Origin of the sequence: Heyndrickxia shackletonii, assembly GCF_001420715.1 — a bacterium.
Taxonomy (GTDB): Bacteria; Bacillota; Bacilli; order Bacillales; family Bacillaceae_C; genus Margalitia; species Margalitia shackletonii.
This window is the reverse complement of the sequence record NZ_LJJC01000004.1, coordinates 2,981,715-3,212,400: the sequence shown is the minus strand read 5'-3', so window position 1 is coordinate 3,212,400 and position 230,686 is coordinate 2,981,715. Positions and strand designations below refer to the sequence as shown.

The 230,686-nt window shown below is 36.4% G+C and carries 225 protein-coding genes and 1 other annotated feature (1 of these 226 running past the window's edge); of the genes, 212 read left to right on the top strand and 13 right to left on the bottom strand.

Features of this window, described 5'->3' with window-relative positions; all coding sequences use genetic code 11:
• From AN964_RS15415 to AN964_RS15400, 4 genes are all read left to right on the top strand, one after another.
• Window positions 1–430 carry the 3' portion of a cytochrome (ubi)quinol oxidase subunit III gene (locus AN964_RS15415; RefSeq protein WP_055740538.1) on the top strand. The gene continues 200 nt to the left of window position 1, outside the view, so 430 of the gene's 630 nt are visible here — the last part of the coding sequence; the start codon falls outside the window, past its left edge; its stop codon occupies window positions 428–430.
• A 4-nt stretch (window positions 431–434) separates the two neighbouring features.
• Complete coding sequence (gene ctaF / locus AN964_RS15410) at window positions 435–767, top strand: cytochrome c oxidase subunit IVB (protein ID WP_055740537.1); 333 nt, start codon at window positions 435–437, stop codon at window positions 765–767.
• Window positions 768–912: 145 nt separating this feature from the next.
• Window positions 913–1,824, top strand: coding sequence for a cytochrome c oxidase assembly factor CtaG (ctaG, locus tag AN964_RS15405; protein WP_055740536.1), 912 nt, complete (start codon window positions 913–915; stop codon window positions 1,822–1,824).
• A gap of 69 nt (window positions 1,825–1,893) precedes the next feature.
• A complete protein-coding gene (locus AN964_RS15400; protein WP_055740535.1) occupies window positions 1,894–2,355 on the top strand; it encodes a DUF420 domain-containing protein in 462 nt (153 codons plus the stop codon).
• A 32-nt stretch (window positions 2,356–2,387) separates the two neighbouring features.
• Here the strand turns inward: AN964_RS15400 and AN964_RS15395 are convergent, their stop codons facing one another.
• Window positions 2,388–2,747, bottom strand: coding sequence for a YugN family protein (locus AN964_RS15395; protein ID WP_055740534.1), 360 nt, complete (start codon window positions 2,745–2,747; stop codon window positions 2,388–2,390).
• Window positions 2,748–2,959: 212 nt separating this feature from the next.
• Here AN964_RS15395 and AN964_RS15390 point away from each other — a divergent pair, with 212 nt between their 5' ends.
• Together AN964_RS15390 and AN964_RS15385 are read left to right on the top strand one after the other, a co-directional pair.
• Window positions 2,960–3,394 carry a CBS domain-containing protein gene (locus AN964_RS15390; protein WP_055740533.1) on the top strand — a complete coding sequence of 145 codons (435 nt, stop codon included), beginning with the start codon at window positions 2,960–2,962 and terminating at the stop codon, window positions 3,392–3,394.
• A gap of 166 nt (window positions 3,395–3,560) precedes the next feature.
• Window positions 3,561–4,631 (top strand): CAP domain-containing protein, encoded by a 1,071-nt coding sequence (locus AN964_RS15385; RefSeq protein ID WP_437177118.1) that lies wholly within the window; start codon window positions 3,561–3,563, stop codon window positions 4,629–4,631.
• A 176-nt stretch (window positions 4,632–4,807) separates the two neighbouring features.
• Here AN964_RS15385 and AN964_RS15380 read toward each other — a convergent pair whose 3' ends face one another.
• Window positions 4,808–5,293, bottom strand: a complete 486-nt coding sequence (locus tag AN964_RS15380; protein ID WP_055740532.1) for a PaaI family thioesterase — start codon at window positions 5,291–5,293, stop codon at window positions 4,808–4,810.
• A gap of 140 nt (window positions 5,294–5,433) precedes the next feature.
• On the opposite strand from AN964_RS15380, the gene AN964_RS15375 reads away from it, so the two are divergent.
• From AN964_RS15375 to AN964_RS15355, 5 genes are all read left to right on the top strand, one after another.
• Window positions 5,434–5,865 carry a YlbD family protein gene (locus tag AN964_RS15375; protein ID WP_055740531.1) on the top strand — a complete coding sequence of 144 codons (432 nt, stop codon included), beginning with the start codon at window positions 5,434–5,436 and terminating at the stop codon, window positions 5,863–5,865.
• A 15-nt stretch (window positions 5,866–5,880) separates the two neighbouring features.
• Complete coding sequence (locus AN964_RS15370) at window positions 5,881–6,120, top strand: YlbE-like family protein (protein WP_055740530.1); 240 nt, start codon at window positions 5,881–5,883, stop codon at window positions 6,118–6,120.
• Window positions 6,121–6,345: 225 nt separating this feature from the next.
• A complete protein-coding gene (locus tag AN964_RS15365; protein WP_055740529.1) occupies window positions 6,346–6,732 on the top strand; it encodes a hypothetical protein in 387 nt (128 codons plus the stop codon).
• A 153-nt stretch (window positions 6,733–6,885) separates the two neighbouring features.
• Window positions 6,886–7,332, top strand: a complete 447-nt coding sequence (locus AN964_RS15360) for a YlbF/YmcA family competence regulator (protein ID WP_055740528.1) — start codon at window positions 6,886–6,888, stop codon at window positions 7,330–7,332.
• Between the two features lie 261 nt (window positions 7,333–7,593).
• On the top strand, window positions 7,594–7,869 hold the full coding sequence (locus AN964_RS15355; protein WP_055740527.1) for a YlbG family protein: 276 nt from the start codon (window positions 7,594–7,596) through the stop codon (window positions 7,867–7,869).
• A gap of 31 nt (window positions 7,870–7,900) precedes the next feature.
• Here AN964_RS15355 and AN964_RS15350 read toward each other — a convergent pair whose 3' ends face one another.
• Window positions 7,901–8,290, bottom strand: coding sequence for a DUF7147 family protein (locus tag AN964_RS15350; RefSeq protein WP_055740526.1), 390 nt, complete (start codon window positions 8,288–8,290; stop codon window positions 7,901–7,903).
• 122 nt (window positions 8,291–8,412) lie between these two features.
• Here AN964_RS15350 and AN964_RS15345 point away from each other — a divergent pair, with 122 nt between their 5' ends.
• The 3 genes from AN964_RS15345 (at window position 8,413) to coaD (ending at window position 11,236) form a co-directional block, all read left to right on the top strand.
• Complete coding sequence (locus AN964_RS15345; RefSeq protein ID WP_055740525.1) at window positions 8,413–9,831, top strand: hypothetical protein; 1,419 nt, start codon at window positions 8,413–8,415, stop codon at window positions 9,829–9,831.
• A gap of 344 nt (window positions 9,832–10,175) precedes the next feature.
• Window positions 10,176–10,751 carry a 16S rRNA (guanine(966)-N(2))-methyltransferase RsmD gene (rsmD, locus tag AN964_RS15340; RefSeq protein WP_055740524.1) on the top strand — a complete coding sequence of 192 codons (576 nt, stop codon included), beginning with the start codon at window positions 10,176–10,178 and terminating at the stop codon, window positions 10,749–10,751.
• Window positions 10,748–11,236 (top strand): pantetheine-phosphate adenylyltransferase, encoded by a 489-nt coding sequence (gene coaD, locus AN964_RS15335; RefSeq protein ID WP_055740523.1) that lies wholly within the window; start codon window positions 10,748–10,750, stop codon window positions 11,234–11,236. The genes rsmD and coaD overlap by 4 nt, the downstream gene beginning before the upstream one ends.
• Before the next feature lie 26 nt (window positions 11,237–11,262).
• On the opposite strand, the gene ylbJ is transcribed toward coaD, so the two are convergent.
• A complete protein-coding gene (gene ylbJ, locus AN964_RS15330; RefSeq protein ID WP_055740522.1) occupies window positions 11,263–12,477 on the bottom strand; it encodes a sporulation integral membrane protein YlbJ in 1,215 nt (404 codons plus the stop codon).
• A 345-nt stretch (window positions 12,478–12,822) separates the two neighbouring features.
• Between ylbJ and AN964_RS15325 the strand changes: the two genes are divergently transcribed.
• Window positions 12,823–13,608 (top strand): patatin-like phospholipase family protein, encoded by a 786-nt coding sequence (locus tag AN964_RS15325; protein WP_055740521.1) that lies wholly within the window; start codon window positions 12,823–12,825, stop codon window positions 13,606–13,608.
• A 1-nt stretch (window position 13,609) separates the two neighbouring features.
• Window positions 13,610–14,662, top strand: a complete 1,053-nt coding sequence (locus AN964_RS15320) for a SepM family pheromone-processing serine protease (RefSeq protein ID WP_280513064.1) — start codon at window positions 13,610–13,612, stop codon at window positions 14,660–14,662.
• Window positions 14,663–14,682: 20 nt separating this feature from the next.
• On the opposite strand, the gene AN964_RS15315 is transcribed toward AN964_RS15320, so the two are convergent.
• Complete coding sequence (locus AN964_RS15315; protein WP_055740520.1) at window positions 14,683–15,891, bottom strand: nucleotidyltransferase; 1,209 nt, start codon at window positions 15,889–15,891, stop codon at window positions 14,683–14,685.
• 484 nt (window positions 15,892–16,375) lie between these two features.
• Here AN964_RS15315 and AN964_RS15310 point away from each other — a divergent pair, with 484 nt between their 5' ends.
• From AN964_RS15310 to AN964_RS15300, 3 genes are all read left to right on the top strand, one after another.
• Window positions 16,376–16,918, top strand: a complete 543-nt coding sequence (locus AN964_RS15310) for a YceD family protein (protein WP_055740519.1) — start codon at window positions 16,376–16,378, stop codon at window positions 16,916–16,918.
• A 65-nt stretch (window positions 16,919–16,983) separates the two neighbouring features.
• Entirely contained in the window at window positions 16,984–17,157 is a 174-nt protein-coding gene (gene rpmF / locus AN964_RS15305; RefSeq protein ID WP_055740518.1) for a 50S ribosomal protein L32, read from the top strand.
• Between the two features lie 581 nt (window positions 17,158–17,738).
• Entirely contained in the window at window positions 17,739–18,278 is a 540-nt protein-coding gene (locus tag AN964_RS15300; protein ID WP_055740517.1) for an RsfA family transcriptional regulator, read from the top strand.
• A 41-nt stretch (window positions 18,279–18,319) separates the two neighbouring features.
• On the opposite strand, the gene AN964_RS15295 is transcribed toward AN964_RS15300, so the two are convergent.
• A complete protein-coding gene (locus tag AN964_RS15295) occupies window positions 18,320–18,814 on the bottom strand; it encodes an N-acetyltransferase (protein ID WP_055740516.1) in 495 nt (164 codons plus the stop codon).
• 262 nt (window positions 18,815–19,076) lie between these two features.
• Between AN964_RS15295 and AN964_RS15290 the strand changes: the two genes are divergently transcribed.
• The 47 genes from AN964_RS15290 (at window position 19,077) to pyrE (ending at window position 69,706) form a co-directional block, all read left to right on the top strand.
• Window positions 19,077–20,420, top strand: a complete 1,344-nt coding sequence (locus tag AN964_RS15290; protein ID WP_055740515.1) for an acetyl-CoA carboxylase biotin carboxylase subunit — start codon at window positions 19,077–19,079, stop codon at window positions 20,418–20,420.
• Window positions 20,421–20,438: 18 nt separating this feature from the next.
• Window positions 20,439–20,651 carry an acetyl-CoA carboxylase biotin carboxyl carrier protein subunit gene (locus tag AN964_RS15285; protein WP_055740514.1) on the top strand — a complete coding sequence of 71 codons (213 nt, stop codon included), beginning with the start codon at window positions 20,439–20,441 and terminating at the stop codon, window positions 20,649–20,651.
• Between the two features lie 28 nt (window positions 20,652–20,679).
• The gene (locus AN964_RS15280; protein ID WP_152982391.1) at window positions 20,680–22,215 is read left to right on the top strand and encodes an acyl-CoA carboxylase subunit beta; all 1,536 of its coding nucleotides are present in this window, start codon (window positions 20,680–20,682) and stop codon (window positions 22,213–22,215) included.
• 324 nt (window positions 22,216–22,539) lie between these two features.
• Complete coding sequence (locus AN964_RS15275) at window positions 22,540–23,433, top strand: 2-dehydropantoate 2-reductase (RefSeq protein ID WP_055740512.1); 894 nt, start codon at window positions 22,540–22,542, stop codon at window positions 23,431–23,433.
• Between the two features lies 1 nt (window position 23,434).
• Window positions 23,435–23,830, top strand: coding sequence for a DUF3397 domain-containing protein (locus AN964_RS15270; protein WP_055740511.1), 396 nt, complete (start codon window positions 23,435–23,437; stop codon window positions 23,828–23,830).
• 121 nt (window positions 23,831–23,951) lie between these two features.
• Complete coding sequence (gene bshC / locus AN964_RS15265; protein WP_055740510.1) at window positions 23,952–25,571, top strand: bacillithiol biosynthesis cysteine-adding enzyme BshC; 1,620 nt, start codon at window positions 23,952–23,954, stop codon at window positions 25,569–25,571.
• 147 nt (window positions 25,572–25,718) lie between these two features.
• Window positions 25,719–26,150, top strand: a complete 432-nt coding sequence (gene mraZ / locus AN964_RS15260; protein ID WP_055740509.1) for a division/cell wall cluster transcriptional repressor MraZ — start codon at window positions 25,719–25,721, stop codon at window positions 26,148–26,150.
• Window positions 26,151–26,214: 64 nt separating this feature from the next.
• Window positions 26,215–27,147 (top strand): 16S rRNA (cytosine(1402)-N(4))-methyltransferase RsmH, encoded by a 933-nt coding sequence (gene rsmH / locus AN964_RS15255; protein ID WP_055740508.1) that lies wholly within the window; start codon window positions 26,215–26,217, stop codon window positions 27,145–27,147.
• 61 nt (window positions 27,148–27,208) lie between these two features.
• Window positions 27,209–27,577 (top strand): cell division protein FtsL, encoded by a 369-nt coding sequence (gene ftsL / locus AN964_RS15250; RefSeq protein WP_055740507.1) that lies wholly within the window; start codon window positions 27,209–27,211, stop codon window positions 27,575–27,577.
• Window positions 27,574–29,832 carry a penicillin-binding protein gene (locus AN964_RS15245; RefSeq protein WP_055740506.1) on the top strand — a complete coding sequence of 753 codons (2,259 nt, stop codon included), beginning with the start codon at window positions 27,574–27,576 and terminating at the stop codon, window positions 29,830–29,832. Before ftsL ends, AN964_RS15245 begins: the two co-directional genes overlap by 4 nt.
• Before the next feature lie 114 nt (window positions 29,833–29,946).
• Window positions 29,947–31,860 (top strand): stage V sporulation protein D, encoded by a 1,914-nt coding sequence (locus AN964_RS15240; RefSeq protein WP_055740505.1) that lies wholly within the window; start codon window positions 29,947–29,949, stop codon window positions 31,858–31,860.
• A 415-nt stretch (window positions 31,861–32,275) separates the two neighbouring features.
• Entirely contained in the window at window positions 32,276–33,742 is a 1,467-nt protein-coding gene (locus AN964_RS15235) for a UDP-N-acetylmuramoyl-L-alanyl-D-glutamate--2,6-diaminopimelate ligase (protein WP_055740504.1), read from the top strand.
• On the top strand, window positions 33,739–34,185 hold the full coding sequence (locus AN964_RS15230; protein ID WP_055740503.1) for a hypothetical protein: 447 nt from the start codon (window positions 33,739–33,741) through the stop codon (window positions 34,183–34,185). The genes AN964_RS15235 and AN964_RS15230 overlap by 4 nt, the downstream gene beginning before the upstream one ends.
• A gap of 2 nt (window positions 34,186–34,187) precedes the next feature.
• On the top strand, window positions 34,188–35,162 hold the full coding sequence (gene mraY / locus AN964_RS15225) for a phospho-N-acetylmuramoyl-pentapeptide-transferase (protein ID WP_055740502.1): 975 nt from the start codon (window positions 34,188–34,190) through the stop codon (window positions 35,160–35,162).
• Window positions 35,163–36,518 (top strand): UDP-N-acetylmuramoyl-L-alanine--D-glutamate ligase, encoded by a 1,356-nt coding sequence (gene murD, locus AN964_RS15220; RefSeq protein ID WP_055740501.1) that lies wholly within the window; start codon window positions 35,163–35,165, stop codon window positions 36,516–36,518.
• Window positions 36,519–36,660: 142 nt separating this feature from the next.
• Window positions 36,661–37,761, top strand: coding sequence for a stage V sporulation protein E (gene spoVE, locus AN964_RS15215; RefSeq protein ID WP_055741257.1), 1,101 nt, complete (start codon window positions 36,661–36,663; stop codon window positions 37,759–37,761).
• 340 nt (window positions 37,762–38,101) lie between these two features.
• Entirely contained in the window at window positions 38,102–39,199 is a 1,098-nt protein-coding gene (gene murG, locus AN964_RS15210; protein WP_055740500.1) for an undecaprenyldiphospho-muramoylpentapeptide beta-N-acetylglucosaminyltransferase, read from the top strand.
• Between the two features lie 255 nt (window positions 39,200–39,454).
• The gene (locus AN964_RS15205; RefSeq protein ID WP_055740499.1) at window positions 39,455–40,237 is read left to right on the top strand and encodes a cell division protein FtsQ/DivIB; all 783 of its coding nucleotides are present in this window, start codon (window positions 39,455–39,457) and stop codon (window positions 40,235–40,237) included.
• Window positions 40,209–40,922, top strand: a complete 714-nt coding sequence (locus tag AN964_RS15200) for a DUF881 domain-containing protein (RefSeq protein ID WP_055740498.1) — start codon at window positions 40,209–40,211, stop codon at window positions 40,920–40,922. Before AN964_RS15205 ends, AN964_RS15200 begins: the two co-directional genes overlap by 29 nt.
• Window positions 40,923–40,943: 21 nt before the next feature.
• The gene (locus AN964_RS15195) at window positions 40,944–41,654 is read left to right on the top strand and encodes a DUF881 domain-containing protein (protein WP_055740497.1); all 711 of its coding nucleotides are present in this window, start codon (window positions 40,944–40,946) and stop codon (window positions 41,652–41,654) included.
• Between the two features lie 75 nt (window positions 41,655–41,729).
• A complete protein-coding gene (locus AN964_RS15190; protein WP_055740496.1) occupies window positions 41,730–42,092 on the top strand; it encodes a small basic family protein in 363 nt (120 codons plus the stop codon).
• 150 nt (window positions 42,093–42,242) lie between these two features.
• A complete protein-coding gene (gene ftsA / locus AN964_RS15185) occupies window positions 42,243–43,526 on the top strand; it encodes a cell division protein FtsA (protein ID WP_055740495.1) in 1,284 nt (427 codons plus the stop codon).
• Window positions 43,527–43,667: 141 nt separating this feature from the next.
• A complete protein-coding gene (ftsZ, locus tag AN964_RS15180; RefSeq protein ID WP_055740494.1) occupies window positions 43,668–44,801 on the top strand; it encodes a cell division protein FtsZ in 1,134 nt (377 codons plus the stop codon).
• A gap of 410 nt (window positions 44,802–45,211) precedes the next feature.
• A complete protein-coding gene (spoIIGA, locus tag AN964_RS15175; protein ID WP_321198412.1) occupies window positions 45,212–46,144 on the top strand; it encodes a sigma-E processing peptidase SpoIIGA in 933 nt (310 codons plus the stop codon).
• A 68-nt stretch (window positions 46,145–46,212) separates the two neighbouring features.
• Window positions 46,213–46,932 (top strand): RNA polymerase sporulation sigma factor SigE, encoded by a 720-nt coding sequence (gene sigE, locus AN964_RS15170; protein WP_055740492.1) that lies wholly within the window; start codon window positions 46,213–46,215, stop codon window positions 46,930–46,932.
• A gap of 220 nt (window positions 46,933–47,152) precedes the next feature.
• Complete coding sequence (sigG, locus tag AN964_RS15165) at window positions 47,153–47,929, top strand: RNA polymerase sporulation sigma factor SigG (RefSeq protein ID WP_055740491.1); 777 nt, start codon at window positions 47,153–47,155, stop codon at window positions 47,927–47,929.
• A 299-nt stretch (window positions 47,930–48,228) separates the two neighbouring features.
• A complete protein-coding gene (locus AN964_RS15160; RefSeq protein ID WP_055740490.1) occupies window positions 48,229–48,507 on the top strand; it encodes a YlmC/YmxH family sporulation protein in 279 nt (92 codons plus the stop codon).
• 269 nt (window positions 48,508–48,776) lie between these two features.
• Window positions 48,777–49,610, top strand: a complete 834-nt coding sequence (gene pgeF / locus AN964_RS15155; protein ID WP_055740489.1) for a peptidoglycan editing factor PgeF — start codon at window positions 48,777–48,779, stop codon at window positions 49,608–49,610.
• Window positions 49,600–50,277, top strand: a complete 678-nt coding sequence (locus AN964_RS15150) for a YggS family pyridoxal phosphate-dependent enzyme (protein WP_083489455.1) — start codon at window positions 49,600–49,602, stop codon at window positions 50,275–50,277. Before pgeF ends, AN964_RS15150 begins: the two co-directional genes overlap by 11 nt.
• A gap of 13 nt (window positions 50,278–50,290) precedes the next feature.
• On the top strand, window positions 50,291–50,740 hold the full coding sequence (locus AN964_RS15145; RefSeq protein ID WP_055740488.1) for a cell division protein SepF: 450 nt from the start codon (window positions 50,291–50,293) through the stop codon (window positions 50,738–50,740).
• 5 nt (window positions 50,741–50,745) lie between these two features.
• Window positions 50,746–51,006 carry a YggT family protein gene (locus AN964_RS15140; protein ID WP_055740487.1) on the top strand — a complete coding sequence of 87 codons (261 nt, stop codon included), beginning with the start codon at window positions 50,746–50,748 and terminating at the stop codon, window positions 51,004–51,006.
• Window positions 51,007–51,060: 54 nt separating this feature from the next.
• Window positions 51,061–51,837, top strand: a complete 777-nt coding sequence (locus tag AN964_RS15135) for a YlmH family RNA-binding protein (protein WP_055740486.1) — start codon at window positions 51,061–51,063, stop codon at window positions 51,835–51,837.
• A gap of 231 nt (window positions 51,838–52,068) precedes the next feature.
• Window positions 52,069–52,575 carry a DivIVA domain-containing protein gene (locus AN964_RS15130; RefSeq protein ID WP_055740485.1) on the top strand — a complete coding sequence of 169 codons (507 nt, stop codon included), beginning with the start codon at window positions 52,069–52,071 and terminating at the stop codon, window positions 52,573–52,575.
• Between the two features lie 213 nt (window positions 52,576–52,788).
• Window positions 52,789–53,021 (top strand) — a binding site (T-box leader).
• Window positions 53,022–53,110: 89 nt separating this feature from the next.
• Window positions 53,111–55,873, top strand: a complete 2,763-nt coding sequence (gene ileS / locus AN964_RS15125; RefSeq protein ID WP_055740484.1) for an isoleucine--tRNA ligase — start codon at window positions 53,111–53,113, stop codon at window positions 55,871–55,873.
• Between the two features lie 132 nt (window positions 55,874–56,005).
• Entirely contained in the window at window positions 56,006–56,287 is a 282-nt protein-coding gene (locus AN964_RS15120; RefSeq protein WP_055740483.1) for a hypothetical protein, read from the top strand.
• 202 nt (window positions 56,288–56,489) lie between these two features.
• The gene (gene lspA, locus AN964_RS15115) at window positions 56,490–56,987 is read left to right on the top strand and encodes a signal peptidase II (RefSeq protein ID WP_055740482.1); all 498 of its coding nucleotides are present in this window, start codon (window positions 56,490–56,492) and stop codon (window positions 56,985–56,987) included.
• On the top strand, window positions 56,953–57,858 hold the full coding sequence (locus AN964_RS15110; RefSeq protein WP_055740481.1) for an RluA family pseudouridine synthase: 906 nt from the start codon (window positions 56,953–56,955) through the stop codon (window positions 57,856–57,858). Before lspA ends, AN964_RS15110 begins: the two co-directional genes overlap by 35 nt.
• Before the next feature lie 185 nt (window positions 57,859–58,043).
• Window positions 58,044–58,583 carry a bifunctional pyr operon transcriptional regulator/uracil phosphoribosyltransferase PyrR gene (pyrR, locus tag AN964_RS15105; RefSeq protein WP_055741255.1) on the top strand — a complete coding sequence of 180 codons (540 nt, stop codon included), beginning with the start codon at window positions 58,044–58,046 and terminating at the stop codon, window positions 58,581–58,583.
• 166 nt (window positions 58,584–58,749) lie between these two features.
• Entirely contained in the window at window positions 58,750–60,063 is a 1,314-nt protein-coding gene (locus AN964_RS15100) for a solute carrier family 23 protein (RefSeq protein ID WP_055740480.1), read from the top strand.
• 143 nt (window positions 60,064–60,206) lie between these two features.
• Window positions 60,207–61,100 (top strand): aspartate carbamoyltransferase catalytic subunit, encoded by an 894-nt coding sequence (locus AN964_RS15095; protein WP_055740479.1) that lies wholly within the window; start codon window positions 60,207–60,209, stop codon window positions 61,098–61,100.
• Between the two features lies 1 nt (window position 61,101).
• Entirely contained in the window at window positions 61,102–62,388 is a 1,287-nt protein-coding gene (pyrC, locus tag AN964_RS15090; protein WP_055740478.1) for a dihydroorotase, read from the top strand.
• Window positions 62,385–63,476 (top strand): carbamoyl phosphate synthase small subunit, encoded by a 1,092-nt coding sequence (locus AN964_RS15085; RefSeq protein ID WP_055740477.1) that lies wholly within the window; start codon window positions 62,385–62,387, stop codon window positions 63,474–63,476. Before pyrC ends, AN964_RS15085 begins: the two co-directional genes overlap by 4 nt.
• Window positions 63,469–66,681 (top strand): carbamoyl-phosphate synthase large subunit, encoded by a 3,213-nt coding sequence (gene carB / locus AN964_RS15080; RefSeq protein ID WP_055740476.1) that lies wholly within the window; start codon window positions 63,469–63,471, stop codon window positions 66,679–66,681. The genes AN964_RS15085 and carB overlap by 8 nt, the downstream gene beginning before the upstream one ends.
• Complete coding sequence (locus AN964_RS15075; protein WP_055740475.1) at window positions 66,678–67,457, top strand: dihydroorotate dehydrogenase electron transfer subunit; 780 nt, start codon at window positions 66,678–66,680, stop codon at window positions 67,455–67,457. Before carB ends, AN964_RS15075 begins: the two co-directional genes overlap by 4 nt.
• Window positions 67,454–68,377 (top strand): dihydroorotate dehydrogenase, encoded by a 924-nt coding sequence (locus AN964_RS15070; protein ID WP_055740474.1) that lies wholly within the window; start codon window positions 67,454–67,456, stop codon window positions 68,375–68,377. Before AN964_RS15075 ends, AN964_RS15070 begins: the two co-directional genes overlap by 4 nt.
• Window positions 68,364–69,077: an orotidine-5'-phosphate decarboxylase gene (pyrF, locus tag AN964_RS15065; RefSeq protein WP_055740473.1), complete on the top strand. Its 714-nt coding sequence runs from the start codon at window positions 68,364–68,366 to the stop codon at window positions 69,075–69,077. The genes AN964_RS15070 and pyrF overlap by 14 nt, the downstream gene beginning before the upstream one ends.
• Window positions 69,078–69,079: 2 nt before the next feature.
• Window positions 69,080–69,706, top strand: a complete 627-nt coding sequence (pyrE, locus tag AN964_RS15060; protein WP_055741254.1) for an orotate phosphoribosyltransferase — start codon at window positions 69,080–69,082, stop codon at window positions 69,704–69,706.
• Between the two features lie 27 nt (window positions 69,707–69,733).
• On the opposite strand, the gene AN964_RS15055 is transcribed toward pyrE, so the two are convergent.
• Window positions 69,734–71,452, bottom strand: coding sequence for an Rqc2 family fibronectin-binding protein (locus tag AN964_RS15055; RefSeq protein WP_055740472.1), 1,719 nt, complete (start codon window positions 71,450–71,452; stop codon window positions 69,734–69,736).
• A gap of 226 nt (window positions 71,453–71,678) precedes the next feature.
• Here AN964_RS15055 and AN964_RS15050 point away from each other — a divergent pair, with 226 nt between their 5' ends.
• The 16 genes from AN964_RS15050 to spoVM all read left to right on the top strand — a co-directional run bounded on the left by AN964_RS15050 (window position 71,679) and on the right by spoVM (window position 88,689).
• Window positions 71,679–74,357: a cation-translocating P-type ATPase gene (locus AN964_RS15050; protein ID WP_055740471.1), complete on the top strand. Its 2,679-nt coding sequence runs from the start codon at window positions 71,679–71,681 to the stop codon at window positions 74,355–74,357.
• Window positions 74,358–74,459: 102 nt separating this feature from the next.
• On the top strand, window positions 74,460–75,335 hold the full coding sequence (locus AN964_RS15045; protein WP_055740470.1) for a YicC/YloC family endoribonuclease: 876 nt from the start codon (window positions 74,460–74,462) through the stop codon (window positions 75,333–75,335).
• Between the two features lie 53 nt (window positions 75,336–75,388).
• Window positions 75,389–75,652: an extracellular matrix/biofilm regulator RemA gene (remA, locus tag AN964_RS15040; RefSeq protein ID WP_055740469.1), complete on the top strand. Its 264-nt coding sequence runs from the start codon at window positions 75,389–75,391 to the stop codon at window positions 75,650–75,652.
• An 11-nt stretch (window positions 75,653–75,663) separates the two neighbouring features.
• Window positions 75,664–76,275 (top strand): guanylate kinase, encoded by a 612-nt coding sequence (gmk, locus tag AN964_RS15035; protein WP_055740468.1) that lies wholly within the window; start codon window positions 75,664–75,666, stop codon window positions 76,273–76,275.
• Window position 76,276: 1 nt separating this feature from the next.
• Complete coding sequence (gene rpoZ / locus AN964_RS15030; RefSeq protein WP_055740467.1) at window positions 76,277–76,489, top strand: DNA-directed RNA polymerase subunit omega; 213 nt, start codon at window positions 76,277–76,279, stop codon at window positions 76,487–76,489.
• 250 nt (window positions 76,490–76,739) lie between these two features.
• Window positions 76,740–77,957, top strand: a complete 1,218-nt coding sequence (gene coaBC, locus AN964_RS15025; RefSeq protein WP_055740466.1) for a bifunctional phosphopantothenoylcysteine decarboxylase/phosphopantothenate--cysteine ligase CoaBC — start codon at window positions 76,740–76,742, stop codon at window positions 77,955–77,957.
• On the top strand, window positions 77,944–80,349 hold the full coding sequence (priA, locus tag AN964_RS15020; RefSeq protein ID WP_055740465.1) for a primosomal protein N': 2,406 nt from the start codon (window positions 77,944–77,946) through the stop codon (window positions 80,347–80,349). The genes coaBC and priA overlap by 14 nt, the downstream gene beginning before the upstream one ends.
• 36 nt (window positions 80,350–80,385) lie before the next feature.
• Window positions 80,386–80,871, top strand: coding sequence for a peptide deformylase (gene def / locus AN964_RS15015; protein WP_055740464.1), 486 nt, complete (start codon window positions 80,386–80,388; stop codon window positions 80,869–80,871).
• On the top strand, window positions 80,868–81,812 hold the full coding sequence (gene fmt, locus AN964_RS15010; RefSeq protein WP_055740463.1) for a methionyl-tRNA formyltransferase: 945 nt from the start codon (window positions 80,868–80,870) through the stop codon (window positions 81,810–81,812). The genes def and fmt overlap by 4 nt, the downstream gene beginning before the upstream one ends.
• Window positions 81,808–83,139: a 16S rRNA (cytosine(967)-C(5))-methyltransferase RsmB gene (gene rsmB / locus AN964_RS15005; RefSeq protein ID WP_183101874.1), complete on the top strand. Its 1,332-nt coding sequence runs from the start codon at window positions 81,808–81,810 to the stop codon at window positions 83,137–83,139. The genes fmt and rsmB overlap by 5 nt, the downstream gene beginning before the upstream one ends.
• A gap of 152 nt (window positions 83,140–83,291) precedes the next feature.
• Complete coding sequence (locus AN964_RS15000; protein WP_055740461.1) at window positions 83,292–84,062, top strand: Stp1/IreP family PP2C-type Ser/Thr phosphatase; 771 nt, start codon at window positions 83,292–83,294, stop codon at window positions 84,060–84,062.
• On the top strand, window positions 84,056–86,053 hold the full coding sequence (gene pknB / locus AN964_RS14995; protein WP_055740460.1) for a Stk1 family PASTA domain-containing Ser/Thr kinase: 1,998 nt from the start codon (window positions 84,056–84,058) through the stop codon (window positions 86,051–86,053). The genes AN964_RS15000 and pknB overlap by 7 nt, the downstream gene beginning before the upstream one ends.
• A gap of 102 nt (window positions 86,054–86,155) precedes the next feature.
• Window positions 86,156–87,043 (top strand): ribosome small subunit-dependent GTPase A, encoded by an 888-nt coding sequence (gene rsgA, locus AN964_RS14990; RefSeq protein WP_055740459.1) that lies wholly within the window; start codon window positions 86,156–86,158, stop codon window positions 87,041–87,043.
• Window position 87,044: 1 nt separating this feature from the next.
• Window positions 87,045–87,695, top strand: a complete 651-nt coding sequence (rpe, locus tag AN964_RS14985; protein WP_055740458.1) for a ribulose-phosphate 3-epimerase — start codon at window positions 87,045–87,047, stop codon at window positions 87,693–87,695.
• 55 nt (window positions 87,696–87,750) lie between these two features.
• Window positions 87,751–88,407, top strand: a complete 657-nt coding sequence (locus AN964_RS14980) for a thiamine diphosphokinase (RefSeq protein WP_055740457.1) — start codon at window positions 87,751–87,753, stop codon at window positions 88,405–88,407.
• 201 nt (window positions 88,408–88,608) lie between these two features.
• Window positions 88,609–88,689 (top strand): stage V sporulation protein SpoVM, encoded by an 81-nt coding sequence (gene spoVM, locus AN964_RS14975; RefSeq protein WP_055740456.1) that lies wholly within the window; start codon window positions 88,609–88,611, stop codon window positions 88,687–88,689.
• Between the two features lie 124 nt (window positions 88,690–88,813).
• Here spoVM and rpmB read toward each other — a convergent pair whose 3' ends face one another.
• On the bottom strand, window positions 88,814–89,002 hold the full coding sequence (gene rpmB / locus AN964_RS14970) for a 50S ribosomal protein L28 (protein ID WP_055740455.1): 189 nt from the start codon (window positions 89,000–89,002) through the stop codon (window positions 88,814–88,816).
• A gap of 261 nt (window positions 89,003–89,263) precedes the next feature.
• Here rpmB and AN964_RS14965 point away from each other — a divergent pair, with 261 nt between their 5' ends.
• From AN964_RS14965 to rnhB, 24 genes are all read left to right on the top strand, one after another.
• Complete coding sequence (locus tag AN964_RS14965) at window positions 89,264–89,626, top strand: Asp23/Gls24 family envelope stress response protein (RefSeq protein WP_055740454.1); 363 nt, start codon at window positions 89,264–89,266, stop codon at window positions 89,624–89,626.
• Between the two features lie 18 nt (window positions 89,627–89,644).
• Window positions 89,645–91,318 (top strand): DAK2 domain-containing protein, encoded by a 1,674-nt coding sequence (locus AN964_RS14960; RefSeq protein ID WP_055740453.1) that lies wholly within the window; start codon window positions 89,645–89,647, stop codon window positions 91,316–91,318.
• 96 nt (window positions 91,319–91,414) lie between these two features.
• Complete coding sequence (gene sdaAB, locus AN964_RS14955) at window positions 91,415–92,077, top strand: L-serine ammonia-lyase, iron-sulfur-dependent subunit beta (RefSeq protein ID WP_055740452.1); 663 nt, start codon at window positions 91,415–91,417, stop codon at window positions 92,075–92,077.
• A gap of 66 nt (window positions 92,078–92,143) precedes the next feature.
• Window positions 92,144–93,031, top strand: a complete 888-nt coding sequence (gene sdaAA, locus AN964_RS14950; protein ID WP_055740451.1) for an L-serine ammonia-lyase, iron-sulfur-dependent, subunit alpha — start codon at window positions 92,144–92,146, stop codon at window positions 93,029–93,031.
• Entirely contained in the window at window positions 93,024–95,072 is a 2,049-nt protein-coding gene (recG, locus tag AN964_RS14945; protein ID WP_055740450.1) for an ATP-dependent DNA helicase RecG, read from the top strand. Before sdaAA ends, recG begins: the two co-directional genes overlap by 8 nt.
• Before the next feature lie 91 nt (window positions 95,073–95,163).
• Window positions 95,164–95,751, top strand: a complete 588-nt coding sequence (gene fapR, locus AN964_RS14940; protein WP_055740449.1) for a transcription factor FapR — start codon at window positions 95,164–95,166, stop codon at window positions 95,749–95,751.
• Between the two features lie 16 nt (window positions 95,752–95,767).
• Window positions 95,768–96,745, top strand: coding sequence for a phosphate acyltransferase PlsX (gene plsX / locus AN964_RS14935; protein WP_055740448.1), 978 nt, complete (start codon window positions 95,768–95,770; stop codon window positions 96,743–96,745).
• A 24-nt stretch (window positions 96,746–96,769) separates the two neighbouring features.
• Window positions 96,770–97,708: an ACP S-malonyltransferase gene (gene fabD, locus AN964_RS14930; protein ID WP_055740447.1), complete on the top strand. Its 939-nt coding sequence runs from the start codon at window positions 96,770–96,772 to the stop codon at window positions 97,706–97,708.
• Window positions 97,709–97,742: 34 nt separating this feature from the next.
• The gene (gene fabG / locus AN964_RS14925) at window positions 97,743–98,486 is read left to right on the top strand and encodes a 3-oxoacyl-[acyl-carrier-protein] reductase (protein ID WP_055740446.1); all 744 of its coding nucleotides are present in this window, start codon (window positions 97,743–97,745) and stop codon (window positions 98,484–98,486) included.
• A gap of 245 nt (window positions 98,487–98,731) precedes the next feature.
• On the top strand, window positions 98,732–98,965 hold the full coding sequence (locus AN964_RS14920) for an acyl carrier protein (RefSeq protein ID WP_055740445.1): 234 nt from the start codon (window positions 98,732–98,734) through the stop codon (window positions 98,963–98,965).
• A 406-nt stretch (window positions 98,966–99,371) separates the two neighbouring features.
• Window positions 99,372–100,118 (top strand): ribonuclease III, encoded by a 747-nt coding sequence (rnc, locus tag AN964_RS14915; RefSeq protein ID WP_055740444.1) that lies wholly within the window; start codon window positions 99,372–99,374, stop codon window positions 100,116–100,118.
• Window positions 100,119–100,174: 56 nt separating this feature from the next.
• Window positions 100,175–103,753, top strand: coding sequence for a chromosome segregation protein SMC (gene smc, locus AN964_RS14910; RefSeq protein ID WP_055740443.1), 3,579 nt, complete (start codon window positions 100,175–100,177; stop codon window positions 103,751–103,753).
• Window positions 103,754–104,091: 338 nt separating this feature from the next.
• Complete coding sequence (gene ftsY, locus AN964_RS14905; RefSeq protein WP_055740442.1) at window positions 104,092–105,081, top strand: signal recognition particle-docking protein FtsY; 990 nt, start codon at window positions 104,092–104,094, stop codon at window positions 105,079–105,081.
• A 97-nt stretch (window positions 105,082–105,178) separates the two neighbouring features.
• On the top strand, window positions 105,179–105,511 hold the full coding sequence (locus AN964_RS14900; RefSeq protein WP_437177117.1) for a putative DNA-binding protein: 333 nt from the start codon (window positions 105,179–105,181) through the stop codon (window positions 105,509–105,511).
• Window positions 105,512–105,523: 12 nt separating this feature from the next.
• Complete coding sequence (gene ffh, locus AN964_RS14895; RefSeq protein ID WP_055740440.1) at window positions 105,524–106,864, top strand: signal recognition particle protein; 1,341 nt, start codon at window positions 105,524–105,526, stop codon at window positions 106,862–106,864.
• Between the two features lie 174 nt (window positions 106,865–107,038).
• Window positions 107,039–107,311 (top strand): 30S ribosomal protein S16, encoded by a 273-nt coding sequence (rpsP, locus tag AN964_RS14890; RefSeq protein ID WP_055740439.1) that lies wholly within the window; start codon window positions 107,039–107,041, stop codon window positions 107,309–107,311.
• Window positions 107,312–107,325: 14 nt separating this feature from the next.
• Window positions 107,326–107,556 (top strand): KH domain-containing protein, encoded by a 231-nt coding sequence (locus tag AN964_RS14885; protein ID WP_055740438.1) that lies wholly within the window; start codon window positions 107,326–107,328, stop codon window positions 107,554–107,556.
• 246 nt (window positions 107,557–107,802) lie between these two features.
• Complete coding sequence (locus AN964_RS14880; RefSeq protein WP_055740437.1) at window positions 107,803–108,189, top strand: YlqD family protein; 387 nt, start codon at window positions 107,803–107,805, stop codon at window positions 108,187–108,189.
• An 11-nt stretch (window positions 108,190–108,200) separates the two neighbouring features.
• On the top strand, window positions 108,201–108,713 hold the full coding sequence (gene rimM, locus AN964_RS14875; RefSeq protein ID WP_055740436.1) for a ribosome maturation factor RimM: 513 nt from the start codon (window positions 108,201–108,203) through the stop codon (window positions 108,711–108,713).
• Window positions 108,710–109,441 (top strand): tRNA (guanosine(37)-N1)-methyltransferase TrmD, encoded by a 732-nt coding sequence (gene trmD / locus AN964_RS14870; protein WP_055740435.1) that lies wholly within the window; start codon window positions 108,710–108,712, stop codon window positions 109,439–109,441. The genes rimM and trmD overlap by 4 nt, the downstream gene beginning before the upstream one ends.
• Before the next feature lie 179 nt (window positions 109,442–109,620).
• Window positions 109,621–109,965 (top strand): 50S ribosomal protein L19, encoded by a 345-nt coding sequence (gene rplS, locus AN964_RS14865; protein ID WP_055740434.1) that lies wholly within the window; start codon window positions 109,621–109,623, stop codon window positions 109,963–109,965.
• 445 nt (window positions 109,966–110,410) lie between these two features.
• Window positions 110,411–110,947, top strand: coding sequence for a signal peptidase I (lepB, locus tag AN964_RS14860; protein WP_055740433.1), 537 nt, complete (start codon window positions 110,411–110,413; stop codon window positions 110,945–110,947).
• A gap of 21 nt (window positions 110,948–110,968) precedes the next feature.
• Complete coding sequence (gene ylqF / locus AN964_RS14855) at window positions 110,969–111,829, top strand: ribosome biogenesis GTPase YlqF (RefSeq protein WP_055740432.1); 861 nt, start codon at window positions 110,969–110,971, stop codon at window positions 111,827–111,829.
• A 15-nt stretch (window positions 111,830–111,844) separates the two neighbouring features.
• The gene (rnhB, locus tag AN964_RS14850) at window positions 111,845–112,612 is read left to right on the top strand and encodes a ribonuclease HII (protein WP_055740431.1); all 768 of its coding nucleotides are present in this window, start codon (window positions 111,845–111,847) and stop codon (window positions 112,610–112,612) included.
• 209 nt (window positions 112,613–112,821) lie between these two features.
• On the opposite strand, the gene AN964_RS14845 is transcribed toward rnhB, so the two are convergent.
• Window positions 112,822–113,985: an iron-containing alcohol dehydrogenase gene (locus AN964_RS14845; RefSeq protein ID WP_055740430.1), complete on the bottom strand. Its 1,164-nt coding sequence runs from the start codon at window positions 113,983–113,985 to the stop codon at window positions 112,822–112,824.
• A 260-nt stretch (window positions 113,986–114,245) separates the two neighbouring features.
• On the opposite strand from AN964_RS14845, the gene shc reads away from it, so the two are divergent.
• The 99 genes from shc (at window position 114,246) to AN964_RS14350 (ending at window position 217,230) form a co-directional block, all read left to right on the top strand.
• Window positions 114,246–116,129 carry a squalene--hopene cyclase gene (gene shc, locus AN964_RS14840; protein ID WP_055740429.1) on the top strand — a complete coding sequence of 628 codons (1,884 nt, stop codon included), beginning with the start codon at window positions 114,246–114,248 and terminating at the stop codon, window positions 116,127–116,129.
• A 20-nt stretch (window positions 116,130–116,149) separates the two neighbouring features.
• Entirely contained in the window at window positions 116,150–117,745 is a 1,596-nt protein-coding gene (locus tag AN964_RS14835) for a hypothetical protein (protein ID WP_055740428.1), read from the top strand.
• Entirely contained in the window at window positions 117,742–118,032 is a 291-nt protein-coding gene (locus AN964_RS14830; RefSeq protein WP_055740427.1) for an EscU/YscU/HrcU family type III secretion system export apparatus switch protein, read from the top strand. Before AN964_RS14835 ends, AN964_RS14830 begins: the two co-directional genes overlap by 4 nt.
• Before the next feature lie 191 nt (window positions 118,033–118,223).
• The gene (sucC, locus tag AN964_RS14825; protein ID WP_055740426.1) at window positions 118,224–119,384 is read left to right on the top strand and encodes an ADP-forming succinate--CoA ligase subunit beta; all 1,161 of its coding nucleotides are present in this window, start codon (window positions 118,224–118,226) and stop codon (window positions 119,382–119,384) included.
• 18 nt (window positions 119,385–119,402) lie between these two features.
• Window positions 119,403–120,305 (top strand): succinate--CoA ligase subunit alpha, encoded by a 903-nt coding sequence (gene sucD / locus AN964_RS14820; RefSeq protein ID WP_055740425.1) that lies wholly within the window; start codon window positions 119,403–119,405, stop codon window positions 120,303–120,305.
• Window positions 120,306–120,402: 97 nt separating this feature from the next.
• Entirely contained in the window at window positions 120,403–121,275 is an 873-nt protein-coding gene (dprA, locus tag AN964_RS14815) for a DNA-processing protein DprA (RefSeq protein ID WP_055740424.1), read from the top strand.
• Between the two features lie 240 nt (window positions 121,276–121,515).
• Complete coding sequence (gene topA / locus AN964_RS14810; protein ID WP_055740423.1) at window positions 121,516–123,591, top strand: type I DNA topoisomerase; 2,076 nt, start codon at window positions 121,516–121,518, stop codon at window positions 123,589–123,591.
• Between the two features lie 313 nt (window positions 123,592–123,904).
• Window positions 123,905–124,807 (top strand): tyrosine recombinase XerC, encoded by a 903-nt coding sequence (gene xerC / locus AN964_RS14805; RefSeq protein WP_055740422.1) that lies wholly within the window; start codon window positions 123,905–123,907, stop codon window positions 124,805–124,807.
• Window positions 124,808–124,993: 186 nt separating this feature from the next.
• Window positions 124,994–125,536, top strand: a complete 543-nt coding sequence (gene hslV / locus AN964_RS14800) for an ATP-dependent protease subunit HslV (protein ID WP_055740421.1) — start codon at window positions 124,994–124,996, stop codon at window positions 125,534–125,536.
• A gap of 115 nt (window positions 125,537–125,651) precedes the next feature.
• On the top strand, window positions 125,652–127,052 hold the full coding sequence (hslU, locus tag AN964_RS14795) for an ATP-dependent protease ATPase subunit HslU (RefSeq protein WP_161809285.1): 1,401 nt from the start codon (window positions 125,652–125,654) through the stop codon (window positions 127,050–127,052).
• 119 nt (window positions 127,053–127,171) lie between these two features.
• On the top strand, window positions 127,172–127,951 hold the full coding sequence (gene codY / locus AN964_RS14790) for a GTP-sensing pleiotropic transcriptional regulator CodY (RefSeq protein ID WP_055740420.1): 780 nt from the start codon (window positions 127,172–127,174) through the stop codon (window positions 127,949–127,951).
• Between the two features lie 372 nt (window positions 127,952–128,323).
• Window positions 128,324–128,716 (top strand): flagellar basal body rod protein FlgB, encoded by a 393-nt coding sequence (gene flgB, locus AN964_RS14785; RefSeq protein WP_055740419.1) that lies wholly within the window; start codon window positions 128,324–128,326, stop codon window positions 128,714–128,716.
• 2 nt (window positions 128,717–128,718) lie between these two features.
• Window positions 128,719–129,165: a flagellar basal body rod protein FlgC gene (gene flgC, locus AN964_RS14780; protein WP_055740418.1), complete on the top strand. Its 447-nt coding sequence runs from the start codon at window positions 128,719–128,721 to the stop codon at window positions 129,163–129,165.
• Window positions 129,166–129,245: 80 nt separating this feature from the next.
• A complete protein-coding gene (fliE, locus tag AN964_RS14775; RefSeq protein ID WP_055740417.1) occupies window positions 129,246–129,575 on the top strand; it encodes a flagellar hook-basal body complex protein FliE in 330 nt (109 codons plus the stop codon).
• Between the two features lie 78 nt (window positions 129,576–129,653).
• Window positions 129,654–131,246, top strand: a complete 1,593-nt coding sequence (gene fliF, locus AN964_RS14770; protein ID WP_055740416.1) for a flagellar basal-body MS-ring/collar protein FliF — start codon at window positions 129,654–129,656, stop codon at window positions 131,244–131,246.
• Window positions 131,247–131,257: 11 nt separating this feature from the next.
• Entirely contained in the window at window positions 131,258–132,271 is a 1,014-nt protein-coding gene (gene fliG, locus AN964_RS14765) for a flagellar motor switch protein FliG (protein WP_055740415.1), read from the top strand.
• Window positions 132,264–133,025 carry a flagellar assembly protein FliH gene (gene fliH / locus AN964_RS14760; RefSeq protein WP_055740414.1) on the top strand — a complete coding sequence of 254 codons (762 nt, stop codon included), beginning with the start codon at window positions 132,264–132,266 and terminating at the stop codon, window positions 133,023–133,025. The genes fliG and fliH overlap by 8 nt, the downstream gene beginning before the upstream one ends.
• Window positions 133,022–134,341 carry a flagellar protein export ATPase FliI gene (gene fliI / locus AN964_RS14755; RefSeq protein WP_055740413.1) on the top strand — a complete coding sequence of 440 codons (1,320 nt, stop codon included), beginning with the start codon at window positions 133,022–133,024 and terminating at the stop codon, window positions 134,339–134,341. The genes fliH and fliI overlap by 4 nt, the downstream gene beginning before the upstream one ends.
• 2 nt (window positions 134,342–134,343) lie before the next feature.
• Window positions 134,344–134,790, top strand: coding sequence for a flagellar export protein FliJ (gene fliJ / locus AN964_RS14750; protein ID WP_055740412.1), 447 nt, complete (start codon window positions 134,344–134,346; stop codon window positions 134,788–134,790).
• Between the two features lie 8 nt (window positions 134,791–134,798).
• The gene (locus tag AN964_RS14745; protein ID WP_055740411.1) at window positions 134,799–135,386 is read left to right on the top strand and encodes a MotE family protein; all 588 of its coding nucleotides are present in this window, start codon (window positions 134,799–134,801) and stop codon (window positions 135,384–135,386) included.
• 253 nt (window positions 135,387–135,639) lie between these two features.
• The gene (locus AN964_RS14740; RefSeq protein ID WP_055740410.1) at window positions 135,640–136,923 is read left to right on the top strand and encodes a flagellar hook-length control protein FliK; all 1,284 of its coding nucleotides are present in this window, start codon (window positions 135,640–135,642) and stop codon (window positions 136,921–136,923) included.
• Between the two features lie 9 nt (window positions 136,924–136,932).
• Window positions 136,933–137,571 (top strand): flagellar hook assembly protein FlgD, encoded by a 639-nt coding sequence (gene flgD, locus AN964_RS14735; RefSeq protein ID WP_055740409.1) that lies wholly within the window; start codon window positions 136,933–136,935, stop codon window positions 137,569–137,571.
• Window positions 137,572–137,585: 14 nt separating this feature from the next.
• Entirely contained in the window at window positions 137,586–137,981 is a 396-nt protein-coding gene (locus tag AN964_RS14730) for a TIGR02530 family flagellar biosynthesis protein (RefSeq protein ID WP_055740408.1), read from the top strand.
• Between the two features lie 108 nt (window positions 137,982–138,089).
• Window positions 138,090–138,884, top strand: coding sequence for a flagellar basal body rod protein FlgG (gene flgG, locus AN964_RS14725; protein WP_055740407.1), 795 nt, complete (start codon window positions 138,090–138,092; stop codon window positions 138,882–138,884).
• A 45-nt stretch (window positions 138,885–138,929) separates the two neighbouring features.
• Window positions 138,930–139,151: a flagellar FlbD family protein gene (locus AN964_RS14720; RefSeq protein ID WP_055740406.1), complete on the top strand. Its 222-nt coding sequence runs from the start codon at window positions 138,930–138,932 to the stop codon at window positions 139,149–139,151.
• Window positions 139,141–139,566, top strand: coding sequence for a flagellar basal body-associated protein FliL (gene fliL, locus AN964_RS14715; protein WP_055740405.1), 426 nt, complete (start codon window positions 139,141–139,143; stop codon window positions 139,564–139,566). Before AN964_RS14720 ends, fliL begins: the two co-directional genes overlap by 11 nt.
• A 35-nt stretch (window positions 139,567–139,601) precedes the next feature.
• On the top strand, window positions 139,602–140,600 hold the full coding sequence (gene fliM, locus AN964_RS14710; protein ID WP_055740404.1) for a flagellar motor switch protein FliM: 999 nt from the start codon (window positions 139,602–139,604) through the stop codon (window positions 140,598–140,600).
• Window positions 140,587–141,777 (top strand): flagellar motor switch phosphatase FliY, encoded by a 1,191-nt coding sequence (gene fliY, locus AN964_RS14705; RefSeq protein ID WP_055740403.1) that lies wholly within the window; start codon window positions 140,587–140,589, stop codon window positions 141,775–141,777. The genes fliM and fliY overlap by 14 nt, the downstream gene beginning before the upstream one ends.
• Window positions 141,778–141,796: 19 nt before the next feature.
• On the top strand, window positions 141,797–142,159 hold the full coding sequence (locus tag AN964_RS14700) for a response regulator (protein ID WP_055740402.1): 363 nt from the start codon (window positions 141,797–141,799) through the stop codon (window positions 142,157–142,159).
• 75 nt (window positions 142,160–142,234) lie between these two features.
• On the top strand, window positions 142,235–142,909 hold the full coding sequence (locus AN964_RS14695; protein ID WP_055740401.1) for a flagellar biosynthetic protein FliO: 675 nt from the start codon (window positions 142,235–142,237) through the stop codon (window positions 142,907–142,909).
• A complete protein-coding gene (gene fliP / locus AN964_RS14690) occupies window positions 142,902–143,567 on the top strand; it encodes a flagellar type III secretion system pore protein FliP (protein ID WP_055740400.1) in 666 nt (221 codons plus the stop codon). The genes AN964_RS14695 and fliP overlap by 8 nt, the downstream gene beginning before the upstream one ends.
• A 14-nt stretch (window positions 143,568–143,581) precedes the next feature.
• The gene (gene fliQ, locus AN964_RS14685) at window positions 143,582–143,851 is read left to right on the top strand and encodes a flagellar biosynthesis protein FliQ (protein ID WP_055740399.1); all 270 of its coding nucleotides are present in this window, start codon (window positions 143,582–143,584) and stop codon (window positions 143,849–143,851) included.
• Between the two features lie 4 nt (window positions 143,852–143,855).
• Window positions 143,856–144,629 carry a flagellar biosynthetic protein FliR gene (gene fliR, locus AN964_RS14680; protein WP_055740398.1) on the top strand — a complete coding sequence of 258 codons (774 nt, stop codon included), beginning with the start codon at window positions 143,856–143,858 and terminating at the stop codon, window positions 144,627–144,629.
• Window positions 144,629–145,711: a flagellar biosynthesis protein FlhB gene (flhB, locus tag AN964_RS14675; protein ID WP_152982390.1), complete on the top strand. Its 1,083-nt coding sequence runs from the start codon at window positions 144,629–144,631 to the stop codon at window positions 145,709–145,711. Before fliR ends, flhB begins: the two co-directional genes overlap by 1 nt.
• Window positions 145,712–145,753: 42 nt before the next feature.
• Window positions 145,754–147,790: a flagellar biosynthesis protein FlhA gene (flhA, locus tag AN964_RS14670; RefSeq protein ID WP_055740396.1), complete on the top strand. Its 2,037-nt coding sequence runs from the start codon at window positions 145,754–145,756 to the stop codon at window positions 147,788–147,790.
• Entirely contained in the window at window positions 147,787–148,920 is a 1,134-nt protein-coding gene (flhF, locus tag AN964_RS14665) for a flagellar biosynthesis GTPase FlhF (protein WP_055740395.1), read from the top strand. The genes flhA and flhF overlap by 4 nt, the downstream gene beginning before the upstream one ends.
• Window positions 148,920–149,795 carry a MinD/ParA family protein gene (locus tag AN964_RS14660; protein WP_055740394.1) on the top strand — a complete coding sequence of 292 codons (876 nt, stop codon included), beginning with the start codon at window positions 148,920–148,922 and terminating at the stop codon, window positions 149,793–149,795. The genes flhF and AN964_RS14660 overlap by 1 nt, the downstream gene beginning before the upstream one ends.
• Entirely contained in the window at window positions 149,795–150,877 is a 1,083-nt protein-coding gene (locus tag AN964_RS14655) for a protein-glutamate methylesterase/protein-glutamine glutaminase (protein WP_055740393.1), read from the top strand. The genes AN964_RS14660 and AN964_RS14655 overlap by 1 nt, the downstream gene beginning before the upstream one ends.
• A 15-nt stretch (window positions 150,878–150,892) precedes the next feature.
• On the top strand, window positions 150,893–152,923 hold the full coding sequence (locus AN964_RS14650; RefSeq protein ID WP_055740392.1) for a chemotaxis protein CheA: 2,031 nt from the start codon (window positions 150,893–150,895) through the stop codon (window positions 152,921–152,923).
• Window positions 152,924–152,991: 68 nt separating this feature from the next.
• On the top strand, window positions 152,992–153,438 hold the full coding sequence (locus tag AN964_RS14645) for a chemotaxis protein CheW (protein WP_055740391.1): 447 nt from the start codon (window positions 152,992–152,994) through the stop codon (window positions 153,436–153,438).
• 13 nt (window positions 153,439–153,451) lie between these two features.
• Window positions 153,452–154,087, top strand: coding sequence for a chemotaxis protein CheC (locus AN964_RS14640; protein ID WP_055740390.1), 636 nt, complete (start codon window positions 153,452–153,454; stop codon window positions 154,085–154,087).
• The gene (locus AN964_RS14635; protein ID WP_055740389.1) at window positions 154,084–154,575 is read left to right on the top strand and encodes a chemotaxis protein CheD; all 492 of its coding nucleotides are present in this window, start codon (window positions 154,084–154,086) and stop codon (window positions 154,573–154,575) included. The genes AN964_RS14640 and AN964_RS14635 overlap by 4 nt, the downstream gene beginning before the upstream one ends.
• 194 nt (window positions 154,576–154,769) lie before the next feature.
• Entirely contained in the window at window positions 154,770–155,534 is a 765-nt protein-coding gene (locus AN964_RS14630) for a FliA/WhiG family RNA polymerase sigma factor (RefSeq protein ID WP_055740388.1), read from the top strand.
• A 19-nt stretch (window positions 155,535–155,553) separates the two neighbouring features.
• A complete protein-coding gene (locus AN964_RS14625; RefSeq protein WP_055740387.1) occupies window positions 155,554–155,871 on the top strand; it encodes a hypothetical protein in 318 nt (105 codons plus the stop codon).
• 9 nt (window positions 155,872–155,880) lie between these two features.
• Window positions 155,881–156,414: a hypothetical protein gene (locus tag AN964_RS14620; protein ID WP_055740386.1), complete on the top strand. Its 534-nt coding sequence runs from the start codon at window positions 155,881–155,883 to the stop codon at window positions 156,412–156,414.
• Window positions 156,415–156,582: 168 nt separating this feature from the next.
• Window positions 156,583–157,302, top strand: a complete 720-nt coding sequence (gene rpsB, locus AN964_RS14615; protein WP_055740385.1) for a 30S ribosomal protein S2 — start codon at window positions 156,583–156,585, stop codon at window positions 157,300–157,302.
• 106 nt (window positions 157,303–157,408) lie between these two features.
• Window positions 157,409–158,293, top strand: a complete 885-nt coding sequence (gene tsf, locus AN964_RS14610; RefSeq protein ID WP_055740384.1) for a translation elongation factor Ts — start codon at window positions 157,409–157,411, stop codon at window positions 158,291–158,293.
• Window positions 158,294–158,510: 217 nt separating this feature from the next.
• Window positions 158,511–159,236, top strand: coding sequence for a UMP kinase (gene pyrH, locus AN964_RS14605; protein WP_055740383.1), 726 nt, complete (start codon window positions 158,511–158,513; stop codon window positions 159,234–159,236).
• Window positions 159,236–159,793 (top strand): ribosome recycling factor, encoded by a 558-nt coding sequence (frr, locus tag AN964_RS14600; RefSeq protein ID WP_055740382.1) that lies wholly within the window; start codon window positions 159,236–159,238, stop codon window positions 159,791–159,793. Before pyrH ends, frr begins: the two co-directional genes overlap by 1 nt.
• A 214-nt stretch (window positions 159,794–160,007) precedes the next feature.
• Window positions 160,008–160,805: an undecaprenyl pyrophosphate synthase gene (uppS, locus tag AN964_RS14595; RefSeq protein WP_055740381.1), complete on the top strand. Its 798-nt coding sequence runs from the start codon at window positions 160,008–160,010 to the stop codon at window positions 160,803–160,805.
• Complete coding sequence (locus AN964_RS14590; RefSeq protein ID WP_055740380.1) at window positions 160,802–161,602, top strand: phosphatidate cytidylyltransferase; 801 nt, start codon at window positions 160,802–160,804, stop codon at window positions 161,600–161,602. Before uppS ends, AN964_RS14590 begins: the two co-directional genes overlap by 4 nt.
• Before the next feature lie 60 nt (window positions 161,603–161,662).
• Window positions 161,663–162,808: a 1-deoxy-D-xylulose-5-phosphate reductoisomerase gene (locus tag AN964_RS14585; RefSeq protein WP_055740379.1), complete on the top strand. Its 1,146-nt coding sequence runs from the start codon at window positions 161,663–161,665 to the stop codon at window positions 162,806–162,808.
• Between the two features lie 16 nt (window positions 162,809–162,824).
• Entirely contained in the window at window positions 162,825–164,087 is a 1,263-nt protein-coding gene (gene rseP, locus AN964_RS14580; protein ID WP_055740378.1) for an RIP metalloprotease RseP, read from the top strand.
• A gap of 340 nt (window positions 164,088–164,427) precedes the next feature.
• On the top strand, window positions 164,428–168,747 hold the full coding sequence (locus AN964_RS14575) for a PolC-type DNA polymerase III (RefSeq protein ID WP_055740377.1): 4,320 nt from the start codon (window positions 164,428–164,430) through the stop codon (window positions 168,745–168,747).
• Window positions 168,748–169,148: 401 nt separating this feature from the next.
• Window positions 169,149–169,616: a ribosome maturation factor RimP gene (gene rimP / locus AN964_RS14570; RefSeq protein WP_055740376.1), complete on the top strand. Its 468-nt coding sequence runs from the start codon at window positions 169,149–169,151 to the stop codon at window positions 169,614–169,616.
• 229 nt (window positions 169,617–169,845) lie between these two features.
• The gene (nusA, locus tag AN964_RS14565) at window positions 169,846–170,973 is read left to right on the top strand and encodes a transcription termination factor NusA (RefSeq protein WP_055740375.1); all 1,128 of its coding nucleotides are present in this window, start codon (window positions 169,846–169,848) and stop codon (window positions 170,971–170,973) included.
• A 13-nt stretch (window positions 170,974–170,986) separates the two neighbouring features.
• Window positions 170,987–171,265, top strand: a complete 279-nt coding sequence (gene rnpM / locus AN964_RS14560; protein WP_083489365.1) for an RNase P modulator RnpM — start codon at window positions 170,987–170,989, stop codon at window positions 171,263–171,265.
• Complete coding sequence (locus AN964_RS14555) at window positions 171,266–171,574, top strand: YlxQ family RNA-binding protein (RefSeq protein WP_055740374.1); 309 nt, start codon at window positions 171,266–171,268, stop codon at window positions 171,572–171,574.
• A 13-nt stretch (window positions 171,575–171,587) separates the two neighbouring features.
• Complete coding sequence (gene infB, locus AN964_RS14550) at window positions 171,588–173,828, top strand: translation initiation factor IF-2 (protein ID WP_055740373.1); 2,241 nt, start codon at window positions 171,588–171,590, stop codon at window positions 173,826–173,828.
• A complete protein-coding gene (locus AN964_RS14545) occupies window positions 173,825–174,103 on the top strand; it encodes a DUF503 domain-containing protein (protein WP_055740372.1) in 279 nt (92 codons plus the stop codon). The genes infB and AN964_RS14545 overlap by 4 nt, the downstream gene beginning before the upstream one ends.
• Window positions 174,104–174,120: 17 nt before the next feature.
• The gene (gene rbfA, locus AN964_RS14540) at window positions 174,121–174,465 is read left to right on the top strand and encodes a 30S ribosome-binding factor RbfA (RefSeq protein WP_055740371.1); all 345 of its coding nucleotides are present in this window, start codon (window positions 174,121–174,123) and stop codon (window positions 174,463–174,465) included.
• Window positions 174,466–174,558: 93 nt separating this feature from the next.
• The gene (gene truB, locus AN964_RS14535) at window positions 174,559–175,467 is read left to right on the top strand and encodes a tRNA pseudouridine(55) synthase TruB (protein WP_055740370.1); all 909 of its coding nucleotides are present in this window, start codon (window positions 174,559–174,561) and stop codon (window positions 175,465–175,467) included.
• A gap of 32 nt (window positions 175,468–175,499) precedes the next feature.
• Entirely contained in the window at window positions 175,500–176,456 is a 957-nt protein-coding gene (ribF, locus tag AN964_RS14530) for a bifunctional riboflavin kinase/FAD synthetase (RefSeq protein ID WP_055740369.1), read from the top strand.
• Between the two features lie 153 nt (window positions 176,457–176,609).
• Window positions 176,610–176,879, top strand: coding sequence for a 30S ribosomal protein S15 (gene rpsO, locus AN964_RS14525; protein ID WP_055740368.1), 270 nt, complete (start codon window positions 176,610–176,612; stop codon window positions 176,877–176,879).
• Window positions 176,880–177,068: 189 nt separating this feature from the next.
• The gene (pnp, locus tag AN964_RS14520) at window positions 177,069–179,186 is read left to right on the top strand and encodes a polyribonucleotide nucleotidyltransferase (protein ID WP_055740367.1); all 2,118 of its coding nucleotides are present in this window, start codon (window positions 177,069–177,071) and stop codon (window positions 179,184–179,186) included.
• A gap of 240 nt (window positions 179,187–179,426) precedes the next feature.
• The gene (locus tag AN964_RS14515) at window positions 179,427–180,398 is read left to right on the top strand and encodes a polysaccharide deacetylase family protein (RefSeq protein WP_055740366.1); all 972 of its coding nucleotides are present in this window, start codon (window positions 179,427–179,429) and stop codon (window positions 180,396–180,398) included.
• A 319-nt stretch (window positions 180,399–180,717) separates the two neighbouring features.
• Window positions 180,718–181,953, top strand: coding sequence for a M16 family metallopeptidase (locus tag AN964_RS14510; RefSeq protein ID WP_055740365.1), 1,236 nt, complete (start codon window positions 180,718–180,720; stop codon window positions 181,951–181,953).
• Between the two features lie 278 nt (window positions 181,954–182,231).
• A complete protein-coding gene (locus AN964_RS14505; RefSeq protein ID WP_055740364.1) occupies window positions 182,232–182,462 on the top strand; it encodes a YlmC/YmxH family sporulation protein in 231 nt (76 codons plus the stop codon).
• A gap of 181 nt (window positions 182,463–182,643) precedes the next feature.
• Window positions 182,644–183,546 carry a dipicolinic acid synthetase subunit A gene (gene dpaA, locus AN964_RS14500; protein WP_055740363.1) on the top strand — a complete coding sequence of 301 codons (903 nt, stop codon included), beginning with the start codon at window positions 182,644–182,646 and terminating at the stop codon, window positions 183,544–183,546.
• The gene (gene dpaB / locus AN964_RS14495) at window positions 183,543–184,139 is read left to right on the top strand and encodes a dipicolinate synthase subunit B (protein WP_055740362.1); all 597 of its coding nucleotides are present in this window, start codon (window positions 183,543–183,545) and stop codon (window positions 184,137–184,139) included. The genes dpaA and dpaB overlap by 4 nt, the downstream gene beginning before the upstream one ends.
• Before the next feature lie 434 nt (window positions 184,140–184,573).
• Window positions 184,574–185,620 carry an aspartate-semialdehyde dehydrogenase gene (gene asd, locus AN964_RS14490; RefSeq protein ID WP_055740361.1) on the top strand — a complete coding sequence of 349 codons (1,047 nt, stop codon included), beginning with the start codon at window positions 184,574–184,576 and terminating at the stop codon, window positions 185,618–185,620.
• Window positions 185,621–185,704: 84 nt separating this feature from the next.
• Complete coding sequence (dapG, locus tag AN964_RS14485; RefSeq protein ID WP_055740360.1) at window positions 185,705–186,940, top strand: aspartate kinase; 1,236 nt, start codon at window positions 185,705–185,707, stop codon at window positions 186,938–186,940.
• A 65-nt stretch (window positions 186,941–187,005) separates the two neighbouring features.
• A complete protein-coding gene (dapA, locus tag AN964_RS14480) occupies window positions 187,006–187,884 on the top strand; it encodes a 4-hydroxy-tetrahydrodipicolinate synthase (RefSeq protein ID WP_055740359.1) in 879 nt (292 codons plus the stop codon).
• 157 nt (window positions 187,885–188,041) lie between these two features.
• A complete protein-coding gene (locus AN964_RS14475) occupies window positions 188,042–188,578 on the top strand; it encodes a glycerol-3-phosphate acyltransferase (RefSeq protein WP_055740358.1) in 537 nt (178 codons plus the stop codon).
• Window positions 188,579–188,602: 24 nt separating this feature from the next.
• Complete coding sequence (locus AN964_RS14470) at window positions 188,603–190,204, top strand: aminotransferase class V-fold PLP-dependent enzyme (protein WP_055740357.1); 1,602 nt, start codon at window positions 188,603–188,605, stop codon at window positions 190,202–190,204.
• Between the two features lie 93 nt (window positions 190,205–190,297).
• The gene (locus tag AN964_RS14465) at window positions 190,298–191,965 is read left to right on the top strand and encodes a ribonuclease J (RefSeq protein ID WP_055740356.1); all 1,668 of its coding nucleotides are present in this window, start codon (window positions 190,298–190,300) and stop codon (window positions 191,963–191,965) included.
• A 356-nt stretch (window positions 191,966–192,321) separates the two neighbouring features.
• A complete protein-coding gene (locus tag AN964_RS14460) occupies window positions 192,322–193,056 on the top strand; it encodes a ClpP family protease (protein ID WP_055741251.1) in 735 nt (244 codons plus the stop codon).
• Entirely contained in the window at window positions 193,053–193,253 is a 201-nt protein-coding gene (locus tag AN964_RS14455; RefSeq protein ID WP_055740355.1) for a YlzJ-like family protein, read from the top strand. Before AN964_RS14460 ends, AN964_RS14455 begins: the two co-directional genes overlap by 4 nt.
• A gap of 110 nt (window positions 193,254–193,363) precedes the next feature.
• Complete coding sequence (locus tag AN964_RS14450; protein WP_055740354.1) at window positions 193,364–195,667, top strand: FtsK/SpoIIIE family DNA translocase; 2,304 nt, start codon at window positions 193,364–193,366, stop codon at window positions 195,665–195,667.
• Between the two features lie 269 nt (window positions 195,668–195,936).
• Window positions 195,937–196,662: a GntR family transcriptional regulator gene (locus AN964_RS14445; RefSeq protein ID WP_055740353.1), complete on the top strand. Its 726-nt coding sequence runs from the start codon at window positions 195,937–195,939 to the stop codon at window positions 196,660–196,662.
• 50 nt (window positions 196,663–196,712) lie between these two features.
• Entirely contained in the window at window positions 196,713–197,783 is a 1,071-nt protein-coding gene (locus tag AN964_RS14440; protein ID WP_055740352.1) for a BMP family lipoprotein, read from the top strand.
• Window positions 197,784–197,945: 162 nt separating this feature from the next.
• Window positions 197,946–199,481, top strand: coding sequence for an ABC transporter ATP-binding protein (locus AN964_RS14435; RefSeq protein WP_055740351.1), 1,536 nt, complete (start codon window positions 197,946–197,948; stop codon window positions 199,479–199,481).
• A complete protein-coding gene (locus AN964_RS14430; protein WP_055740350.1) occupies window positions 199,474–200,517 on the top strand; it encodes an ABC transporter permease in 1,044 nt (347 codons plus the stop codon). Before AN964_RS14435 ends, AN964_RS14430 begins: the two co-directional genes overlap by 8 nt.
• Window positions 200,518–201,480, top strand: coding sequence for an ABC transporter permease (locus AN964_RS14425; protein WP_055740349.1), 963 nt, complete (start codon window positions 200,518–200,520; stop codon window positions 201,478–201,480). It abuts the gene before it with no gap.
• Window positions 201,481–201,744: 264 nt separating this feature from the next.
• Window positions 201,745–203,040 (top strand): EF-P 5-aminopentanol modification-associated protein YfmF, encoded by a 1,296-nt coding sequence (yfmF, locus tag AN964_RS14420; RefSeq protein WP_055740348.1) that lies wholly within the window; start codon window positions 201,745–201,747, stop codon window positions 203,038–203,040.
• Window positions 203,021–204,310, top strand: coding sequence for an EF-P 5-aminopentanol modification-associated protein YfmH (gene yfmH, locus AN964_RS14415; RefSeq protein ID WP_055741250.1), 1,290 nt, complete (start codon window positions 203,021–203,023; stop codon window positions 204,308–204,310). The genes yfmF and yfmH overlap by 20 nt, the downstream gene beginning before the upstream one ends.
• A gap of 57 nt (window positions 204,311–204,367) precedes the next feature.
• Window positions 204,368–205,090: an elongation factor P 5-aminopentanone reductase gene (gene ymfI, locus AN964_RS14410; protein WP_055740347.1), complete on the top strand. Its 723-nt coding sequence runs from the start codon at window positions 204,368–204,370 to the stop codon at window positions 205,088–205,090.
• An 89-nt stretch (window positions 205,091–205,179) separates the two neighbouring features.
• Entirely contained in the window at window positions 205,180–205,440 is a 261-nt protein-coding gene (locus tag AN964_RS14405) for a DUF3243 domain-containing protein (protein ID WP_055740346.1), read from the top strand.
• 151 nt (window positions 205,441–205,591) lie between these two features.
• Window positions 205,592–206,383: a DUF3388 domain-containing protein gene (locus AN964_RS14400; RefSeq protein WP_055740345.1), complete on the top strand. Its 792-nt coding sequence runs from the start codon at window positions 205,592–205,594 to the stop codon at window positions 206,381–206,383.
• A gap of 58 nt (window positions 206,384–206,441) precedes the next feature.
• Window positions 206,442–207,350, top strand: coding sequence for a helix-turn-helix domain-containing protein (locus AN964_RS14395; RefSeq protein ID WP_055740344.1), 909 nt, complete (start codon window positions 206,442–206,444; stop codon window positions 207,348–207,350).
• A gap of 103 nt (window positions 207,351–207,453) precedes the next feature.
• Window positions 207,454–208,032, top strand: coding sequence for a CDP-diacylglycerol--glycerol-3-phosphate 3-phosphatidyltransferase (gene pgsA, locus AN964_RS14390; protein WP_055740343.1), 579 nt, complete (start codon window positions 207,454–207,456; stop codon window positions 208,030–208,032).
• 16 nt (window positions 208,033–208,048) lie between these two features.
• On the top strand, window positions 208,049–209,299 hold the full coding sequence (locus tag AN964_RS14385) for a competence/damage-inducible protein A (RefSeq protein WP_055740342.1): 1,251 nt from the start codon (window positions 208,049–208,051) through the stop codon (window positions 209,297–209,299).
• Between the two features lie 222 nt (window positions 209,300–209,521).
• Window positions 209,522–210,559: a recombinase RecA gene (gene recA, locus AN964_RS14380; RefSeq protein ID WP_055740341.1), complete on the top strand. Its 1,038-nt coding sequence runs from the start codon at window positions 209,522–209,524 to the stop codon at window positions 210,557–210,559.
• Window positions 210,560–210,958: 399 nt separating this feature from the next.
• Window positions 210,959–212,518 (top strand): ribonuclease Y, encoded by a 1,560-nt coding sequence (gene rny, locus AN964_RS14375; protein ID WP_055740340.1) that lies wholly within the window; start codon window positions 210,959–210,961, stop codon window positions 212,516–212,518.
• A gap of 144 nt (window positions 212,519–212,662) precedes the next feature.
• Window positions 212,663–213,463: a 2',3'-cyclic-nucleotide 2'-phosphodiesterase gene (ymdB, locus tag AN964_RS14370; RefSeq protein ID WP_055740339.1), complete on the top strand. Its 801-nt coding sequence runs from the start codon at window positions 212,663–212,665 to the stop codon at window positions 213,461–213,463.
• Window positions 213,464–213,818: 355 nt separating this feature from the next.
• Window positions 213,819–214,079 (top strand): stage V sporulation protein SpoVS, encoded by a 261-nt coding sequence (spoVS, locus tag AN964_RS14365; RefSeq protein ID WP_055740338.1) that lies wholly within the window; start codon window positions 213,819–213,821, stop codon window positions 214,077–214,079.
• A gap of 275 nt (window positions 214,080–214,354) precedes the next feature.
• Window positions 214,355–215,899 carry a tRNA (N6-isopentenyl adenosine(37)-C2)-methylthiotransferase MiaB gene (miaB, locus tag AN964_RS14360; protein WP_055740337.1) on the top strand — a complete coding sequence of 515 codons (1,545 nt, stop codon included), beginning with the start codon at window positions 214,355–214,357 and terminating at the stop codon, window positions 215,897–215,899.
• 2 nt (window positions 215,900–215,901) lie between these two features.
• Window positions 215,902–216,333: a regulatory iron-sulfur-containing complex subunit RicA gene (gene ricA, locus AN964_RS14355; RefSeq protein WP_055740336.1), complete on the top strand. Its 432-nt coding sequence runs from the start codon at window positions 215,902–215,904 to the stop codon at window positions 216,331–216,333.
• A 357-nt stretch (window positions 216,334–216,690) separates the two neighbouring features.
• A complete protein-coding gene (locus tag AN964_RS14350; RefSeq protein ID WP_055740335.1) occupies window positions 216,691–217,230 on the top strand; it encodes an outer spore coat protein CotE in 540 nt (179 codons plus the stop codon).
• A gap of 94 nt (window positions 217,231–217,324) precedes the next feature.
• Here AN964_RS14350 and AN964_RS14345 read toward each other — a convergent pair whose 3' ends face one another.
• Window positions 217,325–218,899, bottom strand: a complete 1,575-nt coding sequence (locus AN964_RS14345) for an IS1182 family transposase (protein WP_055737850.1) — start codon at window positions 218,897–218,899, stop codon at window positions 217,325–217,327.
• Between the two features lie 414 nt (window positions 218,900–219,313).
• On the opposite strand from AN964_RS14345, the gene AN964_RS14340 reads away from it, so the two are divergent.
• From AN964_RS14340 to AN964_RS14325, 4 genes are all read left to right on the top strand, one after another.
• Window positions 219,314–219,688 (top strand): VOC family protein, encoded by a 375-nt coding sequence (locus tag AN964_RS14340; protein WP_055740334.1) that lies wholly within the window; start codon window positions 219,314–219,316, stop codon window positions 219,686–219,688.
• Between the two features lie 127 nt (window positions 219,689–219,815).
• Window positions 219,816–222,404 carry a DNA mismatch repair protein MutS gene (gene mutS / locus AN964_RS14335; protein WP_055740333.1) on the top strand — a complete coding sequence of 863 codons (2,589 nt, stop codon included), beginning with the start codon at window positions 219,816–219,818 and terminating at the stop codon, window positions 222,402–222,404.
• 12 nt (window positions 222,405–222,416) lie between these two features.
• A complete protein-coding gene (gene mutL, locus AN964_RS14330; protein ID WP_055740332.1) occupies window positions 222,417–224,327 on the top strand; it encodes a DNA mismatch repair endonuclease MutL in 1,911 nt (636 codons plus the stop codon).
• Between the two features lie 163 nt (window positions 224,328–224,490).
• Window positions 224,491–224,715, top strand: coding sequence for a hypothetical protein (locus AN964_RS14325; RefSeq protein WP_055740331.1), 225 nt, complete (start codon window positions 224,491–224,493; stop codon window positions 224,713–224,715).
• A 46-nt stretch (window positions 224,716–224,761) separates the two neighbouring features.
• On the opposite strand, the gene AN964_RS14320 is transcribed toward AN964_RS14325, so the two are convergent.
• The 3 genes from AN964_RS14320 to sda form a co-directional block, all read right to left on the bottom strand.
• Window positions 224,762–225,379 (bottom strand): hypothetical protein, encoded by a 618-nt coding sequence (locus tag AN964_RS14320; protein WP_055740330.1) that lies wholly within the window; start codon window positions 225,377–225,379, stop codon window positions 224,762–224,764.
• 150 nt (window positions 225,380–225,529) lie between these two features.
• A complete protein-coding gene (locus AN964_RS14315) occupies window positions 225,530–225,853 on the bottom strand; it encodes an SPW repeat protein (protein ID WP_055740329.1) in 324 nt (107 codons plus the stop codon).
• Window positions 225,854–226,055: 202 nt separating this feature from the next.
• Window positions 226,056–226,205 (bottom strand): sporulation histidine kinase inhibitor Sda, encoded by a 150-nt coding sequence (sda, locus tag AN964_RS25640; RefSeq protein ID WP_083489362.1) that lies wholly within the window; start codon window positions 226,203–226,205, stop codon window positions 226,056–226,058.
• 287 nt (window positions 226,206–226,492) lie between these two features.
• Here sda and AN964_RS14310 point away from each other — a divergent pair, with 287 nt between their 5' ends.
• From AN964_RS14310 to hfq, 3 genes are all read left to right on the top strand, one after another.
• Window positions 226,493–228,883 (top strand): penicillin acylase family protein, encoded by a 2,391-nt coding sequence (locus AN964_RS14310; protein ID WP_055740328.1) that lies wholly within the window; start codon window positions 226,493–226,495, stop codon window positions 228,881–228,883.
• A 225-nt stretch (window positions 228,884–229,108) separates the two neighbouring features.
• Window positions 229,109–230,059 carry a tRNA (adenosine(37)-N6)-dimethylallyltransferase MiaA gene (miaA, locus tag AN964_RS14305; protein WP_055740327.1) on the top strand — a complete coding sequence of 317 codons (951 nt, stop codon included), beginning with the start codon at window positions 229,109–229,111 and terminating at the stop codon, window positions 230,057–230,059.
• Between the two features lie 32 nt (window positions 230,060–230,091).
• Window positions 230,092–230,322 (top strand): RNA chaperone Hfq, encoded by a 231-nt coding sequence (gene hfq / locus AN964_RS14300; RefSeq protein ID WP_055740326.1) that lies wholly within the window; start codon window positions 230,092–230,094, stop codon window positions 230,320–230,322.
• Window positions 230,323–230,686 lie beyond the last annotated feature (364 nt).

The following is a 230,686-nucleotide window of genomic DNA, read 5'->3' as shown; positions in this document are numbered from 1 at the left end:
TGAATTACCATTATCATTTTTAGCAACAATGTTACTATTAGTAAGCTCTATCACAAGTGTGTACGCAATGTATCACATGAAAAACTTTGCATTTAAAAAGATGCAAGCATGGTTACTAATTACGGTTCTATTAGGTGCTGGATTTCTTGGTACCGAGGTTTATGAGTTTCATCATTATGTAACCCATTTTCATCATACTTTTACAAGCAGTGCATTTGGTTCTGCATTTTATACATTAGTAGGTTTCCATGGAGGTCACGTTGCCTTTGGTCTTCTCTGGATTCTTACACTAATGCTTCGAAATTCTGGACGTGGTTTAAACCTATATAATGCACCTAAGTTCTATGTAGCAAGTTTATACTGGCATTTCATCGACGTTGTATGGGTTTTCATTTTCACTGTCGTATACTTAATGGGAATGGTGGGATAAGAATATGACGAATGAACAAGTAAAAACTGGTAACCCTCGAGTTGATTATGACTATCGTCGAAGAAAAAGTGCGGAGGAAATGAAATATCAAGTAGTTTCCTTTGCGTTAATGATTTTCTTAACATTAATCGCATTTGGAGCAGTTTACGCTGATTTTTCAAAGTGGTTTACGATTCCAATTATCTTATTACTTGCAATTGTGCAGGTAATCTTTCAACTGTATTATTTCATGCATATGAGTCATAAAGGCCATGAAGCTCCACAATTGTTTCTATTTTCAGGAGTTTTAGTTGCCTTCCTTACCATCCTAACTTTCAGTACGATTATTTGGTGGTAAGACAGAAATCCAGACTGCGGTCTGGATTTTTTGCATTAATGGAAATGTAATCAATCTGTCAATAACTAAAGTCAACACACGTTGAAGTCTCCATCCAACAAAAGTATAATGAAAGTTGAGCATTTAACTAAGTGAGGTGAGGATAATGGGAGCAATTAGTATTTTTGGTTTTCGAGCGCTGTGGAGTCCATTCTTTTTATTAACCATATTATTTATAACCGTATTGTATTTTCTAATTACAACTGTTTGGAGAAAACATTTTAAAAATAGTGAACCATTAAAGGTTAAACAAGCTACATACTTTATATTATCAATGGTTCTGTTATATGCGGTTAAGGGATCGCCGATTGATTTAATGGGCCATATTATGTTTTCTATGCACATGATTCAAATGTCGTTTCTAGTAATGATAATTGCACCATTGTTTATATTAGGCATCCCAAATTGGCTGTGGCTTTCTATTTTAGGGCTACCTGTTGTTAAACAAATATTTCGTTTTTTTACGAAGCCGGTCATTTCCGTCATCTTATTTAATGTATTCTTTTCCTTATATCACTTGCCATTTGTGTTTGATACAATTAAGAAAAGTGAGATTGAACATGGATTATATACTTTATTCTTGTTTATTTTAGCAGTATTTTTATGGTGGCCGATGATTAATAAGGTACCAGGACAAAATCAATTATCCGGTGTAAAAAAGGTTGCATATTTAATTACCAGTGCTATTCTCTTAACACCTGCTTGCGGTATTATCATATTTGCGGGTCATCCAATTTATCAAACCTATTCTGATAGCACCAGCTGGCTACAAGCAATGTCTTTATGTGTTCCTATGGATACATTGGCTAATTTAAATTTAAGCGGTCCAGAGCTTTTTTCACCACTTCCTGTATTAGAAGATCAGCAGTTGGGCGGAGTTATTATGAAAATCGTTCAAGAAATTGCGGATATTGTTATTCTTGGAAAAATCCTGTTTGAGTGGTTTAGAAAGGATCAGGAAGAAGCAGAGAAATTTACTGAAATGATGCTAGCAAATAAACCAGAACCAGTGAAGTAATTTATAGAAGACGCATGTTTCTTCTATATACATAATTTTGCTGAAAATAATTTTTGAGAGGACGAAATAATGTCATTACCTATTTTGCCAACTATAAGCACTTCTTGTATCGTTATTAGTGCAGTTTTTGTCGCTATTGGCTGGTCATTTATTAAGAAAAGAAAAACCCAGCAGCATATTAAAATGATGATAACGGCAGCAATATTTGCTCTTGTATTCTTCATTATTTATGCAACTAGAACGATATTTATCGGAAATACTTCTTTTGGTGGACCTGAAAACATTAAGATTTATTATACCATCTTTCTCATTTTCCACATTACTTTAGCAACGGTGGGGGCAGTTTTAGGTGTCATTTCTTTATGGTCAGGTTATAAAAAGAAATATCAATTTCATCGTAAATTAGGACCTTTTACAAGTAATGTTTGGTTCTTCACTGCCATTACTGGCGTCGTAGTTTATATGCTTTTATATGTCTTTTACCACGGAGGAGAAACCACCTCTATGATTAAAGCGATACTTGGAACTTAAAAAAACAGTTCAGGAAAATCCTGAACTGTTTTTTATTCTGCAAATGCTTCCACTTCTTTTTTAATGTTTGCAAGGAGTTTCTCACATTGATTCACTAAATGTGTTGGATAGACTTCATCCTCACCATATTCTACTCCATGTGGGTAATAATATTTTCCTAAAATCGGCACCATCAATTGAATTACTGCATCAAAAGTATCGACATCTCCTTCGACAGCATAACCTTGCACTCGAAGATAATAAAGACCTTCTTTTACTTGAAATTTGCGATCATAGGAAACTCGTTCATAATCCCATTGCCCTGCACGTACCATTCCATGTCTTTCCATTACATCATCTAAGCGATTTAAGTCGATTTTAAATGTCTCAAGATTTGTATTTTCGAATCTCATTTTTTTACCTCCTAATAACAGTAAAGCATTTTCAATTATTAAAATGCGCAATTAGTCTCATGTTTAATAATAGTCCAAAATTTACTAACTTGCAATGTATACATTGTGAATTATACGACAATAGATGCGAACGAATAAACTCCAAGGGGTAGGATAAGTTATAACTGTTGGAAATCGCCAACTCTTTGATAGACAATAAGGAGGATTTTTACATGACACAGGTACGGGATATTATGACGAAAGAAGTGGAGACATGTTCACTCTTAGATACGATTCATGAGGTGGCATTAAAAATGAAAGAAGAAAATGTGGGTGCCATTCCCATTATCGATAATGAACGTCTAGTGGGCATGATTACAGATCGCGATATCGTTCTTCGCTGTGTAGCTGAAAGACAACCGTTTTCATCAAAGGTAGAAGAAGTAATGAGTACCAATTTATTTACCATTACGCCTGATACTACGACACAAGAAGCTGCGAGAATGATGGCACAGCATCAAATTCGACGACTGCCAGTGGTAGAAAAAAGTAAATTGGTTGGTATAGTTGCATTAGGCGATTTTGCTGTTCGCGATTTAACGGACCACCAAGCAGGAGAAGCACTATCTCAAATATCCGAAACCACAGAAGACCAATTAAACCATTAAATGGATGTACAAAGTGAACCTCTCATAAAATTGAGAGGTTTCTTACATTATCTTTACATAACTATTGTAATCTCCTTTTCATTAAATGCTATAATGAAGGTAAGGAATGAAATATTATAAGAATTTTTAATATAGATTAAATTCATCATGGAAGGAGGAACGAATGCTGCGTACTTTTATAAAAGTATTAATTGTTTTAGCAATTATTTTTATTATTAGTTTATATTTTCATTTACGTCCGGATAATGACAGCACAATTTTGAATGGTGATAATAGTTCACATCAACCAAAGAAGGATCCGGATAATCTGATTACAAAGCAGGAAACAGGGAAAAGCTACAAACGACCAGTAAAAGGAATTTCTACATTTATTGGTAAGAAGACAAACATCCTTATAAAAACGTATGGGAGACCTTCGAGAATAGACTCTTCGGCATATGATTACGACTGGTGGATTTATAATCATAATGACAAAAAGTATTTTCAGGCAGGGGTAGAGAACGGCAAGGTAGTTACTATTTTTGCAATTGGGAATGATTTAGGGATCCAACCATTTAGAATAGGGGAAAAGGTCGAGGACATTTATAAATCTATCTTATTAAATACTGAAATCCTTGTTAATTATAATAAAGGCTATTATCGTTTTGAATTATCCGAAGAGGATTTAAATATCCGTCCATTAATTAAATTGGGAGATATCTTTGCACAGCTTTCGTTAGATAAATTCACAGGTACATTATCAAGTATCAGGTTTATGAATAAGGAAACACTTATTAAACAAAGACCGTATGAAATGGTTTATCGGGGGGAGCTTATTAAGCCAAAAGAGCCGGATGATGCACAATGGAACGTTATTGAAAAAGGCAGTGAACAACAAATTTTTGACTTAACAAACATTATTCGTGAGAGATTTAAACTAAATAAGCTCGAATGGGACAGCAATGTAGCTCAAGTAGCATACCAACATAGTGAGGATATGTTCAAAGAACAATATTTTTCGCATGAATCCCCTAAATATGGAGATCTGGCAAAAAGATTGGAAACAGCACATGTTTTTTATCAATTAGCAGGAGAAAATATTGCAGCACAATATCTGGATGGACCGGCTGCCGTCGAAGGATGGTTAAACTCTGAAGGTCACAGGAAATCCTTACTTGAAAAAGGATTTACACATCTTGGTGTAGGGGTTTATCAGAAATACTATACTCAAAACTTCATTGAGAAAAGCTGGAAATAAATATGAATCCGAGCATTATGCTCGGATTTTCCATTTCAAAAGAAAAGAAAGTTTATTGCCATATTTATTAAACATGTTTAACCTATGTCCAGCGCATTCTTCGTCCTCGACGTGTTTCTTTCTCTCGCCTATGACTACTAATTGCGAACGCCAGAATTGCGGTCTTTTCGCATTTCTTATTTTTTAATAATAAAAAAAGTTGCAGTGCAATGGGCAATTTTTTTTCCGTTTTCACAATATGCAGAGCCTTCCATTACTAATGTTTTTGTTCCTTTATGAATAACCTTAGCAATTGTCTCCATTCTTTCTCCTTTTCCAGGTGCAATAAAGTGAATCGTTAAGTTCGATGTAACAGCCCCGTACCCATCAGGGAGTAAGGTATTAGCCAATGTCCCCATCACTGTATCCAAAACAGTTGTGGTTATACCGCCGTGGACTATACCAAGGGAATTTTCGGTCAAAGAATTGATTGGGATTGTTATTTTATATTCATTATCAGCTGGAGACTTCTCCATATTTAAGATGGCAGCAATATAGGAATCATTCCATTTTTGCTTTTTTCTTTGTACTCCTAATAAAAGCTGATGAATAACTTTTAGTTCATCTTCTGTAGCAACTTCCATACATTGATCAAATAGTTCCTGTATTTTTTGTTTTTCCATTTTGCTAATCCCTCTTGTTCATTAGTTTCAACTCTTCCAATAATAGCAAAAAAAGCCTTGTATGAAAACTTTTTCACCTTTTCTATGTGTTTATCATATTTTAGTATTATAACGTGCGTATGGTTTAGAGGTGAAAATATATGGCTTCAAAAAAACTTCACCCTTCAGTAGAAAAATTTAAGTCGTTTGTAAAAGAACATCCAGGGCTTATTAAGGAAGTTAGAAAGGGTGAACATACTTGGCAGGAATTATTTGAGGATTGGTATTTATTAGGGGAAGATGACCCTCGCTGGGAAACACACCAAAGTGAAAATTCCGAAGAATCAAATTCTAAAACAAAAACAAACAAAAAAAAGACTTCTAATACGGAAAAAGGCTGGATGAGCCAAATAGGCAATGTATTGCAAAAAATGGACCCGGATCAAATGGATCATCATATTCATAATATAAGTCAAGCCATTGCTGCTATTCAAGGGGTTTTAGCACAGTTTCAAGGTACATCTTCGGGTGGAGCACAAAATCAAAATACAACATCTGAAGTAAAAAATCCATTTTCATTCAGAAAAGATTAAAAATGGAGGGTTATTATGCGTTTAGAAATAATGGAATATATTCATTCTAATAATGAATTAAAACAATTTATTCGCGAACAGCCTATTTGGTATCGCAGACTAAGCAGACATCCAGAAGAATTGGAACGTTTTGAAATCACATCTTTGCACTATTTTAAAAGAACCATTCCTCATCGTATGGAAAAATTCACGAATGGAGTCCAAATGGCCTCTATGATGATGAACATGGTTCAAGCAATGTATACTCAAAGTTAAAAAGCACATTTTAATAAATGTGTTTTTTGTTGTAAGGAATAAACATAATTTTACCCAGGGGATAATTTAAACATCAACTCGTGAACTACCTAAGCATGGTTTCCTTTATCTCAGTCGAAAGCTCCGAAATCCGTAAACCGATTTGCAATGCGCTTTTGCATTTGTTCAAAAATATTGAGTAAAATTCCTTGATTTGATGAATGATAAAATCAAGGAGTGATGAAGATGAAAAAAATGATAGTCATCGTATTATCTTTGATTATATTAAGCGGCTGCAGACAAAACATACCGAAACCCGAGACGATAAATGTTAAAGCTTCTGAAGGAAATATAGTGAGTCAAGAGAAAAAGGAGGCTACCATACGACATTTTGTAAGGGGAAATGATTTATTTGTGGAATGCTTTGTTCCATATGTGTCATTTTCTGGATTGAAAAAAGGTCAACCTGCTAAAATCAAAGTTTATGTTGACGGTGAGTTTAAGGGGGATTATAACACCGCGGCATTTATTTTAAAGGACTTAAATAGCGGTATTCATTATGTAAGAGTAGATATAGTGAAACCAAATAATAAAAGTTTGGGGCTAAGTAAGAATTTCTATATTACTATTTAATTTGTTAGTTTTATAAGTGACTACTGTTAATTTATAGCTTATCTCCTATGTTTACACTTGTTCAGGAAGGGATGAAATGCGAGAGTCAGATATATTTAATAAAATTCGCTTGCCTGATAAAAACATGGTAAAATGATGTTGGAGGTGAGCATTTTGCTTGCAACTATCGAACGATTAGAAGTAATTTCAGAAGCGGAAAGCTTAGCAAAAATGATTTTACAATCAGAAGTCGCTTTAAAATATAGAAAATCATATTTTATGCTGAAAAACGATCCTGAGACGCAAAGAAAAATTAGTGCGTTTGTTCGAATGAAGGATTTATTTGAGGATGTACAAAGGTTTGGAAGATATCATCCGGACTATAAGAATATAAATCAAAAAACTCGTGAAGCGAAAAGGGAAATGGATTTAGATGAAAATGTGGCACGATTTCGCCAAGCGGAAAATGAGCTTCAGCAAATGTTAGATGAAATTAGTGTGATTGTTGGTAAATCCGTTTCGGAGCATATTAAAGTGCCTACCGGAAATCCATTCTTTGATTCTGGATCGGCATGCTCTGGTGGCTGTGGATCTGGTGGAAGCTGCGGGTGTTCAGCGTAGTCATGTGTCTGGAGATGGAAAAGGATTCAATTATGAAATAAATAGATTATATATAGGGATACTTAGGTATTCCTATTTTCTTTATGATAAAGGAATTTATAAGTTTTGTATCACAAAATTTATTGCAAAAATTTGGTCTTTGCCTAGCTCCAACTCCTAATGGATGAGCAAGCGCTTGAACTTTTCTTTATACTTTGAAATTTGCGCGTCTTTGAAATTTTATGGTAAACTTATGTGAATGAAAATAAGGGGATTTAAGATATGCATTCAGATAGACAAGGGTTAATTATATGGTTAAATAATTTAAAGCATGCCAAGTCACTAAGGAGATTCGGCAACATTCATTTCATTTCTAAAAAAATGAAATATGTCGTTTTATATTGCGATCGTGCTGAGATTGAAATGCTGGAGGAAAAGCTTGCTTCTTTTGGTTTTGTCCGTAAGGTGGAGCAATCGTACAAACCATTTTTAAAAACAGAATTCGAGAACTCAAAGCCGGATAAGGCAAAAGAATACGATTATAAAATCGGTATATAAACAACAGGTGAATTGCATCACCTGTTGTTTTTCATTGAAGCGGTTTAATAAAATGATTCATTCTTAGAATTCCAATTAAATACTGATAATATAATTCTTTTTCGGCGAAAAGAGTAGATGGTTTTACATCTAATTGAATGATTTTTTTATTTAATTGTTCTGCTGCCTCCTGATATAAATCATATCTCTTATTTCCCATAATGTTCGGATTTGGGATTCCTTCTCGACAAATATATAATGCTTGAAAATCCCCAGGATCAGTTGGCTGAAGAATGACCACTAATGAAGTAACTTCCTTGCCATTAATCGTCGTATTAAGCGCCAATAGATGTGCTAAACGGTGCTCATTACTCTTGGCCAATTCTATTAATTCATATATATCAGAATATCCTTCCCCAAGTTCAATAAAACGTTGTATCATGTATTTCCCACACTTTCTTATACTTTTCTTTGTAATACGTATAGCGAATAAGTTTACTATTAATGTATCATTGAAATATAAAAAAGAGAAGAAACAATTTATGAAAAAAACGAGGTAAGAAAATGCGGAAAAAAAGCAGCTGGAAATTAGCTGTTATTATCTTAACAGTCATAATAACTAGCGTAATATTTTTTCAGTGGAGAAGTTATTCATCGGGACAAAACAAAGAACAATCGAAAAAAGTAGATGCGGATTTTTCTATTAAACATCAAAATAATCAACTTACAATTCAACAAACTTTTCACCATTTAGCTCCTCAAACTTATGAGGTGGCTTTCCCAGTAAAAATAAATAATTTTAAGTGTACCACAGGTTCTGGAGAAAATTGTGAATGGGTAAATTCAAATAAATCTAAGCTGAAAATGAATAGCAATACTGTGACATTTACATATAAGCTAAATGTAGAACAAAATAGCAACTTCCTTGTGTTAAACAATTGGTTTATACATTTCAAAAAGTTAAAAATGGATAAAATTAAAATACAATTATCGGATAGCGAGTTTCAAAACGGAACCTGGATTTCGGGCGGGAAAAACATTGCATTTAAACATCTTGATTTTATTGATTATTATGTTTTTGCAGGTGCAGGAAAAGTTCCTACACTAATCTGGACGAATCACAAACTTTTAAAAATGCGAGTAAATGATTGGCTTACGGTATACCATGATAAGTCCGTTAACATTCCGGTTTTTCACTTTGACAAAATATATCGATTAAAAAACCATCAGCAAATATCAGTATATTTCACAAATGATAAACCAACTAGACAATTTGGTTCTCTTATCATGTTAAATCGTAAGGATGTTTCCAAACTAGAACCGATGATTGTACAATCGTATATAAATAATGAATTTCCAGATACTGAAAAATGGCTTAGGGATATTATTGCATCCTCGATCCTGAGAAAACCGTTGGGGAGCAAAAAAACTCAAAAAATGTATGGGGAGCTTGCACAAGCTTTAAAAGACAATGAACTTGATAAATGGATGAATGAAGTAATCAATCTTAAGAAAGAAAAAATACAGGCTAACGATTTAGATTTTCTGTTACAAAAGATAATAGGGTTGCGAACTTATTTCTTTCAGGAGAATAATCATGAAACTGATCATATCCAACCTATACAATTTCTGGACCCACATGTAGTAAAAATAGATGGACAACCTATAAAAGATCTAAAAATTATCTTTCAAAATGAAAAAAGACTATACCCTCTAGAAAAAACGATACTTGCGCTTGGGTATACTATAAATTTCTCAAAAAATGGTTCCATTATTGAAGTGGAAAAACCTAATCAGCAATTTCAATTCATTAAGAATAGTCATATATTTTATTATAATAATGAAAAATACGGTGTACTTAAGGATCCGATAATGGAGCTCCATCATCAATACTATATGGAGGAAAATTGGTTAAAACAGCTATTTAATGTATCTATAGATATCCATGATAAAGAGATTGTGTTATCTAATGTACCGAATTAAAAAACCCTGCAGGAATCCTGCAGGGTCCTTCTATATCCTATGTAAAGGACAGAAGGCAAAGGGAGAGGAGAAACCGGAGGAAGAACTTATGGGGAAACGTAAGTCTTCTCCGCGGTTGGCAACAACATCTAAAATGATGTCGCTAATAAAAGTATGACCAATGGCGGTAAATTTATACATTAACTTATCCAGTCGTGTGCAACTAAAGCTTTGGGTATGTTAATCAAGGATGACAATGCATTTTAAAGCCATAATTGCCTATCCCATTTTTTGCTTTTCCATCTATACGCATTATGGTAGGATAGTAAGGAAAAAATATTAAAAAATATATTGTGGTGAATAAAATGAGGGTTATCTCAGGAAGCTGTAAAGGGAAAAGTTTAAAATCCGTCCCTGGCAACCAGACAAGACCGACAACAGACAAAGTAAAAGAAGCAATATTTAATATGATAGGTCCTTATTTTTCTGGCGGAATTGGGTTAGATTTATTTGCGGGTAGCGGTGGATTAGGGATAGAGGCAATGAGCAGAGGGCTGGACAAGGTCATTTTTGTCGACCGTGATATACAGGCCTTTCAAACAGTAAAATCAAATATTAAACTATGCGGTTTCGAGGAGCAAAGCGAAATTTTCAGGAACGATTCTGAGCGTGCGTTAAAGGCATTGATAAAGAGGCAAATATCGTTTGATGTTATTTTCTTGGATCCCCCATATAAGAAACAAAAGCTGGTTGATTTGCTACAAATGATCAGTGATGCTAAAATGCTGAGTGAAAACGGTTCCATCGTATGTGAACATAGTTCTGATTTAGAATTGCCAAATTCCATTGGAGATTTTATTTCAGTTAAAACAGCGAAATATGGGATTATTGGACTTTCTATATTTCAATTAGATACATATAAGGGAGAGGAATTAGAATGACAAGCATTGCAGTTTGTCCAGGCAGTTTTGACCCTATCACAAATGGGCATTTAGATATCATTAAGAGAGGAGCCAGGGTTTTTGATAAAGTTTATGTAGTTATCTTAAATAATTCATCCAAAAACCCGCTTTTTTCTGTGGAAGAAAGAAAACACTTAATACAAGAAGTGACAGAAAGTATTCCAAATGTCATTGTCGATTCATTTCAAGGCTTACTTGTGGACTATGCTTCAAGTGTCAAAGCAAATGCCATAATTCGTGGCTTAAGAGCCGTATCCGATTTTGAATATGAAATGCAGATTACCTCTATGAACAGAGTACTCAATGAGAAAATTGAAACCTTTTTCATCATGACCAATAATCAGTATTCATTCCTCAGTTCCAGTATTGTTAAGGAAGCAGCAAAATATAACGGCCGTATATCGGACTTAGTTCCAAAAGCGGTGGAGGATGCTCTGCATTTGAAATATCAATATCGCAAGTAAATGCTGCACATCGTGCAGCATTTCTTCTATTTATTGAAACTCCTTTTATAATACAGAATTATATACAATAACAGAGCACCTATCGTGATAAGCGGTCCATAATGTATTCCCCAACGATATATGCCCTCTAAATGATGATGTTTTAAGACGTTTAAAAATACTGGAAGATTTGTTTGCTTTTCCGGATGAAAGAACCTTAAATAGATTGGCTTCCAAATAAAATAAGTGATGGTTGCTGCAATAAATCCATGCATGATTCTCGCAATAAAAAATGGTTTAAATCGGATGTCTGTCTGAGCAAGTATACTTGCCACTTGTGCTTGAATACTAAAGCCGCTAAATCCAAGAATAAAGCTTGTAATGACTACTTGCTGTAAAAGTGTTGAATGGACAACCTCACTTAATAATTTGCTTCCTAACGTAATTTCAAACAATCCGGCAATATATGGGATACTCAATGAAGTTGGGAAATGAATCGATAATAGTAGGTTTCCGATAATACTTGCCAAGAAAGATGTAATATGAAGATGAAATAATAGCCGATTTATTACCGAGAAAAGAATAATAAATCCGCCGATCATTAATAAAGTCTGAATAGAGGAATTAACGGCATCCCCTAACAGTTTGCCGATTGGCCGTTTATCTTCCATACGTGTTTTATGTAAGGCTCTTAAGGCATCCATTATTGGAATCTTTTTCTTTTCGTTTTTTACCTTTTCTTCACGAGAATACCCATAAAATCTCATAATTAATCCAACAATAATATTACCGGCATAATGAGCTATTGCAAAAATAATCCCTAAGTCTTTGTTGTGGAAAAAACCCACTGAAACTGCCACAAAAATAAACAATGGACTTGAATAATTTGTAAAGGAAACAAGTCTCTCTGCTTCGATCTGGGATAATTGTTTTTCCTGGCGAAGCCTTGCAGTGATTTTTGCACCTGCTGGGTTTCCCGAAGCCATTCCCATTGCAAGTGCGAATCCTCCGACTCCTGGTACCCGAAATAAAGGGCGCATTAATGGTTCAAGAATTACCCCAATAAAGTTGACTACTCCAAAGCCTATTAATAATTCGGAAATAACGAAAAAGGGAAAAAGGGAAGGAAATACAACTCCCCACCAAATATTCAATCCGTCAACCGATGCTTCAGATGTTACCTTCGGAAGAACAATCATGGATATAGCCATTAATGTTGCACTTGAAGCTAAAAAGACGGTTTTTAATCTTGACTTAAACAACCTTTGTCCCTCCCAAATAAATTTCTTATATTTCCATCTTTTATATAACACCGTTGCATTTTTAAAAGTATAAGTTTCTAGCTCAGCGCCTATCAGATAGCATATTTCACTGTCTCCTCCCTGCTAGTAGGAGCATCGACTCGTCCCTCGCCGTGTTTCCTAAATCAAATGTCGAAGACTATAAAATCCTTGCGCTTGTTGCTGAGGCGCTTCCGCTTTTCTTATTACTTGTCCCCATATAAATCAATATACTCATAGTTAAATATTTTAGACCATATTATATATTAAGTTCGAAATTCAATTTTTGAGTTTCAGCAGTTCTTCTACTTGAAAGGGGAATAAAAAATGGACAAACCGAAAATTGGTTTGGCATTAGGTTCGGGAGGAGCAAGGGGGTTTGCTCACTTAGGTGTTTTGAAAATTTTGGAGGAGAATAACATCCAGATTGATTATATAGCGGGGAGTAGTATGGGAGCACTCGTTGCCTCTTTTTATAGTATGGGGCATAATATCAATCATTTAATTAAACTTTCCCTTGCTTTTAAAAGAAAATTTTATATGGATTTTACTGTGCCAAAAATGGGCTTTATCAGTGGAAATCGGATAAAAGAATTCATCAAATTATTTACACACGGTAAAAATTTAGAGGATTTAAAGATTCCAGTAGCCGTTATTGCTACTGATCTTGTGAAAGGGGAAGAGGTAATTTTTATTAGTGGATCAATTGCAGATGCTGTCAGGGCAAGCATATCTATCCCTGGTATTTTTGTTCCTGTTAAAGAAAATGGAAAAATATTAGTAGATGGTGGAGTAATAGACCGTGTCCCTGTCTCTATTGTGAGGAAAATGGGCGCAGATATTGTTATTGGAGTTGATGTTACCTTCAGTAAAAAGGAAACGGAGATTACTAATATTTATGATGTGATAATGAAAAGTATTGATATATTACATATGGAGGCGATTAATAACAAGCAGCTGGGTTCCGACATATTAATCCAGCCGGATGTTTCCCAATATAGCTCCACAGCTTTTACAAATACAGGAGAAATTATTAAGATAGGGGAAGAGGAAACAACAAAGAAAATGCCAGAGATTATGAAAGTGTTGGAACAGTGGAAGGAGAGAAACTAAAGTGAGACGTAAGCTATGGTATCCAGTTACCTTGTTCATGGTTATCTTATTACTTGCTTTATCCTTTTTTCGGTTGCCATTTTATATCGAGAAACCAGGTATGGCACATGAACTAGACTCTATTGTACAGGTCCAGGGAGGTTATCCTGAAAAAGGAAAATTGATGTTAACCACTGTCCAATTAGGTAAAGCAAACATTTACAATTATCTTTTAGCAAAGGTAAAAAAATATGATGACATTGTTCCAGTCGATGAAGTAAAGGATCAGAATCAAACGGATGAAGAATATAATGTGTATCAACTGTATTTGATGGAAAGCTCCAAACATAATGCTATTCAAATTGCATATAAAAAGGCAAATAAACCGTATCACTTTGTATACAAGGGGGTATATGTTTTAGATGTTTACCCAAAAATGCCTGCCGCAAAAGTGTTCCAACCTGGAGATAGAATAGTTAAAGTAGACAATCATACCTTTTCATCCTCCGACCAGTTTATTCAATATATTGCAAAGAAACGCGTTGGAGATGTGGTTCAAGTTGGTTATGTTCGAAATAACGAAGAAAAAACGGGGAGAATTAGATTAGCTACCTTTAAGGCTAGTGGTGGAAAGGTAGGGATGGGCATCGGCTTAGTGGATGACAGAGAGCTAATATCAAAACCGAAAGTAACTCTCAAGACAGATAGTATTGGAGGTCCATCTGCTGGATTAATGTTTAGCTTGGAGATTTATAATCAATTAACGAAGCAGGATATTACAAGAGGATACAGCATTGCAGGTACTGGTACCATTGATCCTGACGGCAAAGTTGGGAGAATTGGCGGAATTGATAAAAAGGTAGTTGCGGCTGACAAGGAAAAAGCAGATATTTTCTTTGCTCCAGATGATGAAATAACCCCAGAAATGAAAAAAGCTATGCCAAATATAAAAACGAATTATCAAGAAGCATTACTCGCAGCTAAAGATATTGGAACAAAAATGAAAATTGTGCCGGTAAAATCTTTTGATGACGCCTTAACTTATCTGCAAAAGCTGCCGCAAAAAAACAGGTGAAAACGTGATCACCTGTTTTTTCATACCTGTATCGGTGGTTGAGAAAATTCCATTTTCAGAAGATGCTGCCTTGCAGGCTCTTTTAAGGCTAGGGCATAAACCTTGGATGCCTTGATATCTAATTGTAATGCCTCATTTTGGAAAGAAGAGAGCTTCGAAATAATAGGCAGGGATATATTTTTCTTATTTTCGTTTAAATAGATTCTTCCATTTTCGGTCATCCCAAGAAGGCGAATATATTCCGGATATTTACATTCATTTTTCATATCCGTCTTTTTGGTGTTCGTTAATATATGTACACACATCCTTTGAATTCTCGTCCATGTGTATCTTTTTGTTTTCACATTATTCATAAAATCATAGAAGCTTACTGATTTCTCGGCAGCTTTTAATAGCCGGTATTCGATCCCTTCTTCCACTTCATAAAATTCTGCAATTTCTTCATGTGTTAATGTAAGCAGCTTGAATTGTAAATATGGCCAGTACAGTTCCCATTGATGGAGGATTCCAAAAGTTTCTTGGTAATGGGAAATCTCGTTATAGGTTGCTGTAGGTATATATTGTTGAATCTTTGTTGTATCATTATCATCGAATATAGCTTTTCGAATAGCGGTAGCACTTGCAATCGTCGACGATGAAAACTCTTCATCATGGTAATTTGCGTTTTTTCTGGAAATAGTTAAGGCTTCCATCTTTGAATGTATATTGTTACGAGCTTTAACATATTGATATCCTAGTATATTGTTTGGTTTGGAAAGATCTAGATACTTCGCACCAAGTCCTAAGTCTTGGAAGCTTTTAGATAATGCAGAAGGGTAGCTATTTCCGGCTTGCATATATTTTTTTATATTGTCATTATACTGCTTTTTATTTATTTCTAAGATGTCAATAGTTCTTGAAAATGTATCAATCTCACCAGACTCACTTCCAAAACAAAAGCTTTGGCAGCCTAGGGCGTTTAAAAGATATACAGAGCCCAATGCAAAGATTTCCGCTTGTTGAACAGCAAACTTATAGGGAAGTTCAACAACCAGATCAATCCCTGATAGCAAAGCCATTTTTGTTCTTGCCCATTTGGAAACAATGGCAGGCTCTCCTCGCTGCAAAAAGTTTCCGCTCATTACCGCAATTACAATATCTGCATTTGAAGTTTCCTTCGATTGGGTAAAATGATATAAATGCCCGTTGTGAAATGGATTGTATTCAACGATAATTCCCGTGCTTTTCATAAATTCCTCCATGCTTATAGTGTAAAGATTGTTTTCTTATAGATGGTTAGTGTGAATGAAATATTGGTATATATTAAAGTTAATTTTATTTTATCATTAGTCTTGACAAAAACTTTAAATAATTTGCTTTTTATGGCATGTGTTTGCATTTTCTGCAAAACAGTATACAATACTATGGATAGATCTTACATAAAATTTCAAGTATGAACAAACGAATTATTTGAAGTTTTCCGTCTAGCTACAGCGCCTATCTGCTAGTGGATTTCTCTGTCTCTTACTTACGATAAGTCAATATCAGGTGAAAATGGTAGTTCAATTTTCAATAGCTCGTGAACTACCTCAGCACAGTTTCCTTTAGCTCGAGGTGAGTGACTAAGAAATCCATACGCCGATGGGCAAGGCGCTTTTGATTTTGTAAAGATAAAATATTGACAAAAGGTATGAGGAAAGCTATAATTACCTTTGTTGCCTTGGGGTGATTTACGTGAAATGGTCTACAATTCAGTTGCAAAAATATCGCGGCAAGAACATCGAATTAGATGAAATGATAGATGTTTCCGAGGATCTCATGAAAAGGGATCCACAGGTTCGTAACGCTTCTCCGATACATGTTACAGGTATTGCGAATGTTACATCTGAAAAAGTAACTTTTCAGCTTCATATAACGGGAACTCTGATCTTGCCTTGTTCAAGGACACTAAAAGATGTTCCATATCCAATCGATGTTGAATCTACTGAAGTTTTTTTACTGAAGCCTGAACAAACATTTGAAGATGATGAGGCTGAAGTTCACCAGCCTAGCGGTGAAATGATTGATTTGAAACCGATTATCACCGAATTACTTCTATTGGAAATTCCCATGCAAGTATTTAGTGAGGAAGCAAGTGATGATTCTAATCTTCCTTCCGGGAATGACTGGGAAGTAGTGATAGAAAACCAAGACAAACCTATTGAAGGCAAGGAACATGAGAAGATTGATCCTCGTCTTGCCGAATTAGCGAAATTCTTTGATAAAGAAGAATCTTGAAAAATGGAAGAACCAGCATTACTGGATCTTATATCAACAGTGATCTCTTTAAGGAGGTGGGAAGAATGGCTGTACCTTTTAGAAGAACATCCAAAACAGCAAAAAGAAAACGCCGTACACACTTTAAATTACAAGTACCTGGCATGGTTGAATGTCCAAGTTGTGGTGAAATGAAACTTGCTCACCGCGTATGTAAAGCGTGTGGAACATATAAAGGCAAGGATGTAGTAAACAACTAATTATTGTCATGTTTTTCGCTGAAAGTTATATCAGAATCTTTCAGTTGTAAAATATTACGAAAAAAAGGTGAAGAGACCATGGCTCTTCACCTTTTTTTTTGTTGCTTAGGAATTTATAACATTTCACATTGTGGATACCTCTTCGTTTTCTGCACCCATAGGATAAGCGGATTACTACTTCTCTTCCCTGCATCAGATGAAATTAGCACTTCAAATTTCACTCATTAGTTCGCCTTTGAGCAAGCGCCATGTACATTAGTTCATGACTAGTAAATTAGGATTGAAATGTTTGAAAATTTTATTCTTAAAATGTGAACTCAAGAATAGTCTATCTTTTCTATCAGTTGCATATTATGAATTAAGAAATCTTCCTATAGTAGTAGTATAATGCATGTCATTTTCAAGTTGCCTCTTAATGATTCAATGAATGTAGAAAATCCAAACCTACTTTGGGGAGTATATGTCATTAGCAATACTGTCTAATAAAGGAAATAGTAGGGGTTAAGTAATAGTGCCAATAAGTTGTTTTATTTCCTATTTGACAGTTAAAGCGATAATAAAAAAAGCTGGGAGGGGATTAGGTGTCTTCTACTCGACAGGATGCTTGGTCACATGATGAAGATTTATTATTAGCAGAGGTGGTCTTAAGACATATTCGTGAAGGAAGTACACAACTACAGGCGTTTGAAGAAGTTGGAAAGCAAATGAATCGCACCGCTGCGGCTTGTGGCTTTCGATGGAACTCATATGTCCGAAAACAATATAAATCCGGTATAGAATTAGCAAAGAAACAAAGAAAAGAAAGAAAGAGCAAATCAAGTGATCACCATGAAGAGCCAGCACAAATACCTCGCGTTGAAGTGGATAATACAAAATTGGATTTTGTGTCTAATTTAACGTTAAATGATGTAATTAAATATCTAGAAAATTTACAAGTATCTTATGATCAGGCTCAAAGGGATAAAGAAAGCTTAAGTAATGAGTTAAAGGAACTTCATAGTAAAATGGACCAATTGCAGCAAATGTATGAAGATCAGAAGAAAGAGTACAGTGAGTTGGAAAGGGATTACTCCTCTATGCTAGCAATTATGGAAAAGGCTAGACAGATGGCGCTCAAATAACGGTGAACAATGATGAGTCCCTACAAAAAACAAACAGCTGATTAGCTGTTTGTTTTTTGTAGGCTCACACCTTCAGGACACCATACTAAAGGATTTTGTCCTAAGTCTCTATTCATATCATAGTCTACAGTTTGGAAACCCATCTTTTCCCAAAATTCCTTTGATTTCATTCTCGAATTCGTCTTAATTGGAAGCCCGAAGCTTTTAGCAAAGTCAACAAGCGCTTTGCCAAAGCCTTTAAATTGATAGTTTGGCAATACTTCTAATTTCCATAATTCAAAATATGTTTGCTGTGGGTTAAAATAAAGATCATATTTTGCATCTTTTTGATAAAGACTCATGCGGGCAACAAGTTTGTCAGCAAAATAAATTCCATAGAATGGTGATTCCGAGTTATCTTCTATAATGTTTTCTTGGAGGTCTTCAAGCATAGATAATTCTTGGATACCATACTCTTTAAATTTTTTAAATTCTTCTAGTGTTTTATAGTTAACTTTTAATCTTTCTATTTTCACGGCTTCTTCCTCCTTTGTCATTAATGTTAAACGGCTGCAATTACAATGGTTAATCAGAAGAATAATGTAATGTTTGTATTTATGTATATTATATATTAATTATATACTAAAAGATGAAATTTTTCCGTTTTAAGTTTAGAAAGCGTTTGCAAAAAAGGAAGGAAAAAATAATTTTTTGTAGAAATTTATACATGTGATGTTATTTTGTTGGTTTTAAAACAAAATGAAAAGCACTTCATTCCGTTACAGAAGTACAATGAGATTTATTGAAAGGGGTTTTGCTATGAATAAGATTTTAATAGCAAATCGCGGAGAAATTGCATCTCGCATAATAAGAACTTGTAAGCAAATGGGGATTGAAACAGTAGCGATATATTCGGATGCGGATACTGACCTTCCATATGTGAAGGAAGCAGATAAGGCATTCTGTATTGGGGCGCCGCAGGTAAATAAATCCTACTTAAACATGGATTTAATTATCGATATCGCTTTAAAGGAAGGAGTTCAGGGAATACATCCCGGTTATGGATTACTATCCGAAAACAGTGTATTTGCACAAAAAGTAAGGGATAACGGAATAAAGTTTATTGGTCCAAACCCTAAGACAGTTGAAGAAATGGGCGATAAAATAAGTGCACGAAAAATAATGATTGCAGCGGGTGTTCCTGTTGTTCCAGGCAGTGTGAATGGATTGCAGAATATGGAGGAAGCTATAGCTTTTGCTGCTAGTATTGGTTATCCTGTTATGCTTAAAGCAAGCGGTGGTGGTGGCGGAATTGGAATGATTCGCTGTGAAAATGAGCAAGCGCTCAATCAACATTTCGAATCCACTAAAAATCGCGCAAAGGCTTACTTCGGATCAGATGGAGTATTTATCGAAAAATGCATCGACAACGCACGCCATATTGAGGTTCAAATCTTCGCGGATCAGCATGGCCAAGTAATTCACTTATTTGAACGAAACTGTTCCGTCCAGCGTAGAAATCAAAAGGTAATCGAAGAAGCAGGATCCCCTAAAGTTTCAAACGAAACAAAGGCAAAAATGTATGAAGCGGCGATAAAAGCAGCTAAGGCTGTTCATTATGAAAATGCGGGTACAGTAGAGTTTATTGTAGATGAGGAAGAAAACTTCTACTTTTTAGAAATGAATACACGCCTGCAAGTAGAGCACCCTGTAACGGAAATGGTTACAAACCTTGATTTAGTGAAGTGGCAAATTGACGTTGCACGTGGTGAAAAGCTTCCATTAACACAAAATGAAATAATGCATAACGGCCACGCAATCGAATTGAGAATTTATGCGGAAGATCCTAAAACATTTTATCCTTCACCTGGTACGATGACAACTCTTTTATGGGGAATTGAGGATGGAGTTAGAATTGACGGGGGATATGCCGAAGGATTAAAGATAACACCGTTTTATGATCCGATGATTGCTAAGTGTATTATCTATTCCGAAACAAGAGAAGATTGCATACAAAAAGCACAAAGGTTTTTACGGGAAACAAAAATTGAAGGCATTAAAACAAATATTCCTTTTATACAGGAAGTATTAAATAGTGAAGTGTTTCAAAATGGGTATTATTTTACTAACATCAGCGATAAATTAAAATCTATTAATCATTAAAAATTGGAGGAAAAAGACATGAAGGAAGTTTATGCATCAATGGCAGGTACAGTTTTAAATATATTTGTAAACAACGGTGATGATGTTACGGAAGGTCAAACAGTCATTATGCTGGAATCCATGAAAATGGAGATTCCGATGGATGCTGAAGTTGCTGGTAAAGTATCTGAGGTAAAGGTAAGCATTGGGGATTTTGTAAATGAAGGAGACGTATTACTAACATTAGAATAAGCATGATGGTTGAGGGGAGATGGAAACGATGACGAAAACTGCAGATTATTCATTGTCAGCATGGAAGGAAAAGATTAGTGCAGGCGGTCCTGAAAAATATCATGAAAAGTTAAAGAGCCAAAATAAGCTTTTTGTAAGGGATCGACTAGTAAGATTGTTTGATAATGGTGAATACGAAGAGGACGGTCTCTTTGCAAATTGCCAAGCGGAAGATTTACCAGCAGATGGGGTTGTAACAGCAATTGGGGCCATTAATGGTCAAACGGTATGTGTAATGGCAAATGATTCAACAGTAAAGGCAGGATCGTGGGGAGCCAGAACAGTTGAGAAAATCATTCGTATTCAAGAAACAGCAGAAAAGTTAAAAGTCCCGCTATTGTACTTAGTTGATTCCGCTGGTGCGCGCATTACCGATCAATTAGAAATGTTTCCGAACCGACGAGGTGCAGGGAGAATTTTTTACAATCAAGTAAAATTATCCGGAATGATACCTCAAATATGTTTATTGTTCGGACCTTCCGCCGCGGGTGGTGCCTACATTCCAGCATTTTGCGACATTGTCATTATGGTAGATAAAAATGCATCGATGTATCTAGGATCTCCGAGGATGGCGGAAAAGGTTATTGGGGAAAAGGTATCACTGGAGGAGATGGGCGGTGCGAGAATGCATTGTTCTGTCAGTGGTTGTGGAGATATGCTGGTACAATCAGAAGAGGAAGCAATTGATGCAGCACGCAAGTACTTAGGATACTTTCCTAAGAATTATACTGTGAAGCCAGGTTTGGTGGAAGCCGTCCAGCCTAAGACTGGCAGAAGTGTAGAAGAAATTATTCCGAAACACCAAAATGCTCCGTTTGATATGTATGAATGCATCGATTCACTGATTGATGAAGGTAGCTTTTTCGAAATTAAAAAGTTATTCGCACCAGAGCTAATTACAGGGTTAGCACGAATCGGTGGAAGAGCGGTAGGGATCATTGCAAATCAGCCTAAAGTGAAGGGCGGGGTTCTTTTTGTAGATTCTGCGGATAAAGCGGCTAAGTTTATCCAGCTGTGTGATGCCTTCCATATACCTCTGTTGTTTTTAGCGGATGTTCCGGGATTTATGATTGGTACAAAGGTGGAAAGAGCGGGGATTATTCGCCACGGTGCGAAATTAATTGCAGCAATGAGCTCTGCAACCGTTCCGAAAATTTCCGTTATTGTTCGGAAAGCATATGGTGCAGGACTTTACGCTATGGCTGGTCCGGCATTTGAACCAGATTGCTGTATTGCCTTGCCGACTGCACAAATAGCTGTTATGGGACCAGAGGCTGCTGTTAATGCAGTCTACTCTAATAAAATTCAGGCAATCGAAGACCCTAAAGAGAGAATAGCTTATGTTCAAGAAAAGCAGAAGGAATATCAGGAAACGATTGATATTTATAAGCTTGCCTCTGAATTGATTGTTGATGAAATTGTTGCTCCGAATGATTTGAGAAAAGTATTGATTAATCGATTCCATCTCTATGAAACAAAAGAATTAACCTTTAGTACACGTAAACACCCGGTATATCCTGTGTAATGTAAGCATGGAAATTAAAAGACCAAGTCTATGATTTGGTCTTTTGTTTGTCTTTAACGGACACTGGTTCCGCTATGTGTGACAAAATGAGTTAATTACTGAGTTTGGCGGACAGAGGGTCCCTTATTTGGTAAAAAACAGTGATTTCGTGGTGTTTTTTCCTAAATAACGGATCCTCTGTCTGGCTTACCCTTCAATGAAAGCTATTTTTTGAAAATAACGGATTCAGTGTCCGATAATTTTTTATACTTGCATTTCTTTTTTTCACACTATTATTATAATTTGTTACAATAGTATAAAAATGTAGTAAATTGAGGGATTTGAATGAAAATTGCGATTATCGGTGCGGGATCCATTGGACTTTTATTTGGCGGATATTTAGGGAAGAAAAATACGATTACGATGATGGTTAGAAATAAGGAGCAATCATATCATCTTGCAACAGAAGGAATTACTGTTGTCAAAGAAGATGTAAACTTCACAACTGCTGTAAATACACATGTACTTGGGGATACCTTAGGCGACATGGATTTAGTCATTGTAGCCGTCAAACAATATCATCTTTCCGGTATCAAACCGATTTTGAATAGCTTAAAACGCAATATTCCATTATTATTTTTGCAAAATGGAATGGGACATATTGAAATGTTGCAAGAACTGAATAGCGAAACGATATTAGTAGGATCGGTAGAGCATGGCGCTTTAAAAATAAATGAAAATACAGTTAAGCATAATGGAATTGGACAAACCAATTTTGCCTTATTTAGAGGGGAATATTCAAATGCAGAATCGCTAGTTTCTGAGGAAATACCGTCTTTTCCGTTTTCCTATCATCTTCATTGGGAGGAAGTGTTGGTTAAAAAGCTGATGATTAATGCGATTATTAATCCTTTAACAGCCGTTCTAAAAGTACAAAATGGACAGCTTATAACAAACTCCTACTTTTATACTTTATTAAAAGAATATTTCTATGAGCTACATTCCGTTTTTTCTTTTATGGACAAGCAATTAGTTTTCAATGAAATAATGAAAGTTTGCCGAAATACTAGTGAAAATAAGTCTTCCATGCTAAATGATATTCTACATAATCGACAAACCGAAATTGATGCCATTCTAGGCTATATCATAGGTAGGGCAAAATCAGAAAAAATCCAAGTGCCAATTACACGTACATTGTTTCAAATGGTGAAGGGAATGGAAGGAGGAAGCGGAGAATAGAATGGGAGTATTTCTTTCATGGGTTGCCGGAGTATTGATAATGATTCCTTTTATTGCCTATTTACTCGTTTTTTTTGTTGTAAAGCTTATAACAAATAACCATAAGAAAGCTGTTTCCTTCGCTATTGATATTACCACTTTTTTTCTTATATTATCGGTCAATGAACTTGTGCTTGTTATCTGGTCTTACTCCTTTTTGTGGGTAATCGTTCTGCTTTTGCTGCTTATAGCAATCGGCTTTGTATTTCTATATCGTTATATGCGAAATGAAATTATTTACTCGAAGGTTTTCAAAGGATTTTGGCGCTTTAATTTTCTGTTATTTTTTGCTGCTTATCTGATTCTGATGATTTATGGTTTAACACGAAGTGTGCTTGAATCAGTTGCCATGAATTAAAATGAAAATATTTTAAGCAATTTTTTTCTCTTTCCTGCATAATAATGCTATACTCTAACAAGATTAATATGGAAATTTATCATTTGTTTTATTAAGAAATTCAGAAAGGAAGAATCACCTTATGGATCTGGAAAATATCTTCATTCCAGCAACGAACCGTTTTGCTTCCCTTTACATAGAGCAACAGAAGCCTGTTAAAGACTTTTTTCATTATGACATAACAGACCAAAATGTTTTTGAGAAGCGTTATAAAGATATCCAATCACGTACATTTGAAAGAGAAAAACTTGCCGATTGCATTGAGACTTATATGAAGAATTTTTCACTTTCCAATGAAATAAAAGAGTCTCTTGACAAATTAAGACAGCCGGCATCCGTAGTAGTTATTGGAGGGCAGCAAGCCGGATTATTGACTGGACCACTCTATACCGTTCATAAACTCATTTCCATTATTCACCTTGCCAGGGAACAAGAACAAAAATTACAAGTCCCTGTAGTGCCGGTTTTCTGGATCGCGGGAGAAGATCACGATTACTTGGAAGTTAACCATGTTTTTGTGGAAAAAGACCGTTCCATTAATAAATTAAGTTATGCTGAAGGTCCGATTGATAAACGAATGGTTTCCGATGTGGAATTTGATCAAATCCATATGAAAAAATGGGTTAAGAAAGTATTCGAGCATTTCGGTGAAACAGAATATACAAACCAGCTGCTTCGAATGATGGAGAGCACTATTGATCAATCGAAAACATTTGTTGATTTTTTCTCAAACATAATCCTTAGCCTCTTTTCTAAATACGGTGTACTGCTTATTGATTCTGCAGATAAACAATTAAGAAAACTAGAGGTTCCATTTTTCAAACAGATTATTGAGCAAAGCAGTTCTATTACGGATTTAGTATTACAGCAGCAAGAATATATCCGTTCATTCGATTTTTCCAATACAATTGAGATTGGCAAGAATGCGGTTAATTTATTTTATTACGATGGGAAGGAAAGAATTTTATTAGATTACTTCCCGGAAGATGAGTGTTTTATTGGCAAAAACGAAAAAGCTAAGTTTACCAAAATGGAATTATTAACAGAGCTTGAGAATCATCCTGAACATTTTAGCAATAATGTGGTAACCAGACCGATGATGGAAGAATGGCTATTTCCAACCCTTGCTTTTATCGGGGGACCTGGAGAAATTGCGTACTGGGCAGAATTAAAGCTTGCCTTTGAGCATATGGGATTCGAAATGCCACCTGTGATTGCGAGATTAAATTTAACTATATTAGAACGCTCGATTGATGCGGATATGAAGGAATTGCAATTAGATACTGAAAAGACAGTTCGTGATGGAGTTGCGGACGAAAGAAATAAGTATTGGAATTCCGTAAAAGATGAAACATTGGACGGACTAGTACTGGAAGCAAGAGATTGGCTGGAAAATCAATATAGTCAAATTCTATCCAGAAGTGATAAAGGTATCGAACCCTTAATTGAGAAAAACTTATCTATCCATTTGCGTCAGCTTGAGTTTTTACAAAGGAAAATTAATGTAAATATTGAACAAAAGCATGACAACGTCTTAGAAGTATATGATCGCATCGAAAGAAGCTTAAAGCCAAATAACACCCCGCAGGAAAGGATTTGGAATATCTTTTACTTCATTAATAAATATGGCCAGACATTTATTGATGATCTATTATCCCTTCCGTATGAGTTTGATGGAACTCATAAATTAATACGATTGTAAACCAGTTTGAGATTTCAAACTGGTTTTTTTTATGAAAAAAACATAACAAAAAGCAGGAAATATTAAGGGTTTAGTATAATTTAAAAAATAGGTGGTGAAAAGTGGGGGAATGTGGTACATTTATTTTAGAAAGTGGGGGCTTGTTCTATGTTCATGGGGGAATACCAACACAACATTGATACAAAGGGACGAATCATTATTCCCGCCAAGTTTCGCGAGCTCTTAGGTGAGACGTTCGTTATCACTAGAGGACTTGATCGATGTTTATTTGGATACCCAATAGATGAATGGAAGCAAGTCGAAGAAAAACTAAAAGCCCTCCCACTGACGAAAAAAGATGCACGTGCTTTTACCCGTTTTTTCTTTTCTGGCGCTTCTGAGTGTGAATTGGACAAGCAAGGCAGAATCAATATCCCCACTCCGCTTGTTAGCTATGCCCAGTTAGAAAAAGAATGTGTTGTTTTAGGTGTTTCCAATCGAATTGAGATTTGGAGCAAGGAATTATGGGAAGACTATTTTGAGGAATCTGAAGAATCATTTGCAGAAATTGCTGAAAACATGATTGGGTTTGACATCTAAGACATAGAGGAGCAAATGATAATAGGGTGAATTTTCCCATGAATCGATTGGAAAGGTGAAGAAAATGTTTGAACATACAACAGTGCTATTAAAAGAAACCGTTGACGAATTAAATATTAAGCCAGATGGGATTTATGTAGACTGTACCTTAGGTGGTGCCGGCCATAGCCAATATTTGTTGTCTAAGCTTTCACCGCAAGGAAGACTAATTGCATTTGATCAAGATATTACAGCCATCAGGCATGCGAAAGAGAAATTAAAAGAATATGAAAACCAGGTAATTTTTATCAACAATAACTTTCAAAATATAAAGAGTGAACTTCAGCAAAGAGGAATCCAATCAGTTGATGGAATTTTATATGATTTGGGAGTTTCTTCTCCTCAATTGGATACCCCCGAACGAGGGTTCAGCTATCATCATGATGCACCGTTAGATATGCGAATGGACCTTAGTGGAGAAATATCAGCCTATGAGGTTGTGAACACTTGGTCATATGAAAAGTTAGTGAAAATATTTTTCAAATATGGCGAGGAAAAATTCTCGAAACAAATTGCCAGAAAAATAGAGGCTGCACGCGAGGATAAACCCATTCAAACAACAGGACAGCTTGTAGATTTAATTAAAGAAGGAATACCTGCACCTGCTAGAAGGAAGGGTGGACATCCTGCGAAAAGAGTCTTTCAGGCAATTCGAATTGCTGTAAACGATGAATTGGGTGTATTTGAAAAATCCCTGCAAGATGCAATTCAATTATTAAAACCAACTGGAAGAATTAGTGTCATTACTTTTCATTCATTAGAAGACCGCATTTGTAAAACGATTTTCAAGGAAGCGAGTCAAGGACCGCAACTGCCTCCTGGCATCCCGTTTGTACCTGATGAATACAAACCTCAATTAAAAATCATCACAAAAAAACCTATAGTGGCTAGCAGTGAGGAACTTGAACATAATAACCGATCACGATCTGCAAAGCTTCGTGTTGCTGAAAAACTTTAAAGTGAACTTCCAATTTTAAAGGGTTAGTTGAATCAATTTTAAATCGAAGGAGGAGAATAGCATGAGTAATTTAGCTAGAAAACAACCATATTTAGAACCGCAAAGACAACAAACTACCCAAACAAGACCACTGCCAAAACCGATACATACCCGTAAATCCATTACGTTAGGGGAGAAAATGCTAGGAATTTTGTTAATTGCATTTGTTGCAATTATGGCCGTTAAAATTATTTCTACTCAAGCTGCTATTTATAAGGTGAATAGAGATATTCAGGATAAACAATCCTCCATAGAGTCCCAGATAAAAGTCAATAATGATTTGCAAACGCAGGTAAGTGACTTAAGCCAATACGATCGAATTAAGAAAAAGGCGGAGAAGCTAGGTCTAAAATTAAACGAAAATAATGTCAAGGTTGTTGAAGGAAAATGAACAAAAAGAGAGTCAATATCAATAGAGGAGCAGGGGTATTATTTTTAATATTCGGTCTGCTCTTTTTTATCATTATTGTCCGATTTTTTACGATTCAAGTTTCTGGTAAAGTAGATGGGGTTGACCTTGCAGCTAAAGCAGCTAAGCAATATTTACAAATGGACAAAATTAAAGCAAATCGCGGAACCATTTATGATGATAAAGGAGAAATCATCGCGGAGGATACAGCATCCTACACACTTGGGGCTATTTTGGATAAAAAAATGACCACGGATCCTAAACATCCTCATCATGTGGTAGATCCGCAAATGACTGCCGAAAAGCTATCACAATATATTGATATGCCTGAAGAGGACATTTATAAAAGACTGACAAAAAAAGGACCATTTCAAGTTGAATTTGGCAAAGCGGGTAATGATATTTCCTTAGAAACAAAGAAAAAAATAGAGGCACTTAAATTACCCGGAATTATTTTTATCCCTGGATCTAAAAGATTTTATCCAAATGGAATATTTGCATCCCACCTAATAGGATATGTTTCTCAAAAAAATCCCGACGATCCTAATACGAAAATGGTTGGAAAAATGGGATTAGAACAAAGTTTTGATAAATATCTTCAAGGGACTGACGGAAAAGTTTCCTTTGAAGGAGATTTATGGGGTTATTTATTGCCTGGAGCCAAGAAAAAAGTACAAGCTCCAAAAAATGGCGATAATATTTATTTAACAATAGATAAAAAGATTCAAATTTTCATAGAGGATGCATTATCCAAAGTGGAGGAAAAATATAAGCCGAAAAATATGATTGCTATTGTGGCCGACCCGAAAACAGGCAAAATTTTAGGGATGGGACAAAGACCCACTTTTGATCCTATGACGAGAGATGGCATTGAAAAAGCGTGGAGCAATCAAGCTGTCGAGACATCGTATGAGCCAGGTTCTGTTATGAAAATTTTTACACTAGCCGCAGCGGTTCAGCAGGGAGTATTTAATCCCAATGCACAATATAAATCTGGTACATTTTATGTAAAAGGTGTTCCTAATCCAATCAGGGATTGGAACTACGGAGCGGGCTGGGGTACTATAACCTTTTTGCAAGGTCTTCAAAGATCATCGAATGTTGCTTTTGCTACGCTTTTAGATAAAATTGGTCAAGACACCTTCCGAACTTACTTAGATCGCTTCCATTTCGGTCAGCCAACAAATATTGGGCTCCCGAATGAAGCTTCAGGAAAAATACTTTATAATTGGCCAATTGAAAGATACACAACTACATTTGGTCAAGGGACAACTGTTACGGGAGTACAAATGATTCAAGCTGCTACGGCAATAGCGAATAATGGGAAAATGATGAAGCCTTATGTAGTGGATAAAATAGTTGATCCAAATAATGGGGAAGTCAAAAAAACGAAACCAGAGATAGTGGGGAATCCTGTAAGTGCGGCTACGGCTAAACAAGTCCGTAATTATCTTCGTACAGTGGTAACTGCGAAAGATGGAACTGGAAAATTGTATGAAATTCCTGGGTACGATGTCACTGGAAAAACAGGAACAGCCCAAATTCCCGGTCCTGATGGAAAGTATTTAAAAGGTTATGATGATTATATCTTTTCTTTTCTTGGCATGGCACCAAAGGATGATCCGAAGCTAATTGTATATGTAGCAGTCCAGCAACCACAATTAGATGAAAAAAATTATGAAAGCGGATCTGTTCCAGTGCAAATGATTTTTAACCCAGTTATGAAAAATAGTCTGCAATATTTAAATATAAAACCGGCTAAAATGACAGCAAACAAGGTAGCGAAGGTTCCTAATGTAACCAATATGAATACCAGTGATGCGCAGCAAAAACTTAAGGATACCGGATTGCAAGTTGTCGTTTTAGGAAAAGGCACGAATATAGTTGGCCAACTTCCTGCAAAAGGAACAGTCTTAATTCAGGGAGAGAAAATATTCCTTAAAACAGATAATAATCCTTCTGTCCCTAATATGACAAATTGGTCCAAACGGGATGTGATGAACGTTGCTAAAGTATTAGATTTAAAGCTTAATATGATAGGCGATGGGTATGTATGGAAACAAAATATTACGCCAAATTCGCCGATTCAAAAAGGTGATCTCCTTGTTGTAAATCTATTGCCAATGGATAAATTAATGGAGAAACAAGCCAAAAAAACGAGTCAAGAAAACAAAAATAAACAAAACCAAAATAAACAAGATTCAAGTGAAAATTCAGTATCACCACCGCTTGATTAACTTACAGCCCTTCTGATGGAAGGGCTGTTCTTTTTTTTTAGGTACAAGCATATATTTGAAGGGAAACTTGTCTTCCAGTGGGGAGGAAGAGCTGATTAGAGGAGGATAGTTTAATTGAAACGAGTATCCAATGTAACAGTTAGAAAACGATTGGTTATAACACTTCTAGTTGGTCTGTTAGTATTTGGAGTAATTGATGCGAGACTTGGATATGTGCAATTTTTTTCCGGAGATTGGCTAACTGCAAGGGCGAAAAATTTATGGAGCAGAGATATTACTTTTGAGCCGGAAAGAGGAAAAATTGTCGATCGAAATGGTGTTGCAATTGCTTCTAATCAAAGTGCACCGACAATCTATGTTATTCCTAGACAAATAGAGAATCCTGCAAATACCGCAGAAAAACTTGCAGCCGTTTTAAACGGTTCCAAGGAAAAAATTTATGAACAAATTACGAAGAAATCTAGCAAGGAAAGGCTTAAAGAAGGGAGAAAAATTTCTCCTGACTTAGCAAACAAAGTGCGGAAATTAAATTTAAAAGGCGTCTATATAGCGGAGGATTCCAAACGATACTATCCATTTGGCAGCTATTTATCACAAGTATTAGGGTTTACCGGAATTGACAATCAAGGATTAACCGGACTGGAATTGACCTATGATGATGAATTAAAAGGTAAAGTGGGGTCTGTACAATTTTATTCCGATGCAAAGGGAAAAAGAATGCCCAATATGTCTGATGATTATGTTCCTCCTGAAAACGGTTTAAATTTGAAATTAACAGTTGATACAAAAATTCAAACGATTATCGAACGTGAATTAAATAATGCAGAAAAGAAATATAATCCAGATGGCATCATAGCAATTGCGATGAATCCAAATACTGGAGAAATACTTGGTATGTCCAGTCGCCCAACATTCAATCCCGCAAAATATAAAAATGTCCCACAGGAAGTATATAATCGTAACCTGCCAATCTGGAGTACGTATGAGCCTGGTTCTACCTTCAAAATTATAACACTTGCTGCTGCTCTGCAGGAAGGAAAGGTTAATTTAGAGAAAGATACCTTCTTTGATCCTGGATATGTAAAAGTCGGCGGTGCTACTCTTCATTGTTGGAAACGTGGCGGCCACGGCAGTGAATCATTCTTAGAGGTGGTTCAAAATTCCTGTAACCCAGGATTTGTTGAGCTTGGAGAACGTTTAGGAAAAAATACTTTATTTAAATATATCCGTGAATTCGGCTTTGGACAAAAAACGGGAATTGATCTTTCGGGTGAGAGTTCAGGAATTTTATTCAACTTAAATAGAGTGGGCCCGGTTGAATTAGCGACAACTGCATTTGGACAAGGGGTCTCTGTCACGCCGATTCAGCAAGTTGCAGCAGTTTCTGCCGCGATTAACGGAGGAACGTTGTACCAGCCATATATAGCCAAGGAATTGGATGATCCTGCCACAGGTAAAGTAGTAATGAAGAAAACTCCGGTTGCAAAGCGAAAAGTAATTTCTGAAAAAACATCAAAAGAAATTCGTCATGCCTTGGAAACGGTAGTTGCACAGGGGACTGGAAAAAATGCCTATGTGGATTCTTACCGTATTGGCGGTAAAACAGGTACGGCTCAAAAGGCAAAAAACGGAAGATATTTAGAAAATAACTATGTTTTGTCTTTTGTAGGGTTCGCTCCTGCGGATGATCCGCAAATAGTAGTTTATTTTGCTATTGACAATCCGAAAAATACGTTACAATTTGGTGGTCAGACAGCAGCCCCAATAGCAGGAAACATCATTGGAGATAGCTTGCGTGCAATGGGAGTAAGCCCGCGGAAAAACCAAATTGAAAAAGAGATTAGCTATCCACAGGTGCCACTTGTTGAAGTCCCAGACTTAGTTGGCACTAGTAAAAAAGATTTTCTCGGCGTTGATGTAAATTTGAAGCTCGACATTAGTGGAAAAGGGGATACCGTTCTAAGGCAAGATCCTGAGCCCGGGAAGAAAGTGGAAATTGGCTCGACAGTCAGAGTATATATGCACTAAAAAGTAGGCGGCAAGCAATAATTGCCGCCTATTTTTAAGATAATAAATAATTTATATCATAAATAACATGAAATAATCGAAAAGCTGCATAGATTCATCATCATTTTTTTAGTAAAATAGAAACGATTGTTTATTTTAGAATCATGATCCTTAAATAAAACAATCAAATAAATAAGGCTTGCCAAGATAAGAAAGTTTGGGTTATAACTAACAGGTTAAGTTTATGTCTAGCGTAAGTAGCTATCGGCTAGCGTATTTCTATGTCTTCTCCTTACGATAAGTCAACATCGGATTCTGAAGGACCTTGACGTTTTTACTAAATCTTGCGTCGAAGACTACGAATTTGAAGCTGGCACTTCAAATTCACTCATCCGCACGCTATGGCGCTTCCGCTTTTCTAATAGGAGATGAAAAGATGAAATTACATACACTTTTAAAGGTTTTACCATTTGTAAAACTTCCAAATGATAATCCGGATATTCAGGATATCGTTCAGGATAATCGAAAGGTTACACCAGGAAGCTTATTTATTTGTATAGAAGGACTCACGGTTGATGGACACCAGTTTGCAGAAGATGCAGCGAATAAAGGTGCTGTAGCAATATTATCTGAAAAGCCATTAAACGTGAACATTCCCGTCATTTTAGTTCCTAGCACGAAGAGAGCTATGGCCATCCTAGCAGACTACTTTTACGGACAGCCAACGAAAAAAATGCGGTTAATTGGTATCACTGGCACGAATGGGAAAACAACTACAAGCCATTTAATCGAGCAAATTTTTCGTGATGCAGGTGAAAAAACCGGGCTAATCGGTACCATGTATATGAAAATTACAGATACCATATTGGATACAAAAAATACGACTCCTGACAGTCTGACTTTGCAAAACACCTTCAAACAAATGCTAGATGAAGGAGTAAGCACTGCTGTGATGGAAGTTTCTTCTCATGCATTAGATCAGGGACGAGTATTTGGTTGTGATTATGACGTTGCTGTATTTACTAATATTACCCAAGACCATTTAGATTATCATCATACAATGGAAGCCTATTTAAGAGCAAAAAGTCTATTATTTGCACAGCTTGGAAATTCATACAGCCATGAACATCCTAAATTTGCTGTTTTAAATATGGACGATTCAGGATCAAAACAGATTCAAAAAGAAACAGCTGCACATATTGTAACTTATGGTATCGATAATCAGTCAGCTCAATTTTTAGCAAAAGACATTGAAATGAATTCTAAAGGTACATCATTTACATTAGTTTCCCCTGAAGGCGAAGCGAGAGTCCATCTTCAGCTAATCGGGAAATTTAGCATCTATAATATTTTAGCGGCCATTTCTGTTGGCTATGTATTAAACATCCCGCTGGATTCGATAATTCGATCGGTAGAAAAAGTGAAAGGTGTGTCAGGCAGATTTGAATTGGTTCAAGCTGGACAGGATTTCCCAATTATCGTGGATTACGCCCATACACCAGACAGCCTGGAAAATGTATTAAAAACCGTACAGCAATTTGCCAAAAAACGAATATTCGTTGTGGTAGGATGTGGAGGAGATCGTGATAGAACGAAACGCCCAATCATGGCAAAAATTGCATGTCAGTATGCAACAGACCCAATATTTACATCAGATAATCCAAGAAGTGAGAATCCGATGGAGATTATCAAAGAGATGGAGGAAGGAGTAGAAGGTCTTTCCTATGTAAAATTTGTCGATCGGAAAGAGGCAATTCAATATGCTATTCAGCATGCTTCAGAAGGTGATGTTGTGCTAATAGCAGGAAAGGGCCATGAAACGTATCAAATTATTGGAGATAAAATAAACGATTTTGATGACCGGGTTGTTGCTAGCGAAGCAGTTCAGGAGTGTAACAAATGATAACCATTACGGATTTGTATAATCTATTTCCCAATCATCGCGGGATAAATATGGAATCTATCGAATTTGATATCGTCTCCGTTTTTGATAATGGAGATTTAAAGAAAGGGTTATTTATACCGCTGGATTCAGAGCAAAAACTGGATAAAGCAATTGAATCAGGAGCCATTGCTGCCCTTTGGCCGCATGACAGAGAAATTCCATTCTTTACTCCCAATCATTTTCCGATTTTTATTATTGAAAATCCAATATTCGCTTTAAAACAGTTATGTGAACATTATATTTATAAAATTGAACAAGAAGAGTGTGAAAAAATGACTAAATTTGTTTTATTTAGTCCTGAACTTCTTAATAATCATCCATACACATATGATTTATCTGAAAAAGGTACAGGACACAGGTTGCAAGAAACAATTATGAAATTTGAAAAGGGGAGGGGATGAAAATGTTGTCACAGGTTATTTTCTTTACAATATTAATGGGATTCCTTATTACTGCATTACTTTCCCCGATTTTTATTCCGTTTTTAAGAAGGCTGAAATTTGGGCAAAGTATTCGTGAGGAAGGACCAAAATCCCATCAAAAGAAAAAAGGTACTCCGACGATGGGAGGGATTGTTTTCCTCATTTCGATAGTGGTTACAACCTTAGTTATGACCGGGAAGTTATTGGAGCCTTCCGTGAAAACATATTTACTATTATTAGTGACAATTGGATTTGGTGTTTTAGGCTTTTTAGACGATTTCATTAAAGTAGTTTTAAAGAGAAATCTAGGATTAACTTCTAAACAGAAGCTTTTAGGTCAAATTATTATTTCTGTTATATTTTATATTATTTTACGAGGATCCCACATATCGACAGATATCTCGATTCCATTCGTACATACCTCCCTCGATTTGGGATGGTTTTATCTAATCATGATTATTTTCTGGCTGGTAGGTTTCTCCAATGCCGTTAATTTAACAGATGGATTAGATGGTTTAGTTTCCGGTACAGCCGCAATTGCATTTGGTGCTATGGCAATACTTGCTTGGCATCAATCACAATATGATGTTGCAGTATTTTCTGTTGCCGTTGCAGGGGCACTGCTTGGATTTCTTGTCTTTAATGCAAATCCTGCCAAGGTATTTATGGGGGATACAGGTTCTTTAGCATTAGGAGGAGCATTAGCAACTGTTGCTATTTTAACTAAGCTGGAATTATTGCTTATTATTATTGGGTTTGTATTTGTGATGGAAACCTTGTCAGTTATATTGCAAGTTATTTCTTTCAAAACAACAGGAAAACGTATTTTTAAAATGAGTCCGTTACACCATCATTTTGAGCTTGTCGGTTGGTCGGAATGGCGAGTTGTGGTAACTTTTTGGGCTGTAGGATTATTATGTGCCATATTAGGCATTTATATTGAGGTGTGGTTGTAATTGAAAAATATTAAAGATTATCAGCATAAAAAAATACTTGTATTAGGCTTAGCAAAAAGCGGTGTCAGTGCAGCATCATTACTACATCATTTAGGTGCTTTTGTGACCGTAAATGACAAAGAGCCGCTTGAAAAAAACCCTGATGCTCAGGGGCTGCTTCAAGATGGGATAAAGGTTATTTGCGGAAGTCACCCTATAGAGCTTTTAGACGAAGGTTTTGAATTAATTGTAAAAAACCCGGGAATTCCGTATAGCAATCCTTTAGTGTCCGGAGCGATTCAGCGTGGGATTCCGGTTATTACTGAGGTAGAATTAGCCTATAAAATTTCTGAAGCTGAAATCGTTGCAATCACAGGTACTAATGGAAAGACGACTACAACAACGTTAATTTATGAAATATTAAAAGCAGATGAAAGAAAAAATCCTCTTATTGCAGGGAATATTGGTACCGTTGCTTCAAGTGTTGCCCAAAAGGCTACGGAAATGAATCAAATGGTAATAGAGCTATCTTCTTTTCAGTTGATGGGTATTCAAGAATTTAGGCCGCATATCGCGATTATTACGAATATTTATGAAGCCCATTTGGATTATCATGGTACGAGGGAAGAGTATGCAAAAGCAAAGGCCAATATTACAAAAAATCAAACAAAAAATGATTTCTTAATAGTGAATGACGATCAAAGTGAGTTAAAGGATTTAGTATCCTTCTCGAAGGCAAAGATTATTCCGTTCTCTACAACAAGATATATAGAAAATGGATGCAGTCTATATGATGGAGAGGTAGTATTTCTTGGTGAATCCATCATTTCTACGAGCGATATTGTCCTGCCGGGTGAACATAATTTGGAAAATATTTTATCTGCAGTTGCTGCGGTTAAACTTATGGGAGTAAGTAATGAAGCTATTCGAAAAGTATTAACAACATTTAAAGGTGTTAAGCATCGTACTCAGTTTGTTATGGAGCTTGAAGGCAGAAAATTTTACAACGATTCCAAGGCAACGAATATATTAGCTGCTTCCAGTGCTTTAAAGGCTTTTCAACAGCCTATCATCCTGCTTGCTGGAGGGCTTGATCGTGGTAATGGCTTTGCTGAATTAGTCCCCTCTTTAAAAAATGTAAAAGCTCTTATTACCTTTGGACAAACTGCTGAAAAAATAGAAGAGGCGGGACGTGCAGCTGGAATAGAATCTATTAAGCGTGTCGATAATGTGGAAAAGGCGGTGCCAGTGGCATATGAATTATCCAGCCCTGGAGATGTCATATTATTATCGCCAGCTTGTGCAAGCTGGGATCAATATAAAAGTTTTGAAATTCGAGGTGATATTTTTATTGATGCCGTGCATAAGTTAGTATAAGAGCTTGTACAATCAGGGTGAGCTTTTAGGTACTTACAACATGAACAGCACCTTCAGTGTATAAAATGAAGCTCGGTTAATGGTATTTTTACCAAAACCTAATGAAAAAGGCTCTAATATTTCACTGCTCGAGGTGTTGAAGTTGCCGTTAAAAAAATCAAATCCCGATTTTATCTTAATTATTGTGACATTGTCATTGTTAGCAATCGGCTTAATTATGGTATATAGTGCAAGTGCGATTTGGGCAAATTATAAATTTGACGATTCCTTTTATTTTGCAAAAAGGCAGCTATTATTTGCCGGTGTAGGGGTTATCGGCATGCTTTTTATCATGAATGTCGATTATTGGACTTGGAGAACTTGGGCGAAGCTTCTCCTAATCATTTGCTTTGCCTTATTAGTTCTTGTGTTGATTCCTGGGGTCGGTATGGAAAGAAATGGATCTAGAAGCTGGATTGGAGTAGGGGCATTTTCTATTCAACCTTCTGAATTTATAAAACTAGCGATGATTGCCTTTTTAGCAAAATTTCTTTCGGAAAATCAAAAATATATTACAACCTTAAAAAAAGGATTAGTACCCTCACTTGCACTTGTATTCCTAGCTTTTGGAATGATTATGCTGCAGCCGGATCTTGGAACAGGCACGGTAATGTTAGGGACTTGTATCATTATGATTTTTATTTCAGGAGCAAGGATTGCTCATTTTGCAGTATTAGGCTTAATGGGAGTGGCAGGTTTCGTCGCTTTAATTTTATCGGCTCCATATCGAATGGATAGGATTACATCCTTCATGGACCCTTGGAAAGATCCTCTAGGAACCGGATTTCAAATTATTCAATCCTTGTATGCGATTGGGCCGGGAGGATTATTTGGATTAGGATTGGGACAAAGCCGCCAAAAGTTTTTTTACTTGCCTGAGCCGCAGACAGATTTTATCTTTGCGATATTAGCAGAAGAGCTTGGATTTATAGGCGGCACATTAGTTTTATTGTTATTTGCTTTACTGCTGTGGAGAGGTATTCGTATTGCGTTAGGTGCTCCAGATCTTTATGGAAGTTTCCTTGCTGTAGGAATCATTTCCATGATTGCCATTCAAGTTATGATAAATGTTGGTGTAGTAACAGGACTAATGCCTGTTACGGGGATTACTCTTCCATTTTTAAGCTATGGAGGTTCCTCCTTAACTTTAATGTTATTCGCAGTTGGTGTGTTACTAAATATAAGTAGATATTCACGAATTTAGAAACCTTATTCCACGGGTTTCTTTTTTTGTCTTGCTACTGCGCGAGCACTTTAGCAGACTTCCGGCATCGTCCCAATGATAATTCAATATCGGCTACAGAATTACTTCACTGTAATTCCAAAATCTTGCGTTATAGATATAAAGAAAGTGGGTGATAAAAAGGATCTATCTCATTTCTTTTTTTACTTTTTATACAGTTCTTTATCATTCCTGTAAATATTCTTTTACTGTTCATGTTATCTGGTTTAGAATATAGTATTATAAGCTAAGCGGTATTTTTTATACCCCTTGCTCAAAAGTCAGTCATAAAGGAAATTGTCATACAACATGAGGTGAAAAAATGAAAATCATTATTAGCGGCGGTGGAACAGGAGGTCATATATATCCTGCCTTGGCCCTGATTCGAACAATAAAAAAAGAACATCCTGACACAGAATTTTTATATATAGGAACCGAAAAAGGATTGGAATCATCGATTGTAACAAGAGAGAATATTCCATTTAAGTCTATACATATAACAGGTTTTAAACGATCATTATCACTGGAAAATTTTAAAACTATAACACGTTTTCTCAAGGGAGTCCGTGAGTGTAAAAAGATGATAAAATCTTTTAAGCCCGACGTTGTAATAGGAACCGGTGGATATGTTTGCGGTCCTGTTGTTTATGCTGCAGCAAAACAAAAGGTACCAACCATTATTCATGAACAAAACAGTGTGCCCGGCCTGACAAATAAATTTTTAAGCAGATATGTTAATAAAGTCGCTACTTGTTTTGAAGATGCTGGAGAGTTTTTTCCGAAAGAAAAGGTTGTGCTTACAGGGAATCCACGTGCTTCTGAAGTAATTGGAGAAAGTAAGCCGGACATTCTTAAAAAGTATGGGTTACAACCTAACAAATCTACTGTTTTAATATTTGGAGGAAGCAGAGGGGCAAGGCCAATAAATGAGGCAGTGATAAGAAATCTTGCACAGTTTTCACAGAAATCCTATCAAGTCTTATATGTTACCGGGGACGTCCATTTTAGTGAGGTAGAAAAGGAGGTTTCCTTAATTGGCAGATCGGACAATATATCAGTTGTTCCGTTTATCCATGATATGCCGGAAGTATTGCGAGCAGTTGATTTAGTTGTGTCAAGGGCGGGAGCAACGACATTGGCTGAGTTAACAGCACTAGGACTGCCAAGTATTTTGATTCCAAGTCCATATGTAACAAATAATCACCAAGAAAAAAATGCAAGAGCACTTACTAAAACATGCGCGGCTACACTTGTATTGGAAAATGAATTATCGGGACCCAAGCTTTTGCAAGAAATCGATGGGATTTTGCTCAATATAGATAATAGGAACAAAATGAAAGACGCTGCAAAAAAACTAGGTATCCCAGATGCGTCCAACAGATTATTTAAGGTAATGAAAGAATTGGCAAAAACACATTAAACCAATTGAAAAAAGAAAACTTGGACGAATTTCCTCTCTTTTCACGAATAATTTACTATTATAAAATAATGGTAATTACAAAAGAGAAGGCACTTGTCTATCGACGTACAGACTGAAGAAAGCAGTCCTGAAAATTAGAACGTCGATAGACATGGGCTAGTCTAAAATAAAGTACACTATTTGCACTGTTTGGTTTATATAATATAGATCATTACAATACGGATAAACTTTTTCATAGGGAGGGGTGATAATGTAATGGGAAAAGGTAATGTAGTATCTTTGGAGGACCGTATTCCCAAATTAAAGGAACAGAGAAAAAGGAAAACCAATCGCAGGCTAATTTTTCTTCTTTCTGTTTTCTTTTTACTCATCATATGTGTCATCTACTTCCAATCGCCCTTAAGCCATGTTGGAAAAATTAGTATTAAAGGTAATTTTTCTGTTAGCAAAAAGTTAATTATCGAGAAAAGTGGTCTAACGTCAAAAACAAATATTTGGAACATGAAAAATCAAGAAATTGAAAAAAAAATATTGCAATTGCCTGAAATTAAATCAGTTGGGATAAAAAAAGTATTACCCAACAAGGTAGACATTGAAATTAAGGAGCATAAGCAAATTGCTTCCTTTGCAAATGGGACAGGCTTTACACCTGTTCTAGAAAATGGTGTCATTCTAAGCAATAACAGTTTAAAAGAATTTAATGGACCAATCTTAACGAACTTCCATAAAGGAAAATATTTGAAGCTAATGGCTGAACAACTTCAGCAATTACCTGCAGAAATTACGAATTCCATTTCTGAAATTCACTACGATCCCAATAAAACGGATTCATATCATATTCTTTTATATATGAATGATGGCTATGAAGTATCCGCAACCATGAGAACACTAGCTGATAAAATGGTTCACTACCCTTCTATCATTAGTCAACTGACTCCTAATGTAAAAGGGATTATCGATCTCGAAGTAGGTTCCTATTTTACACCTTTTAAATCGAAAGGGGATCAGAATGATGAGAAACAAGGCAGTGAAGGGTAAAAATATCATCCTCACACTTGTTATGCTCGTTTTAGGATTCATGCTTGCTTTCTCTTATAATCTGGCAAATAAAAAGGAACCAATCAGTTCTAAAATATCAGATCCCCAGTTTGCTAGAGAGAATGAACTGCGTAATGAATTAATACAACAACAAAAACAAAATAGGGCATTACAAAAAGATTTATTTACAAAGCAAAATAAAGTTCGCGCAATCGAAAAAGAGTTATCGAAGGAGGAGGAATCCTTTTTTCAAATAGCCGCGGATGCTGAAAAATATAGAATGTACCTTGGAAAAGTGAAGGTAGAAGGTAAAGGGGTGATTGTAACCCTTCAAGACGGTGAATATGACCCGAATAACGGGAATGTAAATAATTATTTAGTTCATGATTATCAGGTTTTTAAAGTAATCAATGAGCTATATATTGCCGGAGCATCCGCTATTGCTATTAACGGTCAAAGAATAATGCATGATTCCTATATCATTTGCAATGGTCCAGTCATTACAGTTGATGGAATTCAATTTCCTGCTCCGTTTAAAATATCCGCAATAGGTGATCCCAATGTCTTAACATCTGCCTTAACTATTACCGGGGGGATCAGGGACCAGCTAGTAAACGATAATATTTTGTTTACATTAGAAAAAAAGGATGACATTATAATGAATCCGATTCTAAGTGAATCTTAGACAGGAATAGGTGAAAAGGCTGTGAACCAAAAGGTAAAAATGAGCTTCACAATTATTACGGTTATTATTGGTTTTATGCTGGCAACTCAATTTGAAACAGTGAAAAAACCAAAGGAACGGGATACTCGTGATATATGGGAACTAAGAGATGCATTATTGAAGGAGCAGAAACTTCACTCGACACTATTGACTGAAATAAGATCAAACGATGAGCGGCTTGAAAAATACAAAACAAAAATGAAAGACAGCAAAGAGACTGCCTTAAATGAAACTTTGCAGGAATTAAAGGAGGAAGCAGGAGAAACAAACGTGATGGGTTCAGGAGTGCAAATCACTATTGTTCCTGTTAAAGAAGCCGAATTAATGGGGGAAGAAATCGATACTGTATCACCGGATCTTCTGAAGAGACTATTAAATGAGCTTAATATGTATGGAGCAAAAAATATTTCTATCAATAATGAACGAATAATCAATACCACAGTGATACGAGATATTAATGGTACTACTAAGGTAAATGGTCATTCCTTAAACAAATTTCCTGTAACTTTAAATATCATTACCCAAGATTTTCATTCAGCTCAAAAATTATTTAATCAAATGCAGTTTTCATCTACAATTGATGAATTTTTTGTCGATAATCTTAAAGTGAGCATATCTAAGCCAAAGAAAGTGATACATGTTTCAGCCTTCGACGATCCAATTATTATACGTTATATGCAATCTGCAAAATAATAAGAAAAGCAAAAGCGCTGCTGGTCTGGCGTACGGAGCACAGGAAGATTTGAAAGAAGAAAAGGAGTTGTAATAATGTGGCTGCCCGTTCTTGGTTTAATTATAGGGATTGCCTTAGGATTATTGTCAAATATCCAAATACCAGACGAGTATGCAAACTATCTTTCTATTGCTATTTTAGCAGGACTGGATACTTTATTTGGCGGTATTAGAGCATTTTTGCAGAATACATATGATTCAAAGGTATTCGTTTCAGGTTTCTTTTTTAATATAATTTTAGCAGCAAGTTTAGCTTTTCTAGGTGTCCATCTTGGTGTAGACTTATATTTGGCGGCAGTTTTTGCATTTGGCGTCCGCCTATTTCAAAATATTGCAGTCATAAGAAGAATTATTTTAACAAAATGGTCAGCGAAAAGTGAAAAAACTAAAAAAAATTAAACAATTTAAAAGGGAAATATTCACTTACGACGAATATTTGTATAGTATATATACTAATAGATGATAAAATAGACAATATAATTAATAGTTTATTGGATATGCTAGATTTGAAAAATGAACTACTTTTTAGGCAAAGGGAGGTGCCATTGTATGAACAACAATGAAATATATGTAAGTCTTGACATCGGTACGTCCACCGTTAAAGTAATAATTGGCGAAATGGTTAATGATTCATTAAATATCATCGGTGTAGGCAATGTAAAGTCTGAAGGAATTCGTAAGGGCTCCATTGTCGATATAGATGAAACAGTTCATTCGATTAAAAAGGCAGTTGAACAAGCAGAAAGAATGATAGGAATGAATATCGACCATGTTATTGTCGGTATTGCTGCCAACCATGTAATGCTGCAGCCTAGTCATGGAGTTGTTGCCGTTGCAAGTGAAAATCGGGAAATTTCTGATGAAGATGTAGCGAGAGTAATGGATGCTGCACAAGTAATTTCTATTGCACCGGAGAGGGAAATAATCAATGTCATTCCAAAGCAATTTATCGTAGATGGTTTAGATGAAATAAATGACCCTCGTGGTATGATAGGCGTAAGGTTGGAAATGGAGGGTACGATTGTAACAGGCTCCAAAACAAGTTTACATAATACTCTTAGATGCGTGGAACGAGCAGGTTTGAATATTACTGAAATAGTTTTACAACCATTGGCAGCAGGTGCTGTTTGCTTGTCAAAGGATGAAGTAAATTTAGGAGCTATTTTGGTTGATATTGGCGGAGGTTCTACAACACTCGCAGTATTTGAAAATGGAAATATTAAGAGCACAAGTGTCATACCTATTGGCGGAGATCATATTACGAAAGATTTATCGATCGTATTAAGAACTTCAACAGAAGATGCTGAAAAAATCAAGGTAAAGCATGGACATGCTTTCCGCAGTGATGCATCAGAAGAAGAAGTATTCAGTGTTCCAATAATCGGCAGTGACCAGCATCAACAATTTAACCAATTGGAAATTTCTGATATTATCGAAGCAAGATTGGAAGAAATATTTGAGTTTGTATTACAAGAGTTAAAACGAATGAATATTTATGATCTGCCTGGCGGAATTGTACTAACCGGCGGAACATCAAATATACCAGGTGTATTAGAACTGGCACAATCAGTCTTCCAAAATCGCGTTCGCATTGCAATTCCTGATTATATTGGGGTTCGTGAACCTCAATATACTACTGCAATTGGATTAATTAAATATGCATATCGAAATGCTAGATTACAAGGTCGAAATGTTAGTGCCTCACCTGTACAAATGGAACATCACGAAAAAAGACCTGTGAAGAAAACACAGTCAAAACCAAAAATAGAAAAACAACCAGAAGAGAAAATTTCCGCAAAGATGAAGAAATTCTTTGGATACTTTTTTGAGTAATAAGTTGTTTAACGGTAATTATTTTGTAAGTAAGCCTGAGTGAAGAATTTTTTGCTTCATCTCAATTCCTTTTTCTTATTTTGGGAATCCAAAGTAGAAATTGTGTCTTGGTGGAATATCGACGAATTAGGAGGAATTGTCATGTTGGAGTTCGATACGAATTTAGACTCTTTAGCAACGATAAAAGTCATTGGCGTAGGTGGCGGTGGAAATAACGCCGTAAATCGAATGATTGAAAATGATGTACAAGGTGTAGAATTTATTGCAGTAAACACAGATGCCCAAGCATTAAATCTGTCAAAAGCAGAATTAAGAATGCAAATTGGTGCAAAGCTTACGAGAGGGTTAGGTGCTGGCGCAAATCCTGAGGTAGGCAAGAAGGCAGCAGAAGAAAGCAAGGAGCAAATTGAAGAAGCATTAAGAGGTGCAGACATGGTTTTCGTCACTGCCGGCATGGGTGGTGGTACAGGTACTGGTGCAGCACCGGTAATAGCTCAGATTGCAAAGGATCTTGGTGCATTAACAGTGGGTGTTGTTACTCGTCCATTCTCTTTTGAAGGCCGTAAACGTTCAACACAAGCTACAGGCGGTATCTCGGCAATGAAAGAAGCGGTTGATACCTTAATTGTTATCCCAAATGATCGTTTATTGGAAATTGTGGATAAAAGTACACCGATGCTTGAAGCATTCCGTGAGGCTGATAATGTATTACGTCAAGGGGTTCAAGGTATTTCAGATTTAATTGCTACCCCTGGACTTATTAACCTTGACTTTGCCGACGTAAAAACCATTATGACTAATAAAGGATCTGCATTAATGGGAATTGGTGTGGCGACTGGAGAGAATAGAGCTGCTGAAGCGGCCAAAAAGGCAATTTCATCTCCGCTTCTTGAAAAATCGATTGATGGAGCACAAGGGGTACTAATGAACATTACAGGAGGGGTTAACCTAAGTCTGTATGAAGTTCAAGAGGCAGCAGATATTGTAGCCTCAGCATCCGATCAAGAAGTGAACATGATTTTTGGTTCTGTTATCAATGAGGATTTAAAAGACGAGATTGTTGTAACGGTCATTGCCACTGGATTTAATGAGGAAGCTCCTCCAATTAAACAACAGCGTCAAGGTTTTGGCCAAGTGAAGCCGTCCAATAATCCACCTTTAAAACGTGAGCCAAAACGGGAAGAAATACAGCAAGAGCCTGTTCGCAATACTACCCAACATGTTGAAGATACTCTTGATATCCCAACATTCCTAAGAAATAGAAATCGCAGATAAATAATTCTTAGATCAACAATGAAACCGGATGAGCTATTCATCCGGTTTTTTGTTGTAATAGGCGATTTAACCTATTTTTTATATTCTTCTCCTTACTTCTCCCGCAAAATTTATCACTGACAAAATTCGAATGAAACTTCGAAAAGTTCTTCTTTTTCACTTACAAGAAATGACATACTTTTAATAGGGATGTACGATATACTGTCGGTATTATAGTTTTACATGAGGCTCTTTTCTTAAATTTTATTGCTTTTGTAAAAGAAAGCGCCATAAATTTTCTCAATCTACTAAAGAAAAGTATCCATTTTTAAGAAAAGATGCATCGACGTTAAATTAAATTTGAATTTATAACAGTTACGAAATGCAATATTTTATAGGAATACCATCTATATGAAAATTAAAGGGGGGATATGTTATTGGTCGTTTACATGGATGTAGTATGGCTACTGAATTTATTAGTAGATAGCATGCTCCTTTGGCTGACAGCCATTATTTTAAAACGTCATGTAACAATATGGAGGATATTTATTGGCGGATTGATTGGCTCCATCCTTATCATAATGAGCATTACACCATATGCTCAATTTGCAGGAAAACCTCTCGTAAAGCTTGGATTCTCTGTCATAATGGTTTATTCCGTATTTGGTTTTAAACGCTTTAAATTTTTCTTTTCCAACTTATTAACCTTTTACTTTATGACTTTTTTAACAGGCGGTATTTTGATAGGAGTTCATTACTTTTTAAATTTTGATTTGGAAATGAATAAGGCTTTTTCGCTGGCCAGTATAAGAGGATTCGGAGATCCGATAAGCTGGATGTTTGTTATTTTTGGATTGCCAATTGCCTGGTATTTTGCAAAACAACGAATTACTACCTTTGAAATGACCAAAATCCAATTTGATCAACTCGTTGAAGTGGAAATAAACATCAATGGTTTACATATTGTATTGCCTGGTCTTGTCGATAGTGGTAACCAATTGCAAGATCCGATTTCCAAAGCTCCGGTTATGATCGTTTCTACCCAAACCTTACTTGAAAAGTTGCCTAATGAGATTATTGAGTTATCCGAAAATCATGAAAAGCTAATGGATGGCTCTATTCAATTAGATTCTGAGTGGTACGATAAAATTCGACTTATCCCTGCTAAAGCCGTAGGGAAAAACCATCAATTACTTGTTGCCTATAAACCGGATTCTCTACATATTCAAAATGAGAAAGGCAGCTGGAATGTACAAAAATCACTTATTTCCTTTACAAACCAAACGTTATCTAGTGATGACATCTTCCAGTGCATTGTTCATCCTAAAATGTTAACGGGAATTCCAATTCAGCACGCTTCCTAATTTTTAAATTTCAATAATTGTAATATTACTATACTCTCGAAACATTCAATTTAGAAGGAGGACATCCAATGAAAAATCTAAAAATTAAATTGTCCTATATGTGGTATAAATTATTAATCAAACTAGGCTTAAAGGCGGACGAAATTTATTACATTGGAGGAAGTGAAGCACTCCCTCCGCCATTAACAAAGGATGAAGAAGAAATTCTTCTTAAAAAGCTTCCAAGCGGAGATAAGGCTGCGCGATCCTTATTAATTGAGCGTAATCTAAGACTAGTTGTTTATATAGCACGCAAATTTGAAAATACAGGGATAAACATTGAGGATTTAATTAGTATTGGTACAATCGGCTTAATAAAAGCAGTGAATACTTTTAATCCGGAGAAAAAAATCAAGTTAGCAACTTATGCGTCCAGATGCATTGAAAATGAAATTCTTATGTATCTTAGGAGAAATAATAAAATCAGATCCGAAGTTTCCTTTGATGAACCTTTGAACATTGACTGGGACGGCAATGAATTATTATTATCTGATGTTTTAGGAACGGAAGAAGATATCATTACAAAAGATTTGGAAGCAAATGTAGATAAGAATCTTTTATTTAATGCTCTTCATCAACTGACAGATCGTGAAAAGCAAATTATGGAACTTCGCTTCGGACTACAGGGCGGTGAAGAAAAAACGCAAAAGGATGTAGCGGATATGCTCGGTATTTCCCAATCGTATATATCCCGTCTTGAAAAAAGAATCATCAAGAGACTTCGTAAAGAATTTAATAAGATGGTTTAAATTGGAGTACATTATTTGAACAGCACTACGATGGAAAAAATGATGATCTATATTGTGCTTTAAAATAATCAAGATAAAAATTTTTTTGCTAGTAAAGACTATAAAAATCAACCACTTTAAGCAAATATATGGAAGATGTAAGGGTTCATACAGTGCATAAATTTCCCACCTAAGGAGATACTTATTTTTGAACAGCAGCTCCTGCAAGGAGGGAAATGACTTGAAGCGAAATAAAGTAGAAATATGCGGTGTTGACACATCTAAGCTTCCTGTTTTGAAGAATGAGGAAATGAGAGAATTACTTAAACAAATGCATGCCGGCGATATGTATGCTAGAGAAAAACTCGTTAATGGAAATTTACGCCTTGTCCTCAGTGTAATTCAACGTTTTAATAATCGCGGGGAATATGTGGACGACCTATTTCAGGTTGGCTGCATCGGACTAATGAAATCCATTGATAACTTTGATTTAAGTCAAAATGTTAGATTCTCTACTTATGCAGTTCCAATGATTATTGGGGAAATACGCCGGTATTTGCGGGATAATAACCCAATCCGCGTTTCGCGTTCACTCCGAGATATTGCCTATAAAGCTCTTCAGGTACGGGAGAGGCTAATCAGTGAAACATCAAAGGAACCAACTGCAGAGGAAATTGCAAAAGTGTTAGAAGTTCCTCATGAGGAAATTGTATTTGCCCTTGATGCGATTCAAGATCCAGTTTCATTATTTGAACCGATATACAATGATGGCGGGGATCCTATTTTTGTAATGGATCAATTAAGTGATGAAAGAAATCGGGACAGTAATTGGATTGAAGAAATTGCATTACAAGAAGGGATGAGAAGATTAAACGACCGTGAGAAATTAATTATCCGAAAAAGGTTTTTTCAAGGTAAAACACAAATGGAAGTGGCAGAGGAAATTGGGATATCTCAAGCACAAGTATCACGTTTAGAAAAAGCTGCAATTAAATCCATGAATAAAAATATTCAATAAGAAAAGCGGTAGCGCCGCAGCTCTAGTATACGGTTTTCGTAGTCGCAGGCGGGCGAACGGAAATCTGCTCGGTAGTTCACGAGCCAGTGTAATTAGCACATCAAATTTCACAGAAGTAAAATTTGAAATGTAATTTTATCTGATGCTCTTATCCGAAAGACGAGCCGATAAGCTTCTTGCACTAAACAATGAAAAAGTAGGGTATTCTGGTACACAGGATACCCTACTTTTATTATATTCTGTTGTCCTTGGCATATATATATATTAATTGGATAATTGCCTTTAAGGAGAGGATAACGATGGTTCGTATATCTGATTTTCAAATAAAAGATGTTGTTAGCATTTCAGACGGACGCAAATTAGGGAATATCACGGATATCGATATTAATTTAGACAATGGAAAAATTGAAAGTATTGTAGTTGGAGGGACCGGAAAATTATTAAGCTTTTTTAATAAAGAAGAAGAATTGGTCATTCCCTGGAATAACATCGTAAAAATTGGTGAGGATGTAATCCTCGTAAGATTTAAAGAGCAAAAATATATGGGGCAGCAACAACTTCAAGAGCCAAAAAGTTAAAAACACCCGAGCGCATTCAGCGTATCTATGGTACACTATTGGAAAGTGAAGGTAAAACAGTACCTTCTTTTTTTATTTAAGGATTTTTTCTTTTTGTTGCTTTTAAAATCATAAAACTATATTTTTTTAATTCAAGTATAGAAATGGTAACCTTTTAAGAAAGAATGCACAGAAGATTAAACTTATAAGGTTTTTTACAAAATACGAAATAGCAACAAACTATACAGATACAGTCAGCTTAAATATAAATGGATGGAGTGTAATGGATATTGGAACCATTTATAAAACGAGAAAAAGAATACTTTTATATAAAAAATTGGACAGAAATTTCCCCTAGTATTATCGCTGGATTTACAACAAAACTGGGGGGGTTTAGCGAAGGTTTTGATGGTACTTTAAATTGTGGATTTCATGTTGGGGACAATCAAGAAACTGTAAGAAAGAATAGACAGCATTTAGCAGCGAAACTTCATTTTCCAACCGGTAAATGGGTGGGCTGTGAACAAACACATGGAATTCGTATTGCAGAAATAAACAGCGAGCAACAGGGAAAAGGTTCATTAGACTATGAAAGCAGCATGCAAGATACAGATGGGTTATATACGAGATTACCGGATACCCTTTTAACTTTATGTTACGCAGATTGTGTTCCAATTTACTTTTTTGCTGCTAATCATGATATGATTGGTATTGCACATGCAGGATGGAAAGGTACCGTAAAGGGAATTGCCAAGGAAATGATAGCGGAGTGGAATAAAAAAGGGATTGAACCATCAGAAATTATGGTGGCAATTGGACCGTCTATTTGTGAAAAATGTTATGTTGTCGATAATCGAGTAATAAAGGAAGTTGATACATGGTTATCTTCAGGAGATAATAAACCTTATAATGAAATTTCTTCTGGACAATATCAATTAAATTTAAGAAAATTAAACCAAATGATTCTTGAAAAATCAGGCATTTCATCTGAAAATATTTATATAACAAATCTATGTACAAGTTGCGATCACATGGAATTTTATTCTCATCGGCGTGACCGCGGCAATACAGGAAGAATGTTGGGCTTCATTGGCTTGAAAGGAAATGATGGAAGTGAAGGTTAGTGAAAATCTAACAATTATTCGGCAAAATATCGAGCAGGCTTGTAAAAGGACTGGACGCAATTCCAGTGAAGTAAAGATAATCGCCGTAACAAAATATGTAACTGCTGAAAGGGCAAAAGAGGCTTTTGATGCAGGCATTATTCACCTCGGTGAAAATCGGGATGAAGGCTTAATCGAAAAATGGAATTCCTTAGGGGATAGACCAACCTGGCATTTTATTGGAACATTACAATCACGAAAAGTTAAAAATATTATCGATAAGGTGTCTTATATCCATTCACTTGATCGGATTTCTTTAGCGAGAGAAATCAATAAAAGGTCAACTGAACGTATTCCATGTTTTATCCAAGTAAATGTATCAAAAGAAGAATCCAAGCATGGAATATCTGCAGCGTCTGTATTAGACTTTATTCAAGAACTAAAATCTTTTGAACATATATATATCGTCGGTTTAATGACGATGGCACCGTTAACAGATGATGAAACTGTCATTCGAAATACTTTTCGCGGGCTAAAACAGCTCCAACAAGAAGTACAAGCATTGAACCTAGACTATGCTCCATGCCAAGAGCTTTCGATGGGTATGTCGAATGATTATGAAATAGCAGTTGAAGAAGGAGCTACCTTCATAAGAATTGGAACATCATTAGTAGGCAGAGAATTTTAGGAGGTGTATGTAAATGGGTATAAAATCAAAAATTAAAACATTTTTTTTACTGGATGATGAATATGATGATATGGAAGAAGAAAAAATGGGACATGAAGTGGAACATGAGCCTGAACCAGCTCCAAGATATAATCAGTCTTCTTCAAAGCAAAACATTGTTAGTTTGCAAAGCGTCACAAAAGGTTCTAAAGTAGTATTAATTGAACCAAGAGTATATGCGGAGGCCCAAGAAATCGCAGATCATTTAAAAAATCGCAGATCTGTGGTGGTAAACCTTCAACGTATTCAGCATGATCAGGCGAAACGGATCATTGATTTTTTGAGCGGTACTGTCTATGCTATCGGCGGAGATATACAGCGCATTGGTAGTAATATATTTTTATGTACACCTGATAATGTAGAGGTATCCGGTAATATTTCAGAGTTAATTCAAGATACTAATTTTGATTCGAGGTGGTCCTAGAATAAATGAGTTTTATATTTTGGCTATTAATTGAGCTTCTAAACATTTATTCATATGTAGTAATTATTTATATATTTATGTCATGGTTTAATGCGCAGCAAACTTCTGTAGGAAATTTATTTGCCCGTATTTGTGAACCATATTTGGAACCATTCAGACGTATTATTCCGCCATTAGGAATGATTGATATCTCACCAATCGTTGCCTTGATTGTTTTACAATTAGCTCGTGCAGGAATTGGTCAAATACATGGTTGGTTAATGTAAAAGGGCTGCTGATTTGAGGCACCCCTTTTTATTTTCGAAATTGAGAGGATTATTATGAGTAATATTTATCAACATTTTAGACCAGATGAAAAAGAATTTATCGACCAAGTTTTGAATTGGCAGCAATTTGTAGAGGATTCTTATTCATCCAAACTAAGTGACTTTTTAGATCCTAGGCAGATACATATTGTAAAAACAATCATCGGCACTCATTCGCAAGTAAAATATGGTGAATTTGGCGGATATGATGGAGCAGAAAGAAAAAGGATGTTATTATATCCTGATTATCTGATACCAGAGAACAATGATTTCCAAACATCACTATTGGAAATAGTGTATCCGAGCAAATTTGTAACACTAAGCCATAGACAAGTTTTAGGCTCTTTAATGTCAATCGGTTTAAAAAGGGAAAAATTCGGTGATATATTAGTCCAAAATAACCGAATTCAATTTATTGTCCCTTCTGAAATGATAGATTATGTTAAGATGGAATTAAAGCAAATTGGAAAAAGCAAAATCCAATTAGTAGAGTTGCCTCTTAACCAAATTATTACTTCCAGCGAAGAGTGGAAGGAGCAATCCACTACGGTAAGTGCGTTGCGACTGGATGCCATTCTTTCCTCTGTTTATCCAATTTCTAGACAAAAGGCACAAACGCTTATTCAACATGGGCTTGTGAAGGTTAACTGGAAAGAAGTGGAACAAGTTTCGTTTGTTTGTGATGAAGGAGATGTTATTTCCGCTCGTGGATATGGACGAAGTAAAATCATTACAATCGAAGGTCAAACAAAAAAGGATAAATGGCGATTGAAAGTTGGAATATTAAAATAAGAAAAGAGGAAACTCCTTATAGGCGATAAACGCTGAAGTTAGACAAAGATAACCACTTGAAATACTTATATGAAAAAATTTATACATTCTTTTCATTTAAATGAAAAATTTGCAGGAAATTCCCCTAATACTGTCGAAATTCAGTATAATAAAATAAAGTGATCGATTTCTGAAAGATTGATCGGATTATACCTACAAAAATATAGATAACATAAAGTGGAGGTGGCATATATGCCTTTAACGCCTTTGGACATACATAATAAGGAGTTTAGCAGAGGGTTTCGCGGTTATGATGAAGATGAAGTAAATGAATTCCTAGACCAAATCATTAAAGACTATGAATTGCTTATTCGCGAAAAGAAAGAATTAGATGAAAAATTATCATCATCCAATGAACGGCTTGGTCACTTTACTAATATTGAGGAAACCTTGCATAAATCTATTATCGTTGCCCAGGAAGCAGCGGAAGAAGTTAAGGGAAATGCACAGAAAGAAGCAAAATTAATTATTCGTGAAGCGGAAAAAAATGCGGATCGAATAGTGAATGAGGCACTTTCTAAAGCCCGAAAGATAGCAATGGAAATCGAGGAGCTAAAAAAACAGTCTAAAGTATTTAGAACCCGATTTAAAATGCTAATCGAGGCTCAGCTAGATTTATTAAGAAATGATGACTGGGATAAATTAATGGAATTTGAAATTGATGCGACAGAATTAAATCTTGAAGAAGAAGTTAAATGAGAATGTACTCGCAAAAGTTTGTTATTTGTAAATAAATTCCTAATCCCGTACTAGTATAGATGAGGGACATCTTTTCGTACCATTCTAATAAATTCAATTCAAGATAACTTTATTTATGTAGCAGTTATTGATAATAAAACAACAAAGTTTGCGAAAAGAACCTCAAATAATCTTGACGGAATAAAAATTTGTCACATATAATAGAAAAATAATAGTTAAACGATGACAGGGACAGTAAAGTTATTTTTATCTTATTGAAGCGAGCCAAGGATAGTGGAAGCTTGGTATAAGCAATAACTGGAAGATCACCCTCGAGTTCTTGATTTGAAAACGCGGGAGCGCGCGTAAGTAAATGATGGCGTTCATTCACGTTACGAATGCATGAGTGGACAGTGGATACATTGTCTAGCAGGGTGGTACCGCGGGAAAACCTTCTCGTCCCTATTGGGATGAGAGGGTTTTTTTGTTGTTTATTTGTTAATAACTAATAAGAATTAAAATGTCACCGTGAATCTTTTTTGTAGGAGGAAAAATTGTGGAATATAAAGATACGTTATTAATGCCAAAAACGGATTTCCCTATGAGAGGAAATTTACCTAAAAGAGAACCTGAAATTCAGGAAAAGTGGGAAAGTATGAGCATTTATCAAAAGGTCCAAGAACGTACAAAAGGAAGGCCAATGTTTGTTCTTCATGATGGACCGCCATATGCTAATGGTGATCTTCATATGGGGCACGCTTTAAATAAAACTTTAAAGGATTTCATTGTCCGTTTTAAGTCTATGACAGGCTACAACGCACCATATGTACCAGGTTGGGATACACATGGATTACCTATTGAACAAGCATTAACGAATAAAGGTGTTAAAAGAAAAGAAATGTCTGTAGCAGAATTTCGCAAATTATGTGCTGAATATGCTTATGAACAAGTTGATAATCAACGTACTGCTTTTAAGCGCCTAGGTGTCCGCGGTGATTGGGAGAATCCGTATCTCACATTAAAACCCGAATATGAAGCACAGCAAATTAAAGTATTTGGTGAAATGGCGAAAAAGGGATATATCTATAAAGGACTTAAACCGGTATATTGGTCTCCGTCCAGTGAATCTGCCCTTGCGGAAGCTGAAATTGAATATAAAGATAAGCGCTCTGCATCCATCTATGTAGCATTTGAAGTGAAGGATGGTAAAGGTGTTTTAGAAAGCGGTACGAATATTATCATTTGGACAACAACACCATGGACCATTCCAGCAAACCTTGGAATTTCTGTCCATCCTGACCTAAAATATGTTGTGGTGGAAGTAAACAATCAAAAATATGTTGTTGCTGAAGCGCTATTAGAGGAAGTTACTTCTGTATTAGAATGGGAAAATCCACAAACTGTTAAAACCGTAGCAGGTAAGGATTTAGAATATATTATTGCCAAACATCCTTTATATGACAGAGATTCACTAGTCATGTTAGGGGAACATGTTACAACTGATTCCGGTACAGGATGTGTTCATACGGCTCCTGGTCATGGAGAAGACGACTTTATTGTTGGAAAAAAATACAATTTAGATGTTCTATGTCCAGTGGATGATAAAGGATATATGACTTCTGAAGCACCGGGATTTGAAGGTTTGTTCTATGATGAAGCAAATAAACCAATTACTCAGAAGCTGGAAGAAGTAGGAGCGTTATTAAAATTAAATTTCATCACGCACTCTTATCCGCATGATTGGCGTACAAAGAAACCGGTTATTTTCCGCGCAACAGCACAATGGTTTGCATCCATTGACGCATTCCGTGAAGAACTTCTTGAAGCAGTGAAAGAAGTGAAATGGGTTCCTGCTTGGGGAGAAACAAGATTATTTAATATGATTCGCGACCGTGGAGATTGGTGTATTTCCCGTCAGCGTGCATGGGGTGTGCCAATTCCGGTATTTTATGCAGAAAATGGAGATCCAATTATTACGGATGAAACAATCGAACATATCTCTAATTTATTCCGTGAACATGGATCAAATGTGTGGTTTGAAAGAGAGACAAAGGATTTATTACCTGAAGGATTTACACATCCAAGCAGTCCAAATGGTACATTTACGAAAGAAACGGATATTATGGATGTTTGGTTTGATTCAGGATCTTCTCATCAAGCCGTTTTAGTTGAACGTGATGAATTACAACGTCCAGCTGATTTATATTTAGAAGGCTCTGACCAATATCGCGGATGGTTTAATTCTTCTTTAACAACGGCTGTTGCAGTAACTGGAAAAGCTCCGTATAAAGGAATTTTAAGCCATGGATTCACTTTAGACGGTGAAGGCAGAAAAATGAGTAAATCTTTAGGCAATGTTATTTTACCGAGCAAGGTAATTAATCAACTGGGTGCTGATATTGTTCGTCTGTGGGTAGCATCTGTAGATTATCAATCAGATGTTCGGGTTTCTGATGCTATTTTGAAACAAGTATCAGAAGTATATCGCAAAATCCGTAATACATTCCGATTCTTGCTTGGAAACTTAAATGACTTTAATCCAAGCACGGACAGTATTTCATATGAGAAATTACGAGAAGTAGATCAATTCCTGCTTGTAAAATTAAATAAATTAGTGAAACATGTTCGCGCGTCTTATGAAAATTATGAGTTTGCCAGCATCTATCATGCTGTGAATAATTTCTGTACACTCGATTTAAGTTCTTTCTACTTAGATTTTGCTAAAGATGTTTTATATATTGAGGCAAAAGATAATTATGAGCGTCGTGCGATGCAAACAGTATTGTATGAATGTTTAACATCTCTTACTAAGCTTCTGTCACCAATCTTGCCTCATACAGCTGATGAAGTTTGGTCTTTCATCCCGGGTGTTGAGGAAGATAGTGTTCAATTAACAGATATGCCGGAGCCTAAAGAACTTGAAAATGCTAAAGAACTTGAGGGAAAATGGGATAAATTCTTAAATCTTCGCGATGATGTTTTAAAAGCTCTAGAAGAAGCACGAAATGAAAAAGTAATCGGTAAATCATTGTCGGCAAAAATTTCGTTGTATGTAAATAAGGATACAAAGGAATTGCTTGACAGCATCTCTGAGAACATGAAACAATTGTTCATCGTTTCCGGTTATGAAGTTGTCGGTGCATATGAGGAAGCTCCAGAAAATGCCGTTAAGCTTGAACATGCAGCGATTGTTGTCGAAAAAGCAGATGGTGAAACTTGTGAAAGATGCTGGGTTGTTACACCTAATGTAGGTCAAGATGAAAAGCATCCAACTCTATGCTTACGTTGCGCATCTGTTGTAGAAAAAGAATATATTTAAAAATGTTGCCTGACACCATGGAGGTGTCAGGCACTTATTTTCCAATGTTTAGTACATTTTGCAACAGTTACTCCCGAAAAACTTTTTATTGGTGGGTACACTAATGGATAACAAAACATTGGAGGGATGAATGTGAGTAATCAACATGATCAATTATTCTGTTTGCTGCAATCTTTAAAGGAAGAATTAACTGCATATACAACAAATAATGAAATGATTCAAACCCTCATCAAAGAAGAATTAAGTGATATTAATGTTGCTTTGTCAAAATGGAATACAGGTCAATTCGGCACTTGTGAAGAAAGTGGTGAATCAATACCAAGTAATTGGCTAGTTACTATACCTACACTAAAAAGCTCTGACGAATGGTATGAATTAAGGAATTATGTAAAAGTATCAATCCCATTTAATTAAGTGCTTTATGCATACGTGTGAACATGCAATATATTAAAAGAATAACTTTGATGAACATGTACTCATAAAGGATTAGACATTAAGGAAAAATACTAAATCTTCCCTAGGTCCATAGAGTATGCTAAAATTCTAAAGAAACATGTGTTCATTTGAGTATGACTCGAATGAATATAATACATATGGATTCGGGGGTAGCTTTTTCGTGGTTTATTATATTATCGCACTTTTTATTATTGCATTAGATCAATTTACTAAATGGCTTGTAGTAAAAAATATGGAATTTGGTGAAAGTATCCCTATCATAAAAAATATATTTTACATTACATCACACCGTAATCAGGGTGCTGCATGGGGAATTTTACAAGGACAAATGTGGCTCTTTTATTTAATAACAGTAGTAGTTGTCGTTGGAATCGTTTATTATATGCAAAAATATACCAAAGGAAAAGTACTATTGGGTATTAGCCTTGGCTTTATGCTTGGCGGAGCAATTGGAAATTTTATCGATAGGATTTTTAGAAAACAAGTGGTTGATTTTATCCATACGTATATTTTTGGATATGATTTTCCGATATTCAATATTGCAGATTCTGCATTGACGATTGGTGTGATTCTGTTAATTATCTACATGCTAATAGAAGAGTTCGGTTCAAAGGAGAAAACATATGGAAATAATGGAACACATCATTCAGGAAAATGAAAAAAACGAGAGAATCGATAAAGTTTTATCTGGCATTAATGATGAATGGTCCAGATCACAGGTTCAGCAATGGATTAAAGAGGGAAATGTATCTGTTAACGAAAATACTGTAAAATCAAATTACAAATGCAGTATTGGAGATAAAATTCTGATTAACATTCCTGAACCGCAAAATTTGGATGTTATTCCTGAAGAAATGAATCTTGACATTTATTATGAAGACAGCGATGTATTAGTCGTTAATAAGCCAAAAGGAATGGTAGTTCATCCTGCACCAGGTCATATGTCAGGAACATTAGTAAATGGTTTAATGGCGCATTGTAAGGATTTATCCGGGATTAATGGAATATTAAGACCGGGGATTGTTCATCGAATTGATAAAGATACATCAGGACTTTTAATGGTGGCGAAAAATGATTTAGCACATGAAAAGCTTGTCAATCAATTAGTGGAAAAATCAGTGACACGAAAATACTATGCGATTGTTCATGGAGTAATACCTCATGATTATGGGACTATTGATGCGCCAATTGGAAGAGATCCTGAGGATAGGCAAAGAATGACAGTAGTGGATAATGGAAAGCATGCCGTTACCCATTTTCGTGTATTAGAGAGATTTGATCAATATTCATATATCGAATGTGAATTGGAAACAGGAAGAACCCATCAAATTCGGGTACATATGAAATATATTGGTTTTCCACTTGCAGGAGATCCTAAGTACGGCCCAAGAAAGACTTTAGATATCGATGGGCAAGCGCTGCATGCTGGAGTATTAGGATTTGTGCATCCTAGGACAGAAGAATATATGGAATTTGAAGCCCCATTGCCAGAATACTTTTCACAGCTTTTACATGTTATTCGAAAATAATGATTGACATGTTTCGATAAAAAGGATAATCTATTAATAGTTAAATAAGCCCTTTAACCCAGTCCAGAGAGGCTGAGAAGGATACGGATAGAATTTATGTAGTAGGTAACGTATGCCCTCTCAGGTTAACATGAGAGGGTTTTGTCGTATCACTAAACAATGTTTCTTACGGGGTGATAATAGTGATTCAAAAAGCAGTCGTACTCGATGAACAAGCTATCAGTCGATCATTAACAAGAACTGCACATGAAATCATCGAAAAAAACAAAGGTATTGATGATTGTGTCCTGGTTGGCATCAAAACAAGAGGCATTCATATTGCTAAAAGATTAGCTGAAAGAATTGAGAAAATTGAAGGGCGACCAATTGTTGTAGGCGATCTTGATATAACGCTATACCGAGATGATCTGACAATCAAAACAAATGATGCGGAACCGGAAGTAAAAGGGTCGAATATTCCCGTTGATATTACAAATAAAAAAGTAATTCTCGTTGATGATGTATTATACACGGGAAGAACCGTAAGAGCTGCAATGGATGCTTTAATGGATATAGGCAGGCCATCACAAATTCAGCTTGCCGTCCTTGTAGACAGAGGTCATAGGGAGCTTCCAATTCGTGCTGATTTTATCGGGAAAAATATACCGACATCAAGCTCCGAAAAAATTGTGGTAGAGTTAATGGAAGTGGATGATTTAGATAAAGTAAGTATTTATGAAAATTAAATAGACCAACCTTTTAAAGACAGTCCTGTGAGGCTGACAAAGGTGGGATTTACGGGCAAAGCATGCCTGTTTGAATAACCCTCTTTGTAGCTGCACAGCTGTAAAGAGGGTTTTTTTATCACCATGATTTTATTCAACTTAAGAAAATACTCGAGGAGGAGTAAAAATGGGGAAGAACCAAGAAACTGTACTAGATATTCACGAAAAACCGGGATTTACTAAATGGGTTAGCTTAAGTATCCAACATCTTTTTGCCATGTTTGGTTCTACCGTACTCGTACCAATGCTAGTTGGATTAAGTCCTGCTGTTGCATTAGCATCAAGTGGTCTAGGGACATTAGCATATATTTTAATAACAAGAGGTCAGGTTCCAGCGTATTTAGGCTCCAGCTTTGCATTTATCGCTCCTCTAATTACAGCAAAAGCTGCAGGAGGTCCTGGAGCCGCGATGATGGGAACATTTCTTGCAGGTATTGCGTATGGTATTGTTGCCCTTATCATAGCGAAAGCGGGATATAAGTGGTTAATGAAACTTCTACCTCCGGTGGTGGTTGGTCCTGTGATAATCGTTATTGGGCTAGGAGTTGCCGGAACAGCTTGTAGTATGGCGATGTACAAGAACTATGGGGCAGCGGCACAGGATCTAATTTATAGTCCTAAACATATTGCCATCGCACTTTGCACATTAGCTATTACAATAGTAAGCTCCGCATTTTTAAAAGGATTTTTCCGTATCATACCTGTATTAATTGGTATTGTGGGTGGATATATTATCTCAATTTTTGCTGGAATTGTAGATTTTACACCTGTTATCAGAGCTCATTGGTTCGCGTTACCGGATTTAGTATTTCCTTTCGCTTCCTATAAACCTACATTCTCTTGGAGCATCTTTTTCTTAATGGTGCCTGTAGCAATCGTAACCTTATCTGAACACATTGGTCATCAGCTAGTTTTAAGTAAGGTTGTGGGTAAAGACTTAGTCGCAAAACCTGGTTTAGGCCCATCTATTCTTGGTGACGGGGTTTCTATCGTGATCGCATCTCTGATTGGTGCTCCCCCAACGACAACGTATGGTGAAAATATTGGGGTATTAGCAATTACAAAAGCATACAGTGTTTATGTAATCGGAGGGGCGGCGGTTTTTGCAATCTGCTTTAGCTTCATCGGAAAAATAAGTGCCCTATTAAGTACGATCCCTACATGTGTTATGGGTGGGGTATCCATCCTTCTCTTTGGAATTATCGCTTCCAGCGGTTTAAGAATGCTTGTTGACAATAAGGTTGATTTTAGTTTAAATCGAAACCTAATTATATCTTCGGTTATTTTAGTAATAGGTGTTGGTGGGGCATACTTAAAGCTTACAAAAGATATTCAGCTATCTAGTATGGCATTAGCTGCAATAATAGGAGTAATTTTAAATTTAATTCTACCTGGCAGACCAAAAGAAGATATGAACATGTTTGAAGAGGAACCAGTATAAGGAACCACCTTTTAAAATAAGTCCAGAGAGGCTTAAAAGGGTGTTTTAATGTGCATATGGAACGATTTATTAAACATATTCACATTATGTATAACACCCTGCTCTTGATTGAAGCAGGGTGTTTTTTTATAGGAGGGATAACAGTGAGGAATCTACTATCTATTACAGATCTTTCGATGGAAGAAATAAAAGAATTGTTAAAGGAAGCCGAATATTTTTCAAAAGGCGGGATATGGATACCAAAACAGCAAACCTTTGCCGTCAATATGTTTTATGAACCAAGCACCAGGACCAAAAGCAGCTTTGATGTTGCGGAGAAGAAATTAGGAATAGAGGTAATTCCTTTTGATGTGAATTTCTCAAGTGTCTCAAAGGGTGAATCACTTTATGATACAGTGAAGCTTTTTGAAGTAATAGGGGCAAATATTACGGTTATAAGACATCCAAAGGACCGTTACTATGATTCACTGATTGGCAAAATCAATATTCCAATTATAAATGGCGGAGATGGCTGTGGACAGCATCCAACACAATCTCTTCTTGATTTGTTTACGATTCAGCAAGAGTTTGGTGGATTTAAAGATCTGCAAGTTGCCATCATCGGTGACATAAGTCATAGCCGTGTTGCTAGGTCTAATAAGGATGCTTTAAGTAAGCTTGGGGCAAATGTAGTATTTTCTGGACCAGAGGAATGGTTTGATGAATCCTTCTTAAATACAGGAGATTATGTGAATATTGACAGGGCTGTAGAAGAGTCTGATGTCGTAATGCTTTTAAGAATTCAAAATGAACGACATCATCATACATCCAGTATGAGTGCAGAAGAGTACCACTTAAAATATGGCTTAACACTTGAAAGAGAAAGCCGTATGAAGCGCAACAGCATTATTATGCATCCGGCACCTGTTAACCGCAATGTGGAAATAGCGGATGAATTGGTGGAAGCGAAGCGCTCAAGAATTTTCAAACAAATGGAAAATGGAGTTTTTGTAAGAATGGCTGTACTGAAACAAATACTTGAGTGTGGGGGAAATTAAGATGAATTACTTATTGAAAAATGGGATGATCTTAACAGAAAATGGTGAAATGCAAAAATCAGATATTCGTATTAAGAGCGGAAAAATATATGAAGTCGGTACTCATTTAGAGAATCATGGAGAAAAAGAGATTTCTGCAGACTCCTATTTAGTTACTCCCGGTTTTCTAGATTTACATATTCATTTGCGTGAACCAGGCGGAGAGCATAAAGAAACGATTGATACTGGTACATTAGCGGCTGCAAAAGGCGGGTTTACCACCGTTGCGCCAATGCCAAACACAAAGCCCGTTCCTGACACCCCAGAACAGATGGAATGGCTGCATAAACGTATTAAGGAAACAGCCCACGTTCGAGTTCTGCCATATGCATCGATCACCATGAACCAGGCTGGAGACGAACTTACGGATTTTGCCGGATTAAAGAGAGCGGGTGCATTTGCATTTACAGATGATGGAGTAGGCGTTCAAACCGCTTCTGTCATGCATGAAGCGATGAAGCGTGCAGCCGCACAGGATATGGCCATTGTTGCACATTGTGAAGATAACTCCTTGATTTATGGAGGAGCATATCATGAAGGAGAGTTTACAAAAAAACATGGAATTTCCGGAATTCCTTCCATCTGTGAATCTGTACAAATAGCCAGAGATGTGCTGCTTGCTGAATCAACAAACTGTCATTATCATGTTTGCCATATTAGTACAAAAGAATCGGTCAGAGTGGTAAGGGAAGCAAAGAAGGCAGGGATTAAGGTAACGGCAGAGGTCACGCCGCATCACCTATTGCTTTGTGATGAAGATATTCCATCATTGGATACAAATTATAAAATGAATCCGCCGCTGAGAGGAAAAGCGGATCAAAAAGCATTAATCGAAGGACTATTAGATGGAACCATTGATTTTATTGCAACGGATCATGCTCCTCATGCAGCAGAGGAAAAAGCAAAAGGATACGCCTCAGCACCATTTGGAATTGTTGGATTGGAAACAGCTTTTCCGCTGCTTTATACAAACTTTGTAGAAAAAGGGATCTTTACATTAAAACAGCTTGTTGATTGGTTAACGATTAAACCAGCAGAAAGCTTTAAGCTGCCATATGGAACGTTAAAGATAGGCGCAAGCGCAGATATTATTTTACTAGATTTACAGAATGAAAAAACAATTGACCCAGCACAATTTTTATCAAAAGGTAAAAACACGCCATTTACAAACTGGAATTGTAAAGGATGGCCAGTAGCTACATTTGTAGATGGAGAATTAAAATGGTCTGACGGAGGTGCGTTTGAATGAAAAGACAATTAATTTTGGAAGACGGAACAGTATTGGTAGGAAATGCATTTGGAAGTGAAATCGAAACAGTGGGTGAAGTTGTTTTTACAACAGGGATGACTGGATACCAGGAAACCATTACAGATCCTTCCTTTTGCGGTCAAATTGTAACGTTAACCTATCCTTTAATCGGTAATTACGGAATTAATAGAGAAGACTTTGAATCTATTAATCCTGCTATAAAGGGTTTAATCGTTAAGGAAGCAGCAACATACCCGTCAAACTGGCGTAATGATATCAGTATCCATGAGTTTTTAGAACGAAAAGGCATTCCAGGTATTGAAGGAATTGATACCCGTAAGCTAACTCGTATCATTCGCAAATATGGAACATTAAAGGGTGCTATTTGCTCAACTAAGGAGAATCCGGAAGAAGTTATTGAACGTTTAAAACAAATAGAACTTCCTATAGATCAAGTAAAACAAGTATCTACTAAGAATCCTTATCCAAGTCCGGGAAGAGGACATAAAGTTGTCCTAGTTGATTTTGGTTCGAAGCATGGTATTTTAAGAGAATTAAATAATCGTGATTGTGATGTAACCGTTGTTCCATATCATACAACCGCTGAGGAAATTCTATCTCTTCACCCAGATGGGGTTATGCTATCCAATGGACCTGGGGATCCAAAAGATGTACCAGAAGCTATTAACATGGTCCGCGATTTATTAGGGAAAGTGCCTTTATTCGGAATTTGTTTAGGGCATCAATTATTTGCTCTAGCATGCGGTGCAGACACCTATAAATTGAAATTCGGCCATCGTGGTGCAAATCATCCTGTTAAAGATTTAAAAACAGGCAAAGTGGTCTTTACTTCTCAAAACCACGGATATGCCGTCGATGAAGCATCTATTCAACATACAGATTTGGAAATTACCCAGATTAATTTAAATGATCAAACGATAGAGGGGCTTAAGCATAAGAAATACAGTGCATTTACAGTTCAATACCACCCAGAAGCCTCACCTGGGCCGGAAGATTCTAATGAGCTTTTTGATGAATTTTTAAAACAAATGGATCAATGGAAAGGTAGTGTGAAGCAACATGCCTAAACGTACAGATATTAACAGTATATTAGTAATCGGATCCGGTCCGATCATCATCGGTCAAGCAGCAGAATTTGATTACGCAGGGACGCAAGCTTGTTTGGCATTAAAAGAAGAAGGATACCGTGTTATCCTTGTTAACTCCAATCCAGCAACCATTATGACAGATACAGAAATTGCGGATGTTGTTTATATTGAACCATTGACACTTGAATTCGTTAGCCGAATTATCTGTAAAGAAAGACCAGATGCTATTCTGCCAACTCTAGGGGGGCAGACGGGATTAAACATGGCAATGGAGCTTCATAAAGCGGGAATTTTAGAAGAATGCAAGGTGGAAATTTTAGGTACAAGACTATCCGCCATTGAGCAAGCAGAAGACAGAGAGCTTTTCCGTCAGCTTATGAATGACTTGAAGGAACCAGTCCCAGAAAGCGAAATTGTTCACACATTAGAGGAAGCAAAAGCCTTTGTAGAGCAAATTGGCTATCCTATCATTGTTAGACCTGCTTATACATTAGGCGGAACAGGCGGCGGTATTTGCGAAAATGAACATGAGTTAGAAGAAATTGTCAATAGCGGATTAAACAATAGTCCAGTGCACCAATGTTTAATAGAAAAAAGTATTGCCGGATATAAAGAAATTGAATATGAAGTAATGCGTGATGCAAATGACAACGCAATTGTTGTTTGTAACATGGAAAACATTGATCCTGTAGGAGTACATACAGGGGATTCCATCGTAGTTGCACCAAGCCAAACATTAAGTGATCGAGAATATCACATGCTTCGCAATGTATCTTTAAAAATTATTAGAGCATTAGGAATTGAAGGAGGCTGTAATGTTCAGCTTGCATTAGATCCAAATAGTTTCCAATACTACATTATTGAGGTTAATCCTCGTGTCAGCAGATCGTCTGCCCTTGCATCCAAAGCAACTGGATATCCAATCGCAAAGCTGGCAGCAAAAATCGCAGTCGGTTTAACACTGGATGAAATTATGAATCCTGTAACCGGAAAAACATATGCATGCTTTGAGCCTGCGCTTGATTATGTAGTAACAAAGATTCCACGCTTTCCATTTGATAAATTCGAATCTGCTAATCGCCGCCTTGGAACACAGATGAAGGCAACAGGGGAAGTAATGGCCATCGGCAGAAACTTCGAAGAATCTATATTAAAAGCAATTCGTTCTTTAGAGAGCAATGTGTATCATTTAGAACTGCCAGATGCAGAAAAGTTTGATATGGAAGTGATCGAAAAACGAATCCGAAAAGCAGGGGATGAAAGACTTTTCTATATAGGGGAAGCTATCCGCAGAGGCGTATCCATCGATGAGATTCATGCTTGGTGTAAAATTGATCTATTCTTCTTAAATAAAATCGAAAAGATAATTCAATTTGAAGCAACTTTACAGCAAGCACCATATGATACTGAATTAGCACATGAAGCGAAAAGACTTGGATTTTCCGACTATATACTAGCAAAATTGTGGAATGCAACGGAGAAAGATATTTACAAATGGAGAAAAGACAATCAGCTGTTGCCTGTATATAAAATGGTAGACACATGTGCAGCAGAATTTGAATCAGAAACTCCATATTATTATGGAACCTATGAAGAGGAAAATGAATCCATTGTAACAAATCGAAAAAGCGTTGTCGTACTTGGTTCCGGACCAATTAGAATCGGTCAGGGAGTGGAATTCGATTATGCTACGGTTCATTCTGTTTGGGCCATTCAAGAGGCAGGATATGAAGCAATTATCATCAATAATAACCCGGAAACTGTCTCCACTGACTTTAGTATATCGGATAAATTATATTTTGAACCTCTTACAATTGAGGATGTTATGCATATTGTCGATTTAGAAAAGCCGGAAGGGGTTATCGTACAATTTGGCGGTCAGACGGCTATTAATCTAGCACAAGCATTAGTAGAACGCGGTGTGAAAATACTGGGAACATCACTAGAAAGTCTTGATCAAGCAGAGAATCGTGACAAATTTGAGCAAGCGTTAATGGAGCTTAACATTCCTCAGCCTTTAGGAAAAACTGCATTTTCTGTAGAGGAAGCAGTGAAAATTGCAAGTGAAATCGGATATCCAGTATTAGTTCGGCCATCTTATGTTCTTGGTGGTCGTGCAATGGAAATTGTGTACCATGAAGCAGAATTGATACATTACATGACAAACGCAGTGAAGGTAAATCCTGAGCATCCAGTCCTTGTCGATCGATATTTAATAGGAAAGGAAATTGAGGTGGATGCCATTTCAGACGGTGAAAAAGTATTAATTCCGGGGATTATGGAGCATATCGAGCGGGCAGGCGTCCATTCAGGAGACTCCATAGCTGTTTATCCGTCACAAAGTATTTCCTTAAAAATGAAAGAAAAAATTGTCGAATATACGACAAAGCTTGCGAGAGGTTTAAAAATAATTGGATTGCTTAATATTCAATATGTTATTTCAGATGATGAGCTTTATGTAATAGAGGTTAATCCAAGATCAAGCCGGACAGTGCCGTTTTTAAGTAAAATTACAAATGTACCAATGGCTAATCTTGCTACAAAGGTCATATTAGGAATTCCATTACCTGACTTAGATTATGGAACTGGTTTGGTTCCTGAAAAAGAAGGCGTCTTTGTAAAAGTTCCTGTATTCTCATTTGCGAAGCTTAGAAGGGTAGACATTACACTTGGACCGGAAATGAAATCAACTGGAGAAGTAATGGGCAAAGATACCACCTTGGAAAAAGCATTATACAAAGGTCTTGTTGCAGCGGGGATGAAAATTCAAAACTATGGTACGGTTCTCTTAACGGTAGCTGATAAGGATAAAGAAGAAAGCCTGGAGCTTGCAAAACGATTTGCAAATATCGGTTATACACTACTTGCTACAAGCGGAACAGCGAACTTTATGAAGGAAAATGGAATAAAAGTGGATATTGTCGATAAAATCGGCGCAGATGGGGAAACCCTTCTTGATGTGATCAAAACTGGCAAGGTGCAGCTTGTGATTAATACATTAACAAAAGGCAAGCAGCCTGAACGTGACGGCTTCCGTATTCGCAGGGAGGCAGTAGAAAACGGAATTCCTTGTCTAACATCATTGGATACAGCTGAAGCCATTTTAAGAGTGTTAGAATCGATGACATTTTCAACAGAGCAAATGGCTCCCGCACAAAGAGAGAAAGAGAGTGTACTTGCATGATCAGACAAGAGGACATGACAATTGTTTCGCAAAAATTAATTGCCTCAAATATTTATGAACTTACTTTAAAAGGGGATCTTGTTGAGGAAATGGAACAACCGGGGCAATTTGTTCATATCCGTGTACATCAACATGTTTCACCACTTTTACGAAGACCAATCAGCATAGCGGCTATACGGAAGGATCTGCAAACGGTCACTTTAATTTACCGTGCAGAAGGCGATGGAACTTCCCTATTAGCAAAAAGCAGGAGCGGTGACAAGGTAAATGTAATGGGGCCATTAGGGAATGGCTTTCCGATTGATGACTTGGGAAAAGGACAAGTTGCATTGTTGGTAGGCGGAGGGATTGGGGTCCCTCCCTTATATGAACTATCTTTGCAGTTAAGAAACAAAGGGGTAGAAGTAATCCATGTCCTAGGGTTTGAATCTGTCGAAAAATCGTTTTACCTTGATCAATTCTCTGAATTAGGGAAAACCTTTGTAGCTACTGTAGACGGGTCCTTAGGTACAAAGGGTTTTGTTACGGATGTAATAGAAAAAGAAAAAATAGATTTTGAATGTCTATATTCATGTGGTCCCCTTCCGATGTTAAGAGCTTTGGAAGAAAGGTTTGCTACCAAGAAAGGTTATATATCTTTAGAGCAGAGAATGGGCTGCGGAATTGGAGCTTGTTTAGCGTGTGTATGTCATGTGGCGAACGATCCCACAATGAAAAAATATCAAAAATTATGCAGTGACGGACCTGTTTTCAGAATGGGAGAGGTGATGATATGAATCCATTACAAATAGAATTACCTGGTCTCTCCTTAAAAAATCCCATTATGCCTGCATCAGGATGCTTTGGGTTCGGAAGAGAATACAGTCAATTTTATGATTTAAGTATGCTTGGCGCTATCATGATTAAGGCGACTACCTATGAGTCCAGATTCGGAAATGCTACGCCAAGAGTAGCTGAAACACCGGCGGGAATGTTGAATGCAATTGGTTTACAAAATCCCGGGCTGCAAGGGGTACTGACAAATGAACTTCCTTGGCTGGAACAATTCGATGTTCCGATTATCGCTAACGTTGCAGGTTCACAAGTAGAGGACTATGTAGAGGTTGCGAAGGAAATTTCAAAGGCACCAAATGTAAAAGCACTTGAATTGAATATTTCATGTCCAAATGTTAAAACGGGTGGAATTGCTTTTGGTACAATACCAGAAGTTGCTAGAGATTTAACAAAAAAAGTGAAGGATGTATCTGAGGTTCCCGTTTATGTGAAATTATCGCCAAATGTGACAAATATTGTAGAAATGGCTAAAGCAGTTGAGGATGCAGGTGCAGATGGATTAACGATGATTAATACTTTACTTGGGATGAGAATTGATATCCGTACCGGTCGCCCAATACTGGCAAATCGGACAGGTGGATTATCAGGACCAGCCATTAAGCCTGTTGCGATTCGAATGATATATGAGGTAAGTCAGCAAGTGAATATCCCAATTATTGGTATGGGCGGAATCCAACATGTGGATGATATTATAGAGTATTTTTATGCCGGTGCAAGTGCTGTGGCAATTGGAACTGCCAATTTTGTAGATCCTCTTATATGTCCGACATTAATTAAGGAACTGCCCGAAAAATTAGCGGAATTAAAAATCGATCATATTTCTGAAATAGTCGGAAGGAGTTGGAAAAGTGAAGTCATTTAAGCCGATTATTGCTCTAGATTTCCCAAATGAACAAGAGACACTCTCTTTTTTAAACCAGTTTCGAGAAGAAACACTTTACGTAAAGGTTGGAATGGAGCTTTACTATCAAACAGGTCCTAGTTTAATAGAACAATTAAAGAGTAGAGGACATCAGATATTTTTAGATTTAAAGTTGCATGATATTCCGAATACCGTTTACAGTGCGATGAAAGGGCTGGCGAAATTAGGGGTTGATATGGTCAATGTGCATGCTGCAGGTGGTGCTAATATGATGAAGGCCGCTCTTTCCGGATTAGAAGAAGGTACAGAACATGGGAAAGAGCGCCCTCTATTAATTGCTGTTACACAGTTAACCAGCACAAGCGAAGAGCAAATGAAGACAGAACAATTAATAAATACTTCACTGAATGAATCAATCCTTCATTATGCAAGACTTACTTTTGATTCAGGCTTAGATGGAGTTGTCTGTTCCGCATTAGAAGCGAAAATAATCGATCAGCATATTGGTTATCCGTTTATAAAGGTAACTCCTGGAATTAGACTTCACGGCGATAATCTGCATGATCAAAAGCGGGTAGTGACACCTGAAAAGGCTCGTGAATTGGGATCAAGCGCCATTGTTGTAGGCAGATCTATTACAAAATCGGATAATCCATACGAGACCTATATGAGCATAAAGAACACTTGGGAGGCAAAATAATGATGGATAAAAAATTAGTCGAGCAATTACTTGATATTGAAGCTGTTTTCCTAAGCCCTAATGAACCATTTACCTGGTCTTCCGGAATCAAATCCCCTATCTACTGTGACAATCGCTTAACATTGTCTTACCCACACTTGCGAAAAGAGATTGCTAAGGGATTAGCGGAAAAGATAAACATGCATTTTCCTAATGTAGATCTCATTGCTGGAACTGCAACTGCAGGAATTCCTCATGCCGCATGGGTAAGTGATTTAATGGAACTGCCTATGTGTTATGTACGTTCTAAAGCAAAAGGCCACGGAAAAGGAAATCAAATAGAGGGTAAGGTAGAAAAAGGACAAAGGGTTGTCGTGGTAGAGGATTTAATATCAACAGGCGGCAGTGTTATTACCGCTGTCCAAGCACTGCGCGAGGCAGGCTGCGAAGTAGTTGGAGTAGTTGCTATTTTTACTTATGAGCTTGAAAAAGGTAAACAACAATTAAATGAGTTCAACATAGAGCACCATTCTTTAACCAACTATTCCACACTATTAGATGTTGCGTTAGAAAGAAACATTATAACGGAAAATGATTTGGATACTTTAAAAGCATGGAGGAAAGACCCAGGTTCTTGGGGGAGTAATTAAATATAAAAAAGGTCAAAAGGCGTAAACTTATGCCTTTTGACCTTTTTTCATTTTCATAACCCTTTCGCTATCTGGAGTAACAAAAACGGTTTGCTGATGTTCATATGTTACAAACCCGGGTTTCGCTCCTGCAGGTTTTTTGACATAGCGTATTTTTGTGAAATCAACTGGTACAGAACTGGAATCCTTCGCTTTACTGTAATAAGCAGCAATCACTGCAGCCTCCAGAATTGTATCATCTGATGGATTTTTACTGCGAATGACAACATGTGACCCGGGAATATCCTTCGTATGCAGCCATATTTCATCTCTTGCGGCCACTTTATTTGTTAAATAGTCGTTTTGTTTATTATTTTTACCGACTAGTATTTCCGTGTCATCCGAAGAAAAATATTTTTCTAAAGAAATTTTCGGAAGCTTATTTTTTTGCCCTCTTTTTTGTTTTAGCTTCATATAGCCTTCTTCTGCCAGTTCCAGTCTAATTTCTTCAATGTCTCTCGGAGCAGCCGATTCAATTTGCTGTAACAAGCTTTCAAAATAAAGAATTTCTTTTTCCGCTATTTCAATTTGTTCCTGCACAACAATTAAAGCATTTTTTGCTTTCTGGTACCTTGAGAAATAACTTTGGGCATTTTCGGACGGTGTCTTTCTAGGATCTAACGGAATAAGTTCCGTTTTTCCATCTGCATCATAGTAATTTACGACCTCAATTTCCTTCATGCCTTTTGCAACTAAATATAGATTAGCTGTCAATAGTTCTCCATATAATTGAAATCGATCCGCATTTTTTGCATCATTTAAGGTATCCCTAAGTTTATCTATCTTCGTTTCATTTTTTGAAATCTCATTTTTAATAAAACGTTCTAAATCATGTGCTTGCTGCTTCACTCTGTCTCGTTCGGCTTTGCCAAAATAAAAATGATCCAACATGATACTTAAAGTTGGGAATGTCTTTATTTCACCATTCAAAAAGGAAATGGGAAAAAGATAAAAGCTTTCTTTTTCTTTTCCAGTTATGATAGTCGGCTCATAATGATGTTTTTTTAGAATAGACATTACATCGATAAAAGCAGCCGGCAGAGTCAATCTGTTTGCTATTTTTGCCCTATGTATGATTTCAGAACTAAGAAGTGGTGAGATTCCTGAAAAGTGTTGGACAAGCTGTTTATCCAATCTTCCGTTATTAAAATCAATTACACGTTGAATATCCGCTTCGGAAGATTCCAAAGGATTCTGCTTATTTTGTTCAGGCGGCAGTTTATATTCCGCTCCCGGCAGAACAACCCGGTAACTGTTTACGCTTGAGGAGACATGCTTGATGCTATCAAGAATCATATTTCGTTCTTTATCAACAAGAATAATATTGCTATGTCTTCCCATTATTTCCACATATAACTTTTTATAAGAAATATCACCGATTTCATTTCTTCCCTTTATTTCGAAAACAATGATCCGATCTAAACCAATTTGTTCAATCTTCTCAATGTTATAGCCTTCGAGATGCTTTCGTAACAGCATGCAAAACATAGGCGGCTCTGGTGGGTTATCATATTGTTCTTCTGTGATTTGAATCCGTGAATGACTCGGATGTGCGGAAAGCAATAGTTTGTAGTTTCTTCCTCCTGATCGAATAACCATGATAAGTTCGTTTTTATAAGGTTGATGAATTTTGTTGATTCTGCCCCCAAGTAATAGATCTGTAAGCTCTTTAGTCATTGCCCTTGTGAATAATCCGTCAAAAGACATTGTTAACATTCCTCTACCATTAATTTTATTAGCTTATTATATCATTTTTTTGGACGAGTCTGAATATGCTTGCTAGGAGAGGTTGTTCAAAAAGAAAAAACCAATTCCTTATTATGCTTACCGAACGCCCGACATTGCTCCAAGAGAGTCGAGCCATCAGCATTTCTAATTCTTATTGAACACGGATAAGACAACTTCTGTTCAGTTAGGGGAGAGTGTGATTTGAATGATGTTCCATGAAATGAAAGAAAAAGATGTGGAAAAGGTTTTAAACACAAATGTTAAACATGGATTAACACAAAAAGAAGTAGAAAAGAAGCGAAAACAATTTGGGTGGAATGAGCTTGACGAGGGAGAGAAGCAATCTGCCTTATTGCTTTTTTTCAGTCAGTTTAAGGATTTTATGACTCTGGTATTACTTGGTGCGACGCTTGTATCCGGTTTTTTAGGAGAGTATATTGATGCAATCGCCATTATCGCAATTGTGCTAATTAATGGGTTTTTGGGATATTTTCAAGAAAGAAAGGCAGAAAAATCATTACAAGCACTGAAGGAAATGTCGGCCCCTCAAGTTACAGTTCTTCGTGATGGGAATTGGACAAAAATCATGTCACGTGAAGTAGTAGTCGGAGATATTATGAGATTTTCATCTGGTGATCGAATAGGTGCAGATTTACGTATTTTTGAGGCTAATAATTTGGAAATTGAGGAATCTGCTTTAACGGGAGAATCGATTCCATCAGCTAAAAATACAGAAATAATTACGAAAAAAGATGTTGGTCTTGGCGATATGAACAACATGGCCTTTATGGGAACCATGGTTACTAGAGGAAACGGAATTGGTATTGTCACTGGCATCGGGATGAAAACAGCTATGGGTGAAATTGCCCATATGATTCAAAATGCAGATGTAATGGAAACCCCTTTACAAAGAAGGCTTGAGCAATTAGGAAAAATACTCATAGTTGTTGCATTGCTTCTTACTTTATTGGTGGTAGTGGTAGGAGTTGTCCACGGACATGATCTATATTCGATGTTTCTAGCTGGTGTATCTCTTGCAGTTGCGGCAATACCGGAAGGACTTCCGGCAATCGTAACCGTTGCCCTATCGCTTGGCGTTCAAAGAATGATTAGGAAAAATGCCATTGTTAGGAAGCTTCCAGCAGTTGAAACACTTGGGTGTGCATCCGTTATTTGTTCCGATAAAACCGGGACAATGACTCAAAATAAAATGACTGTGACACATATTTGGAGCGGAGGCAAATCATGGAGTGTATCAGGAACAGGATATTATCCTGAGGGTGGATTTTACTTTAAAGACAATGAAATAAAACCTCAAAATGAAAAAAGCTTATATCAACTATTAACCTTTGGATTACTTTGCAACCATGCAGAACTGAAAGCTAGGGACAAAGATTTTTACCTTGATGGTGATCCTACTGACGGAGCTCTATTAGTTTCGGCAATGAAAGCAGGTTTAACAAGGGAATCTTTGCAAGGTCAATTTACAATCGAAAAGGAATTTCCATTTGACTCCAATCGGAAAATGATGAGTGTCGTTGTTCGGGATAAAAATAATCGCAGATTTGTCATTACAAAAGGTGCACCTGATGTATTAATTGGACTTTGCGAATCTGTTCTTTGGGAAGGAAGACAGGTATTATTTCACTCAGAATACATGACACAAACGCAAAGAGTCATTGAGGAACTTGCTGGAAAAGCATTAAGAAATATAGCGATTGCCTTCAAGCCTTTAGATAATCAAATCGATATACAAAGCGAAGAAGAAGCCGAAAAAGATTTAATATTTATTGGTTTGCAAGGAATGATTGATCCGCCAAGACCAGAAGTGAAGCAGGCGATTAAAGAGTGTAAAGAAGCAGGAATTAAAACGGTTATGATTACTGGAGATCATGTAATCACTGCAAAGGCTATTGCGAAGGAGCTTGGGATTCTGCAAACTAATTCAAAGGTTTTGGATGGTCAAGCACTCAATAATATGAATGTGGATGAATTAGAAGATATAGTCGACGATGTATCCGTATTTGCGAGAGTATCTCCTGAGCATAAATTAAAAATCGTCAAGGCACTTCAAAATCGCGGACATATTGTTGCCATGACAGGTGATGGTGTGAATGATGCCCCTGCCATTAAGTCAGCTGATATTGGTATTTCCATGGGTATTACCGGAACGGATGTAGCGAAAGAATCATCTTCCCTAATCCTTTTAGATGACAATTTTGCCACTATAAAAGCGGCTATCAAGGAAGGACGGAATATTTATGAAAATATTCGCAAATTTATCCGTTACTTGCTTGCTTCAAATGTCGGTGAAATTTTAGTTATGTTATTTGCGATGATTCTTTACTTACCATTACCATTGGTGCCAATTCAAATTTTATGGGTGAACTTAGTTACGGATGGACTGCCTGCAATGGCCCTTGGACTTGATCAACCTGAAGATAATGTGATGAAACGAAAACCTCGTCATCCAAAAGAGGGTGTATTTGCAAGAGGATTAGGATGGAAGGTAGTTTCAAGGGGATTTTTAATCGGGATTGCAACGATCATTGCGTTTATAACAGTATACAGGCAGCATTTGGATAACTTGGCATATGCGCAAACCATTGCCTTTGCAACCCTTGTATTAGCTCAGCTTATTCATGTATTTGACTGTAGAAGTGAGCGCTCCATTTTTTCCAGGAATCCATTTGGCAATTTGTATCTAGTAGGAGCAGTTCTTTCTTCCGTAATCTTAATGCTAGGGGTTATTTATATACCATCATTGCAGCCGGTATTTCACACTGTCCCAATCATCCCAAGGGATTGGTTGTTGATTTTAGGAATGAGCTCCATTCCAACATTTATGTTAGCAGGATCACTTTTCGTGAGAAAAAAGGAATAATGTATGTTATACTAAGAAGAGTAATAGGATTATCCTGTTACTTCTTTTTTTGTACAAAATGAATTAGTTTTCTCCTTAGTCGGAATGGGAAGTGATATAATAATGGTACTAAGCATGACCGGGTTTGGCAGAAGTAAAAAACAACGGCAGGGTTTCGAAGCTATTGTTGAAATCAAAACAGTAAATCATCGTTTTTCCGAAATTAACGTACGAGTCCCGAGAACTCTACTGAAAATAGAGGAAAAAGTTAAAAAGACAATAAATGAATATATCCATAGAGGACGTATTGAAGTTTTTATCCTGCTTTCTGGGAATGGGGGAACGACGCGCAAGTTACATATTGACTGGAACTTGCTAGATGATTATTATCAATTTATTAGTCAATTAAAAAATAAGTATGATTTACATTCGCAGGTAGATTTGAAAGACCTTTTAACACAACATGATATTGTATCAATAGAAGAGCTAGAAGAAGAAAATAAAGACTTGGAAGAACTTGTCTTACTTGCGGTAAAAGAAGCAATACATAATGTGGTGCAAATGCGGACTGTGGAAGGAGAACAGCTTCATAAGGATATTGTGCATCAGCTAGGGCTTTTTCAAAAATGTCTTGAATTGCTTACCGAATATGCTCCGGCAGTCGTTGAGCAGTATAAAATGCGGATAGAAAAGAAAATCAAAGACTATACAGCTGGACATTTTGATGAATCCAGAGTATTGACGGAAATTGCTATATTTGTTGATAAAGCGGATATAAACGAAGAAATAACAAGACTTGAAAGTCACCTGCTCCAATTTAAAAATAGTCTTTTATTGGATGGTCCGGTGGGAAGAAAATTAGATTTTATGATTCAAGAAATGAACCGAGAAGTTAACACAATAGGTTCCAAAGCCAATGATTCCAAAATTTCGTCTCTAATTGTAGAGATGAAAACGATATTAGAAAAGATGCGGGAACAGGTTCAAAATATTGAGTGATTATTTCCTTGATGAAAAGGTCAAAATAGATTATTGGTAGTTGGGGGATTGTTATGTCTATTAAGCTTATTAATATCGGGTTTGGCAATATAGTATCAGCTAATCGAATGATATCCATTGTAAGTCCGGAATCAGCACCAATCAAACGCCTGGTTCAAGACGCTAGAGACAGAGGAAATTTAATTGATGCAACTTATGGAAGAAGGACCAGAGCTGTAATTATCATGGACAGCGATCATGTTATATTGTCTGCTGTACAGCCTGAAACGGTAGCACATCGGTTAAGTAATAAGGATGACAATGGAGAAGAAGGGTAGGATTTTTTTTGATGAAGGAAAAAGGCTTATTAATTGTTCTTTCTGGTCCATCTGGGGTTGGAAAGGGAACTGTCAGAAAAGCGATATTTTCTGGTGATACCCAATTTGAATATTCTATATCTATGACTACGCGAAAGCCTCGCGAAGGAGAAGTGGATGGAGTAGATTATTTTTTTAAAACTAGGGAAGAATTCGAGGCACTAATCGCTCAAGATAAGCTTTTGGAGTATGCAGAGTATGTAGGGAATTATTATGGAACTCCTGTAGATTATGTAAAAGAAACATTAGAAGCTGGGAAGGATGTTTTCTTAGAAATTGAGGTGCAAGGTGCCAAACAAGTAAGAGATAAATTTCCTGAAGGATTATTTATTTTTCTTGCCCCGCCAAGCCTTAATGAGTTACAATCAAGGATTGTAACGAGAGGTACAGAAACAGATGAGTTAATTCAAAACAGAATGAAAGAAGCAAGAAAAGAAATTGAGCTTATGAGCCTTTATGATTATGTGGTTGAAAATGATCAAGTAGAGGCAGCCTGTGATCGAATTAAAGCAATCGTGCAAGCGGAGCATTGTAGAACAACCCGTGTAGCGCCAAGATATCAAAAAATGTTGGAGGTTGAGTAATATGTTATATCCATCTATTGACAAACTGCTTAAAATTATCGACTCAAAATATTCATTAGTAACTGTTGCTGCCAAACGAGCACGTAATCTTCAAGATGATGGCGGCGGTTTACTAAATAATTTTGTTTCTCAAAAATATGTCGGTAAAGCGTTAGAAGAAATTTATGCAAAAAAATTAGTCATTAAAACAGATGACGAAAACGTTCAAGGATAAGCCGGGAACAACCTATGAAAAAATAGGTTGTTTTTTCTTTTAACCTGACTTTAAATACTTCATAATAATAAGAAAAGCGTAAGCGCCTTGTCCATCGACGTACAAACTGTACGGCTTCGACGCAAGATTTAGGAAACACAGGGAGGTAGTTCAGGAGCTGATGTTGACTTAACGTAGGGAGAAGACCGGAAGTTTGCTAGTCGATAGGCGCTGTAGCTGTACAGATTAAATGAAATTATTGGAGGTTAACATGCTGAATAAGAATATATTATTATGTGTCACTGGTGGTATTGCTGTTTATAAGGCTGCGGCATTAACAAGTAAACTGGTTCAAGCTGGTGCAAAGGTAAAAGTAATTATGTCTAAATCAGCTTGTCAGTTTGTCACACCTTTAACATTCCAAGCACTCTCAAGAAACGATGTTTACACCGATACATTTGACGAAAAACATCCTGAAGTGATCGCTCATATTGATTTGGCTGATTGGGCAGATCTTGTCTTAGTCGCACCCGCAACTGCAAATGTAATTGGAAAATTAGCAAATGGCATCGCAGACGACATGATCACCACGACTTTATTAGCGACAACTGCTCCAGTTTGGATAGCACCTGCTATGAATGTACATATGTATAATCACCCTGCCGTAATCAAAAATATTGAGACTCTTGCAGGTTTCGGATACCAGTTCGTGGAACCAAATGAGGGCTATCTGGCATGTGGTTATGTTGGAAAAGGCAGATTAGAGGAGCCAGAGAAAATTGTTTCGCTTGTAACTAATTACTTTCAAACACAAACAAATATTTTATCAGGACAAACGATTCTCATTACTGCTGGACCAACAAAGGAAATGATAGATCCCGTGCGATATTTGACGAATCGCTCATCTGGTAAGATGGGATATGCTCTTGCGGAAGAAGCAGTAAAAATGGGGGCAAAGGTGATTTTAGTTTCAAGTGTTGATTCCTTGACCACACCAAAGGATGTACAGTTTGTAAAAATCACCAGTGCAGAGGATATGTATCAAGCGGTTATGGATAATTACCAAAAGGCGTCTATTATTATCAAGAGTGCAGCTGTTGCTGATTACCGTCCAAAGGAAATTTCGAATCAAAAGTTAAAGAAAAAAGATGGAAATTTAATCATTGAATTTGAAAGAACGAAAGATATTTTATTAGAACTTGGGAAAAAAGAGGACAAGCCGTTTTTAGTAGGTTTTGCCGCAGAAACGGAAAAAATCGATGAATACGCCTGGAGCAAGTTAGAACGAAAGAATGCGGACATGATTGTAGCTAATGATGTAACCAAAGCAGGTGCAGGGTTTGAGGGTGACACAAACATAGTCACTCTGTATAAAAAGAACCATGAAAAGAAAGAGCTTCCGCTGCTTAGCAAAAATCAAACTGCAAAAGAAATATTATTAGAGATATACAGGGATTTGAAAGAAGGAGTTAAGAATGCAAATAGCTAGCGTAATTGTTGATGTTCCAACAATGCGTACGGATAAAACTTATGATTATCTCATTCCCGAAGAGTGGAAGGATAGGATTTATGCTGGTACAAGAGTTTCTGTCCCGTTTGGCCCGCGTTCGATTCAAGGATTTGTTTTAGATATTCGGGATCATTCCGATATAAATAAATTAAAAGAAATCATTGAACCGCTGGATCTTACTCCTGTATTAAATAAGGAATTATTGCAGTTAGGACATTGGTTAACAGAGAGCACATTATGCTTGAAGGTTTCCGCGTATCAAGCAATGCTCCCATCAGCGATGAAAGCAAAATATAAAAAAATACTTCATCTTGTCTCAAACACGCATGATCCAAATCTGCAAAAAATATTTGGACAAAAAGACGAAATAATGTGGGAAGAAGCGGAAGAAAGAAAAGCACTGCCGTTTTTGCAAAAGGAAGTAAAGAAGGGCAATGTTGAAGTTCGTTATGTTGTAAAGAGCAAAGGAAATAAAAAAATGATTCGCATCTTTCATCTCCTGCTATCAAGAGAGGAGTTAGAAAATATTCTTTTAAGTTACCCAAATAATGCCATTAAACAAAAAAGTATATTAGAGTGTTTCATAAAGATTGGCAAAGACAAATTAACGATAAATGAAATAACGGAGGCAACAGGTGCGACTCTTGCTTCTGTTCGTCCTTTAGTCCAAAAAGGTTACTTAATGGAAAAACAAGAAGAAGTTTATCGGGATCCGTATGAAAATAGAGTATTTAAACGAACAGAAGCTCTGAAGCTAACGGAAGAACAACAAAAAGCTATTGATCCGATTATGCATACTATTGAAGAAAAAAAGCATGAAACGTTTCTTTTATATGGAGTTACGGGCAGCGGAAAAACGGAAGTATACTTGCAATCCATTCAAAGAGTGTTAGACAACGGAAAAGAGGCGATTGTTCTGGTGCCTGAAATCTCCTTAACCCCACAAATGGTTCACCGTTTTAAAGGTCGGTTTGGGGATGACGTAGCGGTTCTTCACAGTGGATTATCCGTTGGTGAACATTACGACGAATGGAGAAAAATCCAAAGGAAAGAAGTAAAAGTCGTTGTCGGAGCGAGATCGGCTATTTTTGCTCCATTTGAAAACCTAGGAATTATCATCATTGATGAAGAACATGAAACAAGCTACAAACAGGAAGAGAATCCGCGTTACCACGCAAGAGATGTAGCTATTTTTCGCGGGAATTATCATAAATGTCCAGTCATTCTCGGAAGTGCAACTCCTTCTCTAGAATCCTTTGCAAGAGCACAAAAAGGTGTATACACACTTCTTACAATGAATAGAAGGATGAATAATAAGGAATTGCCTAATGTTTCAATAGTTGACATGAGAGAAGAACTGCGCGAGGGGAATCGCTCCATTTTCTCTCGGGAATTATTTTCTAAGCTGCAAGATCGTCTCGAGAAAAAACAACAAACTGTTCTATTTTTAAATAAGCGCGGGTATTCTTCTTTCGTCATGTGCAGGGATTGCGGCTTTGTAATCCAGTGTCCGCATTGCGACATTTCATTAACATATCATCGCCATTCAAACCAAATGAAATGTCATTATTGTGGTTATGAGGATTTGGTGCCAACAACATGCCCTGAATGCAATAGCGAGCATATCCGCTATTTTGGAACTGGAACTCAAAAAGTAGAAGAAGAAATCGGCAAACTGCTGCCTGAAGCTAGAGTGATCCGCATGGATGTAGATACGACAAGCAGGAAAGGTGCTCATGAGAAATTACTGCAGCAATTTCAAGAAGGAAAAGCAGATATATTATTAGGGACACAAATGATTGCGAAGGGGTTAGATTTTCCGAATATCACCCTAGTAGGTGTATTAAGTGCAGATACAATGCTGCATTTACCTGATTTCCGATCATCTGAAAAAACATTCCAGCTGTTAACTCAAGTAAGTGGTAGAGCGGGAAGGCATGAACTTGAAGGTGAAGTAGTTATACAAACATATACACCGGAACATTACAGTATTGAACTTGCGGGCACCCAAGACTATAACCGCTTTTATAAACAAGAAATGATCATGCGTAAAATCGGATCATATCCGCCATTCTATTATTTAGCATTGATAACAGTAAGCCACGAAGAGTTAATGAAAGTTGTATCTACAACGGAAAAAATAACGAAATTCATTCGCTCGAAAATATCGGAGGATTCCGTGATTCTAGGTCCTGTAACATCTCCTATCCCTAGAATAAATAATAGATATCGTTATCAATGTCTGATAAAATACAAGCGGGAACCAGACTTAGCCAAAAATCTGCGTTTGGTACTCGAGCATTTCGGAACGTCAAAGCAATCAGAAGGACTAACAATCTCGATTGATGTCAATCCTTATATGATGATGTAAAAAGTATAGATAATTTTTGAAAAGAGGAAACATCTAATGGCAATACTCCAAATTGTAAAGCATCCTGCAGAAATTCTTGAAAAGGAATGCAAATCGGTTACACAATTTGACCGTAAATTGAAAACTTTAGTGAAAAATATGTACGAAACGATGCTGGAAGCTGACGGCGTTGGGTTAGCTGCCCCGCAAATCGGTATTGATCTGCAAATCGCTGTTGTTGATGTTGGCGATGAATTAGGTAGAATTGATTTGATTAATCCTGTCATTTTAGAAACAAGCGGTGAACAAACAGATGTAGAAGGTTGTTTAAGCTTCCCTGGTTTATTTGGTACCGTTTCACGACCGTTTTATGTAAAAGTCCAAGCTCAGGATGTAAAGGGCAGGACATTTGTTATAGAAGCAGAAGAGTTTCTTGCACGAGCAATTCAGCATGAAATAGATCATTTACATGGAATTCTGTTTACATCTAAGGTTTTAAAATATGTAAGTGAGGAAGAGCTAGAGGAGATGGAAAACGAATGACAAAAATTATTTTTATGGGAACTCCTGATTTTTCGGTTCCTGTTCTCGATAGATTAGTAAGTGATGGATACGATGTTACAGCTGTTGTGACTCAGCCTGATCGTCCTGTTGGCAGAAAGCGTGTTTTAACACCACCACCGGTAAAAGTTGCTGCGCTAAAACATAATATTCCTGTCTACCAACCGGAAAAAATAAAAGACCCTGAAGAGCTTGAAAAAATACTAGCCTTAAAGCCTGATTTAATAGTCACCGCGGCATTTGGTCAAATTCTGCCTAAAAAGTTACTGGACGCACCGGAATTTGGTTGTATCAATGTCCATGCATCGCTATTACCTGAGCTCCGTGGTGGTGCCCCGATTCATTATGCGATTTTACAAGGAAAAGAGAAAACGGGAATAACCATTATGTATATGGTGGAAAAATTAGATGCCGGGGATATTATCAGCCAAGTAGAAGTTCCAATTACCGACAATGATAATGTAGGCAGTTTACATGAAAAGTTAAGTAAAGCTGGTGCAGTATTATTATCTGAAACTTTGCCTAGACTCTTAAAAAGAGAAATTCACCCTATTAAACAGGATGAGGCATTGGCAACATTTGCTTCTAATATAAAAAGGGAACAAGAGAAAATTGATTGGTCTCGTAATGGTGAAGAAATATACAATCATATTCGTGGACTTCATCCTTGGCCAGTAGCATACACTTTGTTAGATGGTGAAGTACTGAAGATTTGGTGGGGTGAAAAGGTTTCGATGAAAGAAACATGTCATCCTGGAACCATTGTTGATATTCTTAAAGATGGTATAGTCGTCAGTACAGGAAATAGTACGGCCATCAAAATAACAGAGCTTCAGCCATCCGGAAAAAAGAAAATGCCGGCTGTTCAATTTCTAAATGGAGTAGACAAGGATACCTTAGAAGGTAAAATTTTAGGAGATTAATATGCCAAAAAAAAATGTAAGAGAAGCTGCACTTGATATACTTGAGGCTATAGAAAAACATCAATCCTACAGCAATTTATTATTAAACCAAGTAATTGAAAAAAATCATATTACTGGCCCGGACGTACGTCTGCTTACGGAATTAACCTATGGCACCTTGCAAAGGAAATTAACATTAGATTATTATTTAAAGCCATTTTTGCAAAAAAAGGTAGAGAATTGGGTGTTAAATCTTCTAAGATTGTCACTTTATCAAATGCTGTATTTAGATAAAATTCCTGATCGTGCGATCCTTTTTGAAGCGGTTGAAATTGCAAAAAGACGTAGTCATCGAGGAATTTCAGGAATGGTTAACGGAGTTTTAAGGGCTATTCAGCGAAAAGGGGTACCGTCCTTAGATAATATTAAGGATCCTGTTGAAAGACTTTCCATCGAAACCAGTCACCCTAAGTGGCTAGTTCAAAGGTGGACAGAACAATTCGGATTTGATAAAACGAAAAAAATGTGCGAAACAAATCTTATAGCACCATTACAAACTGCAAGGGTAAATTTAACAAGAAGCTCCCGAGAGGAAGTAATCACTCTACTAGAAAATGAAGGTTTCATCGTACAAGAAAGCCCAATATTAAGTGAAGCTATCCAATCTTTAAAAGGAAATCTAGTCCATTCTGATTGTTATAAAAAAGGACTCATTACCATTCAGGACGAAAGCTCTATGATCGTTGCCAATGTAATGGAAATCGAACCCAATCAGTTAATACTTGATTGTTGTGCAGCTCCTGGCGGAAAAACCACGCATATAGCTGAAAAATTAAATGGAACAGGTAAAGTCATTGCACATGACCTACATGAGCATAAGGTCAAGCTAATAAAGGAGAATGCCGAACGACTAGGTTTACATAATATTGAGACAATTGCCATGGATAGTCGGAAAATTGGTGAGCATTATCCAAAAAACAGTTTTGACCGTGTACTTGTCGATGCACCTTGTTCTGGATTAGGTGTTTTAAGAAGAAAACCCGATATAAAGTATGTAAAGTCATTACAAGATATTGAGGCATTACAAACCATTCAGCATTCAATTTTAGCGGAAGCAGCAGAAATGGTTAAGTCGGGAGGAATCCTTACTTATAGTACTTGTACGGTGGATAAAGAAGAAAACGAAGGTACTGTACAATATTTTCTAGACCGTTTCCCTGATTTTGAAGCATATTCAATTAAAGTCCCTTCCACTATTGAACCTTTTGTTCAACATTACCGCTTGCAAATCTTTCCACAAGATTTTGGAAGTGACGGATTCTTTATTGCATGCTTTAAAAAGAAATAATTTTTGTCGATATACAGCACTTTAGTAGGATATTTCATAAAGTATAGCAGGAAAAATAACTACTTAAGTCGTAAAAGTAAAGCAAGTATTCTGGGAATATAAGCGAGTGTCCCTTGAAATGAGCAATAATGAAGGAACGGGGTGACTGGATTATGGGATATGTAGTAAAAACAGATACAGGGAAGGTTCGTCTAAATAATGAGGATAATGGTGAGATTTTAACGAATAAGTCTGGAATCTATCTTGCTATAGTTGCGGATGGGATGGGTGGTCACAATGCCGGAGACATTGCCAGTGAAATGGCGGTTAATGTTTTAAAAGAGTACTGGGAGAAGTCATTTCCAGTGGGTGGAATCGACGCGGCTATTGCAGAAAAATGGTTACGGGATACAATAGCAGATGTGAATATTAAATTATATGAGCATTCAAGGACAGATAGTAATTTGGATGGGATGGGTACAACTCTCGTTGCGGCTGTTTGCACTAATGATTTTATTACGATAGCGAATATTGGGGATAGCCGCGGTTATCTTTTGAATGAAAATGGTTTTCAGCAATTGACAGAAGACCATACACTTGTAAATGCTTTGGTAAAAACCGGCCAGATATCAAAGGAAGATGCTCAGCATCATCCAAGGAAAAATTTGATACTAAAGGCCTTAGGGACCGAGGAAATAGTTGAGGTCGACATAAAAACAATCCTTGTGGATAATGGTGATTGTTTGTTGCTATGTTCCGATGGATTATATGATAAATTAACAGATACGGAAATAAAAGAAATGATATGTAAGGATGGCCTGACCATGGAAGAGAAAGCACAAACTATGATTGATTTAGCAAACGAAAACGGTGGTGAGGATAATATTACAATCGTTCTCCTTGATTTCCCCTTACCCGATGAAAGCGGGTGTAATAAATGTTAATCGGTAAACGAATTAACGACCGCTATAAAATCATGGATATGATTGGCGGCGGAGGTATGGCGAATGTTTATTTAGCACACGACATGATACTTGACCGTGACGTTGCAATAAAAATATTACGTTTAGATTTTGCAAATGAACAGGAATTTATACATCGTTTTCAAAGAGAGGCACAATCTGCTACAAGTTTGGCTCATCCAAATATTGTTAATATATATGATATTGGAGAAGAAGACGATATTTATTATATTGTTATGGAATTTGTTGATGGCATGACATTAAAGCAATACATACAGCAATATTATCCAATATCAGTAGATAAGGCATTAGATATTATGCAACAGTTAACATCCGCAATATCACATGCACACCAGCATCATATTATTCATCGTGATATTAAACCGCAAAATATCTTGATTGACCATAGTGGAGTTGTAAAGATTACAGACTTTGGCATAGCGATGGCGCTATCTGCAACTGCCATAACCCAAACAAATTCTGTTCTAGGTTCCGTACATTATTTATCTCCTGAACAAGCAAGAGGAGGTATGGCAACTAGAAAGTCTGATATCTATTCCCTTGGAATTGTAATGTTCGAACTCTTAACAGGTAGATTACCATTTTCAGGTGAATCTGCCGTTTCCATTGCATTAAAACATTTGCAATCAGAAACACCTTCTCCGCGCAGGTGGAATTCAGCCATTCCGCAAAGTGTCGAAAATATTATTCTAAAGGCTACTGCAAAGGATCCGTTTCATCGCTACAAAAATGTAGAGGAAATGGAAGAAGATATTCGAACTGCTTTAAATCCGGAACGAATAAACGAACCTAAATTCACTATCCCTGAAGACGATGATGCAACGAAAGTGATTCCAGTAATTACCGACTTAAATTCTGTTTCTAATCGGACAGAAGAAAAAACAGTGATTCTTGGGAAGAATAATGAAAATCAACTTAGTGATGACGAAAATGATTCATCTAATAGTAAGAAAAAAGGAAAGAATAAAAAGCAAAAAAAGAAAAGAAAAAAATGGCCTTGGATTATCGGTTCTATTGTTGTTTTACTGCTTATATTTGCCGGCTTGGTTTTTGCCTATTTACCGGGTATTCTTGGACCTAAAGAAATAAATGTCCCGGATGTTTCAAACAAATCGATTGAAGATGCAATTTCGATTTTAAAAGATAAGGGCTTTGAGATTGGAAAAACGCTAAAATCTTCAAGTGAAGATATTGCTGAGGATCATATTATTAAAACAGATCCAAAGTCGGGAGAGTCTGTAAAGGAAGGTACGACGATAAATCTTTACATTAGTACTGGTAAAGAAAAATACACTATATCAGATTATAAAGGGCAACAATATGATACTGTTTACCAATTATTGGATGCTCAAGGCTTTAAAAATATTATTAAAAATGAAGTATACGATGATAGTGCAGTAGGAACCATTATTGACCAAGACCAATCTCCTGATTCAGAAGTAATCCCTGGGGATACTGTTATTACTTTTACTGTTAGCAAAGGTCAGGAAAAAATCACTTTGAAGGATTTAACCGATTATAACGAAAAAAGCTTAAAGGATTATGCGGATGAAACAGGTTTAATTATCGATATGTCAAAACGGGACTATTCCGATACTGCTCCTGAAGGTACAGTTATAAGTCAGTCTCCTGACGCTGGAACAGAGCTGGTAAAAGGGGATAAAGTCAAAGTTGTTATTTCAAAAGGACCAAAAGCGATACCTCCGAAAACAGTAGAAAAAGAAATTGACATCCCATATGATCCGTCAGAGGATGGCAAGCCTCAGAAGGTGCAAATTTATATAGATGATGCAGATCATACTATGTTACAACCCGTTGAAACCATTAATATTACAGAAGACACTAAAAAGCGGCTTGAATTTAAGATAGAAAAGGGTAAACAAGCTACTTACAGAATAATGGGTGATAAAGGGGTAATCTTGGAGGATGTGGTTCCATATCCTGGAGACTGAAGTAGTTCACATGTTGTATTTTACCCGCCACAGGGAGGAGAGAGGGAAATCCACTAGCCGATAGACCTTGTAACTAGATGTAAATAAGATAGGAGTGATGCAATGCCAAAGGGAAAAATCATAAAAGCATTAAGTGGATTTTATTATGTCCTTAACGATGGAAATTTGATTCAATGTCGCGGCAGAGGAGTTTTTCGGAAAAATAAAATAACCCCTTTAGTTGGTGACTATGTAGAATATCAAGCGGAAAATGACCGCGAAGGATATATAATGGAAATATTACCAAGAGAAAATGAGCTGATACGTCCGCCAATATCCAATGTGGATCAAGCAATTTTATTGTTTTCCGCTAAAGAGCCGGATTTCAGTACAGCCTTATTAGACCGCTTTTTAGTGTTGGTGGAGGCAAATGAAATAACACCTATTATTTGTGTTACTAAAATGGATCTTTTGCAGAATAATGAAATAGAATTAATCGAATCTTATGCAAGCGACTATAGGTCTATTGGATACGAAGTTTTTCTCACTTCTTCGAAAAGGAATGAAGGGGTAGATATAATCCTTGAAAAATTAAAAGGCAAAACAAGTGTTTTTGCCGGTCAATCAGGTGTTGGAAAATCCTCCCTGTTAAATGCTCTTAATCCAAATTTGTCCATAAAAACGGATGATATATCTACACATCTAGGGCGTGGGAGACATACAACGAGGCATGTTGAATTAATAGAAATTGCGAATGGGAAAGGTCTTGTCGCGGATACTCCAGGATTTAGCTCCCTTGATTTTGATGAACTTGAGGCCGAGTATTTGGGCAATTGTTTCCCTGAAATGGAAAGTCGCAAGTCTGAGTGTAAATTTCGCGGGTGTCTCCATCTTAATGAGCCTAAATGTGCGATAAAAGCTGCGGTAGAGGAGAAGGAAATACCGGAATATCGTTATCAGCATTATTTGCAATTTTTACAAGAAATTAAAGACAGAAAGCCGAGGTATTAAAATGTTTAAAATTGCACCATCTATATTATCCGCTGACTTTTCAAAATTAGCTGAAGAAATTATCGATGTTGAAAACGGTGGTGCGGATTACATTCATATTGATGTAATGGATGGACATTTCGTTCCAAATATTACGATAGGACCTATCGTTGTGGAAGCAATTCGTCCAATTACAAAACTTCCATTGGATGTTCATTTAATGATACAGAATCCGGATCAATATATTGAAGCATTTGCGAAAGCTGGTGCTGACTATATATCTGTTCATGTGGAAGCTTGTCCGCATCTTCATCGCACCATACAACATATCAAATCATTTGGTGTAAAAGCGGGTGTCGTTTTAAATCCGGCGACACCAGTAGAAATGATTGAGCACATTATAAATGATGTGGATTTAGTATTACTAATGACCGTGAATCCTGGATTTGGCGGACAAAGCTTTATTCCATCTGTTTTGCCTAAAATTAAAAAGGTGAAGGAATTAGCTGATAAGAATGGATTAAATATTGAAATAGAAGTCGATGGCGGTGTAAATTCAAAAACGGCTAAGCTATGTGTGGATGCGGGAGCAAATGTATTGGTTGCGGGATCTGCAATTTATAATCAAGAAAATAGAAGACAAGCTATCGAAGCAATAAAACAATTCAAATGAAAAAAGTCAGCTCTTGTGCTGGCTTTTTTCATAAAAAAATTGGGTGATGACGTAAATGGAAAAGATCATTAATATCGTAGCGGGTGGTCCTGCCTCTTATATTCCAAATTTAAGCTTATATACAGGAGAAGGAAATATTTGGGTAGGTGTAGATTATGGAGTATATCATTTAATCAAAAATGGGATTAATCCTGATTTTGCATTTGGAGATTTTGATTCTGTGTCTGATGAAGAATGGGAAAAAATTAAAGAAAAGACAGTTAAAATCATGGAGTATATTCCGGAAAAAGATGAAACGGATTTAGAACTGGCCTTACAATGGGCAATAACAAAAAAACCACAAAAAATTAATATATTTGGAGCGACAGGCGGAAGAGCTGATCATTATTTTGCGAATGCCTTTTTATTAATACGCGAGGATATTTTACATACAAATTGTGAAATTGAACTAATTGACTGCCAAAATCGGATAACAGCACATTTGCCAGGGACATATTCGCTTCAAAAGATAAATGATTTAAAATACATATCCTTTATTCCTTTAACATCTGAAATTAAGAACATCAACTTAATTGGATTTAAATATCCTCTAAAGAATAAAAATGTCAAACAAGGCACTACTCTCTGTATAAGTAATGAACTTCTTGAAGATTCCGGTACTTTTTCTTTTCATTCAGGCATATTATTGATGGTAAGAAGTAAAGACATTTAATTCAGTGCCCGATTTTTGAAGGGTATCGTACTTATTGTTTTATTATTGAATATAATAGTACCGAAAACTAGAGAATGCCTATTTTCACAGTTCCCGAGAGAACTATTTCAATGTTTAAGATATTGCCATAGATTATATAATCCACTTGGGAATGTTTCTGTGAATCATTGTTTGCTTTCAGATTGATGAGGAGGGAAATAAATGAAATTTTATACGATTAAATTGCCTAGATTTATTGGCGGCATTGTCCGAGCGATGTTAGGTACTTTTAAAAAGGGATAATATTTAAAATATATAAGCAGGTTTTTATTCGCACCCAATTGGGTGCATTTATTTTGAAGAAGATGCAGTCTTATCTACGAAAAAAACATCCATGTAAACCATGGATGTTTTTTTTACATTTTTATTAAACACGTTCTACTTTTCCGGATCTTAATGCTCTGGCAGAAACCCAAACACGCTTAGGTTTACCGTCAACTAGGATACGAACTTTTTGAAGATTTGCTCCCCAAGTACGTTTATTAGCATTCATCGCATGAGAACGAGAATTACCAGAACGAGTCTTACGTCCAGTGATTACACATTTTTTTGGCATATAATTCCCCTCCTTACTACTGAAGTAAACATATCATTTGTTTCATCACTTCAATATTCGTCATTAAAGATACCTTAATAATTTATCATACAACCTGTAATAATGCAACACTTCAACGATATACTTTCAAGGGAATATTCTTGACAAATCGAAAAGCGGGGCTAGCCAAAAAAGAGATTCGACTTTAAAAAACACCTATAGTATAGTAAAATGACGATAGCTTCAACAATATTTCGAGATATTAACTAGGGGGAACGAATAATGTCCATTGAAATGAAAACGGTTTACGGTCAAATTGATATTTCAAATGATGTAATTGCAACAATTGCAGGCGGTGCGGCGGTGGATTGTTATGGCATTGTTGGTATGGCCTCAAAGAATCAAATCAAAGATGGTATTACAGACATTTTACGCAAGGACAATTTCTCTCGCGGTGTTATTGTTCGCCAGGAAAATGATGAAGTACATATTGATATGTACATAATAGTAGGATATGGAACGAAAATTTCCGAAATTGCTCATAATGTACAATCAAAGGTTAAATATATTTTGGATAAGACAATCGGCTTGTCCGTTCATTCAATTAATATTTTTGTTCAAGGAGTTCGGGTGACAAACCCGTAATAAGGGAGGATACTATTAGTGTTAATGACATCATTGGATGGGAAACGTTTTGCAGAAATGATCATAAGTGGAGCCAATAACTTATCCGCAAATGCGATTAGGGTGGATGCATTGAACGTTTTTCCGGTTCCTGACGGTGATACTGGAACAAATATGAATTTATCCATGACATCTGGCGCCAAAGAGGTGCAAAAAAATGTACAAGACCATATTGGACATGTGGCATCTGCCTTTGCGAAAGGTTTACTTATGGGGGCGCGCGGGAATTCAGGTGTAATATTGTCACAGCTATTTCGCGGTTTTGGAAAGTTCATTGAATCAAAAGAGACCATCACAAGCTTAGAATTTGCTGCTGCTCTAGAAGCTGGGGTGGACTCGGCATATAAAGCGGTAATGAAACCGGTAGAAGGGACAATATTAACGGTAGCCAAAGATGCCGCAAAACAAGCTTTACAAACAGCAAAGAAACATAACGATTTAATTTTAGTCATGGAGGAAACGGTGAAAGAGGCAAAAGCCTCTTTAAATCGTACACCGGAACTTTTGCCTGTTTTAAAGGAAGTTGGAGTTGTTGACAGCGGTGGGCAGGGTCTTGTCTGTGTGTATGAAGGATTTCTCGCAGAATTAAAAGGAGAACCTGTTAATTCAGCTCCTGAAGTACCTTCCATGACGGAATTAGTAAGTGCAGAACATCACAAAAGTGTGCAAGGATTCATGAACACGGAAGATATTAAGTTTGGATATTGTACAGAAATAATGGTGAAATTAGACAAGGAAAAACTTCGAAAACATCCATTTTCAGAAGAGCAATTCCGCAATGATTTAAGCCATTATGGAGATTCTTTATTGGTTATTTCCGATGATGAGCTTGTAAAGGTTCATGTACACTCGGAAACACCAGGAGAGGTCCTTTCCTATGGTCAAAAATACGGTAGCTTAATTAAAATTAAAATAGAGAATATGCGGGAACAGCATAGTTCCATTGTCGAAAAAACACACAACACTTTAAACACTGACCTACCTCCTGAGGAAAAGAAGGAATTCGGCATTGTGACCGTATCAATGGGAGAAGGAATAGCTGAACTATTTAAAAGCATTGGCGCCTCCACTGTAATTGAAGGCGGACAAACAATGAATCCAAGTACAGAGGATTTGTTAAAATCGATTAAAGCGGCTAATGCAAGCAAAGTGTTTATTCTTCCAAATAATAAAAACATTATTATGGCTGCAGAACAGGCAGCTGAGGTAGCAGATGAAGAAGTGATTGTCATCCCTTCTAAAACCGTGCCACAAGGTATGACTGCGTTATTAGCTTTTAATCCATCCATGTCTATGGAGGAAAATATAAAGTCGATGAATCAAGCGCTGCAGCATGTAAAGTCAGGTCAAATTACTTACGCTGTTCGTGATACCAATATAGATGGCATAACCATCAATAAAAATGATTTTATGGGAATTCTTGATGGGAAAATTGTCGAGACCAATCAAGATGTAATTTTGGCAGCAAAAGGGCTATTGCAAAAAATGCTGGATGAAGATGCCGAAATTCTTACCATTTTGTACGGGGAAGATGTTCAGAATGAGCAGCTTAACAAGCTTGTTGAATTCGTCCATGAAAATTATGGGGATATAGAAGTAGAGGTTCATAATGGAAAACAACCAATATATTCATATATCTTTGCAGTAGAGTAAGTGGTTAAATAGAGGAGTAACCTTAATATCCTTTAAACAAAAAATGCATAGAATAAAGAAGAAATAGGTCTTCCTTATATGAGGGGAGTAATGTTGATGAAGTACAAAAGTGTTTTTGATATAATAGGTCCTGTCATGATTGGACCTTCCAGTTCGCACACTGCAGGTGCAGCAAGAATAGGTAGAGTTGCTCGTACACTATTTGGCAGAGAGCCAAAATGGGCAAAAATATATTTTTATGGATCATTCGCAAAAACCTATAAAGGCCATGGAACAGATGTCGCCATTATTGGCGGATTATTGGATTTTGATACATTCGATGAACGGATTATTTCAGCAATGGATATTGCGAAAGAAAGACAAATTTCGATTGAATTTATCGAATCAGAAGAAGTCCCAGATCATCCCAATACAGCTAAAATCCAAATTGGCGATGAAGAGAGCGAATTAGAGCTTGTCGGAATTTCAATTGGCGGCGGTAAAATAGAAATCACTGAATTAAATGGTTTTCAATTAAAGCTGTCCGGACACCATCCTGCCATTTTAGTTGTACACAATGATCGCTTTGGGGCAATTGCTGCTGTTGCGAACATCCTTTCTAAATATGAAATTAATATTGGTCATATGGACGTTTCAAGAAAAGAGAAAGGGAAAATGGCTTTAATGACCATTGAAGTAGATCAAAATATTGGTCAAGATATAATAGATGAAATTCAAGCGTTACCAATTGTTACACAAGTAACAAGAATTGTAGAATAAACTGCTAGTTTAATTGAAGAGAGATTATGGTAGCGTTTGCGAAAATGATTATAAGGGGGTTCTCCCATGTTTCGAAATGTAGCAGAATTAGTTGAGTTAGCTGAATCCCAAAATAAAAAAATATCCGAAATTATGATTGAACAAGAAATGGATGTTACGGGAAGAACACGTGAAGAAATATATTCTCAAATGGATAAAAGCTTACAAGTAATGGAAGAAGCAATTGAACGCGGTATTCGTGGAGTAACTTCACATTCCGGATTAACCGGCGGAGATGCTGTTTTGCTCCAAAAATATATTGAAAAAGGTAATTTCTTATCCGGTGAAACAATTCTTGATGCTGTCAGTAAAGCGGTAGCAACAAATGAAGTAAATGCCGCAATGGGAACTATCTGTGCTACCCCTACTGCTGGGTCTGCAGGGGTTGTACCGGGTACATTATTTGCTGTGAAAAACAAACTTAATCCGACTAGGGAGCAAATGGTCCATTTCTTGTTTACATCTGGTGCATTTGGTTTTGTTGTAGCAAATAATGCTTTCATCTCTGGTGCAGCAGGTGGTTGTCAAGCTGAGGTTGGTTCTGCTGCTGGAATGGCGGCTGCCGCTATAGTAGAAATGGCTGGTGGCACTCCATCGCAAAGTGCACATGCGATGGCAATCACTTTAAAAAATATGTTAGGACTAGTTTGTGATCCGGTTGCAGGGCTGGTTGAAGTACCATGTATTAAACGAAATGCCATGGGTGCTGCAAATGCAATGGTTGCAGCAGATATGGCATTGGCTGGTGTAACAAGTAGAATACCTTGTGATGAAGTAATTGATGCAATGTTTAAAATAGGGCAAAGAATGCCAACGGCGTTAAAGGAAACGGCTGAAGGAGGATTAGCGGATACACCAACTGGCCGTAGACTGGAAGCAAAAATTTTTGGGATGCCGCTTGTGTCTGATGAATAAATCATTGCAAGATTCCGTATCAATGATAAAAGGAGTAGGAGAGGATGCGGAAAGTAACTTAGCAGTAATGGGGATATTTACTGTTGGGGATTTACTTGAGCACTTCCCTTATCGATATGACGACTATCGTTTAAGAGATTTACAAGAAGTAAAACACGAGGAAAGAATAACGGTAGAGGGGAAGGTTCATAGTGAGCCTTCTCTTGTCTTTTATAATCGAAAACGTTCCAGATTAACTGTTCATTTATTAGTAGGAAGATATTTAATCAAGGTTATCTTTTTTAATCAGCCCTATTTAAAAAAGAAAATAAATGTTCAAGATACAATTACCGTTACAGGAAAATGGGATCAGCATCGCCAAACAATTACGGCCGGGGAAATGAAAATTGGTCCATATCAAATGACAACAGAATTTGAACCTGTATATTCTATCAGAGGAAAATTGTCTGTAAAACAATTGAGAAAATTCATCAAACAAGCCTATCAAGATTATAGCAATGAAATAAAAGAAAATATTCCTGCATTTCTGAGAGAGAAATATAAACTTCTAGATAGGAAAGAAGCTATCTTTTCTTTACATTTCCCTAAATCACAGGCAGATGTGAAACAGGCAAGGAGAAGAATAGTCTATGAGGAATTTTTATTTTTCCAACTAAAAATGCAGGCGTTGCGTAAGTTTGAAAGAGAAAATTCCGGTGGAGTTTCTCACCAATATGATTTAACAAAGCTAAAAGAATTTATTTCTTCTTTGCCATTTCCGTTAACAAATGCACAAAAAAGGGTTGTAAATGAAATTTGTGCAGATCTGAAATCGCCTATTAGGATGAATCGGCTCTTGCAAGGTGATGTAGGTTCAGGGAAAACGGCAGTGGCTGCTATAGCTCTGTATGCGAGTGTTACCGCCGGATACCAAGGGGCTTTAATGGTGCCTACAGAAATATTAGCCGAACAGCATGCTGATTCCTTATTTCAATTACTAGAGCCGATGGGGGTAAGACTTGCATTATTAACAAGCTCCGTAAAAGGAAAGAAAAGAAATGAGCTGTTGGAAAGATTAAAAGATGGGGAAATCGATATCTTAATAGGAACACATGCATTGATTCAGCAGGATGTTTTCTTTCACAAACTCGGTCTAGTTATTACTGACGAACAACATCGCTTTGGTGTGGAACAAAGAAGAATATTAAGAGAAAAAGGGGAAACACCTGATGTTCTTTTCATGACAGCAACGCCTATACCGCGAACTTTGGCAATTACGGCGTTTGGTGAAATGGATGTTTCGACCATCGATGAGATGCCCGCAGGCAGGAAAACGATTGAAACGTATTGGGTAAAGCATGAAGTTTTAGAACGGGTACTAGGATTTGTTGAAAAGGAATTATCACAAGGCAGACAAGCATATATTATTTGCCCCCTCATTGAAGAATCCGATAAGTTAGATGTTCAAAATGCGATTGATGTATATGATATGCTTTCCAACTACTACAGTAATAAATATCGAGTTGGCCTTATGCATGGGAGGCTCCCTGCACAGGAAAAAGATGAGGTAATGAATTTATTTAGCAAGAATGAGGTTCAAATTCTTGTTTCTACAACGGTAGTAGAGGTTGGCGTAAACGTTCCGAATGCAACTATAATGGTCATTTATGATGCCGAAAGATTTGGATTATCACAGCTTCATCAGCTGCGTGGTCGTGTAGGGAGAGGAAGTGCACAATCATTTTGCGTTTTATTAGCAGATCCAAAGACAGAGGTAGGAAAAGAAAGAATGAAAATCATGACGGAAACGAATGATGGTTTTGTATTAAGTGAAAAGGATTTGGAGCTAAGAGGACCAGGTGATTTCTTTGGGAAGAAGCAAAGCGGCTTGCCGGAGTTTAAAGTGGCAGATATGGTTCATGATTATCGAACATTAGAAACTGCTAGAAAAGATGCTATGGAATTAATTCATTTGGATGATTTCTGGACTAATCCAGAATATCTAAGCCTAAAGGCATTTTTAGAACACGCAGGAATAATGGATGGGGAAAAACTAGATTAGCAGGGAGAAAGATTAGGTGAATCTTGCATTCTTCTCCCCCTTTTTATATACTACTATTAGTACCAAGTCCTAATATCGTGTGGTGTTAAAAATGAGAATGGTGAAAAAAGATAGACAAAAACAATTATTAAAAACAATAAAAGAAAACCCATTCATTACAGATGAAGAGCTTTCAGAAAAATTCAGCGTTAGTGTACAAACCATTCGTCTTGATCGTTTAGAATTATCGATTCCGGAGCTTCGGGAAAGAATAAAAAATGTAGCGGAAAAACAATTTGGCGATGAAGTAAAGGCTCTGCCGATTGATGAAGTAATAGGAGAAATCATTGATATTGAATTGGATAGAAGTGCGATTTCAATATTTGATGTTCGGAAGGAACATGTCTTTAAACGGAATTCAATTGCACGGGGACACCATCTATTCGCCCAGGCTAATTCTTTAGCGGTCGCAGTGATTAATGATGAATTAGCCTTAACTAGCAAAGCGAACATTCATTTTACCCATTCTGTCAAAGAGGGGGAGAGAGTCATAGCGAAGGCAAAGGTTCGCGAACCTAAAGTCGGCGATAGAACTATTGTTGATGTGAATAGTTATGTAGGAAATAGGCTCGTATTTACGGGTGATTTTGAAATGTATCGAAACAGTAAAAGTGATGATTCGCAGGTGAAATTGAATTAAAAAGGATGAAAATAAGATGAAAATTGCAATAGATGCTATGGGTGGAGATCATGCCCCGAAGGAAATTGTTTTGGGTGTTAATAAAGCAATCCAGGAATTTAAGGATGTTGAAATCCTTTTATATGGGGTTGAATCACAAATAAATCAATATTTACAGGCAGACCCTAGAGTACAAGTTATACATACAGATGAGGTCATAACAGGTTCAGATGAACCCGTTAAGGCAGTAAGAAGAAAAAAGAATGCATCTATGGTATTAATGGCCCAAGCAGTTGCAAATGGTGAGGCAGATGCTTGCATTTCCGCTGGGAATACCGGCGCATTAATGGCTTCCGGTCTTTTTATTGTGGGAAGAATCGAAGGGATTGAACGCCCTGCGCTTGCTCCAACCCTGCCTACTATTGATGGGAAAGGTTTTGTAATGTTAGACCTTGGAGCAAATGCTGAGGCGAAACCGGAGCATCTTGTCCAATATGCTATTATGGGTTCAATTTATGCAAATAAAGTACGGGGAATAAATAATCCAAGAGTTGGCCTTCTCAATATTGGAACGGAAGAAAAGAAGGGTAATGAACTAACAAAAAAAGCCTTTGAATTATTAAAAGAGGTTGATATAAATTTTGTTGGAAACATTGAATCTCGTGATTTGCTAAATGGTCCGGCAGATGTTGTGGTAACAGATGGTTTCACAGGCAATATGGTTTTGAAATCCATTGAAGGTACTGCCTCTTCCGTCTTTTCATTATTAAAAAAGACTCTAACAAGCAGTTTCAAAAGCAAAATCGCAGCCCTTTTGGTAAAATCAGATTTGCTTGAGCTGAAAAATATGATGGATTATTCGGAGTATGGAGGAGCCGGGTTATTCGGAATCAAAGCTCCTGTCATCAAAGCACATGGTTCATCTAATGCAAATGCATTATATAATGCAGTTCGCCAAGCTCGAGAAATGGTGCAGCATGATGTTACAAAAACGATTAAAGATTTCATTAATTAAGAACTTTTTAAGGAGAATTGAAAAATGAAAAAGATTGCTTACGTATTTCCAGGTCAAGGTTCCCAAGCGGTTGGGATGGGACAATCTGTAGCTGAGGCAAATTCCAATGCAAAAAAAATATTTGAACAAGCTGACAGTCGTTTAGGTTATTCACTTTCCGATATAATTTTTAACGGCCCAATTGAAACACTCACTTTAACAACAAATGCACAGCCTGCGTTGCTAACAACAAGTATAGCTATTATGCAATGTCTTCAAGCATCTGGCATACAACCTGATTACACTGCTGGACATAGCTTAGGAGAATATACTGCATTAGTGGCTTCTGGTGCAATTAACTTCGAAGATGCGGTATATGCAGTACATAAGCGCGGAGAGTATATGGAAGAAGCAGTTCCAAATGGGGAAGGAACGATGGCTGCTGTATTAGGCTTAGATCGAGATGTATTAAAAGAGGTGACAGAGGAAGTTACGTCAAACGGAAACTCGGTGCAATTAGCGAATCTTAATTGTCCAGGGCAAATTGTTATCTCTGGTACTGTCAAAGGTGTTGAGGAAGCATCCGCACTTGCAAAGGAAAAGGGAGCGAAACGTGCACTTCCATTACAAGTGAGCGGTCCTTTTCATTCTCAACTAATGAAGCCTGCTGCTGAAAAATTTAAACAAGTTCTGCAGGAAATAAATATTGTAGATGCACAGATTCCCGTTATTGCTAATGTTACGGCTGAACCGATGACGAATTCTGAAGATATCAAAGAGAAGCTTATAGAACAATTATACTCTCCTGTTCAATGGGAAGATTCAGTAAGAAAAATGGTGGATCTTGGTGTAGATACTTTTATTGAGATTGGGCAGGGGAAAGTTTTATCTGGTCTTATTAAAAAGATTAACAAAGAAGTAAAAGTCTACTCTATTCAAGATATGGAAAGCTGTGCTCAAGTAGTGGAAGAACTAAAAGCTTAAATTATTTTGGCCAAAAAGAAGGAGGAGAATATACATGAAATTGGAAGGTAAAGTCGCATTAGTTACAGGGGCTTCACGTGGAATTGGCCGTGAAATTGCTATTGAATTTGCAAGAGAAGGGGCAGATGTTGTAGTTAATTATGCCGGCAGTGAAGCGAAAGCAAAGGAAGTAGCCGAGGAAATTCAAGCAATGGGTCGTAATGCAATCATCTATCAATGTAATGTAGCAAATAGTGACGAAGTTCAAAATATGGTGAAGGATACGACCCAACATTTCGGTAAATTGGATATACTCGTGAATAATGCGGGAATTACAAGAGATAATTTGCTAATGAGGATGAAAGATGATGAGTGGGACGATGTTATTAATACGAATTTAAAAAGTGTGTTTTTAACGACAAAGGCTGTTACACGTCAAATGATGAAACAACGTTCCGGTAAAATCATTAATGTTGCATCTATAGTTGCAATAAGCGGAAATCCGGGACAAGCAAATTATGTTGCCGCTAAAGCTGGAGTTATTGGTCTAACTAAGACTACTGCAAAAGAGCTTGCATCAAGGGGAATCACCGCAAATGCTATTGCTCCTGGTTTTATTACAACAGATATGACCGATAAGCTCCCAGAAGATTTGAAAGCGGAAATGTTAAAACAAATTCCATTGGCACGTTTAGGCCAGCCAAAAGAAGTTGCAAAAGTAGCAGTTTTTCTAGCTTCAGATGATTCTAACTATTTAACTGGTCAAACTCTCCATGTAGACGGCGGAATGGTAATGTAATATTGCCTGCAGGAAGCTGATCACAAAGTCGCAGCAACAGAACGTTACGTAAATAGCCTTTTTAGTTTGTGAAAAAAATAGAAGTTTTGTTTAATCCTGTATAAAGAGAAGGAGAAAATTGGGTAAATTAAGAGAAAAACTGTCCCTAAATACCCAATTGGTTCAACTAACCATTTTAAAAATGGAAGTTTCACTTTATTATTAGGACAAAATCCTCTATAATGTCTTGAGGGGAGGTGAACCAAATGTCAGATGTTTTAGAACGTGTTACGAAAATTATTGTAGATCGTCTTGGAGTTGAAGAGTCACAAGTGAAACCAGAAGCTTCTTTCAAGGATGATCTTGGCGCAGATTCCCTAGATGTTGTGGAACTTGTAATGGAACTTGAAGATGAGTTTGATATGGAAATTTCTGACGATGATGCTGAAAAAATTGCAACAGTTGGAGACGCTGTTAAGTACATAGAAAGTCAGCAATAATCGTTCACATTATTACAATGTCCCGTTTATTATAAACGGGGCTTTTCTGTTAGAAAAGTGGAAACGGCTTGCCCATCGACGTACGGACTGTAGGGGCTTCGACGCAAGATTTAGGAAACACGGTGAGGTAGTTCACGAACCGAAGTTGACTTATCGTAGGAAGGAGATCCGGAAGTCCGCTAGTCGATAGCGGTTGTAACTAGACAAGATAGACAAAACTTGTACCGCGAAATCAAATAGCGCATCTAAACAACTTATCAATGTTTGGGGGCGGCATTTGCTTATCGGGATACGGCAGCTTTTTTTGTGAATATCTAAAAAAATCTTGGGCACATTTTGCGCTTCAATGTTTTTTTTTATAAACTTTATATGTAATTTTTTACTTTATTTTAAGGTGGAGAACAAAATGCGTAAGACAAATAGAGAGAAAGAAAAAATTGCAGCGGCACTAATAATAGAAAAATTCAAGCAATTTCAAGAAGGAATCAATATTCATTTTTCAAATACAAAGCTATTAATACAGGCATTCACCCATTCATCCTATGTGAATGAGCACCGAAAAAAAACCCATCAAGATAATGAACGATTGGAATTTTTAGGAGATGCTGTATTAGAACTAACTGTTTCACAGTACCTATATAAGCACTATCCAACTATAAGTGAAGGAAAGTTGACGAAATTAAGGGCGGCTATTGTTTGTGAGCCTTCTCTCGTTACGTTTGCCAATGAATTAAATTTTGGCGAATATATTTTGCTCGGAAAGGGAGAAGAAATGACTGGCGGCCGTACTCGTCCAGCCCTATTAGCAGACGTTTTTGAAGCTTTTATTGGTGCTTTATATCTTGACCAAGGGCTCGAAACGGTAATTCACTTTTTGGAAAGAATCGTTTTTCCGAAAGTGAATGAGGGTGCTTTTTCTCATGTGATGGATTTTAAAAGCCAATTACAAGAATTTGTCCAAAAAGATTCATCTGGTGTACTAGAATATACTGTTCTCGATGAACGAGGTCCCGCTCACAATCGAGAATTTGTTTCTAGAGTTTCATTGAATAACATGGAGCTTGGAATCGGTGTAGGACGATCAAAGAAAGAGGCAGAGCAGCACGCTGCTCAAATTGCCCTCAGCACTTTAAATAAAAATTTGCAAAGCTGAAATTTCCGACGTTATTTATGTAAAAAAAGAATTAGCGCTTAGGGAGGGAGATCCTTTTGTTCCTCAAACGTTTAGATATAGTTGGTTTTAAATCGTTTGCTGAAAGAATTTCTGTTGATTTTGTGAAAGGTGTCACAGCAGTCGTTGGACCAAATGGAAGCGGAAAAAGTAATATTATTGATGCTGTCAGATGGGTATTGGGGGAGCAATCAGCAAAGTCCTTGCGTGGCGGGAAGATGGAGGACGTTATCTTTGCAGGGAGCGATACAAGAAAGTCCCTAAATTTCGCTGAGGTATCTCTTACTTTAGATAATGAAGATCATCAGTTACCGCTTGACTATAACGAAGTAAGTGTAACTAGAAGAGTATACCGATCAGGCGACAGTGAATTTTATATTAATAAACAAAGCTGTCGTTTAAAAGATATTGTTGATCTATTCATGGATTCGGGTCTGGGAAGAGAAGCCTTTTCCATTATCAGTCAGGGGAAGGTCGAGGAAATATTAAACAGTAAGCCAGAAGAACGCCGTACTATTTTTGAAGAAGCTGCAGGTGTACTGAAATACAAAACTCGCAAGAAAAAAGCTGAAACAAAGCTTAATGAAACACAAGAAAATTTAAATAGGGTGAATGATATCCTTCATGAGCTGGAGCACCAAGTTGAACCTTTAAAAATTCAAGCTTCCTTAGCGAGGGATTATTTAGAAAAAAAAGAAGAACTAAAGAACGTAGAAGTTGGGCTTACTGTAAAAGAAATAGAAGCTTTAAACGAAAACTGGGAACATTTAAAGAAACAGCTGGAACAGCACCAGGATCAGGAATTGGCTAGTCTATCAAAACTGCAAAAAGAAGAAGCTAAACTTGCAGAAATGCGGGATCATCTTTCTGCATTGGATGAATCGATTAGTGATTTGCAAAATGTTTTAGTTTCTGCAACAGAGGAATTGGAAAAATTAGAAGGACGTAAAGAAGTTTTAAAGGAAAGAAAGAAAAACGCAAACCATAATAAAGATCAATTACAGAGAAATATTATGGAATCTGCCGATAAATTAAAAAAATTAGAAGAACAAAAACAAATTCTAAAAGCAGAATATGATAGAAATGTCGCAGAGGCTTCCCTTTTAAAAGCAAGTTTGAAAGAAAAAAATGACCAATTGAACAAATTTAATATTAATTTGGATGAAGTGATTGAGTCATTAAAAGGCGATTATATTGAATTGTTAAATGAACAGGCTTCGGGGAAAAACGAACTAAATCTCTTAGGACAGCAATTACAGGTTCAGTCTTCCAAAAAGAATAAGTTAGATGAGGATAATAAAAAGTATATAGAACAGCGAAAAATTATTTTGGAAGAAAAGCAGAATGTAGAGAAACAGCTTAATGAGGTAGCCGAGGAATTAGATGCTCATATTCACAAATTCCGAGATAAGCAAAAAAAGCTGGAGAATCTTAAAAATCAATATGAAAAACAAGAGTCTACGCTTTATCAGGCTTATCAATATTTACAAAAAGCAAAATCCAGAAAAGAAACATTAGAAGAAATGGAAGAGGACTATACTGGCTTCTTCCAAGGTGTAAGAGAGGTCCTAAAAGCAAAGGGCACTGTTCTTGGAGGAATTGAAGGAGCAGTTGCTGAACTTATTCAAGTCCCTAAAGGCTATGAATCTGCAATGGACACAGCACTGGGAGGTGCGATGCAGCACATTGTTGTGCTAACAGAAGAGAATGGCCGTAATGCCATTCAATATTTAAAGAAAAATCGATATGGGCGCGCAACTTTTCTGCCGTTGAATGTTATTAAAGGTAAATCCATTCCTTTTGCTCAATTGGAACTAATTAGCGGTGATCCCTCCTTTGTTGGAGTAGCTGCTGAGCTTATTCAGGTGGATGCAAAATATCAATCTATCATCTCAAATCTACTTGGAAATGTTGTGATAACAAAGGATTTGCAAGGTGCAAACAGAATAGCAAAGCTCCTTCAGTATCGATATCGCTTGGTAACACTAGATGGTGATGTGGTAAATCCAGGAGGGTCGATGACAGGTGGTACACTTAAACAGTCTAGCAACTCCTTAATCTCTCGAAAAGGGGAACTGGAGGAATTAAAAGAGAAGCTTATTTCCATGGAAGAAAAAACGTCACAGCTTGAGAACCTTGTTAAAACGATAAAACAAGATGTTGCACAGGAAGAAAATTCATTAGAAGAAATGAGAAAACATGGTGAGCAACTTCGTTTTAAGGAGCAAGAATGGAAAGCAGAGCTAAGGCAAATTGAAATGGCCGAAAAAAATATGAATGAACGGTTAATGATATATGATATGGAAAAGGCGGAAAGTCTAACCACATCAGAATCTGTTACGGCAAGAATTCAGGAGCTGGAAGAACAGCTGAAAAGTGTCGCAGAAAAAATAACGGGTTTGGAAACGGAAATCGAGGAACTGACAAGGAAGAAAAATAACGATATTTCATCAAAGGATGAAGTATTAAATGAAATCAGTGACCTTAAGTCAAAGCTTGCAGTAAAGAATGAACAGCTTGTAACGAGCCGGGAAAATCTTGAAAGAATTCAAGGTGAATATGAGGAAACATTAAAGAAACATACCCAATTTACTGATGAATTAAATTGGATTGAAAATGAAATGTCCAATAATCATTCTGGTGAAGAGGAAATATCTGTTGCTGCCGAAAAGAAAAGGATGGACAAGCTAGAAACAACGAACTTAATCTCTATGAGAAGAGAGGAACGAGTCCAGCTCCAAACAAAACTGGAGGATATGGAATTAAATCTGAAAGAATTAAATCGCCAGCATAAAGGGATAGTCGAGGTTTTAAAAGACGAAGAAGTAAAGATAAATCGTTTAGATGTTGATTTAGAAAATCGTCTCGCACGTCTTCGAGAAGAATATTTATTAAGTTTTGAAGCTGCCAAACAGGACTTTCCACTTGATATCTCACTAGAAGATGCAAGAAAAAAGGTTAAACTGATTAAACTTGCAATTGAAGAGCTTGGTACCGTTAATATCGGTGCTATCGAAGAATATGACAGAGTATCTGAGCGCTATGAATTTCTGAAAGAACAACAAACAGATTTGTTAGATGCAAAGGAAACTCTATTCCAAGTGATAGATGAAATGGACGAGGAAATGAAACGGCGATTTGAAGAAACGTTTGCAGCAATCCGTCTGCATTTTGAGCCTACATTCCAAGCCCTTTTCGGTGGGGGACGTGCAGAGTTGAAGCTTACAGAACCGAATGATTTATTAAATACCGGTGTGGATATTGTGGCACAACCTCCAGGCAAAAAACTGCAAAATCTTGGTTTATTATCTGGTGGAGAAAGAGCTTTAACCGCAATTGCTTTATTATTCTCAATACTAAAAGTTCGCCCAGTACCATTTTGTATTCTTGATGAAGTTGAGGCAGCTCTAGACGAGGCAAATGTATTTCGTTTTAGTAAATATTTGAAAAAGTTTAGCGAAGAAACACAATTTATCGTCATTACCCATCGTAAAGGCACGATGGAGGAAGCAGATGTTTTATATGGAATTACAATGCAAGAGTCAGGTGTATCGAAACTAGTATCCGTTCGGTTAGAGGATACCAATGAGCTTGTAGGCCCTGCTATGTCTGTTTAGAACAAATCCTTAAGTCGATAAGAGTTGAAGCTAGACATAGACAATTTTCCAAAAAAGTTTTCCAGAGGGTTAAATTTTATAATTTCTTAAACAAAGAATAAGGTGCCCCTAACGAAATTAGATAACCGGGGCACTTTTTTTAAGAACGACACGGGAAGAAGTAAGCGGAAAATATGGATGATTATTCATGAATAATTTGTTAGAATATATAATACTTTGTAGGGATTTGTACTTGTATATTTGACTCTCGTTCATATTGCTTTATGCGTACACATGTACGAGATTAGGGTATAAATCAATAATTAATTATAATCTCACAATATGAAGGAGTGAGTCTGTTGAGTTTTTTTCAAAAGTTAAAGGACAAGTTTTCAAAGTCTACTGATAATGTTACAGAGAAATTTAAGGATGGTTTATCCAAAACAAGAAATAATTTCGCGAATAAGGTAAATGATCTAGTTGCGCGATATCGAAAAGTAGATGAAGATTTTTTTGAAGAGCTTGAAGAAATCTTAATCCAAGCAGATGTTGGTTTTAACACGGTGATGGAATTAATCGATGAATTAAAGATGGAGGTAAAAAGAAAGAATATTTCAGATCCGACAGAGGTTCAATCGGCTATTTCCGAAAAACTTGTTGAAATTTATCAAAGTGGCGAAAAAACTACTGGTCACATAAACATACAGGAAGATAGTCTTACTGTTATTCTTTTTGTTGGTGTCAACGGAGTAGGAAAGACTACAACAATAGGAAAACTTGCCCATATGTATAAACAGCAAGGAAAAAATGTTATTTTAGCGGCAGGGGATACGTTTCGAGCAGGAGCAATTGATCAGCTGGAGGTTTGGGGAAACCGTGTAGGCGTTGATGTGGTAAAACATAGCGAAGGATCCGATCCTGCAGCTGTAATGTTTGATGCCATTCAATCTGCACGTGCAAAGAGTGCAGATATATTATTATGTGATACGGCAGGACGTCTGCAAAATAAAGTAAATTTAATGAACGAGCTAGAAAAAGTAAAACGTGTGATTGAAAGGGAAATCCCTGGAGCACCACATGAAGTGTTGCTTGTATTAGATGCGACTACTGGACAAAACGCACTGCTCCAGGCAAAAACTTTTAAAGAAGTTACGAATGTATCCGGAATTGTGTTAACGAAATTGGATGGAACAGCAAAAGGCGGTATTGTTCTTGCTATCCGCAATGAATTAAATATTCCGGTTAAATTTGTGGGTCTTGGTGAAAAAATGGATGACTTACAAGCGTTTGATCCTGAAAAATATGTGTATGGTCTATTTTCTACAATTATCGAAAAAGAGGCAGAATAAATTAGCTGAATTGTATGTAAAGGTTTTATCTTGACAAACCCAAGGAAATTGTGTATTCTTCATATGTAAAGCTTTTTCACTTAACAAGGGGAGGATAATCATGCTTGAAAAAACGACAAGAATGAATTACTTGTTTGATTTTTATCAATCGTTGTTAACTCCAAAGCAGCGAAGCTATATGTCCTTCTACTATTTAGATGATTTTTCCCTTGGTGAAATTGCCGAAGAATTTGAGGTTAGCCGGCAAGCGGTTTTCGATAATATCAAACGTACTGAAAACATGCTCGAGGAATATGAAGAGAAGCTATTATTATTCCAAAAGTTCAAAGAGCGCACGAAAATTTTAAATGCTTTAAGAGATAATCTTGGAACAGATGAATTATCAATGAAAATATTACCTTTTATTGATGCGCTAGAGAAATTAGATTAGGAGGCGGCATATATGGCATTTGAAGGATTAGCCGACCGACTGCAGAATACGATACAGAAAATACGCGGCAAGGGAAAAGTTTCGGAAAGCGATGTAAAGGAAATGATGCGTGAAGTACGTCTTGCATTATTAGAGGCGGACGTAAACTTCAAAGTAGTAAAAGAATTTATAAAAAAAGTAAGTGAACGTGCTGTTGGTCAAGAGGTAATGAAAAGCTTAACTCCTGGTCAACAAGTAATTAAGGTTGTTAAGGAAGAGTTAACGAACCTAATGGGCGGAGAACAAAGCCAAATAGCTGTTTCCAAGCGCCCTCCAACCGTAATTATGATGGTTGGTTTACAAGGTGCCGGTAAAACAACCACCACTGGTAAGCTTGCGAATTTATTAAGAAAAAAGCATAATCGTAATCCTTTACTTGTAGCAGCTGACATTTATCGACCTGCAGCTATCAAACAATTAGAGACACTAGGAAAGCAATTAAGCATGCCTGTGTTTTCTCTTGGCGATCAAGTTAGCCCCGTAGAAATTGCAAGGCAGGCGATTGAAAAAGCAAAAGCTGATCATCATGATTATGTACTAATTGATACAGCCGGCCGTCTGCATATTGATGGCGAGCTAATGAATGAGCTGAAGGAAATTAAAGAATTGGCAAGTCCTGAGGAAATCTTTCTAGTTGTAGATGCTATGACTGGACAAGATGCTGTAAATGTTGCCGAAAGCTTTAATGAGCAATTAGGTATTACAGGAGTCGTCTTAACAAAATTAGACGGTGACACTCGTGGTGGTGCAGCCCTATCTATTCGCTCCGTAACCGGTAAACCGATTAAATTTGTCGGTATGGGGGAAAAGTTAGATGCATTAGAAGCATTTCATCCTGAAAGAATGGCTTCCAGAATACTTGGAATGGGCGATGTCTTGACTTTAATTGAAAAAGCTCAGGCAAATGTTGATGAAGAAAAGGCAAAAGAACTGGAGCAAAAAATGCGAACTGCTTCTTTTACCTTTGATGATTTCCTAGATCAGCTTAGCCAAGTCAGAAAAATGGGTCCATTGGATGAGCTTTTAAAAATGATGCCTGGAGCGAATAAAATTAAAGGATTGAATAATATTCAAATTGATGATAAGCAGATCAGTCATGTAGAAGCCATCATTAAATCCATGACAAAAGCGGAAAAAATCAATCCTGAAATTATTAATTCCGGTCGCAGGAAACGGATTGCAAAAGGAAGCGGAAGAACTGTTCAAGAGGTAAACCGACTACTCAAGCAATTTGAAGAAATGAAAAAAATGATGAAACAAATGACAAGTATGCAAAAAGGGAAAAAGAAAGGCTTCAAATTCCCATTTATGTAAGCTGAATGATAGTAATAAGGCAACTAAGGCAATGCTGTCATTTGATTATTTGGCTAGCAATGTGTAAGTTCCTTTTACCAATATACAAAAAGTGTTAAGAAAAAACACTTTACAAACAAATTACTTTTTTGATATTATACTATCTTGTGTAAAACTATTCGGAGGTGCTTTTAAATGGCAGTAAAAATTCGTTTAAAACGTATGGGAGCAAAAAAATCTCCTTTCTATCGTATTGTAGTTGCAGATTCTCGTTCACCACGTGATGGACGTTTCATCGAAACAGTTGGTACTTACAATCCAGTTGCTCAACCAGCAGAAGTGAAAATTGATGAAGAATTAGCGCTTAAATGGTTACAAAATGGTGCAAAACCATCTGATACAGTACGCAACTTATTCTCAAAACAAGGCATCATGGAAAAATTCCACAACGTAAAATACAGTAAGTAATTGTGTGAATCACTATGAAGGATTTGATTATTCAAATTGTGAAGCCCTTAGTCGACCATCCGGATGCTGTTCGGGTTGAAATGGTCGAGGAGCCCAGTCAAATAACGTATAATCTTTCTGTTCATCAGGAGGATATCGGTAAAGTGATTGGGAAGAAGGGCCGTGTTGCAAAAGCAATACGAACTGTTGTCTATGCCGGTGCTGGTTTACAACAACATAAGAGAATTTATTTGGAAATTGGTTAATAACGATAAGTTTATTTTTCAATCCAAATAATTTTACACCAAGTGAAATGAATAAGAAAATCATCAAAAGAAGGGAGGAGAATATTGCCTCCCTTTTTCCATATCAAAAAATAGAATCCGCGTCGCCAACGGCCGCTTGCGCTGGACAGATTCTATACTTGTTAAAAATATATTCTTTCATATTTTTTATAAACTCTCTGCAAAATAAATGAACATCAAAAAGCCTACTAAATATGGGGGTAAATGATGAAAATATTACAGTCCGTAATTGTAAAGCAAGTGTTGACAGATAATAGTAAAGAAAAATTACTGCATTCCTATGAAGAGCAAAAGTTAATATTTCAAAAAGAGTGTGATCAGCTTCGATTTGAACTTAAGAAACTGGAAAAAACAAAAAAGTTTCCTCCGGCAAGTTTAAAAAGTCATTTTGAAAAGGAAATTAATATTAGACAGGAAAAAGTAAAATTAATTGATTTTCAAATAGAGCAACTAGAAATCCTTCCATTGGGTAGTGAATTAACGGAACAGAGTATTCAATCTATTGTCGAAATAAAAGTTGGTGACGATTGGAATAAACTATCTAGTGAGAGAATGATTATTGTGAAAGATGGAATCATTACAGAAATACGTTAGAGGTGAAATAAATGTGGTTTAATGTAGGTAAAATCGTTAATACACACGGTTTGAATGGTGAAGTTCGTGTGATATCAATAACGGATTTTAAAGAGGAACGATTTAAAATTGGAAGCATTCTATATCTATTTATCACGGAACAATCAAAACCTATTGAGTTAGTTGTGAAAAGCCACCGTATACATAAAAATTTTGATTTACTTACCTTTGAAGGGTATACCAATATTAATGAAGTGGAAAAATGGAAAAATGGTATTTTAAAGGTGTCAAAAGAACAATTAGGGAAGCTGGATGAAGGGGAATTTTACTTTCACGAGATTGTTGGCTGTCAAGTATTGACAACTTCTAATGAATTAGTAGGAGTTGTGAAGGAAATACTTACCCCGGGTGCTAATGATGTTTGGGTAGTAAAAGGGGAAAAAGGAAAGGAATATTTAATTCCTTATATTGAACCGATTGTGAAACACATTAATGTCCAGGAAAAACGAATTATTATTGAACCAATGGAAGGATTACTATCATGAAAATTGATATATTAACCTTGTTTCCTGAAATGTTTACAGGGGTTCTCGGCACATCAATTTTAAAGAAAGCAAAGGAAAAGGATATAGTCGAATACAATATCGTTAACTATCGGGAATTTGCTGATAATAAGCATCAAACTGTAGATGATTATCCATATGGCGGCGGCGCCGGAATGGTATTAAAGCCACAGCCAATATTTGACGCAGTGGAAAGCCTAAAGCAAGGGGAAAGTAAACCAAGAATAATTTTACTTTGTCCACAAGGGGAAACTTTCAATCAATCAAAAGCAGAAGAATTGTCTCAGGAAGACCACCTAATTTTTATCTGCGGCCATTATGAAGGATATGACGAAAGAATAAGGGAATTTGCTGTAACAGATGAAGTTTCTATCGGTGACTTTGTATTAACTGGTGGAGAACTTGGAGCTATGGTAATGGTAGACAGTATCGTTCGTCTATTACCAGGTGTATTGGGAAATGAAGATTCACCTGTTCTGGATTCCTTTTCAACAGGTTTATTGGAACATCCACATTACACTAGGCCGGCAGATTTCAATGGAATGAAAGTACCAGATATTCTTCTTTCCGGAGATCATCGGAAAATAGAAGAGTGGAGAGAAAAAGAATCATTAAGAAGAACCTTTTTACGAAGGCCAGATCTATTAGAAGGATACCAATTAACAGAAAAACAAAGAAAATGGATCATGGAATGGGAAAATGAGAAGTAGATAGAAAATCTTATTGTTACCAAAGTCAAAGCAGTGTTACAGCATATCCATATTTCTTATTGCATAATAAATACCGATATGTTAAGATTAATTTTGTGATTTGAGGCAAATCACGCTATAACGATGTTCCGCTACAATGAGTGATATGTAAGAGCATCTGTTGGAAGGAGTTGAAAACGATGCACAATATTATTGAAGAAATTACAAAAGATCAACTTCGCAGTGATATTCCTGCTTTCCGTCCTGGAGATACAGTACGTGTTCATGTTAAGGTTATCGAGGGTACTCGTGAACGTGTACAGTTATTTGAAGGTGTTGTTATCAAACGCCGCGGTGGTGGAATCAGTGAAACTTTCACAGTTCGTAAAGTATCTTATGGTGTAGGTGTTGAGCGTACATTCCCTTTACACACTCCTAAGATTGCGAATTTAGAAGTAGTGCGTCGCGGTAAAGTTCGTCGTGCGAAACTTTACTATCTACGTAATTTACGTGGTAAAGCCGCTCGTATTAAAGAAATCCGCTAATTGTAAGTGTAGGTGGCTTTTGGTAGAAGTAATTCTACTATCGTTATCATACTTATCAATGAAAAACGTTTTGAAAAGGGGCTTGGAAACAAGCCCCTTTTCGTTCATATAAATCCATATGGTAAACTTGTATAAAGCAGATTAATTCAATGAAAAAATGGATATAAAATAAAAGGAGTTCCCCTTTTAAGAAGGAATTAGTTTTTTCATATGAATTATTTCATGAGTTTAGTCTTTGGCTAGCGAAGCAGCTAGCGGCGGATTTCTGCGTCTCTTCCCTATGATAAGTTAACATCAGCTCTTTTACTACATAGCTGTGATTCCTTTATCTCATTCGAAGACTACAGGTGAAATTTGCACTTCAAAATTCACTTATCCGTACGCCAGAGCTGCGGAGCTAACGCTTTTCTTAGTAATCTAAAGAAAAAATCTGGGTGGTGGAGATATGGCAAAACGTAAAAATGAATTATGGGAGTGGACAAAAGCCCTCCTCATTGCAGTAGGACTTGCAGTAATTATTCGTTATTTTTTATTTGCACCAATTGTGGTAGATGGATTATCCATGATGCCTACTTTACATAATGGGGACCGAATGATTGTCAATAAGTTAGGAAAACCAAATCGGTTCGACATTGTTGTTTTTCATGCCCCAGAAAAAAAGGATTACATAAAAAGAGTTATCGGCCTGCCAGGTGATAGAATCGAGTACAAGAATGATGTATTATACATAAACGGAAAAGCATATAAGGAACCTTATTTAGATAAATATAAAAAAATTACACAAGGACCATTGACTGAGGATTTCACTCTAAAGGATTTAATTGGACGTGATACTGTACCAAAAGGTGAGATTTTTGTAATGGGAGATAATCGTAGACAAAGTAAGGATAGCAGAATTATTGGCCCAGTACCTTTATCAAAGGTAATAGGTGATACAAAATTAATATACTGGCCGATGAAGGATATCCATATAGTAAAATAAATGTTTTTGGAGTTGAGTTACATGACCATTCAATGGTTCCCTGGTCATATGGCAAAGGCGCGCAGGGAAGTATCTGAAAAGTTAAAACTGGTTGATATCGTTTTTGAATTAGTAGATGCAAGAATTCCCGTTTCTTCAGGAAATCCTATGCTTGATGAAATTGTCCAACAAAAACCAAGGTTAATTTTATTGAATAAAGCAGATATGGCAGATTCTGATAGGACGAAACAATGGATACAATACTATGCTGATAAAGGACAAAAAGCATTAGCTATAAACTCTCAAGCAGGCAACGGGATGAATGATATTGTGAAAGGTGCCCAAGAGTTGCTAAAGCCTAAGTTTGACAGGATGAAATCAAGGGGAATGAAGCCAAGAGCTATTCGGGCAATGATTATTGGTATCCCAAATGTAGGTAAATCCACATTGATAAATAGACTTGCGGGAAAAAATATTGCAAAAACCGGCAATACTCCCGGTGTGACAAAATCACAGCAATGGATTAAAGTAGGTAAACAATTAGAATTGCTTGATACGCCAGGAATTTTATGGCCAAAATTTGAGGATGAAATTGTCGGATATAAATTAGCATTAACCGGAGCGATTAAGGATACGATACTCAACTTACAGGATATTGCTGTATTTGGACTGCGTTTTTTAGAGGAGCATTATCCAAACCAATTAAAAGAGCGTTATCAGTTTGAGAATTTACCGGAAGAAATTGTAGACAAGTTCAATCATATAGGCCGATTAAGAGGTTGTCTTATGTCAGGTGGAGAAATCGATTATGATAAGACAGCAGAAACGATTATTCGAGATTTGCGATCATTAAAAATTGGAAGATTAACTTTTGATTTTCCCGATGAGTCAGATCAATCCTAAATGGTGAGGAAGGACATGGAAACTTATACAATCAAAGAAATTGCGGTCGAATTGGAACAAGTAAACAGCTTAAACGATCCATTTCTAAGAAAAATAAAAAAAGATGAACGTAAAGGCGTACAAAGCCTAATGAAAAAAAAGATTGAAGCATTAAAAAAGGCAGAAATAGAAAGACAACATTTCATTGAAATGATGAAATATGAGCGGGATTTGAAGGCAGAGGGCTTTAATTTAATTGCTGGGATTGATGAAGTTGGCCGTGGACCATTAGCTGGCCCAGTAATTGCTGCGGCTGTCATACTACCGGACGCATTTTATTTACCTGGTATAAACGATTCTAAGCAATTAACAGAACAAAAACGGGAAGAATACTATGAGATTATTATGAAGGAAGCAGTTTCCGTCGGAATTGGTATTATTACTGCAGGTGAAATTGATCAAATCAATATCTATGAGGCGACCAAGAAGGCAATGAACCTTGCCATCAATAATTCTAGCACATTTCCTGACTACTGTTTAATTGATGCAATGAAATTAACTTTACCAATACCGCAAACTTCTATTGTAAAAGGGGATGCAAAAAGTGTTTCCATAGCTGCAGCATCCATCGTTGCTAAAGTAACACGTGATAGAATGATGAAGGAGTACAGTAATCAGTACCCATATTACCATTTTGAAAAGAATATGGGATATGGAACAAAGGAACATCTTGTATCGCTAAATACATATGGACCTTGTCCTATCCATCGTAAAACGTTTGCACCGATAAAAGATATGTTATAAAAAACTCAACCTGCTATGGTTGAGTTTTTTTTATTCATTAAATGTAATGGATTATATAATGAGTTTACTCAATGTCTAGCTCCATCGCCAATCGGCTAGCGGATTTCTACGTCTTCTCCCTAAGATAAGCGGGCATCGACTCTTCCCTCGCCCTGATTCTTTTGGTATCAATCGAAGACTACAAAATCCGCGGGCTGCTTTCGCTTTTCTTATAAAGAAGCACGATAAATAGCTAGAACATCATCTCGATTTAATTTTGTGAAAGTACCGAACTCACCATTAGCCATTGCACGATCCGCCATAATTTCTAATTTGCTGTCGTCAATATCATAGTCCGCTAAGCGAGAAGGTGCACCGATACTGTTCCAGAAATCACGGAGTTTTTCGATTCCTTCAAGTCCAACCTCTTCATCTGTTTTTCCATCCGGATTTACGTTAAATACACGGACAGCTAGCTGTTTGAAGCGGGAAGGCTTAACATGTAAATTATGTTTCATCCAGTTAGGGAAGATTATTGCTAATCCACCCCCATGTGGAATATCATAGACTGCTGAAACAGCATGCTCAAGATTATGGGTAGCCCAATCTCCGCGGTAACCCATATTTAACATACCGTTTAACGCCATTGTTCCACAGTAAAGGACGGTAGCACGATACTCGTAACTCTCTAGATCATTTAAAAGCTTAGGAGCTGTTTCCATTACCGTTTTTAATAATCCTTCACACATACGATCTTGAAATTCGGTATTTTCTGTTAGATGAAAATAATGCTCCAATACATGCGACATCATATCTACCATGCCATAAACAGTTTGATCCCTAGGAACAGTATATGTATTTACAGGATCCAAAATAGAAAACTTAGGGAATGTTACAGGGCTGCCCCAACCATACTTTTCATTTGTTTCCCAATTGGTAATAACAGATCCTGAATTCATTTCAGAGCCTGTGGCTGCAAGGGTAAGGACAGTTCCAAAAGGGAGGGCTTCTTTTGCGAACGCTTTTTTAATGACGATATCCCAAGCATCTCCATCATATTTAGATGCAGCAGCAATCAGCTTAGTACAGTCAATCACGCTGCCGCCTCCAACAGCTAGTATAAAGTCAACGTTTTCCTTTTTACAAATATCTACCCCTTTGCGAACAGTTGATACACGTGGATTCGGTTCCACACCGGAAAGTTCAAAAACGGTAGCATTTATTTCGTTTAATTGATTTATAACCTTCTCATATAAGCCGCTTCTTTTAATACTTCCGCCACCATATACAAGTAACACTTTTTTTCCAAACGGAGGAATTTCTGTTTTTAACTGCTCAAGCTGATCTTTACCAAAGATTAATTTAGTCGGATTTAAAAATGTAAAGTTATCCATTTTCGTTCAGCCTCCTTCAGTATGTATTATGATTGAAAAAAAATGAAAAAGCAAAAATGCTGCCCGCCTGCATTCAGTATAAAAAATTTAACTACTTACTTTTATATTACGGAATATTAGCGAAGTAAATAAGTTTACCAATATTCATATACTTTACATGAGAACGGATTCCCATGTAAGTTTTTATGCAATTAATAACCATACTCCTTTCATAAAAATAATATGAATATGACAAAAGTCTAATAAAGGAGCGAACTCACATGGCATTAAAACAACAGGTTTTAAATGAAATAAAACGGTTAACAGAAAAGCTTCAAACAGAACAATTACCCGATGGATCCTGGGATTATCCGTTTGAAACAGGCATCAAAACAGATTCTTATATGATTATTCTTCTAAGAATGTTAGAGTTTGACGATGAGGATTTAATTAAAAATCTTGTTTGGCGGATTTTAAGCAAACAGGAGGTAGATGGCTCATGGAAGCTTTTTTATGACGAAAAGACTGGAAATCTTACTACGACAATTGAGGCTATTTATGCGCTAAGATATTCCGGATATGTATCAAATGAAGACTACCGAATGGAAGAGGCAAAGCGATTTATATTGAAGAATGGCGGTTTGGAAAATTCTCAAATGTTCACTCAAATTTTGTTATCTTTAGGTGGGCAAATAAATTGGCCTAATCAATTTCCTATTCCTGTTGAGGCGGTGCTATTGCCCAATAAATTTCCTATAAATTTTTATGATATTTCGGTTTTTGGAAGGGCAAATATTGCACCTATTTTAATACTTAGTGATGCAAAATTTTCAATGAAAACAGATCAAAGTCCGGATCTCTCTGATCTTTTTGCAGAAAGAGCATTAAATAACTTGAAAATACGACAACCTGCAGAATTTCGTTCCTTACTGGACTACATAAAAAAGGGGGTGGATAGTTTAGTAGGATTGAAGGAGGATATTCATGAAAAGGCTTTAAAACAACTAGAAAACTATATCATTAATAGAATTGAACCCGATGGGACATTTTACAGTTATTTTAGTGCTACCTTTTTAATGATATTTGCCCTTATGGCCAGAGGTAAATCGAAAGCGGATCAAATCATTGTAAGAGCGGTAAATGGCCTAAAATCAATGATTTGTGAAATTGATGGGCATCCTCACTGCCAATATACAACTGCAAATGTTTGGAATACGACCTTAATTAGCTATGTACTTCAGGAGGCGGGAGTTTCCAAAAATACAAATACTATTCAGAAAGCTAATCAATATCTTTTGTCCAGACAGCATCATAAATACGGAGATTGGTATATTCATAATCGGCATGCTAAACCAGGGGGATGGGGTTTTTCGAATATTAACACGATTAATCCCGATGTAGATGATACGACAGCTGCTTTAAGGGCTATTCGTAGACAATCAGTTCAAGATAATCGATATCGAAACGTCTGGAATCGTGGAATCCAATGGGTAATGTCGATGCAAAATGATGATGGTGGCTGGCCCGCATTTGAACGAAATATTGATAACCCGCTTTTAACCATTTTACCCGGTGGAGAGGATTTGTTATTGGATGAATCGTCAACAGATCTAACAGGTAGAACGATAGAATTTTTGGGAAACTATACTAATTTAAACAAAAGCAATCCAAATATCAAAAAAGGGATAAAGTGGTTATGGAAAAATCAGGAGGAGGATGGCTCCTGGAATAGCAGATGGGGAATATGTTATATATATGGGACTTGGGCGGCGCTAACTGGCATCCGTGCTGCAGGTGTGGAGGCAGAGCATCCATCTATTCAAAAAGCCATCAGCTGGCTATACAAAATTCAAAATGAAGATGGCGGCTGGGGCGAATCTTGTAACAGTGATATTATGGAGGAATATGTTCCGTTAGGCTTAAGTACATTAACCCATACTGCTTGGGCTTTGGATGCACTTATTGCTGTTTCAGATAAGATAACGCCACAAATCCAAAAAGGAATAAACTTTCTATGTGAAAATGCCGATACAAATAATTGGAGGACTTCCTATCCAATGGGACAAGGAGCATCTGGATTATTTTATATACATTATCATAGCTATAACTATATATGGCCGTTACTGGCATATTCACATTTCATTCATAAATATTACAAACATTAATAGATAAAGAGGAATAAAAAATGTTGTCTTCGATCATAAATGGATTACAACAATTAAATACGAGTGACCGTTCAATTACTTTCACCTTTCAAAAAGGAAAGATCTTTTTTGCTACAGTGAAAAATATTTATCCTAATAATTTTGCACTGCTACAAATTGGAAATCAAAATCTTATCGCAAAACTTGAGGTAGCATTGAAAAATGGCGAAGCATATTGGTTTCAAGTGGATTCGGATGAAGGAGATATTCAGTTGAAGTTGCTTTCTGATAAGCAACAAAGCGGAAATGAGCCTTCTATAATATTAAAACAGCTTTCACTGCCATCTACGAAAGCAAATATAGATTTGGTTCAATTTCTTTCAAAGGAACAAATTCCATTTACAAAGGAAACCGTTTTGAAAATGAGCGGAATGCTTTCCAATTCAACAGATAATAAGGAAAATCTTAATATTATCAAACAAATGGTGGCAAAGGGACTGACCATATCTGAATCGATATTCAAATCATTATATGCAACGGAAAATAAGGAACCTATTCAAAATCAAATTCAGCTACTTGAATTATCACTTTCGAATGAAGAGCAAACGCCTATTGTTAAGGAAATGCAATCGGCGATTGACACTATTAAAAATATCCAGAATAAGCAACTGGCTACAAGTTTAATCCAAACTTTAAAAGACGATACTGTTTCTAAAACCAATGATATGCAATTAATATCCAAATCGGTTTTACAAAAACTTGGGAAGGAGTTGGAGGATCTTTCTTTATATACAAAGACGAAAAATTCAACCAATTTAATACAAAATCAAAATGAATTTTTAACGGAAAAAACAGCATTTATAAGTAATCCATCAATTTCCCAAAAAATAGTTAATAATACAGTGAAGGTAATCGAACATTATTTTTCAAAGGAAGTACCGCCTGAAAATATGTTATTTACCCAACAAGAAAAAGACTACTTAACAGATATTTTAAACACTATGAAACAGACACTAAATGGAAAAGATGTCGTTAAACAATTTAAGGAAGTAACAAAATCATTAGGATTATTTTATGAATACCAGATTGCAGGTAATCCAGCAGAACATCATGTAGAGGAACAATTAAAGCCTTTACTCGTTAAATTCTTGCAGGAATCTGGCCATTCACAAGAAGTACGTGAAATTGCAGATAGCCTTGTAAATAAAATGAATGGTCAGCAAATTCAAATGTATGATAGTAGCCCAATCCAGCATTTATTTTATGAAATTCCCATTCAATTATTTGGGTTTAAAACAAATCTAACCATGCAATGGTCTGGAAAGAAAAAAGAAGATGGAAAAATCGACCCGAACTACTGTCATATTCTCTTTTACTTAAATCTGGAACACCTTCATGAAACGATTGTAGAAATGAAAGTGCAAAATCGCGTAATCAATGTGAATGTCTACAGTGAATCGAATGTAAAGGAAGCTGCAGCCAATATTATTCCCAAATTAAAAAATAACTTAGAAGAATTAAATTATCAGCTATCCGCAATTCATTTTATGGAGATACAATCTGAAAAGACCACGCATATAAAGAAAAATACTAGAAATGTAAATCAAGCCTATAACGGGGTGGACTTAAAGATATGAAAAATAAAAATAAGCTTTCAGATGGAAGAGAAGCGATTGCACTAAGCTATCAATCTGAAAAACATTCTGCTCCGGTCATTGCAGCAAAGGGGAAAGGCTTCGTTGCTGATAATATAATTGAAAAAGCGAGGGAACATCGTATCCCTATTCAAGAGGATCCTAGTCTGGTGCAATTACTTGGGACACTGGATATCAATGAGACTATACCTGAAGAGCTTTATGAAGCTGTTGCGGAAGTTTTTGCGTTTATATATAAAGTAGATCAGCGAGCAGGAAAAGGACATTAGACAGCTAATATTGATGTTTTTAATGTCTTTTTTGCTTTTGTATAGATAAATAGAATAGGTTTGCAATTCCGATAGTTAAAAATAAATTGCAAAATTATCTAAATCATTCATAAAGCTAGACATATTTTCTACCTTTATATACAATGAAAACGCAGTTAAATTTTTGTCATTGTTTGATAGGAGGATGGAAAATGAATATCCATGAGTATCAAGGTAAAGAAATCCTCAGAAAATACGGGGTTGCGGTACCAAATGGAAAGGTTGCTTTTACAGTAGAAGATGCAGTAGAAGCGGCAAAAGAACTTGGTACACAAGTTTGTGTAGTAAAAGCACAAATTCATGCCGGAGGTCGAGGTAAAGCTGGCGGTGTTAAAGTTGCTAAGAATTTGGACGAAGTACGTACATATGCAAGCGAAATCTTAGGCAAAACATTAGTTACACACCAAACAGGACCTGAAGGAAAAGAAGTGAAACGTCTTCTAATTGAAGAAGGTTGCGACATTAAAAAAGAATATTATGTTGGTCTAGTATTAGACCGTGCAACTTCTCGTGTTACGTTAATGGCTTCAGAAGAAGGCGGTACTGAAATTGAAGAGGTGGCTGCAGAAACACCGGAAAAAATCTTCAAGGAAACAATTGATCCTGTTGTTGGATTAACAGCATTCCAAGCTCGTCGTATTGCATTTAATATTAATATTCCTGCAGAGCTTGTAAACAAAGCTGTGAAATTTATGATGGGCTTGTATACTGCATTCATCGAAAAAGATTGCTCTATCGCTGAAATCAACCCTCTAGTTGTAACAGGTGATGGAAATGTTATGGCACTTGATGCAAAATTAAACTTTGATTCAAATGCACTATACCGTCAAAAAGACGTACTAGAATATCGTGATCTTGAAGAAGAAGATCCTAAAGAAATCGAAGCTTCTAAGTATGATCTTAGCTACATCGCTTTAGATGGCAAAATCGGATGTATGGTTAATGGTGCCGGTCTTGCAATGGCTACAATGGATATCATTAAGCATTACGGTGGAGACCCAGCTAACTTCTTGGATGTTGGTGGCGGTGCAACTGCAGAAAAAGTTACGGAAGCATTCAAAATTATCCTTTCTGATAAGAATGTAAAAGGTATCTTTGTCAATATCTTCGGTGGAATTATGAAGTGCGACATTATTGCTGAAGGTGTTGTGGAAGCAACTAAGCAAGTTGGCCTTGAGTTGCCTTTAGTTGTACGTTTAGAAGGAACTAACGTTGAATTAGGTAAGAAAATCCTTAATGAATCAGGTTTAAACATCGTTGCTGCTGAATCAATGGCAGATGGCGCACAAAAAATCGTTGAACTAGTAGGTTAAGAAAGGCAGGGGAATAAAATGAGCGTTTTTGTTAATAAAGACACGAAAGTAATCGTACAAGGTATTACTGGTAAAACAGCTCTTTTCCATACAAAACAAATGTTAGAATACGGTACAAAAATTGTTGGTGGTACTTCTCCTGGTAAAGGCGGTACTGAAGTGGAAGGCGTTCCTGTATTTAATACAGTTGAAGATGCTGTAAAAGCAACTGGTGCCAACGCTTCTGTTATCTACGTACCAGCTCCATTTGCTGCAGATGCTATTTTAGAAGCAGTTGATGCTGAATTAGATTTAGTAATTTGTATCACTGAGCATATTCCAGTACTAGACATGGTAAAAGTAAAACGTTACATGGAAGGTAAGAAAACTCGCCTAGTTGGTCCTAACTGTCCAGGCGTCATCACTCCAGGAGAATGTAAAATTGGTATCATGCCAGGATACATTCATACAAAAGGCCATGTAGGTGTTGTTTCTCGTTCTGGTACATTAACTTATGAAGCTGTTCATCAGCTTTCACAAGCAGGTGTTGGCCAAACAACTGCTGTTGGTATCGGTGGAGACCCTGTTAACGGTACTGACTTTATTGATGTGCTTAAAGCATTTAACGAAGATCCGGAAACAGAAGCTGTTATTATGATTGGTGAAATCGGGGGAACAGCGGAAGAAGAAGCAGCACGCTGGGTAAAAGCTAATATGACAAAACCAGTTGTTGGCTTCATCGGCGGTGTAACGGCACCTCCAGGAAAACGTATGGGTCACGCTGGTGCGATTATTTCTGGCGGTAAAGGTACTGCTGCAGAAAAAATTCGTGTCATGAATGAATGCGGAATTAAAGTGGCTGAAACACCTTCTGTAATGGGTGAAACACTAATTAGTGTTTTAAAAGAAAAAGGCCTTTATGAAAAGTGTAAAACACATTAATTAATACTGAAATATAAAAAATAGTCCCTCTATGAAAGAGGGGCTATTTGCAATATTTTCATAAAAGAAAGGATTTTTCAATTTTAAGGAGGATTTTATGGAAGAATTTAAGAAAAGTCTTATTCATCTTCACCATTGTCAAGGTATTACATCCAATACAATACTACAAATCCTAAAAAGGGACCCCGAGTTAAAATCACTATACAAATTTTCCCTCCCTGTATTAAAATCCATTACTTTGGGTAAAACAAGTCAAATAGAAAAAATTTATCAAGATTTGCACCATTTAGATGTTGATACATTACTTTTAAACTATCGAAAACACCAAATCCAATGTATTACCATTTTTGATAAGAATTATCCCAATCTACTAAAACAAATTTTTAACCCACCATTAGTCCTATATACAATCGGAGATCAAAAGCTTCTACAATATCCGTCAATAGCAATAGTAGGGTCTAGAAAAGCTGATTTCAAAGCATTAAAAGCAATTAAAAAAATTACTCCTCCTCTTATTAAACAAAACTATGTCATTATTAGTGGTCTTGCAAAAGGAGTAGATACAATGGCACATAAAACATCTATTATTTGTAAAGGTAAAACAATTGGTGTATTAGGAAGCGGATTTTTTCATATTTATCCGCAGGAAAACATTGGTTTAGTAGAGAATATGAAAAAAGAGCATTTAATTATTTCGGAATATCCTCCGCATACGAAACCGCAAAAGTGGCATTTTCCAATGAGAAATCGAATAATTAGCGGGCTTTCGAAAGGAATCGTGGTAATTCAGGCTGAACAAAAAAGTGGTTCTCTAATAACAGCAGACTTTGCTCTTCAAGAAGGAAGAGAGGTTTTTGCAGTACCGGGAAATATTGATGAATCACTTTCACAAGGTACTAATAAACTGATACAACAAGGAGCAAAACTCGTTCAAACAGGGGAAGATATTCTCGAAGAGTTCCATTATTAAATAATACCGCTAATTATCTTAAAAATAATTTAAAAGATTTTTTCATTATATCATCCTTATGAAATGGAAAGGATTTAAATTCAAGAGGAATGTGTGCTTGAAGGATAGTTTTTATTAAGGAATAATTGACAAATATGAAAATCAGGTCTATTATGTACACTTGATTTCAATACATGTAAAAATTACAAATGTAAGGATAGTTGAAAGAAATTTATATAACACCTCTGGGGAGGATTTTTGATGTCAGACTACTTAGTAATCGTGGAATCGCCTGCGAAAGCGAAAACCATTGAACGATATCTTGGAAAAAAATACAAAGTGAAAGCATCTATGGGACATATTAGGGATTTGCCTAGAAGTCAAACAGGTGTGGATACTGAACATAATTATGAACCGAAGTATATAACCATAAGAGGTAAAGGACCGATATTAAAAGATTTAAAAACAGCCGCGAAAAAAGCAAAAAAAGTCTATCTTGCGGCCGACCCCGATAGAGAGGGAGAGGCAATTGCATGGCATTTAGCACATAGTCTGGATGTGGATATTCATTCTGACTGCAGGGTTGTTTTTAATGAAATAACGAAGGATGCTATTAAAGAATCCTTTAAACACCCGCGCCCAATTAATATGGATCTAGTCGATTCTCAGCAAGCAAGGAGAATTTTAGACCGTTTAGTTGGATATAATATCAGTCCATTACTTTGGAAAAAAGTGAAGAAAGGATTAAGTGCTGGGCGAGTTCAATCGGTTGCGGTTCGGCTTATTATCGACCGTGAAAATGAAATTAAGAATTTTATTCCGGAAGAATACTGGTCCATCACTGCTGATTTCGAATTTGGAAAGGAAACTTTTCAAGCTTCCTTTTATGGCATTAACGGAAAAAAATTAGATTTAACATCCGAATCAGATGTTAAAGATGTTTTGTCTAAATTAAAGGACGATAAGTATACGGTTGCTTCCGTTACAAAAAAGGAAAGAAAAAGAAATCCATCACCACCATTTACCACTTCCTCTTTACAACAAGAAGCTGCTAGGAAGTTGAATTTTAGGGCAAAAAAAACAATGATGCTAGCTCAACAGCTTTATGAAGGTATTGATCTTGGCAAAGAAGGCAGCGTCGGGTTAATTACGTATATGAGAACGGATTCAACACGTGTTTCGGAGGTTGCGCAATCGGAAGCAGCATCATATATCAAGGAAAATTATGGAGAAGAGTATGCTAGAACAGAGCAAAGAAAAGATAAAAAGCAAACGAATGCGCAAGATGCTCATGAAGCAGTACGACCAACCAGCACATTCCGAGATCCGAACTCATTAAAGGAATATTTAAGCAAGGATCAATTGCGTTTATATAAGCTTATTTGGGACCGTTTTGTAGCTAGTCAAATGGCTCCGGCTATTATGGACACGATGAGTGTAGATATTTTAAATGGAGATGTTGGTTTTAGGGCGAATGGTTCGAAAGTTAAGTTTTCCGGCTTTATGAAGGTATATGTGGAAGGAACGGATGATGGGCATGAGGAGAAGGAAAATTTATTACCGGATTTAAAGACGGGAGATAATGTAAAATCCACGAATATTGATCCGAAACAGCATTTTACACAGCCGCCTCCGCGTTACACGGAAGCAAGACTTGTAAAAACATTAGAGGAGCTAGGCATAGGAAGACCCTCAACTTATGCTCCAACCCTTGATACCATTCAAAAGCGAGGGTATGTGGCGTTAGAAAATAAACGTTTTGTTCCAACAGAGCTTGGAGAAATAGTAATAGAGCTCATGTTAGAGTTTTTCCCGGAAATTCTCGATGTAGAATTTACAGCTAGGCTGGAAAATAATTTGGATGAAATCGAAGACGGGAAAGTCGAATGGGTAAAAATCATTGATGAATTTTATAAAGATTTTGAAGTAAAGCTGAAAAAAGCGGAAGAAGAAATGGAAAAGATTGAAATTAAAGATGAATTTGCAGGAGAGGATTGTGAGAAATGCGGCAGTCCAATGGTCTTTAAAATGGGCCGCTACGGTAAATTTATGGCATGCAGCAATTTCCCGGATTGCCGCAATACAAAACCAATTGTTAAAGAAATCGGCATCAAATGTCCTAAATGTGAAAAAGGAAATATTATTGAACGTAAAACAAAGAAAAAAAGAACATTTTATGGCTGTGATCGCTATCCTGACTGTGATTTCATATCCTGGGATAAACCAATTGAAAGAAAGTGTCCTAAATGTGATCATGTACTTGTAGAGAAGAAATTGAAAAAGGGAATTCAAGTTCAATGTACAAATTGTGATTATAAGGAAAAAGCGGAAAGCTAAAGAGTAAGCGATTGCTTACTCTTTTAACTTGTAGTGTAGGAAATGATAAAGTTTACCTCTTAGCTATTGCTCTTATTTTACATATTAAGTAAAAATATTGATGGTTTTGTGAACTTTTCGATTCGAAGCCCCTTTTTCTTTCTTTATTTTAATTAGTGTTGTAAAATGCAGAAGGATAATTCCTTCAACAGTGAAAATAGGTCAGACATCTTAGATTTAGAAACAATTCAAAACTTTATGAAAAATTTGTATTATTCGTTGCGAGGATTACTAAATTATGATACTATTTAGTAGCCCTTGTGAGGTGTTAAATATGAATGAAGTCTTGGAAAACTGTTTAGTTTCATATATCGAGTATATTCAAATTGAAAAAAATTACTCGGAGTATACAATAAAATTTTATCGTCAAGATATTGAACACTTTTTTATGTTCATGATTGAACAAGGTATTTCCGATTTACAAAAGGTAGAGTACTTTGATGCAAGACTCTATTTAACCCAACTATATTCGAGTAAGTACAAAAGAGCGAGCTTAGCACGTAAAATTTCTTCCTTGCGCAGCTTTTACAAATTTTTGATGAGGGAAAAGATTGTAGTAGAAAATCCATTTGCTCTCTTAATACAGCCGAAAAAGGAACTTAGAATTCCAAAATTCTTTTATCAAGAAGAAATGGAAAAGCTATTTCAAGTATGTGATGGACCCAGTCCTCTCGATAAAAGGAACAAGGCATTGCTTGAGATTTTATATTCAACTGGAATACGAGTGAGTGAATGCGCAAACATACAATTGAAGGATATAGACTTTGATTTCGATGCTATTCTTGTAAATGGTAAGGGAAATAAAGAGCGTATTGTGCTTTTCGGCTCATTTGCGCGTGTCGCCCTTCATGATTACATAAAAACAGCAAGAAACCAATTGATGCAAACCGCAGCCCCTCATCATCAATTATTTGTAAATTATAAAGGAACCCCATTAACCGTTCGGGGCATCAGACATATATTGAATAGCGTAATTGAAAAGGCAGCACTTACCGGAAAAATGCATCCGCATATGCTCAGACATACTTTTGCAACTCATTTATTAGATAATGGTGCAGATATTAGAACGGTTCAAGAGCTTTTGGGTCATGAGTACTTATCATCTACACAAGTCTATACACATGTTACAAAAGAACATCTTAGAAAAACGTATATTGCACACCACCCAAGAGCATAAATACATGCCTTGGTAAATTTTAATTTATTTATTGAATGTGAAATAAGGTATAAAACCATGAAGAAATATGTATAATTTATGGGAATAAAAAGATATTTTACTTCCAAATTTAAACAGCATACTCGGTTAATTTTAATTTCCTGAAGGTATCATATAAAATGCACTATCTTTTCGGAGGTGTTTGAAATGGGCGATTTCCACGCAACTACGATATTTGCTATTCAACATAAAGGCAAGAGCGCTATGGCTGGCGATGGTCAGGTTACATTTGGTAATGCTGTAGTGATGAAGCATACAGCTAAAAAGGTTCGAAAGCTGTTTAATGGTAAAGTACTTGCTGGTTTTGCAGGTTCTGTTGCAGATGCTTTTACCCTATCTGAAATGTTCGAGGGTAAGCTCCAAGAATTCAATGGAAATCTGGCGCGTGCAGCAGTAGAATTGGCGAAGCAATGGAGAAGCGATAAGGTTTTGCGAAAATTAGAAGCAATGTTAATCGTAATGGATGAAAAAAATCTATTGCTAGTTTCAGGTACTGGTGAAGTTATTGAACCGGATGATGGAATATTGGCGATAGGTTCCGGTGGTAATTATGCATTGGCAGCAGGCCGCGCACTTAAACAATTTAGTGGAGATCATTTATCTGCAAAAGAAATGGCGGAGGCGGCTTTAAAAATTGCTTCTGATATTTGTGTCTATACGAACTCGAATATTATTGTGGAAGAATTATAATACTTATCTTCTTTAGTAACAGGGACTATCTACATCTCATTTTTCAGATGTAAGATTGTCTCATCATAATGAAAGAAGGAGTGAGGGTATCTTGGCTTATAAAATAAACAAAGCGATGAGTTTAACGCCTAGACAGATTGTTGAAAGACTTGATCAATATATTATTGGGCAAAAAGATGCAAAAAGAGCAGTTTCTGTTGCACTAAGAAATCGTTATCGAAGAAGCCTTTTAACCGAAGCACTTCGTGAAGAAATTATTCCAAAGAATATCTTAATGATTGGGCCAACTGGAGTTGGAAAAACGGAAATCGCCAGACGAATGGCGAAATTAGTCGGTGCTCCGTTTGTAAAAATTGAAGCGACTAAATTTACGGAAGTTGGATATGTGGGGCGCGATGTAGAATCCATGGTTCGAGATTTGGTGGAAACCTCTGTAAGACTTGTTAAAGAAGAAAGAATTAATGATGTAAAGGATCTTGCGGAGCAAAACGCAAACCGCCGCTTAGTTGAGCTTCTTGTTCCAGCTAAGAAGAAAACAAATAATTATAAAAACCCATTTGAAATGTTATTTGGCGGCGGAAATGTGCAAGAACACGACGAATCGGATGAGGATACCGCAGAAGATGTATCCATGAAGGAAAGAAAAAAAATTATTGAGACTAAGCTTGCAAATAAAGAACTTGAAGACGAACTTGTATCAGTCGAAATTGAAGAGCAAGCTCCTTCCATGTTTGATATGCTGCAAGGCTCCGGCATGGAACAAATGGGAATGAATATGCAGGATGCACTAAGCAATCTTATGCCAAAGAAAAAGAAAAAAAGAAAGCTAACCGTTAGTGAAGCACGCAAGGTATTAACGAATGATGAAGCACAAAAGCTAATAGATATGGACGATGTTACGCAAGAGGCTGTTTATCGCGCAGAACAAACGGGTATTATCTTTATTGATGAAATAGATAAAATTGTCAGCAAAAGTGGCAATTCTTCAGCAGGTGAAGTATCACGAGAGGGTGTTCAAAGAGATATCCTGCCTATTGTCGAAGGGTCTACTGTAGTAACGAAGTATGGTTCCGTAAAAACAGATCATATTTTATTCATTGCTGCGGGTGCATTCCATATGGCAAAACCTTCTGAATTAATTCCTGAGTTGCAGGGACGTTTTCCAATTCGAGTGGAATTAACAAAACTATCGGTAGATGATTTCTATCGAATTTTAGTGGAACCTGATAATGCGTTAATAAAACAATATACAGCATTATTAGAAACGGAAGGTATACAAATTGAATTTTCTGACGAAGCTATTGTTAGAATTGCTGAAATTGCATTTGAAGTGAATCAGAATACCGATAATATAGGTGCCAGACGTCTTCATACGATTATGGAAAAACTTCTTGAGGACTTATCTTTTGAAGCACCTGAAATAACGCTAGAAAAGGTTACTATTACACCTCAATATGTAAACGAGAAGCTTGGTGCTATTTCGCAAAACAAGGACTTAAGTCAATTTATTTTATAGGCGAGAAAAGTTCCTGAAGGTAGTGTTCACATATTATAAAGTAATGGATCAACAAGGATTCGGAATTATTTTTTTGAAAAATTTTTGCAATGATTATAAAAACACTAGGAGGAAGAAAAATGAATTTATTAGACAGAACTAGAAAAATTAATGCTATGTTACAAAAGGCTGCCGGTAAACCGGTAAATTTTAAAGAAATGGCGCAAACACTAAGTGAGGTAATTGAGGCGAATATATTCGTTGTTAGTCGCCGTGGAAAATTACTTGGATTTGCTATCAACCAACAAATTGAAAATGAACGCATGTCCCATATGTTAGAGGAACGCCAATTCCCAGAAGAGTATACAAACAGTTTATTTAATATTAATGAAACATCATCAAATATTGGTATTGAAAGTGCCTATACAGCATTTCCAGTTGAAAATAAAGATTTATTCGTAAGTGGCTTAACTACTATCGTTCCGATCATCGGCGGAGGAGAAAGATTAGGTACGCTTATTCTTGCTAGACTTCAGGAACAATTTAATGACGATGATTTAATCCTTGCTGAATACGGTGCAACCGTAGTAGGAATGGAAATTTTACGTGAAAAGTCTGAAGAAATTGAAGAAGAAGCAAGAAGTAAAGCAGTTGTTCAAATGGCGATTAGTTCTTTATCATACAGTGAATTAGAAGCTATTGAACATATTTTTGAAGAACTTAATGGAAAAGAAGGATTACTTGTCGCTTCAAAAATTGCGGATCGTGTAGGTATTACACGTTCAGTGATTGTAAATGCTCTTAGAAAACTGGAGAGTGCTGGTGTTATTGAATCACGTTCACTAGGGATGAAAGGTACTTATATTAAAGTGTTAAATGATAAATTCTTAGTAGAATTAGACAAGTTAAAAGCAAACTAAGCATTCAGAAATTGGTAAATATAAAATAATCAAAAGAAAAAGCCGTCAATTGTTGATAATTGACGGCTTTTTTTCAAATGAAGCTATTATTCCTCATATATATCCAATATTATCCACTAGTTTGTAATTTCTTCCCTTGATAAAATGAATTCAGTTAACTTTTTTGATAATTATGTCGTATTTTTGTATATATTGTTGTTGTTTCGTAATAATTATAATCCAAAAGAACTAATTTTAAAAATTTGATATGTAATTACTTAAATTTCAAAATATGTGCATGGACACTAAGATATTAAAACATTAAAATAGTTGATAGAATATTATGTCGTAATGGATAAAAAAATGTCGTATCTTAAATAGAGGTGTAGAAATTTGAAGTTATTTAACAATACATTTTCCACGGTAGAGAATGCCTTAAATTATTCTTCATTAAAACAAAGAGTAATAGCGGACAATATTGCCAACGTAGATACTCCAAACTACAAAGCGCAAGATGTTTCATTCGGGGCAATGCTGAACAGCTCTATGAATCAAGCCTTTTCAGCTAAGATGACAGATCAAAGGCATATTCCGTTTCAATCTGTTTCTGATAATCCGGCTATTATTACACAACAAAATGTGGAATATAACGATAACGGGAATAGTGTGGATATAGATAAAGAAATGTCGAACTTAGCTACAAATCAAATCTATTATAGTGCATTAACGGACCGAATTAACGGAATGTTTTCTACTTTACAAACTGTAATTAAAGGTGGCAAATAAAAATGTCAATATTTAATAGCATGAACATTACATCCTCTGCTCTTACTGCACAACGCTTACGAATGGATGTTATTTCCTCCAATATGGCTAATGTTGATACAACAAGAGGCAAATTGGTAAACGGAAAATGGCAGCCATACCAGCGAAAAGAGGTAGTTCTAGAACCAATGTCCAATTCTTTTTCATCTTTTTTGCAAGCGTCAACGGGCAATACAACTGGTAATGGTGTTAAAGTTGCAAAAATTGTTGATGATAATACACCATTTAAGCTTGTATACGATCCGCAAAACCCCGACGCCAATGCTGACGGTTATGTTGAAATGCCAAATGTCGATCCATTAAAAGAAATGGTCGACCTTATGAGCTCTACAAGATCTTACGAAGCGAATGTAACGGTGTTTAATTCTAATAAAGCCATGTTAATGAAGGCGTTAGAAATTGGTAAGTAAATACATATTTCTTTGAGCTTTACATTAAGCTTGAAAAATTTGATAGTTTATACATTTTATACATGAACGGAGGTTCTTCTATGGCTCTTCAAAATATTAATACGGTCGCGGCCAATATTTTTCGTCCGTCAGGCCAAATAAATTTTAATCAAAATAATTTAGGACAAACAACATCAGCGAACCCATCAAAAACTAGTTTTGCTGATATGCTAAAAAAGTCCATTTCCGAAGTCAATAATGATCAAATTCAATCAGATGTATTAACACAAAAATTAGCCAATGGCGATAATGTTGATTTACATGAAGTTATGATTGCTGCACAAAAGGCCAATATTACATTGCAAGCGGCTCTTGAAATTCGAAACAAGGTTGTTGAAGCTTATCAAGAAACAATGAGAATGCAAGTATAATATTTATGTTTATTGCTAATACCAATACCTTCGATTAAGACAATAAGATAAAAGTGAAATGTGATTCGGGGGAAAGAAATGAATGAGAATATAAAACAATTCTTTAATAGAATTAAAGATTACTGGAAAAGCAGAACAAAAAAACAAAAGATCACAGGTATATCAGCATTTATAATAATTCTTTTACTTATTTTAGGGATTACTTATTTTACCACCAGAACAACGATGGTTCCTTTATATAGTAATCTTGAACCAACTGAAACGGGTTCCATCAAACAGAGTCTGGATTCTAAAGGAATCAAGTCGGTTATTAGCGATAATGGAAAGACCATTAGTGTGCCGAAACAGGATGTAGATAATCTCAAGGTGGAATTGGCATCAGAGGGCATTCCAAAGACAGGAAGTATTGACTATTCCTTTTTTAGTCAAAATGCAAGCTTCGGTATGACGGACAATGAGTTTAATGTCATCAAATTAGATGCTATGCAAACAGAACTATCCAATCTTATTAAACAAGTGGATGGTGTAGAAAATGCTAAGGTTATGATAAATATGCCTGATAAAGGAATATTTGTAAACGATCCTAATCAACAAGCTTCAGCATCCATTGTTTTGACGACAAAGCCTGGGTATGAATTTACTGATAAACAAATAACATCACTTTATAATTTAGTATCCAAAAGTGTACCGAATCTTCCTACAGATAATATCGTCATTATGAATCAAAATTTTGAGTATTTTGATTTAAATAATGATAAAAATTCTACTGGAAGTACATTTGCTGAACAGATGGATATAAAGCATCAAATTGAAAGAGATATCCAAAGACAAGTTCAAACAATGCTAGGAACTTTAATGGGGTATAACAAGGTTGTAACAAGCGTTACCGCGGATATTGATTTTACGCAGGAGAATACAGATGAGCATTTAGTACAGCCTGTTGATAAGCAAAATATGAAGGGTATTGCCGTTAGTGCGCAAAAAATTACGGAAACGTATTCTGGGAATGGTGCTGCTGCAGCTGGCGGAGTACCAGGGACAAATTCATCCGATACTGGTTCTGGAACAACGTATGTACAAAATGGCTCGAATGGAAATGGCGACTATGAAAAAATTCAAGAAACCATGAATTATGAAGTAAATAAAATTCATAATCAAATTGTTCAAAGTCCATATAAGATACGTGATTTGGGAATTCAAGTCATGGTAGAACCGCCAAACCCAAAAAATCCGAGTTCACTGCCGCAAAGCAGAATTAATGATATTAATAAAATTTTATCTACTATTATAAGTACTTCTATTGATAAGAGCAGCGGAACGAATCTTTCTAACCAGGCTATCCAAAACAAAATCGCTGTATCAGTGCAGCCTTTTAATGGAAATACGACCTCTGCACCAGTTAACCAGTCAAAAATTCCATGGTGGGTCTATGTCATTGGAGGAATATTATTACTAATCATAGGCCTATTGATATTCTTTATGCTTCGTGTTAGAAGGAAAGATGTAGAAGAAGAGGATGATTTTGTTAAAACAGAACCAATTCAAATTGCTGATGTTAATGAAGAACATGAAACGGAAACAACTCTTCGTAAAAAACAATTAGAAAAAATGGCAAAAGATAAGCCAGATGAATTTGCAAAATTATTACGTACATGGTTATCCGAAGAATAGGGGGGTAAGGAATGGCAAGTAGAGAAAAAGGTTTGTCTGGAAAACAAAAAGCCGCTATCCTTCTTATCTCCTTAGGTCCTGATGTTTCGGCATCCGTGTATAAGCATTTAACAGAAGAAGAGATAGAAAAGCTGACTCTGGAAATATCAGGAGTTAAAAAAGTTCCCACTGAGACAAAAGAAGAAATATTAGATGAATTTCATAATATTGCTTTAGCACAGGATTATATCTCTCAAGGCGGGATTGGCTATGCAAAAACGGTTCTTGAGAAGGCACTAGGGTCTGAACAAGCCGCAACCATTATTAATAGGTTAACATCTTCTTTGCAAGTCAAACCATTTGATTTTGCAAGACGTGCAGAGCCTTCTCAAATCCTGAATTTTATCCAAAATGAACATCCGCAAACAATCGCATTAATACTTTCTTATTTGGAACCAGAAAAAGCGGGGCAAATATTATCGGAATTACAACAAGATGTTCAAGCTGATATAGCAAGACGTATCGCAATTATGGATCGAACTTCGCCGGAGATTATTAGCGAGGTAGAAGCAATACTTGAACAAAAGCTATCGTCAACCGTAACCCAAGACTATACACAAACTGGCGGTATAGAAGCTGTTGTAGAAGTATTGAACGGAGTGGATCGTTCAACAGAAAAAACAATATTAGATTCATTGGAAATTCAAGATCCTGAGCTTGCTGAGGAAATTAAGAAACGGATGTTTGTATTCGAGGATATTGTGACATTAGATAATCGTTCCATTCAAAGGGTTATCCGTGAAGCTGATAATGAGGATCTACTATTGTCTCTTAAAGTATCCAGTGAGGAAGTAAAGGATGTTGTTTTCCGAAATATGTCCACCCGTATGGTTGAATCCTTTAAGGAAGAAATGCAGTATATGGGACCAGTTCGTTTAAGAGATGTAGAAGAGGCGCAATCAAGAATTGTAACGATTATCAGAAAACTGGAAGATTCCGGGGAAATTATTATTGCCCGTGGCGGAGGAGATGACATCATTGTCTAAGATTATTAAATCTTCTTTTAATAATGAACTTCCGGGAAAAATAATTGACTTAAAAGATATTTTTATTGCAAATAGTTTTGAGCAAAATGAAACTGACGCCTTGTTCGAAATGGAGAAACAAAAATATTTAAGTCAATTTCAGCATAAAGCCGAATCGATGATTCAAGAGGCAGAGGAACAAGCCCAAAAAATAAGGGAACAAATCGAACAAGAAAAAGAACAGTGGATTCAAGAAAAGCAATTATGGATTGAAGAAGCTAAAAAGAGTGGATTTGAACAAGGACTTATAGAGGGCAGAAATCAAGGGTTTGAAGAGTATCGTTTACGAATAGATGAAGCGAATACAATGGTTGCTCATGCCAAAAATGAATTTGTAAAACACATCGAAGAATCAGAAAAAGTTATTTTAGATTTAGGTATAACGGCTGCTAAAAAAATTTTATGTGACACATTAGCGGGAGAGCCGGAAAAATTTCTTTCACTTGTCAAACAAACAGTTAAGGAAGTGAGGGAAAATCAAGAGATAAAAATTATCGTTCATCCTTCAAAATACCCAATAATCCTGTCAAGAAAGGATGAATTGGATAGTATTTTAGCCGGTCAGGTACAATGTTATATTTACGGTGATGAACAATTTACGGAAAATCAATGTGTTGTGGAAACCGAAAATGGTCGAATTGATGCTAGCATTGATAGCCAGCTTAACATGTTACAAGAGAAATTGCATGAGGTATTAGAAGGTGTCTATTCATGAAAGCAAGTGAACTTTTGACTTTCATTCCAAATATTGAAACTTATAAGCGGTTTGGAAAAGTAAACCGAGTGGTAGGGCTAATGATTGAATCCATCGGGCCCGAAAGTTCAATCGGTGAAGTATGCTTCATTCATGTTGGCGGTAAGAAAAAAGGCAGAAAAATAATGGCGGAAGTAGTTGGTTTTAAAGAAGAAAATGTTATTCTCATGCCATATACAGAAATACAAGATATATCTCCTGGAAGTTTAGTGGAAGCTACTGGCCGTTCACTCGAAGTGAAAGTTGGCAATTCATTGATTGGAAAAATTATTGATTCCCTTGGCAATCCGCTTGATGATTCACCATTGCCAAAAGGTTTAATGGCCATCCAAACGGAACAGGCACCGCCAAACCCATTAACGCGTCCGCCTATTTCGGAAGAGATGGAGCTCGGGGTTCGTGCGATAGACAGTCTTTTAACCGTGGGTAAAGGTCAAAGGGTCGGGATATTTGCGGGAAGTGGTGTTGGAAAAAGTACGCTCTTGGGAATGATAGCTCGAAATACAAATGCGGATTTGAATGTAATTGCACTTATTGGGGAACGAGGACGTGAGGTTAGGGAATTTATCGAGCGAGATCTTGGACCAGAAGGGCTGGCAAGATCCATCGTCGTGTGTGCTACTTCGGATCAGCCGGCATTAATGAGGATTAAAGGTGCTTTTACGGCAACTGCCATCGCCGAGTATTTTCGAGATAAAGGTCTAAATGTAATGTTTATGATGGATTCTGTTACCCGTGTTGCAATGGCACAGCGTGAAGTCGGACTAGCAGTTGGGGAGCCTCCTGCAACGAAGGGATATACCCCTTCCGTATTTGCCATATTACCTAAATTATTGGAACGAACAGGTACGAATCAAAACGGAACCATTACAGGTATATACACGGTGTTGGTAGATGGTGATGATATGAACGAGCCTATTGCTGATACTGTACGCGGAATATTAGACGGGCATTTTGTATTGGATCGTGCTTTAGCCAATAAAGGACAGTATCCAGCTATCAACATATTGAAAAGCGTAAGCCGCTTAATGAATCATCTTGTTTCTGATATGCATAAACAAGCAGCAGAAAAAATCAGAGATCTTTTAAGTACATACTTAAATGCAGAGGATCTCATAAACATTGGGGCTTATAAGCGAGGTAGCTCAAAAGAAATTGATTTGGCTATTCAAATGTATCCGAAAATTATTTCTTTCTTAAAACAACGAACTGATGAAAAAATTACAATGAATGAAAGTATTGCTTCTATCATAAATCTCGCTGAAAATGGTGAATGAACATGAAATACCAGTATAAATTCGAAAAGGTTTTAACTTTCAAGGAACGCGAAAAAGAGGAAGCATTATCAGCTTATCAAAATGCTATTAAAACATTCGAAGAAGTGGCAGAAGAGTTATATCGTTTACTGAAGAAAAAGGAAGATTTAGAATTATTCCAAGCAGAAAAGCTGCAAACTGGATCATCTGTTCAAGAAATAAGACATTACCAGCGATTCATTATAAACATGGAAAAATCTATTAAGTATTATCAAGAACTTGTATTGAATGCAAGGAATCGTATGAATTGGTGTGAAACACAACTGATTGAAAAAAATGTCGAAGTAAAAAAATATGAAAAAATGAAAATAAAAGATTATGAAAAGTTTTTAGAACAAATGAAACTTGAAGAGGACAAGGTAACGGATGAAATTTCTACTCTCCAATATTTTCATCGGACAGGAAATTAGGTGATTGTATGGCAAAAGAGGAAGCATTACTAGAAGAAGAGAAATCAGGCAACAAGTTTTTATGGTTCATATATGTCGTTGTCATACCATTATTATTTGCGATTGTTATAGCATTAATTGTCACAACATTTGCGGGGATCAATGTTTTTGAGAAGGCAAAAGAACTTGGGGAAAAAACTCATATATTGTCTGCTAATAATGCTACGAACAGATCGAAAGCAGATGAGGATAAGATAATCAGTTTAAATGCAGAAATTCAAAACAAAGATACACAAATTGAAAATCTGCAGAAGCAATTAGACAGTGGGGACAATGAAAAACAGCAATTACTTTTAGAGCAAAAAAGACTTCAACAACAAATTGCAAGCTTACAAAAGTCTCAAGCCCAAAGTACAAAAGATTTCAAAGAAATTGTTAGCTCATATGAATCCATGAATCCGAAAAACGCGGCCCCGATTATCCTTCAAATGAAGGATGAAAACGCGGTGAAGATTTTATCTAAGCTAAGCTCAGAGGCATTAGCAAGTATATTAGAAAAGATGCCTGCCGACCGTGCTGCGAAATATACAGAAATGCTTGGAGGAAGCTCAAATTAAAAATTATGTATTTGCATAGGAAATAAAAAATTAAACCATGTGAATAGCCTTGGATAAACTTTTTATAAAGGGGTCTGCGTCTAGCTTAAGCGCCTATCGGCTAGTGGATTTCTACGTCTTCTCCCTACGATAAGTTAACATCAGCTCGTGAACTACTTCAGCACGGTTTCCTTTATCTCGAGCCTGCGACTACGAAATCCATACGCCGATGTTCAAGTCGCTTATGCATTTGATTTTGAAAGGAGGTGAAATAATGAATGTCACGATGCTTCCATTAGGTTCAATTTCTCCATCGGTAAATACTGGTAAAAATGGCTTAAAAACAGGGAATACAAATAATGCGTTTTCCAGTTTGCTGCAGCTTCAAGCAAGTAAAGGAAATCAGGATGGAATAGGTTCCACTGAAAATCTGGCAGATGTTTTAAAAACAATTTTGCAGATATTAAAAAATGGATTACCAAATACAAATGGACTAGGCTTTACAAATAACGATAAAATTTCTGATGACCAAATTAGTAACTTGTTGGGGATGACGAAGGAAGACTGGAAAGCGCAAATGAATGATTTGCTTGATAGTCTACAAAGCCTATTTGCAAATTTACCGCAATTTTTGTCTCAATTGAAAGAAGTGAAAAGCTCCTTAGTGGATGGTAAGTTTTTAAAAGGAATGTCTGAGTTAGCCTCTGCCGTTTCAAAACTGCCTTCTGATGCTTTTGAACAGTTAAAAGGAAATCAGCTTCAAACATTTGCAAAAAATGTAAAGGTAACTGAACAGCTTGCCAAGACTGTTGACTTATCAATGGGAGATATTAAACAGCTAACACAATTGAATGAAGGTTTACAGAATGTAATTGCAAAAATTGAATTGTTGGTAAGAAACAGTAAATTAACAACACAAAATACGATTCTTCAAACTGCCTTTTCTTCTATATTAAAGGATCGCCAAAGTATGGTATCTGACATAAATCAAGTTAATGAAGTTTCGAAAGGTTCAGGTGAAAATATCGAAGACTCGTCTGCTCAGACAAATTTGTTTTCTAATTTGATGAATCCTATTTCAAAAACAGAGCAATTTATTTTGCATCTTGGAAAGGGAACTGAAACCTCAGGTAATTATAGTGAATTTGTCAAAGAATTTACGAATATCCTGGCAAAATCACAGCTTACAACAGGATTAGACGGAACAAATAAACTATTTATTAAACTTTATCCAGAACATTTAGGTTCTATTAGAATTGAATTATTACAGGATAAAGGAAGTATAACGGCAAAAATGTTTGCAAGCAGCGGGACTGCGAAGGATTTATTGGATTCTCAAATCAATCAATTAAAAGACGCTTTTTCTATGCAAAATATTCAGGTGGATAAAATTGATGTCCTGTATGGAGAAACCCAGACACAAAAATTTGGACAACAAGATCCAAGACAACAATCATCCGGCCAAAATAATGAAACACCTAATCAAGAAAATGAAGAAGAGAATGATACATCCTTTTCCAATTTTTTAAGTGAGAGTTTACTAGAAAAAATAATATAGGTGATGATTATGGGAAACACAATAGATCCAAGTTTGCTATACACAAATAAACAAAGTGCTGACCGAAAAACAGGCTCAGATATTTTAGGAAAAGACGACTTTTTAAAAATCCTTATGGTTCAATTGCAAAATCAGGATCCTATGAATCCGATGCAGGATAAAGATTTTATTGCACAAATGGCTACATTCTCATCGTTAGAGCAAATGACAAACATGAACCAGACGATGCAGCAATTTGTAGATTCGCAAACACAAAGTCAATTAATAGATTATACACAATTTGTAGGCAAACAAGTTACTTGGCATAAATCTACTCCAAGTAGTGAACCTAATGGACAACCTACTATAACACAAGGAACGGGTGTCGTAACAGGGGTTCGTTTCGTCAATAATGCGCCAAAGTTTATTTTAGATGATGGAACAGAATTAGATGCAGCTAATATTTCGCAGGTAAACGCCCAGTCTAAAGATAATTCTTTAGTCCAGGCTAGTTATCTAATTGGCAAGAAAGTGACATGGTTAGATGATCAAAATCAAGAAGTAAGTGCAATCGTTAAATCAGCTGCATTAAAAAATGGTGAAATAGTATTAGGTTTAGATAACGATCAAAATATCAAACCGGATCAATTAACGAAAATAGAAAATTAAAAGGATGTGGTTGAATGGTGAAGCCCTTTATTCATCAGGTTCCATTACAACCAATTACGCCAAAAAATACTTTACCGAAACCAAATCAGCAAAATAAAAAAGTAGAATCGTCGTTTTCACAACATTTTAACGAGGCGTTAAAAAATAATTCAGAGAAACTTACCATTAGTAAACATGCCAGTATAAGGATGGAACAAAGAGGGATAAAAATAGATCAGCCTCTTTGGGATAAAATTGCAATGAAGGTAATGGAAGCGAAGCAAAAAGGTGTAAATGATTCTTTAGTTTTAGTGAAGGATGCTGCTCTTATCGTTAGTGCCAAAAATAATACAGTAATCACTGCAATGGATAAAAACGAAGCATGCTCACAAATCTTCACGAACATTTCAGGTGCTATTATAGTTGAATAAAAACAGCTGGACCTAAAAGGAAGCTGAAACTGTGGAATGAGAGAAGCAGTTTTTAGAAATAGCTCTATTCTTATGAAATTTGCAGAAGACTGAAAGGGGAAAATAACAATGTTACGTTCAATGTACTCAGGAATAAGCGGAATGAAAAACTTCCAAACCAAATTAGACGTAATTGGTAACAATATCGCTAACGTAAATACTTACGGCTTCAAAAAAGGTCGTGTAACTTTTAAGGATGCAATTAGCCAGTCGATTTCAGGAGCTAGTGCCCCATCAGGTGGACTTGGGGGTAAAAATCCTATCCAAGTAGGATTGGGATCTACTTTAGGTTCAATTGATATAGTCGATACTGAATCTAGTATGCAAACTACTGGACGGCCACTAGACCTTGCAATTGATGGAGATGGCTATTTTACTGTCAAAAATGGTAACCAAACATATTACACACGTGCTGGGAATTTTTACTTAGATAAAGATGGAAACCTAGTGAATAGTGATGGTTACTTTGTTCAAAAAAATGGTGGTGGAAATATTACAATTCCAAGCAGCACTTATTCAAGCTTTGATATTAACTCTTCTGGTGTAGTAACGGGGGTTGATGCAAGTGGAAATGCGGTTAATCTAGGTACTATTAGTATAGTGAAATTTAATAATCCAGCAGGTTTAACGAGGGTTGGTGGTAATTTATTGAAAGATAACCAAAACTCTGGAGCACCTCAAGATGGAGTTGCTAATAGTGGGGGGCGTGGCTCCGTAAATGCAGGTTATTTAGAAATGTCCAACGTAGACCTTTCCGAAGAATTCACAGAAATGATCGTAGCTCAACGTGGTTTCCAAGCAAATACTAGAATTATAACAACATCTGATGAAATTCTTCAAGAATTAGTCAATTTAAAACATTAAGATAGGGAGGGACAGGACTAAGACTCACCTCTTAGTCCTGATAATATGATCACAGTTACACGATTAAACGGTAAGAAGTTTCAAATCAATGCGCTATATATCGAAACGATCGAATCCTTTCCCGATACGACGATTACTTTAACAAACGGCCATAAATTTGTGGTGCTGGAAGATGAAGACAATATACATAAACAAATAATCTTATTCTATCAATCTATAAATATACTTGGCAGCACTAACATGGGAGGTGGATTAGATGAAAAATAAAATGATGAGAACGATGTTAATATTATTATTAGTAATCTTATTAGCAGGAGCAGTAGCAATTATTGTTATTTATAAATTAGATCATACAAGTGCTAATAAAGCACCTTCCATTGATGAAGTTCTAAAACAGTCAGTAGATGTACCAGAAATCACCACTAATCTAAAGACCAATAACTTTATAAAAATTTCTTTCAAATTGGAAACAGACAGCAAAAAAGCACAAGAAGAGCTGACAAAGAGAGATTTTCAGGTCAAAAATATTATTATTGATCAATTATCGGAAATGAGCCCTAATGATTTAGATGGTCAAAAAGGGAAAGACAAATTAAGAATGGCCTTGAAGGATAAGATATCTAAAATTATGCAAAATGGTAAAGTTGTTAATGTATACATCACCTCTTATGTTATTCAATAAAAACATGAAGTGCATATTAAAAGGAGGTGGGAACATTGTCAGGTGAAGTATTATCGCAAAATGAAATTGATGCTTTGCTCTCTGCACTTTCCACTGGTGAAATGAATGCAGAGGATATAAAGAAAGAAGAAGAAGCTAAAAAGGTTAAAGTTTATGATTTTAAAAGAGCCTTGCGATTTTCAAAGGATCAGATTAGAAGCTTAACCAGAATCCACGAAAATTTTGCAAGATTACTAACGACTTTCTTTTCTGCACAGTTAAGAACTTATGTGCAAATCTCTGTCGCATCCGCCGATCAAATTCCATATGAGGAATTTATTCGCTCCATTCCGAAAATGACTATTTTAAATGTTTTTGAGGTTCCTCCATTAGAAGGCAGAATTTTAATGGAAATCAATCCTAATATCGCTTATGCGATGATGGATCGTGTCATGGGTGGAAAAGGAACAAGTGTCAATAAGGTTGATAACCTGACGGAAATAGAAAAAAGGATTATGTCTAACATGTTTGATCGGGCATTTGAGAATTATCAAGAGGCGTGGGCAAATATGGTGGATATTGATCCATACTTGTCTGAGTTTGAGGTAAATCCTCAATTTCTGCAAATGGTGTCACCAAATGAAACCGTCGTGGTCATTTCAATGAATACAACGATTGGTGATGCCAGCGGAATGATTAATTTATGTATCCCGCATGTTGCACTGGAGCCGATTATTCCAAAGCTTTCGGTCCATTATTGGATGCAGACAAATCATAAGGAAAGAGAACCTGCCCAGACGGAATTGATGGAAAAGAAGCTTAAGAATGCATTCATCCCATTAGTGGCACAATTAGGTTCTTCTGAAATTACGATTGAAGATTTTTTAAATCTGGACAAAGGGGATATCATCCCACTAGTTCAGAAGATTGATGATCCAATCAAAATTAATATTGAAGGAACAACAAAGTTTGTAGGACAGCCTGGTATCGTTGGAAAAAGAATGGCTATCCAAATTTTGGAAGTATTAAGAGGGGGGGATGATGACAGTGAGTAATATGCTATCACAAGAAGAAATAGATGCTCTTTTAAAAGGAACTGCCGACGATAGTGAAGATGTTCAGGAAATGAGCGTAGAAGATTATTTATCCTTAATGGAAAAAGATGCACTGGGCGAAATTGGTAATATATCATTTGGGAGTTCTGCAACAGCACTTTCTACACTGCTATCCCAAAAAGTTGATATAACCACACCAGAAGTAACTATTATAAAGCGGGAAGATTTAAAAGATGAATTTCCACATCCACATGTTGCCATCCAAGTAAGGTATACAGAAGGATTCACTGGAATGAATTTATTAGTGATAAAACAATCCGATGCTGCTATTATTGCAGATTTGATGCTCGGTGGGACGGGAGAAAATCCTGGAGAAATGATGGATGAAATTCAACTTAGTGCTGTTCAGGAAGCAATGAATCAAATGATGGGATCTGCAGCAACTTCCATGTCTACCGTTTTTAATAAGCGTGTTGATATTTCACCACCGGTTGTTGATATAATCGATTTCGCAGTCGGATCAGGAACTGAAACTCTGCCTAATCAAGAATTGCTAGTAAAAATTTCGTTTCGATTAAGAATTGGTACATTAATAGATTCATCCATAATGCAAGTAATTCCGTTAGACTTTGCGAAAAGCTTAGTTTATGATCTGATGAACAATGATGAACCAAGTCAGCCTGATAATGGAATAACACAACCTGAAACAAATACAAGTTTTACGCAGACGATGAGTCAAGAAACTGTAAATTCTGCAGCATATCCGGATTATTCGCCGTCCATGCAAAATACAGCGGTCCCTACTTCTTCTTTTGCAACGGCATCAAGCCCAACAAAAGAAAAACCGCAAAGCAATATTAATGTACAACCAGCAGTATTTTCTAATTTCCAGGAAGTACCTGTTCAAGTGCCTGAAACAAAGAATCTTAACATGCTGCTTGATATTCCGCTTCAGGTAACAGTTGAATTAGGGCGGACTAGCAGAACAGTTAAAGATATATTGGAGCTTGGTTCAGGATCCATTATTGAATTAGACAAGCTTGCCGGAGAACCGGTAGATATTTTGTTAAACAATCAACTTATCGCTCAAGGTGAAGTTGTTGTAATAGATGAGAATTTTGGTGTACGAATAACAGAAATCGTAAGCCAAACAGATCGAATCAAAAAATTAAAATGAAGTAAGCGGGGTAATAGAAATGGCAAACAGAATTTTAATCGTTGATGATGCAGCGTTTATGAGAATGATGGTTAAGGATATTTTAACGAAGAATGGCTTTGATGTAGTTGGGGAAGCTGCAGATGGTGCACAAGCAGTTGAAAAATATAAGGAATTAAAACCGGATCTTGTCACAATGGATATTACCATGCCTGAAATGGATGGAATTTCTGCATTGAAGGAAATCAAAGGAATTGATCCAAATGCAAAGGTGATCATGTGCTCTGCAATGGGTCAACAGGCTATGGTAATCGATGCCATTCAAGCTGGTGCTAAGGATTTTATTGTGAAACCATTTCAAGCAGATCGAGTAATTGAGGCTATTCAAAAAACGTTAGCATAATGTATGGGAAATGTTTTAAGGAAGAACATTCGATAATCTAAACCATATGCAAACAAATAAGAAGGTGTCTATAGATTGTTTAGAAATTTATTGAAAATATTAATGGTCATCTTTCTTTTTATTCCTCTGTATGGACAATATCAAACTGTCCATGCAGAGACAACCTATGTAAATCAAATGTTTCAAAAAAATAAGGACCAACAAACTCCAAAGAAAAGCAGCGACACACAAAAAGAAAATAAAACTAATGCTGATTCAGGCAGTCCAGTTATTTCATTTTTGGACGTTGTAAAAATGATTTTTGCACTTATAGTTGTTATCGCATTATTATACTATTTACTGAAATTTATTAATAAGAAAAGCCGGTCCTATCAGCAAAATCGGTTTGTGCAAAATTTTGGTGGTACATCGCTTGGCGGAAACCGTTCCTTACAGATTGTAAAAGCAGGAAAACGGATATTAATTTTGGGTGTTGGTGAAGATATTCGGTTATTGAAAGAAATAGATGATCAAACAGAAATAGATGATTTTATCAAACAGTATGATGCGGACATGGAAAGATCCATGGAGCCAAGAGATATTGTAAGTAAATTATCCAAACGCATAAATGGGTTAAAAAGGAATACGGAAACATCGCAACAACAGCCGTCTTTTCAGAGCTTATTAAAGGAACAATTATCAAATATTAAAAAGGATAGAAACAACATGATGAGAGAATTGGATAAAAAGGAGAAGCATTCAGATGAATGAGTTTATGAGTATTTTTAATAATAGTTCACCTGAACATGTTTCGACAGCAGTAAAATTATTTCTTTTATTAACGGTTCTCTCTGTTGCACCTGGTATTTTAATATTAATGACTTCCTTTACAAGAATTGTCATTGTGTTATCGTTTGTGAGGACATCACTGGCCACTCAGCAAATGCCTCCTAATCAGGTGATTATCGGCCTATCTTTGTTCTTGACCTTTTTTATCATGGCGCCGACCTTTCATCAAGTAAACGAACAAGCACTAACTCCTCTATTTGATAATAAGATTACGTTAGAGCAGGCATATGATAAAGCTTCGGTTCCTTTTAAAGAATTCATGAGCAAATATACAAGAGAAAAAGATCTTCAGCTGTTTCTTGATTATTCTCATGCAAAACAACCTAAAAAAATGGAAGATATTCCTATGACAGCACTTGTCCCAGCATTTGCGATAAGTGAAATAAAAACAGCGTTTCAAATTGGCTTTATGATATTTATTCCTTTTCTGGTGATAGATATGGTGGTTGCTAGTGTTTTAATGTCTATGGGGATGATGATGCTGCCGCCAGTAATGATCTCTTTGCCATTTAAGATTTTATTGTTTGTTTTGGTAGATGGATGGTATCTGGTCGTCAAATCATTGTTACAAAGCTTTTAGAGTAGGTGAAAATGTTGAGTCAAGAAACGGTTATCTCCATAGCAGAAAAAGGAGTCTATATTACCTTAATCACAGTTGGCCCATTACTGATCATAGCTCTCCTAGTCGGGTTGCTTGTAAGTATTTTTCAAGCAACAACGCAAATACAGGAACAGACCTTAGCATTTGTTCCGAAAATAGTTGCGGTATTAATTGGCATAATCTTTTTTGGGCCATGGATGCTAAGTCATATCTTATCCTATGCAAGTGATATTTTTTCGAATTTAACTAGGTATATAGGTTAGTAAAATGGACAATCTTATTCCTTCTTTTTCTATTTTTTTATTAATATTCATGAGGGTATCGGCTTTTTTTGTCACCATGCCGCTATTTTCTTATAAAACAATTCCAGCTATGCATCGAATAGGGTTTGCGGCTGTATTAGCATGGTTAATGTATTATTCCATAGATATCCATCCATTAGCGATAGATGGAAAGTATTTTATGTTAATTATAAAAGAGGCAATGGTTGGACTCTTTATCGGTTTTATCGCTTATTTAATTTTTTCCGCGATTCAAATAGCCGGAGGATTCATAGATTTCCAAATGGGATTCTCGATTGCTAATGTTATAGACCCGATGACAGGTACGCAAAGTCCCTTAATAGGTCAATATTTATATAGTTTTGCTATTTTACTATTACTAGTCTTGAATGGACATCATCTTATTTTAGATGGTATTTTCTATAGTTATCAGTTTATTCCAATCGATAAAATGATTCCTTTCGGGGATCCGAATTTAGCTGAATTTATTATAAAAACCTTCAGCAAGATGTTCATCATTGCTTTTCAAATGTCGATTCCTGTCGTGGCGGCCTTGTTTTTAGTCGATGTTGCATTAGGAATTGTGGCAAGAACAGTACCGCAGCTAAATATATTTGTGGTTGGTTTCCCTATTAAAATCGGTGTAAGTTTTATTATTCTTATCGTAGTTATGGGAGTTATTTTCTCAGTTTGCCAACACTTGTTTCAGTATATGTTTTACACGATGAGGGATCTTATGAAATTAATTGGGGGTTCATGATGAAGTGGATTCGTTTGGATTTGCAGTATTTTTCTGGAGATAAAACGGAAAAAGCAACCCCGAAAAAACGCCAGGATGCGAAACAAAAAGGGCAAGTTGCTAAAAGCCAGGATATAAACACGGCAATTGGTTTGCTTGCTGTTTTCATGTTTTTATCATTTGGAACATCTTTCATTGGCCCGCATCTTTTTGGGATTCTGCGTCATTCCTTTCAAGACTATATGCTAATGGATTTAACGGAGAATAACATCCACAAGATAGTAGTGGAACTTTTAAAAGAAATTGCTTATATTATCGGTCCGATTTTGGCAGTTGCCTTATTTGCAGGAATTGCATCTAATTTTGCACAAGTGGGTTTTATTTTCACTAGTGAGACGATGCAGCCAAAATTGGAAAAGATTGATCCAATAAAAGGTTTTAAACGGATATTTTCGATGCGGTCTGTAATGGAATTATTAAAATCCATATTGAAAATAGCATTTGTTGGAACCGTGACGTTTTTTGTTCTTTGGAGAAGAATGAACGATGTATTGAGCTTGTCTTATAAATCAATTGGTGATTCACTCTCTATCATTGGAAGTCTTACCCTCCAAATGGGTTTTGCTGCTTCCATTGCACTTTTGTTCTTAGCTATTCTAGATTATTTGTATCAACGATATGAGTATGAAAAAAACTTGAGAATGTCAAAGCAAGATATAAAAGATGAGTATAAAAATTCTGAAGGGGATCCACTAATAAAGTCAAAAATCAAACAAAGACAAAGGGAAATGGCCATGCGTCGCATGATGCAAGAGGTTCCAAAGGCTGACGTTATTATCACGAATCCAACACATTATGCTATTTGTTTAAAATATGACGAAAATGAAAGGGATGCACCTTTTGTCATAGCCAAAGGCGTTGATTATGTCGCGCAAAAAATAAAGATGATCGCGAATGAACATGAAATTATGATGATAGAAAATCGTCCGTTAGCAAGGTCTTTATATGATCAGGTCGAAATTGGAGATACCATACCTGAGGAATTCTTTAAGGCTGTGGCAGAAATTCTGGCTTATGTTTATCGAATAAAAAATAAAATTTAGTTGTAATTGAGAAAAAAGGCTTAAAAGCTGGGGGGAAACAAAATGGCAGCAAGAGATATGTCCGTACTCATTAGTGTTATTTTAGTAGTAGCTATGTTGATTATACCTTTTCCAACATGGCTATTAAGTGTATTAATATTGATTAATATCTCTCTTGCTCTCCTCGTATTATTAACATCTATGAATATGAAAGAACCATTGCAATTTTCGGTGTTTCCTTCGCTTTTACTGTTATTAACATTGTTCCGTTTAGCATTAAATATATCTACAACAAGAGCTATATTAACAAAAGGTCAAGCAGGTGGAGTTGTCGAGACTTTCGGTACCTTTGTAGTCGGTGGAAATATATTGGTTGGACTTGTTGTATTTTTAATCTTAATTATTATTCAATTTATTGTTATTACGAAAGGTTCGGAGCGAGTTTCCGAGGTGGCAGCAAGATTTACTCTTGATGCAATGCCGGGGAAACAAATGAGTATTGATGCAGATTTAAATGCAGGGATGATTTCTGACCAAGAAGCAAGGCAAAGACGTGAAAAGGTTGGTCGTGAAGCGGATTTTTATGGTGCGATGGATGGTGCAAGTAAATTTGTTAAAGGTGATGCAATAGCCAGTATTATTATCGTAGCCATCAATCTAATTTTTGGGATTATTATCGGAATGACTCAACAAGGTTTAGGAATAGCGGAAGCTGCGCAACACTTTTCGCTGTTAACAGTTGGTGATGGTATTGTCAGCCAGGTACCAGCCTTACTTATTTCCACGGCAACAGGTATCGTTGTTACACGTGCCGCATCAGATGGTAACTTAGGTAGGGATGTTATTTCTCAACTTTTAGCTTTTCCTAAAATGCTATATATTGCAGCTGCAACGATTTTTCTACTAGGGATTGCTACACCGATTAATGATTTTTTGACGATTCCAATTGCAGGTGCTTTGGCGATAGGGGCATTCCGACTTTCACGTGTGCCAAAACAAAACGAAGAAGAGCTCACCGAAATGGAAGAGGTTATTCAGTCAGATGAAATGAAGAGCCCGGAAAGTGTTATTAATCTACTAAATATCGATCCAATAGAATTTGAATTTGGATATGGGTTGATTCCACTAGCTGATACTAATCAAGGCGGAGATTTATTAGATCGAATCGTCATGATTAGAAGGCAGCTCGCTCTTGAATTAGGAATTGTTATTCCTGTTGTGAGAATAAGAGATAATATTCAGCTCGAACCAAATGAATACCGATTGAAAATTAAAGGAAATGAAATGGGACGAGGTGAATTATTACTCGATCATTATTTAGCCATGAGTCCTGGTATAGATGATGATATGGTGGAGGGAATTGATACGATTGAGCCTTCTTTCGGATTGCCTGCGAAATGGATAACCGAATCTGCGAAGGAGCAAGCGGAGATTTATGGCTATACTGTTGTCGATCCACCATCTGTAGTCTCAACCCATATAACGGAAATATTGAGAACAAACGCTTTTGAATTATTGGGAAGACAAGAGACAAAACAGCTAATTGATCATGTGAAAGAAACATTCCCGATTTTAGTGGAAGAAGTAACGCCGAATCCATTATCTGTTGGGGAAATCCAAAAGGTTTTGCAAAAGCTTTTAAAAGAACATGTTTCTATACGAAATTTAACGATTATTTTCGAAACTCTTGCTGATTTTGGAAAAATGACCTCGGATACTGATTTATTAACGGAATATGTAAGGCAAGCACTTGCTAGACAAATTACAAATCAATTTGCTGAGAACGGTAATACTTTAAAGGTTATTACTCTGTCGGGAAAAATCGAAAAAATGATAGCAGATGGTGTTCAGCAAACAGAGCATGGGAATTATTTAGCGATTGATCCGAATGATTCACAAAGTATGTTAGAAGCTATCGCAAAACAAGTTGAACAGCAATCTTCTATGGGGATTCAACCTATCATCCTATGTTCTCCAGCAGTACGAATGTATGTAAGGCAAGTAACTGAACGATATTTTCCACAGATTCCAATACTTTCTTATAATGAACTGGAAGCCAACGTTGAAGTCCAAAGTATAGGGGTGGTGAATGTAGAATGAAGGTAAAAAAATATGTTGCCGCTAATATGACAGAAGCAATGAAACAAGTTCGAGCAGAACTTGGTGAAGAAGCAGTTATTTTAAATTCAAAAGTTGCATATACAGGCGGATTTATAGGTTTGTTTCGAAAAAAGCAGTTTGAGATCATTGCTGCCATAGACCCGCAAGCACCTCATAGTCAAGTAAAGCTAAAAGAAAAACAAATAAATGTACCAACAAATGCTGGTGTCAAGGATATTGAAAAACTTAACAATAATGGAATTCAAAAAGAACTTCATGATTTAAAAAAAATGGTAGAGGTGTTATCTTCTAATTCGAAAGCTGTTACTTTTGATCATTATCCGCTTCCTATTCAAAAGTTTCTTGTTTTCATGGACAATCAAGGAATTTCCAACAAATATATTCAGCTATGTGCAGACCAGTTATTAAAGAAATGGCGTACGTCAGCTGAAGAACCAATGGAATCAGAAGTATTCAAATGGGGAAAGCAATATTTTGAAGAAGTGTTTGCTCCTTTTTATTCCAAAGCCTTGGCTAAATCCAAAAAGTATATTAATTTAGTTGGTCCCACTGGAGTAGGTAAAACAACTACTTTAGCAAAAATGGCCGCAAATGCTGTTATTGACAGGCAAAAAAAAGTTGCTTTTATAACAACGGATACATATCGAATAGCAGCAATTGAACAGTTAAAAACCTATGCAAATTTATTACAAGTTCCGGTTGAAGTAGTTTATAATCTTTCAGACTTCGAGCAAGCACTTGAAAAGTTTAAGGATTTTGACATGATTTTTATAGATACTGCCGGAAGAAACTATCGTGAATTACAGTATATTGAGGAATTGAAAAAGGTTATTGATTTCAGTAAAGAAATGGAGACTCTTCTTACCCTCAGCTTAACAATGAAAGAGGAGGATATAAGAGCCATTATTGATAGCTTCGGATCCATTAAGATTGATCATTTAATATTTACAAAACTAGATGAAACAACCACCTACGGTTCCATACTGAATATAATGCTGGATTATCAGATAGGGACTGCATATCTAACATATGGCCAAGATGTCCCGGATGATATACAGGCGGCAACACCAGCATGTCTTGTAAAACATGTCTTTGAGGGTAAAAGTTAATGAAAGACCAAGCCGAAAAACTCAGGGAGAAATTAAAAAATAAATATAGTCAAACAGCTAAAACATTGGCCGTTGTAAGCGGTAAAGGTGGAGTTGGAAAATCAAACATTTCCATTAATATAGCTTTATTATTAGCTAGAAAAGGGAAAAAAGTTTTATTATTTGATTTTGATATTGGCATGGGCAATATCCATGTACTTTTAGGGACAGAAGCAACTAAAACAATATCAGATTTTTTATACGAGGAAATATCTTTACAGGAGATAATCTATGAAGGCGCTGATAATGTTTCGTATATTTCAGCAGGCAACGGGTTTACCAATATAATTGAATTGGATCAAAATATGGTTTCTCGTTTAATGGAAGGGCTTGAGCAGCTGCAGCATCTCTATGATTATATTATTTTTGATATGGGAGCGGGTGCGACTAATTCTAATTTGCAAATCCTTTTATCTGTTGATGATATTGTCGTAGTGACAACACCTGAACCAACCTCGATTACAGACGCCTATTCGATGATGAAGTATATTAGCAATTTGGAGTCTGCACATCCATTTTACTTAATCTGCAATCGTGCGGAAAAGGAAAAAGAAGGTTTATATACATTAGAAAGGTTACAATTAACGGTAAATAAGTTTTTGCAAAAAGATGTTCGTTTATTAGGAGTACTACCGGAGGATACACATGTTAGAAAGGCAGTAAAGCTTCAGACGCCATTTTGTCGGGCTTTTCCAAATTCGAACATTTCAATTAAATTAGAAAAAATGGTTGAACAATACTTGGGAAACACTGGAGATTCCACCTTTCAATCGGGAACATCGAATGGATTTATACACAAATTCAGAAACTTTTTTTCGAAAGGCAGGGTCGGGTAGTGGAGAGGATTAAAGTACTTGTTGTAGATGATTCTGCATTTATGAGAAAACTAATTACTGATATATTGGAAAGCGATCAAAATATTGAAGTAGTCGGTACATCCAGAAATGGTCTGGATGCGATCGAAAAGGTAAAAAAACTTCGACCGAATGTTATTACTCTTGACATAGAAATGCCTATTATGGATGGGATCCAGGCATTACAAAATATCATGAATGATAACCCAACACCGATCATTATGCTATCAAGTACAACCAAGTTAGGTGCCGAAAATACAATACTTGCTATGCATTATGGGGCGATTGATTTTGTTACGAAACCATCTGGAAGTATATCCTTGGATCTTGAAAAGGTAAAAGACGATTTAATTCAAAAGGTAAAATCGGCTAGTAAAGCTAATATTCAAAACCTTCGTTATCCGTCAGAAACGAAACAATTATTAGTTCCCGAAAGACCGCAGGCATCATTCAAAGTTGAAATCCGAAGAATGAGTAAGTGGTCACAGGGAAGAAATAAATTAATTTGTATTGGCATATCGACTGGGGGACCTAGGGCATTGCAGAAACTATTAGCAGGCTTTCCTGAGAATTTAGAAGCACCAATACTCATTGTCCAGCATATGCCAGCCGGTTTTACAAAATCATTGGCAAATCGTTTAAATACACTGAGTAAGATCCATGTAAAAGAGGCCGAAGAGGGAGAAGTAATACAAAAAGGAACTGCATATATTGCACCAGGTGACTTTCACTTACAAGTGAAACAGCTAGGTACAAACATTGTTGTTCAGTTAAATCAAGCTCCCCCATTAAATGGACATAGACCTTCTGTTGATATTATGTTTCAATCAATCAGCCAATTGCCAAATTATGATAAGATTGCAGTCATTATGACAGGGATGGGTTCAGACGGTGCACAAGGTTTGATAGAGTTGAAGAAAAAAGGAACTGTTAAAGCAATTGCTGAATCAGAAAATAGCTGTATTGTATTTGGAATGCCAAAAGCAGCTATTGCTACTAATCTAGTAGACGAAGTAGAAGATTTAGAAAAAATTTCACAAGCAATTATGAAATATTTGCCGTAAAAGGATGTGGAGCAAATGGAATTAAGTCAATATTTAGAAGTGTTTATTGAAGAAAGTAAAGAGCATTTGCAGGCTTGTAATGAACAATTATTATTGCTTGAAAAAAACCCTGAAGATCTAACTATTGTAAATGAAATTTTTCGTTCCGCACATACTCTTAAAGGTATGTCTGCAACAATGGGGTTTGAAGATTTAGCAAATTTGACGCATAAAATGGAAAATGTGTTAGATGGGATTAGAAATGGTATCATCACCGTTACACCTGAGATTTTGGATGTGGTATTTCTTGCAGTAGATGATTTAGAAATCATGGTAGAATCCATTGCCTCAGGCGGAGATGGAAAAAGAGATGTAAGTAAGGTTTTGGACCAGCTACATAAAATTGAAAAAGGCGAATCAATAGAAAGTACTGTAGCCGCTCAGGAAATTGCTGCTGGTGTAGCATTGGAAGCAACTGAATCGAATATGAAATATGATGAGTTTGAACAAACCGTGATTCAGCAATCAAAGGAACAAGGCTATGAATGCATTGAAATTACAGTTGGCTTGAGAACGGATTGTTTATTAAAAGTAGCGAGAGTTTTTATGGTCTTTGAAGTATTGGAAAAATGCGGTGATGTTATAAAATCAAATCCGACAGTGGAAATGCTGGAAGAGGAGAATTTTGATAGTTCTTTTACCGTTGTGTTGATAACAAATGAACAGATAGAAGATATAAGGCAAAAAGTAATGAAGGTATCAGAGGTTGAAAATGTAATCATCGTTCCGATCAATTTGGATCAACCAGACGATAATGACAAGGAAATTATTGAAAATAAAGATAAAAATCAGCAATCAACAGCTTTAACGGATAAAAAGCAAAAGGAAACGAAAAATGGAACGCAACAAGTAACTCATACGAACAAAACGATCAGAGTTAATATTGAAAGATTAGATGTCTTGATGAATCTTTTTGAGGAACTGGTAATTGATCGAGGCAGATTAGAACAAATTTCTAAGGACCTTAATAATCCTGAATTACATGAAACAGTGGAAAGAATGTCCCGAATTTCCGGTGACTTGCAAAATATTATTTTAAATATGAGAATGGTTCCCGTTGAAACGGTATTTAATCGTTTTCCAAAAATGGTTAGACAGCTTGCAAGGGATTTAAATAAGAAAATTAATTTGGAAATTATCGGTGCTGAAACAGAACTTGACCGAACTGTAATTGATGAAATTGGCGATCCATTAGTACATTTGCTAAGAAATGCCCTGGACCATGGTATCGAAACACCGGATGTCCGTTTGCAGAATGGAAAAAGTGAAGATGGAACCATTACGTTGAAGGCTTATCATAGCGGTAACCATGTATTTATCGAAATTTCTGATGATGGTGCGGGTATAAATCGTGAAAAAGTATTACAAAAGGCGATTTCTAAAGGAGTTATTCTCGAAAATGAAGCTCACTCCTTATCGGATAAGCAAGTATTTGAGCTTATAATGTCATCAGGATTTTCTACCGCAGATAAAATTTCCGATATATCTGGTCGAGGGGTAGGCCTTGATGTTGTAAAATCGACGATAGAATCTCTTGGCGGTTCCATTACAATTGATTCAAACGAAGGTTCAGGCTCTGTATTTATCATTCAGCTTCCTTTAACACTATCAATTATTTCTGTCATGTTAGTTGAGATTGGCAATGAAAAATTTGCTATACCATTATCATCCATTATTGAAACTGCTATTATTAAAGAATCAGATATTTTAACCGCTCATGATCAGAAGGTAATCGATTTCCGCGGTAAAGTTGTACCACTTGTATTTCTTAAAGATACTTTTGATGTGCCGGATGCTGAAGATAACAGCGAATATACTTCGGTGATCATTGTGAGAAAAGGTGAAAAAGCAGCTGCCTTAGTTGTCGATTCATTTATTGGACAACAGGAAATCGTTCTTAAATCCTTAGGCAATTATTTACTAAATGTTTTCGCTATTTCCGGTGCCACCATTTTAGGAGATGGCCAAGTAGCATTAATCGTTGATTGTAATTCATTGATAAAGTAGAGAACCTGAAGTAAATATGAAATTCACCTTCATAACTCAAAAAAATGTTGATATTGGAGTGTTATATTATGATGGATGTAGTGGAACAAACGGAAAATAAAATGATTGTTTTCCAATTAAAAGGGAATGAATATGCGATTCCTGTTGGGCAGGTTAGAGCAATTGAAAGGGTTTTACATATTACGCGTGTACCCAATACAGCCTCTTTTATAAAAGGTGTGATTAATTTACGAGGAGTCATCATCCCGATTATTGATTTACAAAATAGGTTAGGAATTGGAGAAATTGAAACGACCGAAAAAACAAGAATGATCATTGTGTCGATGGATAATATTGAAGTTGGGTTAATGGTAGACAGTGCGAATGATGTAATAGATATCCCAATGGAATCCATTGAGCCTCAGCCTGAAGTCGTGAATTCTGTAAAGGCGGAATTTATTTCAAACGTTGCAAATCTTAATAAGAGATTAATTATGATTATGAGTTTAGAAAAGATAGTAAGTCCATTAATTTAGGGGAAAAATACAAATGGGTTTAGAAGATAAAATTACAAGTGTGCATTTAGATATCCTTAAAGAGATAGGTAATATTGGTGCAGCACATGCTGCAACATCCTTGTCTATTGTTTTAAATAAAAAAATCGATATGAACGTTCCGAAAGTAAGTATCGAATCCTTCACGGAAATGATGGAAATGGCAGGTGGATCGGAAAATATAGTTGCCTGCGTGCTTCTTCAAATTGAAGGTGATGCTTCAGGCTACATGTTTTTTATACTATCCATCAAACAGTGTGAGAATTTTATTAGACAAATGACTGGTGATGCTCACTTTTCCATAAGGCAACCAGCCCTTTCTGAATTGGGCATCTCCGCATTTCAGGAATTAGGGAATATATTGGCTGGTTCCTATTTAACTGCTTTATCCAATTTCACAAAGCTTGAACTGTATCCATCCGTTCCCTTGGTTTGCTTCGATATGTTCGGAGCCATTATTAGTCATGGTTTAATCGAGCTATCTCAAACTAGTGATTATGCCATTGTGATAGATACAAGTCTAAGTGATGAACATGACGGGTTCGGAGATACCATGAACGGCCAATTTTTTCTTCTTCCAAATCCTGACTCCTTCCAAACGATTTTCCAAGCTTTAGGGGTGGAAATATGAGCGAAGTGGTGAAGGTGGGAATAGCGGATATGAATATCGTTCACTCACCTAATACAATTAGGACAACAGGATTAGGCTCATGTGTAGGAGTTATCATATATGATCCATTCCTGGCGATTGCCGGTCTAGTGCATGTTATGTTACCGGATTCAGGTATCGCCAAAGCCCAGAAGGAAATTAATAAAGCAAAGTTTGCAGATACTGCTATTAAGGAATTAACAGAGAGATTAATAAAAAACGGATGTAAAAAGCTTCATTTAAAAGCAAAAATAGCTGGCGGTGCGGAGATGTTTTCGTTTTCATCCTCCAATGATTTCATGAAGATAGGGCCGCGTAATGTGGAAGCGGTAAAAAACGCCTTAAAATCAGAAGGAATAGAATTACTTTCGGAAGAAACTGGTGGGAATTCTGGTAGAACGATAGAATTCGATCCTAATACATTTCTATTACAAATCAAATCGGTTAACCAAGGAATTCGTTTTATTTAAGGCTTTTTTCTTAAACTATGTCGCTATTTTGTACATGAAAACCATATTTATAACGTTTTTAGGTTATGAACGGATACTTTTTTAAGAAAAGATGCCCCGAAACTCCGTCTATATTCGGATTTATAGATATTTACGAATTGCTGCTATCTATACGAAAACAGCCTATTTAAACTAACTTGCGAGGAGGGAGACATTTGTCAAAAGCAGAAACAATCGAAGAACAAAAGTATTGGGAATTATGGATAAGTTCACGTAATGCTCAAGCTGGTGATGTTCTTGTGAAAAAATACTTGCCATTAGTTCACTATCACGTTCAAAGGATTGCAGTTGGACTTCCTCGTAATGTTTCAAGGGATGATTTAAAAAGTTTTGGGATGCTTGGGCTTTTGGATGCGTTAAATAAATTCGATCGGGCACGTGATTTAAAATTTGATACGTACGCATCTTTTAGAATTCGCGGGGCTATTTTAGATGGTTTAAGAAAAGAAGATTGGCTGCCTAGAAGTACAAGAGAAAAAGCGAAAAAGATTGAAGCAACACTCGAAAAGTTAGAGCAAAAGTATATGAGACATGTTACAGCCGAGGAGATTGCTCATGAACTGAATATGTCTGAGGATGATGTGTATCAAACCATGAATGAACAATTTTTTGCAAATGTACTTTCTGTGGATGAGCAAGCGCATGAAAAGGAAGACAATGAAACGTATTCTTTTGTGATAAAAGACGACCATATTCCAAGTCCAGAGGAATGTTTAATTCATGATGAAAAAATTCAGGATTTAACGAAAGTCATTTCCACATTATCTGAAAAGGAACAGTTGGTATTAAGCTTATTTTATCATGAAGAATTAACCTTAACGGAAATCGGGGAGATTATGAGCCTATCTACATCAAGAATTTCACAAATTCATTCGAAAGCATTATATAAATTAAGAAATATTTTAGAGAAGAAAATGTAAATTCTTAGAGGTGGAAAAGGTGGAGCTGAAATCGCTTGAAATGCAAATCGCATTGCCGAGAACACATGATGCCGGAAAAAATATGCAACATATTCAACATGCAAGTAGGGTAATAAATGAAAATGCAGTGGAGGAAATGGAAAAAGCACTAATTCAGAAACGACAACATGTACTAAAGCAAGAACAAAAAGATTCAGCCCTGCTTAAAGATCAAGCCCATCCGAAAAATCATCATGACCATGATTCAAGCAAAAAGGATCAAAGAGAAAAAGACAAAGAAAAGCAATCACACCAACATCACCCATTTAAAGGTAATCATATTGATTTTAGCGGGTAGGCGATTATAATGACCATTTTTATTTTATTCATTTCTATTATTATAAATATCGTATCAATCTTTGCAATTATTATCCTTTATATAAGACAGAATCGTCTTATGCATGTAGAACAAGATCAAAAAAAAGTGTTACAGGAAATGGAAGAAATGTTTTCAACCTATCTAATCGAAATAAGGGATGAAAATGAAGAGTTTATTAAAAAAGTCCAAAGCATATATCATAGCAAAATGGAATTAAAAGAAAACGTTGAGGGGGACAAGTCCTATCAAGATAAGATCTCCAGCCAAAACGAACAAAAAAATGAAGTTCCGGCTCTTCAAACATTTATGCGGAGCCGAGCGGAAAAAACATATCAATCAGCGATGACACAAAATGATATTCAAGATGCGGAAAATCAAAGTATTGATTTTGCCACTTTACCGTTAGAAAAACAAGCATATTTATTAGAAAAAGAAGGCTTGACGATTGAACAAATTGCTAAGGAACTTCATAAAGGGAAGACGGAAATTGAACTGCTTTTGAAGTTTCGTCAAAAAATATAAGATATTCTTGAATATAGTATTCATATATGTTATATTAATTTTTGGTGTTATCACACACGCTTCATGATTTAAATAGATGGTGCTTTCAAAATAATTACATTTTATTTTGGTAGTTTCTGTTTAAAAATGATTGAAGCGGAGGAAACTAAAACCATAGGAGGCAACACAATGTCAGTAATTTCAATGAAACAATTGCTTGAAGCAGGTGTTCATTTTGGACACCAAACACGCCGTTGGAACCCTAAAATGAAGAAATATATCTTCACAGAGCGTAACGGCATCTATATTATCGATCTTCAAAAAACAGTTAAAAAGGTTGAAGAAGCATACAACTTTGTAAAAGAACTTGCAGCAAACGGCGGAAACATTCTTTTCGTTGGTACTAAAAAGCAAGCTCAAGAATCTGTTAAAGAAGAAGCTGAAAAAGTTGGCATGTACTATGTTAATCATCGTTGGTTAGGTGGTACATTAACAAACTTCGAAACCATTCAAAAGCGTATCGAAAGATTAAAAGCGATTGAAAAAATGGAAGAAGACGGAACTTTTGAAGTTCTACCTAAAAAAGAAGTTGTTCAACTTAAAAAAGAACATGAGCGTTTAGTGAAATTCCTTGGAGGAATTAAAGATATGAAAACTCTTCCAGATGCTCTATTCATTATCGATCCTCGCAAAGAGCGTATTGCAGTTGCAGAAGCACGTAAATTAAATATTCCAATCGTTGGTATTGTAGATACAAACTGCGATCCTGATGAAATTGATTATGTAATTCCTGCAAATGATGATGCAATTCGCGCAGTTAAGCTTTTAACTGGTAAAATGGCTGACGCTATTTTAGAAGCTAGACAAGGCGAAGAAGAAACAGCTGCTGAGCCAGTGGAAGCTCAATAATTATTTTCTGATTTATAGAAGGTGATAAGAATACTCCTTATCACCTTTTTTTAAAGAATGCTATGAATTTAATGAAATACATAGAATTAAAGGAGGAACTATTCTCATGGCAGTTACTGCACAAATGGTTAAAGAACTTCGTGAAAAAACAGGCGCAGGTATGATGGACTGTAAAAAAGCACTTACGGAAACAAATGGCGATATGGATAAAGCCATTGATTATCTACGTGAAAAAGGTATTTCTAAAGCTGCGAAAAAAGCAGATAGAATTGCTGCAGAAGGTATTACTTATATTTTAAGTGAAGGCAATGATGCAGTTATTCTTGAAGTAAACTCAGAAACAGACTTTGTTGCAAAAAATGAAGGCTTCAAAACACTAGTTGCTGATTTAGCAAAACACATCCTAAAAAATAAGCCAGCTACAGTAGAAGAAGCACTTGAACAACAAATGGAAAATGGAACATCTGTTAGCGAAGCTATCAATGGCGCGATTGCAAAAATTGGTGAAAAAATTACACTTCGTCGCTTTGAATTAAAAACAAAAACAGATAATGGCGTATTTGGTGAATACTTACACATGGGCGGCCGTATCGGTGTTTTAACGGTTCTTGAAGGCACAACAGATGAGAGTGTTGCAAAAGATGTTGCAATGCACGCTGCTGCATTAAATCCAAAATACATTTCACGTGATCAAGTATCACAAGAAGAAGTTGAGCATGAGCGCGCGGTATTAACTCAACAGGCATTAAACGAAGGCAAACCTGAAAATATTGTTGCTAAAATGGTGGAAGGTCGATTAAGCAAATACTTTGAAGAGATTTGTATCTTAGATCAAGCATTTGTTAAAAACCCAGATCAAAAAGTTGGACAATTTGTGAAGGCTAATAATGCAACAATTACTGGCTTAGTTCGTTATGAAGTTGGCGAAGGTATTGAAAAACGTCAAGATAACTTTGCTGAAGAAGTAATGAGCCAAGTAAAAAATAAATAATTTTTTTGCGATTCCCTAGGGAATTGGGAAAATCATCAAAGGGAGCACACTGTGTGTTCCCTTTCTTTGGAAATTTAGGTTAGGGTGCAAATGATGGAAAATAAGGAAATCTTCATTTATAGATTTCCACCAATCTTTCAACTCTAACTACTTACCTCAAGAAAAACATGCAGTGGATATCTTAACTGCATACACAATAAATGAATTGGAGGTTCATATGAGTACCCCAAAATATAAACGAGTTGTATTAAAATTAAGTGGAGAAGCATTAGCGGGAGATCAGGGTTTTGGTATTAACCCTTCTGTTATTAAATCTGTAGCAGAACAAGTGAAGGAAATTGCTGAATTAGGTGTTGAAGTGGCAGTTGTAGTTGGCGGCGGCAATATTTGGCGCGGAAAAATCGGCAGCGAGATGGGGATGGACCGTGCGACGGCAGATTATATGGGAATGCTAGCAACTGTGATGAATTCTCTTGCACTTCAAGACAGTTTAGAGCAAAATGGAATTGAGACAAGAGTTCAAACATCCATTGACATGCGCCAAGTGGCAGAACCATATATCCGCAGACGAGCTATCCGCCATTTAGAAAAGAAACGTGTTGTCATATTTGCTGCAGGAACTGGAAACCCATATTTTTCAACAGATACAACAGCTGCGCTCAGGGCAGCTGAAATTGAGGCAGAAGTTATCTTAATGGCAAAAAATAATGTAGATGGTGTCTATTCTGCTGATCCAAAATTGGATAAAAATGCGGTTAAATATGATCAACTTACTTATTTAGATGTGATTAAAAACGGTCTTGCGGTAATGGATTCAACAGCATCTTCGTTATGCATGGACAATGATATTCCGCTAGTTGTCTTTTCTATTATGGAAAATGGCAATATAAAACGGGTTGTGATGGGTGAAAATATTGGAACGATTGTAAGGGGGAAGGAATAATGCCTAAAGAAATTATTGCTACTTCAAAAGATAGAATGACAAAAGCAATTCAAGCTTTTACAAGAGAACTTGGTTCTATCCGTGCTGGTCGTGCAAGTGCTTCATTACTAGACAAAATTGTCATCGATTACTATGGTGCACCAACACCAATTAATCAGTTAGCAGGTGTATCGGTTCCGGAAGCGCGTCTGTTAGTTATCCAGCCTTATGATAAGTCAATTCTCGGTGAAATTGAAAAGGCTATTTTAAAATCAGATTTGGGTTTAACACCTAATAATGATGGAAGTTTAATTCGATTAGGGATTCCCGCATTAACAGAAGAGCGACGCAAAGAACTTGTGAAAGTGGTCAAAAAAGAATCAGAGGGTGCCAAGGTTGCGATTCGAAATATTCGAAGAGATGCAAACGATGATTTGAAAAAGCTTGAGAAAAATGGTGAAATTTCAGAAGATGATCTTCGCGGCTACTCAGATGATATTCAAAAACTTACAGATGAACATATTAACAAAATTGACCAAATTACAAAAACAAAAGAGCAAGAAATTTTAGAGGTATAATATTTTCTTAAAAAACTCTCTTCTAGAGAGTTTTTTATTTTAAAGAGGAAAAATGTTTCCTAACTGTCTCTACACAAAATGACATATTTTATCTATAATAGAAGTCGCACCTTTTCAATTTTAATATTAAAGAAATTCCAGGCTTTTTTTGCTATTATAGAAATAGCGGATTTTACATATGAAAATGGAAAGTAGTCCAAGTGGAGGTCCAATGATGATTAATAAATTGAAGTTTTGGAAAACTTCCAAGGAAAATGATGCATTAGAAGAGAGAATCAATGCATTAAAGGAACTCCCGATGCCAAAACATGTTGCGATAATTATGGATGGGAATGGGAGATGGGCAAAGAAACGCGCACTGCCTCGTGTGGCAGGTCATCATGAGGGGATGAAAAGGGTTAGAAGAATAACCCGACTTGCTTCTAAGTTAGGTATTGAAGTTTTGACCCTTTATGCTTTTTCTACAGAAAATTGGAAACGCCCAAAAAGTGAAGTGGATTATTTAATGAAGCTTCCAGGCGAATTTTTAGGAACATTCTTACCTGAACTTAAAGAAGAAAATGTTCGAGTTCAAATGATGGGTTATAAAGATAAACTTCCTGAACACACTCTTGGTGCAGTTGGGAAAGCAATAACAGAAACAGAACATAATAATGGTTTAATTCTAAATTTTGCTCTTAATTATGGGAGCAGGGATGAAATCGTCAGAGCAGTAAAAAATATAGTACATGATGTGAAAAAGGGAAAATTAACTGAAAAGGATATTACGGAAGCTAATTTTTCAAATTATTTAATGTCACATAGTCTACGGGATCCGGATTTATTAATTCGTACAAGCGGAGAAATTCGCTTAAGTAATTTTATGCTGTGGCAGTTAGCCTATACGGAATTTTTCTTCTCAGACGTTTTATGGCCAGATTTTAATGAGGAAAATTTAGTAGAAGCTATTGAAGTTTATCAACAACGATCAAGAAGATATGGTGGTTTAAAAAGCGAGGGCGTGGAAGAATGAAACAACGTATTATAACAGCTGTTATAGCTGCTGCAATTTTTATTCCTATTGTCATTTATGGAAATGTACCTTTTACTATTTTAGTCTATTTATTGGCATTCATCGCTTTAGGTGAAGCTTTAAGAATAAGCAAATTAAAAATAATATCTTTTCCCGGAATAATTTCATTTCTTATGTTAGGGATTTTTTTGATTCCACATCCATATATTGAAGTAGTAGAGAAATTTGGATTGTCCAAAATGGATTATGTCTATTTTGGTATACTGTTACTTTTATGCTATACGGTAGCTTCCAAAAATCGCTATACGATTGTTGATGCAGCTTTTATGTTGCTTTCAATATTTTATGTGGGCTTAGGCTTTTACAATTTTTTATACATAAGAGAGCATGGACTGCATGGACTTACATTTATTCTGTATTCTCTTTTTATTATCTGGGCTACAGATTCTGGAGCCTATTTTATTGGACGAGCGATTGGAAAAAGGAAGCTGTGGCCGGAAATTAGTCCTAATAAAACAGTAGAAGGATTTATTGGAGGGATAGTTTGCGCGTTAATAGTTGGAATTCTATTCGCGTTATTTTCCAACATACCTGCTTCTATGTTAAAATTAATTATTATTACTGCCATTCTATCTGTTTTTGGACAAATGGGTGATTTAGTTGAATCTGCCTTAAAGCGTTTCTATGATGTGAAAGACTCCGGAAAAATATTACCGGGTCACGGCGGTATCCTAGATCGATTTGATAGTTTATTATTTGTTTGGCCGCTTATTAGTTATTTATTATTGTCGAATTAAATAAAGGACAAAATTATTTTTAATTAGATGGTATTGGAAGAATCTTGGGAGTTGAACATTTTGAAAAAAATAAGTTTGTTAGGAGCAACAGGTTCAATTGGTACTCAAACATTGGATGTAATCAGGAAGCATCCAGAAGAATTTAAATTAGTTGCTCTTTCGGTTGGAAAAAATATAGATCTAGCCAGAAAAATCATTTCGGAATTCAAACCGGAGCTAGTCTCTGTTCAAACAAAAAAGGATTATGATCAATTAAGGCTTGAGTTTGCTTCTGACACGAAGCTTACATACGGCGAAGATGGACTAGTGGAAGTGGCTGTTTATGAAAAGTCCGATATATTGGTGAATGCTGTATTAGGAAGTGTAGGTCTTTTTCCTACTTTACAAGCCATTAAGGCTCATAAAGTAATTGCTATTGCCAACAAAGAAACACTCGTTACTGCAGGACACTTAGTAATGAATGAAGCAAAACAGCAACAAGTAATGCTTCTTCCTGTCGACAGTGAGCATTCAGCAATTTTTCAATGTTTGCAAGGGGAACAAGACAAAAATATTGAAAGATTAATTATTACCGCTTCAGGTGGCAGCTTTCGTGATAAAAAAAGAGAAGAGTTAAAAGAAGTCACCGTAAAAGATGCGCTTAGTCATCCTAATTGGTCAATGGGTGCAAAAATCACCATAGATTCTGCTACTATGATGAATAAGGGTTTAGAGGTAATTGAAGCGCATTGGCTATTCAATCTTCCTTTTGAAAAAATAGATGTTCTCTTACATCGGGAAAGCATTATTCACTCTATGGTGGAATTCCAGGATGGAAGTGTGAAAGCACAGTTGGGAACACCAGATATGCGAGTTCCTATTCAATACGCATTAAGCTATCCAAATCGTATTTCATTACCTTCATCAGAGAGGCTAGATTTAGCTAAAATTGGCAATCTTCATTTTGAAACCATGAACTTTGACCGATTTTATGCATTAAAGTTGGCATATGAGGCTGGTAAAGCCGGGGGGACAATGCCTACTGTATTAAATGCAGCTAATGAAGTTGCCGCAGGTGCTTTCTTAAATGAACGAATTTCCTTTTTACAAATAGATGAACTTGTAGAAAAGGCGCTTGAAAGGCATAATGTGATTAAGCACCCTGACTTAGATACAATCAGAACTGTTGATATAGAAACGAGAGAATATATCAATTCACTTTTATAAAAAGGTGGTTTTTCATTTGACAACATTAATAGCCTTTATCATCATTTTTGGAGCATTAGTATTTTTCCACGAAGCAGGGCACTTTTTCTTTGCTAAACGGGCAGGAATACTATGTCGAGAATTTGCGATTGGCTTTGGTCCTAAGCTAATTTCCTTCAAAAAAAATGAAACACAATATACAATCAGACTTCTGCCAATCGGAGGCTATGTACGAATGGCAGGGGAAGACCAGGAAATGCTTGAATTAAAGCCGGGGCAACGTGTTGGTTTAATTCTAAATAAGGATGATAAAGTAGAAAAAGTTGTTATTAATGGCAAGGAAAAATATTCTAATATTCGTATTATCGAGATTGATTCCGCTGATTTGGAGCATAATTTGGTTATTAAGGGTTATGAAGAAGGGGAGGATGAAATATTAAAAACATTCTCCGTTGAAAATGACGCTGTGCTAGTGGAAAATCAGGCAGAGACTCAAATAGCACCATGGAATCGTCAATTTGCAGCGAAATCACTTGGACATCGTGCCATGACTATTTTTGCAGGACCAATGATGAACTTTGTGTTGGCAATTATTATATTCATGGTATTAGGTGCCCTTCAAGGAGTTCCGGTTCAAGACCCCATTTTGGGTGATTTAACTAAAAATGGGGTAGCTAAAGCTGCTGGTCTTCATAAAGGGGATAAAGTTATCAGTATTGATGGATCTGAAATATCGAATTGGAATGATATTGTAGAAGTAATCCAAAAACATCCTGGTGAAGAATTAATGTTTACGATAGAAAGAAATCATAAAACAATGGATATTTCTGTCACCCCAAAAATTGAAAAAGATGAAAATAATAAAGAATACGGAATGATAGGGGTTCATAGTCCTGTTGAAAAATCTCCGTTAAAAGTTGTTACTTATGGTTTCCAGCAAACCTATGACATGACCATTAAAATCTTCCAAATGCTAGGAAAATTACTAACGGGGCAATTTTCCATTAATATGCTCTCAGGCCCTGTTGGAATTTATAAATCGACTGAGGATGTCGCACAATTAGGAGTTTACTATTTAGTTCAATGGGCAGCATTATTAAGCATTAACCTAGGTATTATGAACTTATTGCCAATTCCAGCTCTAGATGGAGGTCGTTTATTATTCTTTGCTGTTGAAGCAGTAAGAGGAAAACCAATCGATCGTCAAAAAGAAGGGATGGTTCACTTTATCGGATTTGCATTGCTAATGCTTTTAATGATAATCGTTACATGGAATGATATTCAAAGATTTTTCCTATAGAATATAGAGCAATCGGTATAATCCGGTTGCTTCTTTCATGTTAAAGTAATTTATGAGTTTGGAATCAAATTAATTATTCCAAACATTAGGTTTTTGTCTGATTTCTGCGCCTATAATCTAGCGGTTTTCACCGTCTCGTCCCTAGGAAAAGCGGGCATCATCTCGTGATCTACCTCACTGTGTTCCGTTGGTCCCGCCTGCGACTTCGAAATTCATACGCCGATGAGGAACTGGCTAAGCGCTTTTCTTAATTGTAAATGTTTTTGCATTGAAATTCTGCCACGGTTTTTTTATGATGGTAAAGGTATAGAAGAAATTTTAAAGGATGGGAGAGGGGAATATGTCAAACAATCCCGCCGAAAAAAAAGAACGATTTAGACTATTATTACAGCAGCTTGAGTTAACGGAAGATACATTTTTTCAACATTTTACAAATGCAGAAATTGAAAAGCTAGTGGTGGAACGTGCGTCAAAACGCTGGCATTTTTATTTTAATGTGGAAAAGATCCTGCCGTTTCCTATTTTTAACCGCTTTTCTCTGCAATTGCAAAAAACATTCCAGCATATAGCGAATGTCCAATTTTCTATTCGAGCTCATGACATGTCTTATGAGGATCAGTTGATATCCGATTACTGGAAATATTGTATTAAGGATATTGAAGGCATTTCACCAATGCTTCTTTCTTTATTACATGAACAATATCCGCAGGTCAAAGGAAATAAACTTACTATTGAGGCAAGAAATGATACTGAATCACGGACGTTAAAACAAAAATATGGAGAAATCATTGCAAATTCATACCAATCGGTAGGTTTCCCTCCACTTGTTTTGGATACTATTATTTCTCAAAATCAATCGAATGAGGAATATGAAAAATTTGTAGAGGAGAAGAAAAAAGAAGACGAAGAAAGGGCTAAGTTAGCAGTAATGGAAATACAAAAGAAAGCTGCAGATAAGCCGGATGGTGAAGTAGATAACGGTCCGCTCTTTATAGGAATGAACATTAAAGATGATGATTCCTACAGAAAAATAGAAGAGATTGTGGATGAGGAACGACGAATTTTTGTCGAAGGATATGTTTTCTTCGCTGAAACAAAAGAACTTCGCAGCGGCCGAACACTATTAACCTTTAAAATTACTGATTACACAAGCTCCATATTAGTAAAAATGTTCTCTCGCGATAAAGAAGATGCAGAGATTCTTGGCCGCGTAAAAAAAGGTATGTGGCTTCGTGCACGAGGTAGCATCCAAAATGATACATTCGTCAGAGACTTAGTAATGATTGCGAATGATTTAAATGAAATTAAACCGGTAGAACGAAAAGACAATGCACCGGAAAATGAAAAACGCGTTGAACTTCACTTGCATACACCGATGAGTCAAATGGATGCTGTATCGTCCATGAGCGATTTAGTTGCCCAAGCGAAAAAATGGGGACATAAGGCTATCGCTCTAACTGATCATGCAGTTGTACAATCTTTTCCAGAAGCATATAGTGCCGGGAAAAAGCATGATATAAAAATATTGTACGGTGTGGAAGCGAACCTGGTGGATGATGGGGTTCCAATTGCTTATAATGATGCACATCGATTATTGGCTGAAGATACATTTGTTGTTTTTGACGTGGAGACAACCGGTCTTTCGGCTGTATATGATACTATTATCGAGCTTGCCGCGGTAAAAATTAAAAACGGCGAAATAATCGATCGCTTTGAATCGTTTGCTAAAGCACATCGCCCATTATCGGCAACTATTATTGATCTCACTGGCATTACAGATGATATGATTAAGGATGCGCCAGAGGTGGACGAGGTACTCCAAAAATTTAAAGACTGGACAGGGGATGCTGTACTTGTAGCCCATAATGCGTCATTTGACATGGGATTTTTAAATGTTGGATTTTCAAAAATGGGATATCCAAAAGCAGCTAATCCAGTAATCGATACATTAGAACTAGCAAGATGGCTTTTTCCTGAATTTAAAAATCATCGTTTAAATACATTAGCAAAAAAATTCGATGTAGAATTAACGCAGCATCATCGTGCAATTTATGATACAGAAGCTACTGGGTATATTTTAATTAAAATGCTGAAGGATGCTGCCGCACGAGGGATTGAATACCATGATCAATTTAATCAATTTATGGGGGAAGGCGGAGCATTTAAGCGTGCAAGACCTTTCCACTGTACGTTATTAGCGCAAACAGAGGCGGGACTAAAGAACTTATTTAAATTAGTCTCCCTTTCGAATATTGATTATTACTACCGTGTTCCGCGTATACCGCGTTCCAAACTCCAAATGTACAGAGATGGAATATTGGTAGGTTCCGGATGTGATAAGGGTGAAGTATTTGAAGGGATGATGCAAAAAGGTCCTGAAGAGGTAGAGGAAATTGCAAAATTCTATGATTATCTAGAAGTTCATCCTAAAGATGTTTATGCACATTTAATTGAATTGGAACTTATTCGTGACGAAAAGTCATTGGAAGAAATCATATCGAATATTGTTAAATTAGGAGAAAAATTGAACTTGCCTGTAGTGGCAACAGGAAATGTTCATTATTTACATCCGAATGATAAAATATATCGCAAAATCCTTATTAATTCACAAGCGGGTGCCAATCCGTTAAATCGTCATAAACTTCCTGATGTTCATTTCCGAACAACAGATGAAATGTTAAATAATTTCTCCTTTTTAGGTGCTGAAAAAGCGAAGGAAATAGTTATCACTAACACGAATAAAATTGCTGATTTAATAGAACCAATTAAACCGATTAAGGATGATTTATATACACCTAAAATAGAGGGTGCGGAAGATGAAATTAAGAATATGAGTTATGCCCGTGCTAAATCTATTTATGGAGATCCGTTGCCAGAGATTGTAGAAGCTCGATTAGAGAAAGAATTAAAGAGTATTATTGGCCATGGTTTTGCCGTTATTTATTTAATTTCTCATAAGTTAGTAAAGAAATCACTAGATGATGGTTATCTGGTTGGTTCTCGTGGTTCGGTAGGATCGTCCTTTGTTGCGACGATGACGGAAATTACAGAAGTAAATCCACTGCCACCACATTATGTATGTACAGAATGTAAGCATTCAGAATTCTTTAATGATGGTTCTGTAGGTTCCGGCTTTGATCTCCCGGATAAAAACTGTCCTAATTGCGGTGCTAAATACAAAAAAGATGGACATGATATTCCGTTTGAAACATTCCTTGGCTTTAAAGGGGATAAGGTACCGGATATCGATTTAAACTTTTCTGGTGAATATCAGCCAAGAGCACATGCCTATACAAAGGTGCTATTCGGTGAAGAATATGTCTATCGTGCGGGAACGATCGGTACTGTAGCGGAAAAAACCGCATATGGATATGTCAAAGGTTATGCGCAGGATAATAATCTTCATTTACGCGGAGCCGAAGTGGATCGATTAGTACAAGGTTGTACAGGGGTAAAGAGAACAACCGGCCAGCATCCTGGGGGTATCATCATTATCCCTGACTATATGGATGTGTATGACTTTACACCAATCCAATTTCCAGCAGATGACAATAGTTCTGAATGGAAAACAACCCATTTTGATTTCCATTCGATTCACGATAATGTCTTGAAAATGGACATACTTGGGCACGACGATCCGACAGTTATAAGAATGCTGCAGGATTTAAGTGGAATGGATCCGAAAACTATTCCAACAGATGATCCAGAAGTAATGAAAATCTTCAGCAGTACGGAATCATTAGGTGTTACTCCAGAACAAATTATGTGTAATACTGGAACGCTTGGAATACCTGAATTTGGTACACGATTCGTTAGGCAGATGTTAGAGGATACAAAACCAAAGACCTTTTCGGAGCTTGTCCAAATTTCGGGATTATCTCATGGTACCGATGTTTGGCTCGGAAACGCACAGGAGCTCATTCAAAATGGTACATGTACACTTCCAGAAGTTATTGGCTGTCGTGATGACATCATGGTTTATTTAATTTATCAAGGGATTGAACCTTCATTAGCGTTCAAAATTATGGAATCCGTTCGTAAGGGAAAAGGTCTTCAGCCTGAAATGGAAGAGGAAATGAGAAAGCAAAATGTACCCGAGTGGTATATTGATTCCTGCAAAAAAATCAAGTACATGTTCCCGAAAGCACATGCTGCAGCATATGTATTAATGGCCGTTAGGATTGCATATTTCAAAGTACATCTTCCACTTTTATATTACGCTGCTTATTTTACTGTAAGAGCTGAAGATTTTGATTTGGAATCTATGGTACGGGGAAGTAATGCGATCAGGTCAAGAATAGAAGAAATAAACGAAAAAGGCTTGGATGCATCTACGAAAGAAAAAAGCTTACTGACAGTGCTTGAAATAGCACTGGAAATGGTGGAAAGAGGTTTCCACTTTCAAAAAGTAGATCTATATCGTTCGAGTGCAAAGGATTTTGTAATTGATGGGGATTCTCTCATTCCTCCATTTAATTCCATACCTGGTCTGGGAACGAATGCTGCTTTAAATATTGTTAAGGCCCGCGAGGAAGGAGAATTTTTATCTAAAGAAGATCTCCAGCAACGTGGAAAAGTATCCAAAACAATAATCGAATATCTGGATAAACACGGTTGCTTAGAAGATCTACCGGAGCAAAATCAGCTTTCCTTGTTTTAATTAAGGCACTTTTCTTAAACTATTTTACTTTTGTAGATGCAACTCTTATAAACATCTTTTTTGCGGATAAGAATGAATTACCACTTTAAGAATAGATGCCCGAAATGAAGCCTACTTAGAATTTATGAAAATCATACAATCTATTTTGAAAGCAGCCTAAGTGAATAATTGTTATTATAAAAATCTCTGGGTATTTGCTTTATTTTGCAGGTTATGGTATATTTTTATTGGAAATACTACTGATAGCTCTCGTAATTAAGAGTGGGTCTTACCCGCTCTTTCTTGTTTTTCACTTTTAATAAGTTAAACTTAAACACAAATGGCTTCGGGGAGTTCATTATTTCATGAAGTGGGAGTAATCTCCCTCGTCTAATAAAGGTGGACATGTGTAGGAGGTATTTATGAGTAAAGTAACGGACGTTATTGAAGGACTCGTTACACCAATCTTAGAGGAAATGCAGCTATATCTCGTCGACATTGAATATGTAAAAGAAGGGAAAAACTGGTTCCTTCGCGTTTATATTGATAAAGAAGGCGGGATAGATATTGAAGAATGCGGTATGGTCAGTGAACGTTTAAGTGAAAAATTGGATGAAATTGACCCAATTCCGCAAAATTATTTTCTGGAGGTTTCTTCACCGGGTGCGGAGCGACCACTAAAGAAAGAAAAAGACATTGTTGATTCCATAGGTAAAAATGTACATATTAAAACCTATGAAGCCATTGATGGCGAAAAGACTTTTGAAGGCAAGCTTTTAGCTTTTGACGGGGAAACGTTGACCGTTGAGGTGAAAATAAAAACCAGAACAAAGGAAATCAGCATTCCTTACGAAAAAGTGGCTAATGCTCGTCTTGCGATTATTTTTTAATTAAGGCTCTTTTCTTAAAGTTTGATGTTTTGAAACAATAACCTTATTAATAGCTCTTACAGTATGAAACTAAGTGTTATTAAGACTATAGTTTCAGTCTTTCACACAAGAGCGAAAAGCAACAATTTGTATGAAAACGGCTTTATTTACAAAAAAGATTTGGAAAATAACTGCACAGTGAATGGTAGCTGTGACATGTTTACTTATTATTAAGGGGGATGACGTTTCCATGAGCACAGAGTTATTAGATGCTCTACTAATATTGGAAAAAGAGAAAGGAATTTCTCGCGACGTTATTATTGAAGCAATTGAGGCAGCATTAATTTCTGCTTATAAAAGGAATTTTAATCAAGCACAAAATGTGCGCATCGATTTAAATTTAGGCAATGGAACAATGAAAGTATTTGCCCGTAAAGATGTAGTGGAGGAAGTGTTTGATTCACGACTTGAAATTTCCATTGAGGATGCCCGAAAGATTAACCCCTCTTATGAAATTGGCGATGTTGTCGAATTAGAAGTAACACCAAAGGATTTTGGCCGAATCGCAGCTCAAACTGCAAAACAAGTAGTTACTCAACGTGTTCGTGAAGCGGAAAGAGGCATTATTTATTCTGAATTTATTGATCGCGAAGATGACATTATGACAGGGATTGTCCAACGTCAAGATCCACGATTTATTTATGTAAACTTAGGGAAAATTGAGGCTCTTCTGCCGCAAAGTGAACAAATGCCAAATGAGTCGTATAAGCCTCACGACCGTATTAAGGTTTATATTACGAAAGTTGAGAAAACAACAAAAGGGCCGCAAATCTTTGTTTCTCGTACACACCCAGGCCTATTGAAGCGTTTATTTGAAATCGAAGTACCTGAAATTTACGATGGAACGGTAGAAATAAGATCTGTTGCACGAGAGGCTGGCGACAGATCCAAAATATCTGTCCATACCGATCAAGCCGAGGTAGATCCGGTAGGTGCTTGCGTTGGGCCAAAAGGTACAAGAGTTCAAGCAATTGTAAATGAGTTAAAAGGTGAAAAGATTGATATCGTTGAGTGGTCAGAAAACCCTGTTACTTTCGTTGCAAATGCATTAAGTCCATCAAAGGTGTTAGACGTTATCGTGGATGAAAATGAAAAGGCAACAACAGTTGTTGTACCTGATTATCAACTATCTCTGGCAATAGGTAAAAGAGGGCAAAATGCTCGTTTAGCAGCTAAGCTGACTGGATGGAAAATAGATATTAAAAGTGAAACGGATGCTAGAGAATTAGGCATCTATCCTAGAATGAATAGTAATTTATTTGATGATGAAGATGACAGCTATGATACATTCGACGTAACCGAAGATGATTTCGAATAAGAGGTGATCAAAAGTGGCTACTCGAAGAAAAATTCCATTGAGAAAATGTATTGCAACTGGTGAAATGAAGCCGAAAAAAGAAATGGTACGGATCGTTCGTTCTAAAGAAGGCGAAGTATCGATTGATCCTTCCGGCAAAAAGTCTGGCAGAGGTGCATATCTTTCAAAGGATAAAGAGGCTATTCTTTTAGCAAAGAAAAAAAATATTTTAGCTAGCCAGCTCGAAGCAAGTGTTAGCGATGAAATATATGATGAGCTGTTGAAGCTAGTGGAGAGAGAGAACTTAAAGTAAATGAATCATTCAAAAGCAATGTCTCTGCTGGGATTAGCTAATCGAGCTCGTAAAGTGATATCTGGAGAAGAACTTGTTCTAAAAGATATAAAGTCAGGTCGTGCAAAACTTGTATTACTTTCCAAAGATGCCTCACAGAATACATCAAAGCGAATACAAGACAAGTGTCTGTACTATAATGTTCCTGTTGTAATGGTTGACAATAGGGAGGAGCTTGGTTCCGCAATTGGTAAGGAAGCTAGAGTAGTTGTAGCAGTAAGCGATACCGGCTTTGCAAAGAAACTTACAACACTGCTCGAAAGAACTTGATGGGGGTGAACATATGGGTAAAACAAGAGTTTATGAATACGCAAAAAGCAATAATATTTCAAGTAAGGATGTTATCGAAAAGCTAAAAGGGATGAATATTGAAGTTACCAATCATATGTCAACGATAGATGGGAATGCTATTGAGAAATTGGATTCCATCTATAAAAACAATAAGAAAGAATCCAATAGCAAAAATAACAGCGCAAAACATAAGAATCATAATCAGCAACAGAATCATGATCAACAAAAGAAAGAACATACAAAATCTAATACTGCTACTAGAATAAACAATATGGAAGATGAAGAGGATATCGTGACAGAAAAAGTACAAAAACCACATACAAAACAAAAACCGCAAAGTGTCGAAGGTAAAAAAATTAATAAAGAAGATTCTTTAAAAGAAACGAAAGTATTTAACAAAAATAAAAAGAATAACCATAAAAATAAACAGAAACAAAGGCATACACCACAACCGCCAGCACCTCAAAAGAAAAAAGAGCTGCCAAAGAAAATAGTTTTTAGTGAATCTTTAACGGTTGCTGAACTAGGGAAGAAATTGCATCGTGAGCCATCGGAAATTATTAAAAAGCTGTTTATGTTAGGGGTAGTAGCTACCATAAACCAAGAGCTTGATAAAGATGCAATTGAATTAATCGCTTCGGACTATGGTGTTGAAGTGGAAGAGGAAATCAAGGTAGATGTGACAGACCTTGAAGTGTATTTTACGGAGGATGCTCCCGAAGATTTAGTTGAAAGACCATCTGTTGTAACGATAATGGGGCATGTTGATCACGGTAAAACGACAACATTGGACTCTATTCGCAATACAAAAGTAACAGCAGGGGAAGCTGGGGGTATCACACAGCATATTGGTGCGTACCAAGTAAATGTAAATGGCAAAAAAATCACTTTTCTTGATACTCCAGGACATGCAGCCTTTACTACAATGCGGGCACGTGGAGCACAAATTACGGATATTACCATTTTAGTTGTTGCTGCGGATGATGGTGTTATGCCGCAAACAATTGAAGCTATTAACCACGCAAAAGCAGCAAATGTACCAATTATTGTTGCAGTTAATAAAATGGATAAACCATCTGCCAACCCGGATCGTGTAATGCAGGAATTAACAGAACATGGTCTTATTCCGGAAGCTTGGGGTGGAGATACTATTTTTGTACCTATTTCAGCCATCACTGGTGAAGGAATCGATAACCTGCTTGAAATGATTCTCCTTGTTTCAGAGGTAGAAGAATACAAAGCTAATCCTAACAGAAATGCTCTTGGTACCGTTATCGAGGCACAACTTGATAAAGGCCGCGGATCAGTGGCAACATTACTTGTTCAAAATGGTACCTTAAAAGTAGGAGATCCAATCGTTGTCGGTAATACATTCGGCCGTGTTCGCGCGATGGTGAATGATCTAGGACGCAGGGTGAAAGAAGCTAAGCCTTCTACTCCTGTTGAAATTACTGGTTTAAATGATGTACCACAAGCTGGAGACCGTTTCGTAGTCTTTGCTGATGAGAAAACAGCTCGCCAAGTTGGAGAAGCGCGTTCTCAACAAGCTGTTTTAGCACAAAGAAATGACACTGCTAGAATCAGTTTAGATACATTATTTGAGCAAATGAAACAAGGCGAAATGAAGGACCTTAATATTATTATTAAAGCGGATGTTCAAGGTTCTGCAGAGGCACTTGCTGCATCATTGCAAAAAATCAGCGTTGAAGGTGTTAATGTAAAAATTATTCATACTGCAGTTGGTGGCATTAATGAATCAGATATTACTTTAGCCGCTGCATCTAACGCGATTGTAATTGGCTTTAACGTACGCCCGGATGTTAATGCGAAACGTGCAGCTGAAGCAGAGAAAGTTGATGTGCGTTTACACAGAATTATTTATAAAGTTATAGAAGAAATTGAGGCTGCGATGAAAGGAATGCTTGACCCTGAATTTGAAGAGAAAATTATTGGTCAAGCAGAGGTTCGTCAAACCTTTAAAGTATCTAAAATTGGTACTATTGCAGGATCTTATGTTATAGATGGAAAAATTACTCGTGACAGTGGAGTAAGGGTAATACGTGATGGTGTGGTTATTTTCGAAGGAGAAATTGACACCTTAAAACGTTTTAAAGACGATGTAAAAGAAGTCAGTCAAGGATATGAGTGCGGTATTACCGTTAAGAATTATAATGATGTGAAAGATGGAGACATCATTGAAGCATATGTAATGGAAGAAGTAGAAAGAAAATGATCGGAAGTTTGGAATGTGAATTCCGAATTTACGATGCAAATTCGTTAAAAGAAAAAAGGGCAGTCTTGCAAAGGGTTTTAACTCGTTTAAAGCAAAAATATAATGTTTCCGTTTCGGAAATTGATTACCAAGATGTATGGCAGCGAACAAAAATTGCCATTGTGACGGTTGCTTCTTCAAGACATGCAGCAGAAAGAGAATTGGAAAATTCACTTAGGTTTTTAGATTCTTTTCCTGAATGGGAAAGGCTTAAAACCGATTATGAGTGGTTGTGAATGGTGAGGTGTTTAGGATGAGCCTGCGTGCAAATCGTGTCGGAGAACAAATGAAAAAAGAGCTAAGTGACATAATAGGTCGAAAATTAAAAGACCCACGTATTGGCTTTGTTACAGTAACAGGGGTTGAGGTTACTGGGGACCTTCAACAGGCGAAAGTTTTTATAACGGTGCTAGGTGATGAGCGGAAAAGGGAAGATACACTGAACGGATTAGAAAAGGCAAAGGGATTTATTCGTTCCGAAGTTGGTCACAGAATCCGTTTAAGAAAAACCCCTGAACTGTTTTTCGAAATCGATGAATCCATTGATTATGGAAATAAAATTGAAACATTGTTAAAAGAAATTCATCGAGATGAATAGTTTCAGAAAAGATAGACATCTAAGTGTCTATCTTTTTTGATAGGAGATATTCACAAAAATAAAAGTAGATGTTTTAAGTAAAGGAGTTAATTTATGGATGGTATTCTTCCTTTATGGAAGCCGCAAGGGATGACATCACATGATTGTGTTTTTAAAGTACGGAAAATGCTGAAAATGAAAAAGGTTGGTCATACAGGGACATTAGACCCGGATGTAACAGGAGTATTGCCAATTTGTTTAGGCAGAGCAACTAAAGTTGCCGAATATATAACAAATGCGGGAAAAGAGTACGAGGGTGAGGTTACGATCGGTTATTCCACGACGACGGAGGATTCCTCAGGAGAAAAGGTGGAAGAAAAAATAATCGAAAACCCTATTTCAAGAACGGAAATTATGGAAGTGTTAAACTCCCTAACAGGTGAGATTAGGCAAACCCCACCAATGTATTCGGCTGTCAAAGTAAATGGAAAAAGACTTTATGAATATGCAAGAAAAGGAATAGAAGTGGAAAGACCAACTAGAACCGTCAAGATATATAATATAGAATTATTGGACGATCGGGATCTCTTTAACGGAGAGACAGTTTCTTTTCGTTTCCGTGTTCGTTGCAGTAAAGGAACCTATATTAGAACTTTAGCTGTGATGATTGGGGAAAAGCTTGGATATCCTTCACATATGTCGTTCTTAACCAGAATATCTTCAGGATCATTTACGAAGCAGGATTGTGTTACCTTTTCAGATTTGGAAGAGTATATTCAGGCAGATACATTAAAAAATATTATTCTTCCTTTAGAAAGAGGGCTTTATGGTTTGCCGAAAATTGAAATTAGTGATACATTAGCAGAGAAAGTGAAAAATGGTACTGTATTATCCAAGGAAACATTGGACTGGTCTGAAAGCTATACGGAAGCAGCCATCTTTCATCGCAATCAAGCAATAGCTATTTATACAGCACATAAAGATAAAGACGGTTTAGTTAAACCGGTTAAAGTGTTAAGTTAAGATATACGGAATAGAAATAGGTGAGAGATAAAATGAAAGTATTAACGGTACATCATCCACATTCATTTGCTAGAACGGATTTTCCTCCTTTAGTAATGGCGCTAGGATATTTTGACGGCATTCATCTTGGCCATCAAAAGGTAATAAAGACTGCAAAGAAAATTGCAGATGAGCGTCATTGGAAAAGTGCTGTAATGACATTTGATCCGCATCCATCTGTTGTTCTAAGTACAAAACATAAACATGTCGAGCATATTACACCGCTTGAGGAAAAAATTCGGTTAATTGAAGAACTTGAAATTGATTATTTATTTATTGTCCGCTTTACTTCTAGCTTTGCCAGTTTAGATCCACAAGAATTTGTCAAGCAATATATTGTTGGATTAAATGTACAGCATGTAGTAGCCGGCTTTGATTTTACATATGGGAAATTTGGCAAAGGCAATATGGAAACTATGCAAATTCATTCCAATAATCAATTTGGCTGTACAACCATTGACAAGCTCGTACATCAAGATGGCGCTGAAAAGGTCAGCTCTACGCTCACTCGTAAAAGGTTAAATGAAGGAGACGTAACTGGAGCTTATGATTTATTAGGACGTTACTATCGGACAGCAGGAATTGTGGTTCATGGGGAAAAAAGAGGCAGACAAATCGGCTTTCCAACCGCTAATATTAAACTTAATGGTGAATATATTGTCCCGCAAAATGGTGTATATGCCGTCAAACTGTTTGTTGGTAACCAATGGTTTAGCGGTGTTTGTAATGTTGGTGTAAAGCCAACTTTTAATAATCCTGATGAATATAAAAGGTCTATTGAGGTTCATATTATTGGTTTTGACCAATCTATATATGGTGAGGAAGTAATTGTTGAGTGGCATATCAGAATCCGCGACGAAAAGAAATTTGATGGAATAGAAGCGCTGAAGGTACAAATCGCCAATGATAAACAAACTGCTATTGAATACTTTGCACAATTAAACCAGTAATAGAGATAATTTGGCTTCATATAATATTTGACTTGTTTTTTTTTAACAAAAGTAGTATTCTTAAATAGTATTGAACCATTGCTTGGCATGTCGAGTCACCGACGCATGCTAGGGGATTGGCGATTTATTTATTATTTTTAGGAGGTGAAAAGGATGGCGATTTCACAAGAGCGTAAAAACGAAATCATCAACCAATTTAAAGTTCATGAGAACGATACTGGTTCTGCTGAGGTTCAAATTGCAATCCTTACAGAGGATATTAATAATTTGAATGAACATTTACGTACACATAAGAAAGATCACCACTCTCGTCGTGGTCTTATGAAAATGGTAGGTAAACGTCGTAATCTACTTACTTATCTTCGTAATAAAGATGTTCAACGTTATCGTGAATTGATTAACAAACTTGGTTTACGTCGTTAATGAAGTAGAAAAACAAGCGAAGCGGGATATATCCCGCTTTTTTGTTAGCAAAAAATTTTCAATAATAGAACTCCCAAACTTGACCAGACAAGATTTTCGGAGTTTGGTGAACAATACATATATATTAGGACTTCATTGAAAAAATTCTATTCATTTTAACTGAATCAAAATAATGAAAGGAGATTATACATGGAACAAGAAAAACAAATTTTCACCATGGATTGGGCAGGACGGAAGCTTTCCGTTGAAATTGGCCAATTGGCTAAGCAGGCAAATGGAGCTGTACTTGTCCGTTATGGAGATTCAGGTGTATTAAGTACAGCAACTGCCTCGAAAGAACCTAAAACAGTTGATTTCTTTCCATTAACAGTAAATTATGAGGAAAGACTATATGCGGTAGGTAAAATCCCTGGAGGCTTTATCAAACGGGAGGGGAGACCAAGTGAAAAGGCAATACTCGCAAGCAGGCTGATTGACCGACCTATTCGACCATTGTTTGCAGATGGATTTCGTAATGAGGTTCAAGTTGTCAGTGTTGTCATGAGTGTTGACCAAGACTGTCCAACAGAAATGGCAGCGATGTTCGGTTCCTCCCTTGCCCTTTCCGTTTCTGATATTCCATTTCAAGGTCCGATTGCAGGTGTTATCGTTGGACGTATAGATGGTGAATTTATTATTAATCCTACGGTTGAACAAACGGAAAAAAGTGATATGCACTTAACCGTTGCTGGTACAAAGGACGCTATTAATATGGTTGAAGCCGGTGCGAATGAAGTTCCTGAGGAAACTATGTTAGAAGCGATTATGTTCGGTCATGAGGAAATAAAAAAATTAATTGCTTTCCAGGAAGAAATTGTTGCTAAAGTCGGCAAAGAAAAAATGGAAGTTGTTCTTTATGAAATAGATACGAAAATTGAAGCAGAAGTTCGTGAAATGTGCGAAGAATCGATGATTGCGGCAATCCAAGTGCAAGAAAAACATGCACGGGAGGACGCCATTACTGCAGTTAAAAATAAAGTTCTAGCCGAATTTGAGGAAAAAGAAAATATCGATGAAGATATTTTAAAACAAGTAAAGAAAATTTTAGATAAAATGGTAAAAGAGGAAGTCCGCCGTCTGATAACAGAAGAAAAAGTTCGTCCGGATGGCAGAAAAATCGACGAAATTCGTCCATTGTCATCGGAAGTTGGTATTTTACCGCGAACACATGGATCTGGTCTCTTTACCCGAGGGCAAACACAGGCACTAAGTGTTTGTACGTTAGGAGCTTTAGGAGATGTGCAAATTTTAGACGGTTTGGGTATCGAAGAATCAAAACGTTTTATGCATCACTATAACTTCCCTCCATTTAGTGTTGGTGAAACAGGACCAATGCGTGGACCTGGCCGCCGTGAAATTGGACATGGTGCCTTAGGAGAACGTGCACTGGAACCAGTCATTCCTAATGAACAAGAGTTCCCTTATACAATACGTTTGGTTTCTGAAGTGCTTGAATCAAATGGATCTACTTCTCAAGCAAGTATTTGCGGTAGTACCTTGGCCATGATGGATGCAGGTGTACCAATCAAGGCACCGGTTGCGGGGATTGCGATGGGTCTCGTTAAATCAGGTGAACACTACACCATTTTAACCGATATCCAAGGTATGGAAGATCATCTTGGGGATATGGACTTTAAAGTTGCCGGAACGGAAAAAGGTGTAACAGCTTTACAAATGGACATCAAAATTGAAGGACTTTCAAGACCAATATTAGAAGAAGCATTACAACAAGCAAAACGTGGACGTATGCAAATTCTTGATCATATGATGTCAACCATTTCGAAACCAAGAACGGAACTTTCCGTTTACGCACCAAAAATCTTAACCATGACTATTAATCCGGATAAGATTCGTGATGTTATTGGACCAAGCGGTAAGCAAATTAACAAAATTATTGAAGAGACTGGCGTAAAAATTGATATTGAACAAGACGGAACAATCTTTATATCTTCCGCTAACGAAGAAATGAATAAAAAAGCGAAAAAAATCATCGAAGATATTGTGCGTGAGGTTGTCGTCGGTCAGGTCTACTTAGGAAAAGTAAAACGAATTGAGAAATTCGGTGCATTTGTAGAAATCTTTAACGGAAAAGATGGACTTGTGCACATCTCTGAATTAGCAGAAGAACGTGTGAAAAAAGTTGAAGATGTTGTTAAAATTGGTGACGAAATTCTTGTTAAAGTAACAGAAGTAGACAATCACGGGCGCGTGAACTTATCTCGAAAAGCTGTTATAAAAGAACAAAAGGAAAAAGAAGCACAAGCGTAAAGTGAAACTTCAATCACTTGGTAGCTTTCCACCATTGATTTATAGAAGATTAAAGGCTGAATAGACAACAACTTGTTGCAAAACCTTTGTGATCTTCGGCCTGCAGGCCTAAAATAATCGGGCATTTACTTACTATTAATGCAGGATACACCTTAAAAGTCAGGGGAACCTGGCTTTTTTCATTCTAGTTCTACCTTGTCCTTATTCTTCATAAAGTATAGAGGAAGGAGGAAGGTGACTGTGAAAAATTCGAAAAGCTTGATTGGAATCATTGTGATTGCTATTCTTACAATAGTCCTTATTGAAAATCCGTTATCAAATCAATATCTTACAAAATTAAAACATGGTACCATTTACATATATGCTGATCAAAATGATTTATTCAATCAGATAGAATTAGCTGCAAAAGAATATTCCATAAAACCTCAAGATGCAAAAGTAGATAATATATGGAAGGCAATACCAGGCTATAATGGTTTAAAGGTCGATACAAAGGCTTCCTATGATAATATGAAAAAGGATAAAAAATTTGATAAAAATAAATTAATTTTTACTCAAATCAGGCCGAAAGTACATTTAGAAGATCTACCTCCAAGCCCAATTTATAAAGGTAATCCGGACAAGCCGATGGTAAGTTTTTTAATTAATGTTGCATGGGGGAATGAATATTTGCCGAAAATGCTAGAAACATTAAAAAAATATGATATTCATGCGACTTTTTTCTTAGAGGGCAGATGGACGCAAAATAATCCGGAATTGGCCAAAATGATTGTGGAAGATGGGAACGAGGTAGGAAATCATTCTTATTCACATCCAGATATGAAAAGTCTAACATCCGCTAGAATTCGTGAAGAGTTAATAAAAACAAATCAGGTTATCCAGGCTACTACGGGGAAACATGTAAAATGGTTTGCCCCGCCAAGTGGGAGTTATCGTGATGAAGTAGTTGATATTGCAGATTCGCTGGGAATGGGGACAGTGATGTGGAGTGTTGATACTATTGACTGGCAAAAACCATCATCCAGTACCATTATTAATCGAGTAATGACAAAGGTTCATCCTGGTGCGTTAATATTAATGCATCCTACAGAATCTACAGCAAATGCATTAGAGCAGCTAATTATCCAGATAAAGAAAAAGCAATATCGTATTGGTACGGTTTCAAAACTTGTGGATGAGGAAAGAATCATTAGAAAAGCGCAAACGCCTTAATCATCGGTGTACGGATTTCGTAGTCTCAGGTGAGATCAACGGAAACACAGTGAAGTAGTTCACGAGTTAGTGAAATTGGCACTTCAAATTTCAACAAGTGAAAATAGCACTTCCAGTTTCCCGTGATGCCTTACCCGAAAGACGCAGGAGATGGAGAAATCGCTAGCAGGCTGCTTGCGCAAGAAAAAAATAATGATGGAAAATGGATTAAAGGAAAAGATAATATTAATATTTGTGTAAAATGTTTATGCTATCCTAGTTAAACGGTCCCGAATTTCATTGATTAGGTTTTTGCAGCATGAATGAAGGAGGAAGAATCGTGATCAAGAAATATACTTGTCAAAATGGACTAAGAATTGTACTAGAAGAAATTCCAACTGTTCGTTCAGTAGCTATCGGAATATGGATTGGTACAGGCTCAAGAAATGAGACATTAAAAAACAATGGGATATCTCACTTTTTAGAACATATGTTTTTTAAAGGAACGAAAACCAGAACAGCCCGTGAAATTGCTGAAGCATTTGATTCGATTGGCGGGCAGGTTAATGCATTTACTTCAAAGGAATATACATGTTACTATGCTAAGGTTTTGGATAATCACTCCCAATTTGCTTTAGAAACTCTCGCTGATATGTTTTTTCATTCTACATTCGTGGAAGAGGAATTAAAGAAAGAAAAAAATGTGGTTTATGAAGAAATTAAAATGTATGAGGATACTCCAGATGACATCGTCCACGATTTATTAAGCAAAACAGTTTATGAAAACCATCCGCTTGGGTATCCGATACTAGGCACGGAAGAAACCTTAGAAACGTTTAACAGTGAGACACTACATCAATATATGCACGATATGTATACACCTGATCGTGTTGTTATTTCTGTTGCCGGCAATATAGAAGAAACTTTTATCAAACAAATTGAAACATTATTCGGAAATTACACAGGTGGGAAAAGAAATCTAAATGAGGATGCACCGACTTTTCATTCCAACCAAATTGTTAAAAAGAAAGATACGGAACAAGCTCATTTATGCATAGGCTATGAAGGGCTCCCAATTGGACATAAACAAATTTATGATTTAATTGTTTTGAATAATATTTTGGGAGGCAGTATGTCATCACGCTTATTTCAAGAAGTAAGGGAACAACGTGGACTCGCTTACTCTGTTTTCTCTTATCATTCTTCTTTTAAGGATACAGGAATGGTGAATGTATATGCCGGAACTGGTGCCAACCAATTAGACCAATTATATGATACTGTTAGCCAAACCTTGGAAACCATAAAAGGTGAAGGGGTAACTGATAAAGAAGTGAAGAACTGTAAAGAACAATTAAAAGGAAGTTTAATGCTAAGTCTAGAAAGTACTAACAGCCGTATGAGCAGGAATGGCAAAAACGAACTATTATTAGGTTATCATCGTTCCTTGGATGAAATTGTTGAAGTTATTGACAAGGTTACCATGGACAAGGTAAATTCGCTTTGCAATAAAATATTTTCGAAGAAAAACTCAATATCTTTAGTAAGTCCCGATGGAAAACTACCAAAAAATGTTTGATGATGTCCCCTAAATTAGGGGATTTTTTTATTTTGCTAAGAAAAAATCATTCTAAAAACTTTATACGAGCTATACATTGATATAAAGGCTGTTTACGTATAGTTTTTGCTTTTCGTAAAAAGTTAACTTTCTAATGTAGACTTAGTTTCGTGGCTTCTTTTCTTTAATAAGCTATTCATTCTTAATCGAAAGAAGGATGTTTTTAAAGGTTTTCGTTTATTAAAGTAACATAGGTTAAGAAAAGAGCCATAATAGATAAACAATAAGGGGGATCAAGGATGCGGCTAAGTGAATTAAGCGGGAAGGAAATTGTTGATTTCAGAAAAGCACAGAGGCTTGGAATACTAGGGCAGACAGATCTTGAAATCAATGAAAACACAGGGCAAATTCAATCACTAATTATTCCAACCGGAAAGTGGAAGAAGAAGCATGTCAATGAAATAAGAGTTCCATGGCAGCAAATACGTACGATTGGAACAGATATGATTATTTTAGAAGTTCCACAGTAATTGAATACATTAAAGATTGACCTCGCTATAAAGCGGGGTTTTTGTTTTTTATCATAAAATAGCCTTTGTCTAGCTCCAAGTGAAATTGGCGCTTCCGCTTTTCTTTTCACCGTTTACCCAATTCTTACATACTATGTTTAAGGTATAAACCCAATCAACATTGAAGAAGGTGACGATATTGATGTTGACAGGACTGCAGATTGCTGTGATTGGTGGAGACGCTCGGCAATTAGAAGTAATCCGAAAATTATCTGAGTTAGATGCAAAACTGTCATTAATCGGATTCGAACAGTTAGATCATGTGTTCACCGGTGTTAGTAAAGAAAAAATTACAGAAGTAGATTTCACAGAAATAGATGCCATAATTTTGCCTATCACTGGTACAGATTCGAACGGTCAGGTGGAAATGATTTTTTCCGCTGAAACAGTTGAAATAACAGAAGAAATGCTTTTAAAAACCCCATCCCATTGTACGATTTACACGGGGATAAAAAACGCATTTTTAGAAGAAATCACGAAAAAAGTAAAAAGGCGTTTAGTTATGTTATTTGAAAGAGATGATGTTGCAATATATAATTCCATCCCTACTGTGGAAGGCACTATTATGATGGCGATTCAACATACGGAATTTACTATACATGGTTCCACTGTAGCAGTGCTTGGATTAGGAAGGGTAGGGATGAGTGTAGCAAGGGCATTTCACCATCTTGGTGCTAAGGTAAAGGTTGGTGCACGAAAAAGTGAGCATTTAGCTAGAATTACGGAAATGGGACTACAGCCTTTCCATTTAAATGAATTGGATAAAGAGGTAAGAAATATTGATATTTGCATTAATACCATTCCGCATTTAGTTGTAAATGCAGCGGTGATCCAAAAGATGCCGACGCATACTTTAATCATCGATTTAGCATCAAAGCCTGGCGGAACAGATTTCCGCTATGCTGAAAAAAGAGGTATTAAGGCTTTATTAGCACCTAGCTTACCGGGAATTGTTGCACCAAAATCGGCAGGGCAAATTTTAGGAAATGTCCTAGCCCAATTGCTCGAAGATGATGTTATGAAAAGAAAGGAGAAATTTATATGAGTTTACAAGGAAAAAGAATTGGATTTGGATTAACCGGATCACATTGCACGTATGATGCTGTGTTTCCTGAGATAAAAAGGTTGGTAGATTCAGGAGTAGAGGTAATTCCAGTTGTTACTTATACTGTGAAAAATACAGAAACTCGTTTCGGAAGCGGAGAAGAATGGATTGAAAGAATTGAAGAAGTAACCGGCAGAAAAGTAATTGATTCTATTGTTGATGCGGAGCCTTTAGGCCCAAAGCTTCCTCTTGATTGTATGGTCATCGCACCTTTAACGGGAAATTCCATGAGCAAAATGGCTAATGCTCTTACAGACTCTCCAGTGCTTATGGCAGCTAAGGCAACACTTAGAAATCGTAATCCAGTTGTATTGGGGATTTCCACCAATGACGCACTGGGCTTAAATGGAGTCAATTTAATGAGACTGATGGCTACAAAAAACATTTATTTTATCCCTTATGGTCAAGATGATCCGATAAATAAACCAAATTCAATGGTTGCAAAAATGACCTTACTTCAAGAAACGGTAGAAGAGGCGATTAAAGGGAGACAATTACAGCCAGTCATTATTGAAAGGTTCCGAAGTGAATAATAAAATATCAAAACCATCATAGCTCGCCTATAGGCGAGTTTTCTATGAGAAAGGCTCTTTTTCTTAAACTTTGTATAAATCCAAAAGCCGATTTTAACTTGGTGCCTTTGTATACGAAATTCCAAGTAACAATCTTATTTGGGTTAAAATGAAAAAACTCCGTAAGAAAAGATGCTCCGAAACCATGTCAACTTAGCATTTATAACCAAAGACGAAATGTAACAATTATTCCGAGTCAGCCGTGAGAAATGATTATTAGTGTAAAAGTTTAGTTTGCTAGTGATTTTACCTAAGCCTTACAATCCCTTTACTAATAAGATGAATTAGAGAAAATGATATATTATCATGCGTTAATATGATAAAATAAAATCGTTATTTTCTTTAAGATACACATATAAAATATCTGTATATAGATTGGAAGGGGAATGCTTAAAATGTCAATATCCAAAGGATATCATGTGGCAGTTCTCGGTGCCACAGGTGCGGTTGGACAACAAATGATCAAAACACTGGAAAAAAGAGAGTTTCCTATTAAAAAAATATCTTTTTTATCTTCTGCACGTTCAGCCGGAACCGTATTAAAATTTCGGGGAGAAGATGTTGTAGTAGAAGAAGCAACACCTGATAGCTTTAATGGAGTTGACATTGCATTATTTAGTGCAGGTGGAAGTATTTCGAAAATTTTTGCTCCAGAGGCAGTGAAGCGTGGGGCAATTGTAATTGATAATACCAGTGCGTACCGAATGGATGAAGATGTCCCTCTAGTCGTACCAGAAGTGAATGAACAAGATCTTAAACTTCATAAAGGGATTATTGCAAATCCAAACTGTTCAACGATTCAAATGGTGGTTGCATTGGAACCAATCCGTAAAGCATTTGGATTAAGTAAAGTAATTGTTTCTACCTATCAGGCTGTTTCTGGTTCTGGTACTGCGGCAATTCAAGAATTACATGAACAAACGAAGGCTATCATACATGGTGAGCCATTTGAACCGCAAGTTTTGCCAGTTAAAGGCGATAAAAAACATTATCAAATTGCGTTTAATGCTGTTCCTCAAATTGATAAATTCATGGACAATGGTTTCACTTTTGAGGAAGTAAAAATGATAAATGAAACGAAAAAAATCATGCATATGCCAGAGTTGAAGGTTGCTGCTACTTGTGTTCGCCTTCCGATTGAAACAGGTCACTCTGAGTCAGTTTATTTCGAGGTCGAAAGGGAAGGACTAACTGCGACTGGCATTCAAGAGGTACTTTCTTCTGCAGCCGGAATTGTTTTAGAAGATAATCCTAGTGAGCAAATATATCCTATGCCTGCAAATGCCGTTGGAAAAAATGATGTCTTTGTTGGCCGAATCAGAAAAGATTTAGATGAAGACAAAGGGTTTCATATGTGGGTTGTTTCGGATAATCTTTTAAAAGGTGCAGCATGGAATTCCGTACAAATTGCTGAAAGTCTAATTAATCTAGGTCTAGTATAAATTTGAACGGATTACTTCATAAAAAAATGTTATATTAGCCTCATCATAAAAAACGAAATTTATTTAACATACAGAGGTGTTAAAATGAAGTTAATTGTACAGAAATTTGGGGGTACATCTGTCCGCGATGAGCAAGGTCGAAAACAAGCGTTAAAACACATTAAAAATGCATTGCAGGATGGTTATAAGGTAGTAATAGTTGTTTCTGCAATGGGAAGAAATGGTGACCCGTATGCGACAGATACACTTCTCTCCCTTGTACAGAAACCAAAAATATTAATAAATAAAAGAGAACAGGATTTACTGCTATCATGCGGAGAAGTCATTTCCAGCTTGGTATTTACGAATATGCTCCTTGGAGAAGATATCAAAGCTACTGCGCTAACTGGCTCTCAAGCTGGATTTAGGACAAATGCGGAGCATACAAATGCAAAAATTATCGACATGAAATGTGAAAGATTGTTAAAAGAATTAGATACACATGATGTTGTAGTGGTGGCAGGGTTCCAGGGGTCTGCAAAAAACGGCGATGTAACAACAATTGGACGAGGTGGAAGTGATACATCTGCAGCTGCATTGGGAGTAGCCTTAAAAGCAGAGTGGATTGATATTTTCACAGATGTAGAGGGAATTATGACTGCTGATCCTAGAATTGCTGATAATGCAAGAAAATTACCTGTTGTAACGTATACAGAGGTTTGTAACATGGCCTACCAAGGGGCAAAAGTAATTCATCCTCGTGCAGTAGAAATAGCGATGCAGGCGAAAGTACCGATTCGAATTCGCTCCACTTATTCAGACAATCTCGGAACATTGGTTACTTCTTTAAATAAGCAGTCCAAAGGAACGGATATTCGTGAACGCCCAGTAACTGGTATTGCTTATGTTGCAAATGTTGCTCAGATTAAGGTTTACGCAAAAGATGGGCAATATGACCTTCAATCTGAGGTATTTAAAGCAATGGCAAATGAAAATATTAGTGTTGATTTCATTAATATCTCTCCAACTGGAGTTGTATATACCGTAGCAGAGGACGCTATAGAGAAAGCTGCATCTGTATTACAGAAAATGGGCCATCGACCTGAAATTGAGAGAGGTTGTGCTAAGGTATCCGTTGTTGGAGCGGGCATGAATGGGGTACCTGGTGTTACCTTTAAAATCGTTTCAGCATTGTCCGAAAAGGGCATTAGAATTTTACAATCTGCTGACAGTCATACAACCATTTGGGTATTAGTAAAAGAAGAAGATTTAGTGGTCGCTGTTAATGCTTTACACGATGCATTTAATCTGCAAGAGGAAACATACGAAATTACAATATAACTGCAAAATGTAGAGTGAATAATTTACCGTTCGGAACTTCGGTAAATAATGAAGGAGTGTTAAATATGAGTCGTTTCGGTCGAATTTCTACTGCTATGGTTACTCCATTCGATTCAAAAGGGAATATTGATTTTCAAAAAACAACACAGCTTGTCGAGTATTTAATTGAAAATGGTACAGAATCTTTAGTAGTTGCGGGGACTACTGGTGAATCCCCTACATTATCTACAGAAGAGAAGCTAGCTTTATTCAGTCATGTTGTGAAAACCACAAATGGCAGGGTGCCCGTTATTGCGGGTACTGGCAGCAATAACACATATGCATCGGTGGAATTAACGAAAAAAGCAGAGGAGCTAGGTGTCGATGCTGTTTTAATCGTTACTCCTTATTATAATAAGCCTAATCAAACAGGGCTTTTTCAGCATTTTAAAACGATTGCAGAGGCAACCAGTTTACCTGTAATGCTTTACAATGTTCCAGGGCGTACAGTGGCGAATCTTGAGCCGAATACAGTTATCAAGCTTTCCGAAATTAAAAATATTGTAGCGATTAAGGAAGCTAGCGGAAACTTGGACGCTATGGCTGAAATTATTGCAAATACAAGCGAGGAATTTGAATTATATAGTGGGGATGATGGGCTGACTATTCCTGTTTTATCTATTGGCGGAAAAGGGGTTGTTTCCGTGGCATCCCATATTATCGGTTCGGAGATGCAAGAGATGATAGGATCCTTCTTAAATGGTTCTTACGAAGCTGCGGCGAAACAACATCAAAAACTTCTGCCTTTAATGAGAGGATTATTTGCTGCACCAAGCCCAGTACCTGTGAAAACAGCGTTACAGTTAAAAGGATTTAATGTAGGATCAGTGAGACTGCCCCTTGTACCGTTAACAGAACAAGAGAGATCAAACATCATTACATTATTAAATACTTTGGAAAAATAAAAAGGATGGGATGCCCTTCCTTTTTTTATTTCTAAAATGAATCATTGAAAAATAGAATCTCTTAAGAAAGTTTTCTTTTTTTATATATTTACCTCAAATTCTGAAAAAAATGGTAATATAATAAACATAAATACCTCACTTAGGGAATGGCGAATCTATGGCGATTTATACCTATTTACTTGCATACATATTTGGACATATTTTAACTGCACATATTGTTGGCCGTGTTTTTTTCAGGAAGAATATTTTTGCTGAAGGAAGCGGGAATCCAGGTGCAAGAAATGCCGGCAGATCTTTTGGCAAAAAGGGATTTCTGTTTGTATTGATTGGAGATATGTTGAAGGCAATCCTCATATGCTGGCTCGCGGACAGTTTAAAAATGAATTTTTTTCAGCAAACAATTGTCTTATTATTCGTTATTTTGGGTCATATGTACCCCATACTATATAGGTTTAAGGGCGGTAAAGGAGTAGCTTCGTTTCTGGGAGGTATTCTTTACATTTCACCGCTGACAGCATTAGGGATGGTTATAACCTTCCTTATTAGCTACCCTTTTACTAAGTCATTTACAAAAGCCGGGCTTTTCGCAATTGGGTTAACACCTATTTTCACTTTTTTTATATATCATAATCTTTATGCCAGTATCATCATCTTCTTTATTATTATTTTAATAATTTTGAAACATAAAGAATAAAGAGTAATAATGGGGGACGTAGACATGAACTACACAATTAAAATTGCAAGGGATACAGAGGAATTTGAGGGGATTTTTCGACTAAATTACGATACTTTTGTAGAGGAAATACCGCAGCATAGTGTAAATAAGGCAAGAAAATTAATAGACCAGTTTCACGATGAAAATGAATATGTCATTTGTAAAGCGGATAATGAAATTGTCGGGATGATGGCCCTTAGAGATGTTCGTCCATTTTCACTGGATAAAAAACTTGGAAAAATTGAAGAACATTTGGAAGTTGCCTTTTCAAGACCGTGTGAAATACGGTTATTGTCTGTAAAGCCAAATTTCCGAAATGGCCGAGTATTTGCCAGTATGACAGGAGCTTTAATTCGCTATTGTTTATATAAAGGTTATGACATTGCTTTTATTTCCGGGACTACAAGACAATCCAAGTTGTACAAACATTTAGGATTTGAACCTTTTGCACATCTGGTTGGTAAAGATGATGTATTATTTCAGCCAATGTATTTGACAAAGGAGATGTTTTACCAAAAAGAACATTTAAAAAATCTTTCGATGGTAAATTCCTTCCTTCCAGGTCCTGTTAAGGTGGATGACAAAATTCAATCCATTTTTTTATCACAGCCTGATTGGCATAGATCACAAGAACATAAACAGATTGCCGAAAGTGTATTTTTTAAATTAAAAAAGCTAACGAATGCTAAGCATGCTTCGGTATTTACAGGTACTGGCACGGTTGCAAATGATGCTATTGCTGCACATCTTGCGTCTTTAGGAACAAAGGGGTTAATTTTGTCAAATGGAGAATTTGGAGAGCGGTTAGCGGATCATGCCACTCGCTTCGGACTTTCTTTTGATAAGCTTGCCAAACCATGGGGTACACCCTATAACATGGATGAAATAAGGGATTTGTGCCAACGTAATTCTTATGATTGGATATGGTTTGTCCATTGTGAAACCTCCACCGGTATGTTGAATGATTTTAAAGCGATTCAATCCATATGTGAGGAATTTTCCGTAAAAATATGTATTGATGCTATTAGTTCAATAGGTGCGGTTCCATTAAATTTTGAAAAGATATACATGGCTTCTGGTGTTTCGGGGAAAGCTATCGGCTCTATAACAGGTCTCTCCTTTGTTCTATATAATGAGTTGGAAACGGGATTGAATAAGGTGCCGCGTTATCTTGATGTGAAGTATTACCAAGAATGTGAAGGCATCCCATTTACACAAAATTCCTATTTATTCAAAGCGCTCGATTTAGCGTTGGATACCTTATTTGAAGCTGATTATTTTGCTAGGAATGTTTCAAGATTTTCGTATGTTTTTGATACTTTATTGGCAAAAGGTTTTTCCTTTGTTGTTGATAAAGATCTAACATCACCTTGTGTTATGACAATAGTTTTTCCTTGTGAAATAAATGCTATGGATATAGGACTTGACCTTTATTTAAATGGTTATCAAGTCCATTTCCGAAATCGTTATTTAATAAAAAATAATTGGATTCAAATCGCCTTAATGAATGCTAATGAAAATATCGCTATTATCGATGGGCTTTTACATACATTGCAAAATTTATATAAGGAAAAAGTAGCAATGCTTACATTAAATAATGCTTGATTTTCTAAAATCTTATTGAACAGTATTTTCTTCTTCAAGTATAATGGGTTTAACTGATTTAGGTCGGAAAAACAGCATTGGAGGAACAAGAATTTGAAAAAGAAAAATGAATCTATTAAAATTATTCCCCTGGGGGGAGTTGGGGAAATTGGAAAAAACATGTATGTTTTCGAGGTGGATGAAGACATATTTGTAATTGATGCTGGACTCATGTATCCAGAGGATGAAATGCTCGGAATCGATATTGTTATTCCTGATACAACTTATTTAGAGGATAATAAAGAGCGAATAAAAGGGATATTTTTAACACATGGACATGAAGATGCTATTGGTGCATTGCCTTATCTGTTAATGAAATTGAATGTTCCCGTTTATGGAACTAAATTAACAATCGCTTTTGCAAAGGAAAAACTTAAAGATGTTAATGTAAAATCAGAAGTTGTGTTCCATGTTATTAAAGCGGATACAGTATTGCATTTTGATACAGTTGACATCAGCTTTTTTAAAACAACCCACAGCATTCCTGATTCGATCGGTATATGTATTCATACTTCAGAGGGAAATATTGTTCATACCGGAGATTTTAAATTTGACCAAAGCGTATCCGATTTTTATCAATCGGATATTGCCGAAATGGCCAAGGTCGGAAGAGAGGGTGTACTATGCCTTCTGTCCGACAGTATTGAAGCGGAGCATCCGGGTTTAACCACTTCTGAAAGAGTCATTGCTGGGGAAATGTCAAACGCCTTTTATTCTGCAAGAGGGCGAATTATTGTTGCATGCTTTGCATCTAATTTAATTCGAATCCAACAAGTATTTGATGCAGCTTTTGAGACGGGAAGAAAAATAGCAGTAGTAGGTAAAAGTTTGGAAAGAGTTTATGAAATTGCTTTGTCTTTAGGCTATTTGGATATCAAATCTGAGGATATAGTAATCCCAGTCCATGAATTAGATAAATATCCAGATGAAGAGCTAGTAATTCTGACAACTGGAAATCAAGGGGAGCCGTTTTTAGTATTGCAAAAAATGGCAAAGCGCACCCATAAATATATTAATATTCAAAAAGGAGATACTGTTTTCATTACGGCATCGCCGTCCCCTGGCATGGAGCTAATAATGTCTAAAACGGTGGACATGCTATACCGTTCTGGGGCTTCCGTTCTGTCAGAACGCAGAAAGGTTCATGTGACAGGTCATGGTTGTCAGGAAGATTTGAAATTAATGCTTAATCTAATGAAGCCAAAGTACTTTATTCCAGTACAAGGAGAATATAGGATGCTGGTCGCTCATTCACGACTTGCTGAGCAAGTAGGTTTAAAGAAGGAGCAAGTATTTATTCCTGATAAGGGAGAGGTTCTTGAATATAAAAATGAAAAAATGGCTTTCAGCGGGAAAGTCGCATCTGGGAATGTATTGATTGATGGTATTGGTGTCGGCGATGTTGGAAATATTGTTCTGCGCGACCGTAGACTATTATCTCAAGATGGTATATTAATTGTCGTTGTAACATTAAGCAAGTACAAAAAAAGTATTGCAGCTGGTCCGGAAATTATTTCACGAGGCTTTGTGTATGTCAGGGAGTCTGAACAGCTAATGAATGATTCTACCTCATTAGTCCGAGAAATTGTGGAAAATAATATGGAAAAAGATGCATTTGATTGGTCAAGCATCAAACAAGATATTCGCGATCAATTAAATTATTTCCTATTTGAAAAAACGAAAAGAAGACCAATGATTCTTCCAATTATAATGGAAATTTAAATATATTAAGACAAACACCGACTTAGCAAAGGTCGGTGTTTTTTGAATGAAATTCATGATCTAAGTAGATACTAATATTATTATGTTTAGGTTTTCTAGTCCCTTAGGAAATATTAAAATTTTTCACTGTGGGTAACCTTTTATATAAAAGTTATCTACATCCAGCTCCACCGCCTATCGGCTAGCGGATTTCCTCATCTTCTCCCTACGATAAGTTAACATCGGCTCCTTTTCTCGCCGTGTTTTCCTTATCTCAGTCGAAGACGAGGTATTCTGTACGCTAAATCTGCGGCGCTTGCGCATTTGTTCAATGAAAACAATGATAAAGGAGTATTCAGATGACTAAAGATTTTCGCATGGAGCAGCCAGAACCAGAAAAGGAACAAGAGGATAAGGATGTTAAAGCAGGAATTGTCGATAAAATACAACAGCTTGGACAAACCAATGTCCCGCAGCTGCCACAGGACAGTAATATCCATTGTTTAACAATAGTTGGTCAAATAGAGGGTCATATGCAGCTTCCTCCCCAAAACAAGACTACAAAGTATGAACATATTATTCCCCAGCTGGTTGCAATAGAGCAGAATACCAAAATAGAAGGGTTAGTCATTATATTAAATACAGTCGGCGGGGATGTTGAGGCAGGACTCGCAATCTCGGAAATGATATCATCCCTGTCGAAACCAACTGTTTCTATCGTTTTAGGCGGAGGACATTCTATCGGTGTGCCAATTGCTGTTTCAACTGATTATTCATTTATCGCAGAAACTGCCACAATGACGATTCATCCAGTCAGATTAACTGGCCTTGTCATTGGTGTACCTCAAACATTTGAATATCTTGATAAAATGCAAGAACGTGTAATAAAGTTTGTTACGAGCCATTCTAATGTGCAGGAAGAAGTATTTAAGGAACTAATGTTTGCGAAAGGAAATCTAACTAGAGATATCGGTACAAATGTGGTGGGGTCCGAAGCAGTAAAATACGGTTTAATTAACGAAGTTGGCGGAATTGGCCATGCATTAAAAAAATTAAATGAATTAATTGAAAGCCGAAAAACAAATCAACAGCATGAGGGGCTCATACAATGATACTTTATACTACCGTACCACAGGAGTTAATTTTTCCAACGGACACATCTGCTTATAGTAGACAGGAATTCATTACGTATAATGGCATCCCTATGATAGTTGAAAAAGTAGAGGATGGCAAACGTGTTATTCGAATATTAAGCACAGACCCAGCAGATTATTTGGAAAACAGTATAATGCCGGGGCAAATCATTTAGGTATAATATGAAAGGTAAATACCTTAATAATAAAGGTTATGATATAATGAAAAAAAAGGAGAAGCAGCCCATATTTGGCTGCTTTCTTATATATTAAGTAGGGTGATGTAATGGCTAAAGCAAAAAGAAGAACGAGAAAGGAAAAACAAATCAAATCGAATATACGTTTTGAACTAACTGGAATGATTTTAATTGCCTTAAGCATCATTTCGATTATTAAATTAGGTGCGGTTGGGAAAGCACTTGTTTTTTTCTTTCGTTTTTTTCTTGGTGAGTGGTACATATTTGCACTAATTGGGATGATTTGGCTTGCGGGATATTTAATCATAAAAAGAAATTTACCTCTTTTTTTTACTAGACGGCTAAATGGTATTTATTTAATAGTTATGAGTCTATTATTGCTTAGCCATGTAAAGCTTTTTGAGCTTAAAGCACAAGTTGGTCAACTTGCAAGTGCAAGTGTTGTTACGAATACATGGGAAATATTTTGGCAGGAAGTAAAGGGAGAATCATCCACTCCTGATTTAGGCGGCGGAATGATTGGTGCGGTTCTATTTGCGGTTTCCCACTTTTTATTTGATTCACTCGGTACAAAAATTCTTTCGATTGTTCTTATATTAATTGGATTTGTATTAGTGACCGGTAAATCGTTAGGACCATTTTTTGAAAAGGTTGGCGTTAAATTAGGTGAATTTATAAAGGGACAATGGAAGGCCTCAAAAGAGGATCTGGAATCTTGGAAAAATAATCGTAAAGAAAAGAAAGTGCGAAAACAAACAACAGAGAGTTTGCAGCCAGCTGAGGTACCGATCAAAGATTCAAGAGCAGAAAATAAGAAAGAGGCACCTCCTATCATTTCAAGTTTTACAGAAAGGGCTTATAATCCAGAAGAGATGGAGAATGGGAAGATAGAAACTCATGAAGCAATAGAAGAAGATCAAGAGGATGATCTCGCTCCAAATATTAGCTTTTCAGAAGTAGAAAATGAGGATTATCAGCTGCCTCCTATTACATTGCTAAAAAGACCTAAGGCAACTGACCAAAGCAGTGAATATGAACTAATACATGCCAATGCTGCAAAATTGGAAAGAACATTTAATAGTTTTGGTGTAAAAGCACATGTAACCCAAGTTCATTTAGGACCTGCAGTAACAAAGTATGAAATTCATCCGGATATCGGAGTGAAGGTGAGTAAAATCGTTAGTCTTAGTGACGATCTCGCATTAGCACTTGCAGCTAAAGATATTCGAATGGAAGCGCCAATCCCAGGAAAATCTGCCATTGGAATTGAAGTACCTAATTCAGAAGTTGCTATGGTTTCGTTACGGGAAGTGCTGGAAGCGAAAGCAAATGATCACTCGGAAGCAAAATTACAAATTGCTTTAGGAAGGGATATTACCGGTGAAGCAGTGTTGGCAGAATTAAATAAAATGCCGCATTTACTTGTAGCTGGTGCAACCGGAAGCGGAAAAAGTGTATGTATTAACGGTATCATTACAAGTATTCTAATGCGGGCAAAGCCACATGAGGTAAAACTCATGATGATCGATCCGAAAATGGTAGAGCTTAATGTATATAATGGTGTTCCGCATCTGCTTGCTCCAGTTGTGACAAATGCCAAAAAAGCGTCTCAAGCGTTGAAAAAGGTAGTAAGCGAAATGGAAAGAAGATATGAGCTATTCTCCCATAGTGGAACCCGAAATATTGAAGGGTATAATGATCATGTTAAACGTGATAATCTTGAAACTGGTGCAAAACAGCCGTTATTGCCATATATCGTTGTCATAGTGGACGAGTTGGCAGACTTGATGATGGTGGCCTCAAGTGATGTAGAGGATTCCATTACTAGGTTAGCACAAATGGCACGTGCGGCAGGTATCCATCTAATTATCGCTACTCAACGTCCATCCGTTGATGTTATTACCGGAGTAATCAAAGCAAATATACCATCCCGAATTGCTTTTGCAGTATCTTCTGCAACTGATTCTAGAACTATTTTAGATATGGGTGGAGCGGAAAAGCTTTTAGGTCGCGGTGATATGCTTTTCCTTCCAGTCGGTGCATCTAAGCCGGTTCGAGTACAAGGTGCATTTCTCTCGGATGAGGAAGTAGAGGATATAGTCGATTTTGTCATTTCACAGCAAAAAGCCCAATATCAAGAGGAAATGATTCCAGATGAACTTCCTGAAATTTCCGAGGAAGTTGAAGATGAATTATATGATGATGCTGTCCAGTTAATCGCCGAAATGCAGACTGCATCTGTTTCGATGCTCCAGCGTCGTTTTCGAATCGGCTATACTCGGGCAGCAAGATTAATAGATGAAATGGAGAACAGAGGCGTAGTAGGACCATATGAGGGAAGTAAGCCTAGAGCGGTTTTAATTCCGAAACCTACTGAAGAGCAAACTTCATAAAAAAAAACAATGTCGTTCATACAAAATACCTTTGAATAATATCGGTATAAGTATGAGCGGCATTTTTTATTATCATACCTCGATAACATATAAAATCCATCCGTATTTTTAATAGTGGAAATATTAAGTTACGAACTTCGATATTTTTCGACAAACTCTAAAATTTTTATTTATTATCGTTATAAAAAATGATATAGTAATTTCGATTAGTAGAAATAATACATCAGAGGTCTGATGTCTTAAGAATGTATGGTGGTGGTTTCTTCAAAATGTCAGTCAAAGCAGATAGTCGTCATTTATATCTTCAGGTCATTGACCATTTGAAAAATGATATAGAAAATGGTGTATACAAGGAAAGAGAAAAGCTCCCTTCAGAATTCGATTTAGCTAAAGAACTTGGGGTCAGTAGGGCAACCTTAAGAGAAGCTCTTCGTATTCTGGAAGAAGAAAACGTTATCACAAGAAGACATGGTGTTGGAACTTTTGTGAATGCAAGACCTTTGTTTTCTTCCGGAATCGAACAGCTTAATAGTGTTACCAATATGATCCGCCAAGCTGGAATGGAACCTGGGACAATTTTCTTAAGTACTACAACACAAGGACCAACAGAGGAAGATATCCGACGTCTTTCGTGTCAAAAAGAAAATGAAATTGCAGTTATTGAACGAGTTCGTACAGCAAATGGGGAACCCGTTGTTTATTGTATTGACAAAATTCCGGCCGAACTATTCCCGTGGAATTTTTCGAATAGTGATGGATCGATATTTGATACTTTAGAAACATATAGTAAGAAAAGAATTTCTTATGCTATAACTAGTATCGAGCCTATCGGTTATCATGATAAAATTTCACCTATTTTGGATTGTGATCCGGAAACTGCACTCTTAGTTTTAAAACAGCTTCATTATGATGAAGAAGACCAACCGATACTTTACTCTGTTAATTATTTTAAAGCAGACAAATTTAGTTTTCATGTTTTAAGAAAGAGAATCTAAATTTGGTATGTTTTGATTTCTACTAAATTATGAATATAGGGGGAACAAAAGTGAAAAAGCGTAAAATTGGGATAGCTCTATCAATAGTATTAGCTGCTGGAACTCTTTTAGGTGCTTGTGGTACAAGTACGAAAGATGGAGGAAAATCCGGTGATGACAAAAAATTTACCGTAGCGATGGTTACGGATACTGGTGGGGTGGATGATAGATCATTCAACCAATCAGCATGGGAAGGTCTACAAAAGTTTGGTAGTGATAATAACCTGACTAAAGGAACAAACGGTTACAACTATATTCAATCAACAAGTGATGCAGACTATGTAACAAACTTAAATACAGCTGTTCGCAATCATTTTAATCTAGTTTATGGCATCGGATATAAAATGCAGGATGCTGTAACAAAGGTGGCAAAACAACGTCCGAATACAGAATTTGCTATTGTAGACAGTGTTATTACTGGTCAAAAGAATGTGGCGTCTATTACGTTTAAAGAAAATGAAGGTTCCTTCCTTGTTGGTGTTGTTGCAGCAATGACAACTAAAACTAATAAAATTGGATTTATTGGCGGGATTGAAAGTGATTTGATAAATAAATTTGCAGCAGGTTTCCAAGCTGGTGTAAAAGCTGTAAATCCTAATGCAAAAGTGGATATTCAATGGGCGGGTTCTTTTGACGACGCAAGTAAAGGTCAATCTATTGCATCTGCTATGTATAAATCAGGTGCAGACGTAATTTATCATGCTGCTGGAAATGTTGGTAAAGGTGTATTTGCGGAAGCAAAAAACATTAAAAAACAAGATCCTAATAAAAACGTTTGGGTTATTGGTGTAGACCGTGACCAAAATGATGAGGGTAAAGTTACGGTTAATGGTAAGGAGTATAATGTAACTTTAACATCCATGGTTAAACGTGTAGACTTAGCGGTAGAAGATTTATCTAAAAAATCAATGAACGGTAACTTCCCTGGCGGAAAACAAATTGAATATGGTTTGAAAGATAACGCAGTTGGAATTGCACCATCTCAAGAAAACCTTTCTCAAGATGTTTTAAAAGCTGTTGATGATTGGAAACAAAAAATCATTAATGGAGAGGTTCAAGTTCCTTTAAAACCAACTAAATAAGTCAGTAAAGGGATTGGCACCTGCCAATCCCGATAAAAATATTAACGGAAAAGCAGAAGATAATTTTACTTTTCCGTTAGGATTTTTTTACCTTCCTAAAGTCAGACCTCTTACCATTAAATACTAAAAAAAGATATGATTTTTAACAAGGAGTGGATGCGGGTGGATTATGTAATTGAAATGCTCAACATTCGAAAAGAATTTCCAGGCATCATAGCAAACGATAATATAACGTTACAGCTTAAAAAGGGAGAAATTCATGCACTGCTTGGTGAGAATGGGGCGGGTAAATCTACGTTAATGAATGTATTGTTTGGTTTATACCAACCCGAAAAAGGAGAGATTCGTGTTAAAGGGAAACCAGTTAAAATAACGAATCCAAATATTGCAAATGATTTAGGGATTGGGATGGTTCACCAGCATTTTATGTTAGTAGAGAAATTCACAGTTACAGAGAATATTATTCTTGGAAAAGAACCTAAATCAAGCGGGTCAATTGACATTAAAAAGGCAGAAAAGCAAGTTAGAGAAATTTCAGAAAGGTACAATTTATCTGTGGATCCTCGTGCGAAAATTTCTGATATTTCTGTAGGAATGCAGCAAAGAGTAGAAATATTAAAAACATTATATCGTGGTGCAGATATTATTATTTTTGATGAACCTACTGCTGTTTTAACCCCTCAAGAAATTACAGAACTAATCCAGATAATGAAAGCGCTAATTAAGGAAGGAAAATCCATTATCTTAATTACCCACAAATTAAAAGAAATTATGGAGGTTTGTGATCGAGTAACAGTTATTCGAAAAGGTAAAGGAATAGACACATTAAATGTTAAAGATACAAATCCTACTGAATTAGCTAATTTAATGGTAGGACGTGAAGTTGTCTTTAAAACAGAAAAAAGAGATGCAACTCCAAAAGAAAATGTTTTGGAAATTAATAATTTAGTAGTAAAAGATTCTCGTGGGGTTCAAGCGGTAAAAGGGCTTGACCTTCAGGTACGGGGCGGGGAAATTGTCGGAATTGCCGGAGTTGATGGGAATGGACAAACTGAATTAATTGAAGCCATCACAGGATTAAGAAAATCAGAAAGCGGATCTATTAAATTGAACGACAAGGAAATACGTACATTCAAACCTAGAAAAATCACGGAAAGCGGTCTTGGACATATTCCTGAGGACCGCCATAAGCACGGTCTTGTCTTAGATTTTCCTATAGGTGAAAATATGGCGCTACAAACTTATTATCAGAAGCCTTTTTCTAAAAAAGGAGTTCTGAGCTTTAAGGAAATATATAAAAAAGCAAAACAATTAATTACGGAATTTGATGTTCGAACACCTAGCGAATATACTCTTGCCCGCTCTCTGTCAGGTGGTAATCAGCAAAAAGCTATTATTGGTCGGGAAGTAGATCGGGATCCGGATTTATTAATCGCAGCTCAGCCGACACGTGGCTTAGATGTAGGAGCAATTGAATTTATTCACAAACGATTAATTGAGCAAAGAGATAAGGGAAAAGCAGTATTGTTAATTTCTTTTGAGCTAGATGAAATATTAAATGTCAGCGACCGGATTGCCGTTATTTATGAAGGAAAGATTGTGGATATTGTAGATCCTAAGAAAACCTCTGAGCAGGAATTAGGATTATTAATGGCTGGCTCGAAACGTACGGGAGAAGGTGAAACATCAAATGTCTAATCGTTATATGAATTTATTAATACCAGTTATCGCAGTTCTACTAGGTTTAATTGCCGGTGCGATCATTATGCTAATTACCGGATATAATCCTATTAGTGGATATGCTGCCCTTTGGAACGGAGCTTTTGGACAGCCGTTTTATATTGGCGAAACTTTAAGACAGGCAACACCATATATATTTGCCGGACTTGCTGTTGCATTTGCTTTTCGCACCGGGTTATTCAATATCGGAGTGGAGGGACAATTATTAGTTGGTTGGGTTGCTGCTGTGTGGATTGGACTTTCTTTTGATCTTCCTAAAATAATTCACTTACCACTAGCTATTATTGCTGCAGGAGTGGCCGGAGCTATTTGGGGATTTATTCCTGGATTTTTAAAAGCACGTTTACGAGTACATGAAGTTATTGTCACGATCATGATGAACTATATCGCGTTACATGTAAGCAATTATATCATTCGTAATGTTCTTTCCAAACAAGGGGATAAAACAGCTCAAATTCACGATTCAGCATCTTTGCAATCTAATTTTCTGCAAAGTATTACTGATTTTTCAACCCTTCATAATGGTATATACCTTTCAATTGTTGCAGCAATTGTTATGTGGTTTATATTAGAAAAAACAACAAAAGGCTTTGAATTAAGATCTGTAGGTTTCAATCAGCATGCTGCCCAATATGCTGGTATGAATGTGAATCGCAACATCATACATTCTATGGTTATTTCAGGTGTTTTCGCAGGTATCGGCGGAGCTATGGAAGGACTTGGAACTTTTGGATTCGCCTTTTTGCATACCGGATTCTCAGGAGTTGGATTTGACGGAATTGCGGTAGCACTTTTAGGTGGAAATACTGCATTAGGTGTCGTGATTTCTGCTGTACTATTCGGAGCACTTCGCGTTGGTTCTTTAAATATGCCACAAGAAGCAGGTGTACCAAACGAGCTTGTGGAAATTGTCATCGCGTTAATCATTTTCTTCGTTGCTTCAAGTTATATTATAAAATGGGCGCTTGCTCGCTTTAAAAGGGAGGCAAAATAAATGAGTATCATGACTGCTTTAGAAATTATTATTACTTCATCCCTTTTGATGGCTGCCCCTCTTATCTTTACTTCATTGGGTGGGGTATTTTCTGAAAGATCAGGTGTAATCAATATCGGTTTAGAAGGCTTAATGATTATGGGGGCATTTAGTTCCATCATTTTTAACCTTTCATTTGCCCATACATTTGGTGCTGCCACACCGTGGCTAGGTCTCCTTGTCGCGATGATCGTAGGTGGAATCTTTGCACTAATACATGGTATTGCAGCTATTAGTTTCAGGGCTGATCAGACTGTCAGCGGTGTTGCAATAAACTTTTTAGCATTAGGTTTATCTGTATTCTTGGTGAAAATGCTTTATCAGGGAAAAGGACAAACAGATACTATTACTCAAAACTTCAATAAAATTGATATACCGGTTTTAAATCACATCCCTGTTATTGGAAAATTATTTTTTAGAGATGTAACTTATCCTTCTTATCTTGCTATCATTATAGCTATTATTGCATGGTATGTTATTTACAAAACTCCTTTCGGATTAAGACTTCGTTCGGTTGGGGAACATCCAATGGCAGCTGATACAATGGGAATTAACGTAATAAAAATGCGCTATATAGCTGTGTTTTTATCCGGAGTATTTGGTGGTCTCGGCGGAGCAGTTTATTCCCAAACCATCACATTGGATTTTAGTGCTACAACGATTGCCGGTCAAGGTTTCATGGCACTTGCCGCGATGATTTTCGGTAAATGGCATCCGCTTGGTGCTATGGGAGCAGCATTATTCTTTGGTTTTGCCCAGTCTTTAAGTATTGTTGGGGATCAAATACCATTCTTAAAAGATATACCAAGTGTGTACTTATTAATTGCGCCTTACGTACTAACTATTCTAGCTTTAGCAGGCTTTGTTGGAAGAGCGGAAGCACCAAAGGCAGATGGAATTCCGTATATCAAAGGTCAACGTTAAATTGTATATGAAAAGAAAAGTTCCGTTTGCACGGGACTTTTTTTTATACTAAATGTTGTTTTCACAAAACTTTTTGCTTTCCGTAGATGTTTGTTGCATTCTTTGTCCGAAAAGAAGTTTAGAAGCTTATCCTCTACAAAAGCAACATTGTTTAAGAAAAGGTCCATTAAAAAAGGTAAATACTTGTAGGACAACATGATAAAAATGTATAGTTAGTATAACTTCATTACAAAATAGTAAAAGAAACCAGAAGGAGGTTTGTACATGACGGTTGCAAACGAAACAATTATCCCTAAAAATGGATATAATCTACATATTGTGAAAACAAAAAAATATAAAACAAATACTTTAGTTTGGAAAATGAAGGCGCCTTTGAATGAAGAAACTGTGACTTTACGGGCACTGCTCCCCAATGTTTTACAAAGCAGCACAAAACAATATCCAACCACTACAGCCTTGCGTTCATATTTAGATGATCTTTACGGTGCGGGATTTTATGTGGATTTAGCTAAAAAAGGTGAATACCATGTAATGTCTTTTACCGTGGATATAGCAAATGAGAAATTTCTGAAGGATTCAACTCCACTTCTACAAAAGGGAATTGATTTCCTATCACAGGTTTTGTTGCATCCAAATGCTGAAAATGGTTCTTTTCATGAAGAAACAGTGGAAAAAGAAAAAAGAACATTAAAACAACGAATTCAATCTATTTATGATGATAAAATGAGATACTCAAGCGTCAGGCTTGTAGAAGAAATGTGCAAGGGAGAGCCATATGCACTTGATGCAAACGGTATAAAAGATCAGGTTGATCAAATTACGGCAACATCCCTTTATGAATATTATCAAAAAGCGATTAAGGAAGATGAATTAGATTTATATATTATTGGTGATATAGAGGAGAATCAAGTGGAAACATTTTGTAAGGAGCTTGATTTTTCAAGCCGTACTCCTCAAAAAATAGAAAACAGAAATGGCAGACAAATTTCTGAACCAAAAGAAATTAAAGAAAAGCAAGATGTAAAACAAGGTAAATTAAATATCGGATATCGTACTCATGTACGATTCGGTGATGATGATTATTTTGCTTTACAATTGTTTAACGGTATTTTTGGTGGCTTTTCCCACTCCAAACTATTTATCAATGTCCGTGAAAAGGCAAGTCTTGCATATTACGCTGCAAGCAGATTGGAAAGCCATAAAGGACTATTGATGGTAATGAGTGGAATTGAAACGAAAAACTATGATCAAGCAACTACTATTATACGTGAACAATTAGATGCGATGAAAAATGGAGATTTTTCTGATCAGGAAATAGAACAAACAAAAGCGGTAACAAATAATCAATTACTGGAAACTACTGATACTTCCCGTGGATTAGTCGAAATTTTATATCATAACGTAATTGGAAACCAAACATATTCGGTAAATGATTGGTTAGAAAACATCAATAAGGTAACGAGAGAGGAAATTGTAGACGTTGCTTCAAAAATTGAATTAGATACGATTTATTTTTTGACAGGATTGGAGGGAACAGATGATGAAAAACCAGGTATTTGAACAATTGAAGGAAACCTTATATTTTGAAAAAATGGATAATGGCTTGGAAGTATATATCCTGCCAAAAGAAGGATTTAATAAGACCTTTGCAACGTTTACAACAAAATACGGTTCAGTAGATAATGACTTTATCCCGCTTGATAAAAATGAATATCATCATGTTCCCGATGGAATTGCCCACTTTTTAGAGCATAAGTTATTTGAAAAAGAGGATGGAGATGTCTTTCAACAATTTAGTAAGCAAGGAGCATCTGCCAATGCATTTACCACCTTTAATCGTACAGCATATTTGTTCTCCAGTACCTCTAATGTGGAAAAAAATCTTGAAACGTTAATTGATATGGTACAGAGTCCTTATTTTACGGAAAAAACTGTGGAAAAAGAAAAGGGAATCATTGGCCAGGAAATTACTATGTATGATGATAACCCGGACTGGCGTCTTTATTTCGGTGTAATTGAAAATATGTATAAGCACCATCCCGTGAAAATAGATATTGCAGGAACGATAGAATCCATTTCCCATATCACGGACCAGCTACTTTACGAATGCTATAATACCTTCTATCATCCGAGTAATATGCTGCTTTTTATTGTGGGACCTGTTGAAGTGGAAAACATCATGAAACTGGTGCGTGATAATCAAAATAAAAAGGATTATAAAGAGCAGTCAGAAATTAAGAGACGTTTTGAACAAGAGCCGGTAGAAGTGGCAGAAACGAAAAAGATATTACATATGAATGTCCAAACTCCTAAATGTTTGCTAGGCGTGAAGGCAAAGGATGTAAATCTTTCCGGGGCTGAAATGTTAAAACAAGAGCTTACCATAAATGTATTATTGGATATGCTATTTGGAAAAAGCTCCGATAATTATTATAACTTGTATAATGAGGGATTAATTGACGAGACGTTTTCGTATGATTTTACTTTAGAATCGGGTTTTGGCTTTGCTATGGCAGGCGGAGATACAGATAGGCCTGATGAGCTTGCAGAGCGCTTGAAAAAGGTAATGATGGAAGCAAAAAATGGAGAGCATTTAACAGAGGATGCGCTTGATCGAACAAAGAAAAAGAAAATTGGTGGATTTTTAAGACAGCTCAATTCACCCGAGTTTATTGCGAATCAATTTACCAGATATTTCTTTAATGGCATGAATTTATTTGACGTAGTGCCTGTACTTGAAGATATCTCATTCGAGGATTTAAAAAAGGCAGCGAATGAATTTATAGAGGAAGACAGATTCACTGTTTGCCAAGTTGTTCCAAAAAAATGAAAGTAGAAAAACTCGGGACTTCCTGAGTTTTTTTGTTGGGAAAGGGAGAGTATAAGAATGAAAAAATATGTTCTCATAACAGGCGCAAGCGGGGGAATTGGAAAACAGACAGCAATACTTTTGGCTAAAAAGGGATGGAACTTATATCTCCATTACCATCAAAATAAAAAGGGGATTGAAGAAATTATTGCAGCGGTTGAATCATATCAAGTAGAAATAATCCCTATACAAGCAGACCTCTCTTCTCCACAAGGAGTGGAAAAAGTATTAAATAATATTTTTCACATTGATGCTATTTGCTTTATTAGCGGAATAGCACATTATGGACTATTTATGGATACTTCTGAAACAATTATGAGAGACATGTGGAACATCCATGTACATGCTCCAATGCTTTTAACTAATAGGCTTTTGCCTAAGCTAATGAGAAATACTGCTTCACAAATCATTTTCGTAAGTTCCATTTGGGGACAGACCGGAGCATCTTGTGAAGTAATATACTCTACTGTTAAAGGTGCACAAATTTCCTTTGTGAAGGCATTAAGTAAAGAAGTAGCAAGAAGTGGTATAAGAGTAAATGCAGTGGCACCAGGGGCAGTACATACAAATATGCTTGCGAATTTTTCAGATTATGAATTGCGAGAGTTAGAATCCGAAATTCCATTAGGAAGATTGGCTGAACCTAAAGAAATTGCAGGGGCAATTGCATTTTTATTATCAGAAGAAGCAAGTTATGTAACAGGACATGTTCTTGCAGTTAACGGTGGATGGTATACATAAAGGTAACCATAAAATTCCTTCATTTTGAGGTATAAGAATTTTTCTCTGTAGCAAAATAACAACGAACAAATTTGAAGGAGGTTCATAATATGTCTGTTTTAGATAATTGGGATCAATGGAAAAACTTCTTAGGTGACCGCCTAAATCAAGCAAAAACACAAGGGATGAATCAAGAAACAATAAATCAGCTAGCAGGACAAGTTGGTGATTACTTAGCCGGCCAGGTAGACCCAAAGAATGAGCAACAGAGGGTATTAGCAGATCTTTGGTCTGTTGCTGATGAAAAAGAACAACAAGCCATTGCAAACGTAATGGTAAAATTAGTACAAAATAACGGTACACAACAATAGCGAAAAATGCAAGAGAGGGGACATTTGACCCCTCTTTTATTGTTTATTAATGAATTCGCAAAAAAGGGGAGTTTTCCCTTTCATCTTCATCCAAAATCATTTATTATATAAGCTAGAGTCATTATAGTGTTTCTATTATTAGGAGGTTTATATGGATCGCAAAGAATGGTATTTAGAATATGAAATTCAAATAAACCGACCAGGACTTTTAGGTGATATATCTTCTTTACTAGGAATGTTATCCATAAATATTATTAGTATAAATGGTGTTGATGAAGGGAAGCGCGGTCTTCTGTTATTGGTGAAAAATGAAGAACAAATCGTGAGACTTGAATCTATACTACAAACTATGGAAACAATAAAAATAACAAAAATTCGTGAACCAAAATTACGAGATAAATTAGCAGTAAGACATGGCCGATATATTCAAAGAGATGCGGACGACAAAAAAACATTTCGTTTTATTCGCGATGAGCTTGGCATACTTGTTGATTTTATGGCAGAATTATTTAAGCAGGAAGGTCACAAGCTTATAGGCATACGAGGAATGCCCCGGGTTGGAAAAACGGAATCTGTCGTTGCCGCAAGTGTTTGTGCGAGTAAAAAGTGGCTTTTCGTTTCTTCCACTTTATTAAAACAAACCATACGTAATCAGCTTATTAATGATGAATATAACGCGAACAATATTTTTATTTTAGATGGAATTGTATCAACTCAGCGTGCTAATGAAAAACATTGGCAGCTTGTAAGAGAAATCATGAGAATCCCTGCCGTGAAGGTCATTGAACACCCGGATATTTTTGTGCAAAATTCCGAGTACTCCTTGGAGGATTTTGACTATATTATTGAACTTCGAGATAATCCTGAACAGGAAATTACATATGAAGTAATCCAAAGGAATAATTTTTTGAATGATGAAGGATTCGGCGGTTTTGATTATTAAATTAAATGGATAAAGTACATAATTACGAAAAGATTTATGAGATTGGCAGGTGTTATTTTTGACAGAGCTAGGAAGTCGGTTAAAAGAAGCTAGGAAAGCTAAGGGATTAAGCTTAGACGACTTGCAGGAAATGACGAAAATTCAAAAGAGATATTTAAGAGGAATAGAAGAAGGGAACTATGATACCATTCCCGGAAAGTTTTATGTCCGGGCTTTTATAAAACAATATGCGGAAGCTGTTGGACTAGAATCAGAACAGGTTTTTGAAGAATTTAAAAACGAGGTTCCGGTAACACATAACGATGAAATTAATGAGCAAATTTCTAGGGTTCAGACGAGACGGACTGTTTCAGCCGGAACATCGAAAGTATTTAATATACTTCCAACGATTTTGGTAGTGGTTTTTATTGTAGCCGCAGTATTTTTAATTTGGATTCTGGTTCAGAAGTTTTCCGGATCTGGTCAAGCTGAAAATCATAACGCTACCAACAGCGCGCAAGTAAAAGTGAAAGAATCAGGAAAGTCGAATCAAGCTAAAACGAAGGATAATACGGTTGATAACAAACAATCAAACAATACGAATGCAGATTCTAAAACGAATAATAATGAATCTACTAATTCACAAAATGAGCAAAAGCCTGTACAAGAGTTAAAAGTTGAAAGTACTAGTGGCAATAATTCAACTTACAAATTATCCAATACGGATAAATTCAAATTAACTGTTTCATCAACTGATAGAGCATGGATTCTTGTGAAAAATGGAATAAATGGTAAAACCATTTTTACTGGTACACTTAATAAAGGTGAAAAACAAACGTTTGATTTAACAAATGAAAATCAAGCATATATCAGTATTGGGAATGTACCTGCCACTGAAATAAAAGTAAACGATGAAAATTTGGAATATGCAGTGAAAAGTAATACTCAAAAAATTACAATTCAATTTGAACCTTTAAAAACTAAATAGTCATCTGCTGATGACTATTTTTAGCTTATCCAAGCGTAACCAATCCGGCATTTTTAACCTTCAGCTTGAATACTAGACAGAAAAATATAATGGAGGAAGTACCTTGAATTTACCTAATAAAATTACTGTATCACGTATTTGCTTAATTCCTATCTTTATTATTATTATGGTTGTTCCATTCCCATGGGGCAATGTAGAGCTATTAAATATTAGTATGCCTACTGCCCATTTAGTAGGAGCAATTATTTTCATTATTGCTTCGATAACCGATTGGTTTGATGGACATCTGGCCAGAAAATATAATCTTGTAACGAATCTTGGAAAGTTCCTAGACCCATTAGCGGATAAATTACTTGTATCTTCTGCACTAATTATTTTAACGGAGCTCGGTTTGGTTCCTTCATGGATTGTAATCGTCATTATAAGCAGAGAATTTGCCATTACAGGACTTAGGGCAATATTAGCGGGAGAAGGCGAAATTGTTGCTGCTGCTATGCCGGGGAAAATCAAAATGTGGGCACAAACAATTGCAATTGCACTATTATTGCTTCATAACTTTCCGTTCGAACCGATTCATTTCCCTTTTGCTACCATTGCCTTGTGGGTTGCAATGATCTTTACTGTTTATTCCGGTTGGGATTATATATATAAAAATCGCTCTATTTTTTCTAATTCCAAGTAAAGGGAGAGTGTAGATTATGAATGCCGAAATTATCGCTGTGGGGTCCGAGCTTTTACTTGGACAAATTGTAAATACCAATGCCAAATTTCTTTCTACCTCTTTAGCGGAAATGGGTGTGAATGTTTTCCATCATACGGTAGTCGGTGATAATCCCCAAAGATTAAAGAAAACCATCGAAATCGCTGAAAAGCGTGCAGATTTAATTATCTTTACAGGTGGTCTGGGTCCAACGAAGGATGATCTAACGAAGGAAACGATTGCGAACCATTTAGGAAAGAAACTTGTAACGGATCAAGATGCTTTAACTTCCATTGAAGCATATTTTCACAAAGTGAACAGGCAAATGACGGAAAATAATAAAAAACAAGCACTCGTACTTGAGGGTGCAACGGTTCTGCCAAATGAATTTGGAATGGCACCGGGAATGTTTATTCAAAATCAAAATCATTTCTATATGCTCTTACCTGGCCCTCCATTTGAAATGGAACCTATGTTTAGTAAATATGGGCGCCGAGCTATCCTTAAAAAAATGGATAAACGGGAGCATATTGAATCAAGAGTAATGCGTTTCTTTGGAATTGGTGAAGCACAGTTAGAAACAGAAATCGAAAGTATAATAGTAGGTCAATCTAATCCTACTGTGGCACCATATGCATCTGACGGAGAGTGTACGCTTAGGATTACTGCAAAGCACGAATCAAGTGCAGAAGCATTAAAAATGATTGAAGAGATGGAAAAATCCATCAAAGAACGTGTTGGAGAATTTTGCTATGGATATGACGAAACCACACTGATGGCTGAAACGGTAAAAACATTAAAAAACGCCGGATTAACAATTGCCACTGCCGAAAGCTTAACGGCCGGAATGTTTGCAGCAGAAATGGCATCTATTTCTGGTGTCAGCGCAATTTTAAAAGGCGGTGTAGTATGTTATTCAAATGAGGCAAAGGAAAAGTTAGTTAAAGTAAAAAAGGAAACTTTAGATAAATACGGTGCTGTCAGTAAAGAATGTGCAGCAGAATTGGCTGAAAATATTCGTGTGATACTAGATTCAGATATTGGCATTAGTTTTACCGGTGTTGCTGGTCCTGATTCCTTAGAAGGCAAGGAAGCGGGGACAATCTGGATAGGAATATCCGTTAAACACCATCCTGTTAAAACATTTTTACTATCACTGGCAAGCAATAGAAACAGCAATCGTCTTCGCACTGTTAAGTACGGATGTCACTATTTAATGCGTGAAATAGGGCTAAATAGTGGTAATTAAAATGTAAATTTATTTAAGAAAAAATTAATTTTTAAAGTTTTTGTCTTTAAAATAAGCATTTTCGCTAAAGCAAATGCTTATTTTTATGCCTATATGATGACATAAAATAATCGAATAAACGTTCGATTTTTTGCTTGGCAAACCGCTCAAAAACAGTTATAGTAAGGATAAGGCAATTTTATAAAATTAATAGAATAAGTGGAGAATGAGGAGGAAATTTTAGTGAACGATCGTCAAGCAGCCTTAGACATGGCTCTTAAGCAAATAGAGAAACAGTTTGGTAAAGGGTCTATTATGAAACTTGGTGAACAAACGGATAGAAAAATTTCCACCGTTCCAAGCGGATCGCTTGCGCTCGATGTAGCGTTAGGTGTAGGCGGTTATCCAAGAGGACGTGTTATTGAAATTTATGGTCCGGAAAGTTCCGGTAAGACAACTGTTGCCCTTCATGCCATTGCAGAGGTTCAGGCAGGTGGCGGACAAGCAGCTTTTATCGATGCTGAACACGCGTTAGATCCGGTTTACGCACAAAAATTAGGTGTTAATATTGATGAATTACTTTTATCCCAGCCAGATACTGGTGAGCAAGCACTTGAAATTGCAGAGGCACTTGTTCGAAGCGGAGCAATTGATATTATTGTTATCGACTCAGTTGCAGCCTTGGTTCCAAAAGCGGAAATTGAAGGAGAGATGGGCGATTCTCACGTCGGCTTACAGGCTCGCTTAATGTCCCAAGCTCTTCGTAAGCTCTCTGGTGCAATTAATAAATCTAAAACAATCGCAATCTTTATTAACCAAATCAGGGAAAAAGTAGGAGTAATGTTTGGAAATCCGGAAACAACTCCTGGCGGACGTGCCCTTAAGTTTTATTCTTCCGTTCGTTTAGAAGTGCGCCGCGCTGAACAACTCAAACAAGGAAATGACATTGTCGGAAATAAAACCAAAATCAAAGTTGTGAAAAATAAAGTAGCACCACCGTTCCGCACTGCAGAAGTAGATATTATGTATGGAGAGGGAATCTCAAAAGAAGGCGAAATTATTGATATGGGTTCCGAACTTGATATCGTACAAAAAAGTGGTGCATGGTATTCATATAATGATGAACGCCTTGGGCAAGGAAGGGAAAATGCGAAATTATTCATGAAGGAAAATCCTGAGGTGCGAAACGAAATTATGCAGAAGATTCGGGATCATTTTGGTTTAGATGAAGTGAAGGAAGCACCTATCGATGAATCTCAAGAGGAATTTGAATTAGAATAAGCTGGAAAAGCAAAGCTAAATAGCTTTGCTTTTTTTTGTAAAGTCTATAACCGTTCTTATCGAAATTGCGGACTTCCGGTTTCTTGTACCTGAGAAAAGTTAACATGAACTCTTGTACTTCTCGTTTTGTTTCCTCTATCTCAATTGAAAACTACGAAGGTAAAATTGCTACTTCAAATTTCACAGTAACCATACGCAGACTGAGCAATGTACTTTCGCATTTCTAATTTCCATTACCCTTGACAATAAATATTCACAACTATAAAATTAATATGTATAATTTTTTTAAAAAATGATATTTTTTGAAGCCTAAGTGCTGTTTATTGAAACCTTTGTAGCAATGTAGCAGCCGACATGTTTGAGACATGATAAAAGTTCATAGCAAGGGGAGGTGAAAAAATGTCACCAATTGCAATCATCTCCACTTTGCTTGGCCTAATCGTTGGTGTAGTTGTTGGCTATTTTGTTCGAAAATCTTTTGCAGAAGCGAGAATAGCAGGAGCTAAAAATGCTGCGGAGCAGATTTTAGAAGATGCAAAGCGTGAAGCGGAGTCTTTGAAAAAAGAGGCCCTGTTGGAAGCAAAGGATGAAAATCATAAACTTCGTACTGATATGGAACGAGAACTTCGTGAACGAAGAAATGAATTGCAAAAACAAGAAAATCGATTATTGCAAAAGGAGGAGAACCTCGATCGAAAAGATGAATCACTAGACAAGCGTGAAGCAACTCTCGAAAAGAAAGAGGATTCTCTGAATCAAAGACAACAACATATTGAAGAGATGGAAAGCAAAGTGGATGAGATGGTACGAATTCAAAAAACAGAACTAGAACGTATCTCTGGTCTAACCCGTGAAGAAGCCAAAGCGATTATCATAAAGAGAGTGGAAGATGAACTCTCTCATGAAGTAGCCATCATGGTGAAAGAAAGTGAAAATCGTGCTAAAGAAGAGGCGGACAAAAAGGCAAAGAGCATTCTTTCTCTTGCAATTCAGAGGTGTGCTGCTGAACATGTTGCGGAGACAACAGTATCGGTAGTCAATCTTCCAAATGATGAAATGAAAGGTAGAATTATCGGCCGAGAAGGACGTAATATTCGTACTTTAGAGACATTGACTGGAATTGATCTAATTATAGATGATACTCCTGAAGCTGTTATTCTTTCAGGATTTGATCCAATTCGAAGAGAAACTGCAAGAATTGCACTTGAGAAACTAGTTCAGGACGGAAGAATTCATCCAGCGCGTATTGAAGAAATGGTTGACAAAGCAAGGCGTGAAGTGGATGAACATATCCGCGAAATTGGTGAACAAACAACTTTTGAGGTTGATGTTCACGGACTCCATCCGGATTTAATTAAAATCTTAGGACGTATGAAGTTCCGTACAAGTTACGGACAAAACGTGCTAAAACATTCGATGGAGGTTGCTCATCTAGCAGGAATGCTTGCCGCAGAGCTTGGTGAGGATGAAAGACTTGCTCGTCGCGCTGGTTTATTACATGATATTGGAAAAGCTGTCGATCATGAGGTGGAAGGCAGCCATGTAGAAATTGGTGTTGAATTAGCTACAAAGTATAAGGAACACCCAGTAGTTATTAACAGTATTGCCTCTCATCATGGAGATACGGAACCAACATCCATTATTTCTGTCTTGGTTGCAGCAGCTGATGCACTATCAGCAGCAAGACCTGGAGCTCGAAGTGAAACACTTGAGAACTATATTCGACGACTTGAAAAGCTGGAAGAAATCTCCGAATCATATGAAGGAGTTGAAAAATCTTTTGCTATTCAGGCCGGAAGAGAAGTTCGTATTATCGTAAAACCGGAGCAAATTAATGATTTGGAAGCTCATCGTTTAGCACGGGATATTAGAAAGCGAATTGAAGGGGAGCTTGATTACCCAGGTCATATTAAAGTAACGGTTATTCGTGAAACTAGAGCAGTTGAGTATGCAAAATAATAATCACTTTCTTGAAAAGCGGTGTAAATACACCGCTTTTCATCTTTAATAAAATACATATATTTATAATTGTTTAAGTTATTATTTATATGAAATCCTAAATATAAGGTTATAAACACTAATAGTTAATAGAAAGGGAATCTAATGAAAATATTATTTGTTGGGGACGTTGTTGGTTCACCTGGAAGAGATATGGTATCAGAGTATTTACCAAAATTAAAAGCGAAATATCGCCCGCAATTTACCATTATTAATGGGGAAAATGCTGCAGGCGGGAAAGGTATCACCGAAAAAATTTACCGAGGTTTTTTAGAGAAGGGTGCAAATGTAATTACTTTAGGTAATCATACTTGGGATAATAGAGAGATATTTGAATTCATTGATGAGGCAAAATATATGATTAGACCTGCAAACTTTCCTGACGGTACACCGGGGAAAGGTCTAATATTTATCAATATTAATGGAGTAGAAATCGCTGTTATCAATTTGCAGGGAAGAACGTTTCTGCCTCCTTTAGATGATCCATTCAGAAAAGCGGATGAGCTTATTAATACTGCGAAAGCAAAAACAAATATTATTTTTGTTGATTTTCATGCAGAAGCCACCAGTGAAAAGCAAGCGATGGGATGGTATTTGGATGGAAGAGTTTCAGCGGTCGTTGGAACACATACACATGTTCAAACAGCTGATAATCGAATTTTACCTAAGGGCACTGCGTATATTACCGATGTTGGCATGACAGGTCCATATGACGGCATTTTAGGAATGGACAGGGAAGTTGTATTGAAAAGATTTCTTTCTAGCTTACCGGTTCGCTTCGAAGTGCCTAAAACTGGCAGAAATCAATTAAGTGCATGTCTAATCGATATTGATCAGAAAACTGGAATTTCCAAAAGAATAGATACAATTTTAATAAATGAAGATCATCCATTTATGATGGATTAATCAGATGTCTAAGACTTTGAAAAATTAACTCTGTAGATAACTTTTTGAAAAATAATCTACGTCTAGCTCCTGCGCCTATCTATCGGCTAGCGGATTTCTCCGTCTTCTCCCAATAATTAATGGTCATCAGCTCGAATAACTACCGAGCACAGTTTCCGTTGGTCTTGTTGAAGTAAGAAATCCGTACACCGATGAGCAAAGCGCCCCGCGTATTTGTTCATTCTTCTCCTCTTTTTTAGGGCAAGCCGGAATACAATCGCCTTCTGATGAATATAGTAGCAATGGAATGATTATACCAGGATGGTTCACTCTGAATGGGCATTCGGTATTTGGGAAATAACAAGGAGGAGAAGAAATGGAGATATTAAAAGTTTCAGCAAAATCCAATCCTAATTCTGTAGCTGGTGCACTTGCCGGTGTTCTTCGTGAGAGAGGTGGCGCAGAAATTCAGGCTATCGGAGCAGGAGCATTAAACCAAGCAGTAAAGGCTGTTGCCATTGCAAGGGGCTTTGTTGCACCTAGCGGGGTTGATTTAATTTGTATACCGGCATTTACCGATATTCAAATTGAAGGTGAAGAAAGGACAGCAATAAAATTAATTGTAGAGCCAAGATAGCAGCAAATATAAAGATTAATAAAGTTGAAATAAAATCCTGACCTGTGCTAGCGGTCAGGTTTATTTTTTGAAATGATCTCTTTTTATCTAAAAAGCTATCCCACTACTTATAAGTGATGAATTTTCAACAAAAGCCTTCAGCTATTGTATTCATATGAAAAAGGCTTTATACTAAAATAATGTGTATATTAGTATTTATTATTGGTAAGTTCGTGAATTTTTAGTATAAAATAGGTTGAATCTAAGTAGTTCTTAGTTGGAGAAAGGAGATTATTATGAACGAGAAACAACGTTTGGAAGGTCAACAAGTTAGTACAGCTAATCCAGCGGACAAAAAATCCGAAAAGGATTACAGCAAATACTTTCAATCTGTATATATCCCTCCAAATTTGAAAGATGCAAGAAAACGTGGGCGAGAAGAAGTAAAATATCATAAAGATTTTCAAATTGATGAAGAATTCCAAGGGATGGGAAATGGACGGAAATTCTATATTCGCACATACGGCTGCCAAATGAATGAACATGATACTGAAGTTATGGCAGGTATCTTTATGCAGCTTGGATATGAGCCTACGGATACGGTAGAAGATGCTAATGTTATTTTATTAAATACTTGTGCAATAAGGGAAAATGCAGAGAATAAAGTATTTGGAGAAATCGGTCATTTAAAACCGCTTAAACTCGAAAAGCCCGATTTATTAATTGGTGTATGTGGATGTATGTCCCAAGAAGAATCTGTTGTAAACAAAATTTTAGAAAAACATCATCATGTAGACATGATATTTGGGACACATAATATCCATCGTTTACCACATATTTTAAAAGAAGCTTATATGTCCAAAGCAATGGTGGTGGAAGTATGGTCTAAGGAAGGGGATGTCATTGAGAACCTTCCTAAGGTACGAAAAGGAAGCATTAAAGCTTGGGTAAATATTATGTATGGATGTGACAAGTTCTGTACGTATTGTATCGTGCCATACACTCGCGGAAAAGAAAGAAGCCGGAGACCAGAAGATATTATTCAAGAGGTTCGTCATCTTGCATCCCTTGGCTATAAAGAAATTACTCTTCTTGGTCAAAATGTTAATGCTTACGGTAAAGATTTCGAAGACATTGAATATGGTCTAGGTGACTTAATGGATGATATTCGTAAAATAGATATCCCGCGGATTCGTTTTACGACAAGTCATCCTCGTGATTTCGATGATCGTTTGATTGAGGTTTTAGCTAAAAAAGGTAACTTGGTGGAACATATTCATCTTCCTGTTCAATCAGGTTCTAGTGATATTTTGAAAATAATGGGCCGTAAATATACAAGAGAGCGCTATCTTGAATTAGTAGGAAAAATTAAAAATGCGATTCCAGATGTAGCGCTATCGACTGATATCATCGTTGGTTTCCCGAATGAAACGGAAGAACAATTTGAGGAAACATTATCTTTATATCGCGAAGTAGGGTTTGAAATGGCCTATACATTCATTTATTCCCCACGTGAAGGAACACCAGCTGCAAAAATGCAAGACAATATACCTATGGAAGTGAAAAAACAACGTCTGCAACGCTTAAATGATGTTGTGAATGAGCTTTCTCGTGAAGCGCTATTAAAATATGAAGGTCAAACAGTAGAAGTACTTGTAGAAGGGGAAAGCAAAAATAATCCAGATGTACTAGCCGGATACACAAGAAAAAATAAACTTGTAAACTTTAAAGGTCCTAAATCAGCGATTGGTAAGCTTGTAAAGGTGAAAATTACCGAAGCTAAAACATGGTCCTTAAATGGAGAAATGGTGGAAGAACTAGAAGTTGCTGAGGTGAAGTAAAGATGAAAAAATATACAAAAGATGATATTGTAGCGCGTGCTACAGAACTTGCGAAAATGATTTCCGAAACCGAGGAAGTAGATTTTTTCAAGCGTGCAGAAGCGCAAATTAATGAAAATCAAAAAGTTCGTGAAATGATTGCAAGTATTAAAAGCTTACAAAAACAAGCGGTTAATTTTCAACATTACGGAAAAACCGAGGCACTTAAAATGGTAGAAGCAAAAATTGAAAAAATCGAAGAAGAATTGGATGAAATCCCGATTGTTCAAGAATTTAAGCAATCTCAAACAGATGTTAACGATTTGCTGCAAATTGTTGCTTCTACTATTTCCAACACTGTTACAGACGAAATTATCTTGTCAACCGGCGGGGATCTTCTTCGCGGAGAGACAGGTTCAAAAGTTAAAAATAGCATACCAGGCAATTGCAACTAATCGTATATAAACCATTATCTTTTAAAAGATAATGGTTTTTTTAAGGAAAGTATAAAATTTTCCAGCATCTAAATAATTTAAGAAGCTTAATCTTGTCTAGCTCCAGCGCCTATCGGTTAGCGGATGAGCAAGGCGCTTTCGCTTTTCTGTTAGCCCAGAACACAGGTAACACCCTCCACATATAATGAATTAACCCATATAGAGTTAGTGGTTTCTATCATGAACATAGTGCTGTAATATTTTCAGGATATGAAAATCGCAGTATTGTATTTCCTGTAGCACACATAAAAATATTGGCACACTAGTCTATAGGCATGCATAGGATGAATTGAAAATAAATGAGGAGGGTTCGCTCGAATGGCAGAATATAGAGAAATAATAACGAAAGCGGTCGTAGCGAAAGGACGCAAATTTACTCAGTCCAATCATACGATCACACCGCCGCATCATCCATCGAGCATATTAGGTTGCTGGATCATTAACCACAGATATGAAGCGAAAAAGGTCGACAAAAAAGTCGAAATTGTCGGTTCATACGAAATAAACGTCTGGTATTCTCATGGTAACAATACGAAAACATCGGTTGTTACAGAAAAAGTGGATTACGTTGATGTGGTAAAACTAAGTTATCGTGATCCAGATTGTTTAGACGATAAAGAAGTTATTGCACGTGTCCTTCAGCAACCTAATTGTGTCGAAGCAGTTATATCACCAAATGGGAATAAAATAATCGTAAATGTAGAAAGAGAGTTCCTTGTTGAAGTCATTGGAGAAACAAAAATATGTGTTGCCATTCATCCAGATGGCTGTGATTCTGATGACGAGTGGGAAGAAGAATTAGATGAAGAATTTGAAGAACTAGATCCAGACTTTTTAGTAGGGTCAGAGGAAGAATAAAGAGGCTGGGACATAACTAGCTTCAAATAGTGAGAAAGGTGAATTTGAGGGAACTCAAATTCACCTTTCTCTATTTTTGCGTTTAAATTTTCTATTACCTTAGTTGTTTGGCAGTGAATTTTCTTAAATTCACTGCCATTAACGCAAGGCCCATTTCGTTTTCTACCTTCGATTTTCCTCGTACAGAAAATCGAGCGAAACGCAAATTAGCCTTCAAGAATCCAAAAACTGGTTCCACATCGATTTTGCGTTTTCGATAGATGGCACTCGTTTTCTCTTCTGAAAGCTTCGCTCTTACATATTCTTTTTGCTGTTCCCATTTTTCATTCACCATTAGTTTTCGATTGTTGCCTTCTTTTGCTTTTGTACAGGATGAACGGAATGGGCATCCCGAACAGTCTTCGCACTCGTAGATTTTGAACTTCCGTTGGAAGCCTGTACGGTCATTTCGGACTGAATGATATTGATATTCAAGACGTTTCTGATTAGGGCATGTATAGGTATCTGTTTCTTTATCATACTTCCAGTTGTCGGGATTAAAAGTGTTTTGTTTGTACTTTTTCTTTTGTTCCTTCAAATACATATTATATGTAATAAGTGCTTCTCGTTTTCTTTTCAAAAGGATATCATTAAAGTTTTGTTCACTACCATAACCTGCATCTGCGGCAATGTGTTTCGGTAACTCGAAATAATGCTGCTCGATCTCATCTAAAAATGGAATTAACGTACGCGTATCTGTTGGGTTTGAAAATAAACTATAGGCAAGCGCGTATTGGCCCTCCGTTGCGATTTGTACATTGTAACCAGCTTTCAATTGTCCGTTTTGCATATAATCATCTTTCATTCGCATAAATGTCGCATCTGGATCTGTTTTAGAATAGCTATTACGCGTGCCAAAGATTTCAATGTCTTGTTGGTATTTCTGTTTTCGCAGGACAAAATCAATCAACTGTTTTCGCACTTGTTTTGGGTATTTCCGTTCATTTCTTAAAGCTTTTCGTTCTGGAACGTCTGATGATGCTTCTATTTGTTTATCATACTCGGTTACGACATCGTCCACTTTTTGAACCAATTGAGCGAGTTCTTCCAATGATAACTGTTCATCGCTTTCACGTTCCATTTCAGGTATAATTTCATTTTCAAGCAGTTCATTGTATAGCTGGTTTGACTTTTCAATTAAACTTTGATGATATTTCTCAATCGATTTCTTCCAGACAAACGTAAATTTATTCGCATTCGCTTCAATCTTTGTACCATCGATAAAAACCGCTTCTTGATCGATAAGTTTTTCTTCGATCAATTGGCAACGAAATTGGACGAAACATTGGCGAATTAAATCTTTCACTTCTGATTGAACACGGAATCGGTTGATGGTGCGGTAGCTTGGTTGATAACCTTGAGCTAACCACATCATACGGATACTGTCTTTTAATAGGGCTTCCATTTTGCGTCCTGAAAAGATAGATTGCGTGTAAGCACATAAGATAATTTTAAGCATCATGCGTGGATGGTAGGCAGGGCAGCCATTATTTCGCAGAAATGGTTCGAACGCTTCAAGAGGGATGCTTTCAACTAAATGATGGACATGGAAGGCAATATCATTTTTTTGTAATTTTACTTCTAAATCTAAAGGCAAAACTAATTGATTCATGGTATAATTTTTAAACATAAGGATCCTTCTTTCTGTATAATTTTGTTGTGGTGACTTAATTTTATCAGAAGCGGTCCTTATTTTTATTCAAAAAATAATCAAAGCCGGTGAAATTTTACTTGTCGTAAAATTTCACCGGCTTTTTCATCTCAGAGGCGGGTTTTGTCCCAGCCTCTCTTTTTTTAAGAGATTAGAAAATATAAGTTTTGGATGACAAAAGTATTGAACAAGTATAGACTTTGCCTACCCAAAGACATCGTCTAGCGTATTTCTCCGTCTTCTTACTGCGAAATCCTAACACCGATGAACAAAGCGCACCACACTTTTCTTATTCACTTTTCTTATAGGTATCCATAATAAATTTATATAAGGAATTTTTCTAATAAATCTGTACAATGGAGATGAAAATAATCATATAAGGGGATGTTTCCTGTGTCTTTTCGTTTTCAGGGTATTGTCCATATACAATTAGCTGCACCGAAAGGTTGTGAGGATCAAGCTAGACATTTTTTTGCGAATATACTAGGTTTAACAGAAATTCCTAAGCCTGAAAATTTAAGAGCAAGAGGTGGCTGCTGGTTCCAATGTGGAAACCAGGAAATTCACATCGGGGTCGAGGAAGATTTTAAACCAGCGAAAAAAGCCCATCCAGGATTAGTTGTCACTAATATCATGGATTTGAAAAATACATTGAAACTGCATCAAATTGAGTGGAAAGAGGAACCTCCAATTGAAGGAAGAGAACGGATACATGTCACAGATCCATTTGGTAATAGAATGGAATTTCTTGAATTCATAAATGGGTAATAGTACGAAATCGGTTGGGAGAACCAACCGATTTTTTCATAATTGTTAGATTACATGAAGATTGATTTCCGTTTATGTTATAATAATTTTTAGCTAAATATGTTGAACGGAAAGGAATTTGGTAGAAATGAGTCAATACACCCCAATGATTCTACAATATTTGCAGGTGAAGGCAGATTATCAAGATGCCTTTTTATTTTTTCGCTTAGGTGATTTTTATGAAATGTTTTTCGAGGATGCTATAAAGGCATCACAGGAATTAGAAATTACACTAACCAGTCGTGACGGCGGCAGTACGGAGAGAATTCCAATGTGTGGTGTCCCGTACCATTCTGCCGCTAATTATATTGAACAGCTTGTGGAGAAAGGTTACAAAGTAGCTATATGTGAACAAGTGGAAGATCCAAAAACAGCAAAAGGAGTGGTGAAAAGGGAAGTTGTTCAGCTAATCACACCCGGTACCATGATGGAGGGGAAAGGAATTGCTGAAAAAGAAAATAATTTTATTGCTTCTATTACTTCTTTTGATGATCGTTCCTTTGGTTTAGCTTATACTGATTTATCTACGGGTGAAGGCCATGTAACATTTATTGATAGCGATTTTGAACAAGTAGTGAATGAATTATCTATTTTAGGCGTAAAAGAAGTGGTAGTTTCGGAAATCTTTGATGATTTATTTATTAAACAATTAAAGGAACGAAACCATATAACCATATCTTTTGAAAATGATACGGAAATAAAAACGGAGTTTGCGAGAATAATAGCCGATATTGAATCGGGAGAATTGAAACAAACGGTTATACGCCTTTTAAATTATTTACACAGGACACAAAAGCGAAGCTTAGATCATTTACAGCCTATTACGACAGTTGATCTTCATCAATTTATGAAAATTGATTACTATTCCAAACGAAATCTAGAGTTGACAGAGACCATTCGTTCAAAAGGGAAAAAAGGATCATTATTGTGGCTCCTTGATGAAACAATGACTTCTATGGGTGGAAGACGTTTGAAAAATTGGATTGACAGACCGCTTATTGACAGCCGTGCAATCGAAAAAAGACATTTATTAGTAGAAATATTTATGGAACATTTTTTTGAACGTCAAGAATTAAGAGAACGTTTGAAGGAAGTATATGATTTAGAAAGGCTTGCGGGAAGAGTGGCATTTGGAAACGTGAATGCACGGGATTTAATTCAATTAAAACATTCCTTACAGCAAGTTCCTGCTATACATGCTATTATGGAACAATTTCATCATGAAGAAGCATTGAAACTATCAAATAGTTTGGATCCTTGTGAAGAACTAACAGACCTTCTGGAAAGAAGTATTCTTGAAAATCCTCCAATCTCTGTAAAAGAAGGCGGAATTATTCAAAATGGATTTAATGCTGAATTAGATCAATACCGTGATGCAAGCCGCAATGGGAAAACATGGCTTGCTCGTCTAGAGCAGGAAGAGCGAAATCGCACGGGAATTAAATCGTTAAAAATCGGCTACAACCGGGTATTTGGTTATTATATTGAAGTAACGAAATCTAATTTGCATTTATTAGAAGAAGGGCGTTATGAAAGAAAACAAACCTTAACAAACGCAGAGAGATTTATAACACCGGAACTTAAAGAAAAGGAAGCACTAATTTTACAAGCGGAAGAAAAAAGTACAGAATTGGAGTATGAATTATTTCTACAAATTCGCGAGTCGGTAAAAGAATTTATTCCGCGTTTACAGAGACTAGCTCAAATCATTAGTGAAATAGATGTTCTTCAATGCTTTGCAAGCGTCAGTGAAAAAAGACATTATGTAAAGCCAATTTTTAATAAAGAACGGAAAATAGTAATTAAAGATGGGCGTCATCCGGTTGTGGAAAAAGTTATGGATGCACAGGAATATGTTCCTAATGACTGTTATATGGATAAGGAACGTGAAATGCTCTTAATTACAGGGCCCAATATGTCCGGTAAAAGTACTTTTATGAGACAGATTGCATTAACCTCCATACTTGCGCAAATTGGTTGCTTTGTTCCTGCAAGTCAAGCAATTTTGCCAGTTTTTGATCAAGTATTTACGAGAATTGGTGCTGCAGATGATTTAATTTCAGGTCAAAGTACGTTTATGGTGGAAATGCTGGAAGCAAGAAATGCAATTATGAATGCAACTCAAAATAGTCTTATATTATTTGATGAAATTGGCCGAGGTACTTCCACATATGATGGGATGGCACTTGCCCAAGCCATTATAGAATATATACATGATCGTATCGGGGCAAAAACATTATTCTCCACTCATTACCACGAATTAACGGTATTAGAAGAAAATCTGGAACAATTAAAAAACATTCACGTAAGTGCGATGGAGCAGAATGGGAAAGTGGTCTTTTTACACAAGATTAAAGAAGGCCCAGCAGATAAAAGCTATGGAATTCATGTTGCTGAACTTGCAGAGCTCCCACATGAATTAATTGTTCGAGCAAATGAAATTCTTGCTGAACTGGAAGAGAATTCTGATCAGGTTAAAGAAACTCCAAAGATGAAGGAGGAAACGGTTCAGGCACAGCTTTCCTTCTTCGAAGAGCCGAATACGAAGGTAAAACAAGAAACATCTTCAAAAGACAAGAAAATTTTAGAAGAACTAAAGAGTATCAATTTATTAGAAATGAATCCATTGCAAGCAATGAATGTGCTCTATGAATTACAGAAAAAAATAAAAAGTTAGGTGGTGTGCTCCTTGGGGAAAATTATTCAACTGGACGATATCCTATCGAATAAAATTGCAGCAGGTGAGGTAGTGGAACGACCTGCCTCCGTTGTAAAGGAGCTTGTCGAAAATGCCATTGACGCAGATAGCAGCATCGTGGAGATTGAGATTGAGGAAGCAGGACTTGGAAAAATCAGAATTATTGATAACGGGTCCGGTATGGAGGAGGATGATGTCCTCCTTGCTTTCCATCGCCATGCAACGAGTAAAATAAAAGATGAGAATGATTTATTTCGAATCCGGACACTAGGGTTTAGGGGAGAAGCCCTGCCAAGTATTGCTTCGGTATCTCACCTTGAAATGTCATCTTCAACAGGCATTGAGTCAGGAACTAAAGTTGTCGTCGAAGGTGGTAAGCTGCTGAGCAAAGAGAAAAGCCCGGGGAGAAAAGGGACAGATATAGTCGTTACTGACCTATTTTTTAATACTCCTGCTCGTTTTAAATATTTAAAAACCATTCATACCGAGCTCGGAAATATAACGGACGTCGTCAATCGTCTCGCTCTTGCGCACCCGGAAGTTTCCATTCGATTAAGACATAATGAACGATTACTTTTGCAAACAAACGGAAATGGTGATGTTCGCCAAGTACTGGCGGCGATTTATGGGATGAATATCGCAAAACAAATGATTCCCATTTCAACTAGCTCCCTCGATTTCAAAATCAGCGGTTACATTTCTTTACCGGAGATAACGAGAGCATCACGTAACTATATTTCTACTATGATAAATGGTCGTTTTATTAAAAATTATTCATTGGTTAAAGCCATTCAAGAAGGTTATCATACCTTATTGCCAATTGGTCGTTTTCCAATCATCTTATTAAACATTGAAATGGACCCGATTTTAGTTGATGTTAATGTCCATCCGTCCAAACTGGAAGTAAGACTTAGTAAAGAACAGGAGCTAAATGACCTTGTATCGAGCACTATAAAAGCGTCATTTAAAGATAAAGTACTTATTCCATCAGGCAATATTCAGCAAATGGAAAAAGAAGCTCCACCCATTCAAACATCTTTACAACTTGATCATTTACCTTTACCGGAAATGGATCATTCTGTTCAAAAAAAGGAAAATCAATTTGATTTTCGAAAGTCAGGATATTCTAAAGAAGAAACATCTCTTCCTTTTGAAGATGTGAAAAGAGTATTTCATTTAGACGAAAATAAACCAGTATCTGTTCCATATGATGAGGACGAGGATCTTGTTTTTCCGGAAGTGGTGCAGGAGCCAGCATACGAGATGGAATCGAATGATACCGCTCTAATAGCAGAGAATAAGGAGGCACAAACTACTAGCCGAATTCCGCCTCTTTATCCAATAGGACAAATGCATGGAACCTATATTTTTGCACAAAATGATCAAGGACTGTATATTATTGATCAACATGCTGCTCAGGAAAGGATAAAATACGAATATTTTCGGGAAAAAGTTGGGAGAGTGGAAAAACAGCTGCAAGACCTCCTTGTTCCTTTAACATTTGAATATTCAACGGACGAATATATTAAAATTCAAGAAAATCTTGAAGAATTAGCCTATGTAGGTGTCTTTATGGAACCTTTTGGTCATAATAGCTTTATTGTTCGTTCCCACCCTGTTTGGTTTCCAAAAGGGGAAGAAAAGGAAACCATTGAGGAGATGGTGGAACAATTATTATCGATGAAAAAGGTGGATGTGAAAAAACTACGCGAGGAAGCAGCAATAATGATGAGCTGTAAGGATTCCATTAAAGCGAATCGTCATTTGCGAAATGATGAAATACAAGCATTGCTAGATTCCTTGCGTACCGCATCTGATCCATTTACGTGTCCACATGGTCGTCCAATTATTATTCATTATTCCGTTTATGAAATGGAAAAGATGTTTAAGAGGGTAATGTAGCCTTCTAAATAGTTAAAATCGGTTAAGTATCTCCGGTTTTAACTATTTTTTTATACATGAAAATATTTACTCCTCATACATAAAAAAGTCATATGATATGAGTATTAAAAGAACATATGTTTGTATATAATAAGAATATACATTATGTTGTGGAGTGATAGAAATGAAAGGCATTCTTTTAAGGGCACTTGATTCAGGAATGAAGCTTGAAATGATCTATATATCTAATAACAATGAAATAACATACCGAACCATTAAGGTATTATCTGTCGAGATTGATTCTTTTAAGGCATATTGCTATTTAAGGAAAAAACAAAGAACATTCGTGATTAAAAATATCCTCTCCATTGGTCCGGAACGTTTAAAATATAATAAAGACATTTCGTAATAAAAATGAATGGTACCAAAGCTCAAATTCCATTCAAATCTTTGCTCTACTTAAGATGTTTAATTTTTTCATGAAGTAATTTTACCTCTTTAAATACCATTTTTCGATTTGCGTGCACCGTATTCATAATCTCATCCAAACTTTTTTCCTCTTTTTTTAATTGAATGATCCTTGATAAATCTGTTTCAGTTGTCTTTGAAATAGCCGCCGCAACAATCAAAAAATGCAGATCTGCATCTTGCTTTAAATAACGACTTATCTCCTCCGGTTTCCGATTGGTATAGTTCGCTAAAATATAAATAATTTTTTCTTTATTTTCCTTATAAAGTAGTTGTTTTGTTCTCCTCATTTGATCTGTTTTTAATTTTTCCAAGTCAACACCAAAATGCTTTGCAGTTTCATGCCAAGATTGATGTTTTTTGTAATATCGTAATATACTTTCGATACTTTTATTTGCATACATCGAAATATGAGCAGCTTTGATAATTTCATGAACCGTATATCCTTGTTTTTCAAGTCTTTGAAAATCCTCATGATTTAATTGTAAGTGTTCCTCTTCCGAGTTAACCGGACTTTCATAGATACTGGCTTTTACCAACGGTAAAGTCAAGAAAGATAATAATGTGATGGTTGCGCATGCGATATATAAAAAATACTTTTTCAACTAGTCAATCACTCCTGTATTTAAGTTCAAAATAGGATTTCCTATTTTAACAAAAGTATGTATACAAAGGGAAATGGCGTAAAAAACAAATCCCCCTAAAGAATCGTTGTCTTTAGGGGGATATATGTGCAAAAGCATATAGACATATTACTAATTGCTCTGTTTTGAACCCACGTTCCACAAGCTAAAAAGAATAGTGACTAGGCCGAGAATAACACTGGTCCAAGTTTCTCCACTGGAAAGGGAATAAACAAAAGGTAAAATAACAAACCATGCCCCGGTTAATACGGTGATCCAGTTTTTCCAAGAATTCCACCCTGTTTCACTCGATGCCCAGAAGGACAATATTAGTTGGATGAGACCAATCACAACACTGGACCAAAGTGCACCAGATTGATCTGAAAATCCTAGAACCCAAGGCGCAATAATAAACCAAACACCAATCAAAGCATTTAATGTACTTCTTGTTTTCATGTTTGCACCTCCTTGATGGTTTACGAAATAATGAATATTTCGTTACTAAATTGTATGAAAAATTATGATAATGTTTCATACAATCTTTATTTTAGACACCTAAAAATATTTAATATTTTTAAATAGGTATGGATTAATGGACTAATTACTTATTGCAAAAAAGAAAAAACAAAAGCAAATAATGCTTTTGTTTCATGACGAGTTACTTATTGTTGGGTTTTATACTTATTAATTGACGCTTTTCAACTTCTGCTTTCAGAATCATGATAAATTCATTCGGCAGATTTAACTGAATAGCTTTTTCGTATGCGCTGATCAGCCGAGCATCCGAAAGAGGAATACAATGTTCCATGATGAAACTTACACTCCTTTCTGATTTTTGCTTCCATAAAGATAGGCATATGAAAAAAATACACTCCAAGAAAAGCGTGAAGGAGTGTACTTTGTCGTTCAGTCAATTAGATGTAACCTGCACAGCAAGTAAAATTATAGTAAATTATTTATGAAATTTCAATAGATTTTGATAATAACAGAACCTTTTGCTCCATATTTTTATAAAATACACAATAATTTTTTATCCCACTATAAAGGACTTTTTTCCTGAATAGCAAATATTCTTAAATACAAGGGGGGAGAAATATGGAGGTTGTGGTAGAGAGAAAACCTATAAAAAAATGGAAAAAGCCTTTATTATGGACAATCATCATTTTAGTGATTTTAGTTTTATTAATAACTGTCTTTTTGAATTTTTACACTTTACGATCACTGCCAAAAACGACGGGAGATGTTTATTTAAAAGAATTAAAAAATCCGGTTAGTGTTATTCGGGATGAAAAGGGTGTACCGCATATTAAGGCTGAAAATTTACATGACTTGTATTACGCTCAGGGGTACGTGGAGGCTCAAGACAGACTTTTTCAAATGGACTTGAGCAGGAGGCAAGCATCAGGCAGATTAAGTGAAGTAGTTGGAAAGGCTACGATAGATCGAGATAAATTTTTCAGAACAATTGGATTAAGAAGGGCGGCAGAGGAATCTTATCAGCAATACTCCAGTGAAGGGAAGAATGTTTTAAAATGGTTTGCAGATGGTGTTAATGCCTATATCAAGGAGGCAATTTCTTCTAAGCGCTTACCAATTGAATTCACCTTATTAAACTATCAGCCTGAAAAATGGACTCCAATTGATTCCTTAACCATTGGAAAATATATGGCTTTTGATTTAGGAGGTCATTGGAATGAACAGGCTTTTAATTATTGGGCACTGAAAAATTTATCAGAGGAAAAAGCGAAAGAATTGCTGCCGAGTTATCCAACAGATGCACCGCTGATCATTTCTCAATTAAAAGATAGTCAAATAAATATTGAAAAGAGCTTTGCGAGTGCAATAAAACCACCAGTATTCAATGGAAGCAATGACTGGGTTGTAAGCGGCGATAAGAGTGTTTCAGGAAAACCATTACTTGCAGATGATCCTCATTTATCTTTGGCGACACCATCCATATGGTATCAAATGCATTTGCAGGCAGAGGATATGAATGTAAGCGGTGTTATATTTGCAGGTATTCCTGGAATCATTCTTGGCTCTAATGAACATATTGCGTGGGGGGTAACTAACACAGGGCCGGATGTTCAAGATTTATATATAGAAAAAAGAAATCCAATAAATGCTAAGCAGTTCCTATACAATGATCAGTGGTATGACGCAACTGTCATTAATGAGCCTATAAAGGTAAAAGGAGAAAAAACGATTCCCTATAAAGTAACAATTACAAAACACGGGCCGGTTATTTCGGAGTTTGCTTACCACAATAAGGATAACGCCGTTTTTTCTTTGCAGTGGACAGCTTTGGAACCATCGAAGGAGCTGGAAGCAGTTTTAAATATGAATAGAGCAAAAAATTGGAATGAATTTGAAAGGGCACTCTTAGACTTTCACACACCTACTCAAAATTTTGTCTTTGCATCAGATGACGGAACTATTGCATATAAAGCAAATGGGAAAATTCCAATTAGGAAAAAAGGTGATGGCCTTTATCCTGTACCTGGTTGGTCCGATGAATATGGATGGAAAGGATACATTCCATTTGACCAGCTGCCAAAAGTCGTAAATCCTATACAAGGGTTTATTTCCAGTGCCAATAACAAAGTAATTGATGAGCAGTATCCCTACCATATTAGTAATGTTTGGGCACAACCGTACCGACAAACAAGAATTCAAGAAGTGCTTAATTCAAAGCAAAAGCTCTCTATTAGAGATATGGAATCATTGCAAATGGATCAAATAAATGTATCGGCAACAGAATTTGTTCCACAATTTCTAGAAGTATTAAATAAAGCACCTTTAACAGATATTGAGCGAAAAGCAATGAATGAGTTGAAAAAATGGAACTATAAAGATGACAAAGAATTTGCAGCACCTTTAATTTATAATCTATGGATGAAAGAAATGCCAAACGTGTTGTTTGAAAAAGAAATTCCAAAGGATGTCTTAGATTTATTTGAAGGGGAATCACAAGCTATCGACCAGCTAATACGAAACGCACTAAGCGGGAATGAAGGTGCATGGGTGAAAGAAAGGGGCGGAATACAGGTAGTTTTACAAAAATCTCTGAAAAATGTGTTATCAGGTTTAAAAGACCATTATGGAGACAAACCTTCAGCTTGGAAATGGGGTGACTACCATAAATTATACTTTGCCCATCCAATTTCCTCCTCTTCTAGTGTATTGGCATGGATCTTTAACCGTGAGAAACCAGTCCCGGTTGGTGGAAGTAAGGTAACCGTTCAAGCGGCTAGTAATAGAGATGATGGGATTGTAGACCATGGGGCATCATGGAGATTTGTTATTGATACAAGTGACATGAATACCTCCTATCATATTGTAGGACCGGGACAGTCGGGCAACGTTAGAAGTAATTGGTATCATGATCAAATAAATGACTGGGTGAATGGAAATTATCATAAAACAATATTAAATATTCATGCTAATGATGGGAAAGAGTTAAAATTATTGCCTTTTGGCAAATAAAATCATGTGACCGACTTAAAAAGAGTCGGTTATTTTTTTATGTATAGGGCAAAATAAGTTTAAACTAAAAATTTTTCGGTTATAATAAATAACTGTTCCAATAATATTATGATAATATGGTACGATAAAGAAGCATTGCTTAATTACATCATTCGATTTTAGGTAATGCAAAATAAACTTCAAAGAAGTCATGGAAATATTTTTTATAAAAGGCTGTGAAATTAATTGAATGATCTTCAGAAGCTTATCGTACTTATCGGCCCCACTGCCGTTGGAAAAACGGACTTAAGCATTTATTTAGCCCAACGTTTTAATGGTGAAATCATTAGCGGTGATTCCATGCAAATTTATAAAAGTATGGATATTGGAACGGCAAAGATATCAAAAGATGAAATGGCAGGAATACCACATCATCTTATTGATATTAAAAATCCAGATGAGCCTTTTTCGGTTGCAGAATTTCAAAAGCTTGTCCGTGAAAAAATAACGGAAATACATAATAGAAATCGCGTTCCGATGATTGTCGGTGGTACAGGTTTATATATTCAATCAGTTCTATATGATTACCGGTTTTCTGATGATGTCGGAAATGATGAAATTAGAACGAAGCTAGAACAAAGGGTCAAAACAGATGGAAATATGGTTTTATATGAAGAATTAAAATCTATTGATCCGAAAAGTGCTGTAAAAATTCATCCAAATAATATTCGAAGGGTTATTCGAGCATTGGAGATTTTTTATTGTACTGGGAAAACAGCATCTGATTATCAAAAGCAACAGGTGCCAAACCTTCTATACAATGTTGCATTAGTTGGTTTAACGATGGACAGGGAACAATTATATAACCGGATTAATAAGCGTGTAGATATTATGATGGAAAATGGTTTATTGGAAGAAGTCAAAAGATTATACGATAGTAATCTTCGTGAGGTACAATCCATACAAGCAATAGGATATAAAGAACTTTACGCTTATTTCGACGGAATCATTACATTAGAAGAAGCGATAGAGAGATTAAAGCAAAACTCTCGTAATTACGCTAAAAGGCAGTTAACATGGTTTCGAAACAAACTGGATGTAACATGGTTTGATATGACGGATAATTCCGAGCGGGCAAAAAAAATAGTGGAAATTTCAAACTTTATTGCAGGAAAGCTACATGTTAAAATCGAATAAATAGTATTAGATATAGAAGAGGAGGACTTAGTATGAAACAAGCAGTGAATATTCAAGATCAATTCTTAAATCAATTAAGAAAAGATGGTACGTCTGTTACAGTTTTTTTGCTTAATGGATTTCAATTAAGAGGTCAGGTAAAAGGCTTTGATAATTTTACCGTATTATTCGAATCTGAAGGAAAACAACAACTTGTTTTTAAACATGCCATATCAACCTTTGCTCCACAAAAAAATGTTCAAATAAATTTTGAAGAAGCATAGAAACCCGCTAGCCGAAAAGCGCTGGAATTGGACAGAGAATGTACATGGTAATAGACTTACTTTCTTAACTTTAAAAAACGTACCTGCAAAGGTACGTTTTTTTTGCATTGTGCGCCCGGCATGGGTGTAGTCTCTAGGGTGAAAGTCCCGAACTGTGAAGGCAGAAGTAGCAGTTAGCTTAACGCAAGGGTGTCCGTGGTGACGCGGAATCTGAAGGAAGCGAGCGGCAAACTTCCGGTCTGAGGAACACGAACTTCATACAAGGCTAGGTATCATTGGATGAGTTTGCAATACAAAACAAAGTCCTTTCTGCCGAAGGTGATACAAAGTAAATGAAGCAGATAGATGGAAGGAAAGATTGCAC

What these genes read in the sequence shown, in the direction of transcription:
- AN964_RS14385 (WP_055740342.1), top strand. Translation starts at nt 208,049, where the DNA reads ATGAATGCCGAAATTATCGCTGTGGGGTCCGAGCTTTTACTTGGACAA.
- AN964_RS14965 (WP_055740454.1), top strand. Translation starts at nt 89,264, where the DNA reads ATGTCCATTGAAATGAAAACGGTTTACGGTCAAATTGATATTTCAAAT.
- AN964_RS15345 (WP_055740525.1), top strand. Translation starts at nt 8,413, where the DNA reads ATGCGGAAAAAAAGCAGCTGGAAATTAGCTGTTATTATCTTAACAGTC.
- spoIIGA (WP_321198412.1), top strand. Translation starts at nt 45,212, where the DNA reads ATGTTATTGGTCGTTTACATGGATGTAGTATGGCTACTGAATTTATTA.
- AN964_RS15085 (WP_055740477.1), top strand. Translation starts at nt 62,385, where the DNA reads ATGAAAAGACAATTAATTTTGGAAGACGGAACAGTATTGGTAGGAAAT.
- AN964_RS15285 (WP_055740514.1), top strand. Translation starts at nt 20,439, where the DNA reads ATGAAGGAAGTTTATGCATCAATGGCAGGTACAGTTTTAAATATATTT.
- ffh (WP_055740440.1), top strand. Translation starts at nt 105,524, where the DNA reads ATGGCATTTGAAGGATTAGCCGACCGACTGCAGAATACGATACAGAAA.
- recG (WP_055740450.1), top strand. Translation starts at nt 93,024, where the DNA reads ATGAATAAATCATTGCAAGATTCCGTATCAATGATAAAAGGAGTAGGA.
- AN964_RS15365 (WP_055740529.1), top strand. Translation starts at nt 6,346, where the DNA reads ATGAAAAAAATGATAGTCATCGTATTATCTTTGATTATATTAAGCGGC.
- AN964_RS14345 (WP_055737850.1), bottom strand. Translation starts at nt 218,899, where the DNA reads ATGTTTAAAAATTATACCATGAATCAATTAGTTTTGCCTTTAGATTTA.
- rpmF (WP_055740518.1), top strand. Translation starts at nt 16,984, where the DNA reads ATGGCTGTACCTTTTAGAAGAACATCCAAAACAGCAAAAAGAAAACGC.
- pnp (WP_055740367.1), top strand. Translation starts at nt 177,069, where the DNA reads ATGGAACAAGAAAAACAAATTTTCACCATGGATTGGGCAGGACGGAAG.
- fabD (WP_055740447.1), top strand. Translation starts at nt 96,770, where the DNA reads ATGAAAAAGATTGCTTACGTATTTCCAGGTCAAGGTTCCCAAGCGGTT.
- ribF (WP_055740369.1), top strand. Translation starts at nt 175,500, where the DNA reads ATGAAAGTATTAACGGTACATCATCCACATTCATTTGCTAGAACGGAT.
- AN964_RS15000 (WP_055740461.1), top strand. Translation starts at nt 83,292, where the DNA reads ATGGGATATGTAGTAAAAACAGATACAGGGAAGGTTCGTCTAAATAAT.
- spoVS (WP_055740338.1), top strand. Translation starts at nt 213,819, where the DNA reads ATGGAGATATTAAAAGTTTCAGCAAAATCCAATCCTAATTCTGTAGCT.
- AN964_RS15350 (WP_055740526.1), bottom strand. Translation starts at nt 8,290, where the DNA reads ATGATACAACGTTTTATTGAACTTGGGGAAGGATATTCTGATATATAT.
- rbfA (WP_055740371.1), top strand. Translation starts at nt 174,121, where the DNA reads ATGAGCCTGCGTGCAAATCGTGTCGGAGAACAAATGAAAAAAGAGCTA.
- sdaAB (WP_055740452.1), top strand. Translation starts at nt 91,415, where the DNA reads ATGAAGTACAAAAGTGTTTTTGATATAATAGGTCCTGTCATGATTGGA.
- uppS (WP_055740381.1), top strand. Translation starts at nt 160,008, where the DNA reads ATGATTAATAAATTGAAGTTTTGGAAAACTTCCAAGGAAAATGATGCA.
- fliG (WP_055740415.1), top strand. Translation starts at nt 131,258, where the DNA reads ATGGCAAGTAGAGAAAAAGGTTTGTCTGGAAAACAAAAAGCCGCTATC.
- bshC (WP_055740510.1), top strand. Translation starts at nt 23,952, where the DNA reads ATGGATCTGGAAAATATCTTCATTCCAGCAACGAACCGTTTTGCTTCC.
- rimM (WP_055740436.1), top strand. Translation starts at nt 108,201, where the DNA reads ATGTGGTTTAATGTAGGTAAAATCGTTAATACACACGGTTTGAATGGT.
- remA (WP_055740469.1), top strand. Translation starts at nt 75,389, where the DNA reads ATGTCTATTAAGCTTATTAATATCGGGTTTGGCAATATAGTATCAGCT.
- pyrH (WP_055740383.1), top strand. Translation starts at nt 158,511, where the DNA reads ATGAGTACCCCAAAATATAAACGAGTTGTATTAAAATTAAGTGGAGAA.
- hslU (WP_161809285.1), top strand. Translation starts at nt 125,652, where the DNA reads ATGAGTTTAACGCCTAGACAGATTGTTGAAAGACTTGATCAATATATT.
- AN964_RS15400 (WP_055740535.1), top strand. Translation starts at nt 1,894, where the DNA reads ATGTCATTACCTATTTTGCCAACTATAAGCACTTCTTGTATCGTTATT.
- mraY (WP_055740502.1), top strand. Translation starts at nt 34,188, where the DNA reads ATGTTGTCACAGGTTATTTTCTTTACAATATTAATGGGATTCCTTATT.
- frr (WP_055740382.1), top strand. Translation starts at nt 159,236, where the DNA reads ATGCCTAAAGAAATTATTGCTACTTCAAAAGATAGAATGACAAAAGCA.
- tsf (WP_055740384.1), top strand. Translation starts at nt 157,409, where the DNA reads ATGGCAGTTACTGCACAAATGGTTAAAGAACTTCGTGAAAAAACAGGC.
- AN964_RS15315 (WP_055740520.1), bottom strand. Translation starts at nt 15,891, where the DNA reads ATGAAAAGCACGGGAATTATCGTTGAATACAATCCATTTCACAACGGG.
- AN964_RS15325 (WP_055740521.1), top strand. Translation starts at nt 12,823, where the DNA reads ATGGACAAACCGAAAATTGGTTTGGCATTAGGTTCGGGAGGAGCAAGG.
- AN964_RS14720 (WP_055740406.1), top strand. Translation starts at nt 138,930, where the DNA reads ATGATCACAGTTACACGATTAAACGGTAAGAAGTTTCAAATCAATGCG.
- fliF (WP_055740416.1), top strand. Translation starts at nt 129,654, where the DNA reads ATGAATGAGAATATAAAACAATTCTTTAATAGAATTAAAGATTACTGG.
- AN964_RS14350 (WP_055740335.1), top strand. Translation starts at nt 216,691, where the DNA reads ATGGCAGAATATAGAGAAATAATAACGAAAGCGGTCGTAGCGAAAGGA.
- AN964_RS14575 (WP_055740377.1), top strand. Translation starts at nt 164,428, where the DNA reads ATGTCAAACAATCCCGCCGAAAAAAAAGAACGATTTAGACTATTATTA.
- AN964_RS14325 (WP_055740331.1), top strand. Translation starts at nt 224,491, where the DNA reads ATGAAAGGCATTCTTTTAAGGGCACTTGATTCAGGAATGAAGCTTGAA.
- AN964_RS15245 (WP_055740506.1), top strand. Translation starts at nt 27,574, where the DNA reads ATGAACAAAAAGAGAGTCAATATCAATAGAGGAGCAGGGGTATTATTT.
- AN964_RS14400 (WP_055740345.1), top strand. Translation starts at nt 205,592, where the DNA reads ATGGATCGCAAAGAATGGTATTTAGAATATGAAATTCAAATAAACCGA.
- carB (WP_055740476.1), top strand. Translation starts at nt 63,469, where the DNA reads ATGCCTAAACGTACAGATATTAACAGTATATTAGTAATCGGATCCGGT.
- AN964_RS15160 (WP_055740490.1), top strand. Translation starts at nt 48,229, where the DNA reads ATGGTTCGTATATCTGATTTTCAAATAAAAGATGTTGTTAGCATTTCA.
- AN964_RS14740 (WP_055740410.1), top strand. Translation starts at nt 135,640, where the DNA reads ATGAATGTCACGATGCTTCCATTAGGTTCAATTTCTCCATCGGTAAAT.
- AN964_RS15205 (WP_055740499.1), top strand. Translation starts at nt 39,455, where the DNA reads ATGGGAAAAGGTAATGTAGTATCTTTGGAGGACCGTATTCCCAAATTA.
- flgG (WP_055740407.1), top strand. Translation starts at nt 138,090, where the DNA reads ATGTTACGTTCAATGTACTCAGGAATAAGCGGAATGAAAAACTTCCAA.
- flhA (WP_055740396.1), top strand. Translation starts at nt 145,754, where the DNA reads ATGGCAGCAAGAGATATGTCCGTACTCATTAGTGTTATTTTAGTAGTA.
- ftsA (WP_055740495.1), top strand. Translation starts at nt 42,243, where the DNA reads ATGAACAACAATGAAATATATGTAAGTCTTGACATCGGTACGTCCACC.
- AN964_RS15290 (WP_055740515.1), top strand. Translation starts at nt 19,077, where the DNA reads ATGAATAAGATTTTAATAGCAAATCGCGGAGAAATTGCATCTCGCATA.
- AN964_RS15055 (WP_055740472.1), bottom strand. Translation starts at nt 71,452, where the DNA reads ATGTCTTTTGACGGATTATTCACAAGGGCAATGACTAAAGAGCTTACA.
- AN964_RS15295 (WP_055740516.1), bottom strand. Translation starts at nt 18,814, where the DNA reads ATGACAAAGGAGGAAGAAGCCGTGAAAATAGAAAGATTAAAAGTTAAC.
- AN964_RS14880 (WP_055740437.1), top strand. Translation starts at nt 107,803, where the DNA reads ATGAAAATATTACAGTCCGTAATTGTAAAGCAAGTGTTGACAGATAAT.
- AN964_RS15140 (WP_055740487.1), top strand. Translation starts at nt 50,746, where the DNA reads ATGAGTTTTATATTTTGGCTATTAATTGAGCTTCTAAACATTTATTCA.
- AN964_RS14700 (WP_055740402.1), top strand. Translation starts at nt 141,797, where the DNA reads ATGGCAAACAGAATTTTAATCGTTGATGATGCAGCGTTTATGAGAATG.
- AN964_RS15390 (WP_055740533.1), top strand. Translation starts at nt 2,960, where the DNA reads ATGACACAGGTACGGGATATTATGACGAAAGAAGTGGAGACATGTTCA.
- AN964_RS14475 (WP_055740358.1), top strand. Translation starts at nt 188,042, where the DNA reads ATGGCGATTTATACCTATTTACTTGCATACATATTTGGACATATTTTA.
- sucD (WP_055740425.1), top strand. Translation starts at nt 119,403, where the DNA reads ATGAGCGTTTTTGTTAATAAAGACACGAAAGTAATCGTACAAGGTATT.
- AN964_RS15355 (WP_055740527.1), top strand. Translation starts at nt 7,594, where the DNA reads ATGCATTCAGATAGACAAGGGTTAATTATATGGTTAAATAATTTAAAG.
- rsgA (WP_055740459.1), top strand. Translation starts at nt 86,156, where the DNA reads ATGCCAAAGGGAAAAATCATAAAAGCATTAAGTGGATTTTATTATGTC.
- AN964_RS14845 (WP_055740430.1), bottom strand. Translation starts at nt 113,985, where the DNA reads ATGGATAACTTTACATTTTTAAATCCGACTAAATTAATCTTTGGTAAA.
- AN964_RS15190 (WP_055740496.1), top strand. Translation starts at nt 41,730, where the DNA reads ATGTGGCTGCCCGTTCTTGGTTTAATTATAGGGATTGCCTTAGGATTA.
- AN964_RS14920 (WP_055740445.1), top strand. Translation starts at nt 98,732, where the DNA reads ATGTCAGATGTTTTAGAACGTGTTACGAAAATTATTGTAGATCGTCTT.
- rnhB (WP_055740431.1), top strand. Translation starts at nt 111,845, where the DNA reads ATGGAAACTTATACAATCAAAGAAATTGCGGTCGAATTGGAACAAGTA.
- AN964_RS14640 (WP_055740390.1), top strand. Translation starts at nt 153,452, where the DNA reads ATGGGTTTAGAAGATAAAATTACAAGTGTGCATTTAGATATCCTTAAA.
- AN964_RS14425 (WP_055740349.1), top strand. Translation starts at nt 200,518, where the DNA reads ATGAGTATCATGACTGCTTTAGAAATTATTATTACTTCATCCCTTTTG.
- AN964_RS15375 (WP_055740531.1), top strand. Translation starts at nt 5,434, where the DNA reads ATGGCTTCAAAAAAACTTCACCCTTCAGTAGAAAAATTTAAGTCGTTT.
- AN964_RS15370 (WP_055740530.1), top strand. Translation starts at nt 5,881, where the DNA reads ATGCGTTTAGAAATAATGGAATATATTCATTCTAATAATGAATTAAAA.
- shc (WP_055740429.1), top strand. Translation starts at nt 114,246, where the DNA reads ATGGCATTAAAACAACAGGTTTTAAATGAAATAAAACGGTTAACAGAA.
- AN964_RS14980 (WP_055740457.1), top strand. Translation starts at nt 87,751, where the DNA reads ATGGAAAAGATCATTAATATCGTAGCGGGTGGTCCTGCCTCTTATATT.
- spoVM (WP_055740456.1), top strand. Translation starts at nt 88,609, where the DNA reads ATGAAATTTTATACGATTAAATTGCCTAGATTTATTGGCGGCATTGTC.
- AN964_RS14315 (WP_055740329.1), bottom strand. Translation starts at nt 225,853, where the DNA reads ATGAAAACAAGAAGTACATTAAATGCTTTGATTGGTGTTTGGTTTATT.
- AN964_RS14455 (WP_055740355.1), top strand. Translation starts at nt 193,053, where the DNA reads ATGATACTTTATACTACCGTACCACAGGAGTTAATTTTTCCAACGGAC.
- AN964_RS14620 (WP_055740386.1), top strand. Translation starts at nt 155,881, where the DNA reads ATGACCATTTTTATTTTATTCATTTCTATTATTATAAATATCGTATCA.
- ftsZ (WP_055740494.1), top strand. Translation starts at nt 43,668, where the DNA reads ATGTTGGAGTTCGATACGAATTTAGACTCTTTAGCAACGATAAAAGTC.
- pyrE (WP_055741254.1), top strand. Translation starts at nt 69,080, where the DNA reads ATGGATAAAAAATTAGTCGAGCAATTACTTGATATTGAAGCTGTTTTC.
- fliP (WP_055740400.1), top strand. Translation starts at nt 142,902, where the DNA reads ATGAATGAGTTTATGAGTATTTTTAATAATAGTTCACCTGAACATGTT.
- sigE (WP_055740492.1), top strand. Translation starts at nt 46,213, where the DNA reads ATGAAAAATCTAAAAATTAAATTGTCCTATATGTGGTATAAATTATTA.
- ctaF (WP_055740537.1), top strand. Translation starts at nt 435, where the DNA reads ATGACGAATGAACAAGTAAAAACTGGTAACCCTCGAGTTGATTATGAC.
- rpsB (WP_055740385.1), top strand. Translation starts at nt 156,583, where the DNA reads ATGTCAGTAATTTCAATGAAACAATTGCTTGAAGCAGGTGTTCATTTT.
- AN964_RS14430 (WP_055740350.1), top strand. Translation starts at nt 199,474, where the DNA reads ATGTCTAATCGTTATATGAATTTATTAATACCAGTTATCGCAGTTCTA.
- AN964_RS14745 (WP_055740411.1), top strand. Translation starts at nt 134,799, where the DNA reads ATGGCAAAAGAGGAAGCATTACTAGAAGAAGAGAAATCAGGCAACAAG.
- ctaG (WP_055740536.1), top strand. Translation starts at nt 913, where the DNA reads ATGGGAGCAATTAGTATTTTTGGTTTTCGAGCGCTGTGGAGTCCATTC.
- AN964_RS15200 (WP_055740498.1), top strand. Translation starts at nt 40,209, where the DNA reads ATGATGAGAAACAAGGCAGTGAAGGGTAAAAATATCATCCTCACACTT.
- sucC (WP_055740426.1), top strand. Translation starts at nt 118,224, where the DNA reads ATGAATATCCATGAGTATCAAGGTAAAGAAATCCTCAGAAAATACGGG.
- ricA (WP_055740336.1), top strand. Translation starts at nt 215,902, where the DNA reads ATGAAAAAATATACAAAAGATGATATTGTAGCGCGTGCTACAGAACTT.
- AN964_RS14545 (WP_055740372.1), top strand. Translation starts at nt 173,825, where the DNA reads ATGATCGGAAGTTTGGAATGTGAATTCCGAATTTACGATGCAAATTCG.
- gmk (WP_055740468.1), top strand. Translation starts at nt 75,664, where the DNA reads ATGAAGGAAAAAGGCTTATTAATTGTTCTTTCTGGTCCATCTGGGGTT.
- pknB (WP_055740460.1), top strand. Translation starts at nt 84,056, where the DNA reads ATGTTAATCGGTAAACGAATTAACGACCGCTATAAAATCATGGATATG.
- ymfI (WP_055740347.1), top strand. Translation starts at nt 204,368, where the DNA reads ATGAAAAAATATGTTCTCATAACAGGCGCAAGCGGGGGAATTGGAAAA.
- mutS (WP_055740333.1), top strand. Translation starts at nt 219,816, where the DNA reads ATGAGTCAATACACCCCAATGATTCTACAATATTTGCAGGTGAAGGCA.
- infB (WP_055740373.1), top strand. Translation starts at nt 171,588, where the DNA reads ATGGGTAAAACAAGAGTTTATGAATACGCAAAAAGCAATAATATTTCA.
- AN964_RS14645 (WP_055740391.1), top strand. Translation starts at nt 152,992, where the DNA reads ATGATGGATGTAGTGGAACAAACGGAAAATAAAATGATTGTTTTCCAA.
- dapG (WP_055740360.1), top strand. Translation starts at nt 185,705, where the DNA reads ATGAAGTTAATTGTACAGAAATTTGGGGGTACATCTGTCCGCGATGAG.
- AN964_RS15070 (WP_055740474.1), top strand. Translation starts at nt 67,454, where the DNA reads ATGAATCCATTACAAATAGAATTACCTGGTCTCTCCTTAAAAAATCCC.
- rpe (WP_055740458.1), top strand. Translation starts at nt 87,045, where the DNA reads ATGTTTAAAATTGCACCATCTATATTATCCGCTGACTTTTCAAAATTA.
- AN964_RS15135 (WP_055740486.1), top strand. Translation starts at nt 51,061, where the DNA reads ATGAGTAATATTTATCAACATTTTAGACCAGATGAAAAAGAATTTATC.
- AN964_RS14660 (WP_055740394.1), top strand. Translation starts at nt 148,920, where the DNA reads ATGAAAGACCAAGCCGAAAAACTCAGGGAGAAATTAAAAAATAAATAT.
- fliI (WP_055740413.1), top strand. Translation starts at nt 133,022, where the DNA reads ATGAAAGCAAGTGAACTTTTGACTTTCATTCCAAATATTGAAACTTAT.
- AN964_RS15380 (WP_055740532.1), bottom strand. Translation starts at nt 5,293, where the DNA reads ATGGAAAAACAAAAAATACAGGAACTATTTGATCAATGTATGGAAGTT.
- xerC (WP_055740422.1), top strand. Translation starts at nt 123,905, where the DNA reads ATGAATGAAGTCTTGGAAAACTGTTTAGTTTCATATATCGAGTATATT.
- coaBC (WP_055740466.1), top strand. Translation starts at nt 76,740, where the DNA reads ATGCTGAATAAGAATATATTATTATGTGTCACTGGTGGTATTGCTGTT.
- fliL (WP_055740405.1), top strand. Translation starts at nt 139,141, where the DNA reads ATGAAAAATAAAATGATGAGAACGATGTTAATATTATTATTAGTAATC.
- AN964_RS15270 (WP_055740511.1), top strand. Translation starts at nt 23,435, where the DNA reads ATGGGAGTATTTCTTTCATGGGTTGCCGGAGTATTGATAATGATTCCT.
- dpaA (WP_055740363.1), top strand. Translation starts at nt 182,644, where the DNA reads ATGTTGACAGGACTGCAGATTGCTGTGATTGGTGGAGACGCTCGGCAA.
- trmD (WP_055740435.1), top strand. Translation starts at nt 108,710, where the DNA reads ATGAAAATTGATATATTAACCTTGTTTCCTGAAATGTTTACAGGGGTT.
- rplS (WP_055740434.1), top strand. Translation starts at nt 109,621, where the DNA reads ATGCACAATATTATTGAAGAAATTACAAAAGATCAACTTCGCAGTGAT.
- coaD (WP_055740523.1), top strand. Translation starts at nt 10,748, where the DNA reads ATGACAAGCATTGCAGTTTGTCCAGGCAGTTTTGACCCTATCACAAAT.
- ymdB (WP_055740339.1), top strand. Translation starts at nt 212,663, where the DNA reads ATGAAAATATTATTTGTTGGGGACGTTGTTGGTTCACCTGGAAGAGAT.
- codY (WP_055740420.1), top strand. Translation starts at nt 127,172, where the DNA reads ATGAATTTATTAGACAGAACTAGAAAAATTAATGCTATGTTACAAAAG.
- fabG (WP_055740446.1), top strand. Translation starts at nt 97,743, where the DNA reads ATGAAATTGGAAGGTAAAGTCGCATTAGTTACAGGGGCTTCACGTGGA.
- rpsP (WP_055740439.1), top strand. Translation starts at nt 107,039, where the DNA reads ATGGCAGTAAAAATTCGTTTAAAACGTATGGGAGCAAAAAAATCTCCT.
- AN964_RS15045 (WP_055740470.1), top strand. Translation starts at nt 74,460, where the DNA reads ATGGTACTAAGCATGACCGGGTTTGGCAGAAGTAAAAAACAACGGCAG.
- dpaB (WP_055740362.1), top strand. Translation starts at nt 183,543, where the DNA reads ATGAGTTTACAAGGAAAAAGAATTGGATTTGGATTAACCGGATCACAT.
- AN964_RS14835 (WP_055740428.1), top strand. Translation starts at nt 116,150, where the DNA reads ATGTTGTCTTCGATCATAAATGGATTACAACAATTAAATACGAGTGAC.
- rny (WP_055740340.1), top strand. Translation starts at nt 210,959, where the DNA reads ATGTCACCAATTGCAATCATCTCCACTTTGCTTGGCCTAATCGTTGGT.
- murG (WP_055740500.1), top strand. Translation starts at nt 38,102, where the DNA reads ATGAAAATCATTATTAGCGGCGGTGGAACAGGAGGTCATATATATCCT.
- miaB (WP_055740337.1), top strand. Translation starts at nt 214,355, where the DNA reads ATGAACGAGAAACAACGTTTGGAAGGTCAACAAGTTAGTACAGCTAAT.
- pyrC (WP_055740478.1), top strand. Translation starts at nt 61,102, where the DNA reads ATGAATTACTTATTGAAAAATGGGATGATCTTAACAGAAAATGGTGAA.
- asd (WP_055740361.1), top strand. Translation starts at nt 184,574, where the DNA reads ATGTCAATATCCAAAGGATATCATGTGGCAGTTCTCGGTGCCACAGGT.
- rimP (WP_055740376.1), top strand. Translation starts at nt 169,149, where the DNA reads ATGAGTAAAGTAACGGACGTTATTGAAGGACTCGTTACACCAATCTTA.
- AN964_RS14505 (WP_055740364.1), top strand. Translation starts at nt 182,232, where the DNA reads ATGCGGCTAAGTGAATTAAGCGGGAAGGAAATTGTTGATTTCAGAAAA.
- fliR (WP_055740398.1), top strand. Translation starts at nt 143,856, where the DNA reads ATGGACAATCTTATTCCTTCTTTTTCTATTTTTTTATTAATATTCATG.
- AN964_RS14310 (WP_055740328.1), top strand. Translation starts at nt 226,493, where the DNA reads ATGGAGGTTGTGGTAGAGAGAAAACCTATAAAAAAATGGAAAAAGCCT.
- rpmB (WP_055740455.1), bottom strand. Translation starts at nt 89,002, where the DNA reads ATGCCAAAAAAATGTGTAATCACTGGACGTAAGACTCGTTCTGGTAAT.
- rpsO (WP_055740368.1), top strand. Translation starts at nt 176,610, where the DNA reads ATGGCGATTTCACAAGAGCGTAAAAACGAAATCATCAACCAATTTAAA.
- AN964_RS14590 (WP_055740380.1), top strand. Translation starts at nt 160,802, where the DNA reads ATGAAACAACGTATTATAACAGCTGTTATAGCTGCTGCAATTTTTATT.
- AN964_RS14460 (WP_055741251.1), top strand. Translation starts at nt 192,322, where the DNA reads ATGGAGCAGCCAGAACCAGAAAAGGAACAAGAGGATAAGGATGTTAAA.
- priA (WP_055740465.1), top strand. Translation starts at nt 77,944, where the DNA reads ATGCAAATAGCTAGCGTAATTGTTGATGTTCCAACAATGCGTACGGAT.
- AN964_RS14635 (WP_055740389.1), top strand. Translation starts at nt 154,084, where the DNA reads ATGAGCGAAGTGGTGAAGGTGGGAATAGCGGATATGAATATCGTTCAC.
- fliE (WP_055740417.1), top strand. Translation starts at nt 129,246, where the DNA reads ATGGCTCTTCAAAATATTAATACGGTCGCGGCCAATATTTTTCGTCCG.
- lepB (WP_055740433.1), top strand. Translation starts at nt 110,411, where the DNA reads ATGGCAAAACGTAAAAATGAATTATGGGAGTGGACAAAAGCCCTCCTC.
- sda (WP_083489362.1), bottom strand. Translation starts at nt 226,205, where the DNA reads ATGGAACATTGTATTCCTCTTTCGGATGCTCGGCTGATCAGCGCATAC.
- AN964_RS15100 (WP_055740480.1), top strand. Translation starts at nt 58,750, where the DNA reads ATGGGGAAGAACCAAGAAACTGTACTAGATATTCACGAAAAACCGGGA.
- plsX (WP_055740448.1), top strand. Translation starts at nt 95,768, where the DNA reads ATGAAAATTGCAATAGATGCTATGGGTGGAGATCATGCCCCGAAGGAA.
- fliY (WP_055740403.1), top strand. Translation starts at nt 140,587, where the DNA reads ATGACAGTGAGTAATATGCTATCACAAGAAGAAATAGATGCTCTTTTA.
- AN964_RS14555 (WP_055740374.1), top strand. Translation starts at nt 171,266, where the DNA reads ATGAATCATTCAAAAGCAATGTCTCTGCTGGGATTAGCTAATCGAGCT.
- nusA (WP_055740375.1), top strand. Translation starts at nt 169,846, where the DNA reads ATGAGCACAGAGTTATTAGATGCTCTACTAATATTGGAAAAAGAGAAA.
- rsmD (WP_055740524.1), top strand. Translation starts at nt 10,176, where the DNA reads ATGAGGGTTATCTCAGGAAGCTGTAAAGGGAAAAGTTTAAAATCCGTC.
- AN964_RS15235 (WP_055740504.1), top strand. Translation starts at nt 32,276, where the DNA reads ATGAAATTACATACACTTTTAAAGGTTTTACCATTTGTAAAACTTCCA.
- rpoZ (WP_055740467.1), top strand. Translation starts at nt 76,277, where the DNA reads ATGTTATATCCATCTATTGACAAACTGCTTAAAATTATCGACTCAAAA.
- flhB (WP_152982390.1), top strand. Translation starts at nt 144,629, where the DNA reads ATGAAGTGGATTCGTTTGGATTTGCAGTATTTTTCTGGAGATAAAACG.
- AN964_RS15275 (WP_055740512.1), top strand. Translation starts at nt 22,540, where the DNA reads ATGAAAATTGCGATTATCGGTGCGGGATCCATTGGACTTTTATTTGGC.
- AN964_RS14650 (WP_055740392.1), top strand. Translation starts at nt 150,893, where the DNA reads ATGGAATTAAGTCAATATTTAGAAGTGTTTATTGAAGAAAGTAAAGAG.
- AN964_RS14445 (WP_055740353.1), top strand. Translation starts at nt 195,937, where the DNA reads ATGTCAGTCAAAGCAGATAGTCGTCATTTATATCTTCAGGTCATTGAC.
- fmt (WP_055740463.1), top strand. Translation starts at nt 80,868, where the DNA reads ATGACAAAAATTATTTTTATGGGAACTCCTGATTTTTCGGTTCCTGTT.
- AN964_RS15280 (WP_152982391.1), top strand. Translation starts at nt 20,680, where the DNA reads ATGACGAAAACTGCAGATTATTCATTGTCAGCATGGAAGGAAAAGATT.
- AN964_RS14405 (WP_055740346.1), top strand. Translation starts at nt 205,180, where the DNA reads ATGTCTGTTTTAGATAATTGGGATCAATGGAAAAACTTCTTAGGTGAC.
- truB (WP_055740370.1), top strand. Translation starts at nt 174,559, where the DNA reads ATGGATGGTATTCTTCCTTTATGGAAGCCGCAAGGGATGACATCACAT.
- rnc (WP_055740444.1), top strand. Translation starts at nt 99,372, where the DNA reads ATGCGTAAGACAAATAGAGAGAAAGAAAAAATTGCAGCGGCACTAATA.
- AN964_RS15145 (WP_055740488.1), top strand. Translation starts at nt 50,291, where the DNA reads ATGGGTATAAAATCAAAAATTAAAACATTTTTTTTACTGGATGATGAA.
- rsmH (WP_055740508.1), top strand. Translation starts at nt 26,215, where the DNA reads ATGTTTGAACATACAACAGTGCTATTAAAAGAAACCGTTGACGAATTA.
- AN964_RS14470 (WP_055740357.1), top strand. Translation starts at nt 188,603, where the DNA reads ATGAACTACACAATTAAAATTGCAAGGGATACAGAGGAATTTGAGGGG.
- dprA (WP_055740424.1), top strand. Translation starts at nt 120,403, where the DNA reads ATGGAAGAATTTAAGAAAAGTCTTATTCATCTTCACCATTGTCAAGGT.
- flgD (WP_055740409.1), top strand. Translation starts at nt 136,933, where the DNA reads ATGGGAAACACAATAGATCCAAGTTTGCTATACACAAATAAACAAAGT.
- AN964_RS14830 (WP_055740427.1), top strand. Translation starts at nt 117,742, where the DNA reads ATGAAAAATAAAAATAAGCTTTCAGATGGAAGAGAAGCGATTGCACTA.
- fapR (WP_055740449.1), top strand. Translation starts at nt 95,164, where the DNA reads ATGAGAATGGTGAAAAAAGATAGACAAAAACAATTATTAAAAACAATA.
- yfmH (WP_055741250.1), top strand. Translation starts at nt 203,021, where the DNA reads ATGAAAAACCAGGTATTTGAACAATTGAAGGAAACCTTATATTTTGAA.
- def (WP_055740464.1), top strand. Translation starts at nt 80,386, where the DNA reads ATGGCAATACTCCAAATTGTAAAGCATCCTGCAGAAATTCTTGAAAAG.
- ylqF (WP_055740432.1), top strand. Translation starts at nt 110,969, where the DNA reads ATGACCATTCAATGGTTCCCTGGTCATATGGCAAAGGCGCGCAGGGAA.
- AN964_RS14450 (WP_055740354.1), top strand. Translation starts at nt 193,364, where the DNA reads ATGGCTAAAGCAAAAAGAAGAACGAGAAAGGAAAAACAAATCAAATCG.
- AN964_RS15130 (WP_055740485.1), top strand. Translation starts at nt 52,069, where the DNA reads ATGCCTTTAACGCCTTTGGACATACATAATAAGGAGTTTAGCAGAGGG.
- flgC (WP_055740418.1), top strand. Translation starts at nt 128,719, where the DNA reads ATGTCAATATTTAATAGCATGAACATTACATCCTCTGCTCTTACTGCA.
- AN964_RS14730 (WP_055740408.1), top strand. Translation starts at nt 137,586, where the DNA reads ATGGTGAAGCCCTTTATTCATCAGGTTCCATTACAACCAATTACGCCA.
- sdaAA (WP_055740451.1), top strand. Translation starts at nt 92,144, where the DNA reads ATGTTTCGAAATGTAGCAGAATTAGTTGAGTTAGCTGAATCCCAAAAT.
- AN964_RS15230 (WP_055740503.1), top strand. Translation starts at nt 33,739, where the DNA reads ATGATAACCATTACGGATTTGTATAATCTATTTCCCAATCATCGCGGG.
- AN964_RS15395 (WP_055740534.1), bottom strand. Translation starts at nt 2,747, where the DNA reads ATGAGATTCGAAAATACAAATCTTGAGACATTTAAAATCGACTTAAAT.
- flhF (WP_055740395.1), top strand. Translation starts at nt 147,787, where the DNA reads ATGAAGGTAAAAAAATATGTTGCCGCTAATATGACAGAAGCAATGAAA.
- AN964_RS14885 (WP_055740438.1), top strand. Translation starts at nt 107,326, where the DNA reads ATGAAGGATTTGATTATTCAAATTGTGAAGCCCTTAGTCGACCATCCG.
- AN964_RS15075 (WP_055740475.1), top strand. Translation starts at nt 66,678, where the DNA reads ATGATCAGACAAGAGGACATGACAATTGTTTCGCAAAAATTAATTGCC.
- ftsL (WP_055740507.1), top strand. Translation starts at nt 27,209, where the DNA reads ATGAGTAATTTAGCTAGAAAACAACCATATTTAGAACCGCAAAGACAA.
- yfmF (WP_055740348.1), top strand. Translation starts at nt 201,745, where the DNA reads ATGACGGTTGCAAACGAAACAATTATCCCTAAAAATGGATATAATCTA.
- fliJ (WP_055740412.1), top strand. Translation starts at nt 134,344, where the DNA reads ATGAAATACCAGTATAAATTCGAAAAGGTTTTAACTTTCAAGGAACGC.
- hfq (WP_055740326.1), top strand. Translation starts at nt 230,092, where the DNA reads ATGAAACAAGCAGTGAATATTCAAGATCAATTCTTAAATCAATTAAGA.
- AN964_RS15110 (WP_055740481.1), top strand. Translation starts at nt 56,953, where the DNA reads ATGGAAATAATGGAACACATCATTCAGGAAAATGAAAAAAACGAGAGA.
- hslV (WP_055740421.1), top strand. Translation starts at nt 124,994, where the DNA reads ATGGGCGATTTCCACGCAACTACGATATTTGCTATTCAACATAAAGGC.
- AN964_RS15050 (WP_055740471.1), top strand. Translation starts at nt 71,679, where the DNA reads ATGATGTTCCATGAAATGAAAGAAAAAGATGTGGAAAAGGTTTTAAAC.
- dapA (WP_055740359.1), top strand. Translation starts at nt 187,006, where the DNA reads ATGAGTCGTTTCGGTCGAATTTCTACTGCTATGGTTACTCCATTCGAT.
- mraZ (WP_055740509.1), top strand. Translation starts at nt 25,719, where the DNA reads ATGTTCATGGGGGAATACCAACACAACATTGATACAAAGGGACGAATC.
- topA (WP_055740423.1), top strand. Translation starts at nt 121,516, where the DNA reads ATGTCAGACTACTTAGTAATCGTGGAATCGCCTGCGAAAGCGAAAACC.